Genomic DNA, 216,589 nt, shown 5'->3' with positions numbered 1-216,589 from the left:
GTGCAGTTGCGAGGGTGTCTAACTCTTTCGTCACACATCGAGCATGGGCACCCTCGCCCTATCTCCGCAGCTATGCCTTGGCATCAATCATCTAGATGTACTTGGTCATCAACGTGGTGACATGTTCACCTGCACTACTTTGATCACGCCCGGAGTGTTCGGCTGGCTGCTGCCACTAGGCGAATCTCCGGCAGCGAAGAAGAGTTGGGATCATGGTGCGCAACGATGTGACGGTGCCGTGCCGTAAATCAGCACCTGGTTGATCCGACGGATCCGTTGACCCGCGCAAATCCCCTTCATCCTGGCCGATAACTGGCCCACAACCAGTGAGCGTCAACGGGAACGGGCGGGGCTCCGTGAGACTGGAGGCCCGCCCGTTCCTACGATGTTTGCCCTGGTCAGCGGCCCAAACCGCTGGTCAAGATCGAGTGCCCCCTGCAGGATTCGAACCTGCGCACCCGGCTCCGGAGGCCGGTGCTCTATCCCCTGAGCTAAGGGGGCTCGACGAGTGACAAGGCTATCAGTATCTGAGCACCACTCGGCACCAGATAAACGTCCTTGAACACTTCCAGAGAAACCGCCCGTGACCACCCCACTACCGGTTAGCTTTGCGGCCGTGGGTGAGGCTCTTGGGAAAGTACTGGTTGTGGATGACGACGAGGTCATCCGGCAGCTCATCGCGGTCAACCTGAACCTGGAGGGGTTCGAGGTCGTGACCGCCACGGATGGGCAGGACTGCCTTGATCGGGTGCTGGACGTCATGCCCGATGTGATCACGCTTGATGTGATGATGCCGTTCCTGGATGGGTGGACGACGGCGCAGCGGTTGCGGATGGGCGAGGCGACCAGCCATATCAAGGTTGTGTTGATCACGGCCAGGGCGCAGGACGATGACAGGGTCCGAGGACGAGGGATCGGGGTGGATGCCTATCTGACCAAGCCGTTTGATCCGGCAGAGTTGATCGAGGTGGTACGGGATCTGGCGGCGCGCTCTCGGAGTTGAGCCGCGAGTCCCGTGGTGTTCGTTCGCCAGGTCCCGTTCCGTTCGTTTGGGGCCTGAGGTCGTCGGGTGCTGGGGTGTGCGGGTTCAGGGCGGGTGGTCCCGTGCTGTGCGAAGGGCCTGCGTGGGCAGGGGTCGCTGCGGTGCGGGGCTTTCCTACGTGGTGGAGGTCCGGCGGGTGGTCGCTGCCGCGTGCTTCTTCTGGCCGTGCGGGTGTACCAAACGGCGGGTGACCCGTACGGGTGTTACCAACCGGCGGCGCGGGCCAGGGGCGTGGTGTCGCTCGGGGTGAGTGGGTTGGTCAGGATGACCGGCATCTGGGCCATGAATCGAGGCTCGGCGCCCAGGTGCTCCTGAGCGGCGTGGACGGTGAAGGGATGCAGGATGTACGCATCTCCTGGTACGCCGGTCGCCAGGGCGAGTGGACGGTCCCGGCCCGCGTCGTCGAAGACCGGGCCCATCCGCATCGGGTCGCCCACCTTCTCGTCCAGGATCTTGGCGAGGTCGCGCTGCGAGCCTGCTCGGACGCGGGTCGGTGCGTCGTCCTGGCCGACCTCCGAGAACAGCACCAGCAGCAGGAGCGTGGCCGGACGCCCGCTCACGCCCCACGAGCCGTCGGGTCGCTGGGTGTTGGCGTCGACGTGCCAGCCCCGGTCGTCGGCCGGGGGCAGCCTGGGGAATCGGATCGGGATGTTGCCGACGCTGCCGCGTCGCGTCCACCCGCCAGGGCCGGCAATGGCGTCCAGTGCCCGGTGCAGGCGCGGACTGGTCATGAACTGTCCGAACGGGCCCTCGCCGGTCAGGTCTGCGGTCCATACGACGGGCTGGGTCCAGCCGGAAGGGTCGTCCGGTGACAGGCCGATCCGCTGCCACAGCAACGCCCTGGCAGCGTCGGCGACCTCGCGGGGGACGATGCCCTCCACCTTGGCGAAGCCGGTGGTGACGAACTCCTCGACGTCAACCCCTTCGACCTCAGCGCCTTCCATCCCAGCGCCTTCGACGGCGGCTGCTTCGATTCCGACCCGTTCCACATCGGCCCCTTCCACATCGGCCCCTTCCGAATCGGCATCGGTATCGGCATCGATGGTTCGACATTCAGGACGTTATCAATGCCGTCCACTGGTTTTGGGGCGAGAAGTGGGTGGTGGGTGCTTCCTCTCCTCAGGTGGAGTGGTGGCTGGTCGGGTGGTCCTGGTGAGGGGAGGGGCGGGGCACGGTGAGGTCGGCGCCGCGAGGCCCCTGGTACGGGTCCGCGGCCCGTAGGTCGGCGGTCGCGACCACCTTGCTGATGTCGCTGGGCGTGAGCAGGCCGACCAGGCGGTCCGTGGAGTCGAGGACGACGGCGCGACCGTCCGCGCTGCCGCCCATCCGTCCCAGCAGGTCCGTCAGCAGTTCGTCCGGGTGGGCCTGCGGCACCTCGTCCGGCGGGCAGGCGATGTCGCGCAGGCGCGTCGCGTCGCGGTCGGGCGGGTGGACCGTACGGATGCGGTTCAGCGTCACCAGCCCGGCGAACCGGCCGGCGTCGTCCACCAGCGGGTACGTGGACAGCCGCCGGTGCATCACGACCCGTTCGATCAGGCCCGCCACGGTCTCGTCGGGATGGGCGACGACGGGCGGTCCCGACATCACCTCGCCCACCCGCAGCCCGTACAGGGCGGTGCCGATGTGGGTCTGCTGCTCCTCGGCGGTGGCCGCGTTGACCAGGAACAGGCCGATCAGGACGAGCCACAGTCCCTCGAACCCGCGGCCGGTGACGACCTGCAGGAAGCCGAGGGCGATGAGCACGTAGCCGAACGCCCGTCCGGCGCGGGCCGCGGCGACCGCCGCCCGCGTACGGTCGTGCCAGCGCGCCCACAGCGCGGCCCGCAGCACCCGCCCGCCGTCCAGGGGCGCGGCGGGGACGAGGTTGAAGACGGCCAGCAGGACGTTCACCCCGGCCAGGTACGTGAAGATCCCCGCGAGCAGCGCGGGCCCCGCCACCGCGGCCACCAGCACTGCCACGAGGCCGAAGACCACGCCCGCCAGCAGGCTCGTCAGCGGGCCGACGATGGCGATCTTCAGGTCGGCGCCGGGCGTGCGCGGCTCCCCGCGGAGTTCGGCGACGCCGCCGAGCAGCCACAGTGTGATCTGCGACACCTCGATGCCGTGGCGGCGCGCTACCAGGGCGTGGGCCAGTTCGTGGGCCAGCAGCGACGCCAGGAACAGCACCGCGGCGACCAGTCCGGCCAGTACGTACACGACCGGCGAGCGCCCGGGGAAGACCGCGGGGAACCGCCCGAAGGCCAGACCGACCACCAGGATGACGACGATGACCAGCACGCTGATGTTGAGCCCGACCTTGACTCCGCCGATGTGACCCAATGGGATCGAGGAGCGCATTTTTCCTCCCCGTGATGGATGTCCCGGGCCCTCTACCCTCATACCGCCGTCCGTCACATTCGAACTGCGGCCCGAGCCCCCGGCTCCCGGTCCTCGGCTCTCGGCTCTCGGCTCCCGGCTCTCGGCGGGAAACGGGCTCCCCGCCCGCAAACCGCTCCGGATGGACCTGGGCAAAGACCAGGAAAGGACCACTTCGCGCGGGCTGCGGGGGCGCACCGGGCTGGGGCGGGCCTACACGAGCCGGGCCCGCCGCCGACCGCGCGCCCATCGACCACGACTCGGTTGCCCCTGAGCGGGGAGGGGCTGTTGGTCACTGAGGACACCGCCGATGACCCGAGGGATGCCGCTGAGGAACGGTGCATCTGGAGGGGAGGGCGGGACGGGCGTGGGACGGGCGTGGAGCGGAGGGTGCGGTGGACGTCTGCGATTGAGGGCCCGGCCGGTAGGCGTGCTGGTGCGGCTGGAGGCCGCGCACCGCGACCCCCGGCACTTCTGACGAGCCCGACGCCCTGCTCGCCACACTTGCCAACATCGTCTCTTACGTAGACAATGTTTTCAGGCGCTCGCACGAGGCGGGACGCCGTACGTGGTAGTACTGGAGATCCGCAAGGGAGGCCGGACGGACGAGTAGGTGCATCCATGACCGAGCGCTACCTCGGGGTCGTCGGTGTGGCCGAGGCCCTGGGAGTGACCCGGCATGCGGTGCACAAATGGCGCACCCGCTATCCGAACGGTTCCGACCACCCCTTCCCCGAGCCTGACGTCGAGGTCGACGGCGCTCCGGGCTGGCGGGCCGATCGGCTGGACGAGATCTCCCGGTGGCGTGCCGGCCTGCCAGGGCGCGGCACGGGGGGCGGCCGGCCCACCGCCGCCCGCCAGGAGTACTTCAAGGCGGCGATGGCGCGCGGCCTGGACCGCGACGAGGCGGCGCGGGCGCTGGCCGCGTTCGCCGTGGAGTTCCCCGAGATGAACGAGCCCGAGCTGTGCGCCTGGCTCATCGAGAAGTTCCGCCGCTGAGCCTGCTCGAACGTTCGCGGGTCACCTCACGACGAAAAGCGGATCACCTCACGACGAACGACGAAAGGTGATGACACATGCCTGAAAGCCGCATGCCCGGGATCGGCGGGGAGACCGCACCGGGATTCGAGGCCGTACGCGAGGCGTTCGCGGCCAACCTGGCCGGCGGCCAGGACGTGGGTGCCGCGGTCGGCGTCTACCTGCACGGACGCAAGGTCGTCGACCTGTGGGGCGGGATCGCCGACCCCGAGACCGGACGGCCGTGGGAACGCGACACCCTGCAGGTCGTCTACTCCACTACGAAGGGCGTCACGGCGGCCTGCGCCCACCTGCTGGCGCAGCGCGGCGAACTCGACCTGGACGCCCCCGTGGCGCGCTACTGGCCCGAGTTCGCGGCCAACGGCAAGGAACGCGTCCCGGTGCGGTGGCTGCTCACCCACCAGGCCGGACTGCCGGTGATCGACCATCCCGTCACCCCCGCCGAGGCCATCGCCTGGAAGCCCATGGTGGACGCGCTGGCGGCCCAGCGTCCGGCCTGGGAGCCGGGCACCGAGCACGGCTACCACGGGCTCACGTACGGCTGGCTCGTCGGCGAGGTCGTGCGCCGGGTCACCGGACGCAGCCTCGGCACGTACCTCGCCGAGGAGATCGCCGGGCCGCTCGGCCTCGACCTGTGGATCGGGTTGCCCACGTCGGAGCACCACCGGGTCAGCCGCATCCTCACGGACCCGGGCGCCTTCGACGTCTCCGCGATAGACCTGGACGCCCTGCCCGAGCCCGCGCGCGAGGTCATGGCGGCCTGGGCCGACCCGTCGTCACTGACCGTGCGGACGATGCGCGTCGTCACGCCGCCGCTGGACCACAACGACCCCGCCGAGCAGGCCGCCGAGATGCCCGCCACCAACGGCATCTGCACGGCCCGCTCACTCGCCCGGTTCTACGCCGCGCTCATCGGCGAGGTGGACGGGCACCGCGTCCTCACCTCGGACACGCTGGCCGACGCCGTCGAGGAGCGCGTGTCGGGCGTCGATCGGGTGCTGCGCGTCCCCGTACGCATCGGCACGGGGTTCGGGCTGCCTTCGCCGGAGGCGTACTGGTACTCCCCCACGGCCTTCGGCTTCCCCGGCCTCGGCGGGTCGATCGGCATGGCGGATCCGGGGAGCGGGCTGGCGTTCGCGTACGTGATGAACCGCCTCAGGGAAGGGGTCCCGGACGATCGGGCGGCGAGCCTGTTCCGCGCCGCCCGAAGCGCCGCACAAAGCACCGCCCGAAGCGCCGCCCAGAACGCAGTCCAAAGCGCGGTCATGGACATCGAGTAGGGGCTTCACGGGCCGGTTCTGGCCAACAGGTCGAGGATCTCGGCCGTGGTGCCGGTCTCGGCGCAGGTGCAGGTCGAGATCGGTGCCGTAGAACGCCGACCAGTTCCGCTTGGTGACCACGAGGTCGCCGGGGTGGCCGGTCAGGTCGTCCGCGATCGTGTCCCAGCCCGCGGGCCGGGCGCCGGAGGCCCCGCCGCGGTCGGTACGTCCGGGCACCGCGTCGGCGCAGGGGTGCAGGGCGCCCGGAACGCCGTTCTGCAGTGGGTTCGGGGTGCCGTTCCAGGAGCCCGGCCTGTTCCAGCGAGACGACGATCGTCGCCATCGACTGCGGCCTGACCCGCTCGGCGGCGGCCAGTTCGCCGGCCGAGGCGGGGCCGAGCTTGCTCAGCCGGGTCCAGGACCGACGCCTGCGCGGAGGACAGGCCGCCCTCTCCTTCCAGGGCCTTGAGTCTGCGGCGCAGGCGTCCGAAGACCACCCACACCTCGGCCGCCGCCCTGGCCGCCTCCAGATTCCTGCGCCTGGGCCGGGAGCGGCATCCGGGAGGTCCCGCCGGGCGAATGAGGGGAGGGAACGCGGGAACGAAGGGGGCTCGGCTCATGCGAGGGTGGCCGTTCGTCGGGCGGGAGGCCGAGTTGGACCGCGTCCGAGCGGGTCTGTCCACGGGAGAGGCGATCGGGGTGGTCGTCTCCGGGGAGGCGGGCGTCGGCAAGACCCGGCTCGCCCGCGAGATCCTGGCCGAGCAGGCGGCCGGCGGGGCCACGACCGGCTGGGTGGCCGCGACCAGGGCGCTGACCGGCATCCCGTTCTGGGTCGTGGCCGCGCTGCTGTCGGCCGCGCCACGACCGCACGAAACCGGCCTGCCCCCGCTGTCGGCCGCGCCGCCGCCGCACGAAACCGGCCTGCTCTCGCGGTCGGCCGGGCCGCCGCCGCACGGAACCGGCCTGCCCCCGCTGCCGTCAGGGCCACCATCGCACGAGGCGGGGCTGCACCTGCTGGCGCTGGCCGAGGCCCGGGTACGCGACTGGGGCGGGGGACGGCGGGTGGTGCTCGGGTTCGACGACGCCCACCTGCTCGACGAGGGGTCGGCCGCCGTGCTCGGCCACCTGGTCGCCCAGGGGCTGGTCGTGCCCGTGATCACCGTACGCGGGGGCGAGCCGGTGCCCGACGCCGTCCTCACGCTGTGGAAGGACGGCCCGGCCGCCTGGCTCGACCTCGACCCGCTGCCGCCCGCCGCCGTCGACCGGCTCATCGAGCACGAGCTCCACGGCGGCGTCGAGGGCGCGGCCAGGGCCCGGCTGCACCGCCTGGCCGCGGGCAACCCGCTGGCCCTGCGCGAGCTGCTGTCGGCGGCGCTGGCGGACGGGACGTTGCGGCAGGCGTACGGGGTGTGGCACCTCAGCGGCGAGGCCCGGCTCGGGGGCGGGGTCCGCCAGCTCCTGCTCAACCGGCTGCGCCCGCTCGACCGGCCCACCCGGCTCGTGCTGGAGCTGCTGGCCTGCGGGGAGCCGCTGCAACCCGCCCTGCTGGAGGCGCTGGCGGGCCCGGTCGCGGTCGAGGGGGCCGAGGCGTGCGGGCTGGCGGTGTCGGAGCGTTCTGGGGCCCGCGTGCAACTGCGGCTGGCCCACCCGCTCTACGGCGAGCTGCTGCGGGCCGGTCTCCCCGCGGCGCGGGCCCGGCTGCTGGCGGGCCACCTCGCCCGCGCCTCGCTGGCCGCGCCGCTGCGCCGGGCGGACGACGCGCTGCGGGCTGGGATCTGGCAGCTCGAAGGCGGTGCCGTGACGCGGCCGGACGTCGTACGCGGGGGCGCGCGGCAGGCCGTCGAGCGGGCGGACCTCGTGCTGGCCGAGCGGCTGGCGCGGGCGGCACGGGACGCGGAGCCGGGGCCGGAGGCCGACGCCCTGCTCGCCGAGATCCTCGAATACCGGGGCCACAGCGCAGAGGCCGCCGCCGTCCTGTCGGACGTGCCGCCGCCGGGCCCCGAACGGGTGCGCTGGGCGCTGGCCCGCTCGGACACGCTGTACTTCGGCTCGGGCGACCGCGCGGGCGCCGAACGAGCGCTCGACCTGGCGGGCGGCGACCTGGTGGAGGGCAACAGGACGTGGATCCTCCTGTTCGACGGGCGGTGCGAGGCGGCGATCGAGGCGGCCGGGCGGCTGCCGGCCTGGGAGTCGGCGGACCCTCAGGCGGTCCTGTGGGGCCTGGTGGCGGCCACGGCGTCGGCCGGTTTCCTCGGCCGCCCCGACGAGGCGGACCACTTCCACGACCGCGGGCAGGCGCTGCTGGCGGCGCATCCGGGCGAGTACCCGTGGGGTGTCGTACAGCTCGGCCTGGCCCGGTGCCTGGCCTGCCTGGCCCTCGGTGACCTGGTCACCGCGTGGGAGGTGGCCGAGCGGGGCTACCGGGAGATCCTGGCCGGTCCCGCGCCGCTCATGTCGGCCGGGCCGGTCGGCTTCCGCGGGCTCGTCGAGTGCGCCCAGGGACGGCCGGAGACCGCCGGACGGTCGTTGCGCGAGGCGGTGACCGCGCTCCAGGGCCGCGACACGATCCGGCTGACCGGGACGTTGATGTCCGGGCTCGCCACGGCGGGCGCGCTGGCCGGGGACGCGTCCGCCGCGCGGTCCTGGGTAGAGCGCGCCGCGTACCGGGACAACGGGGCCAACCGGCTGTTCGCGCCCTGGGCCGTACTGGCGGACGCCTGGACGCGCGCGGCGGCCGGGGAGTCGTCGCTGGCCGTGGCGGCCGCCGAACGCGCCGCCGCGCTGGCCCGCGAGATCGGGCTGCCCACCGTGGAGTGCCGGGCCCACTACGACGTGGCCCGGCTCGGCGGCGACCCGGACCTCGCCAGACTGGACGAACTCGGCGCCGCGCTCGGCACCCCGTTCGGCCGGACGCTGGCGACCGCCGCGCGGGCCCTGGCGAACCTGGACGGCGACACGCTGTGCGACGCGGCCACCGACCTCGCCCGGCTCGGCCACGACCTGCCGGCCGCCGAGGCGGTCATGGCGGGGGCTCGCGCGTACCGCGGGGCGGGGCTGACCGGCAAGGCCGTCATGGCGGCGGAACGCGCGGCCCGGCTCCGCGACCGCTGCGAGGGTGCGGTCACGCCGCTGCTGGAGTACGACCGCACGGCGGTGCTCACGCGCAGGGAACGCGAGGTCGCCGTCCTGGCCGCCCGGCACAGCAGCAAGCAGGTCGCCGAACGGCTCGGGCTGACCGTGGCGACCGTGAACAACAACCTGGCCCGCGTGTACGCCAAGCTCGGCATCTCCCGCCGCGCAGAACTGGCCGCCCTGGTGGACGGGAGCGAGCCCGCTCAGCCGGTCGAACCGGACGATCCCGGCGCGTCCAGACGGTGACCGTCCGCGGAGCCGCGCTCCGGCGCGTCCGGACGGTGGCCGTTCGCGGAGCCGCGCGGCAGCAGGAACGCCGACGCGCACATCAGGGCCGCCGCCCCGAAGAGCGCGGCGCGGCTGTCGGCCCAGGTCGCGACCAGGCCGCCGAGCAGGATGAACAGCGGCTGGGTGACCGTCGTCGCGAACGACCACAGGGCCGCCACCCTGGCCATCAGCTCGTCGGGCGTCCGCTGCTGGCGGTAGCTCGTCATGGTGGAGTTGGCCGCGCCCGCGAACAGCAGCACCATCCCGAACCCGAAGCCGCACATCAGCAACCCCGGGGTGCCGGGCACGGCGGCCGGGATGAGAAAGTACCAGGGGCCGCGCAGCACGCTCGCCCACCACAGCGCGCGTACGGCGCCCAGCCGCGCCGCCAGCCGGGGCGCCAGCCGGGCCCCGGCGAAGCCGCCCAGCGAGGGCACCCCCATGACCAGGCCGTACTCCCAGGGCTCGAAGCCCAGATCGCGCAGGTAGAACACGGCCGACACCGCGGCCCCCATCGAGCTGGCCCCGGCGAAGGTCACCCAGCTCACCAGCATCGGCCGCAGGTGCGGGTGCCGCCAGGCGAACCGCCATCCGCCGAACAGCTCCGCCCGCCTGGACGCGCCCCGCTCGCGTACCGGCGGCGCGGGCTCCCGGGTGCGCAGTGACCTGACGGCCACCGCGCTGACCAGGAACGACACGGCGTCGATCAGCAGCGAACCGGCCGCGCCGAGCAGGCCGATGAGCGCTCCCGCGGCGGACGGCCCGGCCGAGACGCTGAGCCAGCGGGTCGACTCGAGGCGGCTGTTGGCCTCGATCAGGCGCGGGCCGGAGACCAGCGCCTTGAGGTGCGACTGGGCCGCCGCGGTGAACGCGATCAGGCAGGAGGCGTTGACGACGGCGATGACGCACAGGTGGGCGAAGGTCAGCACGTTCAGCGCCGCCGCGGCGGGAACACTCGCCAGCGCGGCGAACCTGACGACGTCGGTCGTGATCATGATGGGCCGCTTGCGGCGGAACTCGACGTACGTGCCCAGCGGGAAGGCCAGGAGCGCCGTGGTGACCGCGGTGAACGCGGACAGCAGCGCCACCTCGAACGCCGAGGCCCCGACGACGGTGACGGCGACCACGGGCAGCGCGACCATGCCGACGGCCGAGCCGAGCTGGCTGACGGTGGCGCCCGACCAGAGGCGACGGAAGTCCCGGCGCTCGCGGGCATCCGGCTGGGGGGAGGTCATCCGGCCCATTGTGCCGCCGCCCGCGAGCACACCGACAGCGGGTCAGCCGGGCGCGTCCGCGCAGAGTTCGGCGAAGCGGCGGGTGTCGACGTTGCCGCCCGAGACGATCACTCCGATCCGCCGCCCGCGGGCACGTAGGTCGCCCGCCCGCTTCGACAGCAGCGCGGCCAGCGGGATCGCCCCGCTGGGCTCGACGACGATCTTCATGCGCTCGAACGCGAACCGCATCGCCGCCCTGATCTCGTCGTCGCTCGCCAGCACGACCTCGTCCACCAGCCGCCGGTTGAGCGAGAACGTCAGCTCGCCGGGGATCTCGGAGGCCAGGCCGTCGGCGATCGTCCGCGGGACCGGGATCGACACCCGCTCGCCTGCGCTGAGCGAGCGCTTGGTGTCGTCGCCGGCCTCGGGCTCCACGCCGATCACCCGGATCCCGGGCAGCAGGCCCTTGGCCGCCGTCGCGCTGCCCGCGATCAGCCCGCCGCCCCCGATGGGCGTGAGCAGCGCGTCGAGGTCGCCGACCTCCTCGATGAGCTCCAGCGCGGCGGTGCCCTGCCCGGCGATGACGTGGGGATGCTCGTACGGGGGGATCAGCGTCAGGCCCCGCTCGGCCGCCAGCGCCTCGCCGATGGCCACCCGGTCGCCGGTGTAGCGGTCGTAGGTGACGATCTCCGCGCCGTAACCGGCGGTGGCCGCCATCTTGGAGCGCGGCGCGTCGCCGGGCATGACGATCACCGCGGTGCTGCCCAGCTCGCGCGCGGCCAGGGCGGTGGCCTGGGCGTGGTTGCCCGACGAGTACGCCGCCACGCCCCTCGCCAGTTGCTCGGGCGAGAGGCGGGAGACTGCGTTGTAGGCCCCGCGGAACTTGAACGCCCCGACGCGCTGGAAGTTCTCGCACTTCAGGAACACCTCGGCGCCGACGAGGGCGTCGAGGGTCCGGGAGCGCAGGACGGGGGTGCGGTGGGCGACGCCCTTGATACGGGCGGCGGCGTCGTGGACGTCGTCCAGGGTGACCGGCAGCGTGTTGGCCATGCTCGTCGTTTCCTCCGGGGTGGTGGTGTCAGGGTGCCGACAGGAAGTCCGCCACGGCCGCCAGCCAGGCGCCGGGCCGGTCGACGTGCGCCATGTGACCCGCCTCGTCGAGAAGCACCGCCCGAGCGGACGGGATCAGCTCCCCCGCCCGCTCCGTCAGCGCGGCCGGGAACGTCATGTCCCGGCGACCGTGCAGCAACAGGATCGGCACGCCGAGCACGGCCAGCCGGTACGCGGCACGATCGGGCCGGGCCGGGGGCAGGGTGCCCGCCCGCCAGGGGCGCGACCACTCGGCCGAGAACCGTACCCGTGACAGGCGTTCGCGGTAGCCGTCCAGGGCCTCTGCCCGCCAGACGTCCGCCTCGGCACCGGCGAACGCCGCCGCGCGGGTGAGCGCGGGCCCCGACAGCGCCGGGTCCGACCACACCTCGGCCGCCGCGCTCACCCTCCTGTCGCGCTCCGGCCAGTCGTCGTACGCGTCGGCGGGCACGGGCAACACGCTGGTGGAGGCGAGAACGAGGCGGCGTACGCGGCCGGGTGCGGCCAGCGCGAGCCGCTGCGCCAGCAGGCCGCCGTAGGAGAAGCCGAGCACGTCGGCCCTGACCACGCCGAGCGCGTCGAGCAGCGCGACGAGGTCGGCCGTCGCGGCGGCCGGGGTGTACTGCCCGTCTGGCAGGCCGCGGGTGGACCGCCCGCATCCCCGCAGGTCCGGAAAGATCACGTCATGGCGGTCGGCGAGCTTCGCCAGCGGGTCCAGCAGGTAGGCGTGATCCCAGTCGGGGCCGCCGTGGATGACCAGCAAGGGGTCAAGGCCGAGGCGATCGGCGGCCCGTACGGTGAACAGCTCCACCGCCGGATCCCGAGAAACGCGGACGAACTCCTCACAGATCATCCGGCACTACGACCCCGTTCCCTTGGCGGCGCGACCGCTTCGACCTTACCCGCCCTCGCACGCGCGCCCGTCCGGGCCCGGAGACCGGCCGGAGCACCGCCTCAAGCCCGCAGCACCGCCTCAGGCGCGGAGGGAGCCGAGCGCGGAGCTCCAGGCGAGCACCTGGTCGAGCATGGCGTTCAGCTTGTCCTCGTGGGCGGCGGCGGGCTTGAAGTCGGTGGCGTTCTCGAAGTCGGTGAAGATCGAGAGCGCGACCTGCTGCTGCACGGTGGCCACGCTCACCATCGCCAGGACGTGACGCAGGTGCTCCACGGCGCGCACCGCGCCGTCCACGCCGTAACCGACGAACCCGGCTGCCTTGTTGCCCCATTCCGCGTACAGGAAGTCGATGGCGTCCTTGAGCGCGCCCGGGATGGAGTGGTTGTACTCCGGGGTCACGAACACGAACGCGTCGAGCGTGGCCACCGTGGCCGCCCAGCGCCTGGTGTGCTCGTGCGCGTAGTCGCCCATGGCCGGGATCTTGGGCTCGTCCAGGTGGCGCAGGTCGTAGTCCTTCAGGTCGATGAGCACGTACTCGGCGTCGCCGCGCTTGGCCGCGAGCGCGTGGACCCACTGCGCCACCGCCTCGCCGTTGCGCCCTGGACGGGTGCTGCCCAGAATGATGCCGACCTTGGCCATCGTGGTCTCCTTCTCAGCGGAAAATCGGTACGCGACCACCGTAGGAGCCAGAGTTGAGATACTGAATGCGCTGCTGTCCAGCATTTATACGCGATCGTCTCCACGCCTATACTGCGCCCATGGATGTCCTGAGCGACGTCGTCGCCCTCATGCGCACCGGCCGCCCGACCTCCGCCCGCGTCTCCTGGCGTGCCCCCTGGGGCCACACCTTTCCCGGCGCCTCCGGGTCGTCGAGCTTCCAGGTCGTGCTGCGCGGCTCGTGCTGGCTGATCCCCCCGGCCGGTGAGCCGGTCGCGCTGAGCGTGGGCGACGTCGTGTTCCTGCCGCACGGCGACAGGTACGGCCTCACCGACGACCCGGCCAGGCCGCTGCCCCCTGCGGCCTGCGACCCGCGCGGCGACCTCGACCTGTTCGCCTCGGCCGACCTCGGCGGCTCGGGGGCCGAGACCGTCACCCTGTCGTGCGGCTACCGGCTCGACGCCGGCCGGACCCACCCCATCCTGAGGGCGCTGCCCGCCGTGATCCACCTGCCCACGACGCTCGGCTGCCACCCCGAGCTGAGGGCCGCCGTCGAGCTGCTGGCGGGCGAGATCGACAACCCCCGCCTGGGCGCGGACACCGTCGTGACGTCCCTGCTCGACATGTTGCAGCTCTACATCCTGCGGGCCTGGTTCGACCGGGAGGCCGGGGTCTGCGCGCACACCGGCTGGGCCGCCGCGCTCGCCGACCCGGCCATCGGCGGCGCGCTCGACGCCATCCACCGCGCCCCCGCCCGCCGCTGGACGGTCGAGTCGCTCGGCGCCCACGTGGGGTTGTCGCGGGCCGGGTTCGCGCGGCGGTTCACGGGGCTGGTGGGGCAGCCGCCGCTGGCGTACCTCACGTGGTGGCGGCTGGCCAGCGCGGCGCGGCTGCTGCGCGAGACCGACGCGTCGGTGGCGGAGGTGGCCGGGCAGGTGGGGTACGGCTCGGAGTTCGCCTTCGGCAACGCCTTCAAGCGCGAGTACGGGGTGGCGCCCGGCAAGTACCGCAGGCGGACGTGCGCGGAGGCCGCGGTCTAGGCCCAGTTGGTGAGGCGGCGCAGGACGTACTCGACCGGGCCGTGGCGGTGGGTGCGCAGCCAGCGCGCGCTCGCCCACAGCAACACCGTGTAGATCACCAGGGCCACCCCCATGACGGCGATCGGCGGCAGTTGGCCCGCCAGCGCCAGGCCGTACCCGGTGAAGACCAGGCAGGCCAGCACCGACTGGCCCACGTAGTTGGAGGCGGCCACCCGCCCGGCCGGGGCCAGCGCCTGCCCGACGGCGGGGAAACGCCTGATCGCGCGCAGCAGCGTCGCCACGTAGGCGGCGGCCAGCAGGACGGAGGTGACGTTGTTCACCGCCATCCCGACCAGTTCCCCCGTGCCGCCCGCTCCGGCCGTCCAGGCCATCAGGATCCCGCCGGGCAGTCCGAGCCCGAAGCCGACCCACTGCACCCGGGGCAGCAGCCGCGACCACCGCTCCGGCTCCTCCAGCAGCCTGGACCTGCCCGCCGCCAGCCCGAACAGGAACATGGCCAGCGCCATCGGCCCCTGGAAGAGCCAGATCATGGCCACGATCGACGGGTACGTCTCGAGCTGCAGGGTCAGGAAGTCCAGCGGCCCGCCGGTGGCCAGGGCCAGCGCCCTGGCCCCGTCGTCCACGGGCGTCGCCTGCCCGGCCGAGGGGTCGAGGCTGGACAACCACGCCAGCCCCGCCCACAGCAGGGTCAGCACGCCGACGATGGCCGAGCCGATGACGACGGCGGTCTTCGGCCTGAGGTTGCGCAGGCCGAGCAGGGCGAGGCCGAGCACGGCGTACAGGGTGAGGATGTCGCCGATCCACAGCAGGATCCCGTGCAGCACGCCGATCACGAAGAGGCCCAGGCACCTGCGCAGCGTCCTGGCCGTCACGCTCGCACCCGCCCGCTCGGCCGAGCGCATCTGCAGCGTGAACGAGTAGCCGAACAGGAACGAGAAGACGATGTAGAACTTGGTCAGCACGAAGGCGGTGATCGCCAGGGCCACCGGGCCGTCGGGGATGGGCATGTCGCCGGACTGGGCGTAGCCGGGGTCGGCGAAGTAGCCGATGTTCGCGATCAGGATGCCCGCCAGCGCGAACCCGCGTACGACGTCCACCTCGTGGACGCGGCTGGCGGGCGGGGTGCGCACTTCAGTCATGCGCCGAAGCTACGGACAGCCCGTGCCGCGGGGCATCAGACCTTGGTCGCCATCGGGCCGACCAAAGCATCTCCACCACGGTAGATGACGATTAGTGGGGTATTTGAGGCAGAAGGTAATGGGCTGCACCAGAATGGGGGGATGGCATACCCTCCGCAGCCTCCCCAGCCCCACCAGTCGGCACCTCGGGGCGGTGCGCAGGGGGCGCCGCAAGGGTACGGCCCTCCGCAGCCCTACGGCCCGCCCCCGCACCACCCCGCCCCCGACGCCTACGGCCCTCCGCAGCCGTCCCCCCAACCACCGCCGGAGCAGGGCGGCCAACCAGGCCCCCAGCAACCGAACTACGGCTGGGCACCCAGCCCGCACCCGCCCCAGCCGGGCCACGGCCGAGGGCCGGACCCGCAGCACCAGCCGGGCCACGGCCAGGCCACCGACCCCTGGCAACAGGGCTACGGCCAGCCACCCGGCCCACAGCAGCAGCCGGGCCACAGTCAGGCACCCGGCCCACAGCAACAGCCGAACCACAGTCAGGCGCCCGCCCCGCACCAACAGCCGGGCCACGGCCAGCCACCCGGCCAGCATCAGCAACCCGGCTACGGCGGCGGCCCGTACCAGCAGAGTCCGCAGGGCGGCCCGTTCCCACCGGCGGGCTACGCCCCCCGCCCTCCCGCCAAGAGCAACACCGCCCTGATCGTCGGCCTGGCCGTCGGTCTGGCCGTGCTCCTCCTCGGTGGCGGCGGCGTGGGTGTGTACCTCTACCTCAGCTCCGCCGGAGTGTCCGCCCCCATCGCCCAGCCCGCCGACACCCGGGCGCCCTCATCCGGCCGGCCCTCGGACGACCCGACCCCCGACGCCTCGACCTCCGACGACCCGACCCCGGCACAGCCCACCTCCGAGCCCGACTCGTCCTCGAACCAGGCCCAGCCCGGCTCGCCGCTCACCGACGAGGAGTTCGACGACTGGGACTTCGCCCTGGGCGGCGTCAAGTTCCAGGCCGACAAGGTCGGCGGCTGGACCTACAACTCGTGCACCCCGGTGGACGGCCAGGGCCTGCTGGCCAAGAACGACTGCCAGCGCGCGATCCAGCTCGCCTACTCCGCCTACAGCGGCCACCTCAAGGCCGTGCAGATCATGATGTCCTTCCCCAGCGACAAGGCCGCCAAGACCACGGCCGACCGCCTCGCCAAACTCTCGTCGGACGCGGTCAGGTGGCGCCAGGACAAGGCCCACGCCAAGTACGTCTACGGCAAGATCCTCTCGAGCGCGTCCAAGAAGTACGTGGTCGTCACGATCGTCACGGCGGACAAGTCGGCCGACTCCATGGCCCCGAACTTCCACGCCTACCTGCAGACCGACCACGCGAGCTATTTCCTGCTGCGCGACCAGACCATCACGAGCTGACCGCCGGGCCGCAAGGCCGCCCGGCCGCGCCACCGCCGTGGTGGGGACACGGCCCACCTCCGGCGGGTCAGGTCAGCAGGCCGCGTTGCCGGGCGGCCGCGGCGGCCTGGGTGCGGGTGGCGACGCCCAGCTTGGCCAGGATGTTGGACACGTGGACGCTCACCGTCTTCTGGGCGATGAACAGCCGCTCCGCGATCTCCCGGTTGGTCAGCCCGTCGGCGACCAGCCGCAGCACCTCAGCCTCCCGAGCCGTGAGCCCACCCCCCTGGCCGCCACCCTGCCCGCCGCTCTGACCGCTCCCGCCCTGACCGGCGGAGCCCCGGCCGCCGGAACCGGAGCCGGTGCCCGAGCCGAAGCGGGCGCGGCGGCCGAAGTCGAGGAGGGCGTTCTCCAGCGGCACCGCGCGCAGCTTGCCCGCCGTCTCCCTGGCCAGCGCCCACTCCTCCAGTGCCCCCTCGCGGTCACCCGCCGCGAGCAGCGCCTCGGCCAGCCGCCACCGGGACCGCGCCACCTCGTAGACGAACCCGAAGTCGAAGGCCGCCACCACCCGTCGCCATGCCTCCACGTCGAGCCGCCCGTGCACGCGGTGCCACTCGGCCTCCACCCGCAGCCCCCAGGCCACCCCCTCGGCCCCCAGGTAGCCGCCCTCCCCGACGGGGCCCGCCTCGACCGCGACGCGGGCGCGGGCGCGCAGCTCGTCGGCGCCCTCGGTGGTGCCCAGCTCGGCCAGCGCCCACAGCCCGACGGCGGCCAGCCGCAGCACGCTGGCCTCGCCGTCCATCAGCCCCGCGATGGCGGCCCGCACATGGTCGAGCGCCGCCGCCGGGTCGCCGTGCCACAGCGCGTGCTCGGCCGCCAGGCCCCTGGACATGTAGGCGGCCAGCTCATCGGACCAGAAGGGCCGCAGCCACCTCAGCCGCCCCTCGACCGCGGGCAGGTCGCGCGCGACCTCGATGAACAGCGCGAACGACGACAGGATGGCCTCGGGCTGCGTGCCCACCCGCGCGCCGAAGCCTCCCGCGACCTGCTCGGCCTGGTCCCACTCGCCGGCCACGTAGTGGATGAGGAAGCGCAGGAACCGCAGGTCGGTGCCGAAGGTGCTCCACTTGAGCCCGGTCTCGGCGGCCATCCTGACACCCTCGTCGGCCACCTCGGCGGCGTGCGCGAGCAGCCCCTGCTCGTAGTGGATGCGGGCGTGGTGGAAGCGGGCCCGCAGGTCCATCGCCAGGTCGCCGGTGCCCTCTGCGGAGGCCGCCTCGACCAGCTTGTGCGCCGTGGCCACGTCGCCGCGCTGCTCGACGAACGTGGCCAGCGAGAGCATGGCGCCCACCTCGGCGTCTCGGGCCCCGGCGGCGCGGGCGGTCTCGAGCGCCCGGCCGCACAGCGCCTCGACCTCCTGGTGCCGCGACGACCACAGCAGCGTGCGGGCGTAGGTGGACAGCGCGCGGGCGAGCGCGACCGGGTCGTCGGCGCTCTCGACGGCCCGCTCGGCCGCCGCGACCGCGCCCGCGCTGTCGTCGAGCTCGTAGAGGTAGTAGGCCAGTCGCTCGCTGACCTCCGACGTCGGCGGCAACGCCCGCAACTGGACGGCGGCCCGGTGGTTGTCGCCGCTGTCGGCCGCCGTCACGGCGCTGCGGAAGGCCAGCTCGGTCCGGCTCTCCCCGGCCAGCCGGGCGGCGTCTTCCACGCGGTCCCACAGGCCGAGCGCACGGTCGTAGTGGCTGTGCGCCTCGGCGGGCGCCCCGACCCGCTCGGCCGCGCGGCCCGCCTCGACGGAGGCCGCCAGCGCCCCGGCCAGGTCGTGGCCCGCGAGGTGGTGGTGCGCCAGCTCGGCCGGGGAGCTGAGCAGGCGGGCGAAGGCGGCGTGCAGCCTGGTGCGCTCGCCCGGCAGCAGGTCGGTGTAGACGGCCTCCTGGAGCAGCGCGTGGCGGAAGGCGTAGCCGTGGCCCTTGATCTTGAGCAGGCCGCGGGAGACGATCTCCCGCACCGCCTCCTCGAACTCGGCCAGCGGCAGCCCGGACACCTCGCGCAGCAGGTCGTCCTCCACGCTGCGGCCGGCCACGGCGGCGGCCCGCAGGACCCGCTGCCCCGGCTCCGACAGCACCTCGACCCTGGACATCAGCAGGCTGGCCAGCCCGTCGGGCAGCCGGTCGCCCTCGGCCATGGCGGCGAACAGCTCTTCGGCGTAGAACGGGTTGCCGTCGGCGCGCGACACGATGAGGCCGAGCCCGTGGGCGTCGACCGTGCCCATGCTGGCCACGTAGTCGGACATGTCGCCCGAGCCCAGCGGCCCCAGGTCGACGTTCATCACCGTGGGCAGGCGCTTCAGCTCGGCCAGCACGGATCGCAGCGGGTGGCGGCGGTGCAGGTCGTCGGTGCGGTAGGTGCCGACCACGCAGACCCGCTCGCTCTGCACCATGCGGCTGAGAAAGACCAGCAGGTCGCGGGTGGAACGGTCGGCCCAGTGCAGGTCCTCGATCACGAACAGCACCGGCTGCACGTCGGACAGCAGCCCGAGCAGCGAGCCGAACAGCCGCTGCTGCGTGAGACCGGTGGAGGACGCGCTCTCGGTGCCGGGCAGCAGCCCGCCGAGCATGGGGTGGGCGGCGGCGGCCTCGCGCACGGCGGGCTCGGCCCCGCGCAGCGCGTCGGCCAGCGGCAGGTAGGGCAGCGCGTCGCCGAGCTCGGCACACTGGCCGACCAGCACGTGGAAGCCGCGCTCGCGGGCCTCGGCGGCCAGCTCGGTGATCAGCCGGGTCTTGCCGATCCCCGCGTCACCGCCGACGAGCGCCACCCCGGCCACGCCTCCGGCGGCGGACTGGAGCACCCGCACCAGCCCCGCCAGCTCAGCGGATCGTCCGACGAGAAGACCGTTCACGCCTGAAACTATGCCACGCTCCACTGACAGAGGATTGGTCCGGAAAAGCGGGCCGAGATTGGCCCTCTCCGACATACCAAAACCATCTTACGCTGCTCTTTCGTGATATCTCCCACGAATTTTGCCTTCTTCGTGACGGCCTCGCTCGCGCTGGTCCTCATCCCAGGGCCGAACCACCTCTACATCACCACCAGAGGGATCGCCCAGGGCCGGGCGGCGGGCCTGGCGAGCGCGCTGGGCGTGGAGACCGGCACGCTCGTGCACATCGTGGCCGCCGCCGCGGGCCTGTCGTACGTGATCAAGCAGTCGGCCACGCTGTTCGCGATCGTCAAGTGGGCCGGCGTCGCCTATCTCGTCTACCTGGGCATCCGCGCGTTCACCGGTAAGGACGCGGAGCCCGGCGGGCCCGAGCCGCAACCTCAGCCGCTGGGCAAGGTGTTCCTCGAAGGCATCCTGGTCAACGTGCTCAACCCCAAGGTGGCGCTGTTCTTCCTGGCGTTCCTGCCGCAGTTCGTGCGCCCCGGCGCGGGCTCGCCCGCGCTCCAGGTGGCGGTGTTCGGCCTCACGCTGCTGCTCCTCGGCCTGGTCTCCGACCTCGTGTACGCCCTCACCGCCGGCACCCTCGGCCGCCGCCTCGGCACCAGGGCCAGGACCCTGCGTCACGTCAGCGGCGTCGTCTACCTCGGGCTGGGCGTGGCCACGGCGTTCGCCGGGAGAAAATGAGCCTCATGGCGCCGAGGAAGCAGCAGGAGATCTTCGATGCGACGTTGCGGCTGGTCGCCGAGAAGGGCTACGACGGCCTGACCGTCGAGGGGGTCGCCGAGCGCTCGGGCGTCAACAAGACGACGATCTACCGCTGGTGGCCGTCGAAGGCCGCGCTGCTGGGGGCGGCGCTGGTCGAGTCCGACGTCCTGGGCTTCGACGCGCCCGACACGGGGAGCCTGCGCGGCGACCTGGTCGCGCTGGTGGAGGGCGTCAGGCGGCTGCTGACCGAGCCGCCGGGCAGCGACATCGCCGTGGCCGCGCTGGGCGCCGCCGTCCGCCATCCCGAGCTGGACGCGCGGCGCTTCTTCGCCGACCGTTTCGCCAGGGAACGCGAGATCTTCGAGCGCGCGGCCCGCAGGGGCGAGCTGAAGGGGCCGGCCGACCCGATGCTGATCGTCGATCTGCTGGCCGGGGCGGTCTGGATGCGGGCGGTGTTCCGGGGGCTGCGGGTGGCCGACGACTTCCCCGCCGAGGCCGTCTCGGCGGTCCTCGACGGCGTCCGTCGGGGGCCCGGCCCCGCCTAGCGGGTCTCCGCCAGCGCCGCCGGGATGCGGTCGAGCACGGGGTGCGGCACCAGCCCGTACGCGTAGAAGTCGACCGCCAGCGCCCCCGCCGCCTTCGCGCCGCGCGCCTTGGCCACCAGCCGGTCGACGGAGTCGCTGTCGGGGTAGCCGGGCCGCAGCACCGCCCGCACCTCCCGGTCCTTGCCCACGGAACGCAGGTAGGCCCCCACGTCGTCGGCCACCCGCGCCGCGTCACGCGCGTAGGCCAGCACCCCGAACGCGGGCACCAGGTCGCCCAGCGCCACCAGGTCGACGCCGAGCTGCCAGGCGTCGTGGGCGGCCAGGCCGGGCGTGGGCAGCCCGTCGGCGTAGCCCTTGACCGCCCCGGTCGAGTCGATGAACACCAGCTTCGAGCCCTCCTCGGCCACCGCCGAGGACACCTCGGACACCAGCGTGGTGACCGTCTCGGAGCGCGCGCGGGCGTAGGCCACGACGTCCGGCCCGGCGTACGCGGTCAGCGCCGCCCTGGTCACCTCGCCCTGCGCGGGCGGGTCGCCGTCGAAGACCCCGCCCACGATCCTGGCACACTCGTCTCGCGCCACCTCCGCGTGCACGCCCAGGTCGGTGGCGCGGCGCAGGCAGTAGTCGCAGAAGCAGAGCCCGAACAGGTAGGAGTCCATCGGCCCGAGCGGCACGAACGAGCGCTGCGGCCTGAGCGGCCGGAAGTGCAGCGCCTCGGCCACCACGCTGTCGACGCCCAGCCTGGCCACCGCCCTGGCCAGCGCGACGGAGTATTCGCGCACGTCGGGGTGGGCCGGGCACAGGGCGGTGAGCGAACCGCGGTCGCCGAAGCAGTCGCGTACGGTCACGTCGGGATGCTCGGTGCCGAGCGTGGTGTTGCGCAGGAAGACCGTCCAGCCGTGGAGCTTCATGGACCGTCTCGCGCACGCCTCGCGCAGCCCGTCGAGAGCCTCCGGGTAGCCGGGCACGGGGCTCAGCCGCAGCCCGGCGAACAACTCCGGCGGCGGGGTGAAGTGGGCCCCGTCGTGGCGCACCGTCAGCCGGGACAGCCCGTGCGGGGTGACGTCGATGGAGGAGTGGTGCACGGCGCCGACGGTGATGCCGGAGACGCCGTAACCGCTGATCCTGTCGAGCACCCGTTCGACGCCTTCGCCGCGCAGGTCCTCGACGAAGACGTACACCGAACTGTCCACCCGCAGACCCTAAGCGCTCTTGTGCGCGACGAAGTCGATCTCCACGAGGATGTCCATCAACTCCGAGCCCACGGTCGTGCGGACGGGGTAAGGCGCGTTGAAGTACGACTTGTAGACCTCGTTGTACGCCTTGAAGTCCCGCTTGAGGTGCTGGAGGTGCACCGTGGACTTGACCACGTCGTCGAAGCCGAGGCCGTGCGCGGCCAGGATGGCGCCGAGGTTGCGCATGACCTGGTGGGTCTGGGCGGCCACGTCGTCGCCGACGACCTCGCCGGTCTGCGGGTCGAGCGGCCCCGCGCCGGAGGTGTAGACGAAGTCGCCCACCACGAGCCCCTGCGAGTAGGCGCCGACCGGGGCGGCGCCCTCCGTGGTCTTTAGCTCCTTTTTCACCTGATCTCCCTAGAAATTCGTGCTTACAGTGCCAACGACACGGTAGTCCCGGTCCACCAGCGGCAGCACGCGCCACTTGTCGAACGCCGTGCACGGATGGGAGATGCCGAAGGCCAGCAGGTCACCGGGCTTGAGCCCGGTGGCGCGGACCACGGTGTGCTGATCCTGCATCTTCACGACGGTGACACCGCCGCGGCGCGGGATCGGCAGGCCCTCGTCGTAGGGGGCGTCGCGCTTGCCCATGCCCACGACGGCGATGCCCGGCTCGGGCGTGGACAACACGTGCGCCCACACCTCCAGCGCCGGGCGCAGCTCGCCCTCGATGCGGTTGAACGGAGTGTGCTCGCGGTAGAAGCCGTCGTCGTGGGTGACGTAGGCGCCGCTGCGCAGCAGGATCCGGGCCTGGGCGGCGACCAGCTCGCGGCCGATCACGTCGAACCACTGGCTGCCGCCCACGGTCAGGATGGGGCTCTTGACCCGGATGTGCTCGACGGCCTGGGCCAGCGAGTCGAGAAATTTCCTGACCTCGGCGGCGGTCTTGAGCGCGCCCTCGTACCCGGCGACCCCGGCCACCTCGACGCCCGGCGTCCGCTGCGCGTACGCGGCCACCTCGAGCAGTTCGTCGAGCGTGCGGCAACCGGCCCGCCCGCCCTCGTGCCCCAGCTCCACCAGCACCCGGAACGGCCGCTCGCCCGCGTGCCTGGCCAGGATGTCGACCCCCGCCCTGGAGTCGACGAAGCTCAGGAACTCGAACTCCGGGTCGGCCGCCAGCTCGCGGGCGGCCCACGCCAGCCCCGCGGGATCGACGATCTGGTTGGCCACCATGATCCGGCCCACGCCGAAACCCCTGACCGTCTCGGCCTGCCGGGGCGTGGCCACCGTGAGCCCCCACGCGCCGGCGGCGAGCTGCCGCGCGGCGATCTCGGGAGACATGTGCGTCTTGGCATGCGGGGCCAGCTCCATGCCGTGGTCGCGGACGAAGGCCGCCATCGTGGTGATGTTGTGCTCCAGCGCGTCGCGGTGCACCACCATCGCGGGAAATTCGAGCTCGCCGTCGAAGACCGACTGGCCGAGGATCGCCGGCACAACACCCCCTTCGTCCGCGTCCGACCCTATCTCAACGGCTGTCTCGACGGGCGTGCGCTCACGGCCGGAGCGCGCGCCCGGGAGTGGCCCCGGTCAGCTCGCCGCCCGCCAGCACGCGTACGCCGGAGACGAGCACGTCGTCGATCCCCTCCGCGAGCGTGCGCGGGGCCTGGTAGGTGGCCAGGTCGGCCACCGTGGCCGGGTCGATCACCACCACGTCGGCGGCGAACCCGCGCCGCAGCAGCCCTCTGTCGGCCAGCCCGAAGCGCCGCGCGGGGTGGGCGGACAGGTGCGTCACGGCCTGCTCCCACGTCCAGTCGCCCAGCTCCCTGACGTGCCGGCCGAGAAACCTGGCGAACGCCCCGTGCCCGCGCGGGTGCGGGTGGCCGCCGACGTAGATGCCGTCGGAGCCGCCGGTCTGGGAGGGGTGGCGGAGCATCCGGCGTACGGACTCCTCGCCGTGCGGGCCCTCGTCGGGACGGGCGATGACGACCCCGGCCTCCAGCCGCGTCTCCGTCAGCAGCCGGCGGCAGAACTCGGCCGGCTCCACCCCCGCCCGCTCGGCCGCCGCCACGATGGTCAGCCCCTCCGCCCACTCCAGCCCGGGGGCGTGCGAGACGGTCAGCCGGGGCCAGAGGCCGGACAGCGTCGGCCACCACGCGTCGAGCGCGCCGGAGGCGATCATCTCCAGCGCCGGGCCCGGGTCCGCGCCCGGCACCGACGGCGGCAGCGCGGCCATGGCCAGGATCGTGTTGCCGCGCAGGTAGGGGTAGGTGTCGTAGGTGAGGTCGACGCCCTTGCCGAGCGCCTGCTCGACCAGCGGCAGCAGCACGTCGGCGGGCCCGTGCAGGTGGGAGACGTGCACGGCCGCGCCCGAACGCCCGGCGATCTCCACGACCTCCTCCATGCCCGTCCCGGCCTTCGCGCCGTAGGCACGCATGTGGGTGACGTACGGGAGCCCGCCGAGCGGGGCGCACAGGGCGGCCAGCTCCTCGGCGTCGGCGTAGCGGCCCGGCAGGTATTCGAGCCCGCTCGACAGCCCGACCGCGCCCTCGGAGAGCCCCCGCTCGACGTGGCGGACCATCGCCGCCAGGTCGCCGGACGCCGCCCGGTCGGGCGAGGGGCCCATGACGTCGTAGCGGATCGTGCCGTGGGGCAGCAGGTAGGCGGTGTTCAGGGCCGCCGCCCGGTCGTAGCCGTCGAGCAGCTCGCCCACGGTCAGCGGCCCTTCGGTCAGCGCGCCGTTGACGGCGGCGAAGTAGCGGGAGACGAAGGCCACGGTCGCGGCGGAGCCGGGCGCGTACGACAGCCCGTCCTGACCCAGCACGAACGTGGTCACCCCCTGCCGCAGCGCCGCCCGCTGCACGGCGGGGTCGAACACGGCCGCGTCGCCGTGGGCGTGGCAGTCGACGAAGCCGGGCGCGACGAACCGCCCCGTCGCGTCGATCACGGTGCCCGCCCTGGCGCCGTCAAGTCGGCCTACCGCCGCCACCCGGTCGCCGGTGACCGCCACGTCCGCGCGGAACGGAGGGGCGCCCGTGCCGTCGAGCACCCGTCCGCCGCTGATGACTACGTCGAAGCTCACCCCAGGATTCAATCAGAGCGGCGGGAGTAGGCCGGGCCGCAGTCCGCGGCCTCCTTCACGGGCCGCACTGCCAGCAGGTCACGGGCCTGGGAGCGGGCCAGGTTCCAGCCGTTCCACGGGTCGGGCTCGGCGAGCCCGTTCGCCTCGACCACGGCCGCCAGCACGCAACTGCGCTGCGGCTCCGGCAGCCGGTCGAGCGCCGGCACCGCCTCCGCGCCGAGGTCGCCGAGGTAGTCGGAGTCCATCTTGTCGGGGCCGCGTACCTGCACCTGTGTTCGCGCCACCTGGAGGTCGGGGTTGACGACCGCGAACGCGCCCAGGCTCAGGCCCGTGACCAGCACGACCGTACGGGGCAGCCAGCCGCTCCCGCGCCCCGCCATGCGCGCGCCACCGGCCACCAGCACCAGCGCGAACAGCGTGACCAGCCACCACACCGTGGCCTGCACGGACAGGCGCAGCCGGGACAGGCCGTAGGCGTCGGTGTAGAGGTTCATCCGGTGCAGCGCGGAGGCCAGCACCACCATGGTCAGCCCGCACAGCACGCCGAGCAGCACGGCCAGCGGCCAGCGCTCGCGCCGCCCGACCTTCAGCAGGCCCGCGGCCACCGCCACGATCCCCAGCACGACCACGCTGACCACGACGAGCTGGAAGAACCCCTGCCTGGCGTACTCGGCGTAGGTCAGCCCGGCCGTCCTCACCACCAGCGTGTCACCGCCGAACAACGCCGTGATCTGCACCGCCACGAACGAGGCGAACAGCAGGTTCACCGCCGTGAGCGGCACCAGCCAGACGCTCCTGCTCACCCCGAACCTGGTGTCCGGCCCCACGGGGTCGACGACCGGCCTGAGCGCGACCAGCACCACGGCGGCCAGCAGCACCGCGAACAGCGCGAACAGGAAGATCCGCACCGGCGCGGACTCCACCCAGTCCGGCGCGGTGGTCAGCCGCTCCACGTAGGCGGCGAAGACCGCGTCCGCCGAGGCGAACAGCAGCCCGAACACCAGCAGCAGCACCGCCGTGATGCCCAGCGCGGCCACCATCGGCAGCACGCGCCGCCGCGCGGTCAGCCGCTTCACCGGCCTGGCCAGGAACCACGGCACCGGCCCGAGCGCGAGCACCACGGACACGCCGCCCCTGATCACGCCCAGCCAGCCGCCTCCCGCGCCGGAGACCGCCAGCCCGCCCAGCCCGGCCCCCGCCACGAGCAGGATCGCGACCAGCCAGTCGGCGTCGCGCACCGCCGCCATCGAGATCAGCCAGTACGCCGTGGCCCCGAACGCCAGCGTCCACGGCGTCATCCGCCGCCGCACCGCCGGCAGCGCCGCCGCGCCCAGCACCATCGCCACCAGCACTATGCCCAGCCCGATCTGCGCCTCCGGCAGCGCCACGGCGGCGAACACGCCCGCCCCCGCCGCCGCCGGCAACAGCCACCGGGGCGGCTCGGGCAGCTCGGGTCTGGGGAAGAGCGGCGGGGGGACGTAGGGCGGGGGCGGCCCGGCCTGGCCCCGGTACGGCGCCGTCGCCTCGTACGCCGCCGCGGCGGCCCGCCTGCCGGAGCCCGCGCCCAGGGCCGCGCCGACGGCTCCCATGAGGGCGACGCAGCCGACGAGCGTGACGAGCGCGAACCCGTCGCCGACCATCACGCTGGCCAGGACGGCGGCGAACATGCCGACCAGGAACCCGGCCATGACGCCGATGACCCCGCCGCCGATCAACCTGGCCCACACCCCGCCTCCCCCGGAGGCGCCCGGCGCCACCGGCACTCCATAAGGCGCGCTCCCCACCGGGAGGGGACCCGGAGCACTTCCGGCGCCGACGGGCCCCGCGGCCGCCCCGACGGCACCCGCGACGGCGGTGCCCGCCGGGGCGGGCAGGACGTTCGTGGCGGCGCCGATCGTCGGGGCCGGGACGCCGGCGGGCGTGACCTGGGCGGCGGGCCGCCCGACGGGTTGCTCCACGGTCACGGCACCGCCGACCGCCGCAGCCGCAGCCGCAGCCGCAGCCGCAGCGGGCACGGGCGCGGGCGGGCGCGCGGGTGCGGGCGCGGGAGTGAGGGCCGTCACCCCTGTGGTGCTCGCGGGAACGGGTGCGTCGGCGGGCTCCCCCGCCGTGCCCTCGTCCCCCGTGCCGTGCTCGGCCTGCAAGGGCACGTCCGTCATCGTCGTCCTCCCTGGTAATTCGACGACCATCCGGCACCCGGCACAGTCGTCGATGCGAATGGATCCCCCGTGCAGCTCGACGATCTCCTTCACGATGGCCAGCCCCAGCCCCGCGCCCCCGGAGTCGGCCGCGCGGCCCGCGTCCAGCCGGGAGAAGCGTTCGAAGACCCGCCCCCTGGCCGAGGACGGGATGCCGGGCCCCTGGTCGTCGACCGTGAGCCGGATCCCTGAGCCGTCCGCCTGCCCGCGTACGGTCACCACGCCGCCGGGCGGGCTGTGCCGTACCGCGTTGTCGAGGAGGTTGGACAGGACCTGCGCCAGCAGGTCGGGGTCGGCCCGCACCGCCAGGCCGCCGGGGACGAGCGGCCGCAGCACCACGTCCTCGCGCGCCAGCGCGGCCTCCCGCACGGCCTGCTCGGCCAGCGGGGCCAGCTCGACGGCCTCGGCCTCGATCAGGCGCACGCCCGAGTCCAGCCGTGACAGGTCCAGGAGCTGGGCCACCAGGCGGCCGAGTCGTTCGGTCTGGGCGAGCGCGGTCCGCATCGTGCCGGGGTCGGCGGCGGAGACGCCGTCCACGACGTTCTCGAGGACGGCGCGCAGCCCGGTGATGGGCGTGCGCAGCTCGTGGCTGACGTTCGCGACCAGCTCGCGCCGCTGCCGGTCCACCTCGCCGAGGTCGGCCGCCATCGCGTTGAACGCCCTGGCCAGCTCGCCCACCTCGTCCCGCGAGGTGGCGTTGACGCGCAGGGTGTAGCTGCCCTTGGCGATGGTCTGGGCGGCGCGGGCCATCTGGCGCAGCGGCTTGGTCATGCCCATGGCCAGCACCTGCACCATGATCAGCGCCAGGACCACCGCGACCGCGATGCGCACCTCGCGGGAGAGGCCGGCGTTGATGCCGACCTCGTTCACCACGAACGCGGTCCCCACGGCCAGCACGATCACGATGCCGAGCTTGACCTTGATCCGGCCGAGGAAGTCGAGCGGGTTCATCGCCGCACCAGGGCGTAGCCGACGCCGTGCACCGTGCGTACGACGTCGGAGCCCAGCTTGCGGCGCAGGGCGCGGACGTGGCTGTCCACGGTCCTGGTGGCGGCCGCCTCGGAGAAGCCCCACACGTCCGACAGCAGCCGGTCGCGCTCGAAGACCTGCCCCGGCCGCTCGGCCAGGCGGCGCAGCAGGTCGAACTCCGTCCTGGTGAGCTGCGCCTCCGCGCCGCGGACGAACACCCGGCGGGCGGCGGTGTCGATCTCGACCTCGCCCACCCTGATCACGGTGTCCTCGGCCGCGAGCTGGGACGCCCGCTCCACCCTGCGCAGCAGCGCGTGGATCCTGGCCACCAGCTCGCGCATGCTGAACGGCTTGGCCAGGTAGTCGTCGGCCCCGACCCCGAGCCCGACGAGCACGTCGGTCTCCTCGCCGAGCGCGGTAAGCATGAGCACCGGCACGGGCCTGGCCGCCTGCATCCTGCGGCAGACCTCCAGCCCGTCGAGACCGGGCAACAGCCGGTCGAGGATCACCAGGTCCGGTTCCGCGTTGCCGTACTGGACGAGGGCGTCCTGCCCGTCGCCGGCCACCCTGACGTCGAAGCCCTCGGCGGCCAGCCTGTTCCGTACGGCCAGCGCGATCGTCACATCGTCCTCGACCACGAGGATGCGTCGCTGCTCTGCCACGTACGAAAGCCTAGAAGCGGCCTGTGCAGACGACACTCCTAAATTCGTGCACAAACAGTGCAGACTTGGCGGGTGAACACCGCTGGATACCTCCGCCGGCTCGGCCTGCCCGATCCGCTCCCCTTGCCCGTCAGCGCCGACGGCCTGCGCGCTCTCCACCGGGCCCACGTCGAGAAGGTCTCGTACGAGGCGCTGGAGATCTGGCTCGGCCGGTCCACGACCGTCGATCCGCTGGAGTCCGCCGAGCGCGTCATCCGGGGCAGGGGCGGCTACTGCTACCACCTCAACGGCGCGTTCTTCGCGCTGGCCGGGGCGCTCGGCTACGACGTGGTCCGGCACGTCGGCGGCGTGCAGAAGCGGGGCGGCGCGCCGGAGGTCGACGCCAGCCACCTGGTGCTGACCGTGCGCGGCCTGCCCTCCGGCGACAACCCGGGCGGCGAGTGGCTGGTGGACGTCGGGCTCGGCGACGCGCTGCACGAGCCGCTGCCGCTGGTGGCGGGCACGTACCGGCAGGGGCCCTTCCAGTACGCCCTGCGCGCCTCGGAGGTCGCGCCCGGCGGGTGGCGGTTCGACCACGACCCGAACGGTTCGTTCGACGGCATGGACTTCGCCATGGAGCCCGCGGAGATGTCGGCGTTCACCGGTATGCATCGCCATCTGACCACGTCTCCTGAGTCCGGCTTCGTGCGGGTGGCGGCGGTCCAGCGGCGCGACGCGTACGGGGTGGACAGCCCGCGCGGGCTGCACCTCACCCGGCTCGGCGCGGGCGCGCACTCGGTGACGCTGGACACCTCGCGCGACTACTACGCGGCCCTGGCGGACGTCTTCCTGCTGCCGCTCGACGACGTGAGCGCCGAGGAGAAGGACGAGCTGTGGCGCAAGGTGAACAAGGCCCACGAGAACTGGCTGACGGGCCGCTCCGCGTGATGGGCCGCCCCGTGGTCTCGGCGGTGTCCTGGCGCTATCGTGCGTTCCGACATGGGTGAGACCAGGAAGCTGAACGGTCGCTACCGCCTGCTGAACTCCCTGGGCTCGGGCTCCGTACGCCTGGCCTTCGACGAGGTGGAGCACCGCGACGTCGCGGTCAGGCGGCTGCGGGTGCCTCCGGAGCTGCGCGACGCGGCCCTGTTCGAGGCGCGCAGGGCCGCCGGGCTGCGGCACCCGTTCGTCGTGCGGGTGCTCGACGTACTGTTCGAGGACCATGCTCCGTGGCTGGTCATGGAGTTCGTCTCCGGGGCCTCGCTGGAGCAGACCGTACGCTCGCGCCGCCCGCTGCCCGTCCCGCAGGCGGCGAGGGTGGGCGTCTGCGTGCTGTCGGCGCTGACCGCGGCGCACGAGGCGGGGATCGTGCACGGGCGGGTCGATCCCGGCAACGTGCTGCTCACCACGACCGGCCGGGCGCTGCTGAGCGGGTTCGGGTTCCCCAGCCTCAGCATGTTGCCCTCGGCCGACCTGTGGTCGCTGGCCGCCACGCTGCACTTCGCGGTGGAGGGCCGGCCGCCCGGTCAGGTGCCCGCGGCGGGGGCCGACCCGTTCAGGTCGCTGCTGCGGGCCATGCTGCACCCGTCGGGGCCGCCCCCGACGGAGGTCGTACGCGAGACGCTCGAGCTACTGGCCGTGGACCGGCCGCTGGAGGCGGTCATCGAGGACTCGGGCCCGCTGCCGCCCGCCCAGGTGGCCGCGATCGGGCTGGCGGTGCTCGACCGGCTGGCGGAGCTGGGCGAGTTCCACGGCGGGGTGCAGCCGGGCAACCTCCTCGTGGACGCCGGCGGGCGGGCGCGGCTGACGCCGTTGCCGAGGTCGGGGACGCTGCCCGCCTACACCGCCCCCGAGGGGGCCGTCACCCAGGCGGCCGACCTGTGGTCGCTCGGGGCCACGCTCTTCGCCGCCGTCGAGGGCCATCCGCCCGCGCCCGGAGCGTCGCTGACGCGGGCGGGCACACTGGCCCCGGTCCTGTTCCGGCTCCTGGCGGGTGACCCCTTGGAACGTCCCACCCTCGACGAGGTCCGCCTCGACCTGCTGGCGGTCGTCGAACAGGGCGGCACGTAGATCCGGGGCAAAGGGGCGGAGAGGCCCGGCGACGGGCGCAACGATTGCGATACATCGCGAATGGAACCACGGCGGTGGGTTCACACGTTGGACAGGCGACGCAGAATGTGGGAGAGGCGGGGCGTGGGCTCCGCGTTCGGAGGAAGTTGCGGATGTCTCCAATCCAGAAGTACGCCATCGGCGCGGGCGTCGCGGTCCTGTTCTCGCTGATCTTCTTGCCCGGTTGGGTCACCCTGCTGGTCGTCCTCGGCGTGGTCGCCGCCCCGGTCGTGGGTTACCTGATGCTCGACCCGTCGCAGCGCGAGCGGCTCAAGAGGGCCCGCAAGCGCGGCATCGGCCACTGACCGGCCACTGACCCCGTCGGCGGCGGGGCCCGAGGGCCCGGCTCTCAGGCCCCCGCCGCGGCCGGCGCCGCCTGCACGCGCTGGGTCACCCTTCGCTCGACGTAGAACGACAGGAAGGGCACCGTGCCGCCGAGCATGACACCGAGCATGTACGGCCACGTCCAGCGCGCCTTCATGCCCAGATTCATCACCGCGATCAGGTAGATCATGTAGAGCCCGCCGTGGATGGGGGCGATGACCTTGGACATGGACGCCTCGCCGAAGCCGTAGCGCAGCACCATGGCCACGCAGAGCACGAGGAGCATGACACCCACCGCGTACGCGAGCACCCGGAAGGGCTTGAGAGCCGATTCCACCGTTAACCTTCCAGAACCATCTCAGGGGACGACGTGCCGCGGTCCCGGTCCGCCCGCACGGCATCGCGGACGAAGTGGAACCACATGAAGACGGCGAATCCAGCGAAGATCCACCAGTTGGCGGCATAAGCCAGGTTACGCCAGGTCAGCGTGCCGCCCACGACCGGCGGGGCCACCTTGACCTGCGTCAGCGAGCCGGAGGGCGGCTGCGCCACGACATAGCCGGTGCGGACCCGCTGGCCGGTCCACAGGTTGACCAGCTCGCCCGTGGAGACAGTCTGCACCTGGCCGGCCGGCAGGCCCTCCGCGCGCCGCTGCACGCTGTCGGTGCCCTGCTGGGGCCGTAGCCGCCCGGCCACGGCGACCCGGCCCTGCGGCGCCGAGGCCACCGCCGGGTCGTCGGCCTTGGCCACCCAGCCGCGTACGACGGGCATGAGCGTGCCGTCGTCGAGCCGGAGCGGCGTGAGCACCCAGTAGCCGTCGTCGCGCGAGACGTTGCCCCCGGGGGCGTCGACGTCGGCGCGCCGGTCGGCGACCAGGAGCTGACGCCCGGCCTCGTAGACGCCCTCGGCCGTGACTCTGCGGCCCACCGCCTCGCCGGTCATCTGGGACCCCACCTGGGCGAGCGTGGCGACCGCGACAGGCCCGGGATCCGTGGAGGCGTGCGGCTTTCCCGAATCTTGGAAGACGCCGAGCTGCCAGCGCCCGAGCAGGATGAACGCGACGAGGACCCCTGTCGTGAGCAGGTGCAGCCCCATGAGCCGGGGTGAGAGCAGGGTCCTCAGCATGCTTCAAAGCTATCCGGCCGGTGGGGCGGTCCCGTAATCAGCCCGCCCCGCAGATCCCGCCAAAAGACACAAACGGCACAGGCAATGACGCTAGGCTGCTGGCCATGTCTGACCAGCACATCGACCCCGCGGGCAACACCCAGGCCTTCCGCGCGTTCGCGAACGCTCGCGAGCAGGAGGCGGCCGTGTCCAAGCCCAAGAAGTCGCCGCTCGTGCCCATCATCGCGGTCGTCGTCGCCATCGTGATCATCGGCGTGGCCGCCTTCCTGCTGCTCCAGTAGCCGTCCGGTAGCAGCCGACTGCATCACCCGCCGCGGAGGCCGTGGCGGGTCTTCGTCGTTCCCGGGACAGAACGCTGGACCGCGGTCAGGCACGATCACTATATTGGATTTTCATCCAATAAGCGCACGCCCCCGGGAGGTCGAGTGGGTGAGCCGCGGATAGTGATCATCGGGTCCGGGTTCGCCGGGATCTGCATGGCCGTCAAGCTCAAGGAGGCCGGCTTCCACGACTTCCTCGTCCTGGAGCAGGCCGCCGAGCTGGGCGGCACCTGGCGGGACAACACCTATCCCGGGTGCGCGTGCGACGTGCCCTCACACCTGTACTCGTACTCGTTCGCGCTGAACCCGGACTGGTCGCGGATGTTCTCGCCGCAGGCGGAGATCCAGGACTACCTGCGCACCTGCGCCGCCAAGTACGGCATCACCCCCCACCTCAGGTACGGCAGGCGCGTGGCCTCCCTCGAGTACGACGACGCCGCCCGCGACTGGACGCTCACCACGGAGAACGGCGACGTCCTGCGCCCGAAGGCGGTGGTCGCCGCGATCGGCGCCCTCCACCTCCCGAAGTTTCCCGACGTCGCGGGGCGGGAGTCGTTCACCGGCCCCGCCTTCCACTCGGCCGGGTGGGACCACTCCGCCGACCTGACCGGCAGGCGCGTCGCCGTCGTCGGCACCGGCGCCTCCGCCGTCCAGTTCGTCCCCCGGCTCGCCCCCGTCGTCCGCCACCTGACCGTCTTCCAGCGCACGGCCCCCTGGATCCACCCCAAGCCGGACCTCGCCTTCTCCCCCGCCGCCCGGCGGCTGCTGCGCGCGCCCGGCGCGGCCAGGGCCCTGCGCGGCGGCGTCTACTGGGCCCTGGAGAGCCGGGCCCTGGGCTTCGCCGTGCACCCGCGCCTGATGAAGGCCCACGAACGGCTCGCGCTCCGCCACCTGCGCGCCCAGGTCCCCGACCCGGGGCTGCGCGCCGCCCTCACCCCCGACTACCTGATCGGCTGCAAGCGCATCCTGGTCTCCAGCGACTACTACCCCGCCCTGGCCAGGGAGAATGTCACGCTGGTCACCGAGGGCGTCGTGGAGGTCCGCGAGCGCTCGCTCGTGGACGCCGCCGGGGTCGAGCACGAGGCCGACGCGATCGTCTACGGCACCGGCTTCAAGGTCGTGGACGCGCTCACCGGCCGGCGCATCACCGGCAGGGGCGGGGTGAGCATCCAGGAGGCGTGGAAGGACGGCGTCGAGGGCTACTACGGCATCGCCACCTCGGGCTTCCCCAACCTGTTCTTCCTGCTCGGCCCCAACACCGGCCTCGGGCACACCTCGGTCGTGTTCATGATCGAGTCGCAGGTCCGCCACGTGATCGAGTGCCTGCGCCTGCTCGCCCGCACCAGGGCCAGGGCCGTGGACGTCCGGCCGCAGGCGCAGCGGGCGTTCAACGACCGGCTGCGCCGGCGGCTCGACCCGCTGGTCTGGAACGCGGGCGGCTGCCACTCCTGGTACCTGGACGAGAACGGCGTGAACCGGACGATCTGGCCGGGCTTCACCTTCGAGTACTGGGCGCGTACCCGGAGAGTGAGGCCCGGCGCGTACGAACTCATCTACTAGCGGCTCAGCTCCGAGCAGGTGACCTCACCTGCTCGGCGACACCACCAGCGCGCTGCCGCCCCCGCGTCGCGACGGCTCGGCCACGGCCTGGATCCGGCCCCGGCCGAGGAACTCCAGGGCGGTGGCGGCGCCGATCTCCGGGTTCTGGGCGAACTTGTGCCCCTTGGCCGCCAGCTCGGCCTGGTACCTGGCCAGGAACGCGGGCTCGGCCTGCGTCTGCTCGGTGTTGCGCTGGGTGGCGCGGGGCGCGGCGAGCGCGTCGGGCAGGTTCATGCCGAGGTCGTACCGGTTGACCAGGATCTGCAGGACGGTCGTGATGATGGTGGAGCCGCCGGGCGAACCGGCCGCCAGCACCGGCCGGCCGTCCTCGAACACCAGCGTCGGCGCCATCGACGAGCGGGGCCGCTTGCCGGGGCCGGGCAGGTTCGGGTCGCCGAGGGCCGGGCCGAAGGTGAAGTCGGTCAGCTCGTTGTTGAGCAGCACGCCGCGTCCCGGCACCACGATGCCGTTGCCGCCGGTGGACTCGATGGTCAGGTTGTAGGCGATCACGTTGCCCCAGCGGTCGGCCACGACCAGGTGGGTGGTCTCCGGGCCCTCCGTGGCGACCGGGGCGGCCTCGCCGGTCGGCGTGGGGCAGGGCTCGTAGGAGCCGTCGGGGTTGCCGGGCGCGGCCGGGTGTCCCATCGCGGTGTCGCCGACCAGGCAGGCTCGCTCCTTGGCGAAGCCGTCGGACAGCAGCTCGTCCAGCGGGACGCCGGGGAGGTCGCCGACGTACTTGCCGCGGTCGGCGAAGGCCAGCCTGGACGCCTCCAGGTACTCGTGCAGGCCCACGTCGGGCAGCGCTTCGAGGATGTTGAGCGCCTCCCCGACCGTCGAGCCGCCGGAGGAGGGCGGGGCCATGCCGTACACGTCCATGCCCCGGTAGGAGACCTTGGTGGGCTCGCGCAGGAGCGCCCGGTAGGCCAGCAGGTCGGACAGCTCCATCAGGCCGGGACGGACGTTGCGGGTGCTGCCAGGGGTGACCGGCGGCCGTTTGACGGTCGCCACGACCTCCTTGCCGAGCTGCCCGCCGTAGAGCCAGGCGGGGCCGCGTTTGCCCAGCTCGCGGTACGTGTCCGCCAGCTCGGGGTTTCTGAAGACCGACCCGACGGGCGGCGGGGCGCCGTTGGGCAGGTAGAGCTCGGCCGTGGAGGCGATGTCCTTGAAGCGGGCGGCGTTGGCGGCGGTCTGGTCGTGGAAGGTCTGGTCGACCACGAAGCCCTTGGACGCCACCTCGATCGCCGGCTGGAGCGCCTGCTTGAGGGAGATCGTGCCGAACCTGCGCAGGGCCAGGTCCCAGTTGGCGACCGTGCCGGGCACGCCCGCCGACAGGCCGCTGGTGACGCCCTCCTCGAACGGGATGCCCTCCAGCGACGTGGCGGTCATGGCCTGGGGCGCGGTCTCTCGGCCGTCGATCGTGAAGACCTCGCGCCGCCTGGCGTCGTAGTAGACCATGAAGCCGCCGCCGGCCAGGCCCGACGAGTACGGCTCCGTGACGCCCAGCACCGCCCCGGCGGCGACCGCGGCGTCCACGGCGTTGCCGCCCTTCCTGAGCACGGAGATGGCGGCCTTGCTGGCATCTAAATCGACGGTGGCGACGGCGCCGCCGTACCCTTCGGCGACGGGGACCTTCTTCTGGGAGTGCTGGGGTTGCGCGAGCGCGGCGGGTGCCGAGGCGAGCGCGATGAGGACTGCTGCTGCGGGAATGATCACACGGCGCATGGTCTCCACGATGACCCAGGTACGCCCGTCGCGGTAGGGCCCCCTGAGACACCGGGATGATGCGCTGGTCAGAAGGGTCCTCTAGCGTGGGTGACGTGCGAAGGAAGTACGGCTTCGACCCCTATCTGGCCCTGATCGTGGCGGTCGGCCAGATGGTGATCGCCAGGGGCGCCTCGTGGGGGCAGCGGTTCACCCGGGAGCCGCTCGACCCCTACGCCTACGCGTTGCTGCTGGTCGGCCCGCTGGCGGTGCTGCTGCACCGCCGCTTCCCGCTGCTCACGACCGCCGCCGCGCTCGCCGCGTGCGACCTCTACCTGATCGCCGGCTACGCCTACGGCCCCAGTTTCATCAGCCCCGGCGTCCTGCTCGTGCTCCTGGTGGTGCGCGGCAGGAGGCTGATGGCGTGGTTCATGGCCGGGATGACGCTCGCGTCCTTCCTGACGTACGCCTGGATGGTCGGCAACCGTGACATCTTCCACAGCGTGTGGATCCTGACCTCGATCATGCTGCTGATGGTCGCGGCCGAGCTGGTCAGGATCGTCAGGGAGCGCCGGGCCGAACGCGAGCGGACCGCCGAGGAGGAGTCCAGGCGGCAGGCCAGCGAGGAGCGCCTGACGATGGCGCAGGAGCTGCACGACGTGCTGGCGCACAACATCTCCCTCATCCACGTGCAGGCGTCGACCGCGCTGCACCTCATCGACGCCAACCCCGAGCAGGCCAGAAGCGCGCTGGCCACGATCAAGACCGCCTCCAAGGAGGTGCTCGGCGAGATGCGCTCGGTGCTGGACGTGCTGCGCGAGGGCGCCCCGCGCTCGCCCACCGCCGGGCTCGACCGGCTCGACGAGCTGGTCGAGCGGTCGGGGATGGAGGTGAGCCTCGATCGGGTGGGCTCCCGGCCGCTGCCGTCGCAGGTGGATCGGGCGGCGTACCGGATCGTCCAGGAGTCGCTCACCAACGCCGCCCGGTACGCCCCCGGCTCGGCGGTGAGCGTGCGCCTGGAGTTCGCCGACGGCGAGCTGGTCGTCCAGGTGTCGGACACGGGCGCCACCACCCCGGCCGTGCTGTCCGAGTCGGGCAGCGGCAACGGCATCCCCGGCATGCGCGAGCGGGCCTCCGCGCTTGGCGGCACGCTGGTCGCCGGCCCCGCCGGCCCCGGCTTCCAGGTCGAGGCCCGGCTGCCACTACCCGAGGAGACCTCATGATCAACGTGCTGCTGGCCGACGACCAGGCGCTGGTCCGCGCGGGCTTCAAGGCGCTGCTGGACGCCCAGCCGGACATGACCGTGGTGGCCGAGGCGTCCGACGGCGCGCAGGCCGTCCGGCTGGCGGGCGAGCACCAGCCGGACGTGGTGCTCATGGACATCCGCATGCCGGGCACCGACGGCCTGACCGCCACCCGGCGCATGCCGCCGGGGCCGCACATCATCATCCTGACGACGTTCGAGCTGGACGAGTACGTCTTCGAGGCGCTGCGCGGCGGCGCAAGCGGCTTCCTGGTCAAGGACACCGAGCCGGCCGAGCTGATCCAGGCCGTGCGGGTGGTGGCCGCCGGGGAGGCGCTGCTGTCGCCCAGCGTGACCCGTCGGCTGATCGCCGAGTACGCCTCCCGCGCCAAGGAGCCCGTCTCCGCCGAGGGCCTCGACCAGCTCACCGAGCGCGAGCGCGAGGTGCTCTGCCTGGTCGGCACCGGGATGACCAACGACGAGATCGCGGCCAAGCTGTTCATGTCGCCGGCGACCGCGAAGACGCACGTGAGCCGGGCCATGATGAAGCTGCACGCCCGCGACCGCGCCCAGCTCGTCGTGATCGCCTACGAGTCGGGCCTGGTCAAGCCCGGCTGGCTGTGAACCTCCTTTCTGTCAGGCCAGGTTGACACACTCCTCCCACGTCAGGCTAGACTGACGGCGTGGACGTGAGAGAGCTGTCCGAGCGGATCCGGGCCGAAGACCCGGCGATGGGCCTGCGCGCGGTCGGCGCGCTGCACCGGCTGGCCGAGCAGGTCGAGGCCGTGTCGGTGGCGCTGGCCAGGGAGCAGGGCTGGACCTGGGAGCAGATCGGCGACGCGCTCGGCATGTCACGGCAGTCGGTGCACGCCAAATACGGGAAGTGAGGAGCTGACCATGTTCGGCAGGCAGAAGAGCGCGGTGGCGGTGATCGTCAAGGCCGGGTTCGAGGAGGCCAGGCTGCGCGGCGACCGGCGGCTGGGCACCGAGCACCTGCTGCTCGGCCTCCTGCACCACGAGGAGTCGGCCCACACCATGGGCGTGGACCTGGCGGCCGCCCGCACGGCGCTGGACGAGCTGGACCGGGCGGCGCTGCGCCTGCTCGGCCTGGAGGTCGGCGAGCTGCCTGAGACCCCGCGCAAGCATCCCGCCGTCCCCTCCACCGCGCTCACCTCCAGCGCCCGCGCCGTGCTCAACGAGTCCGTCAAGGCCACCACGGCGAAGACGAGAAACGCCCAGATGCCCCGCCACCTGGCGCTCAACCTGCTGGAGCGCAGGCGGCCCGACCCCGTCGCCCAGCTCATCGACCAGCTCGGGCTCGACCGCGCGACCGTCCGCGACCGCTTCGCCGGACAGAAATCCGATTGAACGCGGGGCCGGCCGCTGAGATCGTCGAAGGATGCGACGCACGTTCGAAGAGCTGGTCCGGGAGGCCGACGAGGTCTCCGTGGCGGGCTGGGACTTCTCCTGGCTCGACGGCCGGGCCACCGAGCGGCGGCCCTCATGGGGCTACGCCCGGCGGCTGGGCGAGCGCATGGCGCGGGCGCGGACCGCGCTCGACGTCGAGACCGGCGGGGGCGAGGTCCTGGCCGGGCTGCCCGCCCTGCCGCCGATGACCGTCGCCACCGAGTCCTGGCCGCCCAACCTGGCCCTGGCCGCGGCCCGGCTGCGCCCGCGCGGGGCCTGGGTGGTGGCCGACGACGACGAGCCGCGCCTGCCGTTCGCCGACGGGGTCTTCGACCTGGTGAGCAGCCGCCATCCGGTGCGGACGTGGTGGGCGGAGATCGCCCGCGTGCTGCGGCCCGGCGGCACCTTCCTCTCCCAGCAGATCGGGCCGCGCAGCGTCGCCGAGCTGCGCGACTACTTCATGGGGCCGCGCGAGGGCGCGGCGGACGAGCGGGTCCTGGCCGGGGAGGAGGCCGAGTCCGCCGGGCTGGAGGTCCTCGACCTGCGCCACGAGCGGCTGCGGATGGAGTTCGGCGACATCGGGGCGGTGGTCTACTTCCTGCGGAAGGTGATCTGGACCGTGCCCGGGTTCTCGGTCGAACGTCACCGCGACAGGTTGCGGGAGCTGCACGAGCTGATCGAGTCGGAGGGGCCGTTCGTGGCCCACTCCGCCCGGGTGCTCATCGAGGCGAGGAGGCCCACCGGCCGGGCCGCGTGACGGCCCGCCTCCGCCGGGACGAGGTCCGTGCTCCGGGGCGGCTCGCCCCAAACGTCACCCAGGGTGGGACAACTGTCACTGGCCGCGTTCCCGGCCCCGCGTTACGTTGCGAATGCGCCTTCGTAGAGAGCGGGGTCGGCCATGCGCGCCATCGCCACGTCCCGCGGCCGGTGCGGCCGCGGTCGCCGCCGGCCGTTCGCGGGCCACGCCGCCGCTGAGCGTACGGTGCTCGTCCGCTGAGCGCGCAGGCCGTCTCCCTGATGGCCGGCGGCCTGGCCGCCGGTCTCGTGGCCGGGACCGCCACCTGCACCGCGACCCAGGGCGGGCTCATGATGGGCCTCGCGGGCGACGGTCACGGACGCGACCCCGCGCTGGTGGCCTGGTTCCTGGCGGGGCGGCTGGCCTCGTACGGCGCGGCCGGGGCGCTGCTCGGGCTGCTCGGCTCGGCCGTCAGCCCGCCGCCCCAGGCCAGGGCGGTGCTGCTCGTCGCGGCCGGTCTCACGGTCGTCGCCTACGCCGTCAGGATCATGCGGCGGGGACGCGCCGCCTGCGCCCCCGCGACGCCGACGGCCCGGGTGCGGAGCGCGGCCCGCTACCGGGCGCCCCTCCTGGGGGCGGCCACCATCCTGGTGCCCTGCGGCGTCACGCTCGGCATCGAGATGCTCGCCGTCTCCAGCGGCTCGCCGGTGGCGGGCGCGGCGGCCATGACGGGGTTCGTCGTCGGCACCGCGCCCGCGTTCGCCCTGCTCGGATACGCGCTGCGGCGCGTCTCCCGCACCCGGCTGGCACGGCTGGCCGGGGTCGTGGCCGTCGCCGCCGGGCTCTGGACGGTCGGCGCCGGGCTCAACCTGGGCGGCTGGCTCGCCGCCCCCGCGCCGACGGCGGGCCCCGGCCTCGCGGCGGCGCGGGCGGTCGGCGGCGCGCAGTCGGTGACCGTGTGGGCCACGCGCGAGGGCTACCGGCCGGCGATGGTGTCGGCGCGGGCGGGCGTACCCCTCGAGGTGGTGTTCAAGGTGGCGGGCCGGGGGTGCACCGGCACCGTCACGATCGACGGGCGCGACGTGCCGCTGCCGGCCACCGTACGGCTGCCGCCGCAACCCCCCGGCACGTTGCGGTACGTGTGCGGCATGGGCATGTACACCGGCTTCATCGACTTCTCGTAGGACCTTGTCGGCGATTACGGTTCGCGATCGGGTGATCACGTGCCAGTCTGTCGCCATGGCCTGGCAAGGAGAGGTGGCGGTACCGGCGCCGCGCGTGGGAGACGAGCCCGAGTTGCTGGCCGCCGCGCGGGCGGGCGACGCGCGGGCCGCGCACCGGCTCGGCAAGCTCTACGCCCAGCACGGCGACCGTGCGGCCGCCCGGCTCTGGTGGGAGCGGGCGGCGGCGGGCGGCAACGTCGACAGCGCCTACAACCTGGGCATCTGGCACGAGAAGCACGGCAGCCTGGAAGAGGCCCTCACCTGGTACGAGGCCGCCGCCGGCACCGGCGACGCCGAGGCCGCCACGAACCTGGCCACGCTCCTGCTGGAGCAGCGCGGCGACGCGGTGGCCGCCCGCGCCTGGTTCGAGACCGCCGCCGCGACCGGGTCCCGTACGGCCGCGCGCAGGCTGGCGCTGATGTGCGAGGACGCGGGCGAGCTGGGCCCGGCCCGCGACTGGTACCGGCGGGCGGCCGACGACGGCGACGTGGCCTCCGCCCACGACCTGGGGTTCCTGGCCTACTGCTCGGGCGACGACGCGGAGGCCCTGCGGCGGTGGGAGTGCGCGGCCCGGGGCGGGCACGCCGAGTCGGCGTACTGTCTGGGGCTCTATCTGCACGCCAGCCGTGATCCCGAGGGCGCCGAGGCGTACTACCGGCTGGCCGCCAGGAGCGAGCATCCCGGCGCGGCCTCGCGGCTCGGCGGGGTCGCGCTGGCCCTGGGCGACCTGCGTACGGCGCGGGGCTGGTTCGAGCAGGCGGCGGGCGCGGGGCGGGCGCAGGACCAGCGGATGGCCGGGTTCGTCTGCGTGGAGCTGGGCGACCCGGCGGCGGCCAGCCACTGGTTCGGCCGGGCGGCGGCCGGCGGCGACGCCGAGGCGGCCTTCGACTACGGGCTGCTGCTGATCGCCGAGTTCGGCGACCTGGTGGGCGGCGAGCACTGGTTCCGGCAGGCGGCGCGGGCCGGGCACCACGGGGCCGCGGTGGAGCTGGGCGGGCTGCTGTCGGTGGCGGGCGAGCACGGGGAGGCGCGGGAGTGGCTGTCCGACCCGCCGCCGGCCGCCTGGGACCGTCCCGCCGAGCCCGAGCTGACCGCGCGGGCGGAGCTGGCCGCCATCGCCACCGGCCGCCGGGGCGAGGTGCCGCTGGCCGCGGCCGACCTCGCCGAGGTGCTGGCCACCTGGGACCTGGTGACCCGGCCGCTGCACCGCCACCCCGACGTGCTGGCCTGGCTGGTGGCGCGCAGCGGCGTGCACGCCAGCGCGGTGGAGCACCTGGCCTCGGTACGCGGCACGCTGGTACGCCCGGGCACCGCGCCGTGGCCCAGCCCTGGCGAGCTCCAGCACGTCCTGACCACAGCCCGCGACCTGCGCCGCCGCCTCGGAGTGCGCTGACCCGGGCCGACGCCACGGCGCGAGGGCACGGCGGCGCGGCCGTGCCCTCCTGAGCGGTCAGACCAGTTCGGAGACCGGCGTGTACGGCAGGCTGAGCGCCTGGGCGACCGGCTCGTTCGTGAGCCGCCCCGCGTGGGTGTTGAGCCCGCCCGCCAGGCCGGCGTCGGCCTTGACGGCCGCGCGCCAGCCCAGGTTGGCCAGCTTGACCGCGTACGGCAGCGTCGCGTTGGTCAGCGCGTACGTGGAGGTGTTGGCCACCGAGCCCGGCATGTTGGCCACGCAGTAGAAGACCGACTCGTGCACCTTGTAGGTGGGGTCGGCGTGCGTGGTCGGCCGCGAGTCCTCGAAGCAGCCGCCCTGGTCGATGGCGATGTCGACGAGGACGGAGCCCGGCTTCATGCGCGCGACGAGGGCGTTCGAGACGAGCGTCGGGGCCTTGGCGCCGGGGATCAGCACCGCGCCGATGACCAGGTCGGCCTGCAGGACCTCCTGCTCGATCGCGTACGAGGTGGACACCAGCGTCTTGAGACGTCCCTGGTAGACGGCGTCGATGAAGCGCAGGCGGTCGACGTTGGTGTCGAGGACGGTGACGTCCGCGCCCATGCCGACCGCGATCTGCGCGGCGTTCAGCCCGGAGACGCCGGCGCCGATGACGACCACCCTGGCCGGGGCCACACCGGGCACGCCGCCGGGCAGCACACCCCGACCGCCGTTGAAGCGCATCAGGTTGTACGCCCCCACCTGCGGCGCCAGCCGGCCCGCGACCTCCGACATGGGGGCCAGCAGCGGCAGCGCGTTGCCGACCTGCACGGTCTCGTACGCGATGCCGGTCGTCCCGGCCTGGAGGAGCGCCTCGGTGCACGGCCGGGAGGCGGCCAGGTGCAGGTACGTGAACAGCACCAGCCCCTCGCGCAGCCGGTGGTACTCCTCGGCGATCGGCTCCTTCACCTTGAGCACCATGTCCGCGTCGGCCCAGACCTCGTCGGCGCTGTCGCGGATCTTCGCGCCGGCCGCGAGGTACTCCTCGTCCGGGATCTGCGAGCCCAGGCCCGCGCCCCGCTGCACGGTGACGTCGTGCCCGTTGCGCACCAACTCGTGCACGCCCGCCGGGGTGGCGGCGACGCGGTATTCATGGTTTTTGACCTCGGCCGGGACGCCGATCTTCATGGCGGTGGATCCTTTCGGGAACCGGCACTCCGTCGTGCCGGAAGGGGTGGTGAGCCCCCTGGTCAAGGGGCTAGAGCCGCGCCCATGCCTCGCTGAGCACGCCGCGCAGGATCTGTGCGATCTCGTCGAACTCCTTCTGTCCGGCGATCAGTGGCGGGGAGAGCTGGATGACGGGGTCGCCGCGGTCGTCGGCGCGGCAGTAGAGGCCGGCGTCGAACAGGGCCTTCGACAGGAAGCCGCGCAGCAGCCGCTCGGACTCGTCCGCGTCGAACGTCTCCTTGGTGGCCTTGTCCTTGACCAGCTCGATGCCCCAGAAGTAGCCGGAGCCGCGTACGTCGCCGACGATCGGCAGGTCGCGCAGGCCGTCGAGGGCCTGGTGGAAGCGCGGCTCGTTCGCGCTCACGTGGCCGAGCAGGTCCTCGCGCTCGAAGATGTCGAGGTTGGCCAGCGCCACGGCCGCCGAGACGGGGTGACCGCCGAACGTGTAGCCGTGGGCGAACATGGTGTCGCCGTTCTTGAACGGCTCGAACAGCCGCTCGTGCGCGATCATGGCCCCGATCGGAGAGTAACCGCTGGTCATGCCCTTGGCACAGGTGATGATGTCGGGCACGTAGTCGAACTTCTGGCCGCCGAACATGGTGCCCAGGCGGCCGAAGGCGCAGATGACCTCGTCGGAGACGAGCAGGACGTCGTACTCGTCGCAGATCTCGCGCAGGCGCTGGAAATAGCCGGGGGGCGGCGGGAAGCAGCCGCCGGCGTTCTGGACGGGCTCGGCGAAGACGGCGGCCACGGTGTCGGGGCCCTCCATCTCGATGGCGCGGGCCACCCGGTCGGCCGCCCAGATGCCGTACTCCTCGGGGGTCATGCCCTTGACGCCGGTGATCTCGTCGGCGCGGTAGTGGTTGGTGTTGGGCACCCGGACCGAGCCCGGCACCAGCGGCTCGAACATCTGCTTGAACGCCGGGATGCCGGTGATCGACAGCGCGCCCTGCGGGGTGCCGTGGTAGGCGATCTGGCGGCTGATGACCTTGTGCTTGAGCGGCTTGCCGACGAGCTTGTAGTACTGCTTGGCGAGTTTCCAAGCGGTCTCGACCGCCTCGCCGCCGCCCGTGGTGAAGAAGACACGGTTCAGCTCACCGGGGGTGTAGGAGGCCAGGCGCTGGGCCAGCTCGGCCGCCTTGGGGTGGGCGTAGGACCACAGCGGGAAGAACGCCAGCTCCTGGGCCTGCTTGGCGGCGGCCTCGGCCAGCTCGTGGCGCCCGTGGCCCACCTGGACCACGAAGAGCCCGGCCAGGCCGTCGAGATAGCGCTTGCCGTGGATGTCGTAGACGTAGGACCCCTCACCGCGCACGATGGTCGGGATCTCGGACTGCTGGTAGGCGCTGTGCCTGGTGAAGTGCAACCACAGGTTGTCCTGCGCGGCCTTCAGGACGTCGTGTTCCGGCTGCGTCATGGTTATCTTCCCTCGTGTCTCAACTTCCCACAGTCTGCATGCTCACCTGCGGATTGCCAAGCGAATCGGTCGCCGCATTCTGCAAGAAATCCGAGATCCGCAGAACCACTATGTAGGGGCAACGAAATCCGCATGTAGATTAGCGCGCGGGTCAAAACCGCGGCACGCCCCGTTTCCGCAGCGCAGGGCCGGTTGTGATCCAATGAGACGAAACCGCCGCGAACTGCCGGACGCCTGGTCACCCACCGGGCGAGCCCGCCGTCCGCCCGCGAACCGTTGACCCGTGACCTGTTGAGAACGACCCCCGGGGGACCGTCCCGTGACTCCTGACCAGATCGAGAACGCTGTCTCCGCCGCGATGCCGCAGGCCGTCGAGGAGCTCAAGCGGCTGGCCGCCATCCCCTCGGTGGCCTTCCCCGGGCACCCCGAAGAGCCCGTGTTCGCCGCCGCCACCATGACGGAGGAACTGCTGCGTTCCACCGGCCTGCCGCGGGTGCAGCAGTTGCCGGTGGAGGGCAGCTTCCCGGCCGTCTACGGCGAGGCGCCCGCCCCGCCCGGGATGCCGACCGTCCTGCTCTACGCCCACTACGACGTGCAGCCGGCGGGCGACCCGGCCGCCTGGCGCACCCCGCCGTTCGAGCCGACCCTGATCGACGGCCGCCTCTACGGGCGGGGCTGCGCCGACGACAAGTCCGGCGTCATCTCGCACGTCACCGCCCTGCGCGCCTTCCAGGGCCGCTTCCCCGTCGGCATCAAGGTCATCATCGAGGGCCAGGAGGAATACGCGGGCGACCGGCTGGAGGCGTTCGTCGAGCGCAACCCCGACCTGCTGCGGGCCGACGCCATCGTGGTGGCCGACACGGGCAACCCGCGGGTGGGCGACCCGGCGGTGACCACGTCGCTGCGCGGCATGGCCGCCTTCACCATCGAGGTGCGCACGCTGCGGGAGGCCGTGCACAGCGGCTCGTTCGGCGGCGCCGCGCCCGACGCGCTGGCCGCGCTCATGCGCATGCTGACCTCCCTGCACGACGACAACGGCGACGTCCGCGTGCCGGGGCTGCCGCGGGGGTCGTTCCTCGGGCAGGGGCCGTCCGAGGACGAGTTCAGGCGGACGTCCGGGGTGCTCGACGGCGTCTCGCTGGTGGGCTCAGGGTCGCTGGCGGACCGGCTGTGGTCGTCGTACGCGATCACGGTCACGGGGCTCGACGTGCCCTCGGTCTCCGGGGCGGTCAACGCGGTCCAGCCGGTGGCGCGGGCCCGGGTCACCGTCCGCGTGCCTCCGGCCGGCGACCCCAGGACGACGGTCAACGCGGTCGTGGAGTTCCTGCGGCAGGTCGCGCCGTGGGACGTGCAGGTGGCCTTCGGCGACTTCACCGTCGGCGCCGGCTTCCAGGCCGACTCGGGCGGCAAGGCCCGCGCGGCACTCAACCGCGCCATGGAGCGCGCCTTCGGCCGCCCGCCGCGCGACGTGGGCGCGGGCGGCTCGATCCCGCTGGTCAGCACGCTGCTCAAGCAGTTCCCCGCGGCCGAGATCCTGCTGTTCGGCGCCGAGGACGAGGAGGCGGCCATCCACGCCCCCAACGAGCGCGTCGACCTGGAGGAGCTGCGCAGGGTGGCCACCACCGAGGCGCTGTTCCTGCGCGAGCTGAGCCTGCCCTCGGCGCTCGGGGTGTAGCCCGGCCCATCTCGCGGGCCCGGTCCCGCGTGGTGAATCTCACAGGACCTCCGCCCCGATCTCGGGGCGGAGGTCTCGCACGTTTCAAGGACCCCGAGCCCTCCGGCATCGGGGACCGGCCGGGTGGGCGCACGGGGCGGACGGTTCGTCCGCGCCGTTCGTCAGTGGTTCACGGCGCGCCGGTGGATGAGCCGCAGGCCGGTCTCCACCAGGGCCCAGCCCAGGCGGATCTCCCACTCTCGGGCCACCGGGTTGGTGGCCCGAGAGCGGGACAGGCGGTGGTGGTCGGCGTCGGCCCTCAGCTCGCGGGCTCTCACTCGCTCCACGTACAGGTATGAGTCCGGATACATCGGTGATCTCCTCAGATCAGGCCGGAGTGGCGCCGAGCCCGCGGATCGGGCCGTCAGGTGCGGAACGGGAAGCCGTACGCGTGCACGGCGACGTTCTCCCGGCCCGCCGTGTCGCCCGCCTCGCGAGCCGCCTCCCCGCGCCTGCGCCATCTCACGACCAGGTCGTCGATCTCCTGGCCCAGCTCCCCCAGCTCGTCGGCGGTGAGCGACAGCAGGTATTCGGAGCTGAAGGCCGCGCCGCGCCAGCCGGTGCTCCAGGACTGCTTCCCGTCGAGGTACTCGTCGTACATCTCGCCGCGCTGGCGGGCGTAGAGGCGTGAGACGGCGGTGTGGACGGAGGCCCGCTCGGGGGCGTCGTCGAAGTCCGCGTCGCTGGTGGTGATGCCGGTGGCGGCCGGACGCCACCAGCGCTCCCGGCCGTCGCCGCCGTGCCCCTCGGCCTCCTCGATGATGCCGTGCGTGGCGAGCTTGCGCAGGTGGTAGCTGACCAGCGACACGGCCTCGTCCACCTGGTCGGCGAGCTGCGAGGCGGTCGCGGTGCCGGCCACGTAGAGGGCGCGGTAGAGCTTGATGCGCAGCGGGTGGCCGAGGGCCTTGAGCGTGTCGAGGTCTTTGACGCGGGTGGTCTTCTCCGGGGCGGCCATGATCCCAGCGTAGACAGGAAAGGAAATTTGCACAATATTATTTGCGCAAATTTCCTTTCGGAGTCGGGCGGCTCAGAAGCGCCAGCGGGTCTGCGCGTAGTCGCCCTTGCGGAAGCCCAGCACCTTGACCGGCTTGACCTCGAAGACCAGGGCCGGTCCTCCCGACTGGTTGACGAACCCGCCGTCGCCCACCTCGAAGTGCCAGTCCTGGCCGTACTTGGCCTCCCAGGCCGCGGCCAGCTCCCTGAGTCTGTCCGGGTCCGTGACGCGTTCCGCGGAGCCTTCCACCACCAGGTCGAGGCCCTCGTGCAGGGCGCTGGCGCCGGTCGTGAGCGCGCAGTGGCGGTTGGACTCCAGGTTCCTGGCCTTCTGCTCCTCGCCGCCGGTGCAGAAGTAGAGCGCGCCGTCCCGCCAGACGGCCAGCAACGTGGTGACGTGCGGACGGCCGTCCGCGCGTACGGTGCTCAGCCAGTACGTCTCCGCCCGCTCGAGCTGGGCCCGCGCCTCGGCCCAGGGCGTGGGGGCGGCGTCGTCGGCGCTGAAACGGGCGTCCAGGTCGGTGATCGGCTCCATGGTCGGCTCCCTTGCCCCGTTCGGCCGGGGCGATGCGATGTCGGGTGGTACTACCCGGGCAGACCTGGAGGACGGCGAGAACTCATCGCGGCGCGAGCGGAGCGGCCCGAACGGGCGGCCCCGGCCCTTACCTGACCGGGAGGTCGTAGACGCGGCGTACGCTGCTGCCGAGCCTGGACACGTCGGCCCCGTACACGTGGAGCGAGACGCCGGTCTCCGAGCTGGTGTTGCGGACCGTGTGGATGTCGCCGGGCGGCGCGAAGCCGCTGACCTCCCCTGGCCCGTTGTCGGTCCGCCCGATCTCCACCAGATGGTCGCCCATGTCGCGGTAGAGGGTCTCGTGCTCGATCCCGCTGATGATCCCGAACGTGCACCACGACACGTGGTCGTGGACGACCGTGTCCTGGCCGGGCCGCCACACGACGCCGACGACGGAGAAGTCGCGTTCGGCGTGCAGGATGTGGGAGACGTACCGCTCGGGTGAGCCCGCGCGCTCCTCGGGCGTGAGGAGGTCGAGGCCGGGGAGGTGCTCGCGCATGAGCCCGGCGACGGCGAAGGCGGTCTCGCGGCCGCCGAGCCCGCGGGCGACGATCCTCGACACCCCCGACACGAGGACGTCGAGCCCCGGCCTGGTGACCGTGGTGGCTGTGATATTCATGGTATTCCCCTAGGGAAAATCAATAATCCGGCTTCCCCTTCCACGGTCCTGCATTTCAACCGATAGGTCCAACAGAAGTCTTTTGGGCAATCAATAGATACGATTGATGGATGCTCGACGTCGTACGCCTGCGCGTCCTGGTCGCGGTGGCCCGCAAGGGCTCGCTGACCGCGGCGGCCAAGGAGTTGCACTACTCCCAGCCCTCGGTCAGCCACCACCTGGCCCGGCTGGAGGCCGAGACCGGGGCCAAGCTCGTCCAGCGGGCCGGGCGCGGCATCCGGCTCACCGAGGCGGGCCGCCTGCTGGCCGAGCGCGCCGCGGAGATCATCGGCCGCCTCGACGCCACCGCCGAAGAGCTGGCCGCGCACGTGGGGCTGCGTACCGGCCGCGTGCGCCTGGGGGCCTTCCCCTCGGCGCTGGGCACGTTCATCCCGCACGCGGCCCGGCGGCTCGCCACCGAGCATCCCGGGCTGCGCCTGCACCTCACCGAGACCGAGCCGCCGGAGGCGCTACGGCTGCTGCGGGCCGGGCGGGTGGACGTGGCGGTGATGTTCCGCTACGACGACACCGATCCGGAGGACAGCGGCCTGCACCTGGTCCACCTCCTCGACGACCCCAGCTTCCTGCTCTCGAACGCCCGGCCCGGCGAGTTGGCCGACCACGCCGACTCCGCCTGGATCGCCGGGTGCGACCGGTGCCGCAGCCACCTGCTCGACGTCTGCGAGAAGGCCGGCTTCGCCCCGCGCATCACGTTCACCAGCGACGACATCGTGGCGGTGCAGGCCCTGGTCGCGGCCGGGCTCGGGCTCACCCTGCTGCCGGGGCTCGCCCTCGCCGCCCACCGCCACCCGGAGGTGGAGGCCCGCGAGGTGCCGGGCTCGATCAGGCACGTGTACGCGGCCGTCTACGGCGAACCACCTCACCCACCGGCCACCGAAGCCCTGCTGAAGGCGCTCAGAGAAAGCCTTTGACGTCGCCTCTACCATGACCCCATGCCGGACATCTCAACACTCGCGTTCTTCTGCACGGTCACCCTGGGCCTGCTGGTGGTGCCAGGGCCCGCGGTCCTCTACATCGTCACCAGAAGCGTCTCCCAGGGCCGCGGCGCCGGCCTGATCTCCGTGCTGGGCGTGCACGCGGGCTCCCTCGTCCACGTGGCCGCGGCGGCGCTGGGCATCAGCGCCCTGCTGTCGGCCTCGGCCACGGCGTTCACCGTGGTCAAGTACGTGGGCGTGGCCTACCTGGTCTGGCTCGGCGTACGCAAGCTGATGAGCAGGGAGAAGGCCGAGGAAGCCGTCGAGATCCGGGTGCAGTCGAAGCGGCGGCTGTTCTGGGAGGGCTTCGTGGTCAACGTGCTCAACCCGAAGACGGCCATCTTCTTCATGGCGTTCCTGCCGCAGTTCGCCCAGCCGCACCTCGGACCGGTCGGGCCGCAGATCCTCGTGCTCGGCCTGCTGTGGATGCTGCTGGGCATGGCCTCCGACGGCACGTACGCGATGCTCGCCTCCGCCCTGGCCGGACGCATCCGCGGGTCGGCACTCGCGAGGCGGCGGCTGAACGTCGGCAGCGGGATCGTCTACCTGGGGCTGGCCGCCTGGCTCACAACTGAGAAGGCATGACAAGGCAGGAAATTTCCGGCCCATCGTGCCATAGTGAGAACGAGATCACCCGCTGATCAGGGAGACGGCACGTCGGCACGTAGGTAAGAGGCGGACCCATGGACACGGCACCGCACCTGGACACGGCACCGCACCGCCTCGAACTCGAACGGGTCGGGCTCGAACGGGTCGGGCTCGAACGGGTCGTCGAGGTCTTCTCCGGTCATGACGACCACGTCGGCGTGACCGGCTCCGGATACGCGATCGGCGCCGATCTGGTGCTGACCTCCGGCCAGGTGGTGGCGACCGGCGTCCCCTGTCACGTACGGCCGGCGGGGTCGGCGCGGTGGCTGCGGGCCGAGCCGGTGTGGCGGGGGCGCGGCGACGCCGTACTGCTGCGGGCCGCCGAACCGGCGTGGGCCTCGTCACCGGGGGTCGAGCACACCCGGTGGGCCCGGGTCGCCGCCTCCGGCGATCAGCGGGTGCGCTGCGTGGCCGGGGGGTTCGAGCAGGCGGGGCGGCGGGCCGGGTCCCGTGCCGCGGAGCCGGTGTCCGGCCTGGTGGAGACGCCCACGGGTGCGGTCACCACGGCGCTGACGGCAAGCCTGCCCGGCCGGGAGCCCGACGGCATGCCGATCTCGCTCTGGCGGGGGCTGTCGGGGGCCGCCCTGCTCGCCGAGCCCGCCGGGCAGATCGTCGGCGTGGTCACCCCGAGTCCCGCGGGATACGCCGAGCGGCGGCTCGATGCCGTACCCGTGAGCGCGCTGCTGGTCGACGAGCGCTTCAGGGAGCTGGTGGGCGTACCTCCCGGCTGCCTCGAAACCGTGGCGGAGGACGGCTCCCGGGTGGCCCTGCCCGGCCTGCTGACGCCCGCGCGCGAGCGGTTGCCGGAGGACCGCGCGGACTGGACGGTGCTGATGGCGCGGCACGCGGTGGTGCCGTTCCTGGGGCGGGACGAGGAGCTGGGTGAGCTGCGGTCCTGGGCGGCCGGGCCGGACACCCTGTCGACCGCCTCGTCGACCGCCCTGTCGATCGCCGTCGTGACCGGTCGCGCGGGAATCGGGAAGTCCAGGCTGGCGGGCGAGCTGTGCGCGGAGCTGGCGGCGGCGGGCTGGGACACCGGGTTCCTGCCGCTCGACGCGGTGTGCGGCCTGCTGTCCAGGGACGTCCGCCTCGACGCGCCACGGCCGACGCTGGTCGTGGTCGATCGGCCCGAGGGGTCGTCCCCGCTGGTGGGCGAGCTGATCCGGCACCTGGCCGAGCACGGGCACAACCCTCGCGTACGGCTGTTGCTGCTGGTCAGGGAGCCAGGGGAGATGGACTGGTGGCGGCGGCTGGACACGGCGGCCGGTGGCCGCCTCAGGCGGCTCAACACCACGACCGTGCCGCTCAACGCCCACCCGCTCACGCTGGCCGAGCGCGGGGAGCACGCGCTGGCGGCCATGAAGGCGTACGCGCCGAGCCGGGCCGCGCTCCCCGCCCCGCCGCGCCTCGACGACCCGGAGTACGGCCTTCCCCTCCATGTCCACCTGGCCGCTCTGCTGCGACTGCGCGACGCGAACGGCGAGGAACCGGCGGCGTCCGGCACCCGTGGCCATGACGTGGAGGAGGATGCCGCCGCACCCGGCGACGGCGTGCCCGGCGGCAGCGGAGGGGCGGCGGCGGTCAGGGGTGGGCTGCTCGGGCGGTTCGTCGCGCGGGAGTGGGATCAGTGGGCGCGGGTCTGGCCGGGCGGCGAGGAGCGACTCGGCGACGTGACCGCGCGGCAGGCCGTGGCGGTGCTCGTGCTCACCGCGCCCACCCCGGCCGAGCTGCCCGGCCTGCTGACGGCCGTGCCCGGGATCCGCAGCCGCACCCCGGCCACACCCCCTCCCGGCACCACTTCGACCGCCAGCACCGCGCCGACCGGCAGCACTGGGCCGACCGGCGGCGCTGGGTCGACGAGCGGCGCTCGGGCGGCGGGCGGCGCTCGGGCGGCGGGCGGCGCTCGGGCGGCGGGCGGCCCCGGGGCGACGGGCCTCGCTCAGATGACCAGTGGTGCCGTGAGCGTGGCTCGCTGGCTGGGGCGCGTCTTCTCCGGACCGCTCGGGCCGGACCTGGTCGCCGAGCGGTTCCTGGGCGAGGTCGAGGACCTGGACGCGCTCGTGCTCGCCGTCCACGACCACGAGGGCCGTACGACCGGGCATCTCGTACGCATGCTGGACGTCCTGCGGCGCTCGACGGGCGCGGAGCGGGCCAGGTCGGCGCTGTGGTCGCTGATCGCCAGCCGGACCGGGAGGCTGGTCGCGGAGGCGGTGGCCAACCCCGGCACGCGGCTCGGCGACGTGCTCGACGCCGCGTTCAGGTCGTTCTCCGACGACCGGCAGCTCGCCGAGGCCGCGTCCGCGCTGCCGATGCTGCCGATGCTGCCGCCCCACGTGACCAGGCCGGACCCACGGGCGGGCCTCCTTGGGCTGGGCGCGGGTGGGTTGGGGCTGCGGGCGCTCAACGTGACGCTCGCCGAGCTGACCGTGCGGCATCGACGTAGTACCGGTGAGCGGCTCGCCTCGGCCGGGGCGCTGACGTGGCTGTCGGGCGCGCTGACGGCCGCCGGGCGGGTGGGTGAGGCGGTCGTGGCGGCGGCCCAGGCGGTGGAGGTCTACGCGGGCGCTCCCCCGTACGAGGAGGCCGCCGGGCGGGCGGAGGCGCTGTTCGGGCTGGCGGCGTGCCTGCTGCTCGGCGGTGAGGCCGAGGGCGCGCTGAAACCGGCGCAGGAGGCGGCGGCCAGGTTCCGCGTGCTGGCCGAGGACGATCCCCGCTACGGGGAGCGGGCCGCGCGGGCGCACTACAACGTCGCGTGCGCGCTGCTGGGGAGCGGGCGGCTGGGTGAGGCCGTGGCGGCGTTCGAGGCGGCGGGTGGCGACGGCGCTTTCGCGGCAGACGTGTCGGGTGTCCTGGCCGTGGTGTCCCGGCCCGAGGACGCTGCGGCGGTGCCTCCGTCCCCAGCGAGGGAGTCCGGAGGGTCGAGGGGAGACCGCCGGGTGTTCCCCCCGGCTCCGGCGGCGGGCGAGTCCGGTCGGGGTTCGCCGGACGACCACCCGACCCCGCCCATCCGCGAGGTGCTCGGCCTGGGGCCGGGGGCCTACGTTCAGCCGTCCCAGGTCGTGGCGTCGGGAGGCGGGCACGGGAGCGCGTCAGGCGTCGCGGGACCCGTGCGGGTCCCCGACCCGATGACGCCGTTCGAGGGGACCGGCGTCGCCGACGCGCTGCCCGAGCTGGCCGGGTGTCTCGCCGTCGCGGCCACCGCCGCCGTCGGGAACGTGGCCACGACCAACAGGGACGTGGCCCACCGGCTCCACCTGATCGCCGCCTGGCTGGAGACGCGGGCCAGTCCGTCCGACGCGCTCGTGCCGGCGGCCGAGGCGGTGGCGCGGCTGCGCGGTCTGGCCGCCGAGGAGCCCGTGCTGCGGGCCATGCTGGCGACCGCCGCCACCGCGCTGTCCCGGCTGCACGCGTCGGTGGAGGACCTGGACGCGGCCGTCCGGTCCGCCGCCGAGTCCGTACGGAACCTGCGCGCCCTCGTCACGCTCGACCCCGGCGAACACCGCCCCGCCCTGGCCGGGCAGCTCCTCGACCTCGGCGAGCTGCTGCTGGTCGACGACCGGCCGGAGGCGGCGCTGGAGCCGGTGCAGGAGGCCATGGCCATGGCGGGCGAGGGGCACCCGGCCACGCGGGCGAGGGGCAGACGGCTGCTCGGCCTCTGCCTCGACGGCCTGGGCCGCGCCGAGGACGGATCGGCCCAGCTCGTCCTGGCCGCCGAGCTGTACGACGGGCTGGGCGCCGGCGACGCCTCCTTCCTGGCCCATGGCCGCGAGGTACGGGCCATGCTGCGCCTACGCCCGATACGGACCGCGTCCGGCCATGACCGCGACGACGGTGAGCCGTGGTTGCCGACGATGGTCGCCGACCGGCCGGAGGAGTCCGTGGGCAGGGCGGAACGACGGCTGGCCGAGTGCAGGCAGGCCGTCGAAGGCGTCGACACGCCGGAGATCGAGCACGTTCATGCGTATCTGTCCGCGCAGGCCGTGCTCGCGCGGGCCTGGGCCGACACGGGGCGGGCCGCGGACGGGTACGCGCTGGCCACGCAGGCGGCCGAGCTGCTCCGGCGGCAGGCCGCGCCCGACCGGCCGCACGCGATCGCCGTGGGCATGGTCGCCGCCGCGCTCGGACGTTCGCTCGTGGGGCTCGGCCGCCATGACGAGGCCATCGGGCACCTGCGCACCGCCATGGAGTCGTACGAGCCGCACACCGGGACGAGCGCCGCGATCCGTACGGAGTTGGCCGAGCTGATGACCCTGGAGGCGGTCGCGCTGTCCCGCACCGCGAGCCCGCCCGAGGTGGCGGCCGCGGCCGATCGCCTGGTCGGGGTGTACGGCGAGCTGGTGGCCGAACAGCTCCAGAGCCCCCTGGCCCTGGCCGGAGCGCTCCGCCTGCAGGGCGGCGTCCGCTTCACCCGGCACGACGCCGAGGGCGCGCTCCAGTCGGTCAACCGGGCGCTCGGCCTCATCCCGTCATCGCCCGGTGAGCGGGAACGCCTGCTCGCCGCCGCCTGCCTGGAGCTGGGCGGGCTGTGCCTGGCCGAGTTGGGCGAGAGCGACGCGGCCGAGGCCAGGCTGGCGGAGGGCACGGCGGCCATGGCGCGACTCGCGCCCGTCCCCCGCGATCTGGTCGGGGTGCATCTGCTGGCGTTGATCCGGCTGGCGAGGCTGCGGGTGGAGGGAGAGGGACCGGCCGCCGCCGTCGCCCTGTACCGGCGGGTGCTGGACCTGCGGCCGCTGCCCGGCGCGGATGCGCTCGACGCGCTCGTCGAGGCGCTTTCCCGGTTCGCGAACGAGGTCACGGCCGTGGCCGAGTTGGTGGGGCCGCTCACCGCGTTCACCGAGGCGCTGGCGCGGGAGGTGCCGCTGGGCGGGGCCGGAGGGCTGGAGACGTACGAGCGGTACGGCCGGTGCCTGGCTACGTTCTCGGCCGCCGCCGCGCGGGCGGGCGACACCGCCGCCGCCGACCAGGTCGCCGAGCTGAACGTACGTGTCCACCGTGGTCTCGCCGCCGTCTCCGGCGCCTACCGCGAGCCGCTCGGCACGGCCCTCGCCGCCCTGGCCGCCCCCGGGCTCGCCGTTCTGGAGCAGGCCGTCGATCTGCTCGGCGACCGCCACGACCGTACGCTCGTCGAAACCCTGCACCGCTACGCGGCCGAGCTGCTCGACCAGGGCCGGGCCGTCGAGGCTCTGGCGCACTGCGAGCGCGCCGCGGACCTGTGCGACGAGCTGGAGGACCCGGCCGTCGCCGCCGTCGTCTACGCCCAGCTCGGCCGCACCCTGGCCGCGCTGGACCGCCCGCGGGCCGCCCTGGAGGCGATCGCCTGGTCGCTGGCCGAGCTGGACCGGGCGGGAGAGGCGGGCCTGGAGCTGCGGCGCGTGCGGGCGCGGGCGATCCAGGTGCGGGGGCGGATGCTGCGGGTGTTCGGGCAGGGGCAGGAGGCGATGACGGACCTGGTGGAGGCGCTGCGGCTGTTCACGGAGCTGCCGGAGCCGACGGCCGCCGCCGAGACCGCCGCGCTGATCGCGGACGACCTCCTGGCCGCAGGACGCCCGCAGGAGGCCGCCGGGTACGCCAGGATCGCCACGACCGGCCACGAGCCCGGCACGGTCAAGCACGCCCTGGCCACCCAGCGGCTGGCCGGGTGCCACATGGTGCTCGGGGCGTACATCGAGGCCGACGTCCTGGTCGGGGAGCTGATCCGGGTGGCCAGGCGGTCGCCGGACGACCTGACGTACCGGGCGATCCTGGCCGACTCGCTGGCGCAGAGCTCCGAGCTGCTGCCCCTGCTGCGGCCGGACGGCGGCGTGGAGGCGGAGACCCGGGCGCGCGAGGCCATCGCGATCTACGACGAGTTGCTGACCACCGGCGTGAACGCGCAGGCCCTGCACGTCAGCCGCGCGGGCGCCTGCCTCTCGCTGGCCTCGGCGCTCAGGACGCGGGCGCTGGCGGCCGAGGCCGTGCTGCCGCTGCGGGAGGCGGTGGCGGCGCTGGAACGGTTCTCGCCGGGCAACCCGCTGCAGGCGGGGCTGTTGTCCAGGGCCATGCTCATGCTGGGCGACGCGCTGATGGAGGCGGACCGGGCGCTGGAGGCCGGGCTGGTCTTCCACCGCAGTACGCAGGTGGCGCGGGACGCCCTCTCCCGGGCGGTGGCGCACGCCCGGCTCGGTTTCTGCCAGCGGGAGCTGGGCAGGGACGACGCCGCCGACGCGGCCCTGCGCGTCTCGGCGGACCTGCTGCGCGACCTGCCCCGGGCGGAGGGCGGCGACCTGCGCCGCGACGTGCTGCAGGCCCGGCTGAAGCTGCTGGAGAAGGCCGGCCGCGGCGAGGAGGCCCAGGCCGTCGAGGACGAGCTGCGCCGATGAGGCGCAGGCCGCCGAAGCTGAGCCGCGCCGACGAGTTTTCCCGCCGCCGCCGGTCAGTACCGTCATGACAACCTTCGCTCTCATCCACGGCGGCGGCGGCAGCTCCTTCGACTGGCACCTGCTCGAAGCGGAACTGCGTGCCCGCGGGCACGACACGGTCGCGGTGGACCTGCCGATGTCCGACCCCCAGGCAGGGCTGTGGGACTACGCCGACACCGTCGTCCAGGCGATCGGCGAGCGCCGGCCTCTCGTGGTGGTGGCCCACTCCTGGGGTGGTTTCGTCGGTCCGCTCGTCTGCGCGCGGGTGGAGGCGGCCGCGCTCGTCCTGGTGACCGCCATGATCCCGAGTCCGGGCGAGTCGCCGGAAGAGTGGTGGGAACGCAGCGGCTACCAGACGTCCGGCATCGAGGACGACTACCAGCTCTACTTCAACGACGTCCCGCGCGAGCTGGCCGACCGGGTGCTGGCCCACGACGGCCCGCTCGCCGAGAAGATGAGCATGGACCGCGCCAGCGGCGAACCGTGGCCGCTGGCGGCCTGGCCGGAGGTGCCGACGAGATACCTGCTCTGCCGCGACGACCGCCTCTTCACTCCCGAGTTCGTCCGCCGGCACGTGCGGGAGCGGCTCGGCATCACCCCGGACGAGCTGCCCGGCGGCCACATGGTGCCGTTGTCGCGGCCGGGCGAGCTGGCCGCCTATTTGGCGCGGGTCCTGCCCACCGGGTGAACGTGCGGCGCGCCTTCAGCGCTCGGCGTTCTCGACGATCTCGCGCGCCCACCGGTAGTCGGCCTTGCCCGCCGGTGAGCGCACCATCTCCGGTACGAACGCGTACGTGCGCGGCACCTTGTACCCCGACAGCAGCTTCCTGCAGTGCGCGTCCAGGTCGGCGGCGGTGACCTCGACGCCCGGCCGCGCCTCGACGACGGCGGCCACCCTGCTCCCCCAGCGCTCGTCGGGCACCCCGGTCACGACCGCGTCGAACACCGCCCGATGCCCCTTGAGCACGGCCTCGACCTCCTCGGGGAACACCTTCTCCCCGCCGGTGTTGATGCACTGGGAGCCGCGGCCGAAGATGTTCACGGTGCCGTCGGTGCCGACCGTGGCCAGGTCGCCGGTGAGCAGCCAGCGGGTGCCGTCCTCGTCGGTGACGAACGTGCGGGCGGTCTTGCCGGGGTCGTTGTAGTAGCCGAACGCCACCCGTCCCGACCTGGCGACCGTGCCGAGCTGCCCGGAGCCGGGCTCGACGGGCCGGTGCCGCTCGTCCAGCACGGCCAGTCTGACCATGGAGTTCGGCTGGTAGCGCAGGCCCTTCTCGGGCGAGGAGCCGGCCACGCCTGAGGCCGTGTAGCCGGACTCGGTGGAGCCGAAGCTGTCCAGGATCATGACGTTGGGGAGCAGCTCCTGGAGACGGTCGCGGACCGCGCCGGACAGGATCGCCCCGGTCGAGCTGACCACGAACAGCGAGGAGGCGTCGTAGCCGCCGCCCTCCAGGGCCTCGGCCAGCGGTCTGGCCATGGCGTCGCCGGTGATGTTGAGGGTGAACACGCGCTCCCGCTCGACCGCCCGCCACACCTCGTCGGCGTCGAACTTGCGCACGTACACCATGGCCGAGCCCATCCAGAAGGCGATGAACGTGGCCATCTGCGCGGCCCCGTGCATGAGCGGCGGCGCGGCCATCATCACCATGGGGTTGGCCTTGACGGCCTCGTCGACGACCTCCTGCGGGGTGGTGCGCGGCTCGCCGTACGGGTTGCCGCCGCCGAAGCCCATGAACAGGTCCTCGACGTGCCACATCGCGCCCTTGGGCAGGCCGGTGGTGCCGCCGGTGTAGATGATGTAGACGTCCTGGCCGGAGCGCGGCGCGAAGCCCCGTTCCGGCTTGCCGCGCCCCAGGGCGGTCGCGTACGGCACCGCCGAGCCGATCGACGGCGGCCCGCCCACCGCGACGAGGTGCTCCAGCCGCGGCGCCTCGTCCGCCACGGCGGCCACCCGCGGCTCGAACTCGACGTCGTAGACGAGCGCCCGCAGGTCGGAGTCGCGGTAGAGGTAGAGCAGCTCGGCCTCGACGTAGCGGTAGTTCACGTTGACGGGCACGGCCCTGATCTTGAGTGCGGCGAGCAGGCCGGCGACGTACTCGATGCCGTTGCAGAGGTGCAGGCCGACGTGGTGGCCCGGCCCGATGCCCAGGTCGAGCAGGTAGTGGGCGAGCCGGTTCGACTCGGCCTCCAGCTCGGCGTAGGTGCGCCGCTCCTGACCGCAGACGACGGCCGTCCGGTCCCCGATCATGTCCGCGAGCCCTTCGAACAGGTCAGCGTGGTTGAACTCCATCAGGGTCTCTCCCGTCCGACGATCCACATCGCGAAGAACTGGGCTCCCCCGCCGTAGGCGTGGCCGAGCGCCGTACGGGCGCCGTCCACCTGGTGCTCGCCGGCCGTCCCGCGGACCTGCATCGCGGCCTCGGCGAACCTGATCAGCCCGGACGCCCCGATCGGGTTGCTGGACAACACCCCGCCCGAGGCGTTCCACGGGATGTCGCCGTCGAGCGCGGTGGCGCCCGACTCGGTGAGCTTCCAGCCCTCGCCGTCCGCGGCGAACCCCAGGTTCTCCAGCCACATGGGCTCGTACCAGGAGAAGGGCACGTAGATCTCGGCCACGTCGATCTGCCGTCGCGGGTCGGCGATGCCGGCCTGGCGGTAGACGTCGGCGGCGCAGTCCTTGCCCGCCTGCGGGCTGACCGTGTCGCGCGCCGCGCGGAAGATCGGCTCGGAGCGCATGGCCGTCCCGTGCACCCAGGCGGGGGTGCCGGTGACCGCCGACTCCGAGGACAGCACGATGGCGCAGGCGCCGTCGCTGGAGGGGCAGGTCTCCAGGTAGCGGATCGGCTCCCAGAGCATGGGCGTGGACTCGACCATCTTCTGGTCGATGCCGGGGATCTTGAGGTGCGCGTACGGGTTCTTCAGCGCGTTCAGCCGGTCCTTGACCGCCACCAGCGTGCCGATGTGGCCGGGCGCGCCGGACCTGCGCATGTACTCGCGGATGTGCGGCGCGAAGTAGCCGCCCGCGCCCACCACCAGCGACGAGTTGAACGGCAGGTGGGTGGACAGCGCCCAGGTGGCGTTGGACTCCGACTGCTTCTCGAACGCCACCACGAGGACGCGCTCGTGCACGCCGCCCTGGATGAGGCTCGCGCCGACCAGCGCGGTGGAGCCGCCGACGCTGCCGGCCGTGTGCACGCGCATCATGGGCTTGCCCGCCGCGCCGAGCGCGTCCGCCAGGTACGCCTCCGGCATCATCACGCCCTCGAACAGGTCGGGCGCCTTGCCGATGACCACGGCGTCGATGTCCTTGAACGTCAGCCCGGCGTCCGCCAGCGCCCGCAGGGCCGCCTCGCGCACCAGCCCGGCGATGGAGACGTCGCTCCGCTTGGTCGTGTAGTGCGTCTGGCCGACGCCGATGACCGCGCACCGGTTTCCCATCGTCATCCCTCCAGGACGGTCACGAGGTTCTGCTGCAGGCAGGGGCCGCCCGCGGCGTGCCCGACCGTACGGTTCGCGGCGCCGTCGTGGATGCGCCGCGCGGCCTCGCCGATGCGGATGAGGCCCGTGGCCATGACGGGGTTGGCGGCCAGCGGGCCGCCGGAGGGGTTGATCCGGGTGTCGCCGCCCAGGTCCAGGGCCCGGCGCAGGAGGATCTCCTCGTGCGGGAACTGGGCGTGCAGCTCGGCCACCTCCACGGGGCCCTTGCCGACCCCCGCGGCCCGTGCGGCGTCGGCCGCGGAGACGGACCTGGCCAGGTCACGCATGCCCAGGTAGTGGGGTTCTGTGCGGTGGGCGATGCCTGTGACGTAGGCCGGGTTCGCGCACAGGCGTCCGGCCAGGTCGCCGGTGGCGAGCACGATCGCGGCGGCCCCGTCGGTGAGGGGCGGGACGTCGGTCCGTTTGAGCGGTCGCACCGCGAAGTCCTCGCCGTCGGGCTCGGGCAGGTCGAGCGCGTACGGGTTGCCCCGCCCGTCGGCCCGGCTCCGCCGGACGATCTCGTCCAGTTCCTTCCTGTCGGCGCCCACCGCGTTGGCCTGGAGTGCGGCGTAGGAGAGCTGGTCGAGCCCCAGCGGCGCCAGGTAGTACGGGTCGAGCTGGAGGGTCATGATCGTCCGCAGGTCGCCCAGCGACGACTTGCCGAAGCCGTAGACCAGGGCGGAGTCCACGTCGCCGTGCTGGAGGCGGACCCACGCCTCGTACAGGGCCCAGGCGCCGTCCATCTCGACGTGGCTCTCCGAGATCGGCGGCCAGGCGGCCAGCGCGTCGAGCGCCGACACGAACGAGAACGGGGCACCTGCCAGGTAGTCGCAGCTTCCTGAGCAGGTGAAGCCGAAGCGGGTGAGCCCCGTGCGCTCCTTGACCTCGTCGATCACGGGCGCGATCAGCTCGGGCTCGGTCAGGCCGGTGTCGTGGGCGGTGTGCCGCGTCTGGGCGAACGCGACGATGGCGACCTCTCTCATGACAGCTCCACGTCGGGCTCGCCGGTGGGGGCGAACCAGCGAACGTTCGCCATCGACGCCGTGCGCTCGCTCTCGGGGACCCAGACCGCCCTGACCCGCATGCCCTGGCGCACCTCGTGGGCGGGCACGTCCCCGATGAGCGCGATGAGGGGGATGTCGGTGGTGTCGAGCAGGATGTACGCCGACACGAACGGCACCTGCGGGGCCCGGGGATCAGGCAGGTTGTTGATGGCGAACGTGGTGATCGTCCCGGTGTCGGGGAGTTCGAGCGTCTCCGGGATGGCCGCTCCGCATTCGGGGCAGGAGAGCCGGTAGGGCACGTACACCTTCTGGCAGCGCTCGCACCGGCCGCCGAGGAAGACGCCGCGCTCGACGCCCGACAGGAAGACCCGCAGCGCGCCACCCGCCTGGAGGCGGTATTCGGCGCGCACGTTGGACACGATCTTCGTGACCTCGGGGACGAAGTGGGAGATGTCGGTGATGTGACCGGTGGGCCGGTCGCGCCAGACCGGCCAGACGCGCATGCCCGCCTTGAGCGCCTTGGGGTCGCCCGGGTCCAGGGCGTGCACGAGTGCCGTGTCCGCGCCGTCGAGCCGGATCAGCGCCCAGGCGAAGGGGCGGTCGAGGGGGTGCGCGTCGAGCGGCTCCGCCACCCACGCCCACGTGGTGACCGTGCCTGCCGGGCCGACCTCGGCGTACTCGCCGGTGACGGGCTCGCCGGTGGCGGGGTCGTACTCCAGGGGCGGGACGAGCACGCGGCCCTCCGCCGTGCGCACCCCGACGATGCGGCCGGCGCGCAGCTCGCTGAGGAACCGGCCGATCACCGGCCCCGTCGTACGCGTGTAGCCGCCGGGGAACTCCAGGACGTGCTGAGCGACCAGCGGATCAGATGGCACGGTCGTGTCCCTCCCAGTACGGGTCGCGGAGCCTGCGTTTGAGCAGCTTGCCGTTGGGCTCGCGGGGCATCTCGGCGATGAAGTCGATGGTCTTGGGCCACTTCATCCTGGACAGCCGGCCCTCCAGCGAGGCCAGCAGCTCGGCGGCCAGCTCGGGGCCCGGCTCGGCGCCGGGCGCGGGCTCGACGACTGCCTTGATCTGCTCGCCCCACTCCTCGTCCGGGATGCCGAACACGGCCACGTCGGCCACCTTGGGGTGGATCATCAGTTCGTTCTCGATCTCGGCCGGGTAGATGTTCGCCCCGCCGGAGATGATCAGGTCGGCCTTGCGGTCGCAGAGGTAGAGGAAGCCGTCCTCGTCCAGGTAGCCGATGTCGCCGACGGTGAAGTGGTCCTCGAGGCGGTTCGCGGCGGTCTTGGCGGGGTCGCCCTTGTACTCGAACGAGGCGCCCATCATCTTCATGTAGATCGTCCCGGGGGTGCCGGTGGGGACGGGTTCGCCCTGCTCGTCGGTGATCAGCAGCTCGCTGATCGGCCAGGCCCGCCCGACCGTGCCGGGATGCGCCTTCCACTCCTCGGGCGTGGCCAGGGTGCCGCCGCCCTCGGTGGCCGCGTAGTACTCGTACACGCAGTCGCCCCACCAGTCGAGCATCGCCCACTTGACCGGGACGGGACAGGGGGCGGCGGCGTGGATCATCCAGGTGAGCGAGGAGAGGTCGTACCTGGCGCGGGTCTGCTCCGGGAGCGCGAGCAGCCGCTTGAAGTGGGTCGGGACGAGGTGGGAGTTGGTGACCCGGTGGCGCTCGCAGAGCGCGAGCATCTCCTCGGCGTCCCACTTGTCCATGTAGACGAGGGTGTGGCCCATGTGCAGGGCCGTGCCGCCGAACTGGGTCACGGCCGTGTGGTAGTTCGGGGCGGTCACCAGGTGGGCGTTCGGGCGGCCCTGGGTGATGCCGAACAACCCGAGCAGGAACGTCATCAGCTCGGCGGAGTCGTCCGGGTCCAGGCCGCTGAGCGGCCGTCTGACGCCTTTGGGCTTGCCGGTGGTGCCGGAGGTGTAGTGCATGGTGGCACCGGCGGTGCGGTCGGCGGGGGCGGTGTCCTGACGCCCGCCCGTCAGCTCGCTCAGGGTCCGGAACCCCGGCGACTCTCCCCCGGTCAGGAAGCGGCGCTCGGGCGCGATGGCCTCGGCCGCGCGGGCGCCCTCCGTCAGGAAGCGGGGGTGCACGAAGAACGCCTGGGCCTCGCTGTCGGAGACGATGTAGGCGATCTCGGGGCCGGTGAGGTGCCAGTTGATCGGCGTGTAGTACCAGCCGGCCTGCAGGGCGGCCAGGTAGAGGACGAGACCGTCGGCCCCGTTCGGGACCAGGCCGCTGATGCCGTCGCCGGGCCGGAGGCCGAGCGCGCGCAGGCCGTGGACGAGACGGTTCGAGCGGGCCAGGAGGTCGCCCGCGCGGTGCCGCGTGCCGTCGGGATCCACGGCCGCGATCCACTCGGGATCCGCCTGCGCGAGCCTCCAGAAACCGAGCGTGCCCATCTGATCTCCTCAGCTCAGGGCGTGCAAAACAGGAACCTGTTCTCGTTTGCTGGTGGGAGCGTATCCTGGGCCAAAGTTCGTAGCAAGCGCTTGATTTAGCGACTTCGGAGGCACCCGTGGAGCTCCTGCCGATCAGCACGCCGCACTGCCGGATCGAACGCGACGGCCACGTACTGACCGTCACCATGAACCGGCCGGAGGCCCGCAACGCGCTGTCCTCGGACATGCTGGTCGGGCTGGCCTCGGCATGGGCGTACGCGTCGGCGGAGCCCGGGATCCGGGTGGCGATCCTGACGGGCGCGCAGGGCACCTTCTGCTCCGGGGCCGACCTCAAGGCCATGGGCGCGCCGTCCGCCGATCCGGTGGTGCAGGCCAGGGCCGCGCGGATGCCGAACTTCCACTGGAAGGGCCTGCTGCGGGAGGACCTGCCCACCAAGCCGGTCATCTGCGCGGTCGAGGGGTACGCGGTCGCGGGCGGCACGGAGCTGCTGGTCGGCACGGACCTTCGGGTGGTGGCGGAGTCGGCCACGCTGGGCCTGTTCGAGGCCAGGCGGGCGCTGTTCCCGATGGGCGGCAGCGCGGTGCGGCTGCCCCGGCAGATCCCGTACAGCCACGCCATGGACCTGCTCCTCACGGGCCGCGCGGTCACGGCGGCGGAGGCACTGTCGATGGGCCTGGTCAACCGCGTGGTGCCGGACGGGCAGGCGCTGGCCGCGGCGCACGAGCTGGCCGACGACGTGGCAGCCGCCGGCCCGCTGGCGGTGCGGGCGATCCTGCGGACGTACCGGGACACGCTGGGCCTGGCGGAGGCGGACGCGCTGAAGGTGTCGGACGAGCTGGGCTGGCCGGTGATCGGCTCGGAGGACGCCAAGGAGGGTGCCCGCGCCTTCCGCGACAAGCGGCCGGCCGTCTACGAGGGACGCTGACGGGCGTCCACGGGCACGGGGACGGGGACGGGCCGCCTGGTCAGTCGGCGGTGAGGCGTCCGAGACGCTCCAGGGCCTCGGCGTACTCCGCCACGAGGTCGTAGACCACGTCCTTCGCCGAGCGCACCTGGTTCAGCACGCCGATGATCTGGCCCGCGGGGAACGTGGCCAGCTCGGCGGCGTCCGAGCGGCCGATGCGGCGCAGGGCGTCCGACACCAGCATGAACTGCAGCGGCATCGGCAGCGTCCCCGGCGACTCCTCCGACTCCCACGCCTGCGTCCACTCGTTCCTGAGCAGCCGGGCGGGCTTGCCCGTCCAGCTCCGCGAGCGCACGGTGTCGCGGGACGTGGCCGCGAGGATGCGGCGCCTGGCCAGCTCCGGGGTGTCCGCCTCCTCGACCGTGAGCCACAGGGAGCCGGTCCACACGCCCTCGGCGCCGAGCGCGAGCCCGGCGGCCATCTGGCGGCCGTTGCCGATGCCGCCCGCGGCCAGCACGGGCACGTCCACGGCGTCCACGACCTGGGGGATGAGCACCATGGTGGAGATCTCGCCGGTGTGCCCGCCGGCCTCGGTGCCCTGGGCGACCACCACGTCCACGCCCACCTCCACCTGCTTGAGCGCGTGGCGCGGGGTCGAGGCGAGTGCGGCGACCCGCACGCCGCGGGCGTGCGCCAGCTCGACGACGTCGGCGGGCGGCGGGCCGAGCGCGTTGGCCAGGAGCGCGATGGGATGGCGCAGGGCGACCTCGACCTGAGGCCGCGCGGTGGCGTCCGTCCAGCCGAGCAGGACCCTCCCCGCGTCGGCGTCGGCCGACAGGGGCGGGACCCCGTGCCGGGCCAGGAGGTTCTCGACGAACGCCCGGTGCCCGTCCGGGATCATGGACCGCAGGCGGCCGACCAGCTCATCGGAGGCGAAGTCCGCGCCTTCGTACGAGGCCGGCATGACGACGTCCACCCCGTAAGGCTTGCCGTCCACGTGCTCGTCGATCCACGCCAGCTCGGTCTCCAGCTCTTCCGGCGTGAAGTAGAGCGCCCCGAGCACCCCCATGCCCCCGGCCCGGCTGACGGCGGCGACCACGTCCCTGCAATGGCTGAACGCGAAGATCGGGAGCTCGATTCCGAACAGGTCCGTGACACGGGTCCGCATGGCCTGACAATACGTCCGCGGGTCAGCAAACTGCAACGCGTTCTAGACTAGAACCTTTGGTCTGGTACCGGTGAGTAACCTTGATTTATAACCCGTTCTAGCAGGAACCGCAGTCAACGAAAAGGGCCCGTTCTCACGGGCCCTGGAAATGCGTGCGGATTACGCGTCGCCGGCCGGGCGGCGGCGGCCCACGACCACGCCGGCCAGGACCAGCACGACGCCGACGACCAGCAGCACCAGCGGGATGACGCTACGCAGCAGGTTGATGGTGTTCTTGCCCTCCTGCGCGTTCTTGACCAGGTCGTTCACGGTCTGCTCGGTCATCTTCGCGGTGGCGATGAAGGCCGCCGAGCGCTCCACGCCGTCCTGGGTCTTCAGCACCTCGTGGCGCTGCACCTCCTGCCGCACCGGCGAGCCGGTCACCGGCTCCACCCAGAACGTCGTCTTGCCGTCGTACCAGCGGTCCACCTGCACGTCACCGGTGGTGTCGGTGATGCCGAGCACGTTGGCGGGGGCGGTGCGGGTCTCGGTCTTGGTCGGGGGCACGCTCTGCTCGAAGACGTAGACGGGCAGGCCGTCGACGTTGTCCTCGCGGACGAAGGCGGCGTCGAACGCCTTCTGCGCCGTGGCGTTGAACACCTTGTACGTCTTCTTCTCCACGTCGAACGGGAACTTGTAGATCTGCCCCTCCAGCGTGACCGGCGCCTTCTCGACGCTGGTGCCGCAGCAGTTGAGGCCCAGCCCCGTGTAGCGGTCGAAGGCGCTGCGCCGCTCGGTGATGTCGATCTGCGGGCGGCTGTTGGTCACGTCGTTGACGACCGTGGCCTCGTCCCAGACCACCCGGTCGGCGGTGGCCTCCTTCACGTCGCCGCGCGTGGTGACGATGATGTCGAGGTCGCCGGTGAGCACCTTGAGGTCCTGCAGGGAGAAGTACTGGGCGCCCTTGGCCTCCAGCCGCGAGATGCCGAACTGGTCGGCCGGCGCGGAGATGATCTGGCCGGCCGCCCAGAATTTCAGCAGCGGCGCCAGCGCGATGAAGAATGCCCCGAACCCGATGAGGACGAGCGTGGAGATGCGACCCATCAAGTCCTCCGCATTTTATAGAACATGTTGTCGTCAGGTCCGTTCGTCGAACAACAAAGTATGCCAGGGGGTGCGGCCCGTCATCGGCGGGCATACCACCGCAACCAAATCGATAGAAACAGGTTCTATCCTGGTTTCCGCATTCGGGAGCGACCAGTGGGAGCAGCGATGAGGAGCAGGGACGCCGCCCTCGACGGCATCCGCGCGATCGCCGCGCTCGGCGTCTGGCTGCTGCACGTCGGCAGCAACACGGGCGTCATGTACCGCGAGGGCATGGTCCCGTGGATGATCAGCCGCCTGGGCATCGCCGTACCCATCTTCTTCCTCCTGTCGGGCCTGCTGCTCTACCGCCCGTGGGCGCGCGCGGTGATCGAGGATACGGCACGGCCGCGACCGCTGCGTTACCTGTGGCGCAGGGTGCTGCGGGTCATGCCGGCCTACTGGCTGGTCGCCGGGCTGTCGTTGTGGGCGTGGAGCTCGTTCGACTGGACGGACCGGCTGAAGTGGATGCTGCTGGCGCAGAACTTCTTCCCCGGCGACCCGGTGCCCGACGGGCTCTACCAGATGTGGACGCTGCCCATCGAGATGTCCTTCTACGTGCTGCTGCCGGTGCTGGCCTGGGTGCTGCACCGGTGGGCGCGCGGCGGGAACCGGCCGGTCCGGCTGCTGGCGGGCATCGCGGCGCTGGCGGCGGTCTCGCCGGCCACCGTGATCGTGGCCCGGCTGTTCGAGCAGCCGCAGCTCGCCCTGCTGCTGCCGTACCATCTGGTGTTCTTCGCCTGCGGCATGGCGATGGCGGTGCTGTCGGTGTGGATCGGGCACAGCCGCGTGGTCGACTCGCTGGCGCCGCAGCTCCTCGTGCTGGCGGCCCTGCTGTACGCGCTGCTGAGCACCGAGCTGGCCGGACCGCGCACGCTCACGCTGCCCGCCCTGTCGCAGTCGCTGTGGCGGCTGAGCCTGGAGGCGGCCGTGGCGGTGCTGCTGGTGGCGCCGTTCGCGCTGGCCGCCAGGCCCGGCTCGCTCAGGAACCGGGTGCTCGGCAACCCCGTGAGCGCCTATCTCGGGCGCATCTCCTACAGCTTCTTCCTCTGGCACGCGCCCGTGATCACGCTGCAGCTCAAGCTGACCGGCGCGCAGCCGTTCCAGGGCGACTTCCTCAGCGTGGCGGTGGTGTCGTTCGTGGTCACGATGGTGCTGAGCGTCGGCACCCACCACCTGGTCGAGGTGGGCGCGCTCAAGCTCGACCGGCACCGGTCAGCACCTGTTCCACCGCCGGGCGCTCCGGCTCCGGTTCCGTCCGCGCAGGCTCCGTGACGAGGCGGCCGAACAGCACGCCCACGGCCGCGCACGCGGCGAGCTGCGGCGCCTGGTCCATGAGCACCTCCACGACGATCCCGGGCAGGCCGATCCCGCGGTCGCGCAGCACCAGGCCCGCCGCCAGCGACGCCGTGGCGGCGCAGAACAGCCCGGCCGCCGCCCAGTGCGCGGGCAGCCCGCGGGCGCGGGGCAGCAGGGTCACCAGCACGGCGGCGACCACCGCGACCATGCCGGGCCAGTTCGCCACCCAGCCGCCGAACACCAGCGCCAGCACCACCACGTACGGCGCCCGCGCCCGCGACATCCGGGCCGCCGAGGCCGGGGCGGTCTCGCGTACGTGCTCGGGCCGCGGCCCCCGCAGCACCAGGGCGGCCAGCGCGAGCAGCGCGATCCCGGCCAGCCCGAGCACGAGCGCGAGCCGGTAGGCGCGGTCGGGCAGGTACTCCAGCCGGACGGTCCCCGACGTGCCCGCGGGCAGCTCCCAGCCCTGCTTCCAGCCGTCGATCCTGACGGGTTTGAGCGTCTCGCCGTTGACCTGGGCCCGCCAGCCGGCGTTGTGGTTCTCGTTGACGACGAGGTAGGAGTCCTTGGGCGCGCTCACCTCGACCTCGCGGGCGGAGGCGGTCCAGGCGCCCCGCACCGCGGCCCCCGCCACACCGCGCGGCTCCTCGGGCAGCGCGCCGACCACGAGCGAGTCGATCTCGAACGGGTCCCAGCCTGCCACCCGCACCCGGTTGTCGCCCGCGACCAGCTCGGCCTCCGAACAGCCCACGATCTCCACCGGCCGCTGTTCGAGCAGGTCGGCGTGGCTGCCGGTGACCCTGGTCGGGATCTTGCGGCCGTTCACCTCGATCTGCGGCCCGAGCCCGCAGTCCAGCCGCAGCGGGACGTCGGCGGGCCGGCCCACCGGCTCGACGCCGGGCACCACCAGCTCGGTCACCTGCAGCCGCTGGGAGAAGGGGGCGAAGCGGAGCTGGAGCCGGCTGGTGGACATGGCCTTGAACGTGAGGTTGCCCCGCTCGTCCACCCGCCCGCCGCGCACGGCGCCGCCGTCGCCGCTCACGATCACGTCCAGGGCCGCCTGGTCGCCTCCCGGGCGGCCGATCTGGAGTCCGGAGATCGTCCGCTTGCCCTTCCAGGCGATGGTGAGCGTGGGCTCGGCGTCGGCGGGGTCCGGGATCCAGGTGGTGCTCCCGTCCGCGTCGAACGCCGACCTGGGCGAGACCACGGCGTCCTCGCTGAGCTGGGACGAGCCGGTCACGGTCGTCAGGTCCGCGCGAATGCGGGTGAAGCGGTCGATCAGCTCAGGGTCGGTCAGCACGGCCGTTCCCCGCACGTCTGCGGTCGAGGCGGTCCCGGCCTGGAAGGTCCGGTCGAACCCGGTCTCCTCGCCCTGCTTGGCCAGCACCACCTCGTTGCACACCCACCGGTACTGGTTGCGCATGCAGGCGGGCCGCTCGTCGAGCCCCCGGTCCATCACGTACGCGTCGCCGCCGCGGCCCGGCAGCCGGATCGACCGCTCGGGCGTGACACCGGGGATCGACAGCTCGACGACGCCGACCCGCTGCCCGTAGCTCCACCCGGCGGCCCCGGTCGCGACCACCTTGACCCGCACCCAGCCGGTGGGCCCGGCGGGCACGCGCAGCCGCTGCGGGTCGGTGCCGCGCCGGACGTCCTGGACCAGGCTGCCGCCCTCGGTCTCCACGGCCACCCGCGTGATCGTCTGGCCGAGCAGCAGGTCGGGGGCGAACATGACGTCCAGGTACGGAATCCGCACCGGGCCAGGCAGGTCCACCCGCAGCCACTCGCCCTGCGGGGCCGCGGAGCCGTCGCTCTCCCAGGCGGTGTCCACGTTGCCGTCCATGGCCGCCCACGGGCCGCGTCCTGCGCTGCTGATCCCGGCGATCGTGTATGGACCGGCGACCGAGGAGGAGGCGCTGATCCCCGCGATGCCGTGGTACTCGGCCACGGCGGTCTCGTCCAGCCAGCCGTCCTCCAGCAGGTCGAGCTCCCTGACCCCGGAGAAGTCCCGTTTCCTGTCGGCCGTCAGCGTGGGCGACCAGTTCGTCCGGATCTCGCCGAACGAGCGCTCCCGCAGCCGCAGCGCGTCGCTGACCACGGTCGGCGTCTCGCGCGTGCCCGCGTCACCGTTGACCAGCACCGGGCCGTCGCCCAGGAGGCCGAGGTCGCCCATGGCGAGCAGCGAGTCGGGCCCGCCGCGCACGGCCACCGCGTCGGCCGCCGACTGCACGGAGACCAGGTCGGAACTGCCCGGCACCTCGTAGAGGTCGAGCGCGGGGAACGGCGGGTCGACCTGGTTCACCGCGTCGTCGGTCTCCCTGTCGCCGATCGGCTCGCCGAACGAGCGCACCTTCCTGACGCCAGGCGACTCGCGCAGCGCCTCGTAGACCCGCGACGGCCAGGCGCCCTGGAGGTTCTGCCTGAGCAGGTCGTTGCGGACGAGCAGGTAGCGCACGCCGAGGCGGCGCAGCACGTCGGTCACCCCGGCCGAGCCGTGGCCCGCGGTGAGCCGCTGGTCGATGGCGTCCAGCAGCCTGGTCAGGCCGACCGAGCCGGGCGGCGTGATCTGCCGGGTGGTCCAGCGGGAGAGCGACAGGGCCTGCATGGGCTCGTCCATGGGGCGGCCCCAGGCGTACTCGGCGAACTTGGCACCCGGCACGATCAGCACGCCGTCGTCGCCGGCGTTGCGGTTGAGCCAGTCCGCGGCCTCGCGCCAGTACGCGGGCACCTCCTTGAAGTCGCCGGGCGCGGCCAGGCCCTGGTTGAAGACGGGCAGCACGAGCGCGGCGCAGGCCGCCGCCGTGAGCGTACGCACCGGGATCCGGGCCCTGACCAGCAGGTGGGCCAGGCCGAGGGCGAGCGCGAGTCGTACGAGGGGGTCGAACTTGCGCAGGTTGCGCAGCGGCGCGAGCGGGCCGTCCAGCAGCCGGCGCACGGGCTCGGCCACGACCGGCTCCAGCGCGCTCGCGTGCCCCGCCACCAGCGCCGCCACGCCCACCACGAACAGCGCCACCACGAACCCCTTGGCGGGCAGGTCGCCGCGGGCCAGCCCGGCCAGGCCGAACGCCGCGATCACCCCGGTGACCACGACCATCGTGGCCGAGGTGGCGATCGCGAACCCGGGCGGCTGCTCGAAGACGCCGTTCAGCGGCAGGTAACGCACCCAGTCGGAGGCGCCGCGCAGCACGTTCGTGAGCGAGGTGACCGCCGTGGTGGTCTCGGCGGTCTCGGTGTACGGCAGGAAGGAGAAGGCGTAGCGGCCCACGAGCACCAGCGGCAGCGACCAGAACAGGGTGGCCACCGCGACGGCCGCCGACCACCAGCCGAGCAGCCGCCAGCGCGGCACCGGGCGCGGCCGGGTCAGGATGTAGAGCACGGGCGCGACCAGCACGGCCAGCACGGCGACCGCGTTCACGCCGCCGCACAGCGCCACCGCCAGCGCCGACCTGATCGCCCCGCGGGCGCGCTGGCCCGTCTCCGAGGCGGTGAGCAGCGGGAGGAGGATCCACGGCAGCATCGCGGCGGGCAGCCACTCGATGGAGATCTCACCGAGGATCGACAGCGCGCGCGGGGCCAGCGCGTACGCCAGGGCCCCGGCGATCCTGGTGCCCGGCGTGCCGATGCCGAGCCGCCCGGTCAGCCGCTCCACGCCGAGGAAGGCCACGCACATCAGCAGCGTGAGCCAGAGCCGCTGCGTCACCCACGGCTCGACGCCGGCCAGGTCGCCCAACGCGAAGAACGGCCCCATCGGGAAGATGTAGCCGGCCACCTGGTTCTGGAGCTGGCCGAAGTGTTGCAGGTCCCACAGGTGGGCGGCGCGCTCCAGCCAGCCGAGCGGGTTGAGCGCGAGGTCCATCTTGGTGTCGGAGATGAGGTGGCCCGGCTTGGTGGTGAACGCCAGCAGGCCGAAGCCGAAGCAGCACAGCAGCAGCCAGAGCCGGCGTCTGGCGGGCTCGCCGACCGGCCGCCCGCCACCCGTACGCCGGCCCGCCACGAGCTTGTCGGTCGGCAGCAGGGACTTGACCTGGCTCACCGCTGCTCCCGCTCCCAGCCGGGGCCGCAGTCGTGGTCGTGGCCGTGGCCGTCGTCGTGGCCGTGGCCGTGGCCGTGGCCGTGGCCGAGCATGAGGGCGGTGAGACGGTCAGCGCTGCGGTCCCAGGAGAAACGGCCCGCCCATTCCCGACATTTCACGGTATAAGTGTGGTCCAGATCGTCGAGTGCCGCGGCTATGCCCTTGGCCAGGTCGGTCCCCTCGGGCAGCAGCCAGCCCGTCTCCCCATGGCGTACGGCGTCGCGCAGCCCGTCCACGTCGAAGGCCACCGTGGGCACGCCCAGCGCGGCGGCCTCCAGCACGCTCAGCCCCCACCCCTCGCCCTGGGAGGCGCTCACGTGCAGCCACGCCCGCGCGACGACGCGCGCCTTGTCCTCCTCCGGCAGGTAGCCGTGCAGGATCACGCCCTCGGGCAGCCGGGAACGCAGCGCCGCCTCCTCCGGCCCCCTGCCGACGACGTCCACGACCAGGTCCGGCCAGCGTTCGCGCAGCGCCGCCACGGCGTCGACGAGCAGGTGCACGCGCTTGTGCGCGACCAGCCGCCCGAGGCAGACGAGCCGCGGTACCGGGCTCCTGACCAGGTCGGCGGGCGCGGCGACGCTCACCCCGTTCGGCACGATGTGCACAGGGCCGCGCCAGCCGAGCCGTTCCCGCATGGCCAGCACGGTGGACGGCGAGACGGCCACGCTCTCGTGCCGCCGATAGCTCCACCGCGACACCGGCCCTTCGAGGAACCGCCCGAGGGCCGCCATCCAGCGCGGGAAGTGCACCCCGAACTGCCGGTCGTGCACGTGGTGGACCACGCACAGCACCCGGGTACGCCGCCGCACCACCCACGGGGTGAAGAACGGGATCCCGTTCTGACAGTCGAGCACCACGTCGAAGCGGCCCCCGCGCGGCAGCAGCCAGCCCAGCACCAGCGGATAGACGGACAGGGCCCCGCCCATCCGCACGAACAGGACGCCTTCGACGCTCTCGCGCCGCCGCTGCCCCGGGGCCCGCGCGGTGACGAAGCACACCTCGTGGCCGTTCCGCGCGAAGCGGCGGGCCAGCTCCCAGGCGAACGTCTCCGCGCCGCCCGCGCGCGGATGCCAGGGGTCCCGCCAGTTGACGATCGCGATCTTCACGGAGAGCCGACGGGGTCGAGCGGCGGCTCCCAGGCCGGATGCGCGGCGGGCCGGGAAGGGACGCGCAGCCGCAGCCAGATCCGGCCCAGCTCCAGCACGATGCCGAACGTGTGCCGGGCCGGGGAGAAGCGCGAGCCCGGCATGTCCCGCCAGCGCACGGCGATCTCCCGCACCCGCGCGCCCCGCTCGGCGCAGCGCGCGAGCAACTCCACGTCGAAGGCGAAGCCGGGGGTACGCAGCCGCGCGGCGATCTCGCGGGCCATCGCGCCGTCGAAGAACTTGAAGCCGCACTGGGTGTCGCTCACCCCGGGCACGAGCACCCGCGCCAGCGCGCGGAACCCGAAGGCGCCCAGCTCGCGGACCCGGCTGTGCCGGTTCTCCACGTGGGAGCCCCGGTGCCCTCTGGAGCCGATGACCACCCGCTCACCGGACAGCAGCAGGCCGAGCGCCACGTCCACGGCCGCCAGGTCGGTGGCCATGTCGGCGTCGCAGAAGCCGACGAAGGGAGCGCTCGTGCCGAGCAGCCCGGCGCGCACGGCGGCGCCTTTGCCGGGGATCGCGCACTGGACCAGGCGGACGGGCACCTGGCCGCGCGGCCAGGTCCTGACGATCTCGACGGTACGGTCCGTGCTGGCGTTGTCCACGACGATGACCGAGGTGGGGAACGGCAGGCGGGCGAGCTTCGCGCACATCTGCAGGAGCCCCCCGGGGAGTCGTCCTTCCTCGTTGTAGGCGGGAATGACGATCTCCAGCAGTGGTCGTCGGCTCGTCCCCTCGTCCCCAGGTGGAGAGGGCGGCATGTCGGCTCGGGTTACCGGTCGCCGTAGTTGTAGAGCGGCTGGTTGACCGGCGTGGCGGTGGCCCCGGTGAACGTGACGGTGGTGACCGTCGCCACGAGTGCCGCCACGGCTACGCCGATGATCGCTGCTAAGAGGATCTTGATCACGGGGGTTCCTCCTGGAGCGGGCGAGTGGTGCGGGCGTCACCCAACTTAGAACCAATTCTTGCTACTGGGAAGTAGCTCTGCGAAAGCTTAACAAAGCCGCTGATGAGCTTACCTATTGGGGCGAAACCCGCGCCACCGGACCGTCGAATCGGTACAGTCGCAGGTCATCCCCCTCGACCACGAGGTGCGCAGCCCGGAGCCACCCCGCGAACCGCGCCCGCTCCTCCCCGGTCCCCGCGTCGACTATCACGTACAGAAACCCCGCTCCCGGCAGGTTCGGCGACGACCCTTGTAGTACGTGTTCTACCGCCTGCGCCCGTGGGTCCTCGCTTCCCACGACCAGGTCGCCCACCCGTACGGCGTCGTTCGAGACCACCCGGCGGCCCGCCACCGCGAAGAAGCGCTGCGCGGGATCCAGCACCGCCCGCCCCCCGTTCCACGGGAACCGCCGGTACGACTCGAACGGCAGCACCAGCACGTCACCCGGCGCGGGATCGCCCGCGATCGCCTCGCGGGCGGCCGTCCAGCTCTCCGGGTAGGAGACCGACCCGAGCCGCCCGAGCGAGCCCCACGCCATGGTCGGCAGCACGGCCACCGGCACCAGCGCCAGCGCCGCCACCCAGACCCGGCGGCGGGCCACGTGCTCGGCCAGCAGGCCCAGCCCGACGGCCGCCGCCAGGGCCAGCGGCGCGACGTACTGCTGAGCGTCACGGAACACCGCGAACCCGCCCCAGACCCCCACCACCTGCTTGAACGCCTCCCGGCCCGGCCCGCTCACCCCCACGCACGCCACGCCGAGCCCGACCCCCGCCGCCACGGCCAGCCCCCTCTTGTACGGGACGTCCGCCCGCAGGAAGGCCACGACCCCGGCGAGCGTGAGCGCCAGCCTGGCCACCGCCCCCACCACGCTCTCGTAGCCGGGCGGGACCGCGTAGGCGTTCCAGATCCCGCCCAGCGACAGCAGACTGCCCACCGCGCCGAACGGGGTGTCCGCCCGCGCCGCGAACGCGTCCACGCCGGCCGGATCCCCCTCGATCCCGTACGGCCGCAGCGCGGTCGGCACCAGCCACGGCAGGCTGAACAGCCCCAGCACCACCGCCACCCACATGACGACCCGCCGGCGCGGCAGCGCGGCGAGCCTGGCCCCTGATCGAGCGCCGGGCCCGGCACCCGGCGGGAGGCTCAGCGCGGCGACCGGGAGCGCCGTGATCGCGGTAACCGTCATCGCCGCGAACCCGCCCACCGCCGCGGGCACCATCGCCGCCACCACCCGCCGCCGCGACCACACGGCCCGCACCACCCAGGGCAGCCCCGCGTACCCGAGCAGCAGCGCCCACTGCCCGATGAGCAGCCGCTCGGCCACGTACGGGTTCCACACGTAGAACGCCCCCGCCACGAGCCGCGGCCCCAGCGACCCGGACGGCACCAGCAGCGCCGCCCCCGAGCAGCCCAGCACGAAGATCCCCAGCAGGATCAGCTTCTGCACCAGCTCGGCCGGCAGCACGTACGCCAGCGCGGTCACCACGGCGTCGCTCGGCACCGCCCGCGCCGCGCCGCCCGCCAGCCCGAACGTGAACCTGGAGAACTCCGGCTCCGGCACGAAAACCATGTCCTGGAGCAGCGTGAACCCCCACCCCAGGGCGGGCCCGAGCGCCAGGCAGCCGAGGACCAGCCCGAGAAGGGCGGCGGCGAGCCCGGCGCGGGCCGTGTACGGCATCCCGCTATGACACCACAAACCGCCCGCACCCAGCCGACCGCACACCCTCCGGCGGAGGATCGGGCGACGCACGGCGGGACGGCGAAGCGGGGCGGCTTGTTACGCTGCGGCGGGAGGAACGGGGCGATGACCATGATGAGGGTCGAAGGGGCGCGTCCCCGCTTACGCGCCGGCGACGCGGTGCTGGCCACCGGCCTGGCGATGGTGGCGCTCCAGCTCGTCTGGAAGTTCGAGCTGGTCAGGCGGACCTACTTCCGCCAGGACGACTTCCACTACCTCATCAGGGCCCAGGAGAGCCCGCTCACCTGGGACTACCTCATGTGGGTCGACGTCGGCCACCTGCTGCCCGGCGGCTTCGGCATCTCCTGGGCGATGGCCCGCCTCGGCGGCTACAACGAGCTGCTCGCGCACGCGACGACGATGACCCTGCAGGCGGCGGCGAGCCTGGCGCTGCTGCGGCTGCTCCGGCTGCTGTTCGGGGCCAGGCCCGCGATCCTGGTCCCGCTCGGCCTCTACCTCGTGACGCCGATGACGATCCCGTCCCTGTCGTGGTGGGCGGCGGTGCTGGAGACGCTGCCGCTGCAACTGGCGCTGCCGATGGCGCTGTCGTCCCACGTCCGCTACGTGCGCGACGGCCGGACGCGGCACGTGGTGGCGGCGTGCGCGTGGACGGTGTTCGGGCTGCTGTTCTTCGTCAAGGCCGCGTTCGTCCCCGTGCTGATGCTGGTGATCACCGCGATCTGGCTGACGCCCGCGTGGCGACGGCTGTGGCGGGCGTGGGTGTCGTACGCCGTGATCCTGGCGGCGTACTCGTGGGTCTTCTTCACCGGGCTGTACGGGTCCGTCCAGATCAACGACGCGACGCAGACCCCGGGCCTGCCGGAGGCCGGGGTGGCGGGCGCGTTCGCGTGGACGCTGGGCTCGCGCGGGCTGGTGACGTCGGCGCTGGGCGGGCCGTGGCGGTGGCAGCCGATCGGCGACGACTACGCGATGGCGGCCACGCCGGAGCCGCTGGTGTGGGCCGGGCTGGGCGTGGCGGCGGTCGTGGTGTCCGTGTCGGTGCTCTACCGGCGGCGGGCCTGGCTGGCGTGGCTGGTGCTGCTCGGCTATTTCCTGCTGGCCGACGTGGTGCCGGTGCTGCTGGGCCGGATCGAACTGCTCGGGCCGGACGTGCTCGGCCACGAGCTGCGCTACCTGGCCGCCACCGCCACCGTCGTGTCCGTGGTGATCGGGCTGGCCTTCATCCCGCTCGACGGCGAGGAGCGCCCGTGGCTGCGCCCGCGCTCACGCCTCAGATGGGCGTGGGTGCCGCTGGCCGCCGCCGTCACGGCGGGCTCGGTCTGGTCGGTGGCCGCCTACGCCGATCGGCCGCTGGGCCGTACCGTACGCGGCTACGTGGAGACGGCCAGGCTCGCGCTGTCCCGCGTGCCCGATGGCACGGTCGTGCTCGACACGCACGTGCCGCCCGCGGTCGCCGCCCCCGCCTTCTTCCACGACTACGCCCTGCACTCCAAGGTGCTCGGCGTGCCCGACCCGTGGCCGGTGACGTGGGTCCGCCGGTTGTCCGGCCCGCTGCCGAACCCGATGGTGTTCGACGCCAGGGGACGCCTGCGCCCGGTGGCCGTCGAGGGGGTCACGATCCCGCAGGGCTCGTCCTGCGTGCCGGTCGGCGGGCAGGAGGTGCGCTTCCGGCTCCCGTACCCGCTGGCGGGCGGCGAGTACACGGTGCAGCTCTCCTACCTGAACGGGGCCGAGACCAACCTGTCGGTACGCCTCGGCCTCGGCGTCGCCCAGGCGCCCGCCGGCAGGGACCTGGGCAGGACGTTCACCCAGGTCCACGGCGAGGGCGGCGAGCTGGCCGTGCGCACGACCGGCGGTCCCGCCGCCTGCCTCGGGGAGATCAGGATCGGCCGCCCCGTCCCCGACGAGAACGGCCCGCCCATCCCCCCGCGACCCGCGACGGGATAGGCCGCTACCTGCCCGGCTCGGGGTCGCGCGGCAGGCCCAGCATGCGCTCGCCGATGATGTTGAGCTGCACCTCGGTGGTGCCGCCGTAGATGGTCATCGCCCTGGTGGCGAGCACGGCCCTGGTCCAGTAGCCGGCGTCGCCGAGCGTCATGTCGGCCGCGGTCACGGCGGCGGCCCCGAGCAGCTCGACCGCGGTCTCGGAGACGTGCTGGGCGTGGGAGGTGGACAGCAGCTTGCGTACGGAGGCGTCCGCGCCCGGCTCGGTCCCGGCGAGCTGCTTGAGCGTCACCCGCAGCGACAGCGCGTTGATCGAGTGGCCCTCGGCGACCACCTCGGCCACCCGCTGTGCCTCGACCGGCGTCAGCTCCCTGCCCAGCCGGCCGATCAGGCCCAGCAGGTCGGGCACCGACGCGCCGCTGCCGCCCGAGCCGGACGACAGGGAGACGCGCTCGTTGGACAGCGTGTTGCGGGCCACCTTCCAGCCCGCGCCGACCTCGCCCACGACCAGGTCGTCCGGCACGAAGACGTCGTCGAGGAAGACCTCGTTGAACAGGTTCTCGCCGGTCATCTCGGTCAGCGGCCTGACGGTGACGCCGGGGGCCTTCATGTCGACCAGGAAGTACGTGATGCCCTCGTGCTTGGAGCCCTCGTTGGAGTCGCGGGCGATGCAGATGCCCCATTCGGCCACGTGGGCGACGGACGTCCAGATCTTCTGGCCGTTGAGCTTCCAGCCGCCCTCGACCTTCTCCGCCTTCATCTGCAACGAGGCCAGGTCGGAGCCCGCGCCCGGCTCGGAGAAGAGCTGGCACCAGATCAGCTCGCCGCTCAGCGTCGCGGGCAGGAAGCGCTCCTGCTGCTCGGGCGTGCCGTACGCGGCGATGGACGGCACCACCCAGGCACCGATGATCATCGCGGGCAGGCGTACCTTGGCGGCCTTCAACTCCTGGGCGATGAGCACCTGCTCCAGGGGCTTGGCGGCGCGGCCCCACGGCCTGGGCAGGTGGGGCATGACGAACCCGCGCCCGGCCAGGGCCCGCTTCTGCTCCTTGCCCTCCAGCAGCGCGATCTCGGCGATCTCCGCGCGGATCGACTCGCGCAGCTCCTCGGCGTCCTCCGGCAGGTCGATCTCCATCTCGCGGGAGACGCCCCGCAGCGCGAGCGAGGTCACGGTGGCGGCCCACTCGGCCGACGGGCCCAGCAGGGCGCGCAGGGTGAGCGCGCGGCGGTAGTAGAGGTGCACGTCGTGCTCGAAGGTGTAGCCGATGCCGCCGAACGTCTGGATGGCGTCCTTGGCGCACAGCACGGCGGCGTCGGGGGCCATGACCCCGGCCACGGCGGCGGCGAACTCCAGCTCCCTGCCCTGGGCGCGGGTGGCGTCCCAGACGGTGGCACGGGCCTGCTCCAGCGCGACGAGCATGCGCGACAGCTTGTGCTTGATGCCCTGGAACTGGCCGATCGGGCGGCCGAACTGGACGCGTACCTTGGCGTAGTCGGCGGCGGCCTTGACGCACCACGAGGCCAGGCCCGCCGCCTCGGCCCCGAGCAGGATCGCGGCGAGGTTGCGGACGTCGGCGCTCTCGACGCCGCCCAGGACGCCCTCGGCCGGCACCACTGCCTCCGACAGCTCGACCCTGGCCACCGGCCTGGTCAGGTCGAGCGACCTGACCTCGGTGACGGTGGCGGAGGAGGCGTCGACGAGCACCCACTCCTCGCCGTCAGCCGTGGTGACCGGCAACACCAGCGCGTCGGCCAGCGAGCCGCCGAGTACGGGCTCGGCCGTGCCGGAGACGACGAGCGCGCCGTCCTCCGTACGGGTGCCGGTCAGCGCACCGGTCAGCGCGACGGCGGCGGTCAGCGTGCCGTCGGCGAACGGCTCCAGGTGCTCGGGCCGCTTCGAGGCGTTGATCACGGCACTGGCCAGCACGGTCGGCACGTACGGCCCCGGGGCCACCCGCTCGGCCAGCGCCTCGACGGCCACCGCCGCCTCCAGCAGGCCGTAGCCGGAGCCGCCGTACTCCTCGGGCAGGTGCAGGCCCAGCAGGCCCTGCTCGGCGAGGCCCGGCCAGAACGCGGGACGCCTCTCGGAACCCGCGCGGGCCCGCTCCGAGGGGATGTTCCGCTCGGCCCAGCCGCTCACCGACTCGCGGAGCGCCTCGTGCTCCTCGCTCAACCCGATCGCCATTGCTCATCCTCCAGCCAGGTCCGCGTCATACCCAGAACCATATTCTAGAGGATGCTTCTGGCATATCCCTCGCCTAGATGGGACGAACCCGGGCGGCCAGGGTGTTGAGGTCGCGCCAGCGTGCCTTGTTCGTCTCGGGGATCGAGGCCACGAGCATCGCCGGCTTGGTCTTGCCCACCTCGACCACCGCCACCAGGGCCTGGGCCTCCCGCTCCTCGCCGTCGAAGGTGTAGGTGACCTTGTAGCCGAGCGTCCAGCCCTCGCCGACGGGGACCTTCTTGGAGGCGGTCCACTCGTCGAGGGTGGCGCCCTCGGGGAACTGCGTGCTGAGGCTCCAGCGGGCGGCCTGGGCGGCGATCTCGCGGTAGTCGGCGTTCGAGTCGGGCTTCCGCGCGGGCGACTCGCCGGGGAACATGGCCGAGGCGATCACGGTGTGCGGGACGGCCACCTCGCCGATCCGCTGCGCGACCGAGAACGGCGGGAACGACTTGGCCTGCCACGGCGCGTCCAGCCTCGGGTAGGTGATGCCGACGTTGTCGTCGGTGATCGTCCCGGTGACGTCGGACGCCTTGCCGGACAACGTCGCGTAGCCCTTGCTCTCCGGCACCGGCGGCAGCGCGATCGGGGTCTCGGACGGGGTAGGGCCGGCCGGCGGGGTGGGGCTGGCCGAGGGCGCGGGCGCGACGCGTACGACCTGGTCCGAGGAGCCCTGCCGGGTGGGCACGTCGCCCGAGAACACGACGAAGACCGCCAGCACGGCCACGACCGTGGCCACGACGGCGCCGGCCAGGTAGACGACCCTGACCGGGACGTCGCCCAGGCGGCGGGCCGGGGGCGGTGGCGGGATCTGCGGCATGGACCGCTGCAGCGACTGCGCGATCTGCTGCCCCGGCCCACCACCGGCCCTCGTCCCCGGCACGCCCCGGCCAGGACCCAGAGGCTGGCCGGCGGGGTGGCCCGGGGGCGTCACCTGGCCGGACGGCCCCGGTGGTCGTGAGCTTTCCTGCGACTCCTCCGGCGGCAGGACGATCTTGCGGAACGGAGTGGTGGGTGCGTCTTGCGTACGTTTCTGGTCGCCGTCGTCCGCCATGACCTTGAGGCTACGTCACCAAAGAGCGGGATAATTCCGCTATTCCCGCAGCAGAATGAAGTTCTGTAAGGTCCACGTATGAGGGGTTTCTACGAGATCGCGGCCCACGACCCTGACCGCCCCGCCCTCCTCGGCGACGGCAGCACGACGTACGGCGCGCTGCTCGACCGCGTCAACCGCGCCTCCAACGGCCTGACCGCGCGCGGAACCCGGCCGGGCGACCGCGTGGTGACCGTGCTGAAGAACGGGGCCGACGCCCTGACCACGATGCTGGCGACGTACCAGATCGGGGCCTACCTCGTCCCCGTCAACTGGCACTCCACCGGGGAGGAGATCGACTACATCGTCGGCGACTGCGGCGCGGAGACGGTGATCTCACCCGACACCCTCACGGTGGACGAGCTGGTGACGGGCCGACCGGCCACCCCGCCCGACCACCGCCGGGCCGGATCGATGATGCTCTACACCTCGGGCACCACCGGACGTCCGAAGGGCGTGCGCCGGCGGCTGCTGGACCTGACGCCGGAGGAGCTGTACCCGATCCTGATGCGCAAGAGCTGGCGGCACTTCGGGCTGCCGACGGGCGGGGTGCACCTGGTGTGCTCGCAGCTCTACCACTCGGCGCCGTACGGGCAGGCGATGATGGCGCTGCAGCTCGGGCACTCGATCGTGGCGCAGGAACGGTTCGAGGCCACCGCCACGCTGGAGCTGATCGAGCGGCACCGGGTGACGAACGCGTTCATGGTGCCCACCATGTTCCACCGGCTGCTGGCGGTGCCGGGGCGCGAGTCGTACGACCTGTCGTCCCTCACCCACCTCTACCACGGAGCGGCCCCCTGCCCGCCGGCCGCCAAGCAGGCGATGATCGACTGGCTGGGGCCGGTGCTGTGGGAGTACTACGGCTCCACGGAGGCGGCCGTGGCGACCATGGTGTCCTCGCAGGAGTGGCTGGCCAGGCCCGGCACGGTCGGCCGGGCGTTGGAGGGCATGTCGTTCACGATCGTCGGGGAGGACGGCGAGGAGGTGCCGCGGGGCTCGCCCGGCCTGGTCCACATCGGCGGGATCAACCGCTTCGAGTACCACCGCGACCCCGGCAAGACGGCCTCCGCCATGCGCGGGCCCGACTACACACCCGGCGACCTCGGCTATCTCGACGAGGACGGCTACCTGTTCCTGCTGGACCGCAGGACCGACCTGATCATCTCCGGGGGCGTCAACATCTACCCGGCTGAGATCGAGGCGGCGCTGCTGGAACACCCCTCCGTGGCCGACGTGGCGGTGATCGGCGTGCCCGACCCCGAGTGGGGGCACAAGGTGGTGGCGCTCGTGCAGCCGGCGGCCGGGGTGCGCGGCGGGGAGCACCTCACCGCGGAACTGCTGCGGCACTGCGCGCCCCGGCTGGCCAGGCTGAAGCATCCCCGGGTGATCGAGTACAGGGAGTCGTTGCCCCGTACGCCGACCGGCAAGCTGAGCAGGCGAAACGTCCGGGAAGCGTATCTTTCCCGCTGAGCTGGGCAGAGATCTGCCCATGAGGGAGATCGCCGCGGGACTGGCCGCCATCGCCGCACTGCTCGCCGGCTGCGGACCGTCTCCCATCTCCACGGGCACCGCGACGCCGTCCGTGGCACGCACCACGACCACGCACGCCGCCTCCCCCTCGCCCACCTCCACGTCTCCGACGGGCTCCCTGGGGTCGCTGGAGTCCGCGTACGAGAGCGTCATCGCCGAGGTGCTGCCGTCCATCGTGCAGATCAACACGAAGACCGGGCTGGGCTCCGGCATCGTGTTCGACCGCAACGGGCACATCGTCACCAACGCCCACGTGGTCGGTGAGGCCACCAACCTGAACGTCACCGCCGCCACGGGCGGCCCGGCCCGGACTGCCAAGCTGGTCAAGTCGTTCCCCGCCGGGGACCTGGCGGTGATCAAGGTGGACAAGCCCGACGGGCTGAGGCCGGCCCGGTTCGGCGACTCGTCCAAACTGCGGGTGGGGCAGATCGTGCTGGCCATGGGCAACCCGCTGGGGCTGTCCGGCAGCGTGACGAACGGCATCGTCTCGGCGCTCGGCCGCACGGTCACCGAGCCGCAGAACCCCGGCTCCCCCGGCGCCACCATCGCCGGGGCCATCCAGACCTCGGCCGCGATCAACCCCGGCAACAGCGGCGGGGCCCTCGTGGACCTGTCCGGCCAGGTGATCGGCATCCCGACGCTCGCCGCCACCGATCCCCAACTGGGCGGCGGCGCCGCGCCGGGCATCGGGTTCGCGATCCCGAGCAACACCGCCACCGACATCGCGGGCCAGATCGTCGAGAAGGGCAAGGTCACCAACACCCACCGGGCCGCGCTGGGCATCCGCGGCAGCACGGTCATCGGCTCGGACGGCCAGCCGGTGGGCGTCGGGGTCGCCAGCGTGGAGCCGGGCAGCGGCGCCGCGAATTCCGGCATCCGCGCAGGGGACGTGATCATCTCGATCAACGGCAAGTCGACGCCGACCATGGCGGCCCTGTCCGAGACCATCACCGCGCTCAAGCCCGGGGACCGGGTCCAGGTCGGAGTGATCCAGCCGAACGGGAACCAGGCCACCTACACGGTGACCCTGGGCCGCCTCCCGGGCGACTGACCACCCGCCCGCGGCCCGCGCCCCGACTCCCGGGGGCCTCGGGCCGTCACTCCTTGGCGGTGAAGGGAGGGCGGTCACTGCCTGGCGGCGAGCGGGCGCGTCACTGCTTGGCGGTGAAGACGATCTCGACGCGCCGGTTCTTGGCCCGGTTGCCCTCCACGGGCTCGCCGTCCACCATGTTCGGGAGTTTGGGGCGGCTCTCGCCGTACCCCTGGGCCCGCAGGGTCACCCCGGCCTGTGCCAGCAGCCCGCGCATCGCCTCCTCGACGGCCTGCGCCCGTTTCTGGGAGAGGGTGCGGTTGTAGGCGTCCGTGCCCTGGTCGTCCGTGTGCCCCTCGATCTTGACGACGCCGCCCGCGCCCTCGGCCTCCACCTTCTCGGCCACCTTCGCCAGGCGTTCCTCGGCCTCGCCGGTGAGCTGCCACTTGTCCAGCGCGAACAGCACGTCGCTGGTCACCGCCACCGTCACCTGGCGGTCCTGCTTGCTCTCGCTCTCGGTGCCGTCCATCGACTCGACCTCGCCGACGATGTCCTCGACGGGCAGCACGAGGTCCTCGACCACACCGGTCGCGTCCGCCGGAGCGCTCGGCACGGGCGTCGGGGACAGGACGACGGCCAGCGCGACGCTAAGAGATCGGAACATCGGTGAACACGCCGACCATCGGCATCTCGACGTTGAGCTTGGTGACGTCCGCGGGCGGGGCGGCGAACACCGCGTAGAGCGTCGAGGCGTTCCCGGACTTCAGGAACTGGCCCTGCGTCTTGGAGCACACGCACGCGGCGTCCGCGCCCGTGCCGTTGCGGGCCACCCGGTAGCGCTTGGCGTTGACCGGGTCGATCAGCGAGACGGCCGAGACCGTGAAGTCGAGCGTGCCCGTGCCCATGCCGTTGTGCAGGTTGACCGTGCCGTCGGTCGCGGCGACCGTGAAGTTGAGGCTGAGGGTGCGTCCCTGGCGCTTGAGCGCGGTGATCTCCACCCGGGCCGTGCCGTACGAGCCGCTCGCGCCCACCTTGGCCTCGCGGGTGGCGATGGCCTCGCCGTCCTGCGCTGGGGCGGTCTGCGCCGGCGTCGCCTCAGCCGTCGGCGGAGCGTCTTCCGGAGTGGACTGCCGCGCCGCCGCCGCGGTCTGCGACTGTCTCTCCTCACCGCCGCCGCCCTGCCCGCCCGGGATCAGGCCGCAACCTGCCAGCGCGACGGCCGCGGCAGCCAGCACGAACGTCTTTCGCATGATGTGGTCACCTTCGTTGTCGGGGGTTGTGTCCCCACCCTACGGAGGCGACCTTCAGTATTCGCATAGTCCCCTATTGGTTGGCTATGTACGCCGACCGCGCCGCCTGTCGGCCTCCCGCGCGAGCCGTTCGGCCTCGGCACGGCCCTGCCGGTCGCCAAGGCGGTCGAACTCTGCCCTGGCACGCGCGAGGGTGTCGGCCGCCCCGGCGGGATCGCCGAGGTCCAGCTCGATCCCGGCCCGCACGAGCAGCGCCGTCGCCTCCGGCAGCCGGTCGCCGAGCCGGCGGTTGATCTCCAGCCGGCGTTCCACGCAGTCGCGGGCCCGCTCGTACCGGTCGGCGGCGCGATGCAGCCGCGCCAGGTCCAGCAGCGCCTCCGCCTCGCCGCGCGGGTCGCCCAGCTCCCGGTAGGCGGCCAGGCCCTCCTCGACCGTGCCCGCGTCGCCGCGCAGGGCTCCGAGCGCGCGCAACGCGTCCGCCCGCCCGCGCCGGTCGCCCGCCTCCTCGAAGACCCGCAGCGCCCGGACGAACGCCCGCTCGGCCTCCATCGCCTGCGCCCGTGTCCCGCCCGCCTGCACCAGGCCGAGCCTGAGCGTGACGCGGGCCAGCTCCAGCCCCTCGACCAGGGGCTGGGCCGCCCGCAGCGCCGCTGCGGCCGACTCCATGCGGCCCTCCGCGCGGTGCAGGTCGGCCAGGCCGCGCAGCAGGAGTGCCTCGCCGTGGCGGTGACCGGCCGCCCTCGCCGCGTCGAGGCCGGTGGCCGCGGTCGCGTGCCAGTCGTCGCGGTGCGCGCCCAGTTCGAACAGCGGGGTCAGGTAGAAGGCCAGCCGCCATGCGGCCTCGTACAGGCCCGCCCGGGAGAAGTCCTCGACGGCCGCCACGAGGAAGCGCCGCTCGGCGCTGAGCCACCGCGCCTCCTGCCGCAGCCACCCCGTCTCCAGGCTCCCCCGGCCCCCGAAACCCGGCTCACCCCGGAAAGGGAGGACGTCCATCCGGCCGATGCCGGGCTCGGCCGGGACCGAGAGTCCCTCCGCACGACCGGTGCCGGGCTCGGCCTGAGACGGGAGAACCGCGGCACGACCGATGCCGGGCTCGGACGGGGATGGGAGGACCGCCGCACGGCCGATGCCGGGCTCGGACGGGAGGACCTCTGTGCGGCCGGTGCCGGGCTCGGACGGGAGGAGGGCGGCCCTGGCCTGGCGGGTGCGTTCGAGGATCTCGCCCGCGCGGGCCGCCAGCACCCCGGCCGGGCCGCCGTCCTCCTCGGCCAGACGCTCGGCGGCGTAGAGACGGGTCAGGTCGTGCCAGCCGTACCGCTCCTGACCGGCCTCGTCCAGGCCGCGCGGCTGGAGCAGCCCGGCCGCCACCAGCGGCTCCAGGTCCGCCCCGAACACCCACGACGCGACGTCGGGCGCGGACAGCGCGCCGAGCGAGCGCAGCAGCCGCCGCTCGAGGTCGCGCAGCCCCTGGTAGCCGAGCGCGAGGCTGCCCCGTACGGCCAGGTCGCCCGCGCTCAGCTCGTCGAGCCGCCGCCGTTCGTCGCCCAGCAGGCCCGCCAGATGGCCGAGCGTCCAGCCCGGCCTCCTGGCCAGCCGGGACCCGGCGATGCGCAGGGCCAGGGGCAGGTGACCGCAGAGCCGGACGATCCGCAGGGCGGCCTCGGGCTCCGCGCCCACGCGCTCGTGCCCGGCCACCCCGGCGAGCAGCGCGACGGCCTCGTCCTCGTCGAGCAGCCCCAGCTCGTACGCCCGCGCAGCCTCCAGCCCGGCCAGCGGCGACCGGCTCGTCACCAGGGTGAGGCTGCCCGGCCCGGTGGGGAGCAGGGGGCGTACCTGGGCCTCGTCGGCGGCGTCGTCCAGCACCACGAGCAGCCTGCCGCGGGCCGTGGTGCTGCGGTAGAGGCGTACCCGCTCGTCCAGCCCGGACGGCACCGCGCCGTCCGGGCAGCCGAGCGAGCGCAGCAGGTCCTCCAGGACGGCGCTCGGTGGCCGGGCGCCGAGCGCGGCGTAGAGGCGGCCGTCAGGAAAGCGCAACGAGGTGGCGGCGTGTACGGCGACCGCCGACTTCCCACAGCCCGGCGGCCCGTGCAGCACCAGATGGACGGGAGCGGAAGCGCGCTCACCAGCCACCCGCGCGATCCAGTCGAGCACCGGCCGCCGCCCGGAAAAGTCGGAAATATCAGGCGGCAGCTCGTTGACCGGCTCGGCCTGACCGGCGTCTCCCGCGTCCGGCGCAGGGCCGTCGCTCAGCACCCGCCCGTGGGCGGCGGCCAGCTCAGCGCCCGGCTCCAGGCCCAGCTCCTCCACCAGCGTCCGCCGCGCCTCCTGGTACGCACCCAACGCCTCCGACCTGCGCCCGGCCTGGTGGAGGGCCTCGATGAGGCGTACCCAGGCACGTTCACGCAGCGGATGCGCGCCCGTCAGCGCCCGCAGCTCGCCCACGACCTCCGCGCCCCGGCCCAGGCGCAGGTCCAGCTCCACGCGCTCCTCGAGCACGGTCAGGCGCAGTTCCTCCAGCGGCACCCCGTGCGCCCGGCGCAGCACCGACGACTCGACGTCCGCCAGCGCCTGGCCACGCCACAGCGCCAGCGCGGCCCTGAACCCCTCGGCCGCCCGCGCCGCCGACCCCTCCGCCCGTGTCCGCCTGGCCTGCGCGGCCAGCCGGCCGAAGCGGTGGCAGTCGACCTCGTCCGGATCCACGTCGAGGAGGTAGCCGCCCGGCACGGTACGGATGCCGGCGACGAGCTTGCGCAACGCGCTGACGTACACCCTGAGCACCGACTCCGCCGAGGCGGGCGGCCGGTCGTCCCAGACCACGGACATCAGCCGGTCGACCGGCACCCGCTCGCCCGCCGACAGCAGCAGCGCGGCCAGTAACGTCCGGTGCTTGGCCGGGCCGGGCGCCTGGCCGCCCTCGATCCGCAGTGGCCCGAGCACCCCGAACCGGGTGCTCACCGGCCCTCCAGCCGCACCGCACGGCCACCCGGCCCCACCGCGCCGACGCCGCCGACGGTGCCCCCGGTGCCGATCACGGGCCTCACGTGCCGTTCGCCGGTCTGACGGCGAAGGACTCGAAGCGGACGCGCGTGGACCCGGCAGCCGTGCTCTCGGTGGCGCCCGCAGCCGCGTGCACCCCCACCTCGCCGGGCGCGTACGGCGACTCGGCGTCGGACACCTCGGTGACCAGGCGATCGTTCAACCACATGCGAAGGGTCACCTCGTTCCCGCTCCGGCCGCACTCGGCCACGATGCGATCGACGGCCGCCCGCTGCGCCCGCGTCGGGCCGTAGAGCGCCTTGCCCTCGGTGCCCGTGCGGCGCTTGACGATCGAGACCTGGCCCGTGCCGCTCACCCCGAACTCGTAGCGCTCTCCCGAGCCCGCCGAGCCGTGGCACCACACACCGTACTCCCCGGCGCCCTCCTCCAGGGTGGCGTTCGCGCTGATGATCACGCCGTTCTCGGGCGCGCGTACCGGGGCCGACTTCCACAGACGCCACCCGGGCTTGACGGTGAGCCGGTACGCGGAGCCGGACAGATCGGCGCTGCCGGCGTCGGAGGCGCCGACGGCCCAGGAGTCGGCGAACCCGGCCTCGTACGGCCAGGTCTGCGTCCCCATCCCGAGCCCTGTCTCCGGCATGGTCGCGGCCACGACGGTGGCCAGGGACACCACCGCCGCACCCGTCCCCGCCGCCCACGGCCACCACCGCCGCCTCACTGAACGCCGCTCAGGTGAAGGAACGGCCTGGCCGGTCGGAAGGCTCTGGGCGGCGGGGGCCGGCTCCGGAGGGACGGTCCCCGTCCACGTGCGCTCCACCACCTCGGTCGCCGTGGCCAGACGGGTGCCGCCCACCAGCTCACCCAGAAGCTGCTGCGCCGTGGGACGCCGCCGCGCGTCCTTGGCCAGCGCCCGCTCGACCACGCTCCGGATCCCCTCGTCCAGCCCGTCCAGCCGGGGCTCCTCGTGGGCGATCCGGTACAGCACCTCACCGGGCGCCCCGCCGCCGAACGGCAACCGCCCCGTCCCCGCGAACGCGATCACCCCGCCCCACGCGAACACGTCGGCGGCGGGCGTGAGCGGCTCGCCGCGCACCTGCTCGGGCGCCATGAACGCGGGCGTCCCGAGTATCGCCTGACTGGCCAGGCTGTCGTGCTCCACGAGCTGCGCGATGCCGAAGTCGATCACCTTGGGCCCGAGCGGCGAGAGCAGCACGTTGGAGGGCTTCAGGTCTCGGTGGATCACCCCCGCGCCGTGGATGGCGCTCAGCGCGGTCGCGATGCCCACCGCCAGGGCCTCCAGGTTCCCGCCCGACAGGGGCCCCTGCTCGCGTACGGCCTGCGCCAGGTCGGGCCCCTTGACGTATTCGGTGACCAGGTAGGCGACGTCGCCGTCGATGCCGGCGTCCAGCACCGGCGCGGTGCAGAACCTGGCCACCCGCCGGGCCGCCGCCACCTCGCGCTCGAACCGCCGCCGGAACGCCGGATCGCGGGCCAGCTCGGGATGGATGAGCTTGACCGCGGCCAGGCCGCCGGTGGGCGTGGCGGCGAGGTGCACCTCTCCCATGCCGCCCCGGCCCAGCGCCCGACGCAGCGCGTAGCCGCCTATGACCCGGTCACCGTTCATCGCAGACAGACTAGCCAGAACCCACGTCAACTCACCGATTGCGTCAGCCGGTAGCGCGAGGGCGGGATGCCGTACCTGTCGACGAACGCCTGCCGCAACGTCTCGGCGGTGCCCAGCCCGCACCGCGCCGCGATCGCGGCCATCGGTAACGAGGTGGAGGCCAGCAGGTGGGCGGCGGCCTCGGTGCGGGCCTGCCGGACGTAGCGGCCGGGCGTCTGCCCCAGGTGCTTGAGGAACAGCCGGGTCAGGTGCCGCTCGCTGACGCCCGCCTCGGCGGCCAGCGCGGACGCGCTCAGGTCGTCGCGCAGGTTGGCCCCGATGTGCTGGACGGTCCGCCTGACCAGGCTGTTGGCCGGCGAGGGCGCGTCGACGAACATGCTCATCTGCGCCTGGTTGCCGGGCCGCTGCAGGTAGGTGACCAGGTGCCGGGACACCGTACGGGCCAGCTCGGCGCCGTTGTCCTCCTCGACGAAGGCGAGGGTGAGGTCGAGGGCGGCGGTGACGCCCGCGGAGGTGGCGATGTTCCCGTCCCTGATGAAGATCGGGTCGGGGTCGACGACGATGCCGGGGAAGCGCGCGGCCAGGGTCTGCGCCTGGTGCCAGTGCGTGGTGACGCGCCGGCCGTCGAGCAGCCCCGCCGCGGCCAGCACGTACGCTCCCGTGCAGACGGACGCCACCCGGCGGCTCTCCCTGGCCAGCCGCCGGACGTGGCTCACGATCACCGGGTCGGCGGCGGCGTCCTCGTTGCCGATCCCGCCCGAGACCACGAGCGTGTCGAGCGGCCCGGTGATCCGTTCGAGGGCGAGCTGGGCGTTGAGGTCGATCGCGGTGCCGGTGGTGACGGGCCGGCCGCCGGGGGTGGCCACGCGGTATTCGTAGTACGGCAGCGCGCCGTGCCAGTTGGCGCTCTCCAGCGTCGAGGTGACACAGGCGATGTCGAGCAGCTCCGCCGCTTCGTACGCCACCACCACGACCCGTCGTCGGTCCATGGCACCGACTGTAGGTGCGGGCTCGATGGACCGACAACCCAGGTTTCCGGACCTGCTCGCCCCCGTTCCTTGGCCCCGCGCACCCCCGCCGGACACAGTCGGAGCATGACTACGACAACGACGAAACCCGGTCGCCGCTGGGGCAGGTTCGCCCTCCACTACGTCGAGATGATCATCGCGATGTTCGTCGGCATGTTCGCCCTCGGCCTGCTCCGGTCGGCCGTCGGCCTCGGCGTCTCCCACACCGCGCAGCCGGAGCTGTGGTACCTCTCGATGGCCCTCGACATGTCCGTCGGCATGGCGGTGTGGATGCGCGTCCGCGGGCACCGCTGGGCGCCGACGCTGGAGATGTGCGCCGTCATGTTCGCGCCGGCCGTGCCGCTGTTTCCGCTGTTGTGGCTCGGGGTCATCGACAGCGGCACGCTGATGCTGGTCTCACACGTGGTGATGTTCCCGCTCATGCTGGTGGCGATGCTGCGCCGCCTCGACGAGTACGCCGGGTGCGCTCATTGAGCGCCCTGCGGTAGCCGTCGAGCACGTCCTGCCGCAGCAGGTGCCCGAACCCCGCCCGCGCCAGCCGCGTCCCCAGCATCGGCTCGCTGATCTGGAGGGCGGCCGCGGTGTCGGCCAGGTTCCAGGAGTGCGCGGCCAGCTCGCTCAGCAGGTGGCCGCGCCGGACCTGCGCCTCCGACAGCCTGAACGTCTTCAGGTACGCCAGCCGCCCCTCCGCGTCGATGATCGTCTCGCCGATGTGGTTCTCGGCCTTCCGCTCGAACGAGGGCAGGAACCGGCTCAGCGTGAACCGGCCCATCCGGTACACCTCCTCCACCCGCGCGGGAGCACGCAGCAGCCCGGCCGCCATGACCGAGTCGTGGAAGCCGGCCCAGTCGCGCTCCGCCCGCTCGGCCTCGTACCGCAGGTCGGCCGGCGACGAGACCGCCCCCTCGTCGATCACCGCGGGGAAGTCCCTCGCGGGGTAGAAGAGGGCGTAGTCGTGGACCAGCTCGCCGTACAGGTCGCGGACGAGCGTGGGGTGCAGCGCCCGGTAGTCCTCCGGATGCGGCACCACGAAGGCGCCGGCCAGCGTGTCACCGGCGTACAGCAACAGCCCGCACTGGCCCGGGTAGATCTCGAACACCTTGAGCGCGTCGTCCAGCCCGCGCACCTCCGCGCCGGTGTAGGCGGCCTCGGCCCGGGGCGACAGGCCGTGTGCCACCGCCCGACGCGACCACTCCTCCCACGCGATCTCGGGCCCGCCGAAGTGCAGCGCGAGGAAACCCTCCACGGCCAGGTGCAGCGGCAGGAACCTGAGCCGGTTCTTGTCGGCCCTGCGGACCATCCTGCGCCGCGTCCTGATGCCCACGTGGCGCAGCGGCTGCCCGAGCTGGGTGCCGTACGCCGCCGCCGGGGTGCCGTCGCCGGTCCACGACGCGACGAAGGCGTGCGGCACGTACGCGGTGTAGTACGAACGGTCGGGAAGCGACACCACGCTCAGCTCGTCGCCGTACACCTTGGCGTGCAGCCGCAGGTCCTTGATGGGCACGGGGCGCACGAGCGGCACCAGCCGCAACGCGCCCCAGGTCTGCGCGGGCCGGGTGTCCAGCCCGGCGAGGTCGATCACCGCACCCCCCGGTCGGCGGTCCGCTCGGCGGTCCGGTCGGCGAGGTAGGCCCGCAGCTCCTCCGACCCGGTGCGCCCCTCGGCGAACCTGGCCAGCTCCACCAGGGCAGGCAGATCCTCGGCGTCGCGGATGCCGGCCGTCGGCACCACCGGCGACAACCGCCGTACCTCCAACTGCTCGGCGTCGTAGACCGGGTTCAGGTGCACGATGCTCACCTCGCGCGCCGGGTCGAGCTTGCGCCGCCAGACGCGCAGCACCTCGGCCGCCAGGCCCGGCGGCGCGTTGTCCCAGCCGTCGGAGACGATGACGAGCGTGCCGGGGCGGCCCTCGAGCCCGTCGAGGATCCGCCGCCCGAGCGGCGTGGGCCCGGTCGGACGCGCCTGGAGCGGGTCGGCGCGCCCCGAGAGCCACAGGCCGCGGTACGACCCGGCCAGCGCCTCCAGCAGGTAGTGGCAGGCCAGCGCGACGGCCAGCGGCCGGCGGCGCTTCACCGGGGAGCCGAACGAGGAGAAGCTGTCGTCCAGCACCGCCGCCACGTCCCCCCAGGTGCCGGCCCTGGCCCCGGCCGTCCTGGCCGCCGCCGCCCGCAGCGCCGCGACCAGCTCGTCCCGCCGCCGCTCCCGCACGCCCGCAGCCAGCGAGAGCACGTAGGAGGCCACCCTGACCAGCGGCATCGCGGCCAGGTCCACCTCGGTGCGGACACCGTCGCGCTCGGCCGACTCCGCCAGCCGCAGCCGTTCCAGCCGGGTCAACCGGGGCGCGATGCGCTCCAGGAAGATCGCCCGGCCGATGCCGTGGCGGGCGGCGAAGCCCTCGGCGACCGTGTACGGCAGCTCGTACAGGGCGGCCTTGTCGTAGTGTGCCCGCCGCCACGCCTCCAGAAGGGGCGTGTCGTAGCGGGCCCGGCGGAACGGCGCGAACAGGAAGTCACCCAGCTCGCCCGGCAGGCGCAGGTGCGCGTGCCGGACGGCCGACTTCATCGCCGTACGGTACTTGACCGCGTCGAGGGCCGGGTCGGGCCGGGCGGCCAGCCAGTCGCGGACGAGCGCCCGGGTGCGCCGGTTGTTGACGCCCTCGCGGCGCAGCCGTTCGAAGAGCCGGTAGACCCGGGGCGGGCTCATGCGCCCCAGCCGCCAGGCGATCAGCCGCGCGTCGCCGGCGCCGCCCTTCCTGCCGAGCAGGTTGGCGATGATCAGGGCGGCGTTGTGCTCGTTGATGTCGAGCGCCAGCGTCGCCGCGTACAGGTCGGGGTAGTTGCCGTGCACGTAGTCGTGCAGGAAGCCGAGGGAGAGCCGCTGCTCGCCGGCCGCGCTGTGGAACTCGCGCTGGCCGGTCGAGGTGATCGCCGCGTTCGCGAAGAGCAGGACGTCCTCGCACTCGATCAGGTCGGCAAAGGTCTCCATCGGCTCCCCCGGGGTCGCGGACTGGCCGGGGAATGAGGGCACGAGCTGCGAAGCATCGCTTCAAAGGCGGTTTCCGGAAGTCGCACCGAAGTCCCGCGGCCAGTCTGGTTCCGGACCATACCCGGGAAAAGCCGCAGATGCGATCAGATTAGGCCGGTGCCCGGTCCGTCCGGTCGTTGGCGCGCAGGAACTGCTCCAGCCCCGCCAGGTCGTCGGTGTTGACGTGGTCGACGTCGGCCGCGATCAGCTCGCGCCAGAGCGCGTCCCTCGCCGGGCCGGCCGCGTCGGGGGTGGCCCAGAACCGTACGCGCTGGCCGTCGCGGTGCGCGGTGGCCACGATCTGGCGAAGCTTGTCCCGCTCTGCGGCCGGCATCTCGCCCACGCCGGTCCAGGTGAAGTGGTTGGTCCAGTTGTCGCTGATCAGCGGGATCAGGCCCGGGTTGCCCTGGCCGAGGTCGGACAGGCGGCCGTCGTAGAAGGCGCGGCGCCGCTCCTGGGCCGCCATCAGCTCGCGCGGCCGGTCACCGCTGATCACGACGGTCACCGCACCGGGCTTGACCTTGCCCTTGTGGTAGGTGGTGAGCATCTTGTCGTAGGTCCGCAGCACCTTGTCCAGCTCGGTGTAGGTCGCGGCGCCGTTGTTCTTGATGTCCACCAGGAGCTGGAGCTGCTGGCGGCTGCCGGGGTAGACGCTGCCGTGGCGGACGCGCCGGGCCAGCGGGTCGAGGTAGAGGGACTGGAGCGTACGTCCGGGGCGCAGGTCCTCGGGGTCGTGCCCGACGCGCAGTTCGCCGTCCACCAGGTAGATGTCGGCCTCGACGCTGGTGAAGCCGTGGTCGAGCGCGTCGAGGAGCGGGCGCTCGTGCTCGTAGTCGTTGTGCGCGTGGGCACGGGGAAGGGGCTCGACGGCCGTGGCGGCGGCGGGCAGGGCCGTCAGCAGCAGGGCTCCGGCGGCGACCAGCACGCCCAGGGCTCGACGCAACATCACATCTCCATCCGTAAGGGGATGATCGCGACGCTATCCGGTAAAGGTGTGACTGGAGTGACGTTCGGCTGAACAGCCTCCCGCCCTACCGGTCCACCGCGAACCGGCCCCTGATCTCGCCCAGCGTGAGGTGCCGGTCGCGGATGTCGGAGATCAGCACGTACGCGACCAGCAGCAGCCCCAGGCAGAGCACGTCCGCCGCCCACCAGGGGATCTCGGCGAGCAGCAGGTAGCCCTGGCCGTCGCTCAGCGAGCGGATCACGACCGTCACCACGACCACGACCAGCGTCACCAGCAGCCACGTCCACCACCGGGGCAGGCTGCCCTTGTTCCACAGCCGTACCCGCCAGTTCATGAACACGGCCAGCATGCCGAGCAGCGCGCAGAAGCCGATCAGCCACCAGGGCAGGGCGAAGGCGGTCTGCTCGGCGATCTGCTCCTGGGTCGCGCGCAGCTCCGCCTCCGCCGCCCGCTGGGCCCGTACGGCGGCGTCGAGCTGCCGTTCGAGCTGGGCCACGCTCTTCTGCTCGCGCGGGGGCGGCGTGGCGGCGTCCGTCGGCAGCATCCGGGTCACGACCGTCAGCATGATCGCGACGAACGACAGCGCGAGCACGATGGCCATGAACAGGTCGATGAAGCGCAGGTCGAGCGGCGGCGCGAACGACCTGACGGCCCGCTTCCTCACTGCTCCCTCACCAGCGTGTACCGCTGCGGACGGCTCTCCACGGCGCTGAGCCGCTCGACCGCGGTACGCAGCGCGTCGAGCCCCTTGACCAGTTCCTCCGTCCGGCCTCTGGACATGGCCAGCTCGTGCGTGAGCCCCTTCAGGTCGGGGCCTGTCTGGGCGAGCGGGCCGGCCTGCCGGGTGGGCAGCCGCGCGAGGTAGACCAGGAACACCTCGTCGGCCGCCGCCACCCCGGCCCGCTCGGCCCGCTCGACCAGGCTCATGGCGCCGAACGCGAGCACGCTCAGGAACAGCGCGATCATGGTCACGCCGAACGCCGAGGCCAGCTCGGGCAGCACGTGCTGCTTGAGCGCGGCGATCAGCACGCCGGTGTCGCCCTGGCTGTCGAGCGCGTTGGAGAACGAGCCCACCATCGCGGCCATCGTCAGCGCGGTGCCGATGAACCCGAAGACCGGCAGTGCCCAGATGAGCGCGTGGTCGAGATGGTGCTTGTTGGCCATCTCGCCCTCGTCCAGCGCGGAGCGGGCGCTCAGCACCGCCTCGCAGTCGCCCCCGGCGTCGGCCGCCTCCCTGAACAGCTTGAGCCGCCGCGCCACCAGCGTGTCCTCATTCGCCTTGACCGCCTGGACGCTCGCCACGGCCCGCGCGGTCGCGGCGCTCTCCCGCCTGATGTCCGGTACGGCCCTGACGATCCTGAGGATGGTGGTCAGGAACACCGCGATGATGAGCGTGACGATCAGCTCGGCCGCCACCGGAGCCGTGGTCGCCCCGACGAACTCCAGCAGCCCCTTCACCGCGCCGGACACCATCAGCACCCCGGACACCACGAGGCCCACGAGCGGCGCGAACACCGAATGACGCCAGTCGTACCTTGACACCCTTCAACCTCACTCCGGCCCACGAATTGTCAAGAACCAACCTAAGCACATACAAAGCAGTCTTTTGGTCACGGTGAGAGCGCGACTCCTCTCGCCGCGTAGCGCCACGGCCCCGGGCCACCCTCCGCGACCGGCCCGTTCTCCACCACCGGGGCCGCCCAAGAACCCACAAGACCCCGGCGAGAACCTGGAGACCTGTTTCCGCCTCGCCGACTCGAGAGACAGGGGACAAGCAGGCTCCGATGCAGGGCCGTCCTCGCGGCCGCCGTCAGCGCCGCCGGTGCCCCCACAGACACGAAACCGCCCCTTCCCTGCGATGTTTCCGCAGGTAAGAGGCGGTATGAAATGGTGGAGGTGGCGGGAATCGAACCCGCGTCCTTCAACCCCAGGTCAGGGCTTCTCCGGGCGCAGCCTGCTGTGTTTTTCTCAGCCCCGGCGATCACGCAGGCGAGTCGCCGACGGGCTCAGCCACTGTTAGGTTTCCCGATCTTCCCCGTGGCCGGGTCGAACGGTGGAGCCTTCTGATGATGCCAGACACCGGGCCGAAGGCACTCCCGGGCTGACAGTGGTTTCGCTACTTAGGCAGCGAGCGCCAGGGAGTCCCTGGCAGCCACAGTGCTCTTGGAATTGGCACTTGTTGTTTGCGGTCACAGGATTAACGAGGTTATGTCCGCAGTCCTCGGCCCGCTTCACCTGGCTTGCAAGGTCAAAGTCGAAGCCAGTCACCCCCTGTGCAGTTGTCAACCCGCCGTGGATCTCACGATCTGGGATCTGACGATCTCCGGCGAGCAACATGAATGTACACGCGACAACACCATCAACGCCAACTTAATTCCCCGTGGCGGGGCATGGCGAAACCCCCGGGAGCGCGGCTCAAGGCACACGCTCCCGGGGGCCGACCGGCAGGGTCGAGCCGGTCCGGACGGCAGGACTTCCCCCGAGATGAAGTCCTGATCTCATCACGGCGACTGGGACCGCAACCCCCCGAGCGGGCCCAGTCACTCAGTAAGACGCCGTACGCGATGGGGATGGTTGCTCCGTGTCACGACTTTTTCACGACGAGTTACCGAGGGCCGCGAAGAAGTCGCCCGCCACCGCTCCGGCGTCGTGGTTCTTCGCCAGCACCGCGATGGCCACGTCGCCCTGCCAGCCGACGAACCAGGTCTGCTGGTCTGCCGCCGTGGCCGTGATGCCGTAGACCCGGCCCTTGCCCCCCTGGGCGGGCGTGCTCGCCGCACCGGCCCGCATCATCGTCTGCAGCGTCGCCCGGACCTCCGGGTCGAGCGGCACCGGAGCCGGCTGGATGGCCGGGGTCGGCTCGGCCGCGGGATCGGGCGCCTTGGGGTCGGTCACCAGCACGGGCGGGCGCCAGGTGCCCGAGGCGACCGCCGCGGCCACCAGTGCCATGCCGAGCGGACTCACCTGAACGTTCTGGCCCGCGATGGCCTTGGCCTTGTCGGCGTCGCCGTCGAGCTTCAGACGACTGCCGCTGAACGACTTCAGCGGCAGCCGCCACGGCTGCCCCACCCCGAACGCCTGGGCGCTCTGGATCAGGTCGTCGGCCGTGACACGGCGGGCCAGCGAGGCCAGCGCGGTCACGCAGCCCCTGGCGAAGTTCTCCTGGAACGTGGCCGACGTCGTGATGCCCGCCGCCTGCCCGACCTGGACGAACTTGGCCCCGCCCACCGTGCGCTCCTGCGGGCAGGCCAGCCGCTGCTTGGGGCTCACGCCCTTCTTGAGCAGCGCGTCGGCGGCCACGATCGAGAACGCCGTGCCGGCCGGGAACTTGCCGGCCAGCGCGTCGCGCTCCTGGTGCAGGCTCTTGGTGCCGACCGCGAGGATCTCACCGGTGTCGCGCTGCACCGCCACCAGGGCGCTGGCGGGGGTGCCGGCCACCGCCTGCTCGGCGGCGGCCTGCGTGGCCCGGTCGATGGTGGTCTTGACCGAGACGTTCTGTCGCCCGGCCCACCTTTTCAGCTCGGCGACCTGCTCGCCGGTCTTGAGGTCGAGCGTGACGACCTTGGTCTCGGTGGAGCCGGTCAGGTAGTCCTGATATGCCTGCTGCAGGCCGCTCGTGCCCACCGAGTCACCGGCCCGCTGCGGCCCGCCGAGCTTCTGCTCGGTCTCAGGCGTGAGCGCGCTGACCATGCCCACGATCTGCCGGGGCGGGGCGGGGCTGACCGGCTGCTCCTGCGATTGGACCTCGATCCCGGCGATGGCGTCGAGCTTCGGCTTGACCGTCTGGTAGCGCGAGCGCCCGAACGTCACCAGTTGCACGAACTTGTCGGGCGGCGACGACCTGACGCGGCTCAGCAGCCGGTCTTGGGCGTAGCCGGTGACCTCGGAGAGCTGCGCGACCACGCGCTCGGCCTGGTCGCCGAGCTTGGCCGGGTAGACGCCGGCCACGTAGAGGACCCGGTTGCTCTGCAGCGCGTCGCCGGCCCGGTCGACCACCGGCTGACGCGCGTTGGGCTCGGTGTCGACCGCGAACCGCTGGCCCTCCTTGAGCTGCGGGTGCAGCACGGAGGGCGACCAGCGGACCTTCCACGCGCCGCCGACCAGGTGCAGCGGCAGCATGCCGTCGTACTCCCACAGGGGGTTGTTCTCTCCCAGGTCCACCTCGGCGTGGAAGGTGGCCTTGGACTCGTCGCCGGCCGTGCTGACACTCGTGACCTTGAAGCGGAACGAGGCCGCGTCCAGCTCGAGCTTGGCGTCGGCCAGCGCCTTGCGCACGGTCGCCACGTCGCCGTCGGTGCGGCCGGCGGCCAGCTCGTAGTCTTCCGACTGCCAGCCCACCAGGAAGTCGCGCAGCGCGTCGTGCGGCGAGGGCTCCTCGAAGCAGCCGGTCAGCATGGTGCTCGCGACCGCCAGGGTGACGGTCGCGGCCAGGGTGCGGCGGGCGCGTGTCATGGGTGGAGATGCCGCCGTCTCATCGGTTGCGGTGGCGCAGGGCGCGGGCCATCTCCCGCTTGGCCTGCTGCTCCGCGAGCGACTGCCGTTTGTCCCAGTCTTTCTTGCCGCGGGCGATGCCGATCTCGACCTTGGCCCGGCCGTCCTTGAAGTAGAGGGACAGCGGCACGATCGTCAGCCCGCCCTCCTTCGTCTTGGCGGCGAGCTTGTCGATCTCTTTACGGTGCAGCAGCAGCTTGCGCTTGCGCCGGGCCGCGTGGTTGGTCCACGTACCCTGTGAATATTCGGGGATGTGCACGTTGAGCAGCCACGCTTCGTCGCCTTCGACGGTGGCGTAGCCGTCGACGAGCGAGGCGCGGCCCTCGCGCAGCGACTTCACCTCGGTGCCCTGCAGCACGAGACCCGCCTCGAAAGTGTCCTCGACGTGGTAGTCGTGCCGAGCACGTTTGTTCTGGGCGATGACCTTCCGCCCGGTCTCACGTGGCATGCTTCGACTTTACCGGCGACCGGGACGGCGCCGACCCATGCGCACCGCTAGACCCTGAGGTAGCGGCGCAGCGTCACGAACGAGGCCAGGATACAGATCACGACACCGATGACCATCGTGATGGTGATGGTCTGGGCCACGTCGTTCCAGCCGAGCTGGGCCGTGCCGAGGAAGCCGACGAGCCCGTCGAACAGGAAGGTCTTCGCCGTGATCAGGATGACCGCCGCGAAGACCCCGCCCACGAGACCGGCGATGACGCCTTCCATGACGAAGGGGAGCTGGATGTAGAGGTTGGACGCGCCGACCAGCCGCATGATGCCCGTCTCCCTGCGCCGGTTGAACGCCGACAGCCGCACCGTGTTACCGATCAGCAGGGCCGCCGCGAGCACCAGGATGATCGCCACGGTGAGCGCGGCGACCGCCAGTTTGTCGAGCATGTCGAAGAACGGGGCGATGAGCTGCTTCTGGTCCGTCACCTCGGCGACGCCCGGCTGCCCCTTCACCGCCTGGATCACCGACTGGTAGTTGTTGGGGTCCTGGAGCTTGATCCGGAACGACTCGGGAAGGTCGTCGACCTTCGTCGCGTTCACGAGCGCCTGGTTCGACGAGAACGACTCCTTGAAGTTCTCGTAAGCAGTCGACGCGTTCTCGAAGAACACCTCCGCGACGCCAGGGGTGCCCTTGATCAGCTCTTCGAGCTCCTTGGTCTGCGCGGGCGTGATCGCCTTGCCGTCGCAGGCCGGCATGGCCGACGCCCTCTTGCAGAGGAAGACCGAGATCTCGACCTTGTCGTTCCAGTAGGACTTCATCAGCCCGACCTGGCTGTTGATCATCAGGCCCACGCCCAGCATCGCCATGCCGACCGCCACGGTGATGATCACGGCGATGGTCATGGTCAGGTTGCGACGGAGGCCGATCCAGACCTCGGAGAAGATGAAATTCGCCCGCATGTTCTGTCTGCAGCTCCCTGTCAGTACGCCTGGCCGTAAACGCCACGCGACTGGTCACGGACGATCTTGCCGTCCTCCAGCTCCACGACACGCTTACGCATGGAGTCGACGATGGCGGCGTCGTGCGTGGCCATGACGACCGTGGTGCCAGTCCTGTTGATGCGGTCGAGCACCTTCATGATGCCGATGCTCGTCGCGGGGTCGATGTTGCCCGTGGGCTCGTCGGCCAGCAGGATCATCGGCCGGTTGACGAACGCGCGGGCCATGGCGACGCGCTGCTGCTCGCCGCCGGACAGCTCGTCGGGCATACGGTGGGCCTTGCCTTCCAGGCCGACCAGCTCGATGACCTCGGGCACCACCTTGCGGATGAACCGCCGGGGCTTGCCGATGACCTCGAGGGCGAACGCCACGTTCTCGTAGACGTTCTTGTTCGGGAGCAGCCTGAAGTCCTGGAACACGCAGCCGATGCGGCGGCGCAGGTGCGGCACCTTGAAGTTGGACAGGCGGGCCAGATCCTTGCCGGCGACGTGGATCGCGCCGGAGTTCGGCCGCTCCTCCTTCAGTACCAGGCGCAGGAACGTGGACTTGCCTGATCCCGAAGGACCGACGAGGAACACGAACTCACCCTTGTCCACGTCAACGGACACGTGGTCGAGGGCGGGCCGGTTCTGGTTCGCGTAGACCTTGGTGACATTATCGAAATGAATCACGAGAGCATCACGGCATGCCAGTCTAGGGGTCAGGACGGAAGCGAGGGTGGCACATGCCCACTTCCCGCCACCGGCCGATCGGAGGCGCGGTCTTTACCAATGATCGACGTTCCGATTGGCCAGACGACAGTCTAGGGGGAAGACTGGCATGGAAACGTCCATAACGGAAACAAAACGATTGTGCGGCTAGACTTGGGGCTGTCATGAGTTGCGAACACCTCGTATGCGCGCAGTGCGCCCACCCCGTGATCGAGGGGCGTTGCCCGGTCTGTCGCGCCAGCAGAGAGCGGATGCACCACGGCTTCGCCGGGCTGACACCCGCCCTCATCGCGCTGCTGCTCGTCGCCCTGATCGTGCTGACCCTGGCGGTCGAGCACCTAAGCGGTCTCTGACTCCTGGCGGCGCATCCAGCGGATCTCCGCCTCGATGAACCCGTCGAGGTCGCCGTCGAGCACGGCTGACGGGTTGCCGGCCTCGGTGCCCGTGCGCAGGTCCTTCACGATCTGGTACGGGTGCAGCACGTAGTTGCGGATCTGCGTGCCCCACGACGTGGTCGTCGCGCCCCGCAGCTCCGACATCTTCTCGGCCTCCTCCTGCCGCTTGCGCTCGAGCAGCTTGGCCTGCAGCACGTTCATGGCCGTGGCCCTGTTCTGCAACTGCGAGCGCTCGTTCTGGCAGGAAACCACGATGCCGGTCGGCAGGTGCGTGATGCGCACGGCCGAGTCGGTGGTGTTGACGCCCTGGCCGCCGGGGCCGCTGGAGCGGTAGACGTCGACGCGGATCTCGTCCTCGATGATGTCGATGTGGTCGGTCTGCTCGACGACCGGCACGATGTCGACCCCGGCGAACGAGGTCTGCCGCCGCCCCTGGTTGTCGAACGGGCTGATGCGGACCAGCCGGTGCGTGCCGTGCTCGCCGCGCAGCGTGCCGTAGGCGTAGGGCGACTTGATCGTGAACGTGGCCGACTTGATGCCGGCCTCCTCGGCGTAGGAGGTGTCGTAGACCTCGGTGGAGTAGCCCTTGCGCTCGGCCCACCGCAGGTACATCCGCAGCAGCATCTCCGCCCAGTCGGCCGCGTCGACGCCGCCGGCCTGGGAGTTGATCGTGACGAGGGCCTCGCGCGCGTCGTATTCGCCCGACAGCAGCGTGCGCACCTCCATCGCGCCGATGTCGGACCTCAGCGACTGGAGCTCCTTGTCGGCCTCGGCGCGCGTGTCGTCGTCGCCCTCCTCGGCCGCCAGCTCGTAGAGGACCGAGAGGTCTTCGAGGCGGCGCGCGACCCCGTCGACGCGATTCAGCTCGCCCTGGAGGTGGGAGAGCTTGCTGGTGACCTTCTGGGCCTGGTCGGGGTCGTCCCACAGGTCGGGCGCGGCAACCTGCTGCTCCAGCTCCGCGATCTGCTTGCGCATCGCGTCGAGGTCGAGCACGTCCTGGATGCTGCGGAGCGTGCCCCGAAGCTCGTTGATCTCTTCTGCCGGATCGATGCCTGCCACGTCTCCCAAGGGTACGCGACCCTCGCGCACCCGAATAACATGGCGAGGTGCGTGCATACGGTCGGCGGAAGGCGCTGGCGCTCGCCGCCGGCCTGCTCGCCGCGGCGACCGCCTGCTCAGGCGGTGCCCAGCCGCCGCCCGCGACGCCCGCGGCGTCGGCCTCGCCGAGCCCGTCGGCCTCCCTCGACGAGCCGCTCGTCACGCGGTCGGAGGCCGCCGAGGCGTTCGACGCGGTCACACTCACCGACGACCTGCTCCGCGTGTCGACCGGGCACGAGGGGCAGGACGAGCTCGAGGGGCGCCTGGCGATGGCGCTCGACCAGATGGCGGGCGGTCAGTGGCAGCTCGCCGCGGCGGCCTTCCAGTCCACCGGCTACGCGCCGCCGCGCTATCAGTGGGGCCCGCCGACGTTGTTCGTGCCGCGCTTCCCGCAGGATGAGCGGGCGCCGTGGTTCAGCGCGCTGGCGACGCGCGACGGGCGGCCGACGCTGCTGACGTTCACCAGGTCCAACCGATGGATGCTCGTCTCGGCGGCCGAGCTGCTGCCGGGGCAGAAGTTGCCCGCGATCAAGCTCGACGCCGACGGCTACGCCTCGGTGGTGGCGTCCGACGACAAGACCGTGACGATCAGCCCGCAGTTCATCGGCCCGGTGCACGCCAGCGTGGCCGAGACGGGCACCGCGGGGGTCACCGCCGGCCTGCTCGCCACCGGCCCCTACACGACCGACGTGGCCGAGCAGATCGCCGCGCACCGCGAGCAGGCCAAGAGCGACGGGTTCAGCTACGACTCGATCTTCAGCGCCGAGAGCTTCCCCGTCTACGCCCTGCGCACCGAGGACGGCGGGGCGCTGATCCAGTACTCGCTGTCCCGCACCACCTCCACCACGACCAAGACGGCCGAAGACGACTACATCTCGGTCCCCGAGCCGGCCAGGTGGGCGATCAGCACCCCGGTGCTGCGGCGCAACCTCAGGCTCATCGAGACGCACCAGTACGCCACCGCCGTCCCCCCGCTCACCGCCCCCGCGCCCGCCCCCGTGATCGCCCACGACGGCGCGCTCACCCGGGCCACCGGCCAGTAGCCGCCGGGTCTTTGACCGATCCGACATTAGTCAACTAAGGTTGCTAACATGTCGGCTGACGAGCTTCCCGTTCCCCAGGAACCCGCCGACGCGCTCGCGGCGGTGGCGGCCCTGCGGCGACTGGCCGACCAACTGGAGAACGCGGCGGTCGAGCAGGCGATGCGGGCGGGCTGGAGCTGGCCCCAGGTCGCCGAGGCCCTCGGCGTCACGCGCCAGGCGGTCCACAAGAAACACGCCAAGCGGCTGATCTCGGCCGGGGTCACGCTGAGGAGGCGACAGTGAGCGCGATCGACCACTACATCAACGAGGTCATGGAGGTGGGCGCGGACGAGGCCAGGGCCGACGGGTCGGCGGCGGTCGAGGCGCACCACCTGCTGCTGGGCATCGCCGCCCATGGCGACACGGCGGCCCGCACCGCCCTGGCGGCGGCCGGGCTCAACCGCGCGGCTCTCCGCGCGGCGCTCGACCGGGAGTTCGAGCACAGCCTGAACGCCGTCGGGGTCTCGTCGGCGGCCCTGTCCCTCCCGAGCCCGGCCCCCGACCCCGACCGGCGGCCCGGCATGGGGGCCTCGGCCCGGCTCGCGCTCGAACGGGGTTTCGCCCGCGTCGACCGCAAGCGCGACCTGCGGCCCGCCCACGTGCTGCTCGGGGTCCTGGAGGCGGAGTTCGGCACCGTCCCGCGCGCCCTCGCCCTGGCGGGCGTGGACCGGGCGGAGCTGATGACCACCGTCCACCAGGCGGCCGACGCCTCGCCCTGGTGAGCTGCCGGGCGCGGCGCCGGAGGGCGGTGGACGGGCCTGGAAGGCCCGCCCACGGCCCGGACGGCTACGCCTCCGTGTGGGGGAGGTTGCTGGCCGCCACGAGCGTCCGGATGGCCCTCAGCGCCACCGACAGCGTGGCCAGGTCGAAGTGGTCGCTCTCCCAGATCTCCGACAACGTCTGCCGGGCCCGCGCGACCGCCGCCGAGTTGGCCTCCGACCAGCGCGCCAGCCGCTCCTCCGGCGACAGCCCCGGCTTGCTGTGCGCCAGCACGTCGCGGGTGAGCGAGGCGTGCGCGGCGTACAGGTCGTCGCGCAGCGCGGAGCGGGCCATCGAGTTCCACCGGTTGTCACGGGGCAGCGCGATGACGCGTTCGCGCAGCCGGGCGAGCTGCAGCCGGTCGGCCAGGTCGAAGTAGACCTCCGCCACCTCGCTGACCGGCCGCTCCGTCAGGGACGCGATCTCCACCAGGTCCAGCGTCGAGTACGCCGGCACCATCCCGGACACCCGCTCGGCCAGCTCCATCGGCACCCCGCGGGCCACGAACGAGTCGCGCCGCTCCTCGTACGCGCTCAGGTCGGGCCCGGTCAGCAGCTTCGGGATGTAGGCGGGCAGCCCGTTGACCCCCTTCTGGAAGAAGCTGACCGACCCGGCCAGGTCCAGCGGCGGCCGGCGGTTGATCAGCAGCCACCGGGTGCCGCGCTCGGCCAGCTTGCGGGCCTCCAGGAGCATGGCCATCTGGGTGGCGGTGTCGACCTGGTCCTCCAGCGACTCCACGGCCCGGTAGAAGCTCGGCAGGTCGAAGACCTCCCGCGCCACCAGGTACGCCCGCACGATGTCGGGCGTCGAGGCCCCCGTGTCCTCCCCGAAGCGGTACATGAAGGTGGTGCCCGCCGAGTTGACCAGCTCGTTCACCACGCAGGTGGTGATGATCTCGCGGCGCAGCGGGTGCTCGTCCATGTACGTGCGGAACCGCTCCCGCAACGCCGACGGGAAGTACGACACCAGCCACGAGGCCAGGTACGGGTCGTCGGGCAGGTCGGAGCCCAGCAGCTCGGCGTCGACCACCAGCTTGGTGTAGGCCAGCAGCACCGAGAACTCCGGCGCGGTCAGCCCCAGCTTGGCCTGGCGCCGCTCGGCCAGCGTCTTGTCCGAGGGCAGGAACTCCAGCTCCCGGTTGACCAGCCCGTCGCGCTCCAGCTTGCGCAGGTAGCGGGCGTGGATGTGGAGCATGTCGACGGCCTGGTCGCGGGCGACGGCGAGCACCACGTTCTGCGCGTAGTTGTCGCGCAGCACCAGGTCGGCGACCTCGTCGGTCATGGAGGTGAAGACCTGGTTGCGCTGCTTGTCGGTCAGCTCGCCGTCGCGTACGACCTGGTCGAGCAGGATCTTGATGTTCACCTCGTGGTCGGAGGTGTCCACGCCGGCCGAGTTGTCGATGAAGTCGGTGTTGACCAGCCCGCCGTTGAGCGCGAACTCGATCCTGGCGAGCTGCATGAGCCCGAGGTTGCCGCCCTCGCCGACGACCTTGCAGCGCAGCGCGGCGGCGTCGACCCGGAGCGCGTCGTTGGCCTTGTCGCCCACGTCGGCGTTGGACTCGGAGCCGCCCTTGACGTAGGTGCCGATGCCGCCGTTCCACAGCAGGTCGACGGGGGCCCGCAGGATGGCGCTGATCAGGTCGTTCGGCGCCATCGAGCTGACGTGGGCCGTGATGCCGAGCGCCTCGCGCATCTGCGGCGTGATGTGGATGGACTTGGCCGTACGCGGGAAGACGCCGCCGCCGGGCGAGATCAGCTCGGCGTCGTAGTCCTCCCAGGAGCTGCGCGGCAGCTCGAACAGGCGGCGCCGCTCGGCGAACGTGCGGGCGGCGTCGGGCGCCGGGTCGACGAAGATGTGCCGGTGGTCGAACGCGGCCACCAGCCGGATGTGCCGCGACAGCAGCATGCCGTTGCCGAACACGTCGCCCGACATGTCGCCGATCCCGGCCACCGTGAAGTCGGTGTTCTGGACGTCGACGCCCATGGTGCGGAAGTGGTACTTGACCGACTCCCACGCGCCGCGGGCGGTGATGCCCATGGCCTTGTGGTCGTAGCCGATCGAGCCGCCGGAGGCGAAGGCGTCGCCCAGCCAGAAGCCGTACTCCTTGGCCACGCTGTTGGCGATGTCGGAGAAGGTGGCGGTGCCCTTGTCGGCGGCGACCACGAGGTAGGTGTCGTCGCCGTCGTGCCTGACCACGTCGGGCGGGGGCACGACCTTGCCGTCCACGAGGTTGTCGGTGACGTCGAGCAGGCCGGAGATGAACATCCGGTAGCAGGCCACGCCCTCGGCGAGGAGGTCCTCCCGCCTGCCGGACCTCGGCGGGCGCTTGACGACGAACCCGCCCTTGGAGCCGGTCGGCACGATGACGGTGTTCTTCACCATCTGCGCCTTCACCAGCCCGAGGATCTCCGTGCGGAAGTCCTCCATGCGGTCCGACCACCGCAGCCCGCCCCGTGCCACCTTCCCGAACCGGAGGTGCACGCCCTCGACCCGCGGCGAGTACACGAAGATCTCGAACTTCGGCCGCGGCAGGGGCAGCACGCTGATGGCCTCGGGGTCGAACTTCAGCGAGATGTACGGCTTGCGCGCGCCGTCCACCGTCTGGAAGTAGTTGGTGCGCAGGGTCGCCTGGATCATCTCCAGGTACGCCCGCAGGATCCGGTCCTCGTCGAGCGAGACCACCTCGTCCAGCGCCCCGAGTATCTCCTCGGTGAGCGCCTCGACGAGGTCCACCCGCACGTCCTCGGCCCGCCGCGGGTCGAGCTTGGCCTCGAACAGCCGCACGAGCAGCCGCGCCACCCGCACGTTGTCCCTGAGCACCCGCTCCATGTACGGCTGCGAGAACGTGCTCCCGGTCTGGCGCAGGTATTTGGCGTAGACGCGCAGGATCTCGACCTGTTCCCAGGTCAGCCCGGCCTTCAGTATCAGCGCGTTGAAGTCGTCGGCCTGCACCCGCCCCTGCCACAGGGCGGTGAGCCCGTCCTGGAAGAGCCGCTTGAAGTCGTTCCTGTCCACCTCGTCGGTGGGGGCGTGGCGGAGCCCGAAGTCGTAGATCCAGGCGTTCTTGGTGGCGGGGTCGTTGTCCCGGTCGATCTCGTAGGGCCGTTCGTCCACGACCTCGACGCCGAGCCGCTGGATCAGCGGCAGCGCCTGCGACAGCGAGATGGGCGAGCCGATCTTGTAGATCTTCAGCCGCCGCTCCCCGTCGGTCGCGTCGTACGGCTCGTACAGGTTGATCCCGACCTGGTCCCCGTCGCCGCCCGCCTCGGCCAGTTCCTCCAGCCGCCGCAGGTCGACCACGGCCACCTGGGGCGGGAAGTCGGCCTTGTAGCCCTCGGGGAAGGCCGAGGCGTAGCGCCTGGTCAGCGGGGGCGCCTCCGACTCTGAGGTCATCTCGCCCAGCGCGGTGGCCAGGTCGTCCTCCCAGGAGCGGGTGATGGCGGCCAGGCGCGCCTCCAGCTCCTCCACGTCCACGCCCGGGGGCGGGAGCGGTTTGCCGCGCTCGCCGCGCACGACCACGTGCAGCCGGGCGAGCACCGACTCGCCGATCATCGCGCTGTAGTCGAGCGACTTTCCGCCCAGGGCCTTGAGCAGCACCTCCTGCATCCTCAGCCGCACCTTGGTGGTGTAGCGGTCGCGCGGCAAGTAGATCAGGCACGAGATGTAGCGGCCGTAGTCGTCGCGCCGCAGGAACAGCTTGACCTGCTTGCGCTCGCGCAGCCGCAGCACGCCCAGGGCGATCGGTTCGAGCTGGTCGACCGAGGTCTGGAACAGTTCGTCGCGCGGGAACGTCTCGAGGATCTCGATGAGGTCCTTGCCGTCGTGGCTGTCGGGGGCCAGCCCGGCCTTGTCGAGCACCCCGGCGAGCTTGCGCCGCAGCACGGGGATGCGGGAGATCGACTCGTTGTAGGCCACGTGGGTGAACAGGCCGAGAAAGCGACGCTCCCCGATCACCTCGCCCTCGGGGGAGAACAGCTTGACCCCGATGTAGTCGAGGTAGGTGGCCCGGTGCACGGTGGCCCTGGAGTTGGCCTTCGTGATGATCATGAGCTGCTTCTCGTGCGCCTTGGCCCGCAGCTCGGCGGGCAGCGCGGCGAAGCTCTCCGAGCCGACCTTGTCGTCGCGCAGGATGCCGAGCGCCGCGCCGGGCAGCGCGCGCAGCGTCGCGCCCTCGGCGGTGTCCTCCAGGCGGTACTCCCGGTAGCCGAGGAAGGTGAAGTGCCCGTCGGCGAGCCAGCGCAGCAGGTCGAGGCTGTCCTCGACCTCCGCGGGCTCCAGCGGCGGCGGGTTCATGCTGAGGTCTTCCGCGGTCTGGACGGCCAGGGCGTGCATCTTGGCGAAGTCTTCGACCGCGTAGCGCACGTCGCTGAGCACCCGCTGCAGGTCGGTCTCGATGCCCTTGAGCGTCGTGGGGTCGGACTGGCGGTCGATCTCGATGTGGATCCACGACTCGACCAGCACCTGGCCGGTCACGTCCTCCTGGCCGCGGCCGAGCATCCGGCCGGTCATGTCGCGGCGCACCCGCATCTGCGGGTGGACCACCAAGTGGGTGCCGAGGTCGTGCCGGTCGAGCTCCATGGTGACCGAGTCGACCAGGAACGGCATGTCGTCGGTGACCACCTCGACCACGGAGTGGCCGGGGTCCCAGCCGTTCTCCTCCATCGTCGGGGTGTAGGCCCTGACCACCGCCCGGCCCTGCGGCCGCACCTCGGCGAGCTTTCTCTGGGACATCGCGGGGCCATAGACGTCAACGGGGTTGCGGTCGAGCAGGTCCTCCGGCGCGACGTGTCGATAGTAGAGCCGCAGGAAGGACAGCGCCTCGTCGGCGCTCACATGCTCGTTGCCGGCCGCGCATCTGTCCGCGGCTCGCTGGAGCAGCTCATCCTTGGCCTCGTCGAGCGGCATTTCGCTCTCACTCCTTTGTGAGGGTTTGCCATATTTGTTCATAGCCAGGCTCTAAGTTCCCAAAGCAGCGGAAAGTAGTGCAGGCGTGTCCTACCGCGAAGGTAGGGGGCACCGGTCGAGCCGCCTGTGCCCGACTTGGTGCCGATCTGGCGTTCGACCATCTGGACGTGACGCATCCGCCACAGCGCGGCGGTCTCGTCGTGCGTCAGCAGGTCTTCGGCCAGTTGCCACAGGTCGTCGTAGGACCCGCGGTCTCTCGCCACGGCCAGCAGCGAGCCCATGATCTCGTCGTCGGAGACCGGCAGGCCACGCTGGGACAGGGCAGCCACATAAGCATCCCACAGCGTGGGCTCGGCGAGCCGGCGGCGCAGCCGGGCCAGCTCCGCCTCTCCCGCGTGCCTGAAGGTGCCGAGATAGCGCTCGTCCTTCAGCCCCGACAGGAACTCCAGCTCGCGGAACTGAACCGACTGGAACCCGCTGGCGGGCTCCAGCTTCGCGCGGAAGGCCAGGAAGTCCTGGGGCGTCATCGTCTCCAGCACGTCGATCTGCCCGATCAGCACCCGCTCCACCACGTGCACCCGCCGGAACAGATGCCTGGCCTGCCACAGCTCCCCCGCGAACATGGCCTCGCGGGCGGCCTCCAACTCGTGGAGCAGCAGCTTGAACCACAGCTCGTAGACCTGGTGAATCGTGATGAAAAGCAGCTCGTCGGGAGCCTCCGACTCCGGCCGCTGCTGGTCGAGCAGCTCCGGCAGCCGCAGATAGCCACCGTACGAGAGCCGGCCACCCTCCTCGCCGAACCGACGGCGCGGGGGGCCGGGCGCATCACCGTCGACGCCCACCGAACACCTCCCCCTTGACCACCCGGCCGTTCGGGACCGGGCGCAACGCCTCGCGATACCGATATCACCCGAAAAGGGGATAGACGTCAACGTGACATCGACATCGGTGGATCGTCGCCTGACGCCGAGGAGGGGTCGTTCTTGAGCTCGTCGAGCCGGTCGGGCAGCTCGGCGAGCTCGATCAGCTCCGCCTGGCACTGCTCACAGTCGTCGAGGTGGCGTTCGAAGGCCTCGTGCTCCTCTTCGTCGAGGACGCCGAGGGCGTAGGCGGCCACCCCGTCGTGCATCAGCCGGCTACCCCCTTGTCCCGCAGCAGTTCGCGGAGTGCGCGGATCCCGTAGTAGAGCCGGGACTTGACCGTGCCCGGAGGGATCCCCAGAATCTCCGCCGCTTCACTTATCGTACGGTCTCTGAGGTAGGTCTGCTCAATGACTTCTCGGTGTTCTTCGGACAGCGATCGGAGCGCGTCCGCGACGACCATCGCCGACAACGCCCGCTCCGACCCGTCCGGGACCGACATCATGTCGGCTTCCGGCGGCTCGACCTCCTGAGGCCGGACGCTCTTCCGCCGACGACCATCGATGACTATGCGGCGGGCCACGGTAAGCAGCCACGCCCATATAAGGCTCGGTTCCCATTGCAGTCTTGCCGAGTTTCGCCAGGCCCTGACGATCGTCTCCTGCACAACGTCTTCAGCCCACTGAAGGTCGTTACCCGTTGATTTGCGTACGTGGCGCAGCAGAGGGCCGCCGAACTCCTGGTAAAGCACCGCGATGCGGCGCTCCGCCTCGGCATCCGCACTCTCGAACCTGCCGTCGAGGTGACCTAGCACGGGGCACATCTTTACACCTTCGTTATCCAAGCGGTAGCCACTCCGATAACTCCAGTCATTTGTAACTATCTCCGGCCATAGGTGAACCCGGGGGAAGACGGCCGCGTACCTCCGACCATGCACAGGCTTTTGCGCGGCGAGTTGTTCATGCTCGGCGGCTTCGTCGTAGCCGCCGCCGTGACGATCGCGCTGGTCATGCCGCCGGCCATCGATCCGGCGGCCGCCCAGTGGACGCAGACCTCGACGGGGCCGCTCACGGCCGCCGACCGCGATCTGCTCTTCAAGGTACGCCAGGCGGGCCTGTGGGAAATGCCCGTCGGCGAGTACGCCCAGACCCGCGCCGAGTCCCAGCGCGTCAAGGAGGTCGGAAAGCTGATCATGGAGGAGCACAGGGACCTCGACCTGATCACCCGCCAGACCGCGAAGAAGCTGGGCGTGGCGCTCCCCGACGAGCCCAACCCCGACCAGCAGCGCTGGATGGCGCAGCTCGCGGCCGAGAGCGGGCCGGCCTTCGACAAGGACTTCGCGAACCTGTTGCGTGCCGCGCACGGAAAGGTCTTCACCGTCGTGGCGGCCGTGCGATCCGGGACGCGGAACTCCGAGATCAGGAAGTTCGCGCAGGAAGGCATCAACTACGTGATGCGCCACATGGCGTACCTGGAATCCACCGGCCTGGTCGACCACGGCCAGTTGCCCGAACCCCCGACGCCCTCACCTGCTCCACCCGTCGCGCTGGCGGTCGAGAAGAGGAGACATTCATGAGGAGATCCAGACGCATGGCCGCGGCCGTGTCCGCGCTGGCCGTGGCGGCGACCGGCCTGGTGTCCGCGGCCGTCATCGGCGTGGGCCCGGTCCTCGCCGACCACTGTGACCCCGCGGAAGCCACCCGGTCCCCCCAGCCCCGCCAGTCCCAGCCGCAGAACGATCAACCAGACCAGGGCGGGCAGGATCAGGGCGGGCAGCAGGACCAGGGCCAGCAGGACCCTGGTGGCCAGCAGGACCAGGACCAGAGTCAGCAGGGCCAGGACCAGCAGCAGGACCCCCAGCAGGACCAGCAGGCGCCCCAGGGCGGCGGCGTGGCGGTGGACCCGATCAGGTCGCCGGACACCGAAGCCCCGCAGACGCGGGCCCCGCAGACGCAGGCCCCGGACACACAGGCGCCGGACACGCAGGCGCCCGAGGAGGAGCCCACCGCTCAGTCGCGCCGCCCCGGCGGCAACCAGCCCACCAGGACCGCCACCCCGGTCCCCAGCCAGACGCAGGACCCCGGCGACGGGCCCACCGAGGAGCCGACGGGCACCGCCTCCCCCACCGCGACCGCGACCGCCTCACCCTCCCCCACCGCGACCGGCGGCGGCGAGGAGGAGTGCGCGGACCTGGGCCCGTTCCCCGAGGACTTCGTGGACATCCGCCAGGTGGCGCAGCGCCAGCTCGACGCGCGGACCGGCGGGAACGGCTCACGGGGCACGTTCGTCTCGCAGTGCGGCACCAACCGCAACGGCCACCACAATCCCGACAACTTCATCGTCGCGCCCGGTGTGAGCAACGGGGCGCACCACCTGCACGACTACGTGGGCAACCTCTCGACGGACGCGTTCTCGACCGACGAGAGCCTCGCGGCGGCGGGCACGACCTGCCGACTGAGCGACAGGTCCACGTACTTCTGGCCGGTGCTCAGGGACCGCAGGTCGGACGCGAACATCGACGACCCGGACGGCAACGTCGGCCAGGTGCTGCGGGCCCGCGCCGTGACGCTCCAGTTCCGCGGGAACGCCGCCGCCAGGGTGGTCGCGATGCCGAGGTTCCTGCGGCTCATCACCGGTGACGCCAAGGCGGCCACTAACGGCGGGGCCAACGCCCGCGCCGGGTGGAGCTGCTCGGGATTCCAAAATCGCATAAGTCCCGACAAATACACGCTTTGCCCGCGCGGCAGTCAGGTCCTTCGTATTCTGGACTTCCCTAGCTGCTGGGACGGTCAGAACACCGACAGCGCCAATCACCGCACACACGTGGTCTTCCCCGACCAGAGCGGCGCCTGTCCCCAGGGCACCAGGGCGATCCCCGCGCTGCGGATGACCCTCGCGTACAACGTGCCGCAGGGCCCCTCGTACGCCGTGGACGCCTTCCCCGAACAGAAGCACAACCCCATCACCGACCACGGCGACTTCGCCAACGTGATGCCGGACCGGCTGATGCAGTCCGTCGTCTCATGCATCAACCGGGGCCGCCGGTGCTGATCAGCGCGCTGATCAGCGGGGGCCGCGCGGGCCGTCCAGCCTTCCGAGTCGCACCCTCACCCGACCTTGGAGGGAAACACATGCTCCACAGACGACACCCCAGGCACGCCCCCACCCTGCTGGACACCAGGAACGTCCGGCTGGGGGCGAGCGCCTCCGTCGCGGCCGTCCTTCTGTCGGCCTTCGCGCTGACCAGGACGGAACGCGGGATCGCGCTGCTCGGCCAAGGGGTCGGCTTCCTCGAGTTCTACGCGGGCGTGTTCGCCCTGGTGCTGCTGACCGCGACCGTCGCGCTCGGCCTGCTCACCACCGAACGCGTCTTCCTGTCGCCGGCCAACCGGGTCAGGGCCCAGTTCGCGCACCGGGCCACCGCGTTCGTCGGGCTGGCGTTCCTGCTCACGCACATCACCCTCATGATCAGTCTGGGGCACGTGCCGCCGGGCGCGGCGGTCGTGCCGGTCGCCGGGATCTACGTGGGACTCGGGGCCCTGGCCTTCGACCTGATGGTCGTGGCCGTGGCGACGGGGATGGTCAGGGGGCGGTTCGCGACCAGGAGCAGGCCCTGGCTCTGGCGGATCCTGCATTCCGCCGCGTACGTGGCCTGGCCGGTCGCGATCATGCACGGGCTGACCGCCGGGCGTCCGCCGGCCGGTTGGGTGGCCTGGTCCTACGTGGCCTGCATGGCGGCGGTGGGCGGTGCGCTGGTCGTACGCGTGCTGGCCACGCTGCGCAGGCCGCTTTTCGTGCTCGACCGGGTCGAGGGGCCCGCCGTGACGTCCGCCGCCGCGGTGGGCGTACCGGCGGAGCGCCCGGCCGAGGTCCGCGTCCCGGCGGCCGCGGCGGTCGGCGCCGCCAGGGCGAGGGCCGCGGGCAAGGTCGACGCGCCCGTGAGCCTCGCCGAAGCGCGGCGCAGATTCCGGGAGGCGGGATGAGCCCGTCCCCCGGCTTACAGGAACTCGCGGTTCTCCAGGAGAAGGTGTGATTCCAGCTCGAGTGCCACGGGTGCTCCGCATGGGTCCGGCCCGGCTGACCGCCGGGCTCGACCATTGCCGGCGCCTGGACCTGCCCGCCCACCGCACGCTCCACGGCGTCATGGAGCCGCTGGAGCTGGGCGAGCTGATCTCGTACGCCAACGAGGTGGACATGCGCGGCCGGGGCGGCGCGGAGTTCCCGTTCGCCCGCAAGCTGCGGGCCGTGGCCGACACGGCGGGTTCTGGAGGCGAGAGCGTCGTGCTGGTCAACGGCGCCGAGGGAGAGCCGGCCAGTTCCAAGGACGCCATGCTGCTCACCCGCAATCCGCACCTGGTGCTGGACGGCGCGGTGCTGGCGGCCGAGGCGCTGGGCGCCCGCGAGGTGGTCGTCGCCACGGCCGGTGGCAAGGTCGCCGAGGCGTCCGTCGCCGCGGCCGTGGCCGAGCGCCGGGCGGCCAACGTCTCGGGCGGCGCCGAGAGCCGCGTCCCGATCCGGGTGGTCGGGGTCGAGGAACGCTTCATCTCCGGCGAGGGCGGCGCACTCGTCCGCGCGGTCAACGGGGAGGAGGGCATCCCGCCGGGCAGGAAGCGGCGGGCCGCGGTCAGCGGCGTGGACGGGCTGCCGACCCTGCTGTCCAACACGGAGACGTACGCGCAGTTCGCCCTCCTGGCCGAGTACGGCCCGCAGAAGTACGCCGAGGTGGGCACCGGCAAGGAGCCCGGCACGATCCTGCTCACCGTCAGCGGCGGCGCGGCGCACGGCGCGGTCATCGAGACGCCCACCGGCACCCCGCTGGCCGACGTACTCGCGCTGTGCGAGGCGGGGCCCGGCGACGGGGTGCTCGTCGGCGGCTACCACGGCGCGTGGCTGTCGCCGGAGGCCGTCAGGACGGCGGTGATCTCGCGCGAGGGCATGAAGCTGGCCGGGGCCACGCTGGGCGCCGGGATCATCGTGCCGCTCGGCGAGTCCACGTGCCCGCTGGGCGAGGCCGCGAGGGTGGCCTCGTACCTGGCGGCCGAGTCGGCCGGTCAGTGCGGCCCCTGCCGGCTCGGCCTGCCGGACGTGGCCCGCGCCATCTGCGCCCTGGCCGAGGGCACGGGCTCGGTCGACGCGGTACGGCGCTCCGTACGCGTCGTCGAGCGCCGCGGCGCCTGCTTCCACCCCGACGGCACGGCCAGGTTCGTGCTGTCGGCGCTGGACGCGTTCGAGACCGAGATCGCCACCCACCTGGAGCACGGCTCCTGCGGCCGGCCGGTACGCGGCGTGCTGCCGATGCCCGAGCGCGCGGCCGAGCCCGAGTACCGGCTGGAGGTCGACTGGTCCCGCTGCCAGGGGCACGGGCTGTGCGCGCACCTGCTGCCGGAGTTCGTGGACCTGGACGACTACGGGTTCCCGTCGTTCAGGAAGGTCCCCGGCTTCATGGCCAGGGAGGCGCGACGGGCGGTGGACATGTGCCCGGCGCTCGCCCTGCGGCTGGCGCAGACCACGAGTGACGCGCCCGCGCCCGCGGGCTCGCCGTTGCGGCTGGTCAAGAACGGCGTGCTGAGGCGCGGCGGGGAGAGCGGGCCCCGGCTCACCCGGGTGGGCGGCGGTGCCCCGCGGATCTCCGGAGTGGGCGGTACGGCCCGCTGAGCGACGACGACAAGTGATGCATATGTGACCAACCCGGCGGTCTCTCCACACGTCTCACCCATCGGTCACCACGATCTTCAGGGGGAGGGCCATGAACCGCCGGGATTTCCTGCAAGCCGCAGCTCTCGGCCCGCTGGCGCTGTCGTCGTCGCTGCCGTCGTCGCTGTCTGGGCACCAGTCGGCGTCGCTGTCGTCGTCACCGTCGTCGTCGCTCTCGGGGCCGCTCTCGGCACCTCTTTCAGCGCCTCTTTCCGGCCCCCTTTCCGGTTCTCTTCCGGGGTCGCTCGGCCCGGCCGCCGGGTCGGGCGCGCCGCCGCCCGACTGGGGCAGGTTGCGCCGAGAGCTGGCGGGCACGCTCGTGCTGCCGGGCGACGCCGGGTACACCACGGCCCGCCGCGTGTTCAACCCGGCCTACGACCGGGTCAGGCCGCAGGCGGTGGCGTACTGCGAGAGCGCGGGCGACGTGTCGGCGTGCCTGGGGTTCGCGCGGGCCAACGGCGTACCGGTCACCAGCCGCTCCGGGGGTCACTCGTACGCGGGCTGGTCGACCGGCACCGGGCTGGTGATCGACGTGTCCAGGATGAACGCGGTCTCCTACGCCGACGGCCGGGCCACGGTCGGCGCGGGCGCCAAGCTCATCGACGTCTACGACCGGCTCTCCCGGCACGGGGTGAGCATTCCCGCGGGCACCTGCCCGACCGTCGGCATCGCGGGGCTCGCGCTCGGCGGCGGCATCGGCGTGGTGTCCAGGAAGCACGGGCTGACGTGCGACGCCCTGGAGTCCGTACGCCTGGTCACGGCCGACGGACGGGTGCTGACCTGCGACGCCGACCACCACGCCGGGCTCTACTGGGCCTGCAGGGGCGGTGGCGGCGGCAACTTCGGCGTGGCGGTGTCCTTCACGTTCCGGACGTTCGCCGCCTCCCGGCTGACGGTGTTCTTCCTGCACTGGCCGTGGTCGAAGGCGGGGGCGGCGGTGCGGGCGTGGCAGTCGTGGGCGCCGTCGGCCCCGGACGAGCTGTGGTCGGCGCTGCACCTGACGCGCTCGGCCCGCGGGCTGGACGTGGCGGTCGTCGGCGCCTGCACAGGACCGGCCTCGGCGCTGAACCGGCTGCTGGACCGGCTCGCCGAACGCGTCGGCCGGCCGTCGTCGCGCTCGGTGCGCACGACGTCCCATCTGGACGCGATGAAGATCATGGGCGGGTGCGCGTCGATGTCGGTGGACCGGTGCCGACGGATGCCGCGGGAGGCGTTCGGGGCGAAGTCGCACCTGGCGTACCGCGAGCTGCCGGCGGACGGCGTGCGGGCGCTGGTGAACGGGGTGGCGCGCCGCGGCGGGCACTCGGTGCTGCTGGACGCCATGGGAGGGGCGATCGGCAGGGTGGCGCCGACGGCGACGGCGTTCCCGCATCGGGCCGCGCTTTTCAGCGTGCAGTATTACGCGGAAGGCACGAGCCGGAGCTGGCTGCGGGATTTGCACACCAACATGTCCCGATATTTCGGGAATCATGGTTACGTGAACTATATCGATGCGGATTTGAGAAATTGGCGGAGTGCGTACTACGGGGCGAACGCCGCCCGGCTGGCCGAGGTGAAATCCACCTACGACCCCGGTCGCCTCTTCCGGCTGCCGCAGGGCGTGTAGCTCAGCGGATCTGACCCCGGACGTAGACGGGCTCGCCGACCTTCACGATCTCGTACAGGCGCTTGGAGGTCTCCAGCGGGAGGCGTACGCATCCGTGCGAGGCCGGGTGCAGCGGCACCTTGGTGGAGCCGTGCATGGCGATGGCCCCGGTGAAGTACAGCGAGTTGAACATCGAGCCGAGCCGCCCCGTGGTCCAGCCCGGCGCGCGGCTCTGCACGCGGAAGTCGCCGACCGGCGTGATGGCGGTGCCGCAGCGGCCACCCTCGCAGTAACGCACCTCGGCACCGGTGGAGATGTGCGAGTACAGCACCGGCCTGCGCTTGCGGTAGACGATCAGGAGCTGCTCCCGCAGGCTGATCTCGACCCGGTCGGCGGCGCCGCCGGGGACCAGCGGGCGCCGGCGCATGGGCCGCTCCAGCGCCTTCCACACCTTCGGGCCGATCTCTCCCTTGGGGATCATGCCCCTGCTCTTCTGCAGGGCCCAGACGGCGAACTTGGTCTGCTCGTCGTACACGCCGTTGATCCTGCCGTAGTAATAGTGCCCGGCGTGCAGCCGCCGCTGCAGGGCTTTGACCACCGCGCCCCTGTCACCGGGCCGCAGCACGAGCTTCCCTGCCGCGTCCTCCTCGGTCTCAGCCTCAGCCTCGGTCGTGTCAGCGTCCGTGCCCGTGCCCATGCCCGCGTCCGTGTCCGCGTCCGTCGTCTCGGTCGTGTCGGCGTCCGCTCCAGGAGGCGGCTCTTTGGCGGCGGCGGGGGACACGGCGGCGAAGGGAAGGGCGCAGCCGACGGCGAGAGCGGCGATTCTCTGAAGCTTTATCATCACAAATCAACACCTACCCCGACAGCCGAGAATTCATAGTTTTGTCATTCAAAAGTCCCGGCTAATAACCGGATCCCGTTAAATGCACTTTAAGGTGGCCAATCGGACAAAAATGGATCGCGCGCGTTCCTCTCACCTGGGAACATAGGGCGGCATGCGTAACTGGCCGCTCTTCGAGCTCTCCGTCACGACCCCGCGCCTCGAGGTGCGCCATCCCACCCTCGACGACCTCGACGAGTTGGGTGACCGCGCCGCCGAGGGCGTCCACGACCCCGGGCTCATGCCGTTCTACGTTCCCTGGTCCGTCAAGGAGCCCGCCGAGCGCGCCAGGAGCACCGTGCAGTACCACTTCCGCTCCTGGGGCGCTTTCACCGCGGACGACTGGTCGATCGACTTCGTCGTCGTGTACGAGGGCACCGTCGTCGGCACCCAGGGCCTCATGGCCACGAACTTCCCGGTCACCCGCGAGGTCAGGACCGGCTCCTGGCTGGGCCGGCGCTTCCATGGCCAGGGCATCGGCACCGAGATGCGCCAGGCCGTGCTGCACCTCGCCTTCGCCGGCCTGGGCGCCCGGCACGCGACGACGGGCGCGTTCGAGGACAACCACGCCTCGCTGGCCGTGACGCGCAAGCTCGGCTACCGGGACGACGGCTTCGACCTGCGCGACCGCCAGGGGAAACCGGCCGTCAGCCGGCGCTTCCGCCTGGCCAGGGAGGACTGGCGGGAGCTGCCCGGCTTCGAGATCCACCGTCTGGACCGGTGCCTGCCCCTGTTCGGCCTGTAGGGGTTCGGGGCGGAGAAGGGAGCGGGTGTCAGGCGTCGCGTCGGCGCAGGAGCAGGGCGCCGATCGTGAGGGCCGCCGCCGCCCAGCCCGCGACCACGCCCAGCCCCGCCCACGGCCCGATGGGCAGAGCGGGCAGGCTCGTGGTGGCCTGGACGGCCAGCCCGGCGTTCACCGGCGAGACCTGCAACAGCAGCAGTTGCAGGTCCTCGTCCCTGACCATGAGGATGACCGCGGGGAAGAGGTGGAGCAGCCCGAGCACGGTGCCGGCCGCCACCGCCGAGTCGCGTACGGCGGTGGCCACGCCCACGCTCAGCAGCGCGACCAGCACCAGGTAGAGCACCGACCCGGCCGCCGCCCGCAGCGTCGGCCCGTCGGTGAGCGACAGCGGCGGATAGCCGTGCTCCGGCGTGAAGCCGCTGCCCGGCAGCAGGATCCGCGCCGCCAGCACCGATCCGAGCACGGCCACGGCCCCGGCCGCCGCGGTCAGCCCGGCCAGCACTCCCGCCTTGGCCGCCAGCAGGGTGATCCGGCGCGGCGTCGCGGTCAGGCTGGTACGGATCATCCCCGTGCTGTACTCCCCGCAGACCGCCACCACGGCCAGCAGCGCGATCAGCCCCTGGCCGAGGTGCACCCCGAAGAGGCCGGTCCTGGTGGCGTCCTCGCCGCAGCCGGCCGCCGGGCAGTGGATGGCCCAGGCCGCGAGCGCGCTGCCCACCACGGTCAGCACCACGGCCCCGAGCAGCAGCGGGCCGGGCCCGGACGCCGTGCGCAGCTTCGTCCACTCCGCGCGCAGTTCCCGCCTCACACGTCCTCCCTGTTCAGCCGGCGGACGGCCAGGCCGAGGGCCAGGGCCGCGTACGCGCAGGTCACGGCGAACCCGCCCCACGGCGGCAACGGGAAGTAGCCGGAGGCCGGCGCGTAGTGCGAGATCACCTGTTCGTACGCGGGCACGCTCTGCTGGATCGCGAACCCCGCGGCCGGGGTGAGCCGCAGCAGCCACCGCGCCGCCTCGTCGGGCAGGATGGACGCGGTCGCCAGCACGTACGGCACCACCAGCGCCACGATCGCCACGATGAGCGCCGTCGCGCTGCGCCGGAAGAGCGCGCCCAGCGCGAGCGCGAACACCGCGGCCACGCCGAGCAGCCCCGCGACCCCCGCGATCACCCGCAGCTCGGTGAGCGTCCCGACCGGCAGGGTGAAGATCCCGTTGCCGCCCAGGATGTCCCGGCCGATCGGCAGCGTCACCGCCGCGGCCACCAGCGCCGGGACGAACGTGGCCACGCCCGCCACCACGGCCTTGGCCGCCAGCACCCGCCCGCGCCGGGGTGTGGCCAGCAGCGTGGTGCGGATCAGCCCTCTGCGGTACTCGGCCGTGACGAACAGCACCGCCACCACGATCACCACGATGAGCGCGACCAGCGCGCCGGTCAGCGTGCGTTCGACGGTGCCCTGATGGCTGTCGGGGGCGATGTCGCCGGTGCCGGTGACGGTGAACGTGCCGCCGTTGCGCACGAGGCCGCCGGGGTGGTGCGGGGTGCCGTCGAGCTCCAGGGACACGCCGACGTCGTCGCGCCGCCAGTCGCCGCCCGCGGTCGCGCCCTGTACGGCGACCTCGTCCATGACCGCGGTGACCTCGGTGAACCGGGAGGCCGAGGCGGACCCGCCGAGCGTGTTCCTGACCACGGTCACGTCGCCGGGCGAGGCGGCGAACAGGCCGATGCGCACACGCGCGGGCAGCCCGGCCAGGTGGGCGGTGCCGACCCCGGTCCAGCGCCTCCCGTCGCGCGACTCCTCGCCCGTGAGCGTGTCGCCGGTGCGGGTCAGGCGCAGCCAGCGCGGCTCCGCAGGGGACACTCCCCCTGGCGATCCGGCCACGTCCTCGGTGAAGTCGTGCTGCATGCGCACTCCGTGGTCGCCGGTGACCATCACCGCCGCGTACGAGGCCCCCTGCTCGGCGCCGGCCTTGACCATGACGCCCGCCTTGGCCCACGGCACGACGCCGGGGACGACGTTCCTGACGCCGGGGGTGACGTCGGGCAGGCGGATCTGGCCGGTCATGGACGTGACGCGGGCGGTGATGGCGCCGTCGCCGTCCAGCTCCTGGCTGACGAAGTAGAACCGGTCCTCGACCGCCTCGCCGCCCGGCCCCAGCGGGGGCGTGGGGCAGGGCACCTCGACCGGGCCGTTACCGCACGAGGAGTGGCTGGCCGTGGCGGAGAGCAGGCCGAACAGCACGATGGCCAGCGCGGCCGCCACCAGGCCCGCCACCCAGCCGCGTACGGTCCTGAGCTTGGTCCACTCCGCGCGCACCAACTGGGGAAAGCCGTCGCGCCCGCCGGTCATCGCGCGGCCCCCCTGAACTCCACCGCGTCCCTGGTCAGCTCCATGTACGCCTCCTCCAGCGTCGCCCGGTGCGCGCTGACCTCGGAGAAGGGCACCGAGCGCGCCCCGAGCAGCCGCACGATCTCCTCGGACGGCAGCCCGGACACGACGAGCGAGTCCCGCTCGCCCGCCGCCACCGTGGCCCCGACACCGGCCAGCACCGTCATGGCCTGCGAGCGCGCCTGCGTACGCAGCGTCACCCGGTCGCGGGAGGCCGAGGCGATCAGCTCGGCCACGCCGACGTCCGCCATCACCCGGCCCCGGCCCACCACCACGAGATGGCCGGCGGTGTCCTGCAACTCGCTCATCAGATGGCTGGAGACCAGCACGGCCCGCCCCTCCCCGGCCAGCGAGCGCAGCAGCCCGCGGATCCACACCATGCCCTCGGGGTCGAGCCCGTTGAACGGCTCGTCCAGCATGAGCACCGGCGGGTCGCCCAGCAGGGCGGCGGCGATCCCGAGCCGCTGGCGCATGCCCAGCGAGTAGCCGCCCGCCCTACGCCGCGCGGCGGGGCCCAGCCCGACCTGCTCGACCACCTCGTCCACCCGCCGCGCGCCGAACCCCTGGGAGTGGGCCAGCCACAGCAGGTGGTTGCGCCCGCTGCGGCTCGGCTGCAGCGCCGCCGCGTCGAGCAGCGCGCCGACGTGGCTCAACGGGCACCGCAGGCTCCGGTACGGCCGCCCGCCCACCAGCGCGTGCCCCTCGTCGGGCGCGTCGAGGCCGAGCACGACCCGCATCGTCGTGGACTTGCCCGCGCCGTTCGGCCCCACGAAGCCGGTCACCCGGCCGGGCCGCACCTCGAACGTCATCCCGTCCAGCGCCGTCGTCCGGCCGAACCGCTTGCGCAGGCCGCTGACTTCGATGGTTGCTTCCATGTCCAGGCAGACTAGGCAGCGGACCAGGGCCGAGTCGTCACGCCGGGGAGCGATCCCGGGGGTCGCTCGCGGCAGCCAGGGCCCGTCCCTCGTGCGGGGGATGCCTGACAGGGGGGTGGCGGGAAACAATGGGGTTCGTGGAGCGAGCGTACGACCGGCGCTGGGTCCGGGCGGCCCCGTACGCGGCGGTCGCGCTGTTGTCGCTGCTCGCGGTGGCCGAGGCGATCGTGCGGGCCCGGCACGCGCCGGGGTTCGCCCTGTCGGAGACCGTACCGGTGCCGATGGGAACACCGATGGGAACACCGGTAGGGCCGCCCGCCGGGCCGGACCCGGCCGGGGCCGCCCCGGACTTCGTGATCTTCGCGCTGCTCGCGCTGGCCACCACGCTGCCGCTGGGCCTGCTCTGGGGCCGACCGGCGGTGGCCGGGGCGCTGGTCATGGGGGCGAGCCTGCTGTCGGTCGGGGCCTTCGGCACCTTCACGTTCGCCGGGCTGGCCGCGCAGCTCGTCGCGGGCTACCGGCTCGGCGGCCCGCTGTGGCGGGCGGTGCTGATCACCGTGCCGTTCCCGGTGCTGGCCGTGGCGCTGGAGGCGGCCGACCGGGCGGACGGCGTACGCCTGCTCGCGCTGCTGCTGGGCTGCCTGGTCCCCGCGGCGGCGCTGGCCGGGCTCGCCCGCGGCGAGCGTACCCGGGCCAGGGCCGACACGGCGGCCCGCCAGGTCGTCGCCGACAGCCTGATGGAGCACACCGCCCGGGGCGAGCGGGCGCGCATCGCCCGCGAGCTGCACGACGTGGTGGCCCACCACATCTCCATGGTCGCCGTGCAGGCCGAGACGGCCAGGCTGGCCGTGCCCGGCATGCCCGCGGCGGGGGCCGAGCGGCTGCTGGCGATCGGCGACACCGCCAGGTCGGCGCTGACGGAGATGCGGCGGCTGCTCGGGGTGCTGCGCGAGGACGCCGAGACGGAGACCACCTGGCGGCCCCAGCCGGGGTTGCGCCTCGACGAGCTGAACGAGCTGCTCGACGAGTCGCGGGCGGCGTCCGGGAGCGGCACGCGGCTGATCCTGCGGGGCGAGCCCGTGGAGCTGGATCCGGGGGTGGAGCTGGCGGCGTACCGGATCGTTCAGGAGGCGCTCACCAACGCGCGGCGGCACGCGCCGGGCGCGGCGGTCGACGTGGAGCTCGACTACACCGGCGACGACCTGCGCCTGCGCGTGCGCGACAACGGGCCGGGGCCCGGACCTGGGGCGGCCGGGCACGGGCTGTCCGGGATGCGGGAGCGGGCCGCGGCGGTCGGCGGCGAGCTGCGTACGGGCCCCGCGCCCGGCGGCGGGTTCCTGGTCGAGGCCGCGCTGCCGGGGAGGGACGCCGCGTGATCCGGATCGTCATCGCCGACGACCACCTGGTCGTGCGCACCGGGTTCGCCGAGCTGCTCGACACCCAGCCGGACTTCGAGGTGGCCGGCACCGCGCCCGACGGGGCCGCGGCCGTCCGGGTGTGCCGCGAGGTGTCGCCCGACGTCGTGCTGATGGACGTGCGCATGCCAGTCATGAGCGGCATCGAGGCCACCCGGCTGCTGGCGGGGGCCGAGGGGCCCAAGGTGCTCATCCTGACGACGTTCGACCTCGACGAGTACGTCTACGACGCCCTGCGCGCCGGAGCTAGCGGCTTCCTGCTCAAAGACGTCACCGCCGAGCGCCTCTTCGACGCCGTGCGCGTGGTCGCCGCCGGGGAGGCGCTGCTGGCCCCGGCCGTCACCCGCCGCCTCATCAGCGAGTTCGCCCGGCTCACGCCGAGGTCGCGGGCGGCGGCCACGCCGCTGGCCGCGCTCACCCCGCGCGAGACGCAGGTGCTGCGGCTGGTCGCCGAGGGCCTGTCGAACCCCGAGATCGCCGCCCGGCTGCTGGTCACGGAGGAGACGGTCAAGACCCACGTGAGCCGGGTGCTGAACAAGCTGGGCCTGCGTGACCGCACCCAGGCCGTGGTGGCCGCGTACGAGTCGGGGCTGGTCGTGCCCGGCGAGCGCGGCTGAGCCGACCGCTCACCCCCCGGTGCCCGGCCTGGCGAGGCGCGCCGCCTGCCAGCCGGCGGGCCGAGGCGGGGCGGACCCGGGGGAAGATCACGCTCAGGGCGTGAAGTGGCGCAGCACCTCGGGGTTGGCCATGGCGTCGAGGTTGGCCGCCTCCGCCACGGGCGTGCCGAGCAGGATCCTGCGTACGGGGACCTCCAGCTTCTTGCCCGAGAGCGTACGCGGGATGCCCGGCACGGCCCGGATCTCGTTGGGGACGTGGCGGGGTGACAGCTCCTTGCGCAGGGCGTCGCGCAGCGCCCGCTCCAGCGGCTCGGTCAGCTCGGCGCCCTCGGCGAGGGTCACGTACAGCAGCAGCCGCCCTTCCTGTCCGAGTTGCCCGGTGTCGATGACGAGGCTGTCGGCGATCTGCTCGAAGCGTTCGACGACCCGGTAGAACTCGCTGGTGCCCATCCGGACACCGCCCCGGTTGAGCGTGGAGTCGGAGCGGCCGTAGATCACGCAGCTCCCGTCCTCGTTGATCTTGATCCAGTCGCCGTGCCGCCACACGCCGGGGTAGACGTCGAAGTAGCTCTCGGCGTAGCGCGTGCCGTCGGGGTCGTTCCAGAACATGACCGGCATCGACGGCATCGGCTCGGTCACGACCAGCTCCCCCACCTCGCCGACGACCGGCTTGCCCGCCGGGTCGTACGACTCCACCTTCGCCCCCAGCGACCGGCACGGGATGATCCCCGCCCGGATCGGATGGAGCATGGTGGCCCCCACGAACCCCGTGCACACGTCGGTGCCGCCGGAGAACGACCCGAGCGGGAGCCCCGGCAGCTCGGCGGCCACCCAGGCGAACCCCTCGGGCGGCAGCGGCGACCCGGTCGAGCCGATCCCGCGCAGCCGGTCGAGCCCCACGGGATGGACGCCCGCCTTCGACGACGCCATGATGTACGGCGCCCCCACCCCGAAGTACGTCACGCCCTCCTTGGCCGCGATCTCCCACAGCGCGGCGGGCGAGGGGTGGGTGGCCGAGCCGTCGTACAGCACGGGGGTGGCGCCCACCAGGAGAGCGCCGATGAGGTAGTTCCACATCATCCAGCCCGTGGTGGTGTACCAGAAGAACACATCGCCCTCGCCCAGGTCCTGGTGGAAGGCGAGCGACTTGAGATGTTCGAGCACCACGCCGCCGTGCCCGTGCACGATCGGCTTGGGCAGCCCCGTCGTGCCGCTGGAGTAGAGGATCCACAGCGGGTGGTCGAAGGGCACCCGCTCGAACTCCAGCGGCCCCTCCTCGGCCCGCAGCGCCTCCCAGCCGATCACCTCACCGTGCGAGGTCTCACCGGCCCCCTCCCCCAGGTACGGGATCCACACGGTGGCGCGCAGCGAGGGCAGCTCGGCGGCGATCTCGTCGACGGCGGCCGACCGGTCGTAGGTCCTGCCGTTGTAGCGGTAGCCGTCGACGGCGATGAGCACCTTGGGCGCGATCTGCCTGAACCGGTCGACGATGCTCGGCACCCCGAAGTCGGGCGAGCCGGCCGACCAGATCGCGCCCAGCGAGGCCGTGGCCAGGCAGGCGATCACGGCCTGCGGGATGTTGGGCAGGTAGCCGGCGACCCGGTCACCGCGCCCGACGCCGAGCCGCCGCAGCCCGGCGCGCACGCGGGCGACCTCGGAGCGCAGCTCGGCCCAGCTCAGCTCCTGACGGCCGCCGTCCTCTGAGACGAAGACCAGGGCCGTGCCCTCGGTGCGCCGCAACGCGTTCTCGGCGTAGTTGAGCGCGCTGCCGGCGAACCAGGTGGCGGCGGGCATCGTCCCCGACAGCACGGGCCCGTCGCCCCGGTCCCCGAGCACGTCGAAGTAGTCCCAGATCGACGTCCAGAACTCCGCCGGCCGGTCGACCGACCACCGCCAGGCGTCGTCGTAGCCGGTGGAGCGGCCCAGCCACCGCAGATAGTGGGTCAGCCTGGCCGACTCGACGGTCTCTTCGCCCGGCTCCCAGAGAAGCTCGCCCTCAGCAACCATGTGCCCATCCTGTCGCCCGTCCGGGGGAATGTCATACCCGGCCTTCCCCATAACTTGCTACCTCCGTAGGTGGTCCACCGCCATACGCGCGGCCGTGCCGATCACCGCGTCGGCGCGCGGCTGGATGAGCGCGGTGCTGAACGAGCGGGTGAAGACCGACACCGCGTACCGACCGCCGTCGGGGTACTCGACGACCCCCGACTCGCAGCGCAGGGTCGGGTACGTGCCGGTCTTGCCGCTCACGGCCACTTCGTCGTACGGGAAGCCGCTGGCCAGCCGGTGCGGCCACACCTGCATGTTGAGCACGGCCCGCATCCACGCGCACGACTCCGCGGAGGCCGCCTGGTCCCGCCAGATCAGCTCGAACAGCCGGACCATCTCGCGCGGCGTGCTGCGGTTGGTCCGCGCGGGGTCGAGCACGCTCAGCCGGGCGATGTCGGCGGGATCGAGGTACGGCCAGGCGTGCCCGGTGTCGGTGCGCATGCTCTCGTTGCCCTCGCCCGCCCCCTGCACGACCCGCGTGCCCGCCAGCCCGAACGAGTCGAGCATGCCGTTGACCGCGTCGCGCCCGACCAGCTCCAGCAGCGTGTCCGCGGAGGTGTTGTCGCTGACCGCGATCATCAGGTACGCCAGGTCGCGCAGCGAGATCGTCACGTCGTCGAGCATCCCCGAGATCCCCGTCGGCCCGGCGATCCGCCCGGCGGCCGGCACGGTCACCCGGCCCACGGGATCGAGCACCCCCGCGTCGGCCTGCCGGCACAGCTCGACCAGCAGCGGCACCTTGAACATCGAGGCCGTGGGCAGCGGCTCGTCGGCGCCGTGGCCGAGCTCCTGGCCGCTGTCGATGTCGGCCGCGTAGAGCCAGCCGGTCACCCCTGCCGTCCGGAACAGGCCGTCAAAGGCGGGCTCGCTCATGCCAGCATCCCCGGCCTGCGGCTGACCCGCCGCACCGGCGCGGCGCCTTCGTCGGTCATCCCGGCGCTCTCCTTCAACGTCCGTACGGCCACGGCCGAGAACTCCGTGGCGGCGACCGTCTCCGTACGCCAGGCGGTTGAGACACGGCTCGTGATCGGCGAGCCTAGCAGCGGGCGCCACACCAGCCCCGGCAGCTCCGTCCTCGGCCCGAACACCACCGCCGCCCCCGCCAGCACCAGCCCGAGCCCGACGCCCTCGTGCACCTGCGCGGGGACGAACCCGTCACGGCGGCACTCGGCCAGCACCTCGGCGTGCCAGCCCGGCTCACCCTCCTTGGGCGGCATCATCAGGTCACGTCCCGCCAGGTCGGCCAGGTGCACCTCGCCGACGCCCGCCAGCGGGTCGGCGGCGGCCAGCAGCACGCCCTGGGCCTGGACGAGCACCTGGCCGAAGCTCAGGCCGGGCGCGGTGATCGGATGGCGGACGAGCCCGACGTCGATGGTGCCGTCGGCCAGCGCCGTCACCTGGTCGGCGGTCCAGATCTCGGCGGGGGCGAGGCGTACTTCGGGGAGGGTCTGGCGGAAGCCCGCGACCAGGGCGGCGAGCACGGCAGCGGCCAGGTCGGGCGGGACCCCCACCTTCAGCACCGCGCCCCGGCCCTGCCTGGCCAGCTCGTGCAGCCGCTCCACCCTGGCCACGATCTCGCGGGACTCGCCCAGCAGCAGCCGGCCCGCCTCGGTCAGGCGCACCTGGCGGGCGGAGCGGTCGAACAGGCGCACGCCCAGCTCCTCCTCCAGCCGTTTGATGCGCTGGCTGAGCGGGGGCTGGGCCATACCGAGCCGGATCGCCGCGTTGCCGAAGTGCAGTTCCTCCGCGACCACGATGAAGTAGCGAAGGTGCCGGACCAGGTCCATGACCAGCCACTATATCCAGATACGTATATTGATCTCGCTCATATCAATATTGGACATACGAGCCATGCCTCTGGTGTCCTCTGCCTCATGGCACCACAAACGGGGAGAATTTACGGCAGGCGTCGTCGCCGGCGATGGCCCTGGATCCTGGCCGCGATCCTGGTCCCGGTCGTCGCCGCGGGGGGCGTCGCCTGGGCACTGCGTACTGACGGCTCGATCGAGGAGACGGCCGACAAGTACCTCGCGGCCTGGTCCGCCCAGGACTACGCGACGATGCGCGCCCTGGTCGTGGACCCGCCCGCCGACTTCGAGAGTCAGCACCGCCGCTTTCTCAAGGACCTCAAGGTCACCGAGGCGAGCTTCCACCGGCCGCGCCCGAAGGTGATCTTCGGAGATGGGGCGCCGTCCGACGACAAGGTGTCCTTCCAGATGAAGCTGCGCGGGAAGCACGACTGGAACGAGGGCGGCTGGCTCCAGCTCGTCGAACGCGGCGGCGCGTGGAAGGTCGACTGGAGCCCCGCGACGATGCACCCGCTGCTGAAGAAGGGCCTGTCGCTGCGGGTCTTCTCCGAGCAGATCGCGCCGGTGAAGGTGCTGGCCGCCGACGGCACCCAGGTCGACACCCCCGACGCGCCCGGCTCGGTGCAGCAGCTCGTCGAGGGCATGAAGGAGACCTTTCCCGACCGCTTCAAGGTGCAGACCCGTACCGGCATCGGGCTCTACCAGGGCGACCGGCTCGTGCGGACCGTCGTCCCGCTGGACGGCCTCGTGCCCGTTCGGACCACGATCGATCTCAAGGTGCACCAGGCAGGCGCGCAGGCCGTCAAGGGCGTGGACAAGCCGGTCTCCCTGGTGGCGCTGCGGGCCTCGACCGGCGAGATCCTGGCCGTGGTCAACGCGCCGGGCGGGTTCAACCGGGCGCTGCTCGGCAAGTACCCGCCTGGCTCGACGTTCAAGGTGGTGACCGCCTCCGCGCTGGTCGCGGACGGCGTCGCGCCGGACCAGCAGGTCACGTGCCCGGCCGAGAAGAACATCGGCGGGTTCCCGTTCCACAACGCGGGCTTCGAGGACTTCGGGACGCTGTCGTTCCGTGACGCGTTCGCGCACTCGTGCAACACCACGTTCGGGGAGATGAGCGTGGCCGAGCTGAACGGCGGCCGGCTCGGCGAGGTGGCCAGGAGCTTCGGCTTCGGCACCGCGATCACGCCCGGCGTCCCGGCCGTGCGCGCCGAGTTCCCCGACCCCAAGGACGACACCGACCTCGCCTCCGCCTCGATCGGGCAGGGCCGGGTGCTGGCCAGCCCGCTCAACATGGCCTCGGTCGCCGCCGCCATCGCCTCCGGCGCGTGGATCCCGCCCCACCTGGTCAAGGACGAGCTGATCCCGGACCGGCAGCCCGACAACCCGCGCCCGCTGGAGGAGGGCGTGGTGAAGGCCCTGCGCCGGCTCATGCCCGCCGTCGTCACGGACGGCACGGCCCACGGGGTGAACTTCCCGGCCGGCACCGCGGGGAAGACGGGCACCGCGGAGTACGGCTCGGGCAAGGAGCCGCCCGCGCACTCGTGGTTCATCGGCTACAAGGGTGACCTGGCCTTCTCGGTCATCGTGGAGGGCGGCGGCGCCGGTTCGGCCGTGGCGGCCCCCATAGCCGCCCGCTTCCTCCAGGCCCTCGCCTGAGCCCCTGCGGGGGTGTGGCGGGGCGGGGTGGTCAGACGGCCTTGCGGTCGAGGGGCGTGGTCAGGCCCGCGACCGCCGCCACCACCTCCGAGGCGTTGGACAGGTCGGGCAGCACCAGGTCGGCCCCCGCCTCCCGCAGCTCCGAGACCATGGACCGCCCGGAGGCGACCCCGATCATCGCCGCCCCGCCGATCTTGGCGGCCTGCACGTCGCGCGTGGAGTCGCCGATCACGACGGTGTTGGCCGCGGTGAAGGCCGTGCCCAGCCGCTGCTTGGCCCGCGACTGCGCCACCTGCAGCAACGACGCCTTGGGGTAGACCTCCTCGCCATAGCCGCCCAGCTCGAAGTCGACGTGCTTGTCGAGGCCGAACGCCTTCAGCTTGTGCACCGCGTTGCTCTTGATCGTCCCGGTCAGCACGGTCTGCACCACGCCGTCGAGCCGGGACACCGCCTTCAGCGCGTCTTTGGCCCCCGGCATCATCCGCCCCTCCTTCGCCAGCCGCCCGCGCCGGTCGGCGAAGGCCGTGGCCAGCGCCGACAGGAACCTGGGCAGATGGTCGTCCTCGGCCACGATGCCGTTGACGGCGAGCGTCTCGAAGACGATCTCGGAGTCGGGCCGCCCCTGCGGCGGGACGAGCTTGACCAGCGGACGCCCGGTCACTGCGCGGAACGCCTCGGCGTAGGCGTCTCTGGTCACGATGGTCACGTCGACCAGGGTCAGGTCGACGTTCCACAGCACAAGGCGGTTGATGGCAGCCTCCTGAGGGATCCCTGCAAGGGTACGGCCGTCGCCGCTGTCAGGGCGCGTGCCTGAGCGATTTAAGCATGATCAGGCACACGAAGAGGACCATGGGGAGAACCATGGGGACGATCAGGCGTGGTCGAGGGCGTCGGCCAGCCGGTCGACCACCGGCAGCCCCGTCTCCTCCAGCTCCGCCCTGGTGGTCATGCCACCGGTGTAGAGCACCGCCTTGGCGCCCACGTGCCGCGCCGCGAGCCCGTCGTCCACGCTGTCGCCGATCACCAGGACCTCGCCGGGGTCGACGCCGATGGCCGCGATGTGCGCGCTCATGTGCGTGGCCTTCTCGCCTCCGGTGGCGCCGACCAGCCCGTCGACCCGGGTGAAGTGCCGCGTGATGCCGAACGAGTCGACCTTCGGCACCAGGTGCGCGTGCGGCGCCATCGAGCAGAGCGACTGGGTGCCCGTCCAGTCGGTGAGCGCGCGTTCGGCGTCGGGCGCCAGCAGGCACACCTCGCTCAGCCGGTAGTAGTGCTCGTGGAACCCGTCGTCGAGGAGCTGCCACTCGCCCTCGCCGAGTGCGCGGCCGAGCAGGCGCTCGTAGGCGACCCAGATGGGGCGGGTGTAGACCGCGCGGAAACCGTCCGCGGTCAGCTCGGGAAGCTCGTACGGCTTGAAGATCTCGTTGGTGGCTCCGACCACGGCGTCGATGTCGTGGAAGAGCGTGCCGTTCCAATCCCAGATGATGTGCTTTGTCATGTCGAGCCAAGCCTAGTTGGCCGGTGTGACATCTCGATGAACGGGGGGCCGCGACCGGGCGGCCACGACCCCTGCGGCGTCAGCCACAGACCTTGGCCGTGGCGCCCTGGCCGAACTGGCCGCCGGCGCCGGTGCCCCACTGCACCGAGACACTGCCCCAGGCGCACATGTCCTTGGCTCCGAGCATGCCGCCCCAGTGCCGGCCGCCGTTCCCCGCCTTGAACCGGACGGAGGCGTTCCTGCCGTCCGCGGCGTGGACGCTGACGGTGCCGCGCACGGAGGCGCCGACCGTGACCTCGGTCCAACTGGTCCTGCACTTACCCGACCGCATGAGCCTGATCGTGCCGACGACGCCCTTCGCCCTGCTGGTGATGTTGGCGGTCTTGACCACGCGGGCCGCGTTGCCGCAGCCCGACCGGTACGGGTCCTTGTGGTCGTACCGGCTCAGGACGTCCTGGGCGTACGCGGGCGAGCCGGCGAAGATGGCCAGCGCCCCGATGGCAACGGCCAGGACTCGACGCTTCACGTGGAACCGACTCCTTCAGTCATGAATGGTGCAGTCGGAACCTAGCGACGCACGGCCCTACGCAGCCGAGGAAGCGCGATTTGCGTGATCGTAACGTAATCGGTGGAACCATCACGAACCGAGCAGGTCGGGGATCTCCTGGGTCGCGTACCACATCAGCTCGTGGGCCTCGGCGCCGTCGACGGTGAACCGGGCGTCGTCGTCACCCTCGTCGGCGGCCGGCAGCGCGGCGACCGCGGCCTCGATGTCGGGGATCGCGTACTGGTCGTCGATGTGCACCGAGGCCACCTTGGCCATCGGGATCGGCTCCGCGAGGTGTACCCTGCCGCGTTCGGCCAGGTCGACGCCCGCGGTGGCGGCCCGCTCCGGCACCTCGGCCGCGACGACGACGCGCCGGGGGGCGGCCTCGACTCCGTCGGCGCGGCCCGCGGCCAGCATCCGCAGGGAGGCGCGGGCCGCCTCGGTGAGCGCGACGTATTCGAGCTCCTCGGTGTCGCCGGAGGCGTACCACTCGATCAGCGCGGGGGTCACCGCGTAGCCGGTCAGCGGGGCGGGGCCCAGCTCCCCTGCCTCGACGGCCGAGGCCAGGGCCGGAAGAGTGCACGGCAAGTAGACGCGCATGACGAACCTTTCCAAACGTGCCAGGGCTCTGCCAGGGGAGAATCCTGCCTCACCTGATCGCCACCTTACTCATAGTCCCTGGTCATGAGCGGGGCGACCGGGCTGTTACCGACCAGTTCCGCGCAGGGTGAGCCGCAGGACGGGTTCGAGCTGGGCGAGCGTCGTGTCCGCGTCGCGGTGGTGGATGCCGGTGATGCCGAGCGCGCGGGCGGCGTCGAGGTTGGCCTCGATGTCGTCGATGAACACGCACTCCTCGCCGGAGAGCCCGAGCAGGTCGAGCGCGTGCAGGTAGATGCGTTCCTCGGGCTTGCGCATGCCGACCTCGCCGGAGATCACCACCGCGTCGAACAGCTCGTCCCAGCCGTCCCTGGGATAGGTGTTGGACCAGGAGTTGGACAGCAGGCAGGTCTTCACGCCGCCGGCCCGTACGTCGCGCAGCATGTCGTACATGGCGTCGACCCGCTCGAAGCCCGCGAACATGCGATCCAGCAGCCCCTCGGCCACCGGCGGGGCCCCGTCCAGGGTCAGCAGCCGGGCGGCGAGGTCGCGCTCGAAGTCGGCCCCGTCGAGCTCGCCCCTTTCCAGGGCGTGGATGGAGCTCTCGCCGTCGCCTCCCCGGTAGGCGTGGTCGATCAGCTCGCCCATGACCGCGTAGTAGCGGTCAGCGTCGATCCTGTCCGCGGCGATCCAGCGCCCGATGGAGTCGGTGAGGCTGGTCGTCAGCACCCCGCCCCAGTCGATGAGCACACCCGTAACCATCGCTCCAGAGTAGAACGTCACGGAAGCGGCTTTTGCCATGACACGCCCGCAAATTGCCGGACATAAACCCCGTAATTGGATGTCCGAAATATCCGGCTATGGTGCTTTTCCAGCGTGAATCGCTACCCAGAAGGGACCGCCGTGCGGACGACGATCCTGATCACCTCCCCCGAAGAGTGGACCGCCCCGGGCCTCGAACTCTTCCAATTCGCTCCCCTCATTCCCGGCGGGCCCTACTGGCTCACCAAGCCGGTCCTGCTCGCCCTGCTCAGCTCGGCCCTCGTCATCGCCGTGTGCTGGGCCGCGTTCGCCAGACCGAAGATCGTGCCACGGGGCTGGCAGAGCATCGGCGAGTACGTCTACCTCTTCGTCCGCGACCAGATCGCCAGGCCCAGCCTCGGCAAGGACGCCGACCGCTGGATGGGCCTGCTCCTGACGATCTTCTGCACCGTGCTCGTCTGGAACCTGATGGGCACCTTCCCGCTCATCCAGTTCCCCGTGGCGGCCCACATCGCCTTCCCGCTGGTGCTGGCGCTCAGCGTGTACGGCATCAAGCTCTACCTCGGCGTCAGCCACCACGGCGTACGCGGCTACCTGCGGGGCATCGTGCACCTGCCGGGCCTGCCCGGCTGGGCCTACGGGCTCTACGCCCCGATGATCCTCGCCGAGGTCTTCATCACCTCGTTGTTCACCCACTTCATCCGGCTGTTCGCGAACATGTTCGCCGGCCACGTCCTCGTGGCCTTCTTCAGCTCGGTGGGCTTCTGGTTCCTGTTCGAGCGGCTCACCCCGCTGGGGGCGGGGCTGGGCGTGCTCGGCGTGCTGATGGCGATCGTGATGACCGCGTTCGAGATCTTCGTCCAGTTCCTGCAGGCGTTCCTGTTCGCCATGCTGGCCGGGATGTTCATCGCCAGCGGGCTGCGCGGCGCGCACTGACCATCCGAGCGCGAGCTAACCCCCGGCGCGGGCGGCCAGCCTGCGGTGCTCCGGTGAGCGCAGCACGTCGGCCGCCTCGGCGGCCGAGGCCACGGGCGCCTCGGTCAGCAGGCCCCGGTTCTGCTTGAGCGTGAGCAGCCGGGTGACCGACTGGTCGAGGCGCTGCTTCGAGATGCGGCCCGACTCCACCGCCCCCAGCACCGCCCGGTACGCCCTGGGCAGGTCGTTCGGCATGAGCAGCAGGTCGGCCCCGGCCAGGACGGCGCGTACCGCGACCTCCCCGTCGTTGTACTTCTTCCTGACCCCGGCCATGTTGAGCGCGTCGGTGGAGACCACACCCTGGAAGCCGAGCTTCTCCCTGAGCAGGCCGGTCAGGATGGGCTTGGACAGCGTCGCCGGGTCGCCCGAGGGGTCGAGCTTGGGGAAGACGAGGTGGGCGCTCATCACCGCGTCCACCCCCGCCTCGATGGCGGCCCTGAACGGCGGCGCGTCGATCCGCTCCCACTGGGCCTTCGTGTGTTTGATCACCGGCAAGCCCGTGTGGCTGTCGACGGACGTGTCGCCGTGTCCGGGGAAGTGCTTGACCGTGGCGGCGACCTTCGCGTCGTCGAAGCCCTTGACGGCCGCCTCGACCATCTTCGCCACCCGCTGCGGGTCGTTGCCGAACGCCCGGCGGCCGATGACGGGGTTGCGCGGGTTGACGTTCACGTCGGCGACGGGGGCGAAGTCGATGTTGACGCCGAGCACGCGCAGCTCCGCACCGGTCGCCTCGGCCACGGCCCGCGACAGGCCGGTGTCCTTCGTGGCGCCGATCTCGGACGCGCCGGGGAAGTCGGTCATGAGGGCGGACATCCTGGACACCAGGCCGTTCTCCTGGTCGGTGCCGACCAATAAGGGGACGTCCTCGGAGGCCCGCTGCATGCCGTTGGTGAGCCCGACGACCTGGCCGACGCTCTTGACGTTGTGCGGGAAGAGGATCACGCCGCCCAGGTGGTATTTGCCGATCACCTTGGCCGGGGTCTGGGCGCCGTAGCGGGCCTGGTTCTCGCCGGAGACCGTGTCGGCGGCGGTGCCGTACAGGACGGGCATGAAGAGCTGGCCGACCTTCTCCTCGACGCTCATCCCCGACAACACCCGCTGGACGGGGCTCCGCGTGGGGCCCGCGTTCTTGGGCCCCGTCTCCGTGGACTCAGTCTTCGTGGACTCGCTCTCAGCGGAGCCGGTCTTCGAGGAGCCGCTCTCCGCGGGCCCGGTTCCGGCGGGACCCGACTGCGCGGGCGAGGCGGCCTTGCCTCCGGTCGGCGTCGCCCCCGCAGAGCCGCCACCGCCGCAGGCCGCGAGCGCGATCATCAGGAGCCCTGTCGTTCCGAACCGTCGAAGCATGCCCACCAAGGTATCCATACGACGACGCGCCTGGGCCCCCCAATTGCCGAATCCGACCCCGGTTACAGCCCCAGACCGGCCAGTCCCGGCAGGTGAACGCGGGCCGCCGCACGCGCCTCGGCCGCCCCGGACTGGGCCCGCGCGACCCGGGCCGCCGTCCGGCACTGCTCCAGCGTGTGCGCGGCCAGCCCGGCCCGTACGGCGGCCAGCGCGGACGGCGCCATCGACAACGTCGAGGCCCCGAGACCGACCAGCACGCAGGCCAGCGCCGCGTCCGCGGCCGACTCACCGCAGACCCCGCAGGGCTTGCCCGCCTGCGCCGCCGCGTCACCGACCAGGGCGACCAGGTCGAGCAGCCCCGGCTGCCAGGGATCGTGCAGCGCGCTGACGGCCCCGAGCTGCCGGTCGGCGGCGAAGGCGTACTGGCTGAGGTCGTTGGTGCCGACGGAGACGAAGTCCACCGTGGCCAGCACGTCCGCGGCGCGCAGCGCGGCCGACGGGATCTCGATCATCACGCCGACGTCCATCAGCCCCTTCTCCCCGCACTCCCTGGCGAACCAGGCGGCCTCCTCCGACGTGGCCACCATCGGCGCCATCACGCTCAGCCGGTCCGAGGCCAGCGCGGCCAGCGCGCCGAGCTGGACGTCCATCACCGCGGGCGACCTCCTGAACCTGCGCAGCCCGCGCTCGCCCAGCGCCGGGTTCGGCTCGGCGGCCGTGGGCAGGAACGCCAGCGGCTTGTCCGCGCCGCCGTCCAGCGTCCGCACCACCACCTTGCCCTCGGGGAACGCGTCCAGCGCCGCCTGGTAGGCGCGCCGCTGCTCCTCGGCGGAGGGCGGCTCGGCCCGGCCGAGGAAGAGGAACTCGGTCCGGTAGAGCCCGACGCCCTCGGCTCCCGCGGCCACGGCGGCGGCGAGTTCGGCGGGGCCGCCGATGTTGGCCAGCAGCGGCACCGAGTGCCCGTCGGCGGTCACGCCGGGCCCGGTCCACGACGCGAGCGCGACCAGCCGGGCTGAGGCGGCGCCGACCGCGTCGGCCACGTCGGACTCGGGGGGGCGCACGCGTACGTCGCCTGAGGTGCCGTCCACCATCACCTCGACGCCCGGCGGGATGCCGGTCGCGCCCTGACAGGCCACGACGGCGGGCACGCCCATCGCCCTGGCCATGATGGCGGTGTGGCTGGTCGGGCCGCCCTCCTCGGTGACGAACGCCACGACGTCGTCCTTGGACAGCAGGGCGGTGTCGGCGGGCGCGAGATCCCTGGCGACCAGCACGTACGGCTGCTCGGGCGCCGCCGGCAACCCCGGCATGGCCTGCCCGTAGAGCAGCGCGATCACGCGGTCCCTGATGTCGTCCAGATCGGCGGCCCGCTCGCCCAGGTAGCCGCCGGAGCCGGCCAGCACGTCCCGATACTTGTTGAACGCCTCGAAGACCGCCCTGGGCGCGGCCAGGCCGCGGTCGATCAGCGACCGCACCTTCACGACCAGCCCGGGGTCCTCGGCCATCAGCGCCTGGGCCTTGAGTATCTCCTCGGCCTCGCCGCCCGCCCTGTTGCCGCGGGCCTCCAGCTCGCCCGCGACCTGCCTGAGCGCGGCCATCGCGCGCTCCTGCTCCTGCTCCGCCTCACCGGTGTACGCAGCGCCCTCGGGGGGTTCGGGCACGGAGACGGTGAGCACAAAAGAGGGTCCGTGCCCGACTCCCGGGCTGACCCCCACCCCCCGCAGGTTCATGGCGCGCCGGCGATCGCGGCCAGTTCGTCGAGCACCTCTTCCGCGCCGTCGCCGTCCGCGGAGATCACCACGGTCTCGCCCTGCCTGACGTCGAGGGCCATGATCGCGAGAATGCTCTTGCCGTTGACCGGGCCGCCGCCGTAGGGCTTCTCCACCGTGATGTCCATCGGCGCCAGCTTGGCCCGCTGGACGAACGTCGCCGCGGGCCGGGCGTGCAGGCCCACCTCCGCCGCCACGGTGACCTTGCGCTCACCCATCTTGCCGCTCCTCCTTGTCTGCCGGTCCAGACCAGCCGGACCTCCGTACGCCAACGACTGACGATCGCCCCCGAACAGGGCGACCGTGACCATTGTCGCGGGTCCTGCCGATTCGCCGACCACGACCGGCGCCCCTTCCAAGCCGGCCGGGATGACCACTATTCCCATGTGAACAGCTCGTCACCCGCCTGCACCGCGCCCTCGACCACCCGCGTCACGTCCGCGGAGAGCGCGTCGAGCGCGACGACCGGGCAGACCGGCGAGCGCCCGCCCGCCTCGACGGCCGCGGGGTCCCAGGCCACGACCGGCTGCCCGGCGCTGACCCGGTCGCCCTCCGTCGCGAGGAGCTGGAAGCCCCGCCCTTTGAGCTGGACCGTGTCGATGCCCAGGTGCACCAGCACACCCCTGCCGTCGTCGCCGACGATGACGTACGCGTGCGGATGCAGCTTCATTATCTTTCCCGCGATGGGGGCCACGGCCTTCCCCGGCCCCCTCAGCGGGTCGATCGCCATTCCCGGCCCGACCATGCCCGCGGAGAAGACGGGGTCGGGCACGGCGGCCAGCCCCACGGCCTCCCCCTCCACCGGGGCGAGAACAGTCGTCATGGCCTCGCCCTCAGCCGATGATGTCCTCGATGTCGCTGGCTATGGTGTCCGCCTCCGGCCCGACGACCACCTGGACCACGTTTCCCGTGGCCATCACGCCGTGCGCGCCGGCCGCTCTGAGCGCCGTTTGATCGATCTTGGACGCGTCGCGCACCTCCGTGCGCAGCCGCGTGATGCAGGGTTCGATGTCGATGATGTTCTTGGCGCCGCCCAGCGCGGCGATGATCGCGTTCACGTCCGTCGCCATCCGGTCCTCCCTCGGGTTCGCACTCCGACCAGGCTAGATCAGTCGGTCTGGGTGACCTTGTTCAGACCGCGCGGCGCGTCGGGGTCGATGCCGAGCCGGCGGGCCAGCGTCTCGGTGAGGAGCTGGCCGGGCACGATCAGGCCCATCGGGGCCACCCATTCGGGCAGGTCGGGGCCGTTCAGCGCGGCCGTGCCCGCCCTGGCCAGCGCGGTGCCGCCACCGATCGTGTACGCCGCCGCCCCCGCCGCGACCACCCGCTCGGCCAGCGCGACGGTGCCCTGCAGGGTGGGGCTGTTCTCCGAGGCCACGAGCAGCGCGGGCGTGTCGGCGTCCACGACGGCGATGGGGCCGTGCAGCAGGTCGGCGTACGACAGGCCCATGGCGTGCAGGTAGCAGGCCTCCTTGAGCTTGAGCGCGGTCTCCAGCGCCGTCGAGAACACCAGGCCGCGCCCGGAGACGACCACGCCCGGCTTGTCGAGCAGCCCCTCGACCACGGCCTCCAGGTCTCCCGGCTCCGCGATCAGCTTCTCCACGGCCTCGGGCACCCGCCGCAGCTCGGCCACGTCCACGTCCGCGCCCAGCCCGATCGCCAGCACCGCCAGCGCGGCGAGCTGCGTCGTGTACGTCTTCGTCGCCGGGACGGCCTTCTCCTCGCCCGCCACCGTGCACAGGGCGACGTCGGCCGCCTGCGCCAGCGGGCTCTCCTGGCCGCCGTTGGTGATGCCGACGGTCCTGGCCCCGCAGTCCTTCGCCCAGGCGAGCGTCTCGACGATCTCCTCGGTCCGGCCCGACTGCGAGATGGCCACGGCGAGCACTCCGTCGAGGTCGAGACGGCGCTTGTACGTCGTCGCGATCGAGGGCGCGGCCAGCGCCGCCAGCCGTCCGGCGTGCGATTCGACCAGGTAACGCCCGTACACTGCTGCGTTGTCGGAGGTGCCGCGGGCGATGAACAGCAGTTGGCGGGTCTGCTCGCCGATCGCCCTGATCTCGTCGACCTGGGGGAGCAGGGAGTCCAGCGTGGCCCGCAGCGCGGTCGGCTGCTCGGCGATCTCGCTGCGCATCTTCGTGGTCATCTTGGGCTCATCTCTTGACTCAATCCGGGCTCGGACTTGACCGTCTTTCACGCCATGTGGTCTAGTCCGGACTAGACCAGTACGAACCATAACCCATTGCCCAGGTAGAGACGAGGGGAGGATCCGTGGCGCACATCGATCCGGACAGCCCGGTGCCCAAATACTTCCAGCTTCGCGAGATCCTGCTGGACCTCATCGACAGCGACGAGCTCAGCATCGGGGCGGCCATCCCGTCCGAGCGCGAGCTGTGCCAGCGCTTCGGCCTGTCCAGGATGACCGTACGGCAGGCCGTGGACCATCTCGTGTCCGAGGGCCGCCTGCACCGCGTACCGGGCAAGGGGACGTTCGTCGCCCGGCCCAAGATCGAGCTGGCCCTGCAGCTCACGTCGTTCACCGACGACATGCGGGCCCGCGGCATGATCCCGGGCTCGCGCGACCTCGACCGCCGGATCGTGCGCGCCAGCGCCCACCTGGCCAAGGAGCTGGGGATCCAGCCGGGCGAGGAGGTGCACTTCATCGAACGGCTGCGTACGGCCGACGGCGAGCCGCTGTCCATCGAACGGGCCCACATCCCGGTCAGGCTCGCCCCGGACCTGGCCGACTATGATTTGTCGGAAAAATCACTGTACGAGCTGCTGGAGAGCCGCTACGGGCTCGTCATGGACGCCGGCGAGCTGACCATCGACGGCGGCCTGGCCGACCCCAGCGACGCCGATCTGCTGAAGCTGCCTCGCGGCGGGGCCGTGCTGCTGTTGCAGCGCAGGTCGTTCTCCGGCGGGGTCTGTGCGGAGCTGGGCGTGTCCACCTACCGCGCCGACCGCTACCAGCTCCGCACGCTCCTCGAAATGCCCGCCAGACGGGGCTGACCCGGCCTCCGGCGGATCCCGTCCCGGTGGGACTCCCGTCCCGGCGGGACGGCAGACTCACTCCCCAGAGGTCCCCAGCGGCCCGCCCCCGGCACCGGGACCTCGAAGGAACCCAGCCAGCACGCCCCGGCACCGACACACCTCGAAGGAACCCAGCCGGCAGCACGCCCCGGCACCGACATACCACGAAGGAACCCAGCCGGCAGCACGCCCCGGCACCGACCTGCCCCGGAGGAACGCCCGGTGAACGAGACCGCCGCCGCCCGCCCTTCGCCGCTCGCTCGTGTGATGTCCGTGCTCCAGCGGCTGGGCCGCTCCCTGATGCTGCCCATCGCCGCCCTGCCCGCGGCCGCCCTGCTGCTGCGCTTCGGCCAGCCGGACATGCTCGGCTCGAACGGCGCGGCGCCGGGCGGGCTCGCGGACGTGGCCGGGATGGCCTGGATGAACCAGGTGGCCGAGGTGATGGCCGCCGCCGGGGCCGCGTTGTTCGAGAACCTGCCGATCCTGTTCGCCGTGGGCGTGGCCATCGGCTTCGCCCGCAAGTCCGACGGCTCCACGGCGCTGGCCGCCGTCGTCGGCTACCTGGTCTTCGACCGGGTGACGAAGGTGATGTTCTTCGGCTCGAACATCAGGGACACCATCGTCATCAAGGAACTGCAGACCGAGGGCGTCAAAGAGATCATCAACTACGGGATGCAGAACCCCACCAAGGTCCTCGGCGGCATCGTCATCGGTCTGGTCACCGCGCTCCTGTGGCAGCGGTTCTACCGGATCAAGCTGCCGTCGTGGCTGGCGTTCTTCGGCGGGCGGCGCTTCGTCCCCATCATCACCTCCATCGTGGCCCTGCTCATCGGCGTGGCGTTCGGCTGGCTCTGGCCGGTGATCGGCGAGTGGATCAGGCACGCCGGCGAGGCCCTGGCCGCCCTCGGCCCGATCGGCACCGGCATCTACGGCGTGATCAACCGCCTGCTCATCCCCCTCGGCCTGCACCACTTCGCCAACTCCGTGGTCTGGTACGTGGTGCCGCAGTGCGAGGTCGGCGGCCGGGTGCTGGGCGGCGACTGGAACTGCTACTTCGGCGGCGCCCCGCACGCCGGCCAGTTCATGGCCGGGTTCTTCCCGATCATGATGTTCGCCCTGCCGGCCGCCGCGCTGGCCATGTGGCGGGCGGTGCCCAAGCCCCGGCGCGCGACCGTGGGCGGCATCATGTTGTCGGCGGCGCTGGCGTCGTTCGTCACGGGGGTGACCGAGCCGATCGAGTTCGCCTTCATCTTCGTGGCCCCGCTGCTGCTGGTGGTGCACGCGCTGCTGACGGGCCTGGCGATGGCCCTGACCACGCTGATCGGCGGCCAGCTCGGCTTCGGCTTCTCCGCCGGGCTGCTCGACATGCTCCTGAACGCCAGCAAGTCCAACACCCAGAACCTGCCCGGCATCCTGATCCTGGGCGTGATCTACGGGGTGGTCTACTACGTCGTGTTCACGTTCCTGATCCGCAGGCTCGACATCATGACGCCCGGCCGCGAAGCGGAGCCCGACGTCGACTCCGGCGAAACCTGACCACGCGCCCCGCCCCGGCCTGACCCGCCGATCAGGAAAGCCGCCTTACCCAAAAGCCTGTCCCCCAAGGTTTGGGACAGGCCGCAAACCCCCCGACCGCGCCCAGAACATCCCCGCGCCCCATCCAACTTCGGTCGAACCCCGCCGCATAAACGGGCAAACCCCGGCCCGCGGTCAAGAAGTTGGCGCGCTTTGTATTTCTACGCCGGGCCGAAAACTCCTTATAACGAATCTTTTTCCACCCCTCGAATTGGAGATTCGACGTGCCCCGAGCACCCCGCGTCGGCGTGACCCCCGCCCCCGAGCCGCCCCGCCCCGAGATCCGGGCGGCGGCGGAGAGCCCGCCCACCCACGGCGCCCTGGCCCTGGACCCGTGCTCCCTCGTGTGGGGCCCGCCGGGCGCCGTGCCCGACGAGCGCAGGCTGCGCCACCTCGTCCAGGCCCTGGCGGAGGTGCTGGCCGGGCGCCGCCCGCCCGAGACCGTGGCCGACCGGCTCACCGACCGCGCCCACCGCGACCTCGTACGAGCGGGACGGATGATCCACGCCAACCGGCCGCCGTTCGCGGGCGGCGTCCACATGAAGGAGCCCCGCGACGGCGTCATAGAAATGTGCGCCCTGGTCCATTGCGGCGACCGCGACCACGTCCTCGCGGTACGCCTGGAACGCCGTGGCGTGCAATGGCTGTGCACCGATTTCGAAACGGCGTGACCGGCGGGATCCGGCGGCGAAGAAAGACCCCCGCCTCCCCGGGAAACGGGAAGGCGGGGGTCTTCGGCAAGAACCGAAAAGGGCGTCAGGCCGCGTTCTTCGGGTCTCCGTGGCAGCGCTTGTACTTCTTGCCCGACCCACACGGGCAAGGCGCGTTGCGCTCCACGTTCCCGTACGCCGCCCGCTCCGCCGGGGTCGTGCGCACCCGGGTGTGCTCGACCTCGCCCTGCTCACCGGGCGCCGAGTATTCCAGCTCGGTCGGCCGCTCAGGCCCGCGCAGCCCGCGCGCGATGATCGAGCGGGTCTCCGCGATGGCCGCGTCCTCCTCCTCGACGATCGGGTTTTCCTGCACCTCGACCTCGAGGTTGAACAGGAAGCCGACGGAGTCCTCCTTGATGCCCTCGAGCATCGCGGCGAACATCTCGAAGCCCTCGCGCTGGTACTCGATCTGCGGGTCCTTCTGCGCGTAGGCCCGCATGCCGATGCCCTCGCGCAAGTAGTCCATCTCGTAGAGGTGCTCGCGCCACTTGCGGTCGAGCACCGAGAGGATCACCCGGCGCTCCAGGTCGCGCATGGTCTCCGGGCCGAACTCCGCCTCGCGCCGGTCGTACGCGGCCAGCGCGTCGGCCTTGACCTTCTCGCTGATCAGCTCGGCGGTCAGCTCCTCGCGGTTGCCGGCCTCCTCGACGAGGTCTTCGATCCTGACCGACACCGGGTACAGCTCGCCGAACGCCTTCCACAGCTTGTCGAGGTCCCACTCCTCGGCGAAGCCCTCGGACGTGGCGCCCTGGACGTAGCCGCCGATCACCTCGCCGACGAAGCCGCGCACCTGCTCGTGCAGGTCGGCGCCCTCCAGGACGCGCAGGCGCTCGGCGTAGATGACCTTGCGCTGGCGGTTCATCACCTCGTCGTACTTCAGAACTTCCTTGCGGATCTCGAAGTTCTGCTGCTCGACCTGGTGCTGGGCGGAGGCGATGGCCTTGGAGACGATGCCGGACTCGATCGGCTGGTCGTCGGGGATGTTGAGCCGCGTCATGATCATCTCGACCCTGGCCGAGTTGAACAGGCGCATCAGGTCGTCGCCGAGCGACAGGTAGAAGCGCGACTCGCCGGGGTCGCCCTGACGGCCGGAACGACCGCGCAACTGGTTGTCGATGCGGCGCGACTCGTGCCGCTCGGTGCCCAGGACGTAGAGGCCGCCGAGCGTGGTGACCTCGTCGTGCTCGGCCTTGACCGCCGCCCTGGCCTTCTCCAGCGCCTCGGGGTAGGCCTTCTCGTATTCCTCCGGGGTCTCGACCGGGTCGAGGCCGCGCTGGCGCAGCTCCTGGTCGGCGCGGAACTCGGAGTTGCCGCCGAGCATGATGTCGGTGCCTCGACCGGCCATGTTGGTGGCGACGGTGACGGCGCCCTTGCGGCCCGCCTCGGCGATGATCGACGCCTCACGCTCGTGGTTCTTCGCGTTGAGCACCTCGTGCGGCACGCCGCGCCGCTTGAGCGCCTTGGACAGCCGCTCGGACTTGGCCACCGAGGTGGTGCCGACGAGCACCGGCTGCCCGGCCTCGTAGCGCTCCTTGATGTCCTCGACCACCGCGTCGAACTTGGCGTCCTCGGTCTTGTAGACCACGTCGGCCTGGTCCTTGCGGATCATCGGCCGGTTGGTCGGGATCGGGACCACGTTGAGCTTGTACGTCTTGTTGAACTCGTTGGCCTCGGTCACCGCCGTACCGGTCATCCCGGACAGCTTGCCGTAGAGGCGGAAGTAGTTCTGGAGGGTGACCGTGGCGAGAGTTTGGTTCTCGTCCTTGATCTTCACGCTCTCCTTGGCCTCGATGGCCTGGTGCATGCCCTCGTTGTAGCGGCGGCCGTGCAGGATGCGGCCGGTGAACTCGTCGACGATCAGGACCTCGCCGTCGGCGACGATGTAGTCTTTGTCCTTCTTGAACAGCTCTTTCGCCTTGAGCGCGTTGTTCAGGAAGCCCACGAGGTGGGTGTGCTCCGGCTTGTACAGGTTGTCGATGCCGAGCCAGTCCTCGACCTTCTCGACGCCCGACTCCAGGATGCCGACCGTGCGCTTCTTCTCGTCGACGATGTAGTCGCCGGTGCTCTCCTCGCCCGGGTTCTTCGCCTCGACGCCCTTGCGCAGGCGGGGCACGATCTTGGCGAACTCGGTGTACCACTTGCCCGACTGCTCGCCGGGGCCGGAGATGATCAGCGGCGTGCGGGCCTCGTCGATGAGGATCGAGTCGACCTCGTCGACGATCGCGAAGAAGTGGCCGCGCTGCACGCACTCCTCGAGCGACCAGGCCATGTTGTCGCGCAGGTAGTCGAAGCCGAACTCGTTGTTGGTGCCGTAGGTGATGTCGGCCTGGTATTGCTTGGCGCGCTCGTCGGGCTGCTGGCCGGAGACGATGCAGCCGACCTCCAGGCCGAGGAAGCGGTGGATGCGCCCCATCGTCTCGGCGTCGCGCTTGGCGAGGTAGTCGTTGACGGTGACGACGTGCACGCCCTTGCCGGCGATCGCGTTGAGGTAGGACGGCAGGGTGCAGGTCAGCGTCTTGCCCTCACCGGTCTTCATCTCCGAGATGTTGCCCAGGTGGAGGTTGGCGCCGCCCATGATCTGCACGTCGTAGGGCCGCTGGCCGAGCACGCGGCGGGACGCCTCGCGCACGGCCGCGAACGCCTCGGGAAGCAGATCGTCGAGGGTTTCGCCGTCAGCATGGCGCTGCTTGAATTCGTCCGTCAGCGCACGCAACTCCGCGTCGGACAGGCTCGTGAAGTCGTCCTCGATGGAGTTGACCTGGTCTGAGATCCGCTTGAGCTTGCGCAGGATCTTGCCTTCGCCGGCACGTAGGATCTTGTCGAGAATGGCTGCCACTTTATGTAAAGCTCCTCGCAGGTCTACCCCGGCGGCGCCGCCAGGAGGAGAGGCCGAGACAAACTTCCCCGTAGCCATCGTAGGCGGTTCCGCAACCAGACACAGCCACCGTGACGACGAGGGCGCCGAACCTGTCTGGGAGAATGGGTCAAGGCAGAGGGTATGCCGGTTGAGAGGCGGCTCGCACCAAATGCGAGATATCCGGCAAAGGAAGGATTAGTCATGGTTGAGGGGAAGAAGTCGGAGCATACGGAGAATCTCGGCAGCCACGGCGGGCGTCCGTCCTCGTGGCTCGCGGTGACGGTGATGCTGGTGGGAACCGTCGTGGCCGGCTTCGGGTTGACGGCCGACAACTGGACGCTCGTGTGGATCGGCACCGGGGTGTTCGTCGTCGGCGGCATCCTCGCCCTCGTCTTCGACATCTTCACCGACGTCGTGATCGACGCTCCCCGCGTGGGCATGCGCGCTGAGGATCACCGCTGAGACACGCTCCACCGGCGGGCGCCCATCCCTGGGCGACCCGCCGTTTCCATGCCGTTCGCATGCCGTTTCCATGCCGATCCCGCATCGATCCCGCATGACCTTGTCGCGGATCCCGCGCGTGTCGTGACGTCACGGTCCCGCGCGTGTCGTGCGTACGGTCCCGTGCGCCGGAATTGATCTCTCGCCTTTATTGATCTTGCCCGTCGCATTGTGGCTCTGGTTGCGCCGGTGACGGTTGTCGCGATTCTCCCGCGTGTCGTGTCTCTCGCATGTCAGTCTCGCTCGCCTGTCTCTCTCGCATGTGGTGTCATGTCGCGTCTCCCGCGTGTTGTGTCATGTCGCGTCTCCCGCGTGTTGTGTCATGTCGTGTCTCCCGCGTGTCGCGGATTTCCCGGAGACGTCCGTAGGGCGGGCGATTCTGTCGGTGGCCGCCGCTAGATTGCTCGCATGCATCGCCGTACGCATTCGCCGACATGACCGTCGCGACCCACCTGACCCCCGACGAGGCGCGCCGGATCATCCTGCGCTCGCAGGGCCTGATCGGCGCCGACTCGCGCAAGGGCGGAGCGCACGCCATGCTGCGCAGGCTGGGCGCCGTGCAGCTCGACACGATCTCGGTCCTGGCCCGCTCGCACGAGCTGGTCGCCTACGCCCGCCTCGGCGCGGTGGGCCGTCCCCAGGTCGAGCGCGCCTACTGGCACAACCCGGCCAAGAGCTTCGAATACTGGTGCCACGCCGCCTGCATCCTGCCGATCGAGCACTGGCCGCTCTACGCGTTCCGCCGCCGGGCGTTCCGCGACCGGCGCCAACGGTGGCACGAGGTGCCCGACGGCGTGGAGAAGCTGCTCGACCAGGTCCGCGATTCGGGCCCGCTGACCACCTCCGATGTCGGCGGCGCCAAGAACGGCGGCCCATGGTGGGACTGGTCCGACTCCAAGATCGGCCTGGAGTGGCTGCTCGACATCGGTGAGCTGGTGTGCAGCCGCCGGGTCGGCTGGCGGCGCGTCTACGACCTGGCCGAGCGCGCGGTCCCGGCCGGCCTGCTGGGCGAGGAGCCGTCCGACGAGGAGTGCGTCACCCGCCTGGCCTCGATCGCCGGGCGGTCCCTCGGCGTGGCCAGCCGCACCGACCTGCTCGACTTCCTGCGGCTCAAGGGCCGCTACGCGGAGATCCTCGACGAGGTCCTGCTCAGCGGCGCGGCGGGGCTGGTGCCCGTGACCGTCTCCGGCTGGCCCCGCAAGAGGGGCGAGGCGGCCGGCGCGTGGGCCGACCCCGCCGCCCTGGCGTCCGAGCCGCGCGGCCGCCACCGCACCACACTGGTGTCGCCGTTCGACTCGCTCATCTGGCACCGGGGGCGCACCGAGCGGGTGTTCGGCTTCAAGTACACCCTTGAGCTCTACGTGCCCAAGCACAAGCGCGTGCACGGCTACTTCACGATGCCGGTGCTGGCCGGGGGGCAGCTCATCGGGCGGGTCGACCCGGCGCGCGAGGGCTCGACGCTGGTGGCCAGGCAGCTCAGCCTGGAGCCGGGGCTGTCGGCCGCCAAGTGGGCCGACGCGCTGCGCGATGCGCTGTGGTCGGCGGCCGAGTGGGTGGGCTGCGACGCCGTACGCGTCGAGCGCGCCGACCCACCCGAGCTGCTCCCGATCCTGAACGCGCGCCGCCCCGACACCCCCTGAGCCGCCCGCCGCCACGGCCTCACCCGGCGCGCCCCGCGAGCTGAGCGACCTCGAGCCGCACCCCCGCCCTGGGCGGCTCGACCGGGAACGCCCGGTCTGCGGCGACTCCGCATCGCCCCGGACGCCACGTCGGCTGCCGGACCAGGAGCGGGCCGGTGGGACGAGGGCGGGCCGGGTGAGCGGGGCGGGCCGATGGAGCGGGGGCAGGTCAGGGGCGACTGGCTGGTGGAGCAGGAGCGGGTCGGTGGCGGGCCAGGGGCGGCGGGCCAGTTAAGCAGGTGCGGACCGATGGCGGGGTCAGGGACGGGCCGATGGAGCAGGGGCGGACCGATGGCGGGGTCAGGGACGGGCCGATGGAGCAGGGGCAGGTCGGTGGCGGGTCAGGGGCTGCGGGCCGGTGATGGCGGGGGCGGTCAGGTGATTTCGAGCATGCGCTCGCGCACCGCGTACACCACGGCTTCCATCCTCGAATGGAGCTGGAGCTTGTCCAGGATGTTGCGCACGTGGTTCTTCACCGTGTTCTCGGAGATGAAGAGCTGCTTGGCGATCTCCCGGTTGTTCATGCCCTTGGCCACCAGACGCAGCACCTCCATCTCCCGGTCCGTCAGACGGGGGACGGGAAGCTGGGGCGGACGCTCGGCCTCCTTGCGGCTCATGTTGGCGAACTCGCTGATGAGCTTGGCCGCCATCGCCGGGTTGATTAACGACTGGCCTTCGTGCACGCCGCGCACCGCGGCGGGGACGTCGTTGATCTGGACGTCCTTGAGCAGGTAGCCGGTGGCTCCCGCCTTGATGGCCTCGAAGAGGTCTTCTTCCTCGTCGCTCACCGTCAGCATGATGATGCGGGTGCTCGGGACCGAGGCCTTGATGCCCTTCGTCGCCTCGATGCCGTCCTGGCGGGGCATGCGCACGTCCATGAGGGCGACGTCGGGCATGAGGCGATCGGCCAGTTCGACCGCCTCCTGCCCGTCGCTCGCCTCGCCTACCACCTCGATGTCGGGCTCGGCGGCCAGCGCCAGCGCCAGGCTCCGTCTGATCAGCTCGTGATCGTCGACGATCATCACACGGATCGGCTCGCTCGTCTCCGGGCGGGCCTCGCCGGACTCGGTCACGAGGCCTCCTCGATCCGCCTCGCGCCTGACTTTCCCTCGTTTCGCTCGCTCACCTGCGCCTGACTGAGCTCGCTCACGTCTCCTCCTCGTCGGGGGGCCAGAGCCGTCGAACCGCCATGATGGCATGTACCCGCGGTTCTCGGGTGGTCGAGAAGATCTTTCAGCGCGCGATCAGGGCTCTACGAGCCGTAGCACGCCGTAGTTGTAGCCGCGTCTGTTGTAGACGACACACGGCTGACCGCTCTCCTTGTCACGGAACAGATAGAAGTCGTGCCCGACCAGCTCCATCTCGAGCAGAGCCTGATCGATGGTCATGGGTTCGGCTCGGTGGAACTTCTCCCGCACGATGAGCGGCCCTTCGCCGTCCATCTCGATCGGGACGATGTCGTCGTAGAGCTGGTCGCTCTTCTGACGCAGCTCGTCCTCGTCGGGTTCGGACTGCTTGGGGACGGAGGTCTGCGTGAGGGGCGCCAGATCGGCGGGCTCGGACAGCGTCGCGGTGATCTCTGCCACGGAGGGCGGGCAGTGGTTGCCGTGATGGACCTTGCGCCGGTCCGCCAGCCGCCTGAGGCGGCCTTCCAGCTTGTCGAGGGCGAGATCGAGGGCTGCGAATCGGTCGTCGGCCGAGGCCTCGGCGCGGATGGCCGGTCCTCGCGAGTGAATGGTGAGCTCGACGCGCTCGCGCTGGCTGGCGAGGCGCGGGTTACGTTCTTTCGACACCTCCACGTCGACTCGGATGAGTTTGTTGTCCAGACGTTCGATCCTGGCCAGCTTGGTCGTCACTTGGTCTCGGAACCGATCACTCACTCCTGTGTGCCGGCCCTTGACGATGATGTCCATGCAACAGCCCCCCTTCGGTCTAACGACTGAGCAAGAGCGCCCGACGACGTGCACGTCGGACGGGGTCTTCTGTCTGCCTTTCTGCCACCGTCACCCTCTTCCGACACCACGTCACCGGGAATTTGTCTGGCACCCGCCCGGCCGACCTGGTCTTCGACCCCACATCCGCCTGCTGAGGGTTTCGCAGCTCTGTCGCCACTACTGCCCTTCTCTCCTGACGGGGGACATCCGGACCCCCGGGAAGGCAGGACTTACCCCTAAGCCGCACCGTGATCGGTCGACAAAGAGTCGCCTTACGTGGACCGTTTTGCCTGCGGCTGGCATCGGCTAGCAGAGCCGGGGACACCGACCCTGCGCAACCACGGACCCGAACGGGTGCCATGTCAGAACGCTATCCGCATCCAGGGCGAATGTCAGCCGAGGGACCGGCCAAAGGATCACTTTCCGTGATTTCCCCAGGGTTGGTAAGCGCCTTCCCATGCCCTGTTTAACCGATCGGCAACCCAAATGCGTGCCGGACCTCCATACGCTGAGCAGCCAGGCCGCCGCCACAAGGGAAGTGACATGTGACCCCCGGGTGAGTATCACGATGTGGATCTTCCTTACCCACCGTCACCGTAATGACTTTCAAGATCTTCGGCGTGTCGCGCCCGCGGTCACCGCCAGCGGCGCCCGCACCCCTGCCGAACGCAGCGCCCTTGCGGCCTCCGCGAGGGTCGAGCCGGTCGTGACGATGTCGTCCACCAGCAGCGCACAGCCTCCTGGAGGCCCTTTCACCGCGCGGGCGACCTGGAGTGACCCGGCGAGGTTGGCGCACCGCTCGGAGCGGCTCAGGCCCGCCTGGTCGGCCACCCGCCTCGCCTGCCCCAGCCCCGTCCACACCTCCGCCGCCAGCCCGGCGGCCCGCAGCCGCCCGGCCACCAGCGCCGCCAGCCGCCCCACGGGGTCGTGCCCCCGCTGCCGCGCGCTGCGCCGCGTGCTCGGCACCGGCACCACCGCGAACCCCGCCCGCGCCCAGCCGTCAGAGTGCCGCAGCGCCGCCACGGCCGTGTGCGCGACGGCCTCCGCCAGCACCCCGGCCAGCGCCACGGCGCCCCGCTCCTTGTACGCCACGATCATCCTGCGCACCACGCCCTCGTAGGGGGCCGCCGCCCAGCACTCGGGCAGGCCCGGCGGGGGCGGGCGCGGCGTCCGCCTGGCGGGGGCCGCGGTCAGGGCCGCGAAGCAGCGCGGGCAGCACGCCGCCCCTCCTGCGCCGCAGCCCGCGCACGAGGTCGGCAGAACCAGGTCGAGTACGGCGCTCAGCACCCGCCCAGCATGCCCACCCCCACCGACAGTTCCGCCCCGCCAACGCCCCGCGAGCCCGGTGAAGCCCGGTGAGTCCGGTGAGGGGTGTCAGCCCAGGGGGAAGATCGGCTGTCCGGCCTCGGGCTCGATCTTGGCCGTCCACGTCTGCCGGTCCTGGTCCAGCTCCCAGACCTTGGTGCCGCCCTCCGACTCCGCCAGGATGCGGCCGTCCACGGCCGCCACCGACTTCAGCCGGTCCTTCAACGGCACCCCGGTCGTCTCCCCGTCCCCCACGTTGATCTCGTTGAGAATCTGCCCGGCCTTGCTCTCCTCCAGCACGAGCAGGTGCTCGTCGTCCCCCCACGCGATGTCCACGATCTCGTCGCTCGCCTCGGTGGTGGTCAGCAACTGGAAGTTGCCCAGCGTCGTCGCCGTCCCCTCACCGATCAGGGCCCCGATCTGGACGGTGTTCTTGCCCGTGGTCACCACCACCCGGACGCCGTCCCTGGCGATGCGCAGCCGGGTGACGTCCAGGTCGGCCAGGTTGGGCGCCTGGATCTGCTCCAACGCCGGCCCCCGGACCGGGTCGTAGCGCAGCAGGGCGGCCTTCTTGCGGTCGTATGTCCACAGGGAGCCGTCGCGGTGCCAGGTGGGCGGCGTGAGGTCGGTGCCGGGGATGACCTCCTGCCAGCGCCCGTCGTGCCTGAGCCACGCCACCGAGATGCCGGTCGAGGTCCTGGCCGCGACGAGCGCCTCGCCCCCGTTGTGCTCCTTCGAGACGGCGAAGTCGGAGTAGCCGCCGCGCTGCTCCCCCGCCGCCCCGGCCACGACGCCGGCGGGGCCGTCCTTGCCCAGGTAGTGGACCGCGCCCTTGTTGACGTAGTAGGCGGTGTCGCCGCTGTCGTCGAGCCACTCGTCCACGGCGTCGGGCCGGTCGGTGGTGAACTCCTCGCCGTCCAACTGGACCTCGATGACGCGACCCTTGGCGATCTCGTTCATGTTGAGGCTGTGCCTGATCTGGGCGCTGAGCGCGTCTTCCGCGCCGCGGTCGAGCAGGCCCGACAGGTTGATCACCACCCGCTCCTCGCTCGACCCGATCGACTCGATCTTGGTGCTGGGCGGGAGGCTCGTGGTGACGGCGCCGCGCAGTGCCTCGGTCGGCGGCTTGAGCAGGCGTTCGAGCACGGTCCGCGCGAACGACTCGCTGGTCTTCAGCCGCAGCCGTACGCGGTCGACGACCAGCCGGCTCCTGGTGCCGCGGTTGAGGTAGTAGAGGTCGGTCGGCCGGTACGAGCGCAGCACGTCGGCGTTGGTGAGCAGCAGCCCCGGGGGCAGGTCGTCGACCAGGTAACCGCCCTGCGGGGTCTTGACCAGCTCGTACATCTTCTCCCACTTCCCGGTGGTGGGCTTGTACGCGTCGTCCTCGTTGATGCGGGCCACCCAGCGCCCCTTGAACCCGACCTTCAGGCTCGCCTCCGCGCCCTCGCGCGGCGGGGGCGGCACGACCTCGTACTGGTCCTCGATCACCGTCACGGGGCCCTCGGCGGTCCACTTGGCCCTGGCCGCGGGCGTCAGGTACTGGGGCAGGATCGACGGGTCGTCCGCGTAGACGGCCATGGCGGCCTGGAGCCCCCTGATCGTCTCGTTGGCGCCCCACGTCTTCTGCGGCGGGATGGCGATCATGCGCTGGAACGGCTTGCTCAGGGGGTCGCCGCCGCCTTCGTCGCTCACGGTGTTCGGGCCGCTCACGATGACGGTGCAGCCAGAGCCCGTCCACGCCAGGGCGAGCGCGATCGCGCCCACCGCCGCCAGCCGCCTAGTCCTCGTCATGCCCGACCCCATGTCCGGCGCCGTGTGCCGCGCCGTGTCCTGCCCCGTGTGTCGCCCCGTTTCCCGTACCGTCTCCCGAGGCGGGAAGCAGCACGGGCGTCATGGCGGTCCGCCACGTACGGCGCATCTCGATCTCGGGCGGCACCAGCGACAGCGGCGAGCCCTTCAGGTCGGCCCCCGCCTTCCTCGGCAGCGTCAGCCTGAACTGCGAGCCCTCGCCCGGCTGCCCCCACGCCTGCAGCCAGCCGCCGTGCAGCGTGGCGTCCTCGCGGGAGATGGCCAGCCCGAGCCCGGTGCCGCCGATGGTCCTGGCCCGCGAGGGGTCGGCCCGCCAGAACCGGTCGAACACCATCGTCTCCTCGCCCGGCTTGAGCCCGATGCCGTGGTCGCGCACGGCGACCGCCACGGCGTCGCGGTCGACGCCGACGGTGACCACGACCTCCCTGCCCTCGCCGTGCTCGATGGCGTTGAACAGCAGGTTGCGCAGGATGCGCTCGACCCTGCGGTTGTCGACCTCCACCATGCACGGCTCGTGCGGGATCCTGAGGTCGAAGCGGGTCGTGTGCCGCTCGGCCAGGGCGGCGGAGTCGGCGATGGCGCGGTCCACGACGTCGCGCATGTCCACCGAGTCGATGTCGAGCGTGGCGGCGCCGGCGTCGTAGCGGCTGATCTCCAGCAGGTCGGCCAGCATCGACTCGAACCGTTCGAGCTGGGCCTGCATCAGCTCGGCCGAGCGGGCGGCCATGGGGTCGAAGTCCTCGCGGGCGTCGTAGAGCAGGTCGGCGGCCATGCGCACGGTGGTCAGCGGCGTGCGCAGCTCGTGGGAGACGTCGGAGACGAACTGCCGCTGGACCTGGGACAGCTCCTCCAGTTGGTGGATCTTCAGCGCGAGGTTGGCGGCCATCTCGTTGAACGAGTTCGCCAGGCGGGCCAGGTCGTCCTCGCCGCGCACCTTGAGCCGTTCGTCCAGCTTGCCGGAGGCCAGGCGCTCGGCGGCCTGGCGCGCGAGCCGTACGGGGGTCACGACCTGCCGGGCGACCAGGTACGCGATGGCGGCCAGCAGCAGCACGAGCCCGAGGCCGACCACGACGATGGCCAGCCTGACGTTGGTCAGCAGGTCCTCTTCGTCGTCGAACGGGAAGAAGTGGTAGACCTCGTAGTTCTGGCCGGTGGCGGGCACGTGGACGACGCCCCCGACCACGTACGTGAGGCGGGCCTGGCCCTCGCCGGGAAACCTGATCGACTGCGTGAACCCGATCGCCCTGTCGAACTTGGACTCGCGGATGTTGCGCCGCAGGTTGAGCTGCAGCGCCGTCGGGATGTTCCCGGGCACCACGCTGCCCGACGCCCGCGACTCACCGGGGGTGTCCAGGTTGAGCACCAGCACGTCGTAGCGCTTCTCCGAGCTGCCCTGCCCCGAGCCCGTGACGGTGCCCATCACCTCGTCGAGCCGGTTGGCGGCGCCCTTCTTGCCGCCATCAGCCGCCGGCGTCTGCTCGTCGGCCTCGGGGGTCAGCGCGTCGGCGATCTGCAGCCGGTCGGCGAGCGCCTCGCTGGCGGAGGCCGACTGGCTCTTCTCGACGACCGACTTGCTGATCTGGCCGAACAGGAACGTGCCGAGCACCACCACCACGATCACCGAGATCACCAGCGTGCTGGTGACCACCTGGAGCTGGAGCGAGCGCCGCCACACGCTGCGTGCCCTGCGCACCGCACGCCGCGCCCTCCGGCGGACGCCACCGAGAATCTGGCGGAACGTCCGTCGGCGGAAGCTCTTCTTCGTCGGGGGCATGGCGGGGCGGCGCGGGGGTCAGGCTGGGCCGGCTTTGTAGCCCACGCCCCGGACCGTGACGACGATCTCGGGGTGCTCGGGGTCCTTCTCGATCTTGGCCCGGAGCCGCTGCACGTGGACGTTGACCAGCCGCGTGTCGGCGGCGTGGCGGTAGCCCCACACCTGCTCGAGCAGGACCTCGCGGGTGAACACCTGGCGCGGCTTGCGGGCCAGCGCGACCAGCAGGTCGAACTCCAGGGGCGTGAGGTTGATGGTCTCGTCGCCGCGCTTGACCGAGTGCCCGGCCACGTCGATGGTGATGTCGCCGATCTGCAGGATCTCGGGGGTCGGCTCGTCGGTACGGCGCAGCCGCGCCCGTACCCTGGCCACCAGCTCCTTCGGCTTGAACGGCTTGACGATGTAGTCGTCGGCCCCCGACTCGAGACCGAGGACGACGTCGATCGTGTCGCTCTTCGCCGTGAGCATGACGATCGGGACTCCCGACTCGGCCCTGATCCTGCGCGCGACGTCGATGCCGTCGGCCCCCGGCAGCATCAGGTCGAGCAGGACCAGGTCCGGGCGTGTATCCCGGAACGCGTCGAGGGCCTTGTCGCCGTCTGAGACAAATGACGGCTCGAAGCCTTCTCCCCGCAGCACGATCCCCAGCATCTCGGCGAGAGCGGCGTCGTCGTCGACGACCAGCACGCGACCTTTCATGGCCCCTCATTCGTTCTACGCATTGTGGGACATACCCGCACGATCGCTGAAGGTTACCCTTGGTTGACCCATGGGTGTGACGTGAGCCCTGCAAAAGGCGAATTTTAGGTCCGCCCCCCGCGACCGCAATATCAGTCTGCGGTAACAGAGCAACTTTCGGCCATCCCTGGAGAGGAACCTTGCCCTGATTCGTCGGCGAATGTGGGCAAGATGCGCCGGGGAATCCTCTCTGTGACACCAATGACCCGTTCAGCGTGCCAGGATTGGGGACATGTCAGACGGTCACGGTCCCACGCCCGAGACGCCATCAGGCTGGTCGGCCGAGCAGCCCCCGCCCTACAGCGCCCCGTCGGCCTCCCCGTGGACCGCGCCAGGCTCGCAGCAGCAGGTGCCTTACGGGCAGTCCTACGGCCAGCCCCCGCAGCAGCAGACCCCCCACGGACCCGGGCCCCAAACACCATACCCGCCCCATTCACCGCAATCGCCACCCGCGCAGCCCGGCTACGGACCGGGGTATGGCTACGCGCCGCACCCGCCCGCGCTGCGGCCGGGCATCATCCCACTGCGGCCCCTCGCCTTCGGCGACCTGCTCGACGGCACGATCAAGCTGATCCGCTCCAACCCCAAGGCCGTGCTCGGGCTCTCGGCCGTGGCCGCCCTGCTCGCCGCGATACCGCTGGCCGTGGGCCAGGCGTTCGTGCTCGACTCCCTGGGCGGCGCGCTCGCCGACCCCGAGAGCGCGGCCGCCGCCGAGCAGGAGCTGTCCAGCGTGTACGGCCTCATCGGCCAGTACGGCCCCACGCTGATCTCCTACATGGTGCAGTTCGTCGTCGTGACCCTGCTGACCGGCGTGCTCACCCGCATACTCGGCCGGGCCGTCTTCGGCGGCAACCTGACCGCGGGCGAGGCATGGAGCCTGGTCAAGGGGCGCATGCCGGCGCTCTTCGGCGTGGTGGGCCTGATGGCCGTCATCATGCTGGCGCCGCTGCTCGTCTTCGCGCTGCTCATGATCGCGGTCGCGGCCAGCGCGCCGGCCGACTCGCTCGGCGCGGTCGTGGGGCTGACGCTGCTGTTCCTCGCCGCGTACTTCGCCTACTACCTGTTCTTCCGCACCCGCTTCGCCTTCGCCCCGTCGGCCGTGGTGCTGGAGGGCCGGGGCCCGCTCGACGCCATGCGCCGCTCGTGGCACCTGGTGACCGGCGACTTCTGGCGGGTGCTCGGCATCCTGCTGCTGACGTCGCTGCTCGTCGGGCTCGTGGCCGGGCTGCTGACGGTGCCGTTCACGCTGGCGGGCACCATGTTCGGCATGTTCGGCGCGGGCGCCCTGTCCACGACGATCGTGTCGGCCGTGCTGATCGCGATCGGCGGCACGCTCGGGGCGATGCTCACCTACCCGTTCGAGGCGGGCGTCGCCGGCCTGCTGTACGCCGACCGCCGGATGCGCAGCGAGGCGTTCGACCTGGTGCTGCAGACGGCGGCCATCGAGCAGCAGCGCCAGGGCTGGGTGCACGCCTCGGCCGACGAGCTGTGGCACCCGTCCAACTCGGCCAGGCCGTGAGCCCTGTCGACAGGGGGGAAGCCGCGGGCGAGGCCGCGAGAGAGCTTCTCAAAGCCGAATACCAGCGCGAACCACTGCTCGACCTGATCTACCGCCGGGTCACGCAGTTCCTCGGCGACCTCACGGACGCGGCCGTCGGCGGCGGCAGGACGGGCGGGATCATCGCCTCCATCCTCATCGTCGCGATCCTGCTCGGCGTGATCGGGCTGGTCGCGTGGCGGTTGCGCAGGACGGCGCGCAAGAAGGCGCTGCGGGTCGGCGGGCTGTTCGGGGCGCGGGCCATGACCGCGGCCGAGCACCGCCAGGCCGCGGAACGGCTGGCCAGGGAAGGGCACTGGACCCCGGCCGTCCAGGAACGGCTGCGGGCCATCGCGCGTGACCTGGAGGAGCGGGCGCTCGTCGACGGCATGCCGGGCCGCACGGCCCACGAGCTGGCGGCCGAGGCGGCGGTGGCACTGCCCGCCTTCGCCGGGGAACTGGCGGCGGCGGCCCGGTCGTTCGACGACGTGACGTACGGCGGGGTGACGGGCACGAGGGAGGCGTACGAGACGATGACGTCTCTCGACGAACGCCTGCGCCAGGCCCGCCCGGCCCCGCTCGTCCCGGCCGGAGGTGCGCAGGCATGAGCGTCGCCACGCGCCCGGAGGCAGGGCCGGGCGAGTCCCACTCCACCTCGCCCACCGCCCGCTCCGTCTGGCGTTCCAGCCGCATGATCGTGCTGCTGGGCGTCCTCGTCGTGCTCGTCGCCGTGGTGGGGGTCCTCATCGGCCGCGACCCGGCCCCGTCCCGGCCGCTCGACCCCGACGACACCTCGCTCGCGGGCTCCAGGGCCCTGGCCGAGCTGCTGCGCGACCGGGGCGTCACCGTCGACCGGGTCGACTCCGCCGAGGCCGCCGCCGCCAAGGCCGCCACGGGCGACCGGCTGCTGCTGATCACCGACACCCTGTACGTCGACGAGTTCGCCCTGGCCAGGATCCCCGGCGACCGCCTGATCGTCGGGGGCCTCGTCGACCTGAGCCTGCTCGCCCCCGGGGTCCGCGAAGACGCCGTCTCGGCCCGCACCCGCTCGCGCGAGCCCGAATGCGGGCTGCCCGCCGCGACCGCCGCGGGCAGCGCGCACCTGGGCGGGGCCACGCTGCTCGGTCCTTCGGGCTCGACCGGCTGCTACCCGGCGGGCGAGGGGCACGCACTGGTCACCTTCCCGTACGGCGGCGGCGTCATCACCGTGGTCGGCGACGGCGGCTTCATGACCAACCAGCGCCTGGCCGAGGACGGCAACGCGGCGCTGGCGCTCAACCTCATCGGCACCGGCAAGCCCGTCACCTGGCTGGTGCGCCCCGACACCCCGACCGCCGTCGCCCTCCCCGGCGAGAGCGGCCGGTCGATGTACGACCTCATGCCCGACAGCATCCGCTGGGCCCTCTACATGTCGATCATCGCCGTGGCCGCCGCCGCGTTCTGGCGGGGCCGGCGCCTCGGGCCCGTGGTGGCGGAGCGGCTGCCCGTCATCGTCCGGGCCTCCGAGACGGTCGAGGGGCGCGGCCGCCTCTACCGGGCCAGACGGGCCCGTGACCGCGCGGCCGACTCGCTGCGCGCCGGCACGATCGACCGGCTGACCCCGAGACTCGGGCTCGCCTCCGGCGCGGGCGGGCACGAGATCGTCGCGGCGCTCGCCGCCCGTACCGGGCAGGACGCGCAACAGGTGGGGGCCGCCCTCTACGGCCCGCCGCCGGGTGACGACGCGGGGCTCGTCAAGCTGGCCGGATATCTGGACTTCATCGAAAGGCAGGTCAATGAACTTTGAGGAGACCTTCCGCGTCCCGAACTCGGCCGACTCGGCCAGGGAGGCGCTCGCCGCGCTGCGGACCGAGGTGTCCAAGGCCGTGGTCGGGCAGGACGCGGTGGTCACGGGGCTGGTCATCGCGCTGCTCTGCAGGGGGCACGTGCTGCTCGAAGGCGTGCCGGGCGTGGCCAAGACGCTGATGGCCCGTACGCTGGCCGCGGCGCTGTCGCTCGACTTCAAGCGCGTGCAGTTCACCCCCGACCTGATGCCGGGCGACGTGACGGGATCGTTGATCTACGACACGAAGACGGCGGAGTTCGAGTTCCGCGAGGGCCCGGTGTTCACGAACCTGCTGCTCGCCGACGAGATCAACCGCACCCCGCCGAAGACGCAGGCGGCGCTGCTGGAGGCCATGGAGGAGCGTCAGGTCAGCGTGGAGGGCTCGGCCCGCGAGCTGCCCGACCCGTTCGTGGTGTGCGCGACCCAGAACCCCGTCGAGTACGAGGGCACCTACCAGCTCCCCGAGGCCCAGCTCGACCGGTTCCTGCTCAAGCTGACCGTGCCGCTGCCCCCGCGCGAGCAGGAGATCTCCGTGCTCGACCGGCACGCCCGCGGCTTCGACCCGCGCGACCTGTCGGAGATCAAGGCCGTCGCCTCGGCCGATGACCTGGCGGCCGGCCGTCAGGCGGTCGCCACGGTGCACGTGGCGCCCGAGGTGCTCGGCTACATCGTGGACGTGGCCCGCGCCACCAGGAACTCGCCGTCGCTCCAGCTCGGCGTCTCCCCGCGCGGCGCGACCGCGCTGCTGGCCGCCTCGCGGGCGTGGGCGTGGCTGTCCGGGCGTCCGTACGTCACGCCCGACGACGTGAAGGCGCTGGCCAGGCCCGCGCTGCGGCACCGCGTCCAGCTCCGGCCCGAGGCCGAGCTGGAAGGTGCGACCGCCGACGGCCTCCTCGACGGCATCCTGGCCTCGGTCCCGGTCCCGCGCTGATGCCCGTGACGCGACGCACAGGACGGGTGGGCCGATGGCTCTGACTGGACGCGCCGGGCTCGTCGCGGCGGTCGGGATCGTGGCGGTGCTGCTCGCGCCGCAGCCCGCCGCCGCGCTGGCCGGGGTATGCCTGCTGCTGGCCGCCGGGATCGTCGTGGACCTGGTCTTCGCCGGTGCCGTACGCCCGCTGCGCCTGCACCGCTCCGGCGACACGCTGATCCGGCTCGGCCAGCAGGCCACCGTGGAGCTGCTGGTCGAGAACCCGGGCGGCCGGCGGGTACGCGGCGTGCTCAGGGACGCCTGGCCGCCGTCCGCGGGCGTGGACCCGCGGGTCGCCGCGCTCGACGTGCCCGCCGGCGAGCGCCGCAAGATCGTCCTCACGCTCACGCCGACCAGGCGCGGCGACCGCTCCTCCGTGGGCGTCACCGTGCGCTCGGTCGGGCCGCTCGGCCTGGCCGCCCGCCAGGGAGCGCATCAGGCGCCGTGGACGGTCAGGGTGCTGCCGCCGTTCCTGTCGCGCAAGCACCTGCCCTCCAAGCTGGCCCGGCTCAGAGAGCTGGACGGGCAGCACCCGGCGCTGGTGCGCGGTCAGGGCACCGAGTTCGACTCACTGCGCGAGTACGTGGTGGGCGACGACGTGCGCTCCATCGACTGGCGGGCCTCCGCGCGCCGCGACGACGTGGTCGTCCGCACCTGGCGGCCCGAACGCGATCGCCGCGTGCTCATCGTGCTCGACACCGGCCGCACGTCGGCGGGGCGGGTGGGCGCCGCGCCGATCCCCCTGGCCGGGGCCGCGCCGAGTGGTGGCGGGCTGCTCGTGCGGCCGGATCTCCGTCCTGCGCCGGGCTGGCCGCGCCTCGACTGGTCGATGGACGCCGCGCTGCTGCTGGCCGCGCTGGCCGCCAGGGCCGGTGACCAGGTGGACTTCCTGGCCCACGACCGGGGCGTACGCGCCTGGGTGGGCGGGGCGTCCCGGACGGAGCTGTTGTCGTCGCTGGTCAACGTGATGGCGCCGATCGAGGCGGAGCTGGTCGAGGCCGACGCGCAGGGCATGGTGGCGGCCATACTGTCGCGGGCCAAACGGCGCTGCCTGGTGGTGCTGCTCACCGACCTGAACCCGGCGGCCATGGACGAGGGGCTCATGCCGGTGCTGCCGCAGCTCTCCTCGCGGCACCTGGTGCTGGTGGCCGGGGTGTCCGACCCGAGCGTGGCGGCCATGGCGGGCCTGCGGGGGTCGGTCGAGGAGGTGTACGACGCCGCGGCCGCCGAGCAGGCCCAGCTCGGGCGCAGGCGCATCACGGCCAGGCTGCGGCGGCACGGGGTCGAGGTCGTGGACGCGCCCCCGGACGACATCGCCCCGGCGCTGGCGGACGCGTACCTGGCGTTGAAGGCCCAGGGACGCCTCTAGGTGGTCGGGGCGACGTCGGGGGCGCGCTCGATGTCGCCGGTCTCGTTCCTGAGCAGGGCACGGCGGCCGAAGACGATCACGTACGCGAGGAAGGCCACCTCGGCGAGCGCCCCGATGCCCACCCGCGCCCACGTGGGCAGCCCCGACGGCGTCACGAACGCCTCGATCAGCCCCGACAGGAACAGCACCACGACCAGGCCCAGCGCCACGCTCATCACCGCCCGGCCCTGTTCGGCCAGCACGTCGAGCCGCCTGCGCGGGCCAGGGGCGATGACCGTCCAGCCCAGGCGCATGCCCACGGCCGCGGCCAGGAACACGGCGGTCAGCTCCAGCAGGCCGTGCGGGAGGATCAGGCCGAAGAAGATGTCCAGCTTGTCCCTGGAGGCCATCAGGCCGGCGGAGACGGCGACGTTCTCGGCGTTGGCGTAGAGCGCGTACGGGATGGGCAGCCCCAGGAGCACCGCGTAAATGATCATCTGGGCGGCGATCCACGCGTTGTTCGTCCAGACGCGGCCGGCGAAGGAGGCGGCCGGGTGCTCGGAGTAGTAGTCGGCGAAGTCCTCGTTGACGAGTTGGGTGATCTGGTCCGGGCTCGCGATCGACGCCTGGACCTCCGGATTGGCCGCCACCCACGCCGCGATCACCCACGAGACCGCCACGAACGCCACCGAGGAGGCCAGCCACCACCACCTCGCCCGGTAGGCCACCACGGGGAAGGACACCGTGAAGAAGCGGGTCAGCTCCCGCCAGGCGGGCGTGTGCGCGCCGGTCACCGCGGACCTGGCCCTGGCCACCAGCGCCGACAGCCGCCCGACGAGCATCGCGTCCGTGGACGACGACCGGACGATGGACAGATGCGTGGCCACCCGCTGGTAGAGCTCCACCAACTCGTCCACCTCGGTGCCCGTCAGCGACGAACGGCGCTTGACCAGGTGGTCGAGCCGATCCCAGACCGGGCGGTGTGCTGTGACGAACGCATCGATGTCCACCCGAACATTCTGGCCGCTCGATCAGGGGAACATAGCCGTTAGGCTCCACATATGTCAGAGGTTGTGACCGGCGATGCCGTCGTCCTCGATGTACGGGTGGCGCAGGTGCCCACCCGCGCCGTGGCGACCCTCATCGACCTGACCGTGCAGTTCACGGTGCTGGTGGGGGCCTACCTGCTGTTAGGCGCGTTCGCTCCCGTCACCGACTTCGCCATGTTCGCCACCGTCATGCTCGTGCTGCTGGTGCTGGTGATGGTGGGCTATCCGGTGATGTTCGAGACCTTCAGCAGGGGGCGCAGCCTCGGCAAGCTGGTGCTCGGGCTGCGGGTGGTCGGCGACGACGGGAGCCCCGAGCGCTTCCGCCAGGCGTTGTTCCGCGGGCTGGCGGGGGTGCTGGAGTTCTGGCTGCTTTCAGGGGCTCCGGCGCTGATCTCGTCGCTGGTCTCGCAGCGCGGCAAGCGACTCGGCGACGTGTTCGCGGGCACCATCGTGATCTCCGAACGGGCGCCGCGCGACAGGACGACCGCGATCATGATGCCACCGCAGCTCGTGAGCTGGGCGGCCACACTGGAGCTCTCCCAGCTCCCCGACGAGGTGGCGCAGGCCGCCAGACAGTACCTGTCGCGCTGGCACGACCTGTCACCCCAGGTGCAGTACGAGATGGGCGTGCGCATCGCGACCCAGATGGCGGCCTACGTCTCGCCCGCCGCCCCCGCCGGGGTCCCCGCCCACGCTTATCTCAGCGCCGTCCTGGCCGAGCGGCGACGGCGGGAGCAGGCGCGCTTCGCCCAGCGGATGGGAAAGGCGGCGGTGCCGCCGCCGGTGCAGAGCGTGCCTCCTCCTCGGGGGCCCGCCTACCCGCTTCCCCCGCCGAATATCCCGCAGGGGGCACCGTACGCGCCGCCGCCTCCCTACGTGCCCCCGGCGCCCGCGCCGGAGCCGCCGAGGGCGACTCCGGGCGGGTTCGCGCCACCGCAGTAGAGCCTCGGTGGAGCGCGTTCATGGGGACGCCGTCACCTCAGTGGCGTCCCCATCCGCGGTACGACTCCTGCGTCTGCACGTTCAACCGGTCGGTACGAACGTGCCTGGCGTCGTCCGTCAGCCGATCGTTGATCTTGATGACGTCGAGGCCCTCGTTGAAGTCGGCCGCGTAGATGTAGCCGTTGTAGTAGTAGGCGGACCAGACGCCGCCGCCACCGCCCGCCGCGCGGGGACCGCGCTCGAAGAAGCCGATCTCCCTCGGGTTGGCGGCGTCGGTGAAGTCCCAGATCGACACCCCGCCCATGTACCACGCCTGCACCATGATGTCGCGGCCCTTGACCGGGATCAGCGAGCCGTTGTGCGCGACGCAGTTCTCGCTGTCGGCCTGGTACCGCGAGATCTTGAAGTAGCTCTTGAACACGAGCTGCCCGTTCACGATCTCGTAGATCGCGTCCGCCCCGCGGTTCGGCCCGGTCGCCTCGTTGCAGGTGGCCGCGCCACCGCCGCCGAGTTCGTCGGTGAAGACGACCTTCTTGGCGTCGTTGGTGAAGGTGGCCGAGTGCCAGAACGCGAAGTTCGGGTCCGTGGTCCTGGCGGTGACCTTCGGGTTCAGCCGGTCGGAGATGTCGAACAGCACGCCGTCACCCATACACGCGCCCGCCGCGAGGTCCTTCTCGGCGAACGTGGTGATGTCGTGGCAGCCGCTGGTCGGCACCAGCAGCCCCGGCTGGGTCTCGTTGCCGCCGTCGGGGAAGACGACCGGCGTGGCGGCCACCGCGGCGGCGCCCGGGTCCCGCAGCGGCACCTTGATGATCGAGATCTTGTCGTGCGGCGGCGCGCAGTCGGGGAAGTTCGCGGCCGGCAGATACGACGACACGTAGATGTAGACGTTCTTGTTCCGGTCGCGGCCCTTGCCCGGCACCAGGGTCAGGGTGTGGGAGCCGCAGTTGGTCTCGACCGACTTGATGTACTTCGGGTTGGCCTTGTCGGAGACGTCGAAGATGCGGACGCCCTCCCACGACTCCTTGATCGCCGCGCTCTGCGAGGTGCTGTTGCACGAGTCGTCGCTGCGCGAGGAGTCCACGGCGGTGAACAGCAGGTCACCGTAGACGCTCACGTCCATCTGGCTGCCCGGGCAGACGACCGAGCTGACGGGCTTGGCCTTCTTGGGGTTGCGGATGTCGTAGATCGAGAAGCCGCCGTAGTTGCCGACGTAGGCGTAGTCGCCCTGGAAGGCGATGTCGGTGTTGATGTTGGCGGCGATCGGGGCGGGCTTGGGGATGTTCAGCACATGGCTCACGTTGGGGCTGGTGACCACGGTGTCGGGCGGCGGGATGTCGGCGGCCAGCGCGGGCACGCCCGCCAGCACTAAGACGGCGGCCGCCGCCGCCACGATCAGGGAACGGCGCGGTGAGGACACTCGGGAGCCTCCTTGAGCAGGTTTGTCCGTTGGGAACCCGGTGAAAACGGGAACGACGGGGACCCGTTCCGGGCCCCCGTCGTGTGGTCGGTCAGTAGTCGTGGCCGTGCCCGCGCTCGGGGTACGACGCCTGCGTCTGCGCGTTCAGCGAGCGCATCTTGACGCCGTTGGCCTTGTTCGTCCGCGAGTCGTTGATTTTCAGCACATCGAGGCCGAGGTTGAAGTCGGAGCCGTAGATGTAGCCGTTGTAGTAGTAGGCCGACCAGAAGCCGCCGGACAGCGCCGGCGCGGTGTTGTCGGGGCCGCGCTCGAAGTAGGCGATCTCCTGCGGGTTCGCGGAGTCGGTGAAGTCGACCACCGAGATCCCGCCCTGGTACCACGCCTGCACCATGATGTCGCGGCCCTTGACCGGGATCAGCGAGCCGTTGTGGGCCACGCAGTTCTCGGTGTCGGCCTGGTGCCGGGCGATCTTGAAGTAGCCCTTGAACACGAACTGACCGTCGACGATGTCGTAGTACGCGTTCGCGCCCTTGACGGGACCGATGGCCTCGTTGCAGGTCGCCCTGGTGCCGCCGCCCAGCTCGTCGGTGAAGATGACCTTCGTGCCCTCGTTGTTGAACGTGGCCGAGTGCCAGAAGGCGAAGTTGGCCTCGTCGCGGGCGGTCGCGGTGACCTTGGGCCGTTCGGGGTCGCGGATGTCGAGCAGGATGCCCTCACCCATGCAGGCTCCGGCGGCGATGCCCTTCTCCGGGTAGGCCGTGATGTCGTGGCAGCCCGTGGTGGCGGACTTGCCGTTCGGGTACGACCCCGGCACGCCAGGGAACCCGCCGTCGGGGAACAGGTTCGGCGTGGCCACGACCGAGGCCGCCGTCGGGTTCTTCAGCGGCACCTTGACGATGGAGATGAGGTCGTGCGGCGTCTTGCAGTCGGGGAAGGTGTCACTCGGCGAGTAGGACGAGATGTAGATGTAGACGTTCTCACGCCTGCGGTCGGGCACCAGCGTGTTGGTGTGGGAGCCGCAGTTCGTCTCGACCGACTTGATGTACTTCGGGTTGGCCTTGTCGGAGACGTCGAAGATGCGGATGCCCTCCCACGACTCCTTGATCGTGGCGCTCTGCGAGGTGCTGCTGCACGAGTCGTTGTTGCGCGATGAGTCGACGGATCCGAACAGCAGGTTGCCGTAGACGGTCACGTCCATCTGACCACCGGGGCAGACGACCGAGCTGACCAGCGACGTCTTCTTCGGGTTCTTGATGTCGTAGATCGAGAAGCCGTAGTAGTTGCCGACGTACGCGTAGTCGCCCTGGAAGGCGATGTCGGTGTTGATGTCGGCAAGAGCCTCTGGCTTGGGCACGTTGGTGACGTGCTTGATGTTGGGGCTCATGACGATCTCGCCGGGAGCGGGGATGTCCGCAGCCTGGGCAGGAGCCACTAAGCCCGCAAGCGCGATGAGCGCCGCGCCCAGGACGAGGGCTCTGCGGGGGGTGAACACTCGGGGTCCTCCTATAAAGGGGGCATAAACCTAAGCAATCCTCACCTTTCTTCGCGTTGGAGGCCAGCGTCCAACGTGTCAAATTTTGTTCCTGTTCGCCCCCTTTTCATCCGACCCCAAATCACCTAAAGTGCCCATTCTCTACCGAAGTCAGTACAGGAGGCTGAGTGCGCGCTGCACTCGTCGTCGTCATGGGCCTGGTCGTCGCCCTGTCCGGCTGCAGCTCCAGCACGACGCCGCAGGCCCCGCGGGCCGACTCGACGGCGCCCGTGATCGCGCCCGGACGTCCGGGTGAGCAGGCCAAGACGTTGTCACCGGCGGAGGCCGCCACGGCCGTGCCGTCCGCCCCGCCCAACGCCGCGGACGTCAAGTACGTCCAGGACATGGTCGTGCACCACCGGCAGGCCATGGACATGGCGCTGCTCGCCCCCAACCGGGCCGAATCCGCCCAGCTCAAGACCCTGGCCGACCGGATCCAGGCGGCGCAGGGCCCGGAGATCCAGTTCATGTCCACGTGGCTGCGGGAGGAGGAGCAGAAGGTGCCCGAGCACCACGCGGCGCACGAGGGCATGCCGGGGATGGCCACGCCGGAGCAGATGGAGGCGCTGAAGGCGGCCAAGGGCAAGGACTTCGACCGGCTGTTCCTCGAACTCATGATCAACCACCACCTGGGCGCGATCAAGATGTCGGAGCAGGTGCTGACCAACGGGTCGCACATCCGGATCGAGGAGCTGGCGAGCGACGTCAGCGTGACCCAGACGGCGGAGATCCGCCGCATGCAGGAACTCCAGAAGGCGCTGTAACCCGCTGCGGGGCGGGCCTCACGCCGTCCGGCGCGAGGTGCGCCCGCGCCCGCGCGAAGGGCTACGGTCGCGTGGTCAGGAGCCGACTCGCCAGGAGTGGAGATAGTCCTCCTGCTCGGGCGTGAGCAGGTCGATGCCGATGCCCGCGGCGGCGAGCTTGAGCCTGGCCACCTCGTGGTCGATCTCCTCGGGCACGTCGTAGACCCCGGGGACGAGGTTCGCGCGCTCACCGGCGAGCCACGCCACGGCGAGGGCCTGGGCCGAGAACGACATGTCCATGACGGCCGCGGGATGCCCCTCGGCGACCGTGAGGTTGACCAGGCGGCCCTCGGCGAGCAGCAGGAGCCGCCGGCCGTCGGGCAGGACGTACTCGTCGGTGCTCGGCCGTACGCCCCGGTGCACCTCGTGGGCCAGCTCGTCCAGCGCCCGTACGTCGATCTCCACGTCGAAGTGCCCCGCGTTGGCCAGGATCGCGCCGTCCTTCATGACCGACAGGTGCTCGGCCCTGATCACGTCACGGTTGCCCGTCACGGTGACGAACAGGTCGCCGAGCAGCGCGGCCTGCGCCATCGGGCGCACCTCGTAGCCCTGCAGGGTCGCGTCGAGCGCCTTGACGGCGTCGATCTCGGTCACGATCACCCGGGCCCCGAAGCCCTTGGCCCGCTCGGCCACGCCCCGCCCGCAGAACCCGAACCCCGCCACCACCACCGTACGCCCGGCCAGCAGGGTGTTGGTGGCCCGCATGATGCCGTCGAGCGTGGACTGGCCGGTGCCGTACCGGTTGTCGAACATGCGCTTGGTCCGCGTGTCGTTCACGGCCACGACCGGGAAGCGCAGCGCGTCCTCGGCCGCCATCTGGCGCAGCCTGATGATGCCGGTCGTGGTCTCCTCGCACCCGCCGCTCACCCGTTCGAGCAGGTCGACCCGCTCGGTGTGCAGGATGTTGACGAGGTCGCAGCCGTCGTCCAGCACGAGGTCGGGCTCGACGTCGAGTGCCTGGTGGATGTGCCGGTAGTAGGTGGCCCGGTCGACCCCGGCCCGCGCGTGCACCGCGATCCCGTACGCGCGCAGCGCCTGCGCCACGTCATCCTGCGTGGACAGGGGGTTGGAGGCGGCCAGGGCGATCTCCGCGCCGCCCGCCTTCAACGCGCCCATGAGCACGGCCGTCTCGGCGGTGACGTGCAGGCAGGCCGCGATCCTCAGCCCGTCGAGCGGCCGTTCGAGCGCGAACCGCTCGCCGACCGCCGTCAGCACGGGCATCGCGCGGGCGGCCCAGGAGATCTGCCGTTCGCCGCTTTCACTGAGGTCCATCGCCAGCCTTAACCGAGGAGCACCGGGCAAGGGCTCCGGGAGGCGGGTGCCCGCCCCCGGAGCCGCCAGAACGATCTAGTAGCGGTAGTGGTCCGACTTGTACGGGCCCTCGACGTGGACGCCGATGTAGCCTGCCTGCTCCTTGGTCAGCTCGGTGAGCTTGACGCCCAGGGCGTCGAGGTGCAGGCGGGCGACCTTCTCGTCCAGGTGCTTGGGCAGCGTGTAGACGCCGATCGGGTATTCGGCGGTCTTGGTGAACAGCTCGATCTGCGCGATCACCTGGTTGGTGAACGAGTTGGACATGACGAAGCTGGGGTGGCCCGTCGCGCAGCCCAGGTTCATCAGGCGGCCCTCGGCCAGCACGATGATCGAGTGCCCGTCGGCGAACACCCACTCGTCGACCTGCGGCTTGATGTTGTTCTTGGCGACCCCGGGCAGCTTGGCCAGGCCGGCCATGTCGATCTCGTTGTCGAAGTGGCCGATGTTGGACACGATCGCCTGGTGCTTCATCCGCGCCATGTGGTCGGCGGTGATGATGTTGAAGTTGCCGGTGGCGGTGACGAAGATGTCGGCGATGCCGACGACCTCGTCGAGCGTGGTCACCTGGAAGCCGTCCATGGCCGCCTGGAGGGCGCAGATCGGGTCGATCTCGGTGACGATCACGCGGGCGCCCTGGCCGCGCAGCGCGTCGGCGCAGCCCTTGCCGACGTCGCCGTAACCGCAGACCACGGCCACCTTGCCGCCGATCAGCACGTCGGTGGCGCGGTTGAGGCCGTCGATGACGGAGTGGCGGCAGCCGTACTTGTTGTCGAACTTCGACTTGGTGACCGAGTCGTTGACGTTGATCGCCGGGAAGTAGAGCTGGCCGTTCTTGTGCATCTCGTAGAGGCGGTGCACACCGGTGGTGGTCTCCTCGGTGACGCCCTTGACGCTCTCGGCGACCTTGGTCCACTTCTGGTCGGCGCCGACCGTGCGGGTGAGCAGGTCGACGATGACGTGCCACTCCTCCGGGTCGTCGGCCGTGGCCGGGGGCACGGCGCCGGCCTTCTCGTACTCGGCGCCCTTGTGGACGAGGAGCGTGGCGTCGCCGCCGTCGTCGAGGATCATGTTGGGGGCGGTGCCGTCGGGCCAGGTGAGCGCCTGCTCGGTGCACCACCAGTATTCCTCCAGCGTCTCGCCCTTCCAGGCGAACACCGGCACGCCCCGCGGGTCTTCGACCGTGCCGTCGGGGCCGACGACCGCCGCGGCGGCGGCGTGGTCCTGGGTGGAGAAGATGTTGCAGCTCACCCAGCGCACTTCGGCGCCGAGGGCCACCAGCGTCTCGATGAGGACGGCGGTCTGGATCGTCATGTGCAGGGAGCCCATGATCTTCGCGCCGCGAAGGGGCTGGGAGGCCGCGTATTCCTTGCGGATTGCCATGAGACCGGGCATCTCGTGCTCGGCGAGCCGGATCTCCTTGCGGCCGAAGTCGGCAAGTGAAAGGTCTGCGACCTTGAAGTCCATCGGGTTTCCCCTCGCGTCACGGATGGTTGTCGCGGACGAGTCTAGGCGGGGCTCGTACGGGGGCGCATCACGCGAACGGGGAAACTGACGTAAGAATGTAAGAATGCGGATCACGGAAGCGGCCAAGCGGCTCGGCATGTCCCCGCGAATGCTCCGATACCGGGAAGCGCTCGGCCTGTTGCCGCCGGTACGGGAGCAGGGGGCACACCGGCGTTTCGGACCGGAGGAGCTGGCCGCGGTGGCTCAGGGTGTGGAGCTGGAGAAGCGGTTCGACGTGTCACCGGCGGAGCTGGCGTTCGCGCTGCGCGTACTCAGCGAGCCCTCGGTGGCGTCGGCCGTACGCGACCTCGGGGTCCGGATCGGCCGCATCCAGGTGCCCCGCCGAGCCCTCGACTTCGAGAAGGAGAAGGCCCTGCGCCTCCTCCGCCCCAACCCCACCCCCCAGGCCACACCCCGCCGCCCCCGCCTTTGACACACAAGCCACCCCTCACGTCCACTGAAAGGACCGCACCCCGGACGGCGGAAACCTGCCCCCGCAGGCGCCCCCAGCCTCCCCCCAAAAGGACGGCACCCCGGACGGCGGGAACCGCCGGGGTGCGGGCCTGGTACGGCGGACGTCAGGTGGAGGCCGGTGCGCTCCGGAGCCGGTCGAGGTCGGGTTCGAGGTAGATCACCCGCGCGATCGGCACCGCCTCCCGGATGCGCCGCTCGGCCTCGTTGATCCCGTGGGCCACGTCGGCCGCCGTCTCGTCGTGCTCGACCGCGATCTTCGCCGCGACCAGCAGCTCCTCCGGCCCCAGGTGCAGCGTCCGCATGTGGATGACCCGCGTCACCTCGGGCGCGTTCTCCAGGGCGGCCCGGATCTGGTCCTCCATCTCCGGCGAGGCGCCCTCACCGACGAGCAGCGACTTCGTCTCGATGGCCAGCACGATCGCGATCACCGCCAGCAGCACACCGATCATCAGGGTGCCGACGCCGTCCCAGACGCCGTCGCCGGTGACCACCGCCATCGTCACGCCGAACAGCGCGAAGATCAGGCCGAGCAGGGCCCCGAGGTCCTCCAGCAGGATGACGGGCAGCTCGGGCGACTTCGACCGCCGGATGAACGCGATCCACGACTGCTTCCCGCGTACGTGGTTCGACTCCTGGATCGCCGTACGGAACGAGAACGACTCGGCGATGATCGCGAAGATCAGCACCGCGAACGCCCAGATCGGCGACTCCACCTGGTGCGGGTCGGAGATCTTGTGGATGCCCTCGTAAAGCGAGAAGGCCGCACCGATCGTGAACAGCACCACCGCCACCACGAAGGCGTAGAAGTAGCGCTCGCGACCATAGCCGAACGGATGCTCCCTGGTGCTGGCCCTGGCCGCGCGCTTGCCGCCCACCAGCAGCAGCACCTGGTTGCCCGAGTCGGCGACGGAGTGGATGCCCTCCGCCAGCATCGAGGACGAACCGGTGAAGAACGCGGCCACGAACTTGGCCACGGCGATCGCCAGGTTCGCGGTCAAGGCCGCGATGATTGCTTTGGTTCCGCCGCTCGCGCTCACCGATCTTCTCCACTCATAAAGACCACTACAAAGACCCGCCAGGGGATCCTATTGCGAAATTCTGGCCTTCACCTCAGTGATCGCTGACACGGGGGTCGGATCGATGTCGTATCCCAGCGCCAGATAGGTGCTGGCGAAGTCGCCGAGCCCGATGAGAGAGGCCATCCGCTCCAGCGGATGCACGCCCTCGGCCGCCAGCTCGGTGACGGGCACGTCGCGCTCGCGCGCCAGCCGGAGCGACGCCTCGCGCCGCCGCGTCACCTGGGGGTGCTCCTCGACGTCGCGCAGGACGACGAGCCTGAGCGTGCGCCCGGCGGTGTCGGCGAAGATGTCGCGCTCGGCCAGCGGCCCGTCGAGCGCCGCCACCTGGTGGTGCCCGGCCTCGGGCAGCTCGCCGTGGATCGCGGGGTATTTCGCGTTCGCGTTGAGCTGGGCGGCCAGCCGGTGCGCCGCCACGGCCGCCACCGGCGACGAACCCCAGATCATCGGTACGGTCTCAGCCAGGTCCATCGCGAGCGACTTGCCGGGATTGATGAACGACTCGCTCGACGGCCGGCACCGGTGGGCGAAGTCCTCCAGGGACCTGGCCACCCGTTCGAACAGGTCGGCGTCGGCCTGCACCAGCCGCAGCGCGGCGGCGGCCACGATCGGGGGCACGCTCAGCAGCCACAGGTTGGCCCTGGACTGGCCGGTGACCGGCACCGGCACGTAGACCGCCGACGCCTGGACGGCGACGGCCTCCAACGGGGAGTCGGGGGCGCCCACGCCGAGCAGCGTGCAACCGCGCCGCACGGCCTGCGTGGCCAGGGCGAGCGTCTCCTCGGTGGCGCCGGAGCCGGAGACGGCGATGACCAGGTCGGTGGCCCCCACCCAGCCGGGGAGCTGGTAGGAGCGCACGGTCACGATCGGCAGCGGGGAGCCGTTGCCGACCACGGCCGCCAGGAGGTCACCGGCGATGCCGGCACCGCCCATGCCCGCGACCACGATGGCCCGCGGGCGACTGCCGGCCAGGCGGTCGACGCGCGCCTCGACGGCGTTGCGGTAGCCGGTGCGTATGTGAGCCGCGGAGGCGGCCACGGCCGGGAGCATGCCGCCAGGATCGGCCTCGCTGAGGTGACGCTGGTCGTCGAGCCGCTCCGGCTCCCAGGTCACGGCTTCCTGGCCTCGTCGACGAGCAGGACCGGAATGTCATCCCTGACCGGGTAGATCAGCCCGCAGCCGGTGCACGCCAGCTCGTCGGACTCGCTCTCGGCCCGCAGCGGCGCCTTGCACGCCGGGCAGGCCAGGATCTCCAGCAGCCAGTCGTCGATCTTCACTCTGACACCTTTCCCACGATGGCGAGAACCTCGTCGGCGATCGCCGTCATCTTGCTTTCGTCGGCCGCCTCGGCGTTCAGCCTGAGCAGCGGCTCGGTGTTGGAGGCCCGCAGGTTGAACCACCAGCCGGACCCGTTCACGGTCAGCCCGTCGAGCTCCTCGAACTCCCCGCGCCCCGCGAACGCCTCCCGCACCCCCCGCAGCGCCTCCGCCTGGTCGGACACCGCACTGTTGATCTCTCCGGAGCCGTGGTAGCGCGAGTAGCCCCCGACGACCTCCGACAGCGGCCGGTCCTGCTCTCCCAGGGCGGCCAGCACGTGCATGGCGGCCAGCATCCCCGAGTCGGCGAACCAGAAGTCCCTGAAGTAGTAGTGGGCGGAGTGCTCGCCGCCGAAGACGGCCCCGGTGCGCGCCATCTCGGCCTTGATGAACGAGTGCCCCACCCGCGTGCGCACCGGTACGCCACCGTGCTCGCGCACGATCTCCGGCACGGCCATGGACGTGATCAGGTTGTGGATGACCGTCGCCCCGGGGTGTTTGGCCAGCTCGCGCACCGCCACCAGCGCCGTGACCGAGGACGGCGAGACCGACTCACCCCGCTCGTCGATCACCCAGCACCGGTCGGCGTCGCCGTCGAAGGCCAGCCCGAGGTCGGCACCGCTCTCGGTGACCGCCCGCTGCAGGTCGACCAGGTTCTGCGGCTCCAGGGGGTTGGCCTCGTGGTTGGGGAAGCTCCCGTCGAGCTCGAAGTAGAGGGGGACGAGGTCGATCGGCAACCCGTCGAACACCGCGGGAACCGTGTGCCCGCCCATGCCGTTGCCCGCGTCGACGACCACCTTCAGCGGCCGGATCGCGCGCAGGTCGACCAGGGCGCGCAGGTGGTCGGCGTAGCCCGGCAGGAGGTCTTTCTCGATCAGCGAACCGCCGGGCGGGCTGATGCTCCCGGTCGTGGCCCCGACCAGCTCGGCCGCCCTGTCGCGGATCTCCGTCAGCCCCGTGTCGCCGCCGATCGGCACCGCACCGGACCTGCACATCTTCATGCCGTTGTAGCGGGCGGGATTGTGGCTGGCGGTGAACATCACCCCGGGCAGCCCCAGGCTGCCGCTGGCGTAGTAGAGCAGGTCGGTCGAGCCCAGCCCGGTGTGCACGACGTCGGCACGGCGCGAACGGGCGCCGCGGATGAACGCCTCGGCCAGCGACGGGGACGACTCGCGCATGTCATGCGCCACCACGACCGACTCGGCCCCGGTCACCTCGACGAAGGCGGCCCCCACCGCCTCGGCGGTCGGCTCGTCGAACTCGTCGGGAACCACACCGCGAACGTCGTACGCTTTGAAGATCTTGGCGAGATCGCCCACCAGCTCCGCCCTAGGTCGTTTCCGCCTGACAGGACGAGCCTACCGGTCGCGGTGCTGCTGGGCCGATCTCAGAACGCGCAGGTGCCCGCGACGGCCGACCTCGACGCCTTGGCCGACCGGCTCGCCGCCACCGGAGGGGCTGGGCCGCGCGGCCTCCCGCACCGCGTTGGCCAGCGCCTCGAGGTCGTCGGAACTGGGGGACGCGCCGTCCGTCGGCAGTCGCACCACCTCCCAGCCACGGGGGGCGGTCAGTCGCTCGGCGTGTTCGGCGCACAGGTCATAGCAGTGTGGCTCCGCGTACGTCGCCAGGGGGCCGAGAACAGCGGTCGAGTCGGCGTATACGTACGTGAGCGTGAAGACGGCAGGCTGGCTGCAGGCGGTGCGGGAACAGCGGCGGACGGGGCTCACGGAGGGACCGTATCTGGTAAGAGTGCGAGACGCCACTACCTGAGCGCTCTTAACGAGCGTGTCGCCACAATTCGGACACCTGTCGCAGCCTTTCCACCCACATGCCCCAAAGTCTCCATCCCTTCCCCCGCATCCGTCACACCCGCCTCTGCCGCATCTCCCACCCCGGCTCTCCCCGGCTCCCCACCAGCGCAATCCCGCACCGAACCATGATCTTCACCGCTTTTCGCAACCACTCGGCCAACCTTCCCTTCGAAACCCCCACATCTCTTCCCAAACCCATCGCCTCCCGTCCCGGTGCCGCGCCGCGACCACGGCCCTGCCGATCCCCCTCCCGACCTGCGGGCCGATGCCGATCCCTGGGATGGCGGCGGCGGCCCCGTACACTTGCTGACGTGACTCAGAAGCGCGGTCCCAGACGGCGCGATCGCCACGGTCGCGGCCTCCGCGGCCCGCTCGCCCCCTCCCACATCCCCATGGCCAAGTCCCGCAGCGAACGCTTCGACGACCTGGTGCTCGACGCCGTCGACCGGCTCAGGCCCCGCTGGGAGAGGCAGCTCTCGGCGGTGGAGTTCGCGGTGGAGGACGTGCCGCCGCTGAGCGAGCTGGGTGACGGCCCGCGGCTCAACTCCGAGCCGATCCCCTTCGGCCGCGCCGACGCGGCCACCGGCCAGTCACCGGCCTCGGTCGTCGTCTACCGCCGCCCGCTGGAGGCGCGGGCCAGAGACCGGGACACCTTGGGGGCGATGGTCCACGACACCGTGGTGGAGCAGGTGGCCACGCTGCTGGGCCTGACCCCTGAGACCGTCGACCCGGGCTACGACGACCGCTGACCCCCCGTCGTCGGTGCCGGTGGGTTGTCGCGGGGGCCCGCTGAGCCCACCGCCGTGGCGGCGATGAGTTTCGCGGTGCCCACGTGTCCAACTGGATGAGCAGGTTGGCCGAGCGTCTGGACGCCCCGGTCGAGCAGCTCGGCGGGAGGGGGATCGAGGTGGCGCCGTCGGGGGCCGCGACCACGATCGCCCTCGTGCCGACCGCCCCTGGCGCGACGGCCGGGGCCAAGACGGGGATCCGACTCACCGTGCCGGACGCGCGGCGGCGCTGCACGAGGAGCTGACCGAGCGCGGGGTCTGACGTGGGTGAACTGCTGCGGTGGGAGGGCGTGCCACCGAGGCTCGCCCTCCGGGACCCGGACGGCAACGGGCTCGAGATCGTCGAACAGCGGGGGAAGAGCGCCCGGTGGAGGCGGCGGTCAGAGCGGGGAGCGTCGTCCGCAGGCAGGCAGGTCCGGGGATGCCGAAAGTCCGGGGATGCGAAAAGGGTCACACGGCTCCCCGCGTGACCCCTTCCCCCCTTGTACCTAAACGGCCTGGCGCTTGATCCGTCTGCGCTCCCGCTCGGACAGCCCACCCCAGATGCCGAAGCGCTCATCGTGCTCGAGTGCGTATTCCAGGCACTCGGCACGGACCTCGCACGATCGGCAGACCTTCTTGGCCTCTCGGGTGGAGCCGCCCTTCTCCGGGAAGAACGCCTCCGGATCCGTCTGCGCGCACAACGCGCGCTCCTGCCAGCCGAGTTCTTCAGCGTCAAGCTGATCCTGTGCGATGACCGGATCGGTCACTGCACACCTCCCTGCCGCCCGCCCGCAATGGAGCCCCCCATGGACGCCTTCCTTAGTACCCACCCACGGGAAGGCGTAACAACATGGTTGTAATTACACGCGCGTGCTGTACGTGGCGTCAAGCGGCATGCAGGTATCCGGGGAAAGACCAGATCTCGCCCCGGTGTGCTCGGCATGTGAAGTTCGCACCCGGCCGACGCCCTACGCGCATGGGGCATCGGCCTGGCTCGTTCAACGCTCTCAGCGGTCGGAACCGTACCAGGGCGGGATAGACGGCCGCCCGTGGCCCACCTTCTCTCTAGCCGTTCATTGCCGGTCCGTTACCTGCGTGGCTCATTGGGGGTGTATATGGCGGTCGGGTCGATCGGGTCGTCTCCGGGACGGCGCTGGTCGCCCCCGAAGCCGCTCCCTGCCCCGTACTGGGTGGGGTCGAGCCGCATCGTCGACTCGCCCTGCACGTCGGGCCAGCCCGGCGCGGCCTGGTGGGTGGGCTGGTACTGGCCCTGCTGGGGCTCGTACCCGCCGCCGTGCTGAGGGCCGCCGTGCTGAGGGGTGCCGTGCTGAGGGCCGGGGTACTGCTGCGGGCCGGGCTGCTGAGCGCCCGGGTGCTGCGGGGGCTGCGGGGCGGGCTGCTGCGGGTGGCCGAAGGGGTCGTCGTACTGCCTGCCCGGCTGGCCCGTCGGCTGGCCCGCGTAGTCGGGGACGCGCAGCTCGGGCTGGGTGCCGACGTTCGACTGGTACGTCTCCGCCTGCTGGTAGGCGTCCATGAGCTGCTGGGAGCGCGGGTCCACGGGCAGGTCGTGCTCCTGGTACGCCGAGTCCTGGTAGGCGGGCTCGCGGTACGCCGGCTCCTGGGCCGAGGGCTCCTGGTACGTGGGCGGCGCAGTGTACTCGTGACCCGAGTAGCCGGTGAACGGCTGCCCGCCCTGCTGCGATTGGTCGAACGCGCTCTGCCCGAAGTAGGGCTGCTGCCCGAACGAGGGCTGCTCGGTCTGCGGGTACTGGACGTTCGGGCTGGTGTCGGCCGGGGGGTAGGCCGGGTCGGCCGGGGGCGCGTACGGATTGCCCTGCTGCTCCCCTGCCGGGGCGTACGGGGTGGGCTGGTCGTTCGCGGGCGGCGCGTACGGGTTCGGGCTGGGCTCGCCGTAGACGTTCGGCTGGCTGTCCGCCGCGACGTACGGGGCCGGGGTGTACTCGCCGACCGGCGGGGTGGAGTACTCCTGGACCGAGGGGGCGGAAGGAGCCGAGGGGGCGGTGTCGGCCGGGGCGTATGCCTGCTGGCCGATGCTCTGGGGGGCGTAGGCGGCCTGGGAGTCCTGCTGTTCCGGCTGGCGCTGGTCGGAGGGGGCGGCCGGGAGCGCTCCCCTGATCGGCGGGTACGCCTCCGCCGCGGGCGGGGCGTAGGCCGCCGCCTGGGCGTCGGGCTGCTCGGCCTGGCCACCGTAGCCGGACACCTGGCCGTAGCCGGGCGTGGAGTGGGGCTGCTGGCCGTAGCCGGGCGTGGACGGGGGCTGCTGGCCGTAGCCGGGGCTCGACGGGAGCTGCTGGAGGTGGCCGGGCTGCTGTCCGGACAGAGGCTGCTGGGCGTAACCGGGCGTCGAGTGGGGCTGCTGGGCGTAACCGGGGGTGGAGGAGGGCTGCTGGGCGTAACCGGGGGTGGAGGGGGGCTGCTGGGCATAGCCGGGGGTGGACGGGGGCTGCTGGCCGTAGCCCGGCTGCTGGCCCGACTGGGGTTCCTGGGCGTACGCGGCGGGCTGCTGGTCATGGGGACCGCCGAAGCCGGGCTGGCCCGCCGGGGGCTGCTGGCCGTAACCCGGCTGCTGGCCGGAGGGGGACTGCTGGGCGTGCGCGGCGGGCTGCTGGTCATGGAGGCCGCCGTAGCCGGGCTGCTGCTCGTGGAGGCCGCCGTAGCCGGGCTGCTGCTCGTGGGGGCCGCCGTAGGCGGGCTGCTGGGCCGCCGGGGGCTGCTGGGCGAAGCCGGGCTGCCCGTAGCCGGGCTGGGGCTGGTCGGGCTGCCCGTAGCCGGGGCCCGCCTGCGGCTGGTCGTACGCCTGCTGGGGCTGGTTGCCGAAGAAGCCGGGCTGCGGGCCGAACTGGCCGTGGTACACCTGGGCGGCGGGACGTTCCGGCAGCACCTGCGGGAGCAGGTAGACCAGGGCGACGGCGGTCAGGGCGAGGGTGGGCACCCCGAGGAGCAGATACTCGATCGTGCCACGGGCGCCGACTCCCGCGAACAGGCCAGCCAGCAGCGCCACCAGGCCGAACACCGTGGCGAGCAGCAGGCCCGCCGCCGCGCCGTACGTGATCGGCTTGGCCTTGGGCGACGGCCGGCCCACCTGGGTGACCAGCAGCACCGAGCCGAGCAGCAGCGCCGTCACGACCGGGCTCGTCACGCCCGAGAAGCCGTTCATCGCGCGCTCCGCGAAGGACGACGACATGGACGAGCCGATCAGGATGCGACCGATCGCCAGCACCACGGTCATCAACCCGGTGACGACCATGATCCAGGCGGCCGGCTCCTTCAGCCGGGCGACGTCAAGTTTGCTCACAACTACCCCCATCGGACCCTTTGGCCCGAAGGGAGTTTGCCACATGACTGACCCAGCCGCCGGGAGTCCCAGGAACCACTTCCATATCAAATGCCCAAATACCTGGACGTACCGCGCAGACAAATGTCGGAAAACCGAGCCAGGGATGGGGTTGTCAGAGCCCGGTGAAAGACTGGGCCGCATGCACATCGTGTCACTCGCCGGGGGCATCGGGGGCGCCCGGTTCCTGCGCGGACTGCGGGCCACCGCACCGCACGCCTCGATCACCGTCATCGGCAACACCGGTGACGACATCACCCTGTTCGGCCTGCGGGTCTGCCCCGACCTCGACACCGTGATGTACACCCTGGGCAACGGCATCGACGAGGAGCAGGGCTGGGGCCGGGCCAAGGAGACTCACGTCGTCAAGGAGGAGCTGGCCGCGTACGGCGTCGAGCCGCAGTGGTTCGGCCTGGGCGACCGCGACTTCGCCACCCACATCGTGCGCTCGCAGATGCTGGAGGCGGGCTATCCGCTCTCGCAGATCACCCAGGCGCTCTGCACGCGCTGGCAGCCGGGCGTGCGGCTGCTGCCGATGACCGACGACCGCTGCGAGACCCACGTCGTGATCGAGGACGAGCACGGCAAGCGGGCGATCCACTTCCAAGAGTGGTGGGTGCGACTGCGCGCGTCCGTGCCCGCGCAGTCGTTCGCGCTGATCGGGGTCGACACCGCCAAGCCCGCGCCGGGCGTGCTGGAGGCCATCGAGCAGGCCGACGTGGTCGTCCTGCCGCCGTCCAACCCGGTGGTGAGCATCGGGACGATCCTCCAGGTTCCCGGCATCCGCGAGGCCCTGCTGCCCAAGACCGTCGTGGGCGTCTCGCCGATCATCGGCGGCGCCCCGGTCAGGGGCATGGCCGACGCCTGCCTGACGGCCATCGGTGTGGAGACGACCGCGCAGGCCGTGCTCGACCTGTACGGGTCCGAGCTGATCGACGGCTGGCTGGTGGCCGAGGAAGACTCCGGCGTCGCCCTCGACGGCGTACGCGTGGTGGCCAGGCCGATCCTCATGCACGATGCCGAGGCCGCGGCCGACATCGCCCGCACCGCGCTCGACCTGGCCCAGGAGCTGGCCGGATGACCGCCGACTCCCCCACCCCCGCTTCCCCACAGCCCACTTCCCCGCAGCCCGGCTCGCCTGCGGTCGCCTCCGCTCAGCGCGTCGAGGTGATCGCCGTGACCGGCATCGGCGAGGTGCGGGCGGGTGACGACGTGGCGGCGCTGCTGTCCGGCGCGGATCTGCGCGACGGCGACATCGTCGTGGTCACCTCCAAGATCGTGAGCAAGGCCGAGGGCCGGACACGCCAGGCGCCCGACCGCACCGAGGCGATCGCGGCGGAGACCGAGCGCGTGGTCGCCAGGCGCGGCGACACCGTGATCGCCCAGACCCGGCACGGCTTCGTCATGGCCGCCGCCGGGGTCGACGCCTCCAACACCGAGCCCGGCACCGTGCTGCTCCTCCCGGACGACCCCGACGCCTCGGCCCGGCGCATCAGGGCGGGGCTGGCCGGCAAGCGAGGCGGGGTGCGGGTCGGGGTGATCGTGTCCGACACGTTCGGGCGGCCCTGGCGCAACGGGCTCACCGACGTGGCCATCGGGGTGGCCGGCGTACGCCCTCTCGACGACTTCCGCGGCGCCTCCGACTCCTACGGCAACCAGCTCAACGCCACGGTCACCGCGCTGGCCGACGAGATCGCGAGCGCGGCCGAGCTGGTCAAGGGCAAGCTCGATGGCGTTCCCGTGGCGATCGTGCGCGGGCTGTCCCACCTGGTGACCGGTGACGACGGGCCGGGGGTGCGGCCGCTGGTGCGGGCGGCCGACGACGACCTGTTCCGTTACGGGTCGCGTGACGTGGTGTTCGCCCGCCGTACGATCAGGGAGTTCGCCGACCGGCCCGTCGATCCCGAGGCGGTCCGCAGGGCGGTCGCGGCGGGCATCGCGGCGCCCGCGCCGCACCACACGACGCCGTGGCGGTTCGTGTTGCTGGAGTCACCGGAGACCAGGGTCAAGCTGCTCGACGCCATGCGCGAAGCGTGGATCGCCGATCTGCGCGGCGACGGGTTCACCGAGCAGTCGATCGCCAAGCGGGTCAGGCGCGGCGACGTGCTGCGCAACGCGCCCTACCTGGTCGTGCCGTGCCTGGTGATGGCGGGCTCGCACACCTACCGCGACGATCGGCGCAACGCGTCGGAGCGGGAGATGTTCGTCGTGGCCACCGGCGCCGGGGTGGAGAACTTCCTCATCCAGCTCGCCGTCGAGGGGCTCGGCTCGGCGTGGGTGTCGTCCACGATGTTCTGCCGTCCGGTGGTGCGCGAGGTGCTCGACCTGCCCGATTCGTGGGACCCGATGGGCTGCGTGGCCGTCGGCCATGCCGCCGCGCCGCCGCGCGACCGGGCTCCGCGCGACCCAGGGGACTTCATCGTCACGCGCTGACTGGGGTTCCAACTACGGTCAACCAGCCGTTTACCGTTAGGAAAGTTTCCTTTACATTTGAACCAACCCCCCGTGTAAAGGAGCCACTTTCATGAGAAGGACGCTCACGTTACTGGCCGTGGTGGTGATCGCGGTCGCCACCACGGTGTTCAACACCACGCCGGCGTTCGCGCACGGCTACATCAACTCACCGCCCAGCCGCCAGGCCAACTGCGCGCAGGGCAAGGTCCCCAACTGCGGCAACATCATCTACGAGCCGCAGAGCGTGGAAGGCCCGAAGGGGCTGCGTAGCTGCCATGCCAACCTCGGGCAGTTCGCGCAGCTCAGCGACGAGAGCAAGCCGTGGCCCGTGGCCTCGGTGGGCAGCACCGTCACCTTCAACTGGGTGTTCACGGCCCGGCACGCCACGCTCAACTACGAGTACTACATCGGCAACACGCGGGTGGCCGTGTTCAACGGCAACGGCCAGCAACCCCCGGCGACCGTCCAGCACACGGTCAACTTCTCCGGCTACTCGGGCCGGCAGAAGGTGCTGGCCATCTGGAACATCTCCGACACGGCCAACGCCTTCTACTCGTGCGTCGACCTGAACTTCGGCGGCGGTGGCGGCAACCCGAACCCGACGCCCACGCCGACGCCCACCCCGACGCCGACCCCGACGGCGACCACGCCTTCGGGCACCTGGCAGACCGGTGCGGCGTACAGCCCCGGCAACACCGTCACCTACAACGGCGCCTCGTACCGGTGCCTCCAGTCGCACACCTCGATCTCCGGCTGGGAGCCGCCGAACGTCCCGGCGCTCTGGCAGCGCGTCTAGCGCCGCCCGAACGGTCCAACGCGTCGAGGGGACGCCGCCCGGCGTCCCCTCACGTCGTGGGCTTGCACGTCGGGTGGCACAGCCGCCGCGCCAGGGCCGTCAGGAACACGTCGATGATCTCCCCGGGCTCCTGGGCCTCGTGCAGTGAGCCGTTGGTGGCGGCGGTGACCTGCGAGAGGCCGGCCCGGTCCACGTCCTTCCCGAAGGCGATGACGATGATCTGCACGGGTTTGTCCGGGTCCCACTCCCGCCGCAGCCCGTCGAGGAGACCCGCCAGGTCCGTGCCCTTCCCGTCGTCCCGCCCCGCCGTGATCACCAGGAGCGCGTTGTTCATCTCCGCGCGGTAGTCCTCGGTGACCTCACGGAAGCCGCCGAGGATCGCGTCGTGAAGGGAGCTGTCCCGCTTGGGATGGGCGGTGATCGTGCCGGTCAGCTCGTCCAGGCGGGTCCTGCGGATGACCTGGCCGGTCTCCGGCTCGGTGATCGGGCCCAGGCCGACCAGCTCGCGGTGGCCCCGGCTGCCGTCGAGCCCGTCGGCGAACTCCCACATCCCCATGTGCGTGGAGTCGGGGAAGAGCCGCAGCCCCGTCCTGGCCGCGTCCAGCGCCACGTCCGCCCTGGTCCTGCCGTTCAGCGGGGCGGCCATGTGCTTGGAGGTGTCGGTCAGCACGAGGAGGTTGGTGGGCGGCGCCAGCCGGCTCCAGGCGCGCAGCGCCTCGTCGATGTCCTGGGACGACACCGACGTCCTGGTCCTCGGCGGCGTGGTGGGGAGCTGCGGGCCCGGCGAGAGCGGCCCCTGGGAGCCGTCGCCCGACCTGAACCCGGCCCGCCGTACGATCTCCTGCGCCTGCGGGCCCGTCAGCCAGTCGGCGAAGACGGTGGACGCCTCGGCGACCGCCGGGTCGGCGGCGGTGACGACGTACGGGTAGTCGAGGTTGATCGTGCCCTCGCGCGGGTGCAGGGCCACGACCGGGTCGGCGGAGGGCCGCAGGTTGTGCTGCCACACCGACTGCTCGGGCACGATCACCACCGGACGCTGCCAGAACGTACGGTCGTCCACGGCCGCCAGCATGCTGCGGTAGTCGGGCGCGGAACCGGCCTGCGCCCACCGGACGAACGCGGTCAGCGCCTTGTCGGCCTCGGGCCCGGCGCCGACCACGTCCCGGGCGGCGGCCACGGTCGCGATTCCCGCCCCGGCCAGCGACGGATCGGGCACGCGTACGACGTCGGGCTCGTCGGAGTTGGGCGTCAGCCGCCCGCGCACGGTCGAGGGGAAGACCATGCGCCAGTTCATCTCGGTCCTGCCCACCGAGAAGCGCTGGGCCAGCGACGACCGGGTCGCGAACACCAGCGGCGAGGTGGCCACCACGCTCTCCCCCGCGGGCAGCGCGCTCGCGCCCTGCTGGCGGGCCAGCCTGATCCAGGCCGAGGAGTCGGCGATCCACCCGTCGGGCCGCTCGCGCAGCACGCCGGCCCGGTCACCGATCAGCGTGCGCAGGACCGTGGCCGGCGGCTGCTCGGTCACCTGGACCAGCACGCACCGCCCGCCCACGGCCGTGTCGCTCTCGTTGAACCGGCCCGCCGCCTCCATGACGGCCGGGGCCACGTCGACCGCGGCGGCCACGTTGACCAGAACAGGCTCTCGCGTGGTGCACAACAGGCCGCCGCCGCCGAAGACCACGACCAGGCCGGCCGCGACGATGGCCACGGCCGTCAGGCCCGCCAGCACGCCGCGCCGGAGCGCCTTCCTGCGTCGCTGCTCAGGGGACAGCGCGGAGCGGTGTCGACCCAGCCGCACGGTGAACCTCTCTCCCAGGGGAGTGACGATTCTCCCAGTGCCTCCCATAGCGGACGCAAGTCTCTAGAACATGTTGCAACTAGACCAGCGGCAGGACCCTCCTGACGCTCTGGCAGACGCCGTCGCTGGCCGCCGAGGCCGCCAGCCGCTCCTCGCTGGGGACGCCGTACTCGGTGGTGCGCTGCCTGGCCGGCCGCCCGGTGACCTCGACCATCTCGCGCAGCTCGCTGATGGTCTTGTAGGAGCCGTTCTCCGACCCGGCCATCCGGCTGATCGTCTCCTCCATGAGCGTGCCGCCGAGGTCGTTCACCCCGCCCTGGAGCACCTGGCGGCACAGGTCGTCGCGGAGCTTGACCCACGAGCACTGGATGTTCGCGATCGCGCCGTGCAGCAGGATCCTGGCCAGCGCGTGCACGGCCCGGTTCTCCTGGGCGGTGGGGCCGGGCCTGGCCACGCCCGCCAGGTAGATGGGAGCGCTGGTGTGCACGAACGGCAGCAGCACGAACTCCGAGAAGCCGCCGCTCTCCTCCTGCAGCCGGCGGATGAGCTTGATGTGCCTGACCCAGTGCAGGTGGTTGTCGACGTGCCCGTACATCATGGTCGAGGTGGTCGGGAGGCCGACCTGGTGGGCCGTCGTGATGACCTCGATCCACTCCTTCGCCGGGAGTTTGCCCTTGGTCAGCACCCAGCGCACGTCGTCGTCGAGGATCTCGGCGGCCGTGCCGGGGAGTGAGTCCACGCCCGCCTCCTTGGCGGCCTCCAGCCAGTCGCGGACGGACAGGTTCGTGCGGCTGGCGCCGTTGATGACCTCCATCGGGGAGAACGCGTGCACGTGCATGCCGGGCGTGCGCGCCTTCACGGCCCTGGCGATCTCGAAGTACGCGGTGCCGGGCAGGTCGGGATGGATGCCGCCCTGCATGCACACCTCGGTCGCGCCGGCCGCCCACGCCTCCTCGGCCCGGTCGGCGACCTGGTCGAGGCTGAGCGTGTAGGCGTCGGCGTCGGTCCTGCGCTGGGCGAAGGCGCAGAAGCGGCAGCCGGTGTAGCAGACGTTGGTGAAGTTGATGTTCCGGTTGACCACGTAGGTGACCTCGTCGCCCACCGCCTCCGCGCGCAGGGCGTCGGCGATGGCGGCCAGCTCGTCGAGCGCCTCGCCCTCGGCGCCGAGCAGGGCGACGGACTCGGCCTCCGTCAGCCCGGCCGGGTCGGCCTCGGCCCGGCGCAGGGCCTGGCGCACGTCGCTGGGCGTGGCGGCGACGACCGTGCCGAGGCGTTCGCGCAGGGCGTCCCAGTCGCCGTAGACGTGGTCGAAGTCGTCGCGCCGGTCGTTCGTCCGGCCGCTGGTGTCCACCTCGACGTGCAGGTCGACGCGCCCGGACGCGGCGAACCCGCCGTCGGGCTCCTGCCAGGGCCGCCCCTCCGGTACGGCGTCCGCGCGGGCCAGCCCGGTGACCGGGTCGGCCAGGGCGCCGACATGGGCGATCAGGCGGGGATCGAGCCACGGCTCCCCGGCCAGCACGTACTCCGGGTAGATCGTCAGCCGCTCGCGCAGCAGGAACCCGGCCTCCTCCGTACGCGCGGCCAGCTCGTCGATCTGCGGCCACGGCCGCTCCGGGTTCACGTGGTCGGGCGTGAGCGGCGACACCCCGCCCCAGTCGTCGATCCCGGCCCGGATCATCAGCTCGTACTCGGCGTCCACCAGGTTGGGCGGCGCCTGGAGGCGTACGCGGGGGCCGAGCACCAGGCGGGCGACCGCGATCGTGGCGGCCAGTTCCTGCAGGTCGGCGTCAGGCAGGCCGCGCATGGCGGTGTCGGGCTTGGCGCGGAAGTTCTGGACGATGACCTCCTGGACGCCGCCGTACTCCTTGGCCACCCGCCGGATCGCGAAGATCGACTCGGCCCGGTCCTCGACGGTCTCGCCGATGCCGATGAGGATGCCGGTGGTGAACGGCACGTTCGTGCGGCCGGCGTCCTCCAGCACGCGCAGCCGTACGGCCGGGTCCTTGTCCGGCGAGCCGTAGTGCGCCTGCCCCTTCTCCTCGAACAACCGCCGCGACGTCGTCTCCAGCATCATCCCCATCGACGGCGCGACCGGCTTGAGCCGCTGGAAGTCTCGCCAGCTCAGCACCCCGGGGTTGAGGTGCGGCAGCAACCCGGTCTCCTCCAGCACCCGGATCGCCATCGCCCGCACATAGGACAGCGTGTCGTCATAGCCGTGCGCGTCGAGCCACTCCCTGGCCTGGTGCCAGCGGTCCTCCGGCCGGTCCCCCAGCGTGAACAGCGCCTCCTTGCACCCCATCGCCGCCCCCTGTCTGGCGATCTCCAGCACCTCGTCGGGGCTCAGGAACGGCGCCGGCAGCTTGTGCGGCGCGGTCGCGAACGTGCAATAGCCACACCGGTCCCGGCAGAGCCGGGTCAGCGGGATGAACACCTTGCGGCTGTAGGTGATGATCCCCTCGCGGCCGGCGGCCAGCAGTCCGGCGTCCCGTACGCGGGCCGCGTGCTCCAGGAGCGTGTCAAGATGCCCGTCGCGGGCGTGCAGCAGCACGGTCGCCTCGGTGACGTCGAGGGTCTTGCCGTCTCTGGCGCGGGCGAGGGCGCGGCGCAGCGCGGAATCAGAACTCATAGAGGCACAGTACGTCGGGCTGAGTTCGCCGTACGCACCCAGGGCGGAGTGTCAGAACGACCGGTAGTCGCGGACCGCCATCCTGGGCCCTCTGGCGGGCGGGCGCAGGCCGGTGAGCCAGACGAGCACGGTGGCGCGGTGCCGATGCCCGGCGTACGGCTCCAGCAGCCGCATCATCCCGTGATCGTCGGTCTTCTCCCCGGTCAGGACGTAGCCGACCAGCTTGGCCAGGTGGAAGTCGCCGACGCTGACCGCGTCGGGGTCGCCGAAGGCGCGCTGGCGCACCTCGGCCGACGTCCACACCCCGATCCCGGGCAGCGCCCGCAGCAGCCGGTCGAGCTCCCGCGTGGTGGCGGCGGCCTCCAGCTTGGCGGCGTGCCAGGCGGCGCCCGCGATCGTCCGGGCGCGTACGGCCTCGGCGCCCGCGCGGTGCCAGTGCCAGCTCGGGATCTGCCGCCACACGTCAGGCTCGGGGAAGACCCGCATGCCCTCGGGGGCCGGGCCGGGGGCGGGCTCGCCGTAGCGGCCGAGCAGCCAGCGCCAGGCCCGCCACGCCTCCCTGCCGACGACCTTCTGCTCCAGCACGGCGGGGACGAGCGCCTCCATGACCCGGCCGGAACGGCCGAGCCGCAGGCCGGGGTGCCGCCGGGCGGCCTGCGCCAGCACCTCGTGCCTGACGGTGAAGCCGGTGAGGTCGTCACCGGCCCCCAGGAGCGCCGGCAGCGTCTCCAGCGCCCACTCCGCCCCCGGGCCCCACGCCCGCGCGTGCACGCCCCCGGCCTCGACGCCCACCCTGAGCGTGCACGGCCCGTCGGGGGTCCTGGAGGTGCGCCACACGGCGCCGTCTCCGGTCTGGCGCCAGGTGGGGTCGCCGCTGCCGCGCCTGTGGGGGGCCAGCGCCATCCCCACGTCGAGCGGCCACTCGGGGACCCACCTGCGCTCCGTCACGCGTACAGTCTGCCGCGCCCCCGCTCTCGTCAGGACCGCAGGGGGACCGGCTCGGCCGGGCAACCCCAGAGCCGGTCAGACGTCGCTGGAGTAACGCAGGGCCCGCTCGGGCAGCTCGATGCCGGGCCAGACGCGCACGCCGTTCTGCAGCTCGTTGCCCGAGCCCACGATGGCGGCGTCGCCGATCACCGCGTCGCGCACGACCGTGCCCGCGCAGACCCGCGCGCCCCGCCCCACGACGGAGTCGATCACGGTGGACCCGGCCTCGACGACGCAGTCGTCGCTCAGCACCGACCCGACCACCGTGGCCCCCGGCTCGACGACGGCCCGCGCGCCCACCGCCGTGCCGCCCCCCACCTTCGCCTCGGGCGAGACCCTGGCCCCTGGGAGCGCCAGGTGTTCGCCCGTCGGGCCGGGCAGCGCGGGCGAGGCCAGCCGGCCCAGCACCAGGTCACGCGAGCCCTGGACGAAGGCGGCGGGCGTGCCCACGTCGAGCCAGTAGGTGTGGTCGGGGTAGCCCAGCACGAGCCGCCCCGACTCGATCAGCCCGGGGAACGTCTGGCGCTCGACCGAGACGACCTCGCCGCGCGGGATGGAGTCGATCACCGACCGGGTGAAGACGTAGCAGCCGGCGTTGATCCGGTTGGTCACCGGGTTGGGCGTCTTCTCCAGGAACGCGGTCACCCGCCCCGCCTCATCGGTCGGCACGCAGCCGAACCGGGTGGGGTCGTCGACCTCGGTCAGGTGGAGCGTCACCGCGGCCTCGCGCTCGCGATGCAGGTGGACCTGCTCGCCGATGTCGTGGCCGGACAGGATGTCGCCGTTGAGGATCAGCACGGGGTCGTCGGGACCCACCGTGAGCGCCTCGGCGGCGTTGCGGATCGCGCCGCCGGTGCCCAGCGGCGTCTCTTCCGTCATGTAGTGGAGGGAGAGCCCGAACGCGGCCCCGTCGCCGAAGGCGGGCTCGAACATCGACGCCTTGTACGAGGTCGCGAACACGATCCGGCGTACGCCGAAGGCCCGTGCGCGGGCCAACTGGTGGGCCAGGAACGGCACCCCGGCGGTCGGCAGCAGTGGCTTGGGCGTGCCCAGTGTCAGCGGACGCAGGCGCGTGCCCTGCCCCCCGACCAGGAGGATCGCCTCGAGGTCTGGCAATGAGCTCTCCATCACTCCGTGAGGTTACCCAACTATTCGATCGCGCGTTGATAGGAGCTGAGGTGCGCCTCAGCCGAGGCGTCCCAGGTGAATTCGCGGGCCCGCGCCGGCCCGGCTTCCTGCAACTGCCGCCTGCGCTGGGGGGAGGCCAGCAGGTGGCCGAGCGCGGTGGCGATGCTGTCGGCGTCGGGCTCAGTGTAGGCGACGGCGTCGCCGCCCACCTCGGGAAGCGAGGTGCGGTGCGTCGTCAGGACGGGGGCGCCGCAGGCCATGGCCTCCAGCACCGGCAGCCCGAACCCCTCGCCGCGCGAGGGGAAGGCCACCACGAGCGCCCCGCCCAGGAAGCCGGGCAGGTCGGACGCGCCGAGATAGCCGGGCCGGATGACCCTGACGGTGGCCTCGACCTCCCGGCAGGCGGCGTCCACGTCGTCGTCGTGCACGCCCCCGCCGATGACCAGCGCGGGCGGCCGTTCCTGCCGCTTGACCGCGGCGGCGAAGCCGCGGATGAGGTTGGGCACGTTCTTGCGGGGGTCGAGGGCGCCCAGGAACGCCACGTAGGGCCGGCCGTGCAGCCCGCACCTCATGGAGGCCCGGCGGATCTCCTCCTCGCTCGGCGGGTGGAACTGCGCCAGGTCGACGCCGTGGTAGGCGACGTCGATGCGGGTGGGGTCGGCGGACAGCACGCGGACCAACTCGTCCCTGGTCGCCTTGGACGGGACGATCACGCGCCGCGCGTGCCGTACGGCGGTGCGCGTGGCCGCGCGGAAGAACGAGGCGCGCGGGCTCTGCTGGTCGGGCTCGGTGAACCAGGTGGCGTCGTGCACCGTCACGACGGTCGGCAGGCCCGAGCTGAGCGGGATGGAGTAGTAGGGGGCGTGGATCACGTCGGCCCCCGCCTGGCGGGCGAGCAACGGCAGGCCGGTCTGCTCCCATGCCAGCCTGGCGGCCCTGTTGGTGATCGCGACGGGCCCGGGGATCACCTGGGCCGAGGGCGCGAGTCGCCGGTATCGTTCGGCTTCGGCTCGCTGGCAGACCACGGACAGCTCGGCGCCGGCCCGATCGAGGGCGGCCACCAACCCGTCCACGTACCTGATCAACGCGCCGCGGTCCGCGGGGACCGCCGCATCGACGAGCACTCGAGGCATACGAAGATCTTCTCCCCTCAAGATCAACGTGGGACGGGGTGTCCCCCTCTGAACTTCAGCTTATGACCAGCCTCCCCTAAATCGTGGCCCAAATCACACTGAGTCGCGACGCGCGGCGATTCCCGCCAACCCCGCGCAGATCAGATCCCCCGCGATGATGACAATCCGGGACGAAAGCGCCACCGCGATCGCGGAGCCCCGGTCGAGGTGGGGTGCGAGCACCGCGACCATGGCCACCTCCCTGACGCCCGCGCCCGCCGGCACCACGAAGGTCAGGATGCCCAGGCACCACGACAGCGCGAAGGCCCCGACCGCGAAGACCAGCCCGCCCTGGGGGGCGACGAAGTAGAGGTGCACGCCGTACGCGAACCAGCCGGCCAGCGCCCAGCCGAGCGCGGTCAGCATGCCGCGCCGGGAGAGCGGGCGTTCGAGCGGCTCGCGCCCGAGGCGGCGCAGGACATGGCCGATGACGCCGTTGATCACCTTGGGTTCGAGCAGGACGAGCAGCAGCGGGACGAACAGCAGCAGCCACCCGTAACGGTCCCAGCCGAGCGTGCCGAGCGTGACCAGCAGGCCGGTGGCGAGCTGGATCGGCATCATCAGGAAGAACGCCGCCGCGCTGCGGGAACGCGGCACCCCGAGGTCGCGGCCCATCTCCATCTGGGCGAGCACGGGCCAGACCGCGCCCGGGATGTATTTCCCGAGCTGGCCCACGAAGAACACCTTGGCGGCCGGGCGCGGCGGCAGCGGCGAGCCCAGGTCGGCCAGCAGCGTACGCCAGGTGAGCATGGCGCCGAGCAGCGCCGCCACCACGGCGACCAGCGCCCCGGCGAGCGCGAGCGGCGTAAGCCTGGCGAACCCGGCCACCACGGCGTCCCACTGCCCGGCCACCGTGTACGCGCCGAAGCCGAGCGCGACGGCCAGGAAGCCGTATCTGACCAGCCGGCGACCCATCGACCGCCGGGGCGCCGCCCTCTCCGTGGCGGCCTCGTCCGCGGTCACAGCGGGCGGACCCGCTCGGGCGGCCGCGGCAGCGTCACGCCCACCGGCCGCCGCGGGCGCTTGGTGGCCACCCACAGGTACGTCGGCACCACCGGCAGCAGCAGCCTGAGCACCGCCCGCGGCACGCGCGACAGCACGGCCGTGGCCGCCTTCCCCAGCACGCCGGGGAACAGCTCGCCCCCCGCGAACTTGGCCGGCGTGGCCAGCACCGGGAACGTGTAGTCCCACACGTGGAAGGCCCGGAGCATCCTGCGCAGCCCGCGCCGCGTCCTGAACCGCTCGTAGTAGTGGTCGGCCCGGCCGGACGCGCGCACGTAGCGGTCGGCCAGCGCCGGCGGCAGGTAGGACAGGAACGGCAGCTTGTAGTGCGGCTCCACGACGCCCAGCCGGTTGCCCAGCCCGAGGTAGAGCACCCCGTCGTCGGACAGCACCCGGTGCATCTCGGCCACCACCGCGTCGGGGTCGACCACGTGCTCGTAGATGTGGTTGAACACCAGCACGTCGACGGAACCGTCGGGGAACGGCAGCGCCGTGCCGTCGCCGCAGACGAACGCCACCCGCTCGCCGAACCGGTCGGCCGCCTTGCGCAGCCCAGGCACGTCGATGTCGACGCCCAGCGTGTGCCCGGCCCCGGCCAGCGCCAGCTCGTCGGCGATGAACCCGGCGGAGCAGCCCACGTCGCCCACGGTCAGCCCGTGGAGCGGCCCGTGGAAGTGCTCGATGACCGCGATGATCTTCGCCGCCTTCCGCCGGCGCTTCGCCTCGTCGAGCATGGCGGACTGGAACTCCGAGTATTCGAGCTGCGCGACCCGTTGTCTCCCCACGGTTCCCCACCGTACTGGTTATACCGAGGGCGCCACGCGTACCCTGAGCCAATGCTCCGCCGCCTCCTGCGCATCGTCCTCGCCCTCGTCGCGCTCGGCTTCCTGGGCTACGGCCTGGCCGCGAACTGGCACGAGACCACGACCGCCGTGGCGCGAATGTCGCCGTGGGCGCTGCTCGGGTCCCTGCTCGCGGTGCTGCTCGGGCAGTTCTTCATGCTGCTGGCCTGGCGGGAGATCCTGGCGGGGCTCGGCACACGGGTGCCGGTGCGGGTCGCGGGGCGGATCATGTTCGTGGGGCAGCTCGGGAAATACATCCCGGGCGCGGTGTGGGCGTACGCGGCGATGATGGACCTCGGCCGCGACCACGGCAGCCCGCCGCGGCGCACGTTCGCGACGATCTCGCTCGGGCTGGTGATCAACCTCGGGGTGGCGATCTCGATCGCCGCGGCCACGCTGGGCACGCTGGAGGCGGTGCGGCAGGCGTGGTACCTGGTGCTGCTCGTCCCGGTGATCATCGTGTGCCTGCATCCCAAGGTGCTCACCTGGGGACTCAACCTGGCGCTGCGCATCGCCCGCAAGGAGCCGCTGGAGAGCGTGCTGCCCGCTCGTACCGTGGTCGTGGCGGTGGCGTGGACGGCGCTGGGCTGGTTCGTGTACGGCCTGCACATCTGGCTGGTCGCCGGCCGCACCGACCTCTACGTCATCGCGACCGGGGCCTACGCCTTCGCCTGGGCGACCGGCATCCTGACCGTCGTGGTGCCGGCCGGGGTCGGTGTCAGGGAGGGCGCGCTGGTGCTCGTGCTCGCCCCGATCGTCGGCACGCCGACCGCGCTCGCGGTGGCGATCGTGTCGCGGGTGGCGTTCACGCTGGCCGACGCGGCGGCGGCGGGCATCTCGTTCGTCGCGGGCCGTCAGGCGCCGAGCAGCGCCCCCGCGTACGCCGACCAGAACGGCTCGGGGTCGACCGCCTTGACGCCCGACCGCAACCTCTCGGGCTCGCCGGAGGCGTAGAACCGCTCGATCGCCGCCCGCAGCGCCCCGGCGTCGCCCGGCTCGACGAGCAGCCCGTCGACGCCGTCGGTGACGTGCTCGGCCAGCGCGCCGACGCGGGTGGCGATCACCGGCACGCCGTGCTCGTGCCCGAGCCAGACGTTCTGGCTGGCCGTGGCGCTGCGGTAGGGCAGCACGAGGGCGTCGGCGGCGGCGAACAACGCCGGCACGTCGCCGGCCGCCACGTATCCCGGCCGCAGCTCCACCCGGTCACCGAGGCCCAGCTCGGCGATCAGCGCCTTCGTCTCGTCGAGGCCGCCCCAGAACTCCCCCGCGACGGTCAGCGAGACGCCCTCGGGCAGCGCCCGCAGCAGCAGGTCGAGCCCCTTGTACGGCCGCACGATCCCGAAGAACAGCAGCCTGCGGCGCACCCCTGCGGACTTCTCGGCCGTCGTCGAGGGCAGGTGCGGCGGCAGCCCGGCCACGGCGACCGGCCTGCCGGTGAGCCCGCGGGCCAGCCCGGCCTGCTGATCGGAGTGGGCCAGCGCCCTGTCGACCCGCTTGAGCAGGGCCTTCATCAGCGGCTCGTCGTACGGCTTGCGCTCGTGCGGCAGCACGTTGTGGCAGAGGGCGACCGTGGGGACCCTTCGCCTGATCCCGTACAGGATCCCCAGGTAGGCGGGGACCTGCACCGGGCTCAGCACCGCCAGCACCACCAGGTCGGCCGACCGCAGCCGCCGCCCGGCCGCCACCCACCCGTCGGGCCGCCGCCAGTCGAGCCGCCGCTCGGTCCTCGGGTAGGGCGTGCCCTCGGGCGCGGAGATCGTCTGCTGCCCCGGGTAGAGGAACGACGGGTACTGCGCCCGCCACGACTCGATGACCACGTCGTGGCCCAGGGCCGCCAGGCGGTGCGCCAGCTCGGTGGTGTGCTGGGCCCCGCCCCCCTTGTACGGATAGGTCGGGCCGACGATCGCGATCCGCAACGTCACTCTCCCCGCGAACGCACGATCAGGTCGGCGAGCAGCGCCACGGACCCGATGAGCAGCCCGGACAGGAAGATCATGACGGTGTTGGCCGGGAAGTAGAACGGTTGCTCGATCATGTCCCAGACGCCCTTCCCGAACCCGATGCCCACCAGCCACAACGCGGGCGGCATGAGCACCTTGAGCGGGTTGAAGTACATGACCATCCGCAGCACCTGCAGGATGTAGCGGTAGGCGTCGGAGACGAAGCCGAACTTCGACTTGCCGGCCCGCTTGGCGTACTCGATCGGCAGGTAGTAGACGTCGTGCTGGTTGGACAGGAACGACAGCGTGATCGTGGTCGTGCACGAGAACCCGGGGGGCAGCAGCCGCAGGTAGGGCCGGGCCACCGACCTGCGGAAGGCCCGCAGCCCCGAGTTGAGGTCGGGGATCCGCTGCCCGGCCAGCTTCTCCGCCACCTTGCGGATCACCCACTTGGCGGGCACCCGCAGCAGCTTGTGCGAGCCCTCCTCGCTGGTGCGCGCCCCGACCACCTGGTCGATGGCCTGGTCTTTCTCCAGGATCTGCACCAGGTCGGGGATGCGCTCGTTGGGGTAGGACATGTCGGCGTCGGTCCAGACGACGATCTCGCCCTTGGCCTCCTGCGAGCCGATCCGCCGCACGGTGCCGGAGCCGCCGTTGCGGTGGAAGGCGCGGATGCGCAGGTGGGGGTAGTGGGGCGCGGCCTCGCGCAGCTTGTCCAGGGTGGCGTCGGTGGAGCAGTCGTCGACGGCGAGAAGCTCGTAGGTGTAGCCGCTGGAGTCCATCGCCTTGGTGATGCGCTCCACCTCGTCGATGACGTGATCCTGCTCGTTGTAGCAGGGCAGGACGATCGTGACGTACGGCGCTTCTTCCACGGCAATTCCACTCTTGGGGGTCTCAAGCGTGCTCACGGGGGTCGAGGTTACTCTGCCCGACCGGCCGACGAGTCCACATCCGGCCAGCGGGGACTCCCGATTCGGTCTTCCACGCGATGGTCAATCGGGCCGTTCAACCTCCAGTTTGCCGCATTCCGCGCGCGGGGTCGCGTCGGCGCACACCGCGGCCATCCACACGTCCATCCGCAGCGACCAGGTGCCGTTGGGCGCCTCGGTCAGCGAGCGCTCGTCCTGGCGGGTCACCAGCGCCATGACCTGCGAGGCCGGGCCGTATTGGGCGACCTGCGACTCCTCTGCCCCCAGCACGACGGGCACCCGGCCGGCCGCGCGGACCCGCTCGGCCAGCCGCCGCACCTCGGACTCGGGGGCGGTGTCGGAGTTCGTCCTGGCCACCCGGGCCGCGGGCCGATCGCACATGCCGCGCACGACCTGGGTGAACCGGTCGCCGGTGACCCGCTCCACGAACAGCACGGACGCGTCCGCCGGGATCCTGGCGCACATCGCCTCGACGGCCGCCGCCTCGCCCCGCTCGACCGGCGTGAACGCGGTGCCGATCGACGTCACGGCCGGGGGCACGAGCACGAGCAGCACGGCCGCCGCCGTCCCCCATCCGCGCACGCGCGGGCCGTGCCGGTCGAACGCGGCTCCGAGCCGGCGCAGCCCGTACGCGGCGAGCAGGATCAGCCCGGGGATCACGACCGGCACCAGGCGGCGGGCGGCCCACGGGTGGTCGGGGGTGATCTCGGGACGCAGCAGCGTCGTGACCGTCGTCCAGCCCACGACCGCCAGGGGCAGCAGCCACTCGAACGACCTGCCGTCACGCAGCAGGCGGCGGACGAGCACGGCGGCGGCAATCGTGGCCAGCACGACGACGGGGGCGCCGACGTACCAGACGACCCAGTGCAGGGAGTCCTCGAAGTAGAGGCGCTGACCGTCGGGGGGCAGGCCGTTGGCGCGCTGGATCCCCTCGATCATCTCGGCCGTGCGCACGTCGTCCGAGGTGACAGGGACGCGGGTCACGGTCTGGAACCAGGGCCGGGCGTACAGGGCCGCCATCAGCAGCACGACCAGCGTGGCCCCGGCGGCGGGCGCCCACCCGGGCAGGCGGACGCGGGCCAGCGCGGGGGCGGCGGCCGTACCGACGAGGGTGAGGACGAGGACGGCGGCGCAGATGGCCACCAGCGGCCGCACAGAACCGGACAGATAAGAAAGGTATGGGCGGGCCAGCACGTACGCCGCCGACATCCCGATGCCCGCGCCCACGACCAGCCCGGCCATCAGCCCGGGGCCCACCGCGCCCTGCGGCCGGCCGAAGCGCCGCATCGCGATCAGCAGCCCCGCGAACGCCAGCACCGGCAGCACGTCCCGCAGCCCGTCCACCCTGACCAGCACCGCCAGCCCGAACACCAGCCCGGCCAGCAGCCCCCTGCCCCAATGGGGCCGGGCCAGCGCGTCGTACGCCAGCGCCAGCCCGCCGAACAGCAGGATCAGCGACGGGATCTCGCTGAACGTGGTGCGCGAGGTGTAGAGGATCGGCAGGCTCACGGCCAGGGCCGTCGCCGCCACCACCGCCCACCTCGCCCCCGCCAGCCTGGCCACCACCCCGGCCAGCGTGAGCACGGCCAGCGCGCCCAGCACGGCGGGCACCGCGAACGGCGCCCCCAGCCAGTCGCCGATCGCGAACAGCAGGGGCGGGCCCGGCATGAACTGGGGCACCACGGAGCCGTCCCCGTCGTAGAAGCCCATGCTTCTGAAGACCAGCCCGGGATCGGGGCCGCCGAACGCCTCGACGTCGGTGGGGACGGGCAGGGAGCCGTGGGCGGCGATCCAGGCGGTGTACTGGGCGTAGGTGGCCGGGTCGCGCCGGACCGCGACCTGCTCGCTGTGCATGATCAGGTTGCTCACGCCGGACGCGACGGCCACCCCGACGACCCCGGCCACCGGCCACCACGCCCGCCAACCGCCGCGCTCGTGGAACGCCGCCTCGCGCCCGTCGCCCCCGTGCGGGTGGGACGTGCCGGCGCCCAGCCCTCGGGTGCCCGCCCAGCACAACACTGCGGCCAGGGGCACGCCGAACAGCACGGCGGGCACGGGGGCGAACCGGCCGAGCAGCAGCAATGGCAGCCCGGCGAGCAGCCAGCCCGCCACGGCCAGGGCGGGCAGCACCGACAGCGCGGCGAGCACCCGGCCGGATCGAACGTGTTCCATCGCACAGCGAGCGTATCCAACCCGACGCCCCGACCGGCCCACGACCGGCGGCGCGAGAACGTGGCGACGGGGAGCCGCGCCGAGGAGCGGCGGAGATCACGAAGGCACGGGGTCGTGGAAATCGCGGGTAGCGTACCGACGTGCCGGAGAAGTGGCCGGAGAAGCGGGAGGACATGCGCTTGACGTCGGAGGCTCGTGCCGGAGGCCCCGCCATGCCGGGCACCGCCCCTGAAGGCGGCGCTCCCAACGACAGCGCTCCCAACAACGGGGCTCCCAACGACGGGGCTCCCAAGGTCGGGGCTCCCCAGGACAGTGCTCCCAAGGACAGTGCTCCCAAGGACGGGGATCCCAAGGACGACGCTGCGGAGGGCCGGGGCCACCGGCTCGCCAGGCCGGCTGGGCGCCGGGCGGCGGCCTGGGAGCCGGGCGGGTGGGTGCGGCGGCATCGCTGGTTCCTGGGCGTGCTGGCGCTCGGCACCCTGCTGCGGGCCCTGGCCATGCTGGGCTACCGCCCCGCCCTGTGGTTCCCCGACTCCTACACCTACATCGTCACCGTCTTCAGACCCCGCCCCGACCTGGTACGCCCGGCCGGCTACTCCCTCTTCCTCAAGCTGCTGGAGCCGCTGCACGCCTTCGGCGCGGTCACGGTGGCGCAGCACCTGCTGGGCCTGGCCACCGGCGTGCTCGTCTACCGGGCCGCCCGCCGGGCCCCCAGGTGGGCGGCGACGCTGGCGACGGTGCCGGTGCTGCTGGACGCGTACCAGGTCGAGCTGGAGCACCTGCTCGTCTCGGACACGCTGTTCATGTTCCTGGTGGTGGCCGCGGTGGCCCTGTGCGCCACGCGGCGGCCCGCCACCGTCGCGGCCATCGGCCTGCTGCTGGCCGCCGTCACGCTCACCAGGACCGTCGGCCAGCCGCTCATCGTCGTGCTGGCCGCCTGGTTCGTGCTGCGCGGGCGGCTCAAGCTGACCGGCGTGCTGGTGGCCGCCGCGCTGGTGCCGATCCTCGCGTACGGCGCCTGGTTCTACGCCACCTACCAGCGGGTCGGCCTCGTCGGCGCGAACGGCGTCTTCCTGTACGCCCGCACGATGTCGTTCGCCGACTGCGCCAGCATGAACCCGCCGCCCGACCTGCGGGAGCTGTGCGACCCGCGCCCGCCCGACCAGCGCCCGCCCTCCCAGGAGTACATCTGGGCCGCGGACTCCCCGCTGGTGCTGCGGCCGGGGATCACGTTCACGAAGGAGACCGACGACCTGGCGGCCAGGTTCGCCAGGCTGGCGATCACCAGTCAGCCGCTCGACTACGCCGCGTCGGTGCTGACCGAGCTGGGCCGCACGTTCACCTGGGGCAGGCCGGTCTATCCCGACGCGGAGATCTACGGCTACTACGAGTTCCCCGTGACCCCGCCCGGACCGCCTGGCCGCAATCCCGCACGGGTGGGCGCCGACTATGCCAGGCTCTACGAGCAGGGTGCGATCGGCACGGAGATCGTCGAGCCCTATGCCGGATGGCTGCGGGCCTACCAGGGCGTGGCACGGCTGCCCGGCCCGGTGTTCCTGGGGCTCCTGCTCGTGCCGCCGGTGGCGGTGCTGGCCCGCAGGCGCGCGGCAAGGCGTGCGGGCGCGCGCGCAGCGGCGTCCCCTGCCTGGCTGGTGCCCTGGTCGGTGGCCGTGGTGCTGCTGGTCACACCGGCCGCGACCGCCGAGTTCGACTATCGGTACGTGTTGCCGGCCGTGCCCCTGGCCTGTTTGGCGGCGGCCTTGAGCGTCAGGCCGGACGCGCGAGGACGTTCCGGTCGTGGAGAAAGAGTTTGGCAATGATATTCCACACAATGTCCGGCTCTGAGTATGCTTTGCCGCGGAAACATCACGCCCGGGTCACGGCCGTTCCCCGCGATCATGATTTTGGGCACGCCGTACGTGACCTAGTCTCGTGGCGCGGAGCGACCAAGCCGACGGCGCATGGAGTGAGGCTAGGGGGCGTATGAGTGACTACAGGAGCGTGCCGGTAGTCGATTCGGGTCACGGCCATCGGGCGGCCCCCACCCAGCCCGGCAGCAGGATGGCGCGTAGAGCGGCGGCAGCGGCGCCGCCTCCCCCGCCCCCCGACGACCGGCCCCCGCGCGGCCACCGCTCGGGCGGATCCGACGGCGGCCAGACCAAGATGCGCGTGCTGGCCTGGGTCAGCATCGGCATGACGACGGTGATGGTCGCGGGCGCGCTGACCGCGTACACCGTCTACCGCGACGCCTTCGGCAACATCAACGAGAAGAGCGTCAAGGAAGACATCATCAACCCGCGGCCCCCGGAGACGGGCGCGCTCAACGTGCTGCTCGTCGGCTCCGACACCCGCGCCGGCGAGGGCAACGCACAATACGGCCAGGAGCTGGCCCGGACGGCCGACGCGGGCGGCAAGCGCACCGACACGATCATCCTCATGCACATCTCGCCCGACCGCGACAAGGCCCGCCTGATCAGCTTCCCGCGCGACTCGATGGTCGACATCCCCCGGTGCAAGAACGAGGCCACCAAGCAGGAGATGGCCCCGCGCCGTGACATGATCAACTCGGCGTACAACTCCGGCGGCATCGCCTGCACGATCTCCACGATCGAGACCCTCACCGGCATCCGGGTCAACCACTTCGTCGAGGTCGACTTCAGCGGCTTCGAGAACATCGTCGACGCGCTCGGCGGCATCGAGATCTGCCTGAAGTCGGGCGTCAACGACAAAAGCTCCAAGCTGGTGCTGCCGCCCGGCAAGAGCCTGCTCAACGGCAAGAAGGCCCTCGGCTACGTACGCCTGCGCAAATACGGCGACGGCAGCGACATCCAGCGCATCAAGCGCCAGCAGATCTTCCTCAGCAAGGTCGTCGCCAAGGCCACGAGCAGCGAGCTGCTCACCGACGTGGGCCGGCTCAGAGACTTCATCGCCGCCGCGGCCGGCTCGGTCACCATGGACCCCGAGCTGGCCAACGACACCGAGCAGCTCATCGAGATCGCGACGAGCGCCAAGGAGATGACCGCGGGCGGCGTCAAGTTCACGACGGTGCCGTGGGGGCCCGACCCCGCGGACGCCAACCGCGTGGTCTGGAAGCAGCCGGACGCCAACGAGCTGTTCACCTCGATCAAGACCGACACCGAGGTGACCGCCCCCGAGCCGAGCGCCAGCGCCAGCACGAGCGCCAAGCCCAAGGTCACCGTCAAGCCGGAGCAGGTGAAGGTCCAGGTGCTCAACGGCACCAAGACCTTCGGCAAGGCCCGCGAGGTCGCCGACGAGCTGGCCAAGCAGGGCTTCAACGTCGTCGGCCTGGGCAACTACGCGCCCGCGGGCGGCGCGAGCCTGGCCAAGAGCGAGATCCACTACGGCAAGACCGCCGCGACGGCCCCCGACCACGCCGACACGCTGGCCGGTTCTGTGCTGCCGAAGCCGCAGCCCGCGGCGGGCAAGGTGCCGGCCACCAACGCGTCGCAGTACACCGCGGCGACGGCCACCGCCCCCGCCACGACGGGCGCGGGGACGAAGGACGCCTCGGTGATCCAGCTCGTGGTCGGCGAGGACTTCGACTCGGTCAAGGTCACCAAGCTGCCCGACAGCGTCGACGCACAGACGATCACCGCGTCCGAACAGCAGAACGTCTGTACCTGATAATTCCCTGTGTAACCGGGAGTTCTGATCGTGAGGGCCGCAGGGGCGGGATAGTCTGTTGCGGGTCGGCGACGCAGCGCGACACGAGGCCGGACAGGCTCATCGCACGCGCTGTCGTCGTGTTCCCCGGCCCCGACTGAAACCGAGCGACCTCCCCCGTGTCTGACACCAGATCCCCCCGACCGGCCACGACTCCGCACCGTCCCGACGAAGCGAGGCCCAAGGAGGGGGGGCCGGCCGACACGGGAGCCCGGTGGCCACTGCCGGAGGAGGCGTTCTGGAGCGAGGCCGCCGATCCCCACGGGGTCGCCCCCGGCGACCGCACCCAGCCCCAGCCGGCCGTGGCGCAGGCTCCGGCGGCCGGTGAGCGGCGGCAGCAGCAGCACGAGGAGCAGCCGGAGCCCGAGCAGCCCAGGCGAAGGCGCGACCCGTTCCTCGACAACGTCAAGTTCGTCCTGATCGCGCTGGTGCCGATCGGCCACTCGCTGGTGCCGACCCTGGCGGCCGACTCGGCGAGGGCCGCCTACATCTTCATCTACACCTTCCACATGCCGCTGTTCGTGGTGATCAGCGGTTACCTGTCCAGAAACTTCTGGAACTCCAACGCGAAGACCAACAAGCTGGTCGACACGTTCCTGGTCCCCTATGTGATCGTCGAGGTCGGCTACGCCGCGCTGCGCTTCGCGCTCGGCCAGAAGTGGAGCCTGACGATCATCGATCCGGCCTGGCTCAACTGGTACCTGCTGGCGCTGCTGTTCTGGCGGTTGTCCACGCCGGTGTGGAAGCGGATGAAATATCCCGTGCCAGTGGCGATCGCGATCTACCTCTTCGCCGGGTTCTCCCAGATCTCGGGTGACTTCAGCATGGACCGCTTCTTCGGCCTGCTGCCGTTCTTCGTGCTCGGCCTGGTGCTCCAGCCCGAGCACTTCGAGCGGCTCAACCGGCGCTGGATCAAGATCGTCTCGGTGCTCACGCTCGCCGGCGCGGCGGCGGTGGCCGTCTTCATCGCGCCCAGGGCGCCGCTCGGCCCCTTCTACTACAAGAACAGCTTCCAGGACCTCGACCTGTCCTGGTACATGGGCCTCGGCCTGCGCGTCGGCCTGCTCGTGTGCGCGCTGGCCATGTGCTTCGCCGTGCTGGCGCTGGTGCCCAGGCGCGAGACGTGGTTCACCGACCTCGGCACCCGCACGCTCTACTGCTACCTGCTCCACGGCATCCCCGTGCTGATCGCCAAGGAGATGGGCTGGCTGGAGTTCCCGTGGCTGTACGGGCCGCTGGGCGTGCTGGCGATCAGTTCGAGCTGCTTCGCGCTGGCCATCATCCTGTGCCTGCCGGTGACCCGGACGGTCTTCAAGTGGGTTCTTGAGCCTCGCTTGACCTGGCTCTATCGCCGCCCTTCCCGAAGTTAAGCAGCCGTTCGACCCGCATTAACGCCTTTGACCTGGTAAGCGCGGAGCATCGACACATGCGCGCATGTGTCGCCACGACCGTCCATCATCCCGAGGACGCCCGGATCATGCACCGGCAGATCAGGGCGCTGCTCGACGCGGGCCACGAGGTGACCTACGTCGCGCCATTCACCCATTTCAACGTGACCCCCGCCATGGGACTCACCGCGGTGGACATCGCCCACCTGGCCTCGTACGGCCGGGCGCGCGGGGCCCTCAGACGCGGCCTGAGGGGGGCCGACCTGCTGATCGTCCACGACCACCGGATGCTGCAGGCGCTGCCCTACCGGCGCCCTCCGGTCGTCTGGGACCTCCGCGAGCACATCGCCCCCAGGCGGCTGGCCCGGGCCCAGCGCCGCCACCAGGTGATCACGTCCGCCGTGGTTCCCGAAGCGACCCTGGTCGCGCCCAGCCCGCCACCTCCCGGCGACACCAGGGTCGTGCACATCGGCCGCCTGTCGGCCGAACGCGGCGTGACGGAGCTGATCGGGCTGGCCGAGCGGCTGGTCCCGCACGGCGTCCGGCTGGACCTGATCGGGGCCGCCGCCCGCGACGTGCGCCCCCTGCTGCGGGACGCGCAGCGGGTGGGCCTGCTCGACTGGTTCGGGTACGTCCCCAACCGGCACGCCCTGCGCATGGCCGAGGGCGCGCTGGCCGGGCTGTCGCTGGCCGACGCCACGGTGCGCACGCTGCCCACGAAGATCATGGACTACATGGGCCGGGGCCTGCCGGTGATCACGACCCCGCAGGGCGCCTCGCTGGTCGAGGAGGCCGGGTGCGGGATGGTGGTGCCGCTGGAGGTGGACGCGGTGCTGAACGCCGTACTGGACCTGAAGGAGGACCCGGTACGGCGGGCGCGGCTGGGCGCACAGGGGCACGCGGAGGCCCGCCTGCGCCACCACTGGCCCGACCACGCCGCGGCCTTCGTGGCCCGTGCCGAGACGTGGGCCGGGGTGACGACGCACGCGCTGGCGGTCTAGAGACCGCCAACACCACCGGGGCGGGAATGGCCACGCGGCGAGCGGATTGATGTACTGGGAACATGGCATCGCAACTCATCCAGGGCCGGCCGGTGGGCCTGCCCGTACGGGTGCGGGACGCCGAGGTGTGCGCCGCCGTCTACCCGGTGCGTGCCGACGCCGCCCGGGCGGTGATCGCGTACTCCGGCCTCGACGTGGCCGAGATCCTGCCCGGCAAGGCCGCGTGCGTGCTGCTGTTCGCCGACTACCGCGACGGTGACCTCGACGCCTACCACGAGTTCGGCATGGCCTTCCTGGTGTGCCCGCCCGGCTTCTCCGGCTCCATGGGGCCGAGGGATCTGTGGCGGTCCGGGATCTTCGTGCACTGGCTGCCGGTGGACCAGGCGTTCACGCTGGAGGCCGGGCGCACGCTGTGGGGGTTTCCCAAGGAGCTGGCCGACATCGAGCTGCGGCTGTCCTCGCCGTACAAGAGGTGTGTGCTGCGCAAGGACGGCCGGCTCGTGCTGGACCTGCTGATCAAGCCCGGTGTGCCCGTGCCGGGCGCCACGGCCAGGGCGCCGCTCGCCGTCTACACGCACCGCGACGGGGTGACGCGGCGCGTGCCCTGGTCCGTACGCACCCGGGGGGCGAAGGTGCGTCCCAGCGGCGCGCTGATCCGCCTGGGCAACCACCCCATCGCCAAGGAGCTGAGCGAGCTGGGGCTGCCCAGGCGGGCGATGTTCAGCATGACGGCCACGCACGCCGCGATGAGCCTCGGGGCGGCACGCGAGACGTGACCCGCCGGGAGTGCGGCTCTCAGACGATGGGCGGGCGGCCGAGCTTGACCATGCGCCACGCGGTGCGCCAGGCCATCGGACGGCGCTCGCCCGCCGGGCTGCGCAGCCCCTCGAAGAAGCCGGAGAACCACGCCTTGAGCGCGCCCCCGGAACGGCGCTCGCGGATCAGCGTGAGCACCACCCAGTTGGTGAGGTAGAGGACCGCCAGCGGCCACGGCAGGTTGCGGCGGGCCAGCCACACCCGGTTGCGCGCGTTGAGCCGGTAGAACTCGGTGTGCCTGGTCGGCGGCACCTGCGGGTGGTACATCACCGTCTCGGCGTCGTATTCGATGCGGTAGCCCTCGCCGAGCAGCCGCCAGGCCAGGTCGGTCTCCTCGTGGGCGTAGAAGAACCGCTCGGGCAGGCCGCCCACCTGGAGGAAGGCCGAGCGCCTGATCGCCGAGGCGCCGCCGAGGAACGTGGTCACCGGGGACGAGCGCTGCGGGTCGCCCGCGCGCAGGCGCGGCACGTGACGGCGCTGGCCGATGCCGCCGTCGGGGTCCATCACCCGGAAGGAGATCACGGCCAGGTCGGGCTCGGTGGCGAAGCGGTCGCGCACGTGGGAGACGAGCTTCTGGTCGGCGTACCAGCCGTCGTCGTCGAGGAACAGCACGACGTCTCCCGAGCACTCCTCCACGCCCCGGTTTCGGCCGGCGGGAATGCCCGTGTTGCGGTCGAGCCGGATCGACTTCACGACCGCGGCCGACCCCACGGGTGGCGTCGCCGACACCTCGGGCACGTCGGCACCGTTGCCCACGATCACCACCTCGACGTCGCCGTCGATCTGGTTGAGCGCGGACTCGACCGCCCGGTTCAGCTCCGCGACCCGGTTGCCCATGGTGAGGATGACGCACGAGATCTTCAACGAATCATCGTCCTGACGCGTTGAAGAGCACGGGCGGAGCATACTTTCATGATCACCGAGTCTGCTGGTTGCATGGTCTGCTGGATGCTGAGGCTAAGCGTATCGGAATGGGCGGTGAACCCCCACCGAACAGCGGGCGTCCGATCAATACGACGGGCCGGGTGCCCTTGTGGTTCCGCCATGGGATCAGGCGAGCCGTCTCGACGCCATGATGCTGATCAGGTGCAGGACAGTCTGCACCCCGGCGGCGATCGCACAGGCCACCACCAGCACCCGCGTGGCCGTCATGTCGCCGGTGACCACGTCGATCACCGCGGTCGCCAGCGCCAGCAGCGACAGCTCGATCGGCTGCACGATCCGGTGGAACTTCGTCGCCGCCAGCACCCGCCGGCCCAGCCCGAGCAGCCCCGAGCGGAACTGCACCGCCGCCGCCTCGGTCGCGGCCCCCAGCCCGCCCTTGGCGCGGGCCACCTCCACCAGATCGCTCTCCGCCTTGATGAGGATGGCGCCGAGCGCCCCGGCGAAGCCGAGCACGGTGTACCAGTCGGGCAGCACGGCCGAGGCGCGCCAGCCGAGCCCGGCCAGCACCGCGGCCTCGGCGAAGTACGCGCCGACCCGGTCGAGGTAGACGCCGGCCGGCGAGGTCTTGCCCGTCCAGCGGGCCAGCTCGCCGTCGGAGCAGTCGAGCAGCAGGTAGACCTGGATGAGCAGGGCGGCCAGCACGGCCGCCCACAGCCCCGGCAGGGCCAGTACGAACCCGGCCGCCACCCCCGCCACCGTCATGATCCAGGTGAGCTGGTTGGGCGTGACGGGGGTCTTGGCCAGCAGCCAGGTGACGTAGATCGACAACCGGCGCATGTAGAGCACGCCCGCCCAGTGCTCGCCGTTCCTGCGGTCGAGGTGGCCTGGAGGCTGGGCCACCCGCCGGAGGTCAGCTACCGAAGGCCCGGACATAGTCACCCACCCGATCGCGGATCTCGGAGTCGGACATGCGCAGGTGCTCAAGGATCGTGTAACGGCCGGGACGGGTGGCCGGGGCCAGCGCGACGACCTCGGTGAACTCCTCGGCGCTCAGCCCGATGTCGCCAGGGACCACGGGCAGCTCGTGCCTGCGCAGGCAACCGACGACCTGCTTGACGCGGGCGTCGTCCTCCCTGAGGAAGAAGCAGAAGGCGGCACCGATGCCGGCGAGCTCGCCGTGGTTGGAGGTGCCGGGAAAGAGCTGATCCACGGCATGAAGGATCTCATGATCTCCACCGCTCGCGGGCCGCGAAGAGCCCGCGACGACCATGGACATCCCGGACAGGATGAGCGACTCGGCCAGCACGGTGAGGAACGCGTCGGACTCGATGGAGTCGGTGCGCCCGATGAGCGCCTCGGCGGCCGTACGCGACATCGAGCAGGCCAGCCCGTCGATGGGCTCGCCGCGTTCGAGGTTGCCGAGCTGCCAGTCCTCGATGGCCGACAGGTTGCTCACCACGTCGCCGACGCCCGCCCTGACCAGCGACTGCGGCGCGTTGTGCACGAAGTCGAGGTCGACCAGGATGGCCAGCGGCATCGGCACCCCGAACGTGCCCTTGCCGCCCTCGTAGACGAGGGAGGCGGTGGGTGAGCAGATGCCGTCGTGGGAGAGGTTGGTCGCCACGGCGACCATGGGGATCCCGGCGAGCGAGGCGGCGTATTTCGTCGCGTCGATCGTCTTGCCGCCGCCGACGCCCACCACGACCTCGTAGGCGCCCTTGCGCAGGTCGGCGCCGAGCGAGACGGCCGCGTCGACCGATCCGTCGGCCACCCGGAACACCTCCGCCTCGCCCAGCGTGGGGGCGATGAGGGTCTCGATGTGGTCGCCCTGGCCGGGGCCGACCGCGACGGCGACCCGGCCGGAGGTCGCCACCCGGCTGTCGGCCAGCAGGGCGCCGAGCTCTGCGACCGCGCCGCGCCTGACGTCCATGGTCAGGGGCGCCGGCAGCATCCTCGCGAGAAGCGGCATGCGCGCCCCCTCAGTAGTGAACGGCTATGGCGCGAGCCTTGGCGAGGTCGTCGTGGTTGTCCACCTCGACCCAGTCGACCTCGCCGATGGGGGCGGCGTGGATCACCTCGCCGCGATCGACCATCTCCTGGTAACCGTCCTCGTAGTAGAGCTGCGGGTCGCGCTCGAACGTGGTCCTGAGCGCGTCGGCCAGCCGCTCGGCCGCGCCGGGACGGATGAGGGTGGCGCCGATGTACTCGCCGTACGCCTCGGCCGGGTCCATCAGCTTGGTGATGCGGCGCAGCGACCCCTCCGGCGTGAGAGTGACCTTCATCTCCTCGTCGGCCAGCTTTTTCACGTCGTCGACGGCCAGCAGGACGTCACTCGTCCCGGGGGCCGCCAGCAGCGTCTTCTCGATCGACACGGGGTGCACGGTGTCGCCGTTGACCAGCAGCACGCCCTGGGAGAAGTAGTCGCGGGCGCACCACAGGGAGTAGGCGTTGTTCCACTCCTCGGCCTTGTCGTTGTGCACGAGGGTGAGCTTGACGCCGTGCCGCCGCTCCAGGGCCTCCTTGCGCTCGTGTACGGCCCGCGCCGCGTAACCGACGACGACCACGACCTCCCGCAGGTCCACCTCGGCGAAATTGCGCAGCGAGATGTCCATGATCGTGGTTTCGCCGTCGACCGGCACGAGCGCCTTGGGCAGCGTGTCGGTGTACGGCCGCAGGCGTCGTCCGGCCCCAGCGGCCAGAACCATTCCCAGCAACGTGCACTCCTCAGTCGAGCATGACTCCGTTGGCCCAAAGAGTATTCGCCTTTGGGCCCCGTGCGGGTAATCCGGCGTTAGTCTTGCGTTCCCGTATCGGCCGCCTCAACCCCGGATCGGGGCGCGGCGAGCCAGCACGTGAGGCTCTCCCAGCCGAACAGCCCCCACAGGTAGAGGGCGAGGAGCACGTAGCCGCCGGTCAGCCAGCCCGACAGGGCGGCCAGCGAGACCGCCATCATCCGCCCGTCCCAGCCCAGCCCGAGCGTGGCCAGCCAGGGCGGCGGATAGACGTGCTGACGCAACCGGTAGACCAGATCGTAATGGTGAAATCCGAGTGCGGCGAGCAGGAGGAGGATCAGCACCGGGTGCACCTGGTGGGCGAACCCGACCGACGCGATGAAGGTGTATTCGATGAGCCGCAGGATCGGCGGCACGAGCCAGTCGAGCCGGCCGTCGTGCGGGTGCGAGCTGCCCGGCCCGGCCAGCAGCAGCGTCACGGCGGGCGCGAACACGGCCAGCCCGTCGGAGCCGGCCACGCCGATCAGCAGCAGCACGCCCGTGACGAACGTGCCGGCGATCACCGGCGGCAGCGGCGGGAGCTGGCCGGACACGAGCAGGCCCATGGCGCGCGAGAGCGGCCCGTCGTCGCGGTAGGCCACGACGGTGCTGCTGGGCACGGGTGTCATGTGGACCGATATCACCTTGCCGACCTCGCGATCCGTCCGGCGAGCTGGTAGACGGCGGCCACCGTGCCCCAGCCCAGCAGCGACAGGAATGTGGCCCGCGCGCCCCAGACGGCCGCTGTGACGGCGATCAGCGCCGTACGCTCCCCGACGGGCAACACGATGATCTTCTTCAGCCAGCGGGCGATCGTGTCGCGTTCGAGCCGCCTGGCGAACTTGAGCACGCCGCCCTCCTCGCGCCGGACGTCGTGCGACTCCAGCAGGGAGCGGGCGGGCCTGCCCCACTGGGCGCCGACGCGGTCGGCGTCGGCCATGGCCCCCGCGTAGGTGTAGTCGACGGCGTGCCTGACGACCTGCATGACCATCGCGGCCACGGCGAGGTGCCAGATGCCGGCGCCGCCGAAGCCGACCGCCAGCCCGATGAAGACCGCGTACTCCTTGAGCCGGTCGGAGATGCCGTCGGCCCAGGCCCCGAGCGGGGAGAAGGTACGGGTGTAGCGGGCGAGCTGCCCGTCGAGGCAGTCGAGCGCGAACGACAGGTAGAGCAGCACCGCCCCGGCCAGCCGCCCGCCCTGGGTGCCCGCCGAGAACCACACGGCGGCCAGCAGGGCCAGCGCGAACGAGACGCCGGTGACCGTGTTGGGGGCGAGCTTGAGCCGCACGGCGGGCTTGATCAGGTGGCGCGTCCACGTGGAGACGCAGAACGTGGCGAAGAAGCCGTCGTCGGCCTTGACGGAGGTGTCGAGCCTGACCTTGGCCTCGTCGACCTCTCCGAGCCGCTGGACGGCGACGTCGGCGGCGTTCTGGGCCGTGACCCGGTCGGCGTGCAGCGGCCCGATCGCGGCGGCGCGTACGCCCACGCCCGACCTGACCAGCCCGACCAGCAGCAGATCGACCGCCTCGACCGGGGTGACGGGGCCGAGCTTGCCCGTGTCGGCCAGCTCGGCCAGCTCGTCCGCGATGTCGGCCAGTGCGGCCAGGTCGGCCTCGCCCGCCTGCAGGACGCCCCTGAACGTGGCGTTCGCCTCGGGCACCAGGTGGAACGAGCTGCCCGCGGCGACGATCTTCCCACCCTCGACGCGTACGGGCGGCCGCATGGGCGCGGTGGTCACGTCGTGCGACACCAGCGCGGCGGTGCTGCGGGCGGGATGTTCGAGCAGCAGCGCGAGCGCCTCGGTGTGGGCCACCAGGTCGGCGGGCAGCATGGCCACGGCCCCCGTGGAGATGCGCGCGATGTTGGCGATGCCGCGCAGGTCGGCCGCGAGACCGTCACCGGCCGTCACCACCTGGATCTCGCGGACGGGCAGCGCGGCGAGCTGGTCGCCGAGCCGGTCGAGCAGCGTGCCGTCGCCGCTGAGCAGCCGGCACGCGGGTGTGGTGGCGAGCAGCACGACCGACGTGGTCGTGCTTTCGCGGGTCAGTGAGTCGGGCAAAGCGCAGGTCTCCTCCCGGTCGGGGTGGAGTGCGTGGACTAGGGGGTACGTAGACACAGCGTAGCGACAGGTCAACGCGATATCACGGAACAGCACCGTTACGCTGCCACATATGGATTCACGGCGGCGGTCGGTCGGAGTGCTCCTCGCGGGCGGCGTGGGGCAGCGGGTCGGGCTTGGCGTGCCCAAGCAGCTCATCAAGGTCGCGGGAAAGACGATCATCGAGCATTCGCTGGCCGTTTTCGAGGGCGCGCCCGAGATCGACGAGATCGTGGTGCTGATGACGCCCGGATACGCCGACCGGGTGCGCGAGATCGTGGCCGAAGGCGGATATCGCAAGGTCAGCAAGGTCGTGGAAGGTGGCGCGAGCCGTACAGAGAGCACGTGGCGGGCGCTGGGCGCGCTGGGCGAGGAAGAGTGCGACGTGCTGTTGCACGACGCCGTACGACCACTCCTGGAGCCCCGGATCATCACGGAGTGTGTCCGCGCGCTGGAGACCCACGAGGCCGTCGACGTGGCGGTCCCCAGCTCCGACACGGTGCTGGTGGCGGTCCCCGGGCCGGACGGCGAGACGATCGGCGAGGTGCTCGACCGCTCGCGGCTGCGGCGCAGCCAGACCCCGCAGTGCTTCCGGCTCTCGGTGATCCGCGAGGCGTACCAGCGGGCCATGGCCGACCCGGGCTTCGCCGCCCTGCCGGCCACCGACGACTGCGGCGTGGTGCTGCGTTACCTGCCCGAGGTGCCGATCCACCTGGTCAGGGGCAGCGAGCGCAACATCAAGGTCACCCATCCCGCCGACCTGCACATCGCCGAGCTGCTCTTCCGCCTGCCCGCCGAGGTGCCGCCCGGCGACAGGGGCGCCCTGGCCGGGCAGGTCGTCGTCGTGCTCGGCGGGCCCGTGCCGTCCGAGCTGGCGAGTGGGGCCGAGACGCGCGTGCTGACCAGGGCCGACGGGGTGCGCGTGGAGGACTTCGACTCGGTGTCCAAGGCGCTCGCCGACGTGGGCCCGGCCGACCACGTGGTGCTGGCGGCGGGCGCGGGCACGTACGGCGAACTGGCGCGGGCGGGCGGCGAGGCCGTCTCCGACGCGGTCGCCGCCGGCCACCTGGCCGCGCTCAACGTGGCCCGCGCCGCCCGGCCGCACCTGCGCGGAAGCCTGCTGTTCCAGGTGCCGCCCGGCTCCGGCGCGCTGCACGCCTCCGGCGCGGCGGCGGTGGCGGCGCTGACCCGGGCGCTGGCCCTCGAATGGGCCGCCGACGGCATCCGGGTCAACTGCCTCAATACCGGCGCCTCTCCGCCCCTCAACGCTCAGACCTCGCTGGACATCCTCATCTCCGGCCTTACCGGGCAAGTCATAGACGTGGGCGTGGACGGCACTTGACCCACGGGTTGTTACCGTGCGGACACATGAGGAGACTCATCGTGATCGCGGCGCTGCTCGGCTGCTATCCCGTGTTGCTGGTGGCCGCGCTGTGGCCGGCGCCGGTCGTGTTCGGGCTGGTGGCCGCGGTGTCGTACGCCGTCGAGTGCGTCGCCCCGCGCGCCGGCCGGCCGCTGCCCGACCTGCTCGCCAAGGTGCACCTCGGCATCACGCTGCGCTTCGCGGCCAGGGAGACCATGGCGCTGCTGCTGGTGGCACGGACGACGGGAGCCGACTCGCCGTGGTTCGTGGCCCTGGCGGCGGGGGTGCTCGCGATCCACGGCGTGCGGGCCCTGCACACGGGACTGGCCCTGCGGCTGCGGCAGATGCTCAGCAGGATGCCGGTGACCACCCGCAACCTCGACGTCTCCGCCCTGCGCATCCCCAGGATGCCGCCCAGGCCGCTGCGCGACGGCCGCAGCGTGCCCTTCCTCTACCTGGACGCCCTCCCGGTGCTCGGCGCCGTCCTGGGCGTCGTCCCCGCCACGCTCGGCGCTGGGCTGGCGCTCGTGGCGGGGCTGGCCGCGGTGCTCGCCCTCATCCCGTACGTCCGCCGCGCCACCCCCCTCACCGACCGCGCCCGTGTCCTGGAGGTCGTGGGCGAGCAGGTCGAGCGGTATCGACCCGAGGTCATCCTGTACTTCTCCGGCGCCACCGCCGCGGCCTACCAGGCCAGGATGTGGCTGCCCACGCTCGAACGCATGTCCCGGCGGGCCATCGTCGTCCTGCGCGAGCGCGGCATGGCCGCGCATCTGGAGGGCACCCGGCTGCCGATGGTCTGCATCCCGTCGTCGGCCGACCTGATGAGCTTCCGCGCCCTCGCCGGCGCCAGGCTCTGCCTGTACGTCGCCAACGTCGGCAGGAACGTGCACATGTTGCGCATCCCGACCCTGCGCAGCGCGTTCCTCAACCACGGTGACAGCGACAAGGAGGCGTCGTTCAACCCGTTCTCGCGGGTGTACGACGAGGTGTGGGTGGCCGGGCCCGCGGGCCGCGACCGCTACCGCCGGGCCAAGGTCGGCGTCAGGGACGAGAGCATCCACGAGGTCGGCCGGCCGCAGTTGGAGGGCATCTCGACGGAGGGGCCGAAGACGCCGTACCGGACCGTCCTGTACGCCCCCACCTGGGAGGGCTGGAACGACGACCTGTTCCACACCTCGCTCATCACCATGGGCCCGCGCATCGTACGGGCGCTGCTCGACCACCGGCCGCCGCTGCGCGTCATCTACAAGCCGCACCCGCTGACCGGCACCCGCGACAAGACCGCCACCCGGGCGCACCGCAAGATCGTGGCCATGATCGAGGCGGCGGAACTGGCCAAGTCGAAGGCCCGGCACCCGTCGCGGGCCGCCGGGGCGGAGCCGCGGATCAGGCACCTGGTGGTCACGGGGCGGGAGCCGCACCTCTACGACTGCTTCGACCAGTGCGACCTGCTGATCAGCGACATCTCCAGCGTCGTGGCCGACTTCCTGGCCAGCGAGAAGCCGTACGCGGTGACGAACGTGGCGGGCCTGCCCGAGCGGGCCTTCCACGAGCGCTACCCGAGCACCGAGGCGGGCGTGCTGCTGGACGCGGACCTGTCGGGGCTCGCGGACTTCCTGGACGGGGAGGACACGCTGGCCCGCGCCCGGATCAAGCTCAGGGGCTACCTGTTCGGCCCGGAGTATCCGGACGCGCTCACCCGCTTCGACGCCGCCGTCGAACGCGTCTTCTCCGGCTCGTGACCGCCCGCCCGCCTGCCGGGAAGGGACCCTCGCCGGGCCGGGCGAGGGTCGGGGCTACGGACTGACGGGGGCTCAGCCGGGGGGCCGGGCGAGCTTTCTCGGGCTGGTCAGGAAGCCCCAGCCCCAGGAGCAGTGCATGGCGGCGTAGACGACCGGCAGCCGCAGCAGGGCCGCGGCGGGCAGCCCGCCGCCGGTGAGCACGGACCCCGCCACCACGGCGGCGACGTAGCCGCCGGGCACGACCAGCGCGAGCGGGAAGAACGGCGACACGACCACCCCGAGCAGCATGGCCAGCACGGCGGCCGGCGGCGCGAGATACCGCAGGTTGATCGTGCCCTCGTGGGTGCGCGCCACCACCCGGCGCCACCGGCCGTAGTGGAAGTACTGCTTGGCCAGCGCCTTGACGTCGGGCCGCGGCCGGTAGGAGACGCGCATGCGCGGCTGGAACCACACCAGCCCGCCGCTCTGCCGGATGCGGTGGTTCATCTCCCAGTCCTGGGCGCGCTGGAAGTGCTCGTCGTAGCCGCCCACCCGGTCGAGCGCCGAGCGCCGGAAGACGCCCAGATAGACCGTGTCGGCGGGACCGGCCGTGCCGCCCACGTGGAAGGCGGCCGCGCCCACGCCGATCTTGGAGGTCATGGCGCAGGCGACGGCCTGCTCGAAGGGGGTGATCCCTTCGGCGGCCATGATGCCGCCCACGTTGTCGGCGCCGGTCTCGGCGAGCGTCTCGACCGCGACGCGCAGGTAGTCGGACGGCAGCATGGCGTGCCCGTCGACCCGGGCGACGATGTCGTTGCGTGAGGCCGCGATGGCCGCGTTGAGCGCGTTGGGCGTGCGGCCGGTCGGGTTGGGCACCACCGTCACCCGCGGATCGGCCGCCGCGATGGCGTCGGCGACCTCCTGGGTGCGGTCTCGGGACGGACCCACGGCGAGGACGACCTCGATCTCGCCGGGGTAGCTCTGGGCGAGGACCTGGTCGACGGCCTCGCGAAGGTGCCGCTCCTCGTTGAGGACCGGCATGATGACGGAGATGGGGGGCCAGCCGCGCGTCTCCGCGGGCGCGTGCGGCGAGTCGGGGAACTGCTTCATGGCGGGGCTCACGCTACTGTACGACCAGGGGAGAAGGGCAATCGAACGCCCGATCCTCCGGCGTGACAAAAGGGGGACGGCATGGCCGAGCCGGGCGAGGAGGACGGCGGTGTGCTCGTGGGCGGTGACGCCTACGGTGGCGTCAAGCTCACACCCGTCCGCACCCGGAAGCCGCGCAGGAGTGCCAGGGCCCGCCGCCGCAACGTGCTGATCGCCGGTTTCCTGTCCACCGGCGTGCTGGTCACCACGGGCGTGGTGTGGGCGACCCCGCGCCAGATCGGCACGGTCGACGCGGGCGTGACCGCCGCCTCGTCCCGTGGCGCCGAGAACATCCTGCTGGTCGGCGTCGACAAGCGCGACGACCTGACCCGCCAGCAGCAGAACCGGCTCAAGCTCGGCCGCGAGTCCGGCCAGCGCACCGACACCATGATGGTCATCCACCTGTCGGAGGACCACAAGAAGGTCACCGTGGTGAGCCTGCCGCGCGACACCTGGACGACGATCCCGGGCAAGGGCGACCACAAGATCAACTCCGCGTACCAGTTCGGCGGGCCCAAGCTCACCAAGCAGACGGTGGAGGCGGCCACCGGGCTGCAGATCAACCGCTACATCGAGGTCAACATCCTGGGCTTCATCGACGTGGTCGACTCCCTGGGCGGGGTCACCGTCTGCACGCCCGTGCCGATCAACGACACCAAGATCTCGCTCAACCTGCCGGCCGGCACCCACCAGCTCGACGGCGTGCGCGCGCTCGGCTACGCCCGCACCCGCGCCACCGCCCGCTCCGACCTCGACCGCATCGACCGGCAGCAGCAGGTCATCTCGGCCCTGCTCAACCGGGCGCTGAGCGCCGACACGCTGGCCAACCCGGCCAAGCTGGCCTCGTTCGTCAACACGACGCTCGGCACGGTGAAGGTCGATCCCGACGACGGGCTGCTCGGGCTGGCCGCCCAGCTCAGGGACGTCTCGCTGCAGGACGTGAAGTTCGCCGAGGTGCCGCTGTCCAACGTCGACTTCAAGGCGCCCACCGGCGAGTCCGCGGTGCTCTGGGACAAGCAGGCCGCCCGCGACATGTTCGCCAACATCGACGCCGACCAGGACCCGGCCAAGCCCTCCCCGACCGTCTCGGCCAAGCCGTCGCCGTCGGCCAAGCCGTCCTCGATCGCGCCGGGCCAGATCTCGCTCGACGTCAAGAACGGCACCCTCATCACGGGCCTGGGCGCCCGCGCGAAGACGGCCCTGGTCGCCTACGGCTTCAAGGTGCCCGACGACCCGGGCAACACCGCCAAGAAGGACTACGAGCAGACCGTCATCCGCTACGCCGCGGACATGGAGGAGTCGGCCAAGATCGTGGCGTCCGCCATTCCCGGGGCCGAGCTGCGCAAGGCCGACGTCAAGCGCATCGAGCTGGTGCTGGGCAGCGACCAGCTCAAGGTCAAGCAGCAGAAGGCCGATTCCACACCGACCGCCAAACCCGGCGTTACACCAACCACCAAAACGGCAATGCAGAACATATGTAAGAAATAGCCGTAACAAACCGGCCGTTGGACGGGTGAGGCCCATGGTGGTCAGGTCTTGGCGGGAAGGCCCCTGTACGGTGCTGCACGTGGCGGGCGACCTCGACGTCGCCGGTGCACCCCGGCTGCAGGCCGAGCTGGAGCAGGCGATGGCCGCCGCCGACCCGCTCAACGTCGTCCTCGACCTGACCGAAGTGCCGTTCTGCGACTCCGTCGGGCTCGGGGTGCTGGTGGCGGCGCACAACCACGTCCGGAGGATGAACGGCCGGATGATTCTGGTGCTCGCGCCGGGAATGATCCGCCATCTGCTGACGATCACGAATCTCGACCGGCACTTCGCGACGAGCCACTCCCTCACCGAGGCGCGCGAGGCGCTCGGCAGCGCCGCCTGAGCCGCTCCACCGTGCCGCTGTGAGCGGCTGCGCCGTGCCGCTGTGAGCGACTGCGCTGCCGCCTTCGGTCGGCTCGAGCGGCGGGAGGGGTGCGAGAGCATGGTCGTGTCATCTCGGGCGCACCTCCCCCCGACGTTCTGAGGTCGCGGGAGAGCCCCTCATGTGCGGAGGCTTACACGTTGTTCGACCAGTTCCCCGAGCCCGCGCGCTCCCAGCTCCGTTCCGCCTTCGACGAGGGCAGGACCCGGCCGGAGTGGTGCTTCGCCGAGGGGCAGGCCCGTCTGGCCTACTGGGCGCCCTTCCCTGGCTCGGAGCCGGCGATCGTCTGGCAGTTCGCCCCGGGGCCCGACCCCGCCGCCGCGGCCGGCCTGCTGCGCCGCAGCCTGGAGGCGATGGGGCTGGGCAAGGTGATCCACGACATCCCGCTGCAGCTCGGGCTCACGCCCGTCATGGATCGCGCGGTCGAGCACGAGGCCCTGGTCGAAGCCGGGTTCGCGATGGAGGTGGAGCGGCTGCTGCTGGAGTGGGCGGCCGGCAGCGACCTCCCGGAGGACCCGGGCAGGCTGACGTACCGGGCCGCGCGGGGCATGGTCGCGGCCGAGGTGATCGACCTCCTCGTACGCGTCTCCGTGGGCTCCCTCGACCACGACACCCGGGTCGAGGTGGCCACGTCGGGCCCCGAGAAGGAGGCCCGATGGATGTACGACGACCTGATGAGCCGCAAGGCCAAGCCCGACTGGTTCGTCATCGGGCACCTCGACGGCTCCCCCGTCGGCCTGGTGGCCCCCGACGACCACTCCATCGCCTACATCGGCGTCGTCCCCGAGCACCGCGGCCGGGGCCTGGTCGACGACCTGTTGGCCAGGGGCACCCGGACGCTCGCCGAGGCCGGCCTGGAACGCATCGTGGCCGCCACCGACGTCACCAACGTCCCGACGGCCGAGGCGTTCCTGCGCGCCGGATACTCGGAGGTCGGCCGGTTGTTCCGCTATTACTGGAGGGCATGATGAGACTTGGGGTCATGTTCGACCGGGACCTGCCGCCCGAGCGGCTCGTCCCGTTCGCCGAAGCGCTCGACGAGACGTCCGTCGACGACCTGTGGGTGGTGGAGGACCTCGGCTGGACGGGCGGCGTCTCGGCGGCCGCCACGGCGCTGGCCGTCACCTCGCGGCTGCGCGTCGGCATCGGCATCGCACCGGCGCCCCTGCGCAACCCGATGCTCCTGGCCATGGAGCTGGGAAACCTGGCCCGGGTGCACCCGGGGCGGCTGGCGGCCGGGATCGGGCACGGCGTACAGGGCTGGATGCGCCAGGTGGGCGCGGCCGTGCCGTCGCCGCTCGCGCTCCTGGAGGAGACGATCACCTCCGTGAGCGCGCTGCTGCGCGGCGAGACGGTGACCCTCGACGGCAGGGCGGTCCACCTCGACGGCGTGTCGCTGGTGCACCCGCCCGCCGAGCCGCCGCCCGTACTGGCCGGGGTGAAGGGCCCGCGCTCGCTGGCGCTGTCGGGGCGGGTGGCGCAGGGCACGATCGTGCCCGAGGGCCTCGGGCCCGCCGACCTGCCGGAGATCATCTCGCGGATCGGCGCGGGGCCTGAGCACGAGCTGGTGGTGTTCACGTTC

General features: G+C 72.0%; 185 protein-coding genes, 1 tRNA gene and 1 other RNA gene (1 of these 187 cut by a window edge). 74 read left to right on the top strand and 113 right to left on the bottom strand.

What is annotated here, in order from left to right; translation table 11 throughout:
* Window positions 1-429 precede the first annotated feature (429 nt).
* Window positions 430-501 (bottom strand) — tRNA-Arg (locus tag ACZ6S0_RS13620).
* Between the two features lie 145 nt (window positions 502-646).
* Between ACZ6S0_RS13620 and ACZ6S0_RS13615 the strand changes: the two genes are divergently transcribed.
* Window positions 647-1,003: a response regulator transcription factor gene (locus ACZ6S0_RS13615; RefSeq protein ID WP_465916117.1), complete on the top strand. Its 357-nt coding sequence runs from the start codon at window positions 647-649 to the stop codon at window positions 1,001-1,003.
* Window positions 1,004-1,245: 242 nt separating this feature from the next.
* Here ACZ6S0_RS13615 and ACZ6S0_RS13610 read toward each other — a convergent pair whose 3' ends face one another.
* Window positions 1,246-1,986 (bottom strand): phytanoyl-CoA dioxygenase family protein, encoded by a 741-nt coding sequence (locus ACZ6S0_RS13610; RefSeq protein WP_465916115.1) that lies wholly within the window; start codon window positions 1,984-1,986, stop codon window positions 1,246-1,248.
* Between the two features lie 175 nt (window positions 1,987-2,161).
* A complete protein-coding gene (locus ACZ6S0_RS13605) occupies window positions 2,162-3,379 on the bottom strand; it encodes a site-2 protease family protein (RefSeq protein WP_465916113.1) in 1,218 nt (405 codons plus the stop codon).
* A gap of 639 nt (window positions 3,380-4,018) precedes the next feature.
* Between ACZ6S0_RS13605 and ACZ6S0_RS13600 the strand changes: the two genes are divergently transcribed.
* Window positions 4,019-4,396, top strand: coding sequence for a hypothetical protein (locus tag ACZ6S0_RS13600; protein ID WP_465916111.1), 378 nt, complete (start codon window positions 4,019-4,021; stop codon window positions 4,394-4,396).
* Window positions 4,397-4,473: 77 nt separating this feature from the next.
* Entirely contained in the window at window positions 4,474-5,715 is a 1,242-nt protein-coding gene (locus tag ACZ6S0_RS13595; protein WP_465916109.1) for a serine hydrolase domain-containing protein, read from the top strand.
* Here the strand turns inward: ACZ6S0_RS13595 and ACZ6S0_RS13590 are convergent.
* Entirely contained in the window at window positions 5,699-6,103 is a 405-nt protein-coding gene (locus tag ACZ6S0_RS13590; RefSeq protein WP_465916143.1) for a MarR family transcriptional regulator, read from the bottom strand. The genes ACZ6S0_RS13595 and ACZ6S0_RS13590 overlap by 17 nt on opposite strands.
* A 209-nt stretch (window positions 6,104-6,312) precedes the next feature.
* Between ACZ6S0_RS13590 and ACZ6S0_RS13585 the strand changes: the two genes are divergently transcribed.
* Window positions 6,313-9,072: an AAA family ATPase gene (locus ACZ6S0_RS13585; protein ID WP_465916107.1), complete on the top strand. Its 2,760-nt coding sequence runs from the start codon at window positions 6,313-6,315 to the stop codon at window positions 9,070-9,072.
* On the opposite strand, the gene ACZ6S0_RS13580 is transcribed toward ACZ6S0_RS13585, so the two are convergent.
* The 4 genes from ACZ6S0_RS13580 to ACZ6S0_RS13565 form a co-directional block, all read right to left on the bottom strand.
* Window positions 9,030-10,328, bottom strand: a complete 1,299-nt coding sequence (locus ACZ6S0_RS13580) for an MFS transporter (protein WP_465916105.1) — start codon at window positions 10,326-10,328, stop codon at window positions 9,030-9,032. The genes ACZ6S0_RS13585 and ACZ6S0_RS13580 overlap by 43 nt on opposite strands.
* Before the next feature lie 42 nt (window positions 10,329-10,370).
* Window positions 10,371-11,357 carry a threo-3-hydroxy-L-aspartate ammonia-lyase gene (locus ACZ6S0_RS13575; protein ID WP_465916103.1) on the bottom strand — a complete coding sequence of 329 codons (987 nt, stop codon included), beginning with the start codon at window positions 11,355-11,357 and terminating at the stop codon, window positions 10,371-10,373.
* Window positions 11,358-11,385: 28 nt separating this feature from the next.
* Entirely contained in the window at window positions 11,386-12,207 is an 822-nt protein-coding gene (locus ACZ6S0_RS13570; protein ID WP_465916101.1) for an alpha/beta fold hydrolase, read from the bottom strand.
* A gap of 162 nt (window positions 12,208-12,369) precedes the next feature.
* Complete coding sequence (locus ACZ6S0_RS13565; protein WP_465916100.1) at window positions 12,370-12,927, bottom strand: NADPH-dependent FMN reductase; 558 nt, start codon at window positions 12,925-12,927, stop codon at window positions 12,370-12,372.
* Window positions 12,928-13,046: 119 nt separating this feature from the next.
* Here ACZ6S0_RS13565 and ACZ6S0_RS13560 point away from each other — a divergent pair, with 119 nt between their 5' ends.
* On the top strand, window positions 13,047-13,985 hold the full coding sequence (locus ACZ6S0_RS13560; protein ID WP_465916099.1) for an AraC family transcriptional regulator: 939 nt from the start codon (window positions 13,047-13,049) through the stop codon (window positions 13,983-13,985).
* Here the strand turns inward: ACZ6S0_RS13560 and ACZ6S0_RS13555 are convergent.
* Window positions 13,982-15,124, bottom strand: coding sequence for a DUF418 domain-containing protein (locus ACZ6S0_RS13555; RefSeq protein ID WP_465916095.1), 1,143 nt, complete (start codon window positions 15,122-15,124; stop codon window positions 13,982-13,984). The genes ACZ6S0_RS13560 and ACZ6S0_RS13555 overlap by 4 nt on opposite strands.
* Window positions 15,125-15,265: 141 nt before the next feature.
* Between ACZ6S0_RS13555 and ACZ6S0_RS13550 the strand changes: the two genes are divergently transcribed.
* A complete protein-coding gene (locus ACZ6S0_RS13550) occupies window positions 15,266-16,525 on the top strand; it encodes a hypothetical protein (RefSeq protein ID WP_465916093.1) in 1,260 nt (419 codons plus the stop codon).
* 67 nt (window positions 16,526-16,592) lie between these two features.
* Here ACZ6S0_RS13550 and ACZ6S0_RS13545 read toward each other — a convergent pair whose 3' ends face one another.
* Window positions 16,593-19,403: a helix-turn-helix transcriptional regulator gene (locus ACZ6S0_RS13545; protein ID WP_465916092.1), complete on the bottom strand. Its 2,811-nt coding sequence runs from the start codon at window positions 19,401-19,403 to the stop codon at window positions 16,593-16,595.
* Window positions 19,404-19,505: 102 nt separating this feature from the next.
* Here ACZ6S0_RS13545 and ACZ6S0_RS13540 point away from each other — a divergent pair, with 102 nt between their 5' ends.
* On the top strand, window positions 19,506-20,126 hold the full coding sequence (locus tag ACZ6S0_RS13540; protein WP_465916090.1) for a LysE family translocator: 621 nt from the start codon (window positions 19,506-19,508) through the stop codon (window positions 20,124-20,126).
* Between the two features lie 5 nt (window positions 20,127-20,131).
* Window positions 20,132-20,692 carry a TetR/AcrR family transcriptional regulator gene (locus ACZ6S0_RS13535; protein ID WP_465916088.1) on the top strand — a complete coding sequence of 187 codons (561 nt, stop codon included), beginning with the start codon at window positions 20,132-20,134 and terminating at the stop codon, window positions 20,690-20,692.
* Here ACZ6S0_RS13535 and ACZ6S0_RS13530 read toward each other — a convergent pair.
* The 6 genes from ACZ6S0_RS13530 to ACZ6S0_RS13505 are packed head-to-tail and all read right to left on the bottom strand — an operon-like array spanning window position 20,689 to window position 28,775.
* Window positions 20,689-21,885 carry a hypothetical protein gene (locus ACZ6S0_RS13530; protein ID WP_465916086.1) on the bottom strand — a complete coding sequence of 399 codons (1,197 nt, stop codon included), beginning with the start codon at window positions 21,883-21,885 and terminating at the stop codon, window positions 20,689-20,691. The two genes, ACZ6S0_RS13535 and ACZ6S0_RS13530, sit on opposite strands and share 4 nt — an antisense overlap.
* A gap of 9 nt (window positions 21,886-21,894) precedes the next feature.
* Window positions 21,895-22,275, bottom strand: a complete 381-nt coding sequence (locus tag ACZ6S0_RS13525; RefSeq protein ID WP_465916084.1) for a RidA family protein — start codon at window positions 22,273-22,275, stop codon at window positions 21,895-21,897.
* 9 nt (window positions 22,276-22,284) lie between these two features.
* Window positions 22,285-23,361, bottom strand: coding sequence for an alanine racemase (locus ACZ6S0_RS13520; protein ID WP_465916083.1), 1,077 nt, complete (start codon window positions 23,359-23,361; stop codon window positions 22,285-22,287).
* A gap of 58 nt (window positions 23,362-23,419) precedes the next feature.
* Window positions 23,420-24,946 (bottom strand): N-acyl-D-amino-acid deacylase family protein, encoded by a 1,527-nt coding sequence (locus ACZ6S0_RS13515; protein WP_465916082.1) that lies wholly within the window; start codon window positions 24,944-24,946, stop codon window positions 23,420-23,422.
* Between the two features lie 8 nt (window positions 24,947-24,954).
* Window positions 24,955-28,095: a DUF4153 domain-containing protein gene (locus ACZ6S0_RS13510; RefSeq protein ID WP_465916081.1), complete on the bottom strand. Its 3,141-nt coding sequence runs from the start codon at window positions 28,093-28,095 to the stop codon at window positions 24,955-24,957.
* On the bottom strand, window positions 28,092-28,775 hold the full coding sequence (locus ACZ6S0_RS13505) for a response regulator transcription factor (protein ID WP_465916080.1): 684 nt from the start codon (window positions 28,773-28,775) through the stop codon (window positions 28,092-28,094). The genes ACZ6S0_RS13510 and ACZ6S0_RS13505 overlap by 4 nt, the downstream gene beginning before the upstream one ends.
* A 72-nt stretch (window positions 28,776-28,847) precedes the next feature.
* Between ACZ6S0_RS13505 and ACZ6S0_RS13500 the strand changes: the two genes are divergently transcribed.
* The 3 genes from ACZ6S0_RS13500 (at window position 28,848) to ACZ6S0_RS13490 (ending at window position 31,168) form a co-directional block, all read left to right on the top strand.
* The gene (locus ACZ6S0_RS13500) at window positions 28,848-29,702 is read left to right on the top strand and encodes an arylamine N-acetyltransferase family protein (protein ID WP_465916079.1); all 855 of its coding nucleotides are present in this window, start codon (window positions 28,848-28,850) and stop codon (window positions 29,700-29,702) included.
* A 51-nt stretch (window positions 29,703-29,753) separates the two neighbouring features.
* The gene (locus tag ACZ6S0_RS13495; RefSeq protein ID WP_465916078.1) at window positions 29,754-30,824 is read left to right on the top strand and encodes a protein kinase domain-containing protein; all 1,071 of its coding nucleotides are present in this window, start codon (window positions 29,754-29,756) and stop codon (window positions 30,822-30,824) included.
* 152 nt (window positions 30,825-30,976) lie between these two features.
* Window positions 30,977-31,168 (top strand): hypothetical protein, encoded by a 192-nt coding sequence (locus ACZ6S0_RS13490; RefSeq protein WP_465916077.1) that lies wholly within the window; start codon window positions 30,977-30,979, stop codon window positions 31,166-31,168.
* 44 nt (window positions 31,169-31,212) lie between these two features.
* Here ACZ6S0_RS13490 and ACZ6S0_RS13485 read toward each other — a convergent pair whose 3' ends face one another.
* Together ACZ6S0_RS13485 and ACZ6S0_RS13480 are read right to left on the bottom strand one after the other, a co-directional pair.
* Window positions 31,213-31,524, bottom strand: coding sequence for a DUF3817 domain-containing protein (locus ACZ6S0_RS13485; RefSeq protein ID WP_465916076.1), 312 nt, complete (start codon window positions 31,522-31,524; stop codon window positions 31,213-31,215).
* 2 nt (window positions 31,525-31,526) lie between these two features.
* Window positions 31,527-32,312: an SURF1 family protein gene (locus ACZ6S0_RS13480; RefSeq protein WP_465916075.1), complete on the bottom strand. Its 786-nt coding sequence runs from the start codon at window positions 32,310-32,312 to the stop codon at window positions 31,527-31,529.
* A gap of 104 nt (window positions 32,313-32,416) precedes the next feature.
* Between ACZ6S0_RS13480 and ACZ6S0_RS13475 the strand changes: the two genes are divergently transcribed.
* Window positions 32,417-32,593 carry a hypothetical protein gene (locus ACZ6S0_RS13475; protein WP_465916074.1) on the top strand — a complete coding sequence of 59 codons (177 nt, stop codon included), beginning with the start codon at window positions 32,417-32,419 and terminating at the stop codon, window positions 32,591-32,593.
* Window positions 32,594-32,737: 144 nt separating this feature from the next.
* The gene (locus ACZ6S0_RS13470) at window positions 32,738-34,192 is read left to right on the top strand and encodes a flavin-containing monooxygenase (RefSeq protein WP_465916073.1); all 1,455 of its coding nucleotides are present in this window, start codon (window positions 32,738-32,740) and stop codon (window positions 34,190-34,192) included.
* 24 nt (window positions 34,193-34,216) lie between these two features.
* On the opposite strand, the gene ggt is transcribed toward ACZ6S0_RS13470, so the two are convergent.
* Window positions 34,217-35,953, bottom strand: coding sequence for a gamma-glutamyltransferase (gene ggt / locus ACZ6S0_RS13465; RefSeq protein WP_465916072.1), 1,737 nt, complete (start codon window positions 35,951-35,953; stop codon window positions 34,217-34,219).
* Window positions 35,954-36,048: 95 nt separating this feature from the next.
* Here ggt and ACZ6S0_RS13460 point away from each other — a divergent pair, with 95 nt between their 5' ends.
* The 7 genes from ACZ6S0_RS13460 to ACZ6S0_RS13430 all read left to right on the top strand — a co-directional run bounded on the left by ACZ6S0_RS13460 (window position 36,049) and on the right by ACZ6S0_RS13430 (window position 41,934).
* On the top strand, window positions 36,049-37,155 hold the full coding sequence (locus tag ACZ6S0_RS13460) for a sensor histidine kinase (RefSeq protein ID WP_465916071.1): 1,107 nt from the start codon (window positions 36,049-36,051) through the stop codon (window positions 37,153-37,155).
* Window positions 37,152-37,799 carry a response regulator transcription factor gene (locus tag ACZ6S0_RS13455; RefSeq protein WP_465916070.1) on the top strand — a complete coding sequence of 216 codons (648 nt, stop codon included), beginning with the start codon at window positions 37,152-37,154 and terminating at the stop codon, window positions 37,797-37,799. Before ACZ6S0_RS13460 ends, ACZ6S0_RS13455 begins: the two co-directional genes overlap by 4 nt.
* 59 nt (window positions 37,800-37,858) lie before the next feature.
* A complete protein-coding gene (locus ACZ6S0_RS13450; protein WP_465916069.1) occupies window positions 37,859-38,062 on the top strand; it encodes a hypothetical protein in 204 nt (67 codons plus the stop codon).
* A gap of 10 nt (window positions 38,063-38,072) precedes the next feature.
* On the top strand, window positions 38,073-38,543 hold the full coding sequence (locus tag ACZ6S0_RS13445) for a Clp protease N-terminal domain-containing protein (protein ID WP_465916068.1): 471 nt from the start codon (window positions 38,073-38,075) through the stop codon (window positions 38,541-38,543).
* A 31-nt stretch (window positions 38,544-38,574) separates the two neighbouring features.
* Window positions 38,575-39,339 carry a class I SAM-dependent methyltransferase gene (locus tag ACZ6S0_RS13440; RefSeq protein ID WP_465916067.1) on the top strand — a complete coding sequence of 255 codons (765 nt, stop codon included), beginning with the start codon at window positions 38,575-38,577 and terminating at the stop codon, window positions 39,337-39,339.
* A gap of 260 nt (window positions 39,340-39,599) precedes the next feature.
* Window positions 39,600-40,502 (top strand): sulfite exporter TauE/SafE family protein, encoded by a 903-nt coding sequence (locus ACZ6S0_RS13435; RefSeq protein WP_465916066.1) that lies wholly within the window; start codon window positions 39,600-39,602, stop codon window positions 40,500-40,502.
* A gap of 55 nt (window positions 40,503-40,557) precedes the next feature.
* Complete coding sequence (locus ACZ6S0_RS13430) at window positions 40,558-41,934, top strand: tetratricopeptide repeat protein (RefSeq protein WP_465916065.1); 1,377 nt, start codon at window positions 40,558-40,560, stop codon at window positions 41,932-41,934.
* Between the two features lie 57 nt (window positions 41,935-41,991).
* On the opposite strand, the gene ald is transcribed toward ACZ6S0_RS13430, so the two are convergent.
* Window positions 41,992-43,101, bottom strand: a complete 1,110-nt coding sequence (gene ald / locus ACZ6S0_RS13425; protein WP_465916064.1) for an alanine dehydrogenase — start codon at window positions 43,099-43,101, stop codon at window positions 41,992-41,994.
* 70 nt (window positions 43,102-43,171) lie between these two features.
* Window positions 43,172-44,554, bottom strand: coding sequence for an aspartate aminotransferase family protein (locus tag ACZ6S0_RS13420; protein ID WP_344874478.1), 1,383 nt, complete (start codon window positions 44,552-44,554; stop codon window positions 43,172-43,174).
* 319 nt (window positions 44,555-44,873) lie between these two features.
* On the opposite strand from ACZ6S0_RS13420, the gene ACZ6S0_RS13415 reads away from it, so the two are divergent.
* A complete protein-coding gene (locus ACZ6S0_RS13415) occupies window positions 44,874-46,229 on the top strand; it encodes a M20/M25/M40 family metallo-hydrolase (RefSeq protein WP_465916063.1) in 1,356 nt (451 codons plus the stop codon).
* Between the two features lie 161 nt (window positions 46,230-46,390).
* Here ACZ6S0_RS13415 and ACZ6S0_RS13410 read toward each other — a convergent pair whose 3' ends face one another.
* The 4 genes from ACZ6S0_RS13410 to ACZ6S0_RS13395 all read right to left on the bottom strand — a co-directional run bounded on the left by ACZ6S0_RS13410 (window position 46,391) and on the right by ACZ6S0_RS13395 (window position 48,454).
* Complete coding sequence (locus tag ACZ6S0_RS13410; RefSeq protein ID WP_465916062.1) at window positions 46,391-46,579, bottom strand: hypothetical protein; 189 nt, start codon at window positions 46,577-46,579, stop codon at window positions 46,391-46,393.
* Window positions 46,580-46,632: 53 nt separating this feature from the next.
* Entirely contained in the window at window positions 46,633-47,223 is a 591-nt protein-coding gene (locus ACZ6S0_RS13405; RefSeq protein WP_465916061.1) for an ArsR/SmtB family transcription factor, read from the bottom strand.
* A gap of 72 nt (window positions 47,224-47,295) precedes the next feature.
* Window positions 47,296-47,796, bottom strand: a complete 501-nt coding sequence (locus tag ACZ6S0_RS13400; RefSeq protein WP_465916060.1) for a pyridoxamine 5'-phosphate oxidase family protein — start codon at window positions 47,794-47,796, stop codon at window positions 47,296-47,298.
* Window positions 47,797-47,923: 127 nt separating this feature from the next.
* A complete protein-coding gene (locus ACZ6S0_RS13395) occupies window positions 47,924-48,454 on the bottom strand; it encodes a cysteine dioxygenase family protein (protein WP_465916059.1) in 531 nt (176 codons plus the stop codon).
* Window positions 48,455-48,564: 110 nt separating this feature from the next.
* Between ACZ6S0_RS13395 and ACZ6S0_RS13390 the strand changes: the two genes are divergently transcribed.
* The 4 genes from ACZ6S0_RS13390 to ACZ6S0_RS13375 all read left to right on the top strand — a co-directional run bounded on the left by ACZ6S0_RS13390 (window position 48,565) and on the right by ACZ6S0_RS13375 (window position 57,222).
* The gene (locus ACZ6S0_RS13390; protein ID WP_465916058.1) at window positions 48,565-49,425 is read left to right on the top strand and encodes a LysR family transcriptional regulator; all 861 of its coding nucleotides are present in this window, start codon (window positions 48,565-48,567) and stop codon (window positions 49,423-49,425) included.
* 21 nt (window positions 49,426-49,446) lie between these two features.
* Window positions 49,447-50,073 carry a LysE family translocator gene (locus ACZ6S0_RS13385; protein ID WP_465916057.1) on the top strand — a complete coding sequence of 209 codons (627 nt, stop codon included), beginning with the start codon at window positions 49,447-49,449 and terminating at the stop codon, window positions 50,071-50,073.
* A gap of 98 nt (window positions 50,074-50,171) precedes the next feature.
* Window positions 50,172-56,495, top strand: a complete 6,324-nt coding sequence (locus ACZ6S0_RS13380) for a hypothetical protein (protein ID WP_465916056.1) — start codon at window positions 50,172-50,174, stop codon at window positions 56,493-56,495.
* A 64-nt stretch (window positions 56,496-56,559) separates the two neighbouring features.
* On the top strand, window positions 56,560-57,222 hold the full coding sequence (locus ACZ6S0_RS13375) for an alpha/beta fold hydrolase (protein ID WP_465916055.1): 663 nt from the start codon (window positions 56,560-56,562) through the stop codon (window positions 57,220-57,222).
* Between the two features lie 15 nt (window positions 57,223-57,237).
* On the opposite strand, the gene ACZ6S0_RS13370 is transcribed toward ACZ6S0_RS13375, so the two are convergent.
* The 5 genes from ACZ6S0_RS13370 to ACZ6S0_RS13350 are packed head-to-tail and all read right to left on the bottom strand — an operon-like array spanning window position 57,238 to window position 63,427.
* Complete coding sequence (locus ACZ6S0_RS13370) at window positions 57,238-58,824, bottom strand: acyl-CoA synthetase (RefSeq protein ID WP_465916054.1); 1,587 nt, start codon at window positions 58,822-58,824, stop codon at window positions 57,238-57,240.
* Window positions 58,824-59,972 (bottom strand): thiolase domain-containing protein, encoded by a 1,149-nt coding sequence (locus ACZ6S0_RS13365; RefSeq protein ID WP_465916140.1) that lies wholly within the window; start codon window positions 59,970-59,972, stop codon window positions 58,824-58,826. Before ACZ6S0_RS13365 ends, ACZ6S0_RS13370 begins: the two co-directional genes overlap by 1 nt.
* Window positions 59,973-59,974: 2 nt before the next feature.
* A complete protein-coding gene (locus ACZ6S0_RS13360; RefSeq protein WP_465916053.1) occupies window positions 59,975-60,994 on the bottom strand; it encodes a thiolase domain-containing protein in 1,020 nt (339 codons plus the stop codon).
* Entirely contained in the window at window positions 60,991-61,890 is a 900-nt protein-coding gene (locus tag ACZ6S0_RS13355) for a Zn-ribbon domain-containing OB-fold protein (RefSeq protein WP_465916052.1), read from the bottom strand. Before ACZ6S0_RS13355 ends, ACZ6S0_RS13360 begins: the two co-directional genes overlap by 4 nt.
* Entirely contained in the window at window positions 61,880-63,427 is a 1,548-nt protein-coding gene (locus ACZ6S0_RS13350) for an acyl-CoA synthetase (protein WP_465916051.1), read from the bottom strand. The genes ACZ6S0_RS13355 and ACZ6S0_RS13350 overlap by 11 nt, the downstream gene beginning before the upstream one ends.
* Before the next feature lie 116 nt (window positions 63,428-63,543).
* Here ACZ6S0_RS13350 and ACZ6S0_RS13345 point away from each other — a divergent pair, with 116 nt between their 5' ends.
* The gene (locus ACZ6S0_RS13345) at window positions 63,544-64,353 is read left to right on the top strand and encodes a crotonase/enoyl-CoA hydratase family protein (protein ID WP_465916050.1); all 810 of its coding nucleotides are present in this window, start codon (window positions 63,544-63,546) and stop codon (window positions 64,351-64,353) included.
* Window positions 64,354-64,393: 40 nt separating this feature from the next.
* Here ACZ6S0_RS13345 and ACZ6S0_RS13340 read toward each other — a convergent pair whose 3' ends face one another.
* Together ACZ6S0_RS13340 and pgfA are read right to left on the bottom strand one after the other, a co-directional pair.
* Window positions 64,394-65,500: an NAD(P)H-dependent flavin oxidoreductase gene (locus ACZ6S0_RS13340; protein ID WP_465916049.1), complete on the bottom strand. Its 1,107-nt coding sequence runs from the start codon at window positions 65,498-65,500 to the stop codon at window positions 64,394-64,396.
* A 159-nt stretch (window positions 65,501-65,659) separates the two neighbouring features.
* Complete coding sequence (pgfA, locus tag ACZ6S0_RS13335) at window positions 65,660-66,583, bottom strand: cell envelope lipid trafficking protein PgfA (protein ID WP_465916048.1); 924 nt, start codon at window positions 66,581-66,583, stop codon at window positions 65,660-65,662.
* A 168-nt stretch (window positions 66,584-66,751) separates the two neighbouring features.
* Here pgfA and ACZ6S0_RS13330 point away from each other — a divergent pair, with 168 nt between their 5' ends.
* Entirely contained in the window at window positions 66,752-67,897 is a 1,146-nt protein-coding gene (locus tag ACZ6S0_RS13330) for an acyltransferase family protein (protein ID WP_465916047.1), read from the top strand.
* Here the strand turns inward: ACZ6S0_RS13330 and ACZ6S0_RS13325 are convergent.
* The 5 genes from ACZ6S0_RS13325 to ACZ6S0_RS13305 form a co-directional block, all read right to left on the bottom strand.
* Window positions 67,818-71,954: an alpha-(1->3)-arabinofuranosyltransferase domain-containing protein gene (locus ACZ6S0_RS13325; RefSeq protein ID WP_465916046.1), complete on the bottom strand. Its 4,137-nt coding sequence runs from the start codon at window positions 71,952-71,954 to the stop codon at window positions 67,818-67,820. The genes ACZ6S0_RS13330 and ACZ6S0_RS13325 overlap by 80 nt on opposite strands.
* Window positions 71,951-73,099 (bottom strand): glycosyltransferase family 4 protein, encoded by a 1,149-nt coding sequence (locus tag ACZ6S0_RS13320; RefSeq protein ID WP_465916045.1) that lies wholly within the window; start codon window positions 73,097-73,099, stop codon window positions 71,951-71,953. Before ACZ6S0_RS13320 ends, ACZ6S0_RS13325 begins: the two co-directional genes overlap by 4 nt.
* The gene (locus tag ACZ6S0_RS13315; RefSeq protein WP_465916044.1) at window positions 73,096-73,899 is read right to left on the bottom strand and encodes a glycosyltransferase; all 804 of its coding nucleotides are present in this window, start codon (window positions 73,897-73,899) and stop codon (window positions 73,096-73,098) included. The genes ACZ6S0_RS13320 and ACZ6S0_RS13315 overlap by 4 nt, the downstream gene beginning before the upstream one ends.
* 11 nt (window positions 73,900-73,910) lie before the next feature.
* Window positions 73,911-74,045 carry a hypothetical protein gene (locus tag ACZ6S0_RS13310; protein ID WP_344874437.1) on the bottom strand — a complete coding sequence of 45 codons (135 nt, stop codon included), beginning with the start codon at window positions 74,043-74,045 and terminating at the stop codon, window positions 73,911-73,913.
* A gap of 112 nt (window positions 74,046-74,157) precedes the next feature.
* Window positions 74,158-75,762: an MmpA family trehalose lipid delivery protein gene (locus tag ACZ6S0_RS13305; RefSeq protein ID WP_465916043.1), complete on the bottom strand. Its 1,605-nt coding sequence runs from the start codon at window positions 75,760-75,762 to the stop codon at window positions 74,158-74,160.
* Window positions 75,763-75,888: 126 nt separating this feature from the next.
* Between ACZ6S0_RS13305 and ACZ6S0_RS13300 the strand changes: the two genes are divergently transcribed.
* Window positions 75,889-77,730 (top strand): hypothetical protein, encoded by a 1,842-nt coding sequence (locus ACZ6S0_RS13300; protein ID WP_465916042.1) that lies wholly within the window; start codon window positions 75,889-75,891, stop codon window positions 77,728-77,730.
* A 4-nt stretch (window positions 77,731-77,734) separates the two neighbouring features.
* On the opposite strand, the gene ACZ6S0_RS13295 is transcribed toward ACZ6S0_RS13300, so the two are convergent.
* Together ACZ6S0_RS13295 and ACZ6S0_RS13290 are read right to left on the bottom strand one after the other, a co-directional pair.
* Window positions 77,735-79,912 (bottom strand): acyl-CoA dehydrogenase, encoded by a 2,178-nt coding sequence (locus tag ACZ6S0_RS13295; protein ID WP_465916041.1) that lies wholly within the window; start codon window positions 79,910-79,912, stop codon window positions 77,735-77,737.
* Between the two features lie 73 nt (window positions 79,913-79,985).
* Window positions 79,986-81,002, bottom strand: coding sequence for a hypothetical protein (locus tag ACZ6S0_RS13290; RefSeq protein WP_465916040.1), 1,017 nt, complete (start codon window positions 81,000-81,002; stop codon window positions 79,986-79,988).
* 78 nt (window positions 81,003-81,080) lie between these two features.
* Here ACZ6S0_RS13290 and ACZ6S0_RS13285 point away from each other — a divergent pair, with 78 nt between their 5' ends.
* A complete protein-coding gene (locus tag ACZ6S0_RS13285) occupies window positions 81,081-82,511 on the top strand; it encodes an AMP-binding protein (protein WP_465916039.1) in 1,431 nt (476 codons plus the stop codon).
* Between the two features lie 19 nt (window positions 82,512-82,530).
* Entirely contained in the window at window positions 82,531-83,622 is a 1,092-nt protein-coding gene (locus tag ACZ6S0_RS13280; protein WP_465916038.1) for a S1C family serine protease, read from the top strand.
* 100 nt (window positions 83,623-83,722) lie between these two features.
* Here the strand turns inward: ACZ6S0_RS13280 and ACZ6S0_RS13275 are convergent, their stop codons facing one another.
* The 5 genes from ACZ6S0_RS13275 to ACZ6S0_RS13255 form a co-directional block, all read right to left on the bottom strand.
* Window positions 83,723-84,265, bottom strand: a complete 543-nt coding sequence (locus ACZ6S0_RS13275) for an OmpA family protein (protein WP_465916037.1) — start codon at window positions 84,263-84,265, stop codon at window positions 83,723-83,725.
* Window positions 84,249-84,851, bottom strand: a complete 603-nt coding sequence (locus tag ACZ6S0_RS13270) for a hypothetical protein (RefSeq protein ID WP_465916036.1) — start codon at window positions 84,849-84,851, stop codon at window positions 84,249-84,251. The genes ACZ6S0_RS13275 and ACZ6S0_RS13270 overlap by 17 nt, the downstream gene beginning before the upstream one ends.
* Window positions 84,852-84,935: 84 nt before the next feature.
* Window positions 84,936-87,806: an AfsR/SARP family transcriptional regulator gene (locus ACZ6S0_RS13265; protein WP_465916035.1), complete on the bottom strand. Its 2,871-nt coding sequence runs from the start codon at window positions 87,804-87,806 to the stop codon at window positions 84,936-84,938.
* An 82-nt stretch (window positions 87,807-87,888) separates the two neighbouring features.
* Window positions 87,889-89,472, bottom strand: a complete 1,584-nt coding sequence (locus ACZ6S0_RS13260) for a serine/threonine-protein kinase (RefSeq protein WP_465916034.1) — start codon at window positions 89,470-89,472, stop codon at window positions 87,889-87,891.
* Between the two features lie 26 nt (window positions 89,473-89,498).
* Complete coding sequence (locus ACZ6S0_RS13255) at window positions 89,499-90,461, bottom strand: GlxA family transcriptional regulator (RefSeq protein ID WP_465916033.1); 963 nt, start codon at window positions 90,459-90,461, stop codon at window positions 89,499-89,501.
* Between the two features lie 105 nt (window positions 90,462-90,566).
* Between ACZ6S0_RS13255 and ACZ6S0_RS13250 the strand changes: the two genes are divergently transcribed.
* Window positions 90,567-90,974, top strand: coding sequence for a hypothetical protein (locus ACZ6S0_RS13250; RefSeq protein WP_465916032.1), 408 nt, complete (start codon window positions 90,567-90,569; stop codon window positions 90,972-90,974).
* Here the strand turns inward: ACZ6S0_RS13250 and ACZ6S0_RS13245 are convergent.
* The 11 genes from ACZ6S0_RS13245 to prfB form a co-directional block, all read right to left on the bottom strand.
* Window positions 90,919-92,082, bottom strand: a complete 1,164-nt coding sequence (locus ACZ6S0_RS13245) for an ARPP-2 domain-containing protein (protein ID WP_465916031.1) — start codon at window positions 92,080-92,082, stop codon at window positions 90,919-90,921. The genes ACZ6S0_RS13250 and ACZ6S0_RS13245 overlap by 56 nt on opposite strands.
* Entirely contained in the window at window positions 92,079-93,485 is a 1,407-nt protein-coding gene (locus ACZ6S0_RS13240) for a hypothetical protein (protein WP_465916030.1), read from the bottom strand. The genes ACZ6S0_RS13245 and ACZ6S0_RS13240 overlap by 4 nt, the downstream gene beginning before the upstream one ends.
* A 148-nt stretch (window positions 93,486-93,633) precedes the next feature.
* Window positions 93,634-94,470 carry a phosphatidylinositol-specific phospholipase C/glycerophosphodiester phosphodiesterase family protein gene (locus ACZ6S0_RS13235; protein WP_465916029.1) on the bottom strand — a complete coding sequence of 279 codons (837 nt, stop codon included), beginning with the start codon at window positions 94,468-94,470 and terminating at the stop codon, window positions 93,634-93,636.
* Window positions 94,471-94,555: 85 nt separating this feature from the next.
* Window positions 94,556-95,155, bottom strand: a complete 600-nt coding sequence (locus ACZ6S0_RS13230) for a hypothetical protein (RefSeq protein WP_465916028.1) — start codon at window positions 95,153-95,155, stop codon at window positions 94,556-94,558.
* The gene (locus ACZ6S0_RS13225; RefSeq protein ID WP_465916027.1) at window positions 95,152-96,033 is read right to left on the bottom strand and encodes a hypothetical protein; all 882 of its coding nucleotides are present in this window, start codon (window positions 96,031-96,033) and stop codon (window positions 95,152-95,154) included. The genes ACZ6S0_RS13230 and ACZ6S0_RS13225 overlap by 4 nt, the downstream gene beginning before the upstream one ends.
* A gap of 346 nt (window positions 96,034-96,379) precedes the next feature.
* Window positions 96,380-96,763, bottom strand: a transfer-messenger RNA (tmRNA) gene (ssrA, locus tag ACZ6S0_RS13220).
* A gap of 323 nt (window positions 96,764-97,086) precedes the next feature.
* Window positions 97,087-98,943 carry a penicillin-binding transpeptidase domain-containing protein gene (locus tag ACZ6S0_RS13215; protein WP_465916026.1) on the bottom strand — a complete coding sequence of 619 codons (1,857 nt, stop codon included), beginning with the start codon at window positions 98,941-98,943 and terminating at the stop codon, window positions 97,087-97,089.
* A 19-nt stretch (window positions 98,944-98,962) separates the two neighbouring features.
* Window positions 98,963-99,430 carry an SsrA-binding protein SmpB gene (gene smpB, locus ACZ6S0_RS13210; protein WP_465916025.1) on the bottom strand — a complete coding sequence of 156 codons (468 nt, stop codon included), beginning with the start codon at window positions 99,428-99,430 and terminating at the stop codon, window positions 98,963-98,965.
* Between the two features lie 47 nt (window positions 99,431-99,477).
* Entirely contained in the window at window positions 99,478-100,380 is a 903-nt protein-coding gene (gene ftsX, locus ACZ6S0_RS13205) for a permease-like cell division protein FtsX (protein WP_465916024.1), read from the bottom strand.
* A 20-nt stretch (window positions 100,381-100,400) separates the two neighbouring features.
* Complete coding sequence (gene ftsE / locus ACZ6S0_RS13200) at window positions 100,401-101,090, bottom strand: cell division ATP-binding protein FtsE (RefSeq protein ID WP_020541427.1); 690 nt, start codon at window positions 101,088-101,090, stop codon at window positions 100,401-100,403.
* 377 nt (window positions 101,091-101,467) lie between these two features.
* The gene (gene prfB, locus ACZ6S0_RS13195; protein WP_465916023.1) at window positions 101,468-102,583 is read right to left on the bottom strand and encodes a peptide chain release factor 2; all 1,116 of its coding nucleotides are present in this window, start codon (window positions 102,581-102,583) and stop codon (window positions 101,468-101,470) included.
* Window positions 102,584-102,630: 47 nt separating this feature from the next.
* Between prfB and ACZ6S0_RS13190 the strand changes: the two genes are divergently transcribed.
* The 3 genes from ACZ6S0_RS13190 to ACZ6S0_RS13180 are packed head-to-tail and all read left to right on the top strand — an operon-like array spanning window position 102,631 to window position 104,426.
* On the top strand, window positions 102,631-103,665 hold the full coding sequence (locus tag ACZ6S0_RS13190; RefSeq protein WP_465916022.1) for a DUF8094 domain-containing protein: 1,035 nt from the start codon (window positions 102,631-102,633) through the stop codon (window positions 103,663-103,665).
* Window positions 103,666-103,713: 48 nt separating this feature from the next.
* A complete protein-coding gene (locus tag ACZ6S0_RS13185) occupies window positions 103,714-103,947 on the top strand; it encodes a hypothetical protein (protein WP_344874395.1) in 234 nt (77 codons plus the stop codon).
* Window positions 103,944-104,426, top strand: coding sequence for a Clp protease N-terminal domain-containing protein (locus tag ACZ6S0_RS13180; RefSeq protein WP_465916021.1), 483 nt, complete (start codon window positions 103,944-103,946; stop codon window positions 104,424-104,426). The genes ACZ6S0_RS13185 and ACZ6S0_RS13180 overlap by 4 nt, the downstream gene beginning before the upstream one ends.
* 64 nt (window positions 104,427-104,490) lie before the next feature.
* Here the strand turns inward: ACZ6S0_RS13180 and ACZ6S0_RS13175 are convergent, their stop codons facing one another.
* The 4 genes from ACZ6S0_RS13175 to ACZ6S0_RS13160 form a co-directional block, all read right to left on the bottom strand.
* The gene (locus ACZ6S0_RS13175; RefSeq protein ID WP_465916020.1) at window positions 104,491-109,368 is read right to left on the bottom strand and encodes an NAD-glutamate dehydrogenase; all 4,878 of its coding nucleotides are present in this window, start codon (window positions 109,366-109,368) and stop codon (window positions 104,491-104,493) included.
* 38 nt (window positions 109,369-109,406) lie between these two features.
* Window positions 109,407-110,210 carry a tryptophan 2,3-dioxygenase gene (locus ACZ6S0_RS13170; RefSeq protein ID WP_465916019.1) on the bottom strand — a complete coding sequence of 268 codons (804 nt, stop codon included), beginning with the start codon at window positions 110,208-110,210 and terminating at the stop codon, window positions 109,407-109,409.
* 86 nt (window positions 110,211-110,296) lie between these two features.
* On the bottom strand, window positions 110,297-110,497 hold the full coding sequence (locus ACZ6S0_RS13165) for a zf-HC2 domain-containing protein (protein ID WP_465916018.1): 201 nt from the start codon (window positions 110,495-110,497) through the stop codon (window positions 110,297-110,299).
* Window positions 110,497-111,051, bottom strand: a complete 555-nt coding sequence (locus ACZ6S0_RS13160; protein ID WP_465916017.1) for a sigma-70 family RNA polymerase sigma factor — start codon at window positions 111,049-111,051, stop codon at window positions 110,497-110,499. Before ACZ6S0_RS13160 ends, ACZ6S0_RS13165 begins: the two co-directional genes overlap by 1 nt.
* Window positions 111,052-111,159: 108 nt before the next feature.
* On the opposite strand from ACZ6S0_RS13160, the gene ACZ6S0_RS13155 reads away from it, so the two are divergent.
* From ACZ6S0_RS13155 to ACZ6S0_RS13135, 5 genes are all read left to right on the top strand, one after another.
* Complete coding sequence (locus tag ACZ6S0_RS13155; RefSeq protein WP_465916016.1) at window positions 111,160-111,804, top strand: DUF4142 domain-containing protein; 645 nt, start codon at window positions 111,160-111,162, stop codon at window positions 111,802-111,804.
* Window positions 111,801-113,279, top strand: coding sequence for a DUF1996 domain-containing protein (locus ACZ6S0_RS13150; RefSeq protein ID WP_465916015.1), 1,479 nt, complete (start codon window positions 111,801-111,803; stop codon window positions 113,277-113,279). The genes ACZ6S0_RS13155 and ACZ6S0_RS13150 overlap by 4 nt, the downstream gene beginning before the upstream one ends.
* Before the next feature lie 80 nt (window positions 113,280-113,359).
* The gene (locus tag ACZ6S0_RS13145; protein WP_465916014.1) at window positions 113,360-114,211 is read left to right on the top strand and encodes a ferric reductase-like transmembrane domain-containing protein; all 852 of its coding nucleotides are present in this window, start codon (window positions 113,360-113,362) and stop codon (window positions 114,209-114,211) included.
* Window positions 114,212-114,257: 46 nt separating this feature from the next.
* The gene (locus ACZ6S0_RS13140; protein ID WP_465916013.1) at window positions 114,258-115,883 is read left to right on the top strand and encodes an NADH-ubiquinone oxidoreductase-F iron-sulfur binding region domain-containing protein; all 1,626 of its coding nucleotides are present in this window, start codon (window positions 114,258-114,260) and stop codon (window positions 115,881-115,883) included.
* A 91-nt stretch (window positions 115,884-115,974) separates the two neighbouring features.
* Entirely contained in the window at window positions 115,975-117,528 is a 1,554-nt protein-coding gene (locus ACZ6S0_RS13135; RefSeq protein WP_465916012.1) for an FAD-binding oxidoreductase, read from the top strand.
* Window position 117,529: 1 nt separating this feature from the next.
* Here the strand turns inward: ACZ6S0_RS13135 and ACZ6S0_RS13130 are convergent, their stop codons facing one another.
* On the bottom strand, window positions 117,530-118,348 hold the full coding sequence (locus ACZ6S0_RS13130) for a L,D-transpeptidase family protein (RefSeq protein WP_465916011.1): 819 nt from the start codon (window positions 118,346-118,348) through the stop codon (window positions 117,530-117,532).
* A gap of 154 nt (window positions 118,349-118,502) precedes the next feature.
* Between ACZ6S0_RS13130 and ACZ6S0_RS13125 the strand changes: the two genes are divergently transcribed.
* Window positions 118,503-119,132, top strand: a complete 630-nt coding sequence (locus ACZ6S0_RS13125; protein WP_465916010.1) for a GNAT family N-acetyltransferase — start codon at window positions 118,503-118,505, stop codon at window positions 119,130-119,132.
* Window positions 119,133-119,160: 28 nt separating this feature from the next.
* On the opposite strand, the gene ACZ6S0_RS13120 is transcribed toward ACZ6S0_RS13125, so the two are convergent.
* From ACZ6S0_RS13120 to ACZ6S0_RS13110, 3 genes are read right to left on the bottom strand one after another with little or no spacing between them, the layout of a single operon-like run.
* The gene (locus ACZ6S0_RS13120) at window positions 119,161-119,937 is read right to left on the bottom strand and encodes an ABC transporter permease (protein WP_465916009.1); all 777 of its coding nucleotides are present in this window, start codon (window positions 119,935-119,937) and stop codon (window positions 119,161-119,163) included.
* Window positions 119,934-121,475 carry an ABC transporter permease subunit gene (locus tag ACZ6S0_RS13115; protein WP_465916008.1) on the bottom strand — a complete coding sequence of 514 codons (1,542 nt, stop codon included), beginning with the start codon at window positions 121,473-121,475 and terminating at the stop codon, window positions 119,934-119,936. Before ACZ6S0_RS13115 ends, ACZ6S0_RS13120 begins: the two co-directional genes overlap by 4 nt.
* Window positions 121,472-122,389: an ABC transporter ATP-binding protein gene (locus ACZ6S0_RS13110; RefSeq protein WP_465916007.1), complete on the bottom strand. Its 918-nt coding sequence runs from the start codon at window positions 122,387-122,389 to the stop codon at window positions 121,472-121,474. Before ACZ6S0_RS13110 ends, ACZ6S0_RS13115 begins: the two co-directional genes overlap by 4 nt.
* Before the next feature lie 137 nt (window positions 122,390-122,526).
* Here ACZ6S0_RS13110 and ACZ6S0_RS13105 point away from each other — a divergent pair, with 137 nt between their 5' ends.
* Window positions 122,527-123,765 carry a sensor histidine kinase gene (locus ACZ6S0_RS13105; RefSeq protein ID WP_465916006.1) on the top strand — a complete coding sequence of 413 codons (1,239 nt, stop codon included), beginning with the start codon at window positions 122,527-122,529 and terminating at the stop codon, window positions 123,763-123,765.
* A complete protein-coding gene (locus tag ACZ6S0_RS13100; RefSeq protein WP_344874364.1) occupies window positions 123,762-124,421 on the top strand; it encodes a response regulator transcription factor in 660 nt (219 codons plus the stop codon). The genes ACZ6S0_RS13105 and ACZ6S0_RS13100 overlap by 4 nt, the downstream gene beginning before the upstream one ends.
* A gap of 93 nt (window positions 124,422-124,514) precedes the next feature.
* Here the strand turns inward: ACZ6S0_RS13100 and ACZ6S0_RS13095 are convergent, their stop codons facing one another.
* From ACZ6S0_RS13095 to ACZ6S0_RS13085, 3 genes are read right to left on the bottom strand one after another with little or no spacing between them, the layout of a single operon-like run.
* Window positions 124,515-126,428 carry an acetoacetate--CoA ligase gene (locus tag ACZ6S0_RS13095; protein WP_465916005.1) on the bottom strand — a complete coding sequence of 638 codons (1,914 nt, stop codon included), beginning with the start codon at window positions 126,426-126,428 and terminating at the stop codon, window positions 124,515-124,517.
* Window positions 126,429-126,485: 57 nt separating this feature from the next.
* Window positions 126,486-127,343, bottom strand: a complete 858-nt coding sequence (locus tag ACZ6S0_RS13090) for a serine hydrolase (protein WP_465916004.1) — start codon at window positions 127,341-127,343, stop codon at window positions 126,486-126,488.
* Window positions 127,340-128,257, bottom strand: coding sequence for a LysR family transcriptional regulator (locus tag ACZ6S0_RS13085; protein ID WP_465916003.1), 918 nt, complete (start codon window positions 128,255-128,257; stop codon window positions 127,340-127,342). Before ACZ6S0_RS13085 ends, ACZ6S0_RS13090 begins: the two co-directional genes overlap by 4 nt.
* 87 nt (window positions 128,258-128,344) lie before the next feature.
* On the opposite strand from ACZ6S0_RS13085, the gene ACZ6S0_RS13080 reads away from it, so the two are divergent.
* Window positions 128,345-129,934 (top strand): penicillin-binding transpeptidase domain-containing protein, encoded by a 1,590-nt coding sequence (locus tag ACZ6S0_RS13080; RefSeq protein WP_465916002.1) that lies wholly within the window; start codon window positions 128,345-128,347, stop codon window positions 129,932-129,934.
* A 31-nt stretch (window positions 129,935-129,965) separates the two neighbouring features.
* Here ACZ6S0_RS13080 and ACZ6S0_RS13075 read toward each other — a convergent pair whose 3' ends face one another.
* The 5 genes from ACZ6S0_RS13075 to ACZ6S0_RS13055 all read right to left on the bottom strand — a co-directional run bounded on the left by ACZ6S0_RS13075 (window position 129,966) and on the right by ACZ6S0_RS13055 (window position 133,338).
* A complete protein-coding gene (locus ACZ6S0_RS13075; RefSeq protein WP_465916001.1) occupies window positions 129,966-130,673 on the bottom strand; it encodes an HAD family hydrolase in 708 nt (235 codons plus the stop codon).
* Window positions 130,674-130,805: 132 nt separating this feature from the next.
* Window positions 130,806-131,432: an HAD family hydrolase gene (locus ACZ6S0_RS13070; RefSeq protein WP_465916000.1), complete on the bottom strand. Its 627-nt coding sequence runs from the start codon at window positions 131,430-131,432 to the stop codon at window positions 130,806-130,808.
* 79 nt (window positions 131,433-131,511) lie between these two features.
* Complete coding sequence (locus tag ACZ6S0_RS13065; RefSeq protein ID WP_465915999.1) at window positions 131,512-131,958, bottom strand: DUF2690 domain-containing protein; 447 nt, start codon at window positions 131,956-131,958, stop codon at window positions 131,512-131,514.
* A 111-nt stretch (window positions 131,959-132,069) separates the two neighbouring features.
* Complete coding sequence (locus ACZ6S0_RS13060) at window positions 132,070-132,579, bottom strand: DUF6912 family protein (protein WP_465915998.1); 510 nt, start codon at window positions 132,577-132,579, stop codon at window positions 132,070-132,072.
* A gap of 105 nt (window positions 132,580-132,684) precedes the next feature.
* Window positions 132,685-133,338: an HAD family hydrolase gene (locus tag ACZ6S0_RS13055; RefSeq protein ID WP_465915997.1), complete on the bottom strand. Its 654-nt coding sequence runs from the start codon at window positions 133,336-133,338 to the stop codon at window positions 132,685-132,687.
* 141 nt (window positions 133,339-133,479) lie between these two features.
* Between ACZ6S0_RS13055 and ACZ6S0_RS13050 the strand changes: the two genes are divergently transcribed.
* On the top strand, window positions 133,480-134,274 hold the full coding sequence (locus ACZ6S0_RS13050; RefSeq protein ID WP_465915996.1) for a F0F1 ATP synthase subunit A: 795 nt from the start codon (window positions 133,480-133,482) through the stop codon (window positions 134,272-134,274).
* A gap of 15 nt (window positions 134,275-134,289) precedes the next feature.
* On the opposite strand, the gene ACZ6S0_RS13045 is transcribed toward ACZ6S0_RS13050, so the two are convergent.
* The 6 genes from ACZ6S0_RS13045 to ACZ6S0_RS13020 form a co-directional block, all read right to left on the bottom strand.
* Complete coding sequence (locus ACZ6S0_RS13045; protein WP_465915995.1) at window positions 134,290-135,657, bottom strand: glycoside hydrolase family 3 protein; 1,368 nt, start codon at window positions 135,655-135,657, stop codon at window positions 134,290-134,292.
* A 62-nt stretch (window positions 135,658-135,719) separates the two neighbouring features.
* A complete protein-coding gene (ptsP, locus tag ACZ6S0_RS13040) occupies window positions 135,720-137,387 on the bottom strand; it encodes a phosphoenolpyruvate--protein phosphotransferase (protein WP_465915994.1) in 1,668 nt (555 codons plus the stop codon).
* A complete protein-coding gene (locus tag ACZ6S0_RS13035; protein ID WP_465915993.1) occupies window positions 137,384-137,644 on the bottom strand; it encodes an HPr family phosphocarrier protein in 261 nt (86 codons plus the stop codon). The genes ptsP and ACZ6S0_RS13035 overlap by 4 nt, the downstream gene beginning before the upstream one ends.
* A gap of 158 nt (window positions 137,645-137,802) precedes the next feature.
* A complete protein-coding gene (locus ACZ6S0_RS13030; protein ID WP_465915992.1) occupies window positions 137,803-138,249 on the bottom strand; it encodes a PTS sugar transporter subunit IIA in 447 nt (148 codons plus the stop codon).
* A gap of 10 nt (window positions 138,250-138,259) precedes the next feature.
* Window positions 138,260-138,496, bottom strand: coding sequence for a PTS sugar transporter subunit IIB (locus ACZ6S0_RS13025; protein WP_465915991.1), 237 nt, complete (start codon window positions 138,494-138,496; stop codon window positions 138,260-138,262).
* A gap of 38 nt (window positions 138,497-138,534) precedes the next feature.
* A complete protein-coding gene (locus tag ACZ6S0_RS13020) occupies window positions 138,535-139,569 on the bottom strand; it encodes an SIS domain-containing protein (protein WP_465915990.1) in 1,035 nt (344 codons plus the stop codon).
* Between the two features lie 125 nt (window positions 139,570-139,694).
* On the opposite strand from ACZ6S0_RS13020, the gene ACZ6S0_RS13015 reads away from it, so the two are divergent.
* From ACZ6S0_RS13015 to ACZ6S0_RS13005, 3 genes are all read left to right on the top strand, one after another.
* The gene (locus ACZ6S0_RS13015) at window positions 139,695-140,435 is read left to right on the top strand and encodes a GntR family transcriptional regulator (RefSeq protein WP_465915989.1); all 741 of its coding nucleotides are present in this window, start codon (window positions 139,695-139,697) and stop codon (window positions 140,433-140,435) included.
* A gap of 243 nt (window positions 140,436-140,678) precedes the next feature.
* A complete protein-coding gene (locus ACZ6S0_RS13010; protein ID WP_465915988.1) occupies window positions 140,679-141,992 on the top strand; it encodes a PTS transporter subunit EIIC in 1,314 nt (437 codons plus the stop codon).
* A gap of 263 nt (window positions 141,993-142,255) precedes the next feature.
* Window positions 142,256-142,702, top strand: coding sequence for an Rv3235 family protein (locus ACZ6S0_RS13005; protein WP_465915987.1), 447 nt, complete (start codon window positions 142,256-142,258; stop codon window positions 142,700-142,702).
* Between the two features lie 85 nt (window positions 142,703-142,787).
* On the opposite strand, the gene secA is transcribed toward ACZ6S0_RS13005, so the two are convergent.
* Entirely contained in the window at window positions 142,788-145,577 is a 2,790-nt protein-coding gene (gene secA, locus ACZ6S0_RS13000; RefSeq protein ID WP_465915986.1) for a preprotein translocase subunit SecA, read from the bottom strand.
* Between the two features lie 222 nt (window positions 145,578-145,799).
* Here secA and ACZ6S0_RS12995 point away from each other — a divergent pair, with 222 nt between their 5' ends.
* The gene (locus ACZ6S0_RS12995; protein WP_465915985.1) at window positions 145,800-146,060 is read left to right on the top strand and encodes an HGxxPAAW family protein; all 261 of its coding nucleotides are present in this window, start codon (window positions 145,800-145,802) and stop codon (window positions 146,058-146,060) included.
* 473 nt (window positions 146,061-146,533) lie between these two features.
* A complete protein-coding gene (locus tag ACZ6S0_RS12990; protein WP_465915984.1) occupies window positions 146,534-147,739 on the top strand; it encodes a winged helix-turn-helix domain-containing protein in 1,206 nt (401 codons plus the stop codon).
* A gap of 413 nt (window positions 147,740-148,152) precedes the next feature.
* On the opposite strand, the gene ACZ6S0_RS12985 is transcribed toward ACZ6S0_RS12990, so the two are convergent.
* The 6 genes from ACZ6S0_RS12985 to mtrA all read right to left on the bottom strand — a co-directional run bounded on the left by ACZ6S0_RS12985 (window position 148,153) and on the right by mtrA (window position 155,296).
* Window positions 148,153-148,851, bottom strand: coding sequence for a response regulator (locus ACZ6S0_RS12985; RefSeq protein WP_465915983.1), 699 nt, complete (start codon window positions 148,849-148,851; stop codon window positions 148,153-148,155).
* 171 nt (window positions 148,852-149,022) lie between these two features.
* On the bottom strand, window positions 149,023-149,691 hold the full coding sequence (hpf, locus tag ACZ6S0_RS12980) for a ribosome hibernation-promoting factor, HPF/YfiA family (RefSeq protein ID WP_465915982.1): 669 nt from the start codon (window positions 149,689-149,691) through the stop codon (window positions 149,023-149,025).
* Window positions 149,692-150,318: 627 nt separating this feature from the next.
* Window positions 150,319-150,999 carry a ComF family protein gene (locus ACZ6S0_RS12975; protein WP_465915981.1) on the bottom strand — a complete coding sequence of 227 codons (681 nt, stop codon included), beginning with the start codon at window positions 150,997-150,999 and terminating at the stop codon, window positions 150,319-150,321.
* An 87-nt stretch (window positions 151,000-151,086) separates the two neighbouring features.
* Window positions 151,087-152,808 carry an LpqB family beta-propeller domain-containing protein gene (locus ACZ6S0_RS12970; RefSeq protein WP_465915980.1) on the bottom strand — a complete coding sequence of 574 codons (1,722 nt, stop codon included), beginning with the start codon at window positions 152,806-152,808 and terminating at the stop codon, window positions 151,087-151,089.
* Window positions 152,795-154,600 (bottom strand): MtrAB system histidine kinase MtrB, encoded by a 1,806-nt coding sequence (gene mtrB, locus ACZ6S0_RS12965; protein WP_465915979.1) that lies wholly within the window; start codon window positions 154,598-154,600, stop codon window positions 152,795-152,797. The genes ACZ6S0_RS12970 and mtrB overlap by 14 nt, the downstream gene beginning before the upstream one ends.
* A gap of 18 nt (window positions 154,601-154,618) precedes the next feature.
* Complete coding sequence (mtrA, locus tag ACZ6S0_RS12960; protein WP_090763607.1) at window positions 154,619-155,296, bottom strand: MtrAB system response regulator MtrA; 678 nt, start codon at window positions 155,294-155,296, stop codon at window positions 154,619-154,621.
* Window positions 155,297-155,567: 271 nt separating this feature from the next.
* On the opposite strand from mtrA, the gene ACZ6S0_RS12955 reads away from it, so the two are divergent.
* Genes ACZ6S0_RS12955 through ACZ6S0_RS12935 form a run of 5 tightly spaced genes read left to right on the top strand, consistent with a single transcriptional unit; the run spans window position 155,568 to window position 161,036 of the window.
* On the top strand, window positions 155,568-156,854 hold the full coding sequence (locus ACZ6S0_RS12955; protein ID WP_465915978.1) for a DUF3824 domain-containing protein: 1,287 nt from the start codon (window positions 155,568-155,570) through the stop codon (window positions 156,852-156,854).
* Window positions 156,851-157,480 carry a DUF4129 domain-containing protein gene (locus ACZ6S0_RS12950; protein ID WP_465915977.1) on the top strand — a complete coding sequence of 210 codons (630 nt, stop codon included), beginning with the start codon at window positions 156,851-156,853 and terminating at the stop codon, window positions 157,478-157,480. Before ACZ6S0_RS12955 ends, ACZ6S0_RS12950 begins: the two co-directional genes overlap by 4 nt.
* On the top strand, window positions 157,477-158,658 hold the full coding sequence (locus ACZ6S0_RS12945) for a DUF4350 domain-containing protein (RefSeq protein ID WP_465915976.1): 1,182 nt from the start codon (window positions 157,477-157,479) through the stop codon (window positions 158,656-158,658). Before ACZ6S0_RS12950 ends, ACZ6S0_RS12945 begins: the two co-directional genes overlap by 4 nt.
* Complete coding sequence (locus ACZ6S0_RS12940) at window positions 158,648-159,628, top strand: AAA family ATPase (RefSeq protein WP_465915975.1); 981 nt, start codon at window positions 158,648-158,650, stop codon at window positions 159,626-159,628. Before ACZ6S0_RS12945 ends, ACZ6S0_RS12940 begins: the two co-directional genes overlap by 11 nt.
* 34 nt (window positions 159,629-159,662) lie before the next feature.
* Window positions 159,663-161,036, top strand: coding sequence for a DUF58 domain-containing protein (locus tag ACZ6S0_RS12935; protein WP_465915974.1), 1,374 nt, complete (start codon window positions 159,663-159,665; stop codon window positions 161,034-161,036).
* Here ACZ6S0_RS12935 and ACZ6S0_RS12930 read toward each other — a convergent pair.
* Window positions 161,033-162,025, bottom strand: coding sequence for a stage II sporulation protein M (locus ACZ6S0_RS12930; protein WP_465915973.1), 993 nt, complete (start codon window positions 162,023-162,025; stop codon window positions 161,033-161,035). The genes ACZ6S0_RS12935 and ACZ6S0_RS12930 overlap by 4 nt on opposite strands.
* A 51-nt stretch (window positions 162,026-162,076) precedes the next feature.
* Here ACZ6S0_RS12930 and ACZ6S0_RS12925 point away from each other — a divergent pair, with 51 nt between their 5' ends.
* Window positions 162,077-163,006, top strand: coding sequence for an RDD family protein (locus tag ACZ6S0_RS12925; RefSeq protein WP_465915972.1), 930 nt, complete (start codon window positions 162,077-162,079; stop codon window positions 163,004-163,006).
* 37 nt (window positions 163,007-163,043) lie between these two features.
* Here the strand turns inward: ACZ6S0_RS12925 and ACZ6S0_RS12920 are convergent, their stop codons facing one another.
* On the bottom strand, window positions 163,044-164,426 hold the full coding sequence (locus ACZ6S0_RS12920) for an LVIVD repeat-containing protein (RefSeq protein WP_465915971.1): 1,383 nt from the start codon (window positions 164,424-164,426) through the stop codon (window positions 163,044-163,046).
* 91 nt (window positions 164,427-164,517) lie between these two features.
* Window positions 164,518-165,918 (bottom strand): LVIVD repeat-containing protein, encoded by a 1,401-nt coding sequence (locus ACZ6S0_RS12915; protein ID WP_465915970.1) that lies wholly within the window; start codon window positions 165,916-165,918, stop codon window positions 164,518-164,520.
* 167 nt (window positions 165,919-166,085) lie between these two features.
* On the opposite strand from ACZ6S0_RS12915, the gene ACZ6S0_RS12910 reads away from it, so the two are divergent.
* A complete protein-coding gene (locus ACZ6S0_RS12910) occupies window positions 166,086-166,721 on the top strand; it encodes a DUF305 domain-containing protein (RefSeq protein WP_465915969.1) in 636 nt (211 codons plus the stop codon).
* A 75-nt stretch (window positions 166,722-166,796) separates the two neighbouring features.
* Here ACZ6S0_RS12910 and ACZ6S0_RS12905 read toward each other — a convergent pair whose 3' ends face one another.
* Entirely contained in the window at window positions 166,797-168,032 is a 1,236-nt protein-coding gene (locus tag ACZ6S0_RS12905) for an adenosylhomocysteinase (RefSeq protein WP_465915968.1), read from the bottom strand.
* A 75-nt stretch (window positions 168,033-168,107) separates the two neighbouring features.
* Window positions 168,108-169,535 (bottom strand): adenosylhomocysteinase, encoded by a 1,428-nt coding sequence (gene ahcY / locus ACZ6S0_RS12900; protein ID WP_465915967.1) that lies wholly within the window; start codon window positions 169,533-169,535, stop codon window positions 168,108-168,110.
* A gap of 103 nt (window positions 169,536-169,638) precedes the next feature.
* On the opposite strand from ahcY, the gene ACZ6S0_RS12895 reads away from it, so the two are divergent.
* Window positions 169,639-170,007, top strand: a complete 369-nt coding sequence (locus ACZ6S0_RS12895) for a MerR family transcriptional regulator (protein WP_465915966.1) — start codon at window positions 169,639-169,641, stop codon at window positions 170,005-170,007.
* Between the two features lie 145 nt (window positions 170,008-170,152).
* Here ACZ6S0_RS12895 and ACZ6S0_RS12890 read toward each other — a convergent pair whose 3' ends face one another.
* The 5 genes from ACZ6S0_RS12890 to ACZ6S0_RS12870 are packed head-to-tail and all read right to left on the bottom strand — an operon-like array spanning window position 170,153 to window position 174,167.
* Window positions 170,153-171,085, bottom strand: a complete 933-nt coding sequence (locus ACZ6S0_RS12890; RefSeq protein WP_465915965.1) for a cation diffusion facilitator family transporter — start codon at window positions 171,083-171,085, stop codon at window positions 170,153-170,155.
* 48 nt (window positions 171,086-171,133) lie between these two features.
* On the bottom strand, window positions 171,134-172,237 hold the full coding sequence (locus ACZ6S0_RS12885) for an SIS domain-containing protein (protein ID WP_465915964.1): 1,104 nt from the start codon (window positions 172,235-172,237) through the stop codon (window positions 171,134-171,136).
* Window positions 172,234-172,401 (bottom strand): Trm112 family protein, encoded by a 168-nt coding sequence (locus tag ACZ6S0_RS12880; protein ID WP_344895689.1) that lies wholly within the window; start codon window positions 172,399-172,401, stop codon window positions 172,234-172,236. Before ACZ6S0_RS12880 ends, ACZ6S0_RS12885 begins: the two co-directional genes overlap by 4 nt.
* Entirely contained in the window at window positions 172,398-173,759 is a 1,362-nt protein-coding gene (locus ACZ6S0_RS12875; RefSeq protein WP_465915963.1) for a phosphomannomutase/phosphoglucomutase, read from the bottom strand. Before ACZ6S0_RS12875 ends, ACZ6S0_RS12880 begins: the two co-directional genes overlap by 4 nt.
* A 39-nt stretch (window positions 173,760-173,798) precedes the next feature.
* Window positions 173,799-174,167, bottom strand: coding sequence for a DUF3499 domain-containing protein (locus tag ACZ6S0_RS12870; protein WP_132337802.1), 369 nt, complete (start codon window positions 174,165-174,167; stop codon window positions 173,799-173,801).
* A gap of 395 nt (window positions 174,168-174,562) precedes the next feature.
* Here ACZ6S0_RS12870 and ACZ6S0_RS12865 point away from each other — a divergent pair, with 395 nt between their 5' ends.
* Both ACZ6S0_RS12865 and ACZ6S0_RS12860 read left to right on the top strand, forming a co-directional pair.
* Entirely contained in the window at window positions 174,563-175,000 is a 438-nt protein-coding gene (locus ACZ6S0_RS12865) for a metallopeptidase family protein (RefSeq protein WP_465915962.1), read from the top strand.
* Window positions 175,001-175,083: 83 nt separating this feature from the next.
* Window positions 175,084-175,284, top strand: coding sequence for a hypothetical protein (locus ACZ6S0_RS12860; protein ID WP_465915961.1), 201 nt, complete (start codon window positions 175,084-175,086; stop codon window positions 175,282-175,284).
* A gap of 243 nt (window positions 175,285-175,527) precedes the next feature.
* Here ACZ6S0_RS12860 and ACZ6S0_RS12855 read toward each other — a convergent pair whose 3' ends face one another.
* Complete coding sequence (locus tag ACZ6S0_RS12855) at window positions 175,528-175,788, bottom strand: WhiB family transcriptional regulator (protein ID WP_020546325.1); 261 nt, start codon at window positions 175,786-175,788, stop codon at window positions 175,528-175,530.
* 320 nt (window positions 175,789-176,108) lie between these two features.
* Window positions 176,109-178,337 (bottom strand): DNA polymerase III subunit gamma/tau domain-containing protein, encoded by a 2,229-nt coding sequence (locus ACZ6S0_RS12850; protein WP_465915960.1) that lies wholly within the window; start codon window positions 178,335-178,337, stop codon window positions 176,109-176,111.
* Window positions 178,338-178,518: 181 nt separating this feature from the next.
* Here ACZ6S0_RS12850 and cofD point away from each other — a divergent pair, with 181 nt between their 5' ends.
* The 3 genes from cofD (at window position 178,519) to ACZ6S0_RS12835 (ending at window position 181,626) form a co-directional block, all read left to right on the top strand.
* The gene (gene cofD, locus ACZ6S0_RS12845; RefSeq protein ID WP_465915959.1) at window positions 178,519-179,457 is read left to right on the top strand and encodes a 2-phospho-L-lactate transferase; all 939 of its coding nucleotides are present in this window, start codon (window positions 178,519-178,521) and stop codon (window positions 179,455-179,457) included.
* The gene (locus tag ACZ6S0_RS12840) at window positions 179,454-180,809 is read left to right on the top strand and encodes a coenzyme F420-0:L-glutamate ligase (RefSeq protein ID WP_465915958.1); all 1,356 of its coding nucleotides are present in this window, start codon (window positions 179,454-179,456) and stop codon (window positions 180,807-180,809) included. Before cofD ends, ACZ6S0_RS12840 begins: the two co-directional genes overlap by 4 nt.
* A gap of 91 nt (window positions 180,810-180,900) precedes the next feature.
* Window positions 180,901-181,626, top strand: coding sequence for a lytic polysaccharide monooxygenase (locus tag ACZ6S0_RS12835; protein ID WP_465915957.1), 726 nt, complete (start codon window positions 180,901-180,903; stop codon window positions 181,624-181,626).
* 49 nt (window positions 181,627-181,675) lie between these two features.
* Here the strand turns inward: ACZ6S0_RS12835 and ACZ6S0_RS12830 are convergent, their stop codons facing one another.
* From ACZ6S0_RS12830 to ACZ6S0_RS12800, 7 genes are all read right to left on the bottom strand, one after another.
* Complete coding sequence (locus tag ACZ6S0_RS12830; protein WP_465915956.1) at window positions 181,676-183,424, bottom strand: substrate-binding and VWA domain-containing protein; 1,749 nt, start codon at window positions 183,422-183,424, stop codon at window positions 181,676-181,678.
* Between the two features lie 79 nt (window positions 183,425-183,503).
* Window positions 183,504-186,050, bottom strand: coding sequence for a bifunctional FO biosynthesis protein CofGH (locus ACZ6S0_RS12825; protein ID WP_465915955.1), 2,547 nt, complete (start codon window positions 186,048-186,050; stop codon window positions 183,504-183,506).
* Window positions 186,051-186,101: 51 nt separating this feature from the next.
* The gene (locus tag ACZ6S0_RS12820; protein ID WP_465915954.1) at window positions 186,102-186,998 is read right to left on the bottom strand and encodes a DNA-3-methyladenine glycosylase family protein; all 897 of its coding nucleotides are present in this window, start codon (window positions 186,996-186,998) and stop codon (window positions 186,102-186,104) included.
* Window positions 186,999-187,073: 75 nt separating this feature from the next.
* Window positions 187,074-188,153, bottom strand: a complete 1,080-nt coding sequence (manB, locus tag ACZ6S0_RS12815; protein ID WP_465915953.1) for a mannose-1-phosphate guanylyltransferase — start codon at window positions 188,151-188,153, stop codon at window positions 187,074-187,076.
* Between the two features lie 32 nt (window positions 188,154-188,185).
* On the bottom strand, window positions 188,186-189,298 hold the full coding sequence (locus tag ACZ6S0_RS12810; RefSeq protein WP_465915952.1) for a glycosyltransferase family 4 protein: 1,113 nt from the start codon (window positions 189,296-189,298) through the stop codon (window positions 188,186-188,188).
* 93 nt (window positions 189,299-189,391) lie between these two features.
* The gene (locus tag ACZ6S0_RS12805) at window positions 189,392-190,300 is read right to left on the bottom strand and encodes a lysylphosphatidylglycerol synthase domain-containing protein (RefSeq protein WP_465915951.1); all 909 of its coding nucleotides are present in this window, start codon (window positions 190,298-190,300) and stop codon (window positions 189,392-189,394) included.
* The gene (locus ACZ6S0_RS12800; protein ID WP_465915950.1) at window positions 190,297-191,124 is read right to left on the bottom strand and encodes a class I SAM-dependent methyltransferase; all 828 of its coding nucleotides are present in this window, start codon (window positions 191,122-191,124) and stop codon (window positions 190,297-190,299) included. The genes ACZ6S0_RS12805 and ACZ6S0_RS12800 overlap by 4 nt, the downstream gene beginning before the upstream one ends.
* A gap of 51 nt (window positions 191,125-191,175) precedes the next feature.
* Here ACZ6S0_RS12800 and ACZ6S0_RS12795 point away from each other — a divergent pair, with 51 nt between their 5' ends.
* On the top strand, window positions 191,176-192,135 hold the full coding sequence (locus tag ACZ6S0_RS12795) for a lysylphosphatidylglycerol synthase domain-containing protein (protein ID WP_344895636.1): 960 nt from the start codon (window positions 191,176-191,178) through the stop codon (window positions 192,133-192,135).
* Here the strand turns inward: ACZ6S0_RS12795 and ACZ6S0_RS12790 are convergent.
* The 3 genes from ACZ6S0_RS12790 to ACZ6S0_RS12780 form a co-directional block, all read right to left on the bottom strand.
* The gene (locus ACZ6S0_RS12790; RefSeq protein WP_465915949.1) at window positions 192,036-193,097 is read right to left on the bottom strand and encodes a glycosyltransferase family 4 protein; all 1,062 of its coding nucleotides are present in this window, start codon (window positions 193,095-193,097) and stop codon (window positions 192,036-192,038) included. The genes ACZ6S0_RS12795 and ACZ6S0_RS12790 overlap by 100 nt on opposite strands.
* A gap of 2 nt (window positions 193,098-193,099) precedes the next feature.
* Window positions 193,100-194,029, bottom strand: coding sequence for a glycosyltransferase family 2 protein (locus ACZ6S0_RS12785; RefSeq protein WP_465915948.1), 930 nt, complete (start codon window positions 194,027-194,029; stop codon window positions 193,100-193,102).
* Between the two features lie 84 nt (window positions 194,030-194,113).
* A complete protein-coding gene (locus tag ACZ6S0_RS12780; protein WP_465915947.1) occupies window positions 194,114-196,222 on the bottom strand; it encodes a glycosyltransferase family 39 protein in 2,109 nt (702 codons plus the stop codon).
* Window positions 196,223-196,362: 140 nt separating this feature from the next.
* Here ACZ6S0_RS12780 and ACZ6S0_RS12775 point away from each other — a divergent pair, with 140 nt between their 5' ends.
* The 5 genes from ACZ6S0_RS12775 to ACZ6S0_RS12755 all read left to right on the top strand — a co-directional run bounded on the left by ACZ6S0_RS12775 (window position 196,363) and on the right by ACZ6S0_RS12755 (window position 203,071).
* The gene (locus ACZ6S0_RS12775; RefSeq protein WP_465915946.1) at window positions 196,363-198,042 is read left to right on the top strand and encodes a hypothetical protein; all 1,680 of its coding nucleotides are present in this window, start codon (window positions 196,363-196,365) and stop codon (window positions 198,040-198,042) included.
* A gap of 163 nt (window positions 198,043-198,205) precedes the next feature.
* Window positions 198,206-199,867 carry an LCP family protein gene (locus ACZ6S0_RS12770; protein WP_465915945.1) on the top strand — a complete coding sequence of 554 codons (1,662 nt, stop codon included), beginning with the start codon at window positions 198,206-198,208 and terminating at the stop codon, window positions 199,865-199,867.
* A gap of 158 nt (window positions 199,868-200,025) precedes the next feature.
* Entirely contained in the window at window positions 200,026-201,276 is a 1,251-nt protein-coding gene (locus tag ACZ6S0_RS12765; RefSeq protein ID WP_465915944.1) for an acyltransferase family protein, read from the top strand.
* Between the two features lie 56 nt (window positions 201,277-201,332).
* Window positions 201,333-202,295 carry a glycosyltransferase gene (locus ACZ6S0_RS12760; RefSeq protein ID WP_465915942.1) on the top strand — a complete coding sequence of 321 codons (963 nt, stop codon included), beginning with the start codon at window positions 201,333-201,335 and terminating at the stop codon, window positions 202,293-202,295.
* A gap of 62 nt (window positions 202,296-202,357) precedes the next feature.
* Window positions 202,358-203,071 carry an acetoacetate decarboxylase family protein gene (locus ACZ6S0_RS12755; protein WP_465915941.1) on the top strand — a complete coding sequence of 238 codons (714 nt, stop codon included), beginning with the start codon at window positions 202,358-202,360 and terminating at the stop codon, window positions 203,069-203,071.
* Between the two features lie 19 nt (window positions 203,072-203,090).
* On the opposite strand, the gene ACZ6S0_RS12750 is transcribed toward ACZ6S0_RS12755, so the two are convergent.
* The 6 genes from ACZ6S0_RS12750 to ACZ6S0_RS12725 form a co-directional block, all read right to left on the bottom strand.
* On the bottom strand, window positions 203,091-203,975 hold the full coding sequence (locus ACZ6S0_RS12750; RefSeq protein ID WP_465915940.1) for a glycosyltransferase family 2 protein: 885 nt from the start codon (window positions 203,973-203,975) through the stop codon (window positions 203,091-203,093).
* A 186-nt stretch (window positions 203,976-204,161) separates the two neighbouring features.
* Window positions 204,162-204,929 carry a CDP-alcohol phosphatidyltransferase family protein gene (locus tag ACZ6S0_RS12745; protein ID WP_465915938.1) on the bottom strand — a complete coding sequence of 256 codons (768 nt, stop codon included), beginning with the start codon at window positions 204,927-204,929 and terminating at the stop codon, window positions 204,162-204,164.
* Window positions 204,907-205,947, bottom strand: a complete 1,041-nt coding sequence (locus ACZ6S0_RS12740) for an iron-containing alcohol dehydrogenase family protein (protein WP_344895750.1) — start codon at window positions 205,945-205,947, stop codon at window positions 204,907-204,909. Before ACZ6S0_RS12740 ends, ACZ6S0_RS12745 begins: the two co-directional genes overlap by 23 nt.
* Window positions 205,948-205,975: 28 nt before the next feature.
* Complete coding sequence (locus tag ACZ6S0_RS12735; protein ID WP_465915937.1) at window positions 205,976-206,710, bottom strand: phosphocholine cytidylyltransferase family protein; 735 nt, start codon at window positions 206,708-206,710, stop codon at window positions 205,976-205,978.
* Window positions 206,711-206,787: 77 nt separating this feature from the next.
* Entirely contained in the window at window positions 206,788-207,396 is a 609-nt protein-coding gene (locus ACZ6S0_RS12730) for a DUF5941 domain-containing protein (RefSeq protein WP_465915936.1), read from the bottom strand.
* Between the two features lie 11 nt (window positions 207,397-207,407).
* The gene (locus tag ACZ6S0_RS12725; protein WP_465915935.1) at window positions 207,408-208,826 is read right to left on the bottom strand and encodes a CDP-alcohol phosphatidyltransferase family protein; all 1,419 of its coding nucleotides are present in this window, start codon (window positions 208,824-208,826) and stop codon (window positions 207,408-207,410) included.
* 112 nt (window positions 208,827-208,938) lie between these two features.
* Here ACZ6S0_RS12725 and ACZ6S0_RS12720 point away from each other — a divergent pair, with 112 nt between their 5' ends.
* Complete coding sequence (locus ACZ6S0_RS12720) at window positions 208,939-210,207, top strand: IspD/TarI family cytidylyltransferase (RefSeq protein WP_465915934.1); 1,269 nt, start codon at window positions 208,939-208,941, stop codon at window positions 210,205-210,207.
* Between the two features lie 26 nt (window positions 210,208-210,233).
* Complete coding sequence (locus ACZ6S0_RS12715; protein ID WP_465915933.1) at window positions 210,234-211,970, top strand: CDP-glycerol glycerophosphotransferase family protein; 1,737 nt, start codon at window positions 210,234-210,236, stop codon at window positions 211,968-211,970.
* Window positions 211,971-212,042: 72 nt separating this feature from the next.
* On the opposite strand, the gene ACZ6S0_RS12710 is transcribed toward ACZ6S0_RS12715, so the two are convergent.
* Complete coding sequence (locus tag ACZ6S0_RS12710; protein WP_465915931.1) at window positions 212,043-213,059, bottom strand: glycosyltransferase family 2 protein; 1,017 nt, start codon at window positions 213,057-213,059, stop codon at window positions 212,043-212,045.
* An 81-nt stretch (window positions 213,060-213,140) separates the two neighbouring features.
* Between ACZ6S0_RS12710 and ACZ6S0_RS12705 the strand changes: the two genes are divergently transcribed.
* The 4 genes from ACZ6S0_RS12705 to ACZ6S0_RS12690 form a co-directional block, all read left to right on the top strand.
* Window positions 213,141-214,586, top strand: coding sequence for an LCP family protein (locus tag ACZ6S0_RS12705; protein ID WP_465915930.1), 1,446 nt, complete (start codon window positions 213,141-213,143; stop codon window positions 214,584-214,586).
* 34 nt (window positions 214,587-214,620) lie between these two features.
* Window positions 214,621-214,968 (top strand): STAS domain-containing protein, encoded by a 348-nt coding sequence (locus ACZ6S0_RS12700; RefSeq protein WP_465915928.1) that lies wholly within the window; start codon window positions 214,621-214,623, stop codon window positions 214,966-214,968.
* A gap of 179 nt (window positions 214,969-215,147) precedes the next feature.
* Window positions 215,148-215,975, top strand: a complete 828-nt coding sequence (locus tag ACZ6S0_RS12695) for a GNAT family N-acetyltransferase (RefSeq protein WP_465915926.1) — start codon at window positions 215,148-215,150, stop codon at window positions 215,973-215,975.
* Between the two features lie 14 nt (window positions 215,976-215,989).
* Window positions 215,990-216,589, top strand: partial view of an LLM class flavin-dependent oxidoreductase gene (locus tag ACZ6S0_RS12690; RefSeq protein WP_465915924.1) — the 5' portion only. 225 nt of this gene lie beyond the right edge of the window; the window shows 600 of its 825 coding nt (coding positions 1-600); the start codon lies at window positions 215,990-215,992; its stop codon lies beyond the right edge, outside the window.

The organism is Nonomuraea sp. NPDC051298, from assembly GCF_055586305.1.
This window is presented reverse-complemented; position numbering and strand designations above follow the sequence as displayed.

Excerpts from the sequence above, each read along its gene's own strand:
- ACZ6S0_RS13610 (WP_465916115.1), bottom strand. The coding sequence starts at position 1,986 with ATGGAAGGCGCTGAGGTCGAAGGGGTTGACGTCGAGGAGTTCGTCACC.
- ACZ6S0_RS13605 (WP_465916113.1), bottom strand. The coding sequence starts at position 3,379 with ATGCGCTCCTCGATCCCATTGGGTCACATCGGCGGAGTCAAGGTCGGG.
- ACZ6S0_RS13600 (WP_465916111.1), top strand. The coding sequence starts at position 4,019 with ATGACCGAGCGCTACCTCGGGGTCGTCGGTGTGGCCGAGGCCCTGGGA.
- ACZ6S0_RS13595 (WP_465916109.1), top strand. The coding sequence starts at position 4,474 with ATGCCTGAAAGCCGCATGCCCGGGATCGGCGGGGAGACCGCACCGGGA.
- ACZ6S0_RS13585 (WP_465916107.1), top strand. The coding sequence starts at position 6,313 with ATGCGAGGGTGGCCGTTCGTCGGGCGGGAGGCCGAGTTGGACCGCGTC.
- ACZ6S0_RS13580 (WP_465916105.1), bottom strand. The coding sequence starts at position 10,328 with ATGACCTCCCCCCAGCCGGATGCCCGCGAGCGCCGGGACTTCCGTCGC.
- ACZ6S0_RS13575 (WP_465916103.1), bottom strand. The coding sequence starts at position 11,357 with ATGGCCAACACGCTGCCGGTCACCCTGGACGACGTCCACGACGCCGCC.
- ACZ6S0_RS13565 (WP_465916100.1), bottom strand. The coding sequence starts at position 12,927 with ATGGCCAAGGTCGGCATCATTCTGGGCAGCACCCGTCCAGGGCGCAAC.
- ACZ6S0_RS13560 (WP_465916099.1), top strand. The coding sequence starts at position 13,047 with ATGGATGTCCTGAGCGACGTCGTCGCCCTCATGCGCACCGGCCGCCCG.
- ACZ6S0_RS13555 (WP_465916095.1), bottom strand. The coding sequence starts at position 15,124 with ATGACTGAAGTGCGCACCCCGCCCGCCAGCCGCGTCCACGAGGTGGAC.
- ACZ6S0_RS13550 (WP_465916093.1), top strand. The coding sequence starts at position 15,266 with ATGGCATACCCTCCGCAGCCTCCCCAGCCCCACCAGTCGGCACCTCGG.
- ACZ6S0_RS13535 (WP_465916088.1), top strand. The coding sequence starts at position 20,132 with ATGGCGCCGAGGAAGCAGCAGGAGATCTTCGATGCGACGTTGCGGCTG.
- ACZ6S0_RS13510 (WP_465916081.1), bottom strand. The coding sequence starts at position 28,095 with ATGAACCCGCTCGACTTCCTCGGCCGGATCAAGGTCAAGCTCGGCATC.
- ACZ6S0_RS13495 (WP_465916078.1), top strand. The coding sequence starts at position 29,754 with ATGGGTGAGACCAGGAAGCTGAACGGTCGCTACCGCCTGCTGAACTCC.
- ACZ6S0_RS13490 (WP_465916077.1), top strand. The coding sequence starts at position 30,977 with ATGTCTCCAATCCAGAAGTACGCCATCGGCGCGGGCGTCGCGGTCCTG.
- ACZ6S0_RS13480 (WP_465916075.1), bottom strand. The coding sequence starts at position 32,312 with ATGCTGAGGACCCTGCTCTCACCCCGGCTCATGGGGCTGCACCTGCTC.
- ACZ6S0_RS13475 (WP_465916074.1), top strand. The coding sequence starts at position 32,417 with ATGTCTGACCAGCACATCGACCCCGCGGGCAACACCCAGGCCTTCCGC.
- ggt (WP_465916072.1), bottom strand. The coding sequence starts at position 35,953 with ATGCGCCGTGTGATCATTCCCGCAGCAGCAGTCCTCATCGCGCTCGCC.
- ACZ6S0_RS13455 (WP_465916070.1), top strand. The coding sequence starts at position 37,152 with ATGATCAACGTGCTGCTGGCCGACGACCAGGCGCTGGTCCGCGCGGGC.
- ACZ6S0_RS13445 (WP_465916068.1), top strand. The coding sequence starts at position 38,073 with ATGTTCGGCAGGCAGAAGAGCGCGGTGGCGGTGATCGTCAAGGCCGGG.
- ACZ6S0_RS13440 (WP_465916067.1), top strand. The coding sequence starts at position 38,575 with ATGCGACGCACGTTCGAAGAGCTGGTCCGGGAGGCCGACGAGGTCTCC.
- ACZ6S0_RS13435 (WP_465916066.1), top strand. The coding sequence starts at position 39,600 with ATGGCCGGCGGCCTGGCCGCCGGTCTCGTGGCCGGGACCGCCACCTGC.
- ACZ6S0_RS13430 (WP_465916065.1), top strand. The coding sequence starts at position 40,558 with ATGGCCTGGCAAGGAGAGGTGGCGGTACCGGCGCCGCGCGTGGGAGAC.
- ald (WP_465916064.1), bottom strand. The coding sequence starts at position 43,101 with ATGAAGATCGGCGTCCCGGCCGAGGTCAAAAACCATGAATACCGCGTC.
- ACZ6S0_RS13420 (WP_344874478.1), bottom strand. The coding sequence starts at position 44,554 with ATGACGCAGCCGGAACACGACGTCCTGAAGGCCGCGCAGGACAACCTG.
- ACZ6S0_RS13410 (WP_465916062.1), bottom strand. The coding sequence starts at position 46,579 with ATGTATCCGGACTCATACCTGTACGTGGAGCGAGTGAGAGCCCGCGAG.
- ACZ6S0_RS13405 (WP_465916061.1), bottom strand. The coding sequence starts at position 47,223 with ATGGCCGCCCCGGAGAAGACCACCCGCGTCAAAGACCTCGACACGCTC.
- ACZ6S0_RS13400 (WP_465916060.1), bottom strand. The coding sequence starts at position 47,796 with ATGGAGCCGATCACCGACCTGGACGCCCGTTTCAGCGCCGACGACGCC.
- ACZ6S0_RS13395 (WP_465916059.1), bottom strand. The coding sequence starts at position 48,454 with ATGAATATCACAGCCACCACGGTCACCAGGCCGGGGCTCGACGTCCTC.
- ACZ6S0_RS13390 (WP_465916058.1), top strand. The coding sequence starts at position 48,565 with ATGCTCGACGTCGTACGCCTGCGCGTCCTGGTCGCGGTGGCCCGCAAG.
- ACZ6S0_RS13385 (WP_465916057.1), top strand. The coding sequence starts at position 49,447 with ATGCCGGACATCTCAACACTCGCGTTCTTCTGCACGGTCACCCTGGGC.
- ACZ6S0_RS13380 (WP_465916056.1), top strand. The coding sequence starts at position 50,172 with ATGGACACGGCACCGCACCTGGACACGGCACCGCACCGCCTCGAACTC.
- ACZ6S0_RS13375 (WP_465916055.1), top strand. The coding sequence starts at position 56,560 with ATGACAACCTTCGCTCTCATCCACGGCGGCGGCGGCAGCTCCTTCGAC.
- ACZ6S0_RS13370 (WP_465916054.1), bottom strand. The coding sequence starts at position 58,824 with ATGGAGTTCAACCACGCTGACCTGTTCGAAGGGCTCGCGGACATGATC.
- ACZ6S0_RS13365 (WP_465916140.1), bottom strand. The coding sequence starts at position 59,972 with ATGGGAAACCGGTGCGCGGTCATCGGCGTCGGCCAGACGCACTACACG.
- ACZ6S0_RS13360 (WP_465916053.1), bottom strand. The coding sequence starts at position 60,994 with ATGAGAGAGGTCGCCATCGTCGCGTTCGCCCAGACGCGGCACACCGCC.
- ACZ6S0_RS13350 (WP_465916051.1), bottom strand. The coding sequence starts at position 63,427 with ATGGGCACGCTCGGTTTCTGGAGGCTCGCGCAGGCGGATCCCGAGTGG.
- ACZ6S0_RS13340 (WP_465916049.1), bottom strand. The coding sequence starts at position 65,500 with ATGCGGACCCGTGTCACGGACCTGTTCGGAATCGAGCTCCCGATCTTC.
- pgfA (WP_465916048.1), bottom strand. The coding sequence starts at position 66,583 with ATGGGTCGCATCTCCACGCTCGTCCTCATCGGGTTCGGGGCATTCTTC.
- ACZ6S0_RS13330 (WP_465916047.1), top strand. The coding sequence starts at position 66,752 with ATGAGGAGCAGGGACGCCGCCCTCGACGGCATCCGCGCGATCGCCGCG.
- ACZ6S0_RS13315 (WP_465916044.1), bottom strand. The coding sequence starts at position 73,899 with ATGCCGCCCTCTCCACCTGGGGACGAGGGGACGAGCCGACGACCACTG.
- ACZ6S0_RS13305 (WP_465916043.1), bottom strand. The coding sequence starts at position 75,762 with ATGCCGTACACGGCCCGCGCCGGGCTCGCCGCCGCCCTTCTCGGGCTG.
- ACZ6S0_RS13300 (WP_465916042.1), top strand. The coding sequence starts at position 75,889 with ATGACCATGATGAGGGTCGAAGGGGCGCGTCCCCGCTTACGCGCCGGC.
- ACZ6S0_RS13295 (WP_465916041.1), bottom strand. The coding sequence starts at position 79,912 with ATGGCGATCGGGTTGAGCGAGGAGCACGAGGCGCTCCGCGAGTCGGTG.
- ACZ6S0_RS13290 (WP_465916040.1), bottom strand. The coding sequence starts at position 81,002 with ATGGCGGACGACGGCGACCAGAAACGTACGCAAGACGCACCCACCACT.
- ACZ6S0_RS13285 (WP_465916039.1), top strand. The coding sequence starts at position 81,081 with ATGAGGGGTTTCTACGAGATCGCGGCCCACGACCCTGACCGCCCCGCC.
- ACZ6S0_RS13280 (WP_465916038.1), top strand. The coding sequence starts at position 82,531 with ATGAGGGAGATCGCCGCGGGACTGGCCGCCATCGCCGCACTGCTCGCC.
- ACZ6S0_RS13275 (WP_465916037.1), bottom strand. The coding sequence starts at position 84,265 with ATGTTCCGATCTCTTAGCGTCGCGCTGGCCGTCGTCCTGTCCCCGACG.
- ACZ6S0_RS13270 (WP_465916036.1), bottom strand. The coding sequence starts at position 84,851 with ATGCGAAAGACGTTCGTGCTGGCTGCCGCGGCCGTCGCGCTGGCAGGT.
- ACZ6S0_RS13260 (WP_465916034.1), bottom strand. The coding sequence starts at position 89,472 with ATGAACGGTGACCGGGTCATAGGCGGCTACGCGCTGCGTCGGGCGCTG.
- ACZ6S0_RS13255 (WP_465916033.1), bottom strand. The coding sequence starts at position 90,461 with ATGGACCGACGACGGGTCGTGGTGGTGGCGTACGAAGCGGCGGAGCTG.
- ACZ6S0_RS13250 (WP_465916032.1), top strand. The coding sequence starts at position 90,567 with ATGACTACGACAACGACGAAACCCGGTCGCCGCTGGGGCAGGTTCGCC.
- ACZ6S0_RS13240 (WP_465916030.1), bottom strand. The coding sequence starts at position 93,485 with ATGGAGACCTTTGCCGACCTGATCGAGTGCGAGGACGTCCTGCTCTTC.
- ACZ6S0_RS13235 (WP_465916029.1), bottom strand. The coding sequence starts at position 94,470 with ATGTTGCGTCGAGCCCTGGGCGTGCTGGTCGCCGCCGGAGCCCTGCTG.
- ACZ6S0_RS13215 (WP_465916026.1), bottom strand. The coding sequence starts at position 98,943 with ATGACACGCGCCCGCCGCACCCTGGCCGCGACCGTCACCCTGGCGGTC.
- smpB (WP_465916025.1), bottom strand. The coding sequence starts at position 99,430 with ATGCCACGTGAGACCGGGCGGAAGGTCATCGCCCAGAACAAACGTGCT.
- ftsX (WP_465916024.1), bottom strand. The coding sequence starts at position 100,380 with ATGCGGGCGAATTTCATCTTCTCCGAGGTCTGGATCGGCCTCCGTCGC.
- ACZ6S0_RS13185 (WP_344874395.1), top strand. The coding sequence starts at position 103,714 with ATGTCGGCTGACGAGCTTCCCGTTCCCCAGGAACCCGCCGACGCGCTC.
- ACZ6S0_RS13175 (WP_465916020.1), bottom strand. The coding sequence starts at position 109,368 with ATGCCGCTCGACGAGGCCAAGGATGAGCTGCTCCAGCGAGCCGCGGAC.
- ACZ6S0_RS13165 (WP_465916018.1), bottom strand. The coding sequence starts at position 110,497 with ATGCACGACGGGGTGGCCGCCTACGCCCTCGGCGTCCTCGACGAAGAG.
- ACZ6S0_RS13160 (WP_465916017.1), bottom strand. The coding sequence starts at position 111,051 with ATGTGCCCCGTGCTAGGTCACCTCGACGGCAGGTTCGAGAGTGCGGAT.
- ACZ6S0_RS13155 (WP_465916016.1), top strand. The coding sequence starts at position 111,160 with ATGCACAGGCTTTTGCGCGGCGAGTTGTTCATGCTCGGCGGCTTCGTC.
- ACZ6S0_RS13150 (WP_465916015.1), top strand. The coding sequence starts at position 111,801 with ATGAGGAGATCCAGACGCATGGCCGCGGCCGTGTCCGCGCTGGCCGTG.
- ACZ6S0_RS13145 (WP_465916014.1), top strand. The coding sequence starts at position 113,360 with ATGCTCCACAGACGACACCCCAGGCACGCCCCCACCCTGCTGGACACC.
- ACZ6S0_RS13135 (WP_465916012.1), top strand. The coding sequence starts at position 115,975 with ATGAACCGCCGGGATTTCCTGCAAGCCGCAGCTCTCGGCCCGCTGGCG.
- ACZ6S0_RS13130 (WP_465916011.1), bottom strand. The coding sequence starts at position 118,348 with ATGATAAAGCTTCAGAGAATCGCCGCTCTCGCCGTCGGCTGCGCCCTT.
- ACZ6S0_RS13125 (WP_465916010.1), top strand. The coding sequence starts at position 118,503 with ATGCGTAACTGGCCGCTCTTCGAGCTCTCCGTCACGACCCCGCGCCTC.
- ACZ6S0_RS13115 (WP_465916008.1), bottom strand. The coding sequence starts at position 121,475 with ATGACCGGCGGGCGCGACGGCTTTCCCCAGTTGGTGCGCGCGGAGTGG.
- ACZ6S0_RS13110 (WP_465916007.1), bottom strand. The coding sequence starts at position 122,389 with ATGGAAGCAACCATCGAAGTCAGCGGCCTGCGCAAGCGGTTCGGCCGG.
- ACZ6S0_RS13095 (WP_465916005.1), bottom strand. The coding sequence starts at position 126,428 with ATGGTTGCTGAGGGCGAGCTTCTCTGGGAGCCGGGCGAAGAGACCGTC.
- ACZ6S0_RS13090 (WP_465916004.1), bottom strand. The coding sequence starts at position 127,343 with ATGAGCGAGCCCGCCTTTGACGGCCTGTTCCGGACGGCAGGGGTGACC.
- ACZ6S0_RS13085 (WP_465916003.1), bottom strand. The coding sequence starts at position 128,257 with ATGGACCTGGTCCGGCACCTTCGCTACTTCATCGTGGTCGCGGAGGAA.
- ACZ6S0_RS13080 (WP_465916002.1), top strand. The coding sequence starts at position 128,345 with ATGGCACCACAAACGGGGAGAATTTACGGCAGGCGTCGTCGCCGGCGA.
- ACZ6S0_RS13070 (WP_465916000.1), bottom strand. The coding sequence starts at position 131,432 with ATGACAAAGCACATCATCTGGGATTGGAACGGCACGCTCTTCCACGAC.
- ACZ6S0_RS13060 (WP_465915998.1), bottom strand. The coding sequence starts at position 132,579 with ATGCGCGTCTACTTGCCGTGCACTCTTCCGGCCCTGGCCTCGGCCGTC.
- ACZ6S0_RS13055 (WP_465915997.1), bottom strand. The coding sequence starts at position 133,338 with ATGGTTACGGGTGTGCTCATCGACTGGGGCGGGGTGCTGACGACCAGC.
- ACZ6S0_RS13045 (WP_465915995.1), bottom strand. The coding sequence starts at position 135,657 with ATGCTTCGACGGTTCGGAACGACAGGGCTCCTGATGATCGCGCTCGCG.
- ptsP (WP_465915994.1), bottom strand. The coding sequence starts at position 137,387 with ATGAACCTGCGGGGGGTGGGGGTCAGCCCGGGAGTCGGGCACGGACCC.
- ACZ6S0_RS13035 (WP_465915993.1), bottom strand. The coding sequence starts at position 137,644 with ATGGGTGAGCGCAAGGTCACCGTGGCGGCGGAGGTGGGCCTGCACGCC.
- ACZ6S0_RS13030 (WP_465915992.1), bottom strand. The coding sequence starts at position 138,249 with ATGACGACTGTTCTCGCCCCGGTGGAGGGGGAGGCCGTGGGGCTGGCC.
- ACZ6S0_RS13025 (WP_465915991.1), bottom strand. The coding sequence starts at position 138,496 with ATGGCGACGGACGTGAACGCGATCATCGCCGCGCTGGGCGGCGCCAAG.
- ACZ6S0_RS13020 (WP_465915990.1), bottom strand. The coding sequence starts at position 139,569 with ATGACCACGAAGATGCGCAGCGAGATCGCCGAGCAGCCGACCGCGCTG.
- ACZ6S0_RS12995 (WP_465915985.1), top strand. The coding sequence starts at position 145,800 with ATGGTTGAGGGGAAGAAGTCGGAGCATACGGAGAATCTCGGCAGCCAC.
- ACZ6S0_RS12990 (WP_465915984.1), top strand. The coding sequence starts at position 146,534 with ATGACCGTCGCGACCCACCTGACCCCCGACGAGGCGCGCCGGATCATC.
- hpf (WP_465915982.1), bottom strand. The coding sequence starts at position 149,691 with ATGGACATCATCGTCAAGGGCCGGCACACAGGAGTGAGTGATCGGTTC.
- ACZ6S0_RS12970 (WP_465915980.1), bottom strand. The coding sequence starts at position 152,808 with ATGACGAGGACTAGGCGGCTGGCGGCGGTGGGCGCGATCGCGCTCGCC.
- mtrB (WP_465915979.1), bottom strand. The coding sequence starts at position 154,600 with ATGCCCCCGACGAAGAAGAGCTTCCGCCGACGGACGTTCCGCCAGATT.
- mtrA (WP_090763607.1), bottom strand. The coding sequence starts at position 155,296 with ATGAAAGGTCGCGTGCTGGTCGTCGACGACGACGCCGCTCTCGCCGAG.
- ACZ6S0_RS12955 (WP_465915978.1), top strand. The coding sequence starts at position 155,568 with ATGTCAGACGGTCACGGTCCCACGCCCGAGACGCCATCAGGCTGGTCG.
- ACZ6S0_RS12945 (WP_465915976.1), top strand. The coding sequence starts at position 157,477 with ATGAGCGTCGCCACGCGCCCGGAGGCAGGGCCGGGCGAGTCCCACTCC.
- ACZ6S0_RS12940 (WP_465915975.1), top strand. The coding sequence starts at position 158,648 with ATGAACTTTGAGGAGACCTTCCGCGTCCCGAACTCGGCCGACTCGGCC.
- ACZ6S0_RS12935 (WP_465915974.1), top strand. The coding sequence starts at position 159,663 with ATGGCTCTGACTGGACGCGCCGGGCTCGTCGCGGCGGTCGGGATCGTG.
- ACZ6S0_RS12925 (WP_465915972.1), top strand. The coding sequence starts at position 162,077 with ATGTCAGAGGTTGTGACCGGCGATGCCGTCGTCCTCGATGTACGGGTG.
- ACZ6S0_RS12905 (WP_465915968.1), bottom strand. The coding sequence starts at position 168,032 with ATGGACCTCAGTGAAAGCGGCGAACGGCAGATCTCCTGGGCCGCCCGC.
- ahcY (WP_465915967.1), bottom strand. The coding sequence starts at position 169,535 with ATGGACTTCAAGGTCGCAGACCTTTCACTTGCCGACTTCGGCCGCAAG.
- ACZ6S0_RS12895 (WP_465915966.1), top strand. The coding sequence starts at position 169,639 with ATGCGGATCACGGAAGCGGCCAAGCGGCTCGGCATGTCCCCGCGAATG.
- cofD (WP_465915959.1), top strand. The coding sequence starts at position 178,519 with ATGCACATCGTGTCACTCGCCGGGGGCATCGGGGGCGCCCGGTTCCTG.
- ACZ6S0_RS12840 (WP_465915958.1), top strand. The coding sequence starts at position 179,454 with ATGACCGCCGACTCCCCCACCCCCGCTTCCCCACAGCCCACTTCCCCG.
- ACZ6S0_RS12835 (WP_465915957.1), top strand. The coding sequence starts at position 180,901 with ATGAGAAGGACGCTCACGTTACTGGCCGTGGTGGTGATCGCGGTCGCC.
- ACZ6S0_RS12825 (WP_465915955.1), bottom strand. The coding sequence starts at position 186,050 with ATGAGTTCTGATTCCGCGCTGCGCCGCGCCCTCGCCCGCGCCAGAGAC.
- ACZ6S0_RS12810 (WP_465915952.1), bottom strand. The coding sequence starts at position 189,298 with ATGCCTCGAGTGCTCGTCGATGCGGCGGTCCCCGCGGACCGCGGCGCG.
- ACZ6S0_RS12795 (WP_344895636.1), top strand. The coding sequence starts at position 191,176 with ATGCTCCGCCGCCTCCTGCGCATCGTCCTCGCCCTCGTCGCGCTCGGC.
- ACZ6S0_RS12780 (WP_465915947.1), bottom strand. The coding sequence starts at position 196,222 with ATGGAACACGTTCGATCCGGCCGGGTGCTCGCCGCGCTGTCGGTGCTG.
- ACZ6S0_RS12770 (WP_465915945.1), top strand. The coding sequence starts at position 198,206 with ATGAGTGACTACAGGAGCGTGCCGGTAGTCGATTCGGGTCACGGCCAT.
- ACZ6S0_RS12760 (WP_465915942.1), top strand. The coding sequence starts at position 201,333 with ATGCGCGCATGTGTCGCCACGACCGTCCATCATCCCGAGGACGCCCGG.
- ACZ6S0_RS12755 (WP_465915941.1), top strand. The coding sequence starts at position 202,358 with ATGGCATCGCAACTCATCCAGGGCCGGCCGGTGGGCCTGCCCGTACGG.
- ACZ6S0_RS12745 (WP_465915938.1), bottom strand. The coding sequence starts at position 204,929 with ATGTCCGGGCCTTCGGTAGCTGACCTCCGGCGGGTGGCCCAGCCTCCA.
- ACZ6S0_RS12740 (WP_344895750.1), bottom strand. The coding sequence starts at position 205,947 with ATGCTGCCGGCGCCCCTGACCATGGACGTCAGGCGCGGCGCGGTCGCA.
- ACZ6S0_RS12730 (WP_465915936.1), bottom strand. The coding sequence starts at position 207,396 with ATGACACCCGTGCCCAGCAGCACCGTCGTGGCCTACCGCGACGACGGG.
- ACZ6S0_RS12720 (WP_465915934.1), top strand. The coding sequence starts at position 208,939 with ATGGATTCACGGCGGCGGTCGGTCGGAGTGCTCCTCGCGGGCGGCGTG.
- ACZ6S0_RS12715 (WP_465915933.1), top strand. The coding sequence starts at position 210,234 with ATGAGGAGACTCATCGTGATCGCGGCGCTGCTCGGCTGCTATCCCGTG.
- ACZ6S0_RS12710 (WP_465915931.1), bottom strand. The coding sequence starts at position 213,059 with ATGAAGCAGTTCCCCGACTCGCCGCACGCGCCCGCGGAGACGCGCGGC.
- ACZ6S0_RS12705 (WP_465915930.1), top strand. The coding sequence starts at position 213,141 with ATGGCCGAGCCGGGCGAGGAGGACGGCGGTGTGCTCGTGGGCGGTGAC.
- ACZ6S0_RS12700 (WP_465915928.1), top strand. The coding sequence starts at position 214,621 with ATGGTGGTCAGGTCTTGGCGGGAAGGCCCCTGTACGGTGCTGCACGTG.